Genomic DNA, 228,456 nt, shown 5'->3' with positions numbered 1-228,456 from the left:
TTTTCGCCAGAGCCCGGCGAGCATGCGGATGACATCCATATGGTTCATTGCACTTCCCGGCGCCGTTACTTCAGCCAGTGAATAAATCGACTCGACAGCAAAACGACTGACTTCACCGTTCGTTACTTCTCGATCAAAGCGCTGCATCCACAAGCTCGGCTTACTCGCTTCTTCTAATGCCAAACCTTCTACCGCGATCGTTTCAATGCCGAGTTTCTGAAGCGCCTTGTAGTAATGAAACTCGCTACGCAGGATATCTTGATCGACCAGACTTCCTTTGTTTCTGGCAAATTTTATAAACCAATGCTGCCTGACCTCTTCATCGCCCAATACCGCATCGGGGTACAAAAGGCCGGCCTTGTTTTCAGCCAACAATAGCTTCGGTGCCTCACCGCCTGCCCCTGTAGCACCACCAACTGCCGCGCCTTGCTCATAGGCGTATTCCAGAAAGCGACTGTCGCGGTGAACAACATCCTCACGCTTGAATCCGATGGGCTCACGCTCATCGACAGCCTCGGCCGACTCTTTTATGCGCATATTGCCAATGGGGGCTGGAGTGCTCTGGCCGAGCAGATACAGATCGGCACCGATATGCGCCGGTTTCTCCTGCCCCAGACGCGCAAGCAGAAATCTTTTGGCCGCTCCCGCGGGGGCAATGTCATAGACAAATGCGGGCGTACTGGAGCGTCGCCCTTCCCAATCCAATGGATACAACGCACTGACGGCATTGGAAAACGAAGAGCCTATGGCTTCAATATTTTCGACAAGGTATGGCGTCTCGTAGCCGAAACTGCAGCGACTTTCGAACCCCATTTCAGGATTGTCGAAACTTAGAATCATGGCGTCGTGCCATTTTCCAGCACTGAATATCTGTAATGTCAGGTTGTACATGTCTCAACACCTGCATCTAAATGCATTTAAACAGGGAATTCATTGCCCTCAGATGCAATATAGTGCATTTCTACGGATGATGGCGCGGTTCAATATGCAACAAAATGCAGATGATACTGAGTTTGAGATCATCTGAACGCAAAATAACGCAGGTCATCCTCCGACTTCATTCTGTAAGAACCCCTCGCTATACGAACGGCCCGCTAATAACAAAAGGCCCTCCACCCATGCCCTGCAGCGGCGAGATTGGCAGCAACAGTCGCAACCACGGGTTGATCGGGCAGTCGCAGATGAGTTTCTGATCACTACAAGCGGCCAGTGACAACACAACTTGTAGGAAAGGGCAGCAGGCCGGCAGGACGTAATGCGCAAATCTGCGTTGATCCGGCCTTTTCCGCCGATCAAAACGACGTAACCCGCAGCACCGGGCGATCCGGCTGACATCGGTGTCTGCAGGCTCCAACTTAGAGTTTGGCCTCCTTCCACGAGAGGCTGAACTCGATGCCCGTTCAATTTCACTTTCGACCGAAACACCTGACACTGGCCATTACTCTGGCGATGGGATGTGCTGATCTGTCCATGGCTCAGGACACACCGCCCGACACTCAAGGCATCTCTCCCGCCCCCTCTGAAACGTTCAAATCAGCGATCAACGCTTTCGCCAATCATCCGGACACCGTCCAACTGAAGGTCAGCAAAGCGTATCCGGCGCAGGAAGGTGTAGCGCTGGCGCTCGATGGCCGCAACGATCTTGTCACCGTGCAATCTCGCGGCAGTTTCGCCGGTCTGGTCGACGGTGGCGGGGGCGACAATCTGCTGCAACTCGACGCGAACAAGAAAGGCGTGCTGGGTGAAACCCGTAACTTCAGCGGGCTGGAGGTCAGGCGCGGGAGCTGGACCCGCAGCGGACCGGGTGATTTCAACATCGGCGTACTGGTCCATCCGAAGGCAATGCTGGTCAACGATGGGCAAATTCTGGGTACGGCAGTGACCGAGGGGATTCTGATCAACAAAGGAGCGATCAATGGCGGCGCCACTGTCGCGTCTGGCGGTGACCTGACCAACCAGGGCCTGATTGACGGCACGGTGGATGTTCATGAAAACGCCCATATAGCCGGGAATGGTGCGGTAAATCATTTGAATGTGTACGGACGCATGACCGTCGACGATGTCTACGGCGCACCCAAGGTTTCGGGAGATCTGCGCCTGGCCCATTCTGCCGTGCTGGCCTATGCCGTGGATGCCTCCGGCAACAGTCAGACGGTGGTCGTAAAAGGAACCGCTCATTTGGGTGACGCCACCCTGAAACTCGTCACCGCCGGCGACTATCTGCAAAGCAGTCAGCACACTGTTCTGCAAGCGGAAACGATTGAGGGACAGTTTGGCACCGTTGAAAACGATCTGGCCTACATGACCCCGACGCTGCACTACGAAGCACAACGAGTGGGCTTGCTCTATGCCCGTAACGATGTGCCGCTCGAAAAACTTGCGACCACGCAGAGTAGTCAGGCGCTCGCCCAGAGCATTGACGAGACACCCTCCCCATCTCAGCAACCTCAGCAACCTCAGCAACCTCAGCAACCTCAGCAACCTCAGCAACCTCAGCAACCTCAAGAGCCTGAGGCACTTCACCAGACAAGCAAAGCCATCAGCGCGGCCACACCTCAAAATACTGCCGTCACGGCCCTGCTCGGTGCCAGCAAGCCGACGGCCAGCCTGGCCCTCGAACAACTCGCCGCCGGCAGCAACGCCAACCTCGCCAAAGCCACACTGAGCAGCGTCAATCCGCTCAGCGCCAGCATGCTTTCGGCCATGCATCAACTCGACAGCGGCAATGGCGCGCAGAGTTCAGGGAATGCACCGCGCCGAGCGGCTGGTGGCGAAGGCAACGGGCGGGTCTGGCTGCAAGCACTGGGGCATGGCGGCCAGGTTGATCGTGACGCCGCCAGTGTTCTGAAGCATTCCACCCAAGGTCTGGTCATGGGGTCCGACTGGCGAATCGACGAGCAATGGCATGTCGGCCTGATGGGTGCAAAAGCGCAAACCCGCTTCGATGCCCAACAGTTCGACGGTGATCTCGACAGCTGGCACCTCGGCGCCTACGCGCTGCGTCAGGATGGCCCGTTCGCCTTGCGCTTGGGGGCCTCGTACGGCAGTCATGACGGCAGCGGCAAACGTCGCGTCGCCTTCAATGGTTTCAGCGATCGGCTCAAGAGCCGCTATGACGCCAGCACCCAGCACGCCTTTGCCGAAGTCGGCTACAACCTCGGTCGTGGCAACGTCAGCATCGAGCCGTTCGCCAGCGTCGGCTATCAACGCTATCAACGTGACGGCTACACCGAGAACGGTGGCGATGCGGCGCTCAAGGTTCAGGGTCAGACTCAGGCGAATCCGAGCAGCACCCTCGGCCTGCGCCTGGCGAACATCAGCCAGCTGTCCAACGGCATGCAACTGACGCCGCGTCTGAGCGCCAGCGTGAAACACACCTACGGCGATCTGGACAACGTAACGCGCCAGCAACTGGTCAAGGGTGGCAGAAGCTATGAAGTCACCGGCGCCGGGATGGATCGCAACAGCTTTACGCTGGACGCCGGTCTGGACCTGACGCTGTCCGATCGCAACACCTTGGGCATAGGCTTCAGCGGCGAGGCCGGCAACGACAGCCGCCGTTACGGCGTGACAGGCCAATGGCGAATGGCGTTCTGACACAACGCTACATTTAGGAGCTGCCGCAGGCTCGGGCCTGCGGCAGCTCCTACAGAGAACGGCATATTGCAGGCGAAAAAAAGGGGAGCACATGCCCCCCCGAGGTTTAAAGCGTTGGATCGCGGCGGTTATCTCAGCCTTCGATCTCGATCAGGATTTCGCCCGGGTTGACCCGGTCGCCCTTGGCCACATGAATGGCGGTGACCTTGCCGGCAATCGCTGCCTGGACTTCGGTTTCCATCTTCATCGCTTCGGTGATCAATACAGCCTGGCCAGCCTTGACGGTGTCGCCCTCCTTGACCAGCACATCGACGATGTTGCCTGGCATGGTGGTGCTGACATGGCCCGGTGCCGACGCCTGCTTGCGTTTGCTGCTGCCACCGCCGACGAATTCGTTGAGCGGTTCGAACACCACTTCTTCCGGCATGCCGTCGATGGACAGGTAGAAGTGACGCTTGCCTTCGGCCTTCACACCGACACCGGTGATGTCGACGCGGTAGGTTTCGCCGTGGACGTCGATGACGAACTCGGTCGGCACGCCTTCGCCGCCAGCCTTCGTCACACCGCCGGCCTCAGGGATCGGCAACAGCACTTCCGGAACCAGGGTGCCGGCGGCACGCTCTTCGAGGAACTTGCGCCCGATGTCCGGGAACATGGCGAAGGTCAGCACGTCTTCTTCGGACTTGGCCAGTGCGCCGATGTCGGCACGCAACTTGGTCATTTCCGGCTTGAGCAAATCGGCCGGACGCACGTCGATCACCTCTTCGCTGCCGATGGCCTGACGACGCAACTTCTCGTTGACCACGCCCGGCGCCTTGCCGTAACCACCTTGCAGGTACAGCTTCACTTCATTGGTGATGGTCTTGTAGCGCTCGCCAGCCAGCACGTTGAAGAACGCCTGAGTGCCGACGATCTGCGAAGTCGGAGTCACCAGCGGCGGGAAGCCAAGGTCTTCACGCACCCGCGGGATTTCCGCCAGCACTTCGGCCATGCGGTTCAATGCGCCCTGCTCTTTCAACTGGTTGGCGAGGTTGGAAATCATCCCGCCCGGCACCTGGTTGACTTGCACACGGGTGTCGACCGCAGTGAATTCGCTTTCGAACTGGTGGTACTTCTTGCGCACGGCGTAGAAGTACAGACCGATTTCCTGCAGCAGCTCCAGGTTCAGACCGGTGTCGTACTCGGTGCCTTTGAGCGCAGCAACCATCGACTCGGTGCCCGGATGACTGGTGCCCGAGGCGAAGCTGGAGATCGCGGTGTCGATGTGATCGGCGCCGTTTTCAATGGCTTTCAATTGGCACATCGCCGCCAGACCAGCCGTGTCATGCGAGTGGATGAACACTGGCAGCGATTGCTCGGCCTTCAAGGCACGGACCAGTTCACCGGTGGCGTACGGGGTCAGCAGACCGGCCATGTCCTTGATCGCCACCGAGTCGCAACCCATGGCTTCCATCTGCTTGGCCTGCGCCACGAACGCGTCGATGGTGTGCACCGGGCTGGTGGTGTAGGCGATGGTGCCCTGAGCGTGTTTGCCGGCAGCCTTCACCGCTTCGATCGCTACGCGCAGGTTACGCACATCGTTCATTGCGTCGAAGATGCGGAATACGTCGATGCCGTTGACCGCTGCCTTGGCAACGAAAGCTTTGACCACGTCGTCGCTGTAGTGGCGATAGCCGAGCAGGTTCTGCCCGCGCAGAAGCATTTGCAGGCGGGTGTTGGGCAGCGCGGCGCGCAGTTGGCGCAGACGCTCCCACGGGTCTTCTTTCAGAAAGCGAACGCAGGCGTCGAAGGTTGCACCGCCCCAGCATTCCAGCGACCAATAGCCGACTTTGTCGAGCTTGTCGCAGATCGGCAGCATGTCTTCGGTGCGCATACGGGTGGCGAGCAGCGATTGGTGAGCGTCGCGCAGGATGGTGTCGGTGACAAAGATCTTCTTGCTCATTCTTATATTCCTCACAGGCCTGCGTGGGCGGCGATGGCGGCGGCGATGGCCAGGGCCAGCTCTTCGGGTTTGCGCTTGATCGAGTAGTTGGTCAGTTCAGGGTGGCTTTCAACGAAGCTGGTATTGAACTGGCCGCTACGGAATTCCGGATTGCGCAGGATTTCCTGGTAGTACGCGGCGGTGGTCTTCACGCCTTGCAGGCGCATGTCGTCCAGCGCGCGCAGGCCACGGTCCATCGCCTCTTCCCAGGTCAGCGCCCAGACCACCAGTTTCAGGCACATCGAATCGTAGAACGGCGGAATGGTGTAACCGGTATAGATCGCCGTGTCGGTGCGTACGCCCGGGCCGCCGGGAGCGTAGTAACGGGTGATCTTGCCGAAGCTCGGCAGGAAGTTGTTTTTCGGGTCTTCTGCGTTGATACGGAACTGCAACGCAAAACCACGGTGCTGGATGTCTTCCTGTTTCACCGACAGCGGCAGGCCGGAGGCGATGCGGATCTGTTCGCGGACGATGTCGATCCCGGTGATTTCTTCGGTGATGGTGTGCTCCACCTGGACCCGGGTGTTCATCTCCATGAAGTACACCTCGCCCTCGGCGAGCAGAAACTCCACGGTGCCGGCGTTCTCGTAACCCACAGCCTTGGCCGCACGCACCGACAGGTCGCCGATGTAGGCGCGCTGTTCCGGGGTCAGTTGCGGGCTCGGGGCGATCTCGATCAGCTTCTGGTTGCGGCGCTGGATCGAGCAGTCGCGCTCGAACAAGTGCACGACGTTGCCGAAGCTGTCGCCGAGGATCTGCGCTTCGATGTGTTTAGGGTTGACGATGCATTTTTCCAGGAACACTTCCGCCGAACCGAAAGCCTTGGTCGCTTCGGAAATCACCCGAGGGAAATTCTGTTCGAGTTCTTCGCGGCTGTTGCAGCGACGGATGCCGCGCCCGCCACCACCAGAGGTAGCTTTAAGCATCACCGGATAACCGATGCGGTCACCTTCGGCCAAGGCTTCTTCGATACCGGAGACGTTGCCTTCGGTGCCTGGGGTGACGGGTACGCCGGCCTTGATCATGCTGCGCCGGGCTTCGGTCTTGTCGCCCATGCGGCGAATGACTTCCGCCGACGGGCCAATGAACTTGATTCCGCGTTCGGCGCAGATGTCTGCCAGCTCGGCATTTTCCGAGAGGAAGCCGTAACCGGGATGCAATGCATCGCAACCGGTTTCCACCGCCAGGTTCACCAGCTTGCGCGGGTTCAGATAACCGGCCAGAGGCTCGGCACCAATGCTGTGGGCTTCGTCCGCGCGCTTCACATGCAAGGCATGGCGGTCGGCGTCGGAAAAAATCGCAACCGAGCGAATGCCCATTTCGGCGCAGGCTCGCACGATTCGTACGGCAATCTCACCACGGTTGGCGATCAGGATCTTTGTTATCACTTGGAGGTTCCCTTGAGCCGGTGGCACCACGACCTGCTAAACCCAGGTCGACGCGTGACTAAATGTTTCAATTTAGTCGCAGCCCCACACTAGCGCTCGCAAGGGATTAACAAAAATGAATAAAAATTGGATCATGCATAAGCAAAGACTTATAGTTAAACCATCAGCCTGCCGTCAGAGCCTATAAGAAATGCGTAAGTCCTTGATGCGTATGACATTACGCCAATTGCAGATCTTCAACGAAGTGTGTGATTTACGTTCCTACAGCCGCGCCGCCGATGAAATGTCTCTGACACAACCGGCCGTCAGCCTACAGATTCGTCAGTTGGAAGAGCTGATCGGCCAGCCATTATTCGATTACGTCGGCAAAAAACTCTACATGACCGAGGCCGCCGAAGCCCTGCAACGTGCCAGCCGGGACATCTTCGGCCGCCTGGAAAACCTCGACATGCAGCTGTCGGACATGCAGGGCTCACTGCAGGGCCAGTTGAAGCTGGCGGTGGAATCCAGTGCCAAATACTTCGTGCCGCACCTGTTCGCCGCGTTCAAGCGCCAGCACCCGGAAGTGAACCTGCAGCTGACTGTGGTCAACCGCGGCCAGGTGATTCGCCGCCTCTCGGACAACCGCGATGATCTGGTGATCATGTCGATGGTGCCGCAGGACATGGGTCTGGAGTTTCTGCCGTTTCTGAACAACCCGATTGTCGCCGTGGCGCGCCCGGACCATCCGCTGGCGCACATGGGGCCGCTGCGTCTGCAGGATCTTGAGCCTTACACGCTGCTGATCCGCGAACCGGGCTCAGGTACGCGATTGGCCTGTGAAGAGTATTTCAAAGAGAAACGCGTGCACTTCACCCAGACTCAGGAAGTGGCCTCGGCCGAAGCTCAACGTGAATGCGTCGTGGCGGGTCTGGGCTTGGCGCTGTTGACGCGCCACGCCCTGAACCTGGAACTGGCGACCGGCGGCCTGGTGGAGCTGCCGGTCGAGGAGTTGCCGCTGTTTCGCAGCTGGTGTCTGGTGCAAGCCAAGGCCAAACGGCTGTCACCGGTAGCGCATGCCTTCCTGGCGTTTATCCGCAGCGAGCGGATGCAGATCAGCGCACTGGTTGAGCGCTTCGACGGGAAACTGCCGGTGCGGCCTGCCAGTAGTTGAGTTCGATGTCCTCGGGAAAATCGCTGATTTCGCTCTGAAGCTGACGGAGTTCGAAGCGATCTTCGATGGCGCGACGGAATTCCATGCGGCGCTGGTCTTCCTGCTGACGACGGGTTTTCGCAGCGCTGTTGCGTTCTTCGTAGGGCTGAGCCATTTCGAGTCTCCCAAGGCGAGTACGGGAGTTTCACGATAGGCGTGGGGGATGACGGTTTGGCTGCGCGGGGATGACAGTGCGATGAAAGTTGCGCAGGGTTGCGGTGTTTCTGAGGACGCCTTCGCGAGCAGGCTCGCTCCCACAGTGGATTTTCTGTGAACACAAATTTTGTGTCACACCGAGCTCAAATGTGGGAGCGAGCCTGCTCGCGATTAAGGTCGGAACGACCTTACGATGACTTCAGTCATCCAGCGCTTTCACGGCTTTGGGCGACAACCGCAAGCTACGCAAACTGCGTTTCACACTCTTGAGATGGTTAACCAGACTCGGCCCACGCGCCATCGCCACGCCCATCGCCAGCACGTCGATCACCACCAGATGCGCAATGCGCGAGGTCAGCGGTGTGTAGATCTCGGTGTCTTCGTGTACATCGATGGCCAGGTTGACCGTCGACAGCTCGGCCAACGGTGTCTGACTCGGGCACAAAGTGATCAGCGAGGCGCCGCTCTCGCGCACCAGGTTGGCAGTGATCAGCAGATCCTTGGAGCGCCCGGACTGGGAAATGCAGATGGCCACGTCGGTCGGCTTCAAGGTCACCGCCGACATCGCCTGCATGTGCGGGTCGGAATACGCCGCAGCGGTCAGCAACAGGCGGAAGAACTTGTGCTGCGCATCCGCCGCCACCGCGCCCGACGCACCAAAGCCGTAGAACTCGACGCGCTGCGCCTGGGACATCAGCGTCACGGCACGCTGCAATTCCACCGGATCGAGCTTCTCGCGAACCTCCATCAGCGTATGCAATGTGGTGTCGAAAATTTTCAGGCTGTAGTCGGCGACCGAGTCGTCTTCATGGATCGCGAACTGGCCGAAGCTGGCACCGGCGGCCAGGCTCTGCGCCAGTTTGAGCTTGAGATCCTGAAACCCGGAGCAGCCGATGGCCCGGCAGAAACGCACGATGGTCGGCTCGCTGATGCCGACGCTGTGGGCCAGGTCGGCCATGGAACTGTGCATCACCGCCGCAGGGTCAAGCAGCACGTGGTCGGCGACCTTGAGCTCCGACTTGCGTAACAGGTGACGTGACTGGGCAATGTGTTGCAGCAGATTCAAGGGGCTGGACTCTTCTTATGGGCAAGGATGTAGCACGCTTGTAGTTATACTACATGAATTGGCTTTTTGCCTGCTCAATGCGTAACTCCATGTCCCCATATCAGGCGCGATGGAGTGCATGTAGCCCTTAAAGCGGTTTTTCCTGTTCGCGCAACAGCCCGGCCAGACGGTCGGCCTCCACCGGACGACTGATCAGATAACCCTGCACTTCGTCGCAGCACTCGACGCGTAAAAAATCCAGCTGCTCTTGCCGCTCGACACCTTCGGCCACCACTTTCAACGACAGCCCGTGAGCCATGGCGATGATCGCTCGGGTGATCGCCGCATCCTCACTGCCCTGCCCCAGCCCGCGGATGAACGCCTGATCGATCTTCACGTAATCCACCGGAATCCGTTTGAGGTAACTGAGCGACGAATAGCCGGTGCCGAAATCGTCGATCGCCAGCTTCACCCCCAGATCGCGCAGTTGCTGGAAGGTCGCGATGATGTGTTCGACGCTGTCGAGCAACTGGCTTTCGGTGAGTTCCAGTTCGAGGTAGTGCGGCGCCAGCCCGGTTTCTTCCAGCACCTGGCGCACCAGGCTGACCAGTTTGCCCTGCCGCAGTTGATGCACCGACAGGTTCACCGATACCCGAATCGGCGCCAGCCCCTGGCGCTGCCATTCGCACGCCTGCCAGCAGGCCTGGCGCAGCACGAATTCGCCGATCGGGCCGATCAGTCCGGTTTCCTCGGCCAGACCGATGAAGTCCCCCGGCGGCACCCGACCCATGGTCGGATGATCCCAGCGCACCAGCGCTTCCGCCGCATTCAGGCGCCCGGTTTGCAGGCACAGCTTCGGCTGGTAGAACACCTTGAGCTGCTTGTCTTCGATGGCTTTGCGCAACTGGTTCTCCAGTTGCAGACGCTCAAGGGTGCTGGCCTGCAAGCTGTCGGTGTAGAACTGGAAATTGTTGCCGCCCAGGTGCTTGGCGTGTTGCATGGCCATGTTCGACTGACTGACCAGCGCGGAAATCTCTCGGGCGTTGTCCGGCAGCATGCTGATGCCCATCGAGGCACTGACCACCAGCTCATGCCCTTCGACCGTCAACGGCAGGCGCAGCTTGCTCGAGAGCCGCGTGGCGACCCGCGCCAGGCTCGACAGGTTGCCGTAGGCATCGAACAGCACGGCAAATTCATCACCGGACAGTCGGGCGATGGTGTCGGCCTCCGGCAAGGCGTTGACCAGGCGTCGAGCCATTTTCTGTAGCAGTTGATCCGCGACCTCGTGACCGAGGCTGTCGTTGAGCAGCTTGAAGCGATCGAGATTGATGTGCAGCAGCGCCAGACTGCGGCGCCCGCCCTGACGCACGCGCTGATGGGCTTCGTGCAGGCGCTCGCGGAACAGCGAACGATTGGCCAGCCCGGTCAGCTCATCGTAATGCGTCAGGAAGCGCATGCGCTCCTCGGATTCGCGTCGCGCGGAAAGATCGGCGAAGAAGCCGACGATATGGCTCACATTTCCCCGACTGTCGCGCACCGCGTTGAGTTGCAGCCACTGCGGATACAGCTCGCCGTTCTTGCGGGTTTCCACCAGTTCGCCCTGCCAGCTGCCGTGCTGCTCCAGCGCGTGGCGGATCGAAACGTAATGTCGCCGCGCATCACGACTGCACGGCAGCTCGACGACATTGCGCCCGAGCATGTCTTCGATGTCATAACCGGTGACCCGGCTGAACGCCTGATTGATCGCGATCAGCGCGTAGTTCGGGTCGAGAATGACGATGCCTTCGCTGGCCGCTTCGAACACCGTGGCCGCCAGTCGCTGCTGTTCTTCAAGGCTTTTGCTCGCGCTGATGTCGCGCCGGGTGCCGACCATGCGGATCACCCGGCCACTGTCACTGCGCTCCACAGCGCGGCCGCGGTCTTCGATCCATACCCAATGGCCGTCACCGTGCCGTACGCGGTATTCGATCTGATAGTCCTCGGAGCGCCCCTTCAGGTGCTCGATCAGCGCCTGCTTGAGTCCGGGCACATCCTCGGGGTGCAGGCGTGGCTTGAGGTCGCGCAGGATCGCCGTGACGTACTCCGGTGCGAGGCCGAACAGCTCCTGAATCTGCGTGTGATGGACTTCGTCGGTTTGCAGATTCCAGTCCCACAGCCCCAGTTCACTGGCCTTCAACGCCAGGGCCAGGCGGGCTTCGCTTTTGCTCAGCGCCTGGTTAGCCACGTCCAGTTGGCGGCTGCGCTGTGCCACCCGGTCTTCCAGCTCGACCTGCGCCTCACGCAGTTGGCCCTCGGCGCAGCGCCGCTGTTCGATTTCCTTGGCCAGTGCCTGATTGAGCTGCTCGCTGCGGTTCTGCGCTTGCTGCAGGTGTTCGATCAGGTGCTGGTTCTGAAAACGCCGCAGCAAGCCGCGGTCGATCAGCCGATTGACCTGCCATGCCACCACACTCAGCGAGCCGAGCAGAATCAGCCCGAGCCAGCCCCAGCCGCGTGCCTGTTCGTCGCCGCCCCAGAACAGGTAGCCGATCGCTGGCAGCAGGCACGGTAAGGTAAAGGACAGAAACGCCGGCAGGCTGACGGCATAAGCAACGCTGGCCGACAATGTCGCGGCGCCGATCAGGCCGAACACCCAGGCTTGCTGCATGAAGTTGTCGGCGGGCACCAGCGCGATGCCGGCGCCAGCCAGCGTCAGGCCGGTCATGGTCGAGCCTAACAGGAACATGCGGAACCAGATCGGCTGGGCCTGACGGTCCGGGATCGCCGAATCGAACGCGGCGACCTGAATCACCCGCAGCGCCACCAGCGACAACAACCAGACCAGCCAGATGCTGACCACGAAATAGCGCTGCGGGCTCCAGAGCAAAGCGGCGCAGACCAGACCATTGAGCAACATGAACATCGTCGGCAGCAGCGAGCCCTGATACAGCAGGCGCGTGCGTTCGACCGCCATTTCGACGGCGTAATGCTTGCGGATGACCCGGGGTTCCACAGAGGGGCCCGACAGGTCTGAGCTGAGGGTCTTGTGCAATGTTGTTGTTCTTATAAGAGTGAGCATTGGGCCCGAAACGTGGACGGAGCATACACAAGCAGACCCCGTTGCCAAACTGCTCCAGATCATAATTTGCCGGAAACTTTTCCCGTCCGATCACCGGCAAAACCCGCAAAGCGAGGCGGGCCGAAGCCTGTAGCCAGTGACCGACCGGTCGTCATCGACGGCGCTTTCATCGGCTAATGCAAAGCTCGGTTTGCCCGGGCCTGCGGCGCACCCTAGAATGCCCCGATGCGCGATGATCTCTCCCTTCTGCTGAACTCCCTCAACGATGCCCAACGCCAGGCCGTAGCAGCCCCCGTTGGCCGTCAGTTGGTCCTGGCCGGTGCCGGTTCCGGTAAAACCCGAGTGCTGGTGCACCGTATCGCCTGGTTGATCCAGGTGGAAAACGCCTCGCCCCACTCCATTCTGTCGGTGACCTTCACCAACAAGGCCGCTGCCGAGATGCGTCACCGCATCGAGCAGTTGCTGGGTATCAACCCGGCCGGCATGTGGGTCGGCACCTTCCACGGCCTGGCGCACCGCCTGTTGCGGGCGCACTGGCAAGAAGCAGGCTTGAGCCAGACTTTCCAGATTCTCGACAGCGACGACCAGCAACGCCTGGTCAAGCGGGTGATCCGCGAGCTGGGGCTGGACGAGCAACGCTGGCCGGCGCGTCAGGCCCAATGGTTCATCAACGGGCAGAAAGACGAAGGTCTGCGCCCACAGCACATTCAGGCCAGCGGCGACTTGTACCTGGCGACCATGCGCGGCATCTATGAAGCCTACGAGGCGGCCTGCCAGCGCGCCGGGGTCATCGATTTTTCCGAACTGCTGCTGCGCGCCCTCGACCTGTGGCGCGATCACCCGGGTCTGCTGGCGCACTATCAAAAGCGCTTCCGCCACATCCTCGTCGACGAGTTCCAGGACACCAACGCCGTGCAGTACGCCTGGTTGCGCCTGCTCGGCAAGGGCGGTGACAGCCTGATGGTGGTCGGCGACGACGATCAGTCGATCTACGGCTGGCGCGGGGCGAAAATCGAGAACATTCATCAGTACTCGTCCGACTTCCCGGATTCGGTGACCATCCGCCTGGAGCAGAACTACCGCTCCACCGCCGGCATCCTCAAAGCGGCCAACGCCTTGATCGCCAACAACACCGGACGCCTCGGCAAAGAGCTGTGGACCGACGGTGGCGATGGCGAAGCGATCAACCTGTATGCCGCGTTCAACGAACACGACGAAGCACGCTACGTTGTCGAAACCATCGAAAGCGCGCTGAAAACCGGCCTGGCTCGCAGCGATATCGCCATTCTCTACCGCTCCAACGCCCAATCGCGCGTTTTGGAAGAAGCCTTGCTGCGCGAGCGCATTCCGTACCGCATCTATGGCGGCCAGCGCTTCTTCGAGCGCGCGGAAATCAAGAACGCCATGGCCTACCTGCGTTTGCTGGAAGGTCGCGGCAACGATGCCGCGCTGGAGCGGGTCATCAACGTCCCGGCCCGTGGCATCGGTGAGAAAACCGTCGAGGCGATCCGCGACCATGCCCGTCACAGCGATGTGTCGATGTGGGAAGCGATGCGGCAACTGGTCGCCAATAAAGGCCTGACCGGTCGTGCTGCCGGCGCCTTGGGGGCGTTTATCGAGCTGATCGAAAACCTTGCCGCCAAGTGCATGGAGATGCCGTTGCATTTGATGACCCAGACCGTCATCGAGCAATCGGGGCTGATCGCCTATCACGAAGCGGAAAAAGGCGAGAAAGGCCAGGCCCGGGTGGAAAACCTTGAGGAACTGGTCAGCGCCGCGCGCAACTTCGAAAACACCGAAGAAGACGAAGAGCTGACGCCACTGGCGGCATTCCTCGGCCACGCGTCGCTGGAAGCCGGCGACACTCAGGCCGACGAGCATGAAGACAGCATTCAACTGATGACCCTGCACAGCGCCAAAGGCCTGGAATTCCCTTACGTGTTCCTGGTGGGCATGGAAGAAGGCCTGTTCCCGCACAAGATGAGCCTGGAAGAACCGGGACGCCTTGAAGAGGAACGCCGTCTGGCCTACGTCGGCATCACCCGCGCCATGCAGAATCTGGTGATGACCTATGCTGAAACCCGACGCCTGTACGGCAGCGAGACCTACAACAAGGTTTCGCGTTTCGTCCGCGAGGTGCCGAAGGGTCTGATCCAGGAAGTGCGTCTGTCGAACAGCGTCAGCCGACCGTTTGGCGGCAACCAGTCGATGAGCGGCAGCAACCTGTTCAGCGGCAGCGAGATTCCGGAAACCGGCTTCAGCCTGGGTCAGGCAGTACGCCATTCAATCTTCGGCGACGGCGTGATCCTCAACTTCGAAGGTTCCGGTGCGCAGGCACGGGTGCAGGTGAACTTCAGCGAAGGCAGCAAGTGGCTGATGCTGGGGTACGCCAAGCTGGAAGCGATCTGACGCCGGTTTCGCTTTTCTGTGGGAGCGAGCCTGCTCGCGAATGACATCACCGTGGTTGATCTGATAAACCGCAGTGTGGCTTTCGCGAGCAGGCTCGCTCCCACAGGGGTCGGCGTTGGATGATCTAACAAGGATATTTGCATGGGCTCAGGCTTCTTTTCTTCCTGGACATTCTGGGCCTTGCTCTCGGCGACGTTCGCCGCGCTGACGGCGATCTTTGCCAAGATCGGCATCGAAAACGTCAATTCCGACTTCGCCACTCTGCTGCGCACCATCGTGGTACTGGTCAGCCTGGCCTTGATTTTGTACGCGACGGGCCAATATCAGTCCTTGGGATCAATTTCCGCCAAGAGCTACCTGTTCCTGTTGTTGTCCGGCCTGGGTACCGGCGCGTCGTGGCTGTGCTATTTCCGCGCGCTGAAAGTCGGCCCGGCTTCGCTGGTCGCGCCAGTGGACAAGCTCAGCGTGGTGCTGGTGGCGGTGCTCGGCGTGATCCTGCTGGGCGAGAAGCTCGACCTGCGCCAATGGGGCGGCATCGGCCTGATCACGGCCGGTGTGGTGATGTTGGCGTTGCGTCGATAAGCAAGTTTCCCGCTGAACCTATCCCATTTTCCTACAGACAAAAGTACATGGCCTGATTGCTTCGACGGAGCTGAACGTAACCTGTCAGGCAAAAGCCCGAAACACTCTCTCGCTAGCCAGTAACACTTCAGCTGTGCAACATGGCGCGCGTGTCTCCACAAACGGGAATTCCCTTTATGAAACGTTTTCTTAGCATCGCCATGGCGTTGTGCATCGGCCTGACGATGAGCCTCGACGCCAACGCCAAGCGCTTTGGTGGTGGCAAAAGTGCCGGCGCTGCGCCGACGCACCAGACCAGCCAGATGGCTCCTTCTTCCCCAGGCATGGGCGGCGCAGCAGCGACCGCTGGTGCAGCCGGCGCTGCCGGTGCCGCGGCCAAGGCTGGCGGCGCTTCGAAATGGCTCGGCCCTCTGGCCGGTATCGCCGCCGGTGGCCTGCTCGCGTCCATGTTCATGGGCGGCGGCTTCCAGGGCATGCAGATCTTCGACATCCTGATCATGGCCGTGATCGCGTTCGTGATCTTCCGCTTCATCGCCGCTCGTCGACGCAAGCAGCAGGAGCACCTGGCACCGGCCGGCGCGCCGATGCAGCGTGAAGTATTCGAACAGAAGCCTGCTGCCATGGGTTCGATCTTCGGTGGTTCGGCTGCTCCGGCTGCCGCTCGTCCGGTGATCAACGCGCCAGCCTGGTTCAACGAACAGCGCTTCCTTGAAGCCGCGCGCAGCCACTTCCAGTCGCTGCAGCAGCACTGGGACGCCAACGAAATGGACAAGATCGCCGAGTTCGTGACCCCGCAGATGCTTGAGTTCCTCAAGCGTGAGCGTGCGGATCTGGGCGACGGCTTCCAGTCGACCTACATCGACAACCTGCAAGTGCAGCTGGACGGCGTGGATGATCGCGCCGACAAGACCATCGCCACCCTGACCTTCAGCGGCGTGTCGAAGACCTCGCGTTTCGACCAGGGCGAAGTGTTCAGCGAAAGCTGGAACATGGAACGTCCACAGGGCGAGAACCAGCCTTGGCTGGTGGCCGGTATCCGCCAGAACGGCTGATCCCCACCGCGTTACGCATGTGGTAATAAAAACCCCGGCTCAGGCCGGGGTTTTCTATTTCGCGGTTGCATCTATAGCGAGCTACTGTATAAACCGGCCCATATAAACCGCGCCATTCAAGCAAGAGGATCCCGGACGTGGAAGAAATCATCGAACAACTGCGCGAAGCCAACGAACCCGTACCGGTTCCCCTGGAGTTGCCCGACGAAGACCAATTGGTGGAAATCGAAGAAGAACTCTTCATCAACATCCCGTTCGTCTTCAAAGAGTTTCTGCTGACCGTCAGCGACGTGGTGTACGGCAGCCTCGAGCCGGTGACCGTCACCGACCCGCAATCACACACTTACCTGCCGGATGTCGCGGCCAACGCCTGGGATGCTGGCGTACCGCGCGACCTGATCCCGATCTGCCAGGACGGCGACAACTACTACTGCGTCGAAGAAGACGGCACCGTGGTGCTGTGGTCCGGCGAAGAAGAGCTGATCACCGAAGAGTCCTGGGAATCGGTGTGGCACTGGGCGCGGGACGTCTGGCTGGAAAGCTGATCCACCAGCCGCCCCGGGCGGTCAGTGCCCCGACGACTCCTTGTGATTGTCGAGGGTTTCCAGCAAAGCCACCTGCATCCGCGTGTGCACGCGGATGAACCAGCGCCAGAGCAGCGCCGCCACGGCGGCCGCCACCACGGCGACCAGCACCAGCAACTTGTTGGTCGGCAGGATACTGGCCGACAAGGCTGCCAACAGCAGGAAGATCACCAGCAGCGAGAGGATCGGGATCACTTCGGAGATCACCCGCCGCACTCGCTGCGTGTGCCGCCCGGCCATCTCCGGCTTCACGCCCATCTCCGCCAGCAGCATCGACAGCGCCTTGAGCTTGCGATACGCCGCAATCAGGAACGGCAGCGACAGCAACAGCGCCCCGCCCCAGATCAACGCCTTCTGCCAGCTCGGATCAGTGATCCAGTCCTGCATCCACACCGCCAGCCGTCCGGCAAAGAACGCGCCGCTGAAGAAGATCGCGATCACCAGCGCCAGATTGACCCCGACCTGCAACAGAATCCGCCGGATCATCGCCGCCAGCATCGCACCCTCGCCTTGCGGCTGAATGCTGCGCAGCCATTCGCCATACATGCCGAATACTCGGCCCAGACGCTTGGGTACCGCCGCTGAGAGTTTGATCGACAGCGGATCGGCCGCACGGATCAGATACGGCGTCAGCAGCGTGGTGATCACCGACACCGCCACCGCCACCGGATAAAGAAAGTTGCTGGTGACCTGCAGCGTCATCCCGAGCGCGGCGATGATGAAGGAAAATTCGCCAATCTGTGACAACCCCATCCCGACCCGCAGTGAGGTGCGTCCATTATTGCCGGCGATAAACGCCCCGAGGCCGCAGGACAACATCTTGCCGAGCACCACCGCCACGGTGATTACCGCGATCGGCCACGCGTATTGCAGCAGGATCATCGGATCGAGCATCAGGCCGATGGCGACGAAGAAGATTGCACTGAACAGGTCGCGAACCGGTTCGATCAGCCGTTCGATTTTCAGCAACTGCCGCGACTCGGCCATGATCGCGCCGATCAGGAAGGCGCCGAGCACCATGCTGTATTCGAGCTTGACCACCAGCAGGCAGAAGCCGAAACACAGGCCGAGCACGGTGATCAGCAGCATTTCGTTACTTTCGAATTTGGCGACATAAGCCAACAGACGCGGCACCAGCAGAATGCCGATCACCAGCGCGACGATCATGAACAACGACAGTTTGCCGACCGTGGAAAACACTTCGCCCGAACTGACCGTGCCGCTGACCGCGATGCTCGACAGCAAGGCGATGATGCCGATGCCGAGGATGTCCTCGACGATCAACACGCCGAAGATCAACTGGGCGAAGCGCTCGTTCTTCATCTTCAGGTCGTTGAGCGCCTTGACGATGATGGTGGTCGAGGAGATGGCGAGGATTGCGCCGAGGAACAGCGAATCCATGGTGTTCCAGTCGAACCAGCGGCCGATTTCATAGCCGATCCAGATCATCAGCACAATTTCGAGGAACGCCGCGATAAACGCCGTGGCCCCGACCTTGAACAACTTGCGCAGGCTGAACTCCAGCCCGAGGCAGAACATCAGGAAAATCACCCCCAGCTCGGCGAGGGTCTTGATAGTTTCTTCGTCGTGAATCAGACCGAATGGCGGGGTGTGCGGGCCGATGATGAAACCGGCAACGATGTAGCCGAGCACCACCGGCTGCTTGAAGCGGTGAAACAGCACGGTGACCACACCTGCGACCAACATGATCACTGCCAGGTCCTGAATAAAGCTGATGGCATGCATGGTGTGGGCTCCTTGTATGACATGACCCGCCGTCAGACTTCAGAAAGCTCTGAGCGAGTTGGGTAAAAATCCGCTTTTCGTGTAGGAATTGCCCTTGGGCAGGGCCTTTTGCAGGTTAACACCGCGACTTCCGGCTGGAAGGCGGTGCAATATAAGGAAACAGATCGGTCGCGGCGTGACGGCAGCCAGCCGTCTGGCGTCCCGATAACGGTGCTTTTGAAAAAGCCACCAGGCACCCGCAGAGGTGCGTCCAGCCATCCAGCCTTGATCCGTGAGAACGTTATGGAACCCGGAAACGCCCAACTGTCGATGACGGTATTGATGACCCCCGACATGGCCAACTTCTCTGGCAATGTCCACGGCGGTACCCTGCTCAAATACCTCGACGAAGTGGCCTACGCCTGCGCGAGCCGCTATGCCGGCCGCTACGTGGTGACGCTGTCGGTGGATCAGGTGATTTTCCGCGAGCCGATCCATGTCGGCGAACTGGTGACCTTCCTCGCGTCGGTCAACTACACCGGCAACACTTCGATGGAAGTCGGCATCAAAGTGGTGACCGAGAACATCCGCGAGCGCTCGGTGCGCCACACCAACAGCTGCTTCTTCACCATGGTTGCGGTGGATGACCAACGCAAACCGGCCGCCGTACCGCCGCTGCAACCGCAGAACAGTGAAGACAAGCGTCGTTATATGCAGGCGCAGCAGCGTCGGCAGATTCGTCAGGAGCTGGAGAAGCGTTATCAGGAGATCAAGGGCGACGCCTGAGCTCAAAAGCAAAAGATCGCAGCCTGCGGCAGCTCCTACAGAGGATTAACGTTTACCTTGTAGGAGCTGCCGCAGGCTGCGATCTTTTCGCTTTTAGCTGGTTACAGACTGATCGCCGTCGCCTCGAATTTCACCCGCGGATGCGCGATCCGGTCCTGCGCCCGCACCAGTTGCAGCTCATAACTGGCACACGCCTGGGTCTCCAGCAGCACTTCATGCACCGCCGCTGCGGTGAACTCGAACGCCGCCACCAGGCTGTCGCCCAGCAGCAACCGCGCGAGGAACAGCCCGGACGTCAGATCGCCCACGCCCACCGGCTGACGCGGAAACGCCAGCAGCGGACGACGCAAGTGCCAGCTTTCATCAGCGGTCACCAACAACATCTCGAAACCGTCCGCCGGCTTGCCCGGATAATCCAGATGCTTGACCAGCACCGCTTTCGGCCCGCGCGCCAGCAGCGCCCGAGCCATCGCCAGGCAATCGAACAACGACTGCGGCTTGCGCCCGGAGAAACTGTCCAGCTCCAGTTGGTTCGGACACATGATGTCCGCCACCGCCGCGGCTTCCTCCAACAAGAAATCGCTGACTTCGGCCGGGACACTACAGCCTTTTTCCGGGTGACCCATGACCGGGTCACACAGGTACAACGCCTTCGGATTGACCGATTTGATGCGCTCGACACCACTGAGAATCGCCCGGCCCTGCGCCGCGCTGCCCAGATAACCGGAGAGCACAGCATCGCAATTGCCAAGTTCGCCAATCGCGGCAATGCCGTCGACCAGTTCGGGGATCTGCTGCGGCGCCAGCACTTCACCGGCCCATTGGCCGTACTGGGTATGGTTGGAGAACTGCACCGTGTTGAGCGGCCAGACGTTCACCCCGACCCGCTGCATCGGAAAAACCGCAGCGCTGTTGCCGGCGTGGCCGAAGACCACATGGGACTGAATGGCGAGCAGATGAGGCGTACGTTTCATTCGGGTTATTCCGTAAAACGATTGAAATTCAAGCCGCGCAGTATGCGACGAAACACAGCCTGTACGACAGACCGGCGACGCAGTTAAGCTGGACCAATCTTTTGGAGTTTCCTGTTGATGCTGACCCTTGAAAACATCTTCGTGCTGATGCTGTTCGCCGCTGCCGGCGCATGGCTGTGGCACAACCACGGCTTGCGCGAGCGGGCGCTGGAGCGGGTCAAGCAGCATTGCATCAACGTGGGCGTTGAACTGCTGGACGGTAACGTCGCGTTGAAAAAAATCGGCTTGATCAAGGATGCCAGCGGTCGGCGGCGTCTGGCCCGGGTCTACAACTTCGAGTTCACCGTGACCGGCGAAACCCGGCACAACGGCATCATCACCCAGTTTGGTGCGCACAGCGCTCAGATTGAACTGGCGCCCTACCCGGCGCCGTTCGACGACACGCCACCGGTGGTTGAGGTCACTCGTCCACGGGCCGAAGTGATCGAGCTGAGCCAGTGGCGTCAGGAACACAATAAGTGGAAGCCGTAAGCTAATCCGCTTGAACTCGGCATTGCGTGAGGCCTGACTGCAAATCATCGACACTTTGCGCACCGGCAAAGATCAGCTCTATACGCGAATCCCGTCGCCACTCGCTGGGCTGCCAATCCAGTTCAGCGTTATCCACGGCATTGGCCGACACCCAGCCCTCGACGCTATGGATAACCAGTTTCGCCCGCCGCCAGTTCAGGCTCTGCAGCCATTGGCTCAGACGATGCGTATCGAACGTCTGCCCCGGGTGCCAACGCCAGCCGATGCTCCAGCCGCCCTCTTGTGCCTGACTCAGGCAGATCGGCGATGCCGGGTCGCTCCAGAGCGCCGGAATCGGTCCCGCCCCCTGCGGCACAACAAGGTTATCCACACCCGCCATTGCTTGCGCCGTCACACCCGGCAACTCGCGTAAAGACAGGTGCGCCTGCTGCGTCCAGATCAATTTGACCGCCGGCAAACGCTCGGCGATGGTCTGCCGCACAGCCTCATCCAGACCTTCTGCCTTGTTCAGCAACAGCAGACCGGCGCGGCCCAAAGCGTCCTGCTGAGCGGGCGGCAACGCTTTCCCGGCGGCCAGTGCCTGGGCATCCAGCACTGACACACACGGCTGCAGCGCCAGTACACCCAACCACGGCGACTCACCTAACTGATTGAGCAATTGCGCCGGATGGCCCAGCCCGGACGGCTCGATGAACAGCCGATCCGGTCTGGCCTTGCGCAGCAAACGGCCGAGGCCGATCTGAAACGGCGCGCCGTTGACGCAACACAAACAGCCCCCGGCAACTTCGCCCAGTGCGATACCATCGCCATCGCGGGTCAGCAGCGCCGCGTCGAGGCCGATCTGACCGAATTCGTTGATCAGCACCGCCCAGCGCTCGCCTTCCGGCCGTTGGGCCATGAGCTGGCGAATCAGACTGGTCTTGCCAGCGCCCAAAGGGCCGGCGATGACATGGGTAGGAATGTTCTGCAACATGACTGGGCGTTTTCTGAGGGGATTGGACATGCGTTGGATGGGATGGTCGTTGCTGTTGATGTTGCTGTCGAGCGAAGCCTTGGCTCAAGCCTGCGTTGTGCACAGTCAGGGCGAGCGACTCGACGTCAAGGTTTGCCAGCAAAACCGCAGCATTCCCGAGAAGCTGTTCAGCGACGGGTTCTGCCAACCGACCCTGGCCGGGCAGAAAGTCGAGGTGCAGTACGTCGCTCAATGCCCGAGCGGCGCGTTCGGCGTGTGCAGCAACGCGCAAGTCGCCAATATGCCCTATCGCCAGGATATCCACTATTACGGCGTGGCTTCAGACATGGCGTATTTGAAGCCGTATTGCGAAGGCCAGAGCCAGGGTAAATGGCTCAAGCCTTGAGCCATCAACCGAGCCAGTCGAGCGTCAGCAGCAGCCGTCGTTCACCCGCTGGCAGTTGCGGAGAACGATGGATCAGACCGAAGCCTTCGTTGCCGTGCCATTTCTCGCCTTTCAATAGCGCCACGTCGCCACTGTGCAGTTGCTGGATGTTCGCCATGTCGTTTGGCTCAGCGTTCGCCTGGCCCAATTGCTCGCGGTCCATCGCGCCCTCCTTGAGCCACTGACTGCCGATTCCGCCATACGTGGTGATCAGGCGCACCGGCACATGATCGACGTGGAAACGCGGACACATGGCCTTGTCCAGCACCCGCAGGCGCAAGCCGATACGCCGTGCACCCAGCAGGCAAGCGAAGGCACTGACTAGCCATCCCAGATCAGCGACAAAGCCTTCGTAGCCTTCCAGATCACGGAACCCGGCAGCCAGTCCACTGAGATCAGGCTCGCCGTCTTCGTCCGGCAATTCGAGGCAAAGCGACTGCGCCAGTGGCTCGTTGAGCGACAGCACCAACGCTGCGAAATCAGCGATGTGCAGCGGCAGTTGGCGCTGCCAGACCGCAAGATTGACGTCGTCTTCGAGGATTCGCGTCAGCGTTTTCGGCGTCGCCCCCTGATGCTGATGACGTACTCGATTCTGCTGCAGTTTGAGCGCAAGCATCAGGCGGCCTCTTCGTGCCAAGGGCCGAACGGATCCGGCAGCGTGCGCCAACCGTCTACACCAGCAGCCATTTCTTCGTCAGTCAGCAGGCAGGCATCGAGCTCCGACTTGAGCTGTACGAAATCGATGTTCTGACCAATGAACACCAGCTCCTGACGACAATCTCCGACACTCGGCGTCCAGTTTTCCATGATTGCTGCGGTACTGTCCTGATCCTGCGGCCATTGGTTTTTCGGCACGAAACGCCACCAGCGTCCAGCGAAACCGTGGCGCATCAGGCCGCCCGCCTGCGACCAGCTGCCCGCATCCGTGACCTTGCTGGCGAGCCAGAAAAAACCCTTGGAGCGCAGTAATTTACCGTTCGTCCATGGACGATCAATGAAGCTGTAAAAGCGCTGCGGATGGAACGGGCGGCGTGCGCGGTAAGCCGTGGAAGCAATGCCGTACTCGGTGGTTTCCGGTACATGCTCACCGCGCAATTCCTGCAGCCAGCCCGGCGCTTGGGCGGCTTTGTCAAAATCGAATCGGCGCGTGTTTAGGATCTTCTCCAGCGGCACCTCGCCCATCACCATCGGGATGATTTCCGCCTGGGAATTGAGGCGCTTGAGAATTGCCGTGAGTTCGTCGCGCGCCTGGCGGCTGATGAGGTCGATCTTGCTGATCAGCAGTACGTCGGCGAACTCGATTTGTTCGATCAACAGGTCGGTGATCGAACGTTCATCTTCGTCGCCCAAGGTCTCGCCGCGGGACGCGAGGCTCTCGGCAGCCTGATAGTCGAGGAGAAAGTTCACGCCGTCGACTACCGTCACCATGGTGTCGAGTCGAGCAACGTCGGCGAGGCTCTGACCCAGCTCATCGCGGAAGGTGAAGGTTTCGGCGACCGGCAGCGGCTCGGAAATACCCGTGGATTCGATGAGCAGATAATCGAAACGGCCTTCGCGAGCAAGTTTGCTGACCTCTTTCAGCAGGTCCTCGCGTAACGTACAGCAGATACAACCATTGCTCATCTCCACCAGTTTTTCTTCAGCACGGTTCAGGCTGACATCGCGCTGGACTTCGCTGCCATCAATGTTGATCTCGCTCATATCGTTAACGATGACTGCAACGCGCAAACCTTCTCGGTTACGTAGTACGTAATTCAAAACCGTACTTTTTCCAGCGCCGAGAAAGCCCGAAAGAACGGTCACGGGAAGCGGAGATGACATTGGATAATCCTCATCAGATGGTGGCCGATGGGCGTTTATGCCGGATTTGGCGTAACGCGCCGCGTTCTAGAGCTTCAAGACAGAGTGACGGCAGAAGCTGACGCTTTAAATCGGCGGACTCAGGCCCAATAAAATTGATGTTATAGTATAACAATATGAATTAGCCAGACCTGCTCTTGCCCAAACCGATAAAGAGCATGAAGCTGCATGCCATCTGCCCGTCGGGAACCGTGATGAAAAATGTCCTGAAATGCTCGCTAATGAGTCTGGCATTGCTGTCGGGTACCAACGTATGGGGACAAGCGTCGATGCTCGCCAAGTGCACACACAGCGCTAACCTGCTGGCATGTGTCGATGCGCAAGGCAACGCCTACAGCGTGAATACGGTGGGCAGCACGATTTACCTGCGCGGCTTTGAAAAGGACGGCAAACGCTACTGGGCGCAGACCAACAGTCGGTTCGGCCAACTGACGTTCTTCACTGGCATCGCCTCTGACGGCGAAGCCTGGGTCGGCTACACCCGTCGCGTCGGCTGGACGACGATCAATCGCTTCTCCAGCTCAGGCGGCAGCAGCGCGAAGTTCACCTGCAGCCGGATCACTGGCTGCTAAACCTGCACCTTTTGCTGCGCCTGCTGCCAGGCGATGTAGCTGTCGATTGGCGGGTTCTGCTGAAAATAGCGCTGCAATCCTTCAAACAACCCGTTAGCGATAGCCTGTTGATGTCGAGTTGTCACCAGGCGCTGGCTGTCACGCGCATTGGAAATAAAGCCGGTTTCTACCAGGATCGACGGCACATCCGGCGACTTCAGCACCGCAAATCCCGCCTGTTCCACGCGCTTTTGATGCAATGTGGTGATGCCTTGCAGACTGCCCAATATGCTGCTGCCGAGTTGCAGACTGGCGGCGATGGTGGCGTTCATCGACATGTCGAGGATCACGCCGGCGAGCATCGGATCCTTGTCCTTGAGATTAAGCAGACTGGTCGCGCCGAGCAGATCCGCGCCGTTCTCGCGCTGTGCCATGAAGCGTGCAGTCGCTGACGTCGCACCACCTTCTGACAGGCAATACACCGAAGCTCCCGACGCCGTCAGTCGCGGCGCTGCATCGGCGTGCACGGAGATAAACATGTCGGCCTTGTGCTGACGGGCAATGTCTACACGCTTGCGAAGGGGCACGAAAAAATCGTCATTGCGCACCAACTTCACGTCGAAGCCCTTCTCCTTTTTAAGACGTTTGGCGAGCAATTGTGCGATGGACAGCACCACGTCCTTTTCCCGCTCACCCTTGGCGCCGACGGCGCCAGGGTCTTTACCACCGTGTCCGGGATCAACCACGACAATGATGTCGCGTTTAAGGTGACGGTTATTCGTGGATGTTTCACGTGGAACCACTGCGGTGCTCAGGACTTTATCGGCGTTCACCAGATCGAGCACTAAACGGTGTCCTTGACCATCCTGCGGTGCCAAAACAAAGCTGTTCAATAGAACGGGAGTGTTCAGATCGAGAACGATCCGGGTATCGCCTTGACCAAAATGCCCGGCGCGGATCGAGCGAATGGCCGTATCTGCTAATGGCAATTGACTGAAATTGCCACTCAAACTCGCCCCGGACAGGTCAATGATCAAGCGCTCTGGCGCGCTCAACGTGAAGGTTTTGTAGCGCACCGGGCCGCTTAAATCGAAGACCAGTCGCAGCTTTTCACCCGAACGCCAGAGCCGCGCATTTCGCACTTGGGTTGCCGAGACACTGAAGGGCAGAGCCAAGGCTGCGCTGGCCAAAAACAAACTGAGCAAGTGGCGTCTGTGCATATGAAAACCCGTTCATGAAAAAAGCATCGTGATTTGAATTGTTATAATGTAACATCCAATTCAGTCAACACGATGGTTCCGAACATGAATTCGCTGACACTTCCGGATATCGCCACTCAAGCCTCTCGACAAGCATTACCGCTTGAGTGGGTGGGAATGCGCGGCATTGCCTTGCCGGTTTTATTGGATGGCCAGCGTCTGAGCGCTAAGGCAGATGCAGGCGTCAGTCTTGACGATGGTGAGGCGCGTGGCATTCACATGTCGCGTTTGTATCTGGCCTTGGCAAGGCTTGAACAGCAGAACCTTTCTCCACAGGTTTTGCATCAGGTGCTGGACGATTTTCTGGCGAGCCATGAGGGCTTATCCAGCAATGCTTACCTGAATATCCACAGCGAAGTGCTGCTGAAACGACCCGCGTTGGTCAGCCCACTGGCGGGGTGGAAAAGCTATCCAGTGAGCATTTCTGCCAGCCTCAAAAACAACGTGTTCCACGTGGAACTCAAGATTGATGTGCCCTACTCCTCGACCTGCCCGTGCTCAGCCGCATTAGCGAGGCAACTGATCCAGCAGCAGTTCATCGATGATTTTGCCAATAAGCCACTGCAGCACGCTGAAGTCCTGGCTTGGCTTGGTTCCAGCCACGGCATCGTTGCCACTCCGCACAGCCAACGCAGCAATGCGCAACTGCACATGCATCTGGACGAGTTTATTGATGAGCTGCCCCTCAGCGTGATCATCAGCGACGCTGAAGCAGCACTGGGCACCGCCGTGCAAACCGCCGTGAAACGCGCCGACGAACAAGCCTTTGCGTTGGCCAACGGGCAGAACCTGATGTTCTGCGAGGACGCCGCGCGACGACTCCATCTGGCCCTGCGTCGCTGCCCTGGTGTTAGCGGATTCCACCTGCGAGTGATCCACGCCGAAAGCCTGCACGCCCACGACGCCGTCGCCGAAAGCCGCTGGCATCGAGAACACGCATGATCCGCTGCCATTCCTTGAGCTGGGGCGCGCCAGGGCAACCGCTGACTTCACCACTGACGGTCACGCTGGAAAGTGGCAGTCTGAGCGCTATCGTCGGCGCCAACGGCTGCGGTAAAAGCAGCCTGCTGAAAGTCATCGCCGGGTTGCAGAAACCCTTGACCGGAAAAGTTGCGCTAGGCGTCCCACGCCAAGGAGGATTGTCATTCCTGCCGCAACAGCAACACCTCGATCGACAGTTTCCCATCAGCCTGGAAGAACTGGTGGCCGCCGGGTTCTGGGGCCGTCGATTGTCGACGCAATTGCGCGCGCAGCGCCTCACTCACGCACTCGACAACTGGCACTTGAGCGGACTCGAGAAGCGCCCACTGATGGCGCTTTCCGGTGGCGAACTGCAACGCGCATTGCTCGCCCGTTTAAGTCTGGTTGACGCGCCACTACTCCTTCTCGACGAACCCCACGCTGCGCTCGACGAACTGGGTCAGCAATTGCTTTGGCAACACATCCACGCCTGGCACGCCGAAGGTCGAACCTTGTTGGTGGTCTGCCACGACCTGGCCGCCGTCCGCCAACACATCCCGCAGACACTGCTGATCAAAAACCACGAATGCGTGTTTGGCGCCAGCGTCGAACTGATCCAGCAAACACCCGGCACGCAGGTGGCTTGATGCTCACCGTCGCCCACCTTTGGCAACCGTTCAGCGAATTCCTGTTCATGCGCCGAGCGCTGCTCGGCGGATTGGTCTTGGCCTGCAGCACAGCACCGCTCGGCGTTTTTCTGATCCTGCGGCGCATGAGCCTGATCGGCGACGCCGTCGCTCACGGCATTCTTCCCGGCGCCGCATTGGGCTTCTGGTTCGCCGGTCTGAGTCTGCCCGCGCTAACGTTCGGCGGTCTGGGTGCGGGCCTGAGCATGGCCGGGCTGGCTGCGTGGATTACCCGTCGCACCGGTTTGCGCGAAGATGCCAGCCTCGCCGCGATCTACCCGATCTCACTCGCCAGCGGCGTGCTGATTCTCGGCATCGCTGGCAAACGCCTCGACTTGCTGCACTTGCTGTTCGGCTCGGCGCTCGCCGTCGACGGCCCGACCCTCAACGGCATGTTATGGGTCTCGGCCCTCAGCCTGATCGCCATGGCCGTCATCTACAAACCGCTGCTGCTCGACACCCTCGATCCTCTATTCCTGCAAACCGTCAGCCGCCTCGGCCCTCTCGCACACGGCGTGTTCCTGACCCTGGTGGTGCTCAATCTGGTAATCGGTTTCCAGGCCATCGGCGCCTTGATGGTGGTCGGCCTGATGATGCTGCCCGCCGCCGCATCACGGTTCTGGAGTCGTCGCCTGCCGAGCCTGATTGCCATCTCGGCGCTTATCGGCTGCCTCTCGGTGTGGTGCGGATTGTTGATCTCGTTCTACTACTCGCTGCCCAGCGGTCCGGCGATCGTGCTGGTCGCGGGTATCGGTTATCTGCTGTCCGTGGTGCTTGGACCGGTGCACGGCTTGCTGCGCCGCCCGCCTTTGCTCACATCCCAATGAGGTGTTTCCCGATGCGCGTTCTACTCGTGTTGTTCAGCTTGCTGCTGTCGATGTCGTTATCGGCGGCGGAAAAATTGCCGGTGGTCACCAGCTTCAGCATCCTCGCCGACATGGTGCATCAGGTCGGCGGCGAGCATATCCAGATCACCAACATGGTCGGCCCGGACGCCGATGCGCATACCTATGAGCCAACACCGGACGACGCCAAAGCGCTGCTCAAAGCCAAGCTGATCATCAAGAACGGCCTCGGTTTCGAACCATGGCTCGATCGACTGGTGACCAGCACCGGCACCCAGGCCCCGCTCATCAGTGCCAGCCACGGTGTGATTCCGCGCTCGCTCGATGAAGACGGTGAAACCATTCCCGACCCACACGCCTGGCACAACCTGGCCAACACCGAGCTGTACATCGCCAACATCACCAAAGCGCTGATCGCCGCCGATCCGGCGAACAAGGCCGACTATCAACGTAACAGCCAGGCCTACCTGAAACAGATCTACGCCCTGCTCGCCGAAGCCAAGACCAAGCTCGGCTCGCTGCCACCGGGCAATCGCAAGATCGTCACCAGCCACGACGCCTTCGGTTATCTCGGGCAGGCCTACGGCATCGACTTCATGGCGCCGCAAGGTCTGTCTACCGAGCGTGAACCTTCGGCCGCCGAAGTCGCCGCACTGATCACGCAGATCCGTCAGGCCAAGGTCAAAGCGGTGTTCATGGAAAACATCAAGGACGCGCGCCTGCTCAAGCAGATCGCTGATGAAAGCGGCGCGCATATCGGCGGCACGTTGTACTCCGATGCCCTCGCCGCCAGTGGCCCGGCCAGCACCTTTACCGGACTGTTCGAATACAACCTCAATACCCTTTACGACGCGCTGAGCCAACCATGATCCGCAAAAACCCCTCAGGCGATTTGCCGCAAATTGCCGAGTCGGCCTACGTCGACAAAACCGCGATCATCTGCGGCAAGGTGGTCATTGGCGAGAACGTGTTCGTCGGCCCCTACGCGGTGATCCGCGCCGACGAAGTAGACGCTTCGGGCACGATGGAGCCGATCACCATCGGCGCCAATTCGAACATCCAGGACGGCGTGGTGATCCATTCGAAATCCGGTGCTGCCGTGACCATCGGCGAATTCACCTCGATCGCTCACCGCTCGATCGTGCATGGCCCGTGCGTGGTCGGCGACCGGGTGTTCATCGGATTCAACAGCGTGCTGTTCAATTGCGTGGTCGGTGACGGCTGTGTGGTGCGGCACAACTCGGTGGTCGATGGCCGCGATTTGCCGGACGCGTTCTACGTGCCCTCCACCACCCGCATCGGCCCCAACACCGACCTCTCGCAGTTCCCGCCGGTGAGTGTCAGCGCCTCGGAGTTTTCCGAAGACGTGGCGCGCACCAACGTCGATCTGGTGCGCGGTTACAAAGCCTTGCAGAACGAGTTCTGAGCCATGAGCAGCGTGCTGATTCGCAACGCCAGACTGGTCAATGAAGGACGCGAGTTCGACGGCGATCTGTTGGTCAGCCATGGTCGCATCGTCAAGATCGCAGGCCGCATCGACGGTGAAAATGCCCGTGTGGAGATCGACGCCAATGGCCAATGGCTGTTGCCGGGGATGATTGATGATCAGGTGCATTTTCGCGAACCGGGAGCGCCGGCCAAGGGCAGTATTCACTCCGAGTCGCGCGCAGCGGTGGCGGGTGGCATCACCAGTTTCATGGACATGCCCAACACCCAACCGGCCACCCTCAACCTCGAAGCGCTGGCGGATAAAAAACGCCGGGCGGCGATCAACTCCGTGGCCAACTATGGCTTCCACTTCGGTGTGAGTCAGGACAACCTCGACACCGTTGCCGCACTTAACCCTTGCGAAGTGGCCGGGGTCAAAGTGTTCATGGGCGCCTCCACTGGCAATATGCTGGTGGATGATCCTAAGACTCTCGAGCGTTTATTCGCCGAAGTGCCGACGATTCTGCTGGCGCATTGCGAACACACACCAAGCATCGAGGCCAATGCAGCACGTCTACGCGAACGCCTGCCGGCGAATATCCATGCGCTGATCCGCGATGCCGAAGCTTGCTACCGATCCTCTTCGCTGGCGGTGGAGCTGGCCAGACGTCACGGCACTCGCCTGCACGTTTTGCACCTGACTACCGCTCGCGAGCTGGAGCTGTTCGAAGACAAACCTCTCACTCAAAAGCACATCAGCGCTGAAGTCTGCCTGCACCACCTGCTGTTCGATGACCGCGACTATCCAGCACTCGGCAACCTGATCAAATGCAACCCGGCGATCAAGAACCAGGCCGACCGCGATGCCTTGCGCGCGGCGCTGCTGAGCAATCGGCTGGATGTGATCGGCAGCGATCATGCACCGCATACCTGGGCGGAAAAACAGCGTCCTTACGCCGAAGCACCGTCCGGTTTACCGCTGGTGCAACACGCCCTGCCGGCACTGCTGGAGCTGGTGGCCGATGGCGTGCTGCCGATCACCACGTTGGTGGCGAAGACCAGCCATCGGGTGGCGGATCTGTTTGCGATTCCGGATCGGGGTTATTTGCGTGAGGGGTATTGGGCGGATCTGGTGCTGGTTGAGCCTGCGGCCATGGAGGTGTCGCGGCAACCGATTCTGTCGCAGTGCGGGTGGACGCCTTTTGCCAACAGAACATTTCGCTATCGGGTGAATACCACGTTGGTGTCAGGGCAGATTGCATGGCGGGAGCAGCGCATCAACGAAAGCTGTCAGGGGCTGCCGCTGCGGTTTATGCGTTAAATGATCAGGTGTCTGACAGAACGTCTTCGCGAGCAGGCTCGCTCCCACCAGGAATCGCGCTGGCCCTGTGGGAGCGAGCTTGCTCGCGAAGCTTTTAAGCTCTTGGCTTCACAGTGCCGCAATCCTGACCCAACCACACCGCACGGGTTTCCAGACTGCCCTTCTGGTTGATTCCGATCGCATTGAACGTGCCGTTGGCCACGGTGGTGAACTCACGATCACTGAGGAACGTCGCGACACCCGTGCCTTGCGCTTTCGGGCAGCTGAAGCGGAATTTCCACTGGTTGCCGGTGCGCTCGGTGATCTGCTGTTGGCAGCCCGACTGCGGATCGGCCAGCGGAATATCGTTGGTCGCGACCTGCTGCGGCGTCAGGCAGGCACGAATGCCCTTGCCGCCGATGTTGATCCCGTTCTTCTCGAGCGCCGCCCGCTGTTGCGGGGTCATCTGGCCTTGCAACTGGCCGAGGATCGATTGCACATCCATAGGCTGGTCATCGACCTTGACGTTGCTCGAGGTCATTTCCCACAGTCCAGGCTGCAGCATTTGCGCCTGCGCAACCACCGGCATTGCCAAACCCAGGCCCAGCGCCAAACCCAGCAGACGAACGTTCATCGAAAAAACTCCTGATCAGTAGTGGCCGTTAGACGTCGGCCGATTGCTTCGGTTCATGCACCAATTAAATAGCGACATTCGCCTCGGAACATGGTCTGTTACGCATTGAGTCTTCAGGAGCAAGGCTGCCCCATGGATTATTTTGGACCGCACATTTTCGGCTATCTGATCGCCCTGATACATAGCCTCGGCTTGATCGCCGCGATCCACGCGGTGCTGACCGTTCGCACCGCCCAAGGCTCGATCGCCTGGGCATTGTCGCTGATTTTCATTCCCTACCTGACACTCATCCCTTATCTGGTCTTCGGCCGCAGCACCTTCGACGGCTATATCAAGGCACGGCGCCAAGCCAACGAACAGATGCGCCAGGCGATCTCCGAGTTGAACTGGCGTCCGTGGGTCGAAGAAGCCCTCACCGCCCGCGCCTCAAATGCCTATGCCTCGCTACGGGCCATGCCCAAACTGGGGCGGATGCCATGCCTGGCGAATAACGAAGTGCAACTGCTGGTGAATGGCCACGCGACCTTCGAGGCGATTTTCCAGGCCATCGATCAAGCGCGCGAAGCCGTACTGATCCAGTTTTTCATCATCCATGACGACCGCCTCGGGCAGCGCCTGCGCGATCTGTTGCTGAAGAAAGCTGCCGAAGGCGTGGCGATTCATCTGCTCTACGACCGCATCGGCAGCCACGCCCTGCCCCACAGTTATGTACAGGCGTTGCGCGATGGCGGTGTCGAGGTCAAAGCCTTCGCCACACGTAGCGGCTGGCTCAATCGCTTCCAGGTGAATTTCCGCAACCACCGCAAAATCGTCGTGGTCGATGGTGTGCTCGGCTTTGTTGGCGGGCACAACGTTGGCGATGAATACATGGGCGAGAAGCCGCCGTTGGCGCCATGGCGCGATACCCATGTGCAAGTGCGCGGGCCGGTGGTGGCCTGCATGCAGGAGTCATTTGCCGAGGATTGGTTCTGGGCCGCGCGCACATTGCCGCCGCTGATCCTGCCGGACGTTTACCCGGACGACGGCGTGCTCTGTCAGTTGCTGGCCAGCGGCCCGGCCGACGCCTACGAAACCTGTTCGCTGTTCTTCGTCGAAGCGATCCACGCCGCAACCGAGCGGGTGTGGATCACCAGCCCGTACTTCATTCCCGATGAAGCCGTGTTCGCCGCGTTGCGTCTGGCGGTGCTGCGCGGCGTCGACGTGCGCCTGCTGCTGCCATCGCGCCCCGATCACCGCATCGTCTACGCCGCGTCCAGCCTGTATGCATTCGAAGCGGTGCGCGCCGGCGTGCGGGTGTTCCGCTACGAACCGGGGTTCCTGCATCAGAAAGTGGTGTTGATCGACAGCGAAATCAGCGCCGTCGGCAGCGCCAATCTGGACAACCGTTCGTTCCGGCTGAATTTCGAAGTGATGCTACTGACCGTCGACAGCGAATTCGCCGCCCACGTGGAACGTATGCTCAACGATGATTTCGAGCAGGCTTATGAGGTTGCCAAAGAAGAAAGCCGGGAGATCCACCGCCTGCAACAGCTCGGCATGCGGATCGCCCGGCTTATTTCACCGATTCTCTAGAAGCCCATCACCCTCTCCAAGGGAGAGGGCAGGGTTCAGGCATCAAGGATTGTAGATGTCGTCACGGGTCCAGGGCAGTTCATGACTGCCGTCCGGATGAGCCTTCACTGCCAGAATCTGATGCAGATTGATCCAGCCCCGGGCAAACGCGTAGGCACACCCGGCCAAATACAGGCGCCAGATGCGCAGCGCCTGATCCGGCACCAGTTTCCCGGCGGCCTCGAGGTTATCCTCCAGCCGCTCGCTCCAGTGATCCAGCGTGCGCGCGTAATGCAGACGCAGGCTTTCGACATCGACGATCTCCAGCCCGGCTTCGCTGATCTCGGCCGAGATCATCGCCAGGTGTGGCAACTCGCCGTTGGGGAACACGTATTTCTCGATGAAGTCGCCTGCACCGCGCCCCACCGGGCGGCCGTCGGTGTGCTTGGCGGTGATGCCATGGTTCATCACCAGACCGCCCTCCTTCACCGCGCCAAACAGGACTTTGCAGTATTCAGCGAGGTTGGCGTGACCGACGTGTTCGAACATGCCGACGCTGACTACCTTGTCGAAACGCCCGTCCTGCGGCAGATCGCGGTAGTCGAGCAATTGCAGCTCAACCTGATCTTCCAGGCCCTCGGCCTTGACCCGCTCCCGGGCCAGTTCCAGCTGTTCCTTGCTCAAGGTGATGCCGAACACTTTGGCGCCGAATTCACGCGCGGCGTAACGCGCCAGACCACCCCAGCCGCAACCGACATCCAGCAGATAATCACCGGGCTGCAAACGCAGTTTGCGACACAGATGTCGGAACTTGGCCTGCTGTGCCTGTTCGAGGGTTTCACTGCCCGTTTCGAAATACGCGCAGGAATACGCCATGTCGCTGTCCAGCCACAACTGGTAGAACGCGTTGGACAGGTCATAGTGATAGGAAATGGCTTTGGCGTCGGTTTCCTTGTCGTGCACCGCACGCACTGGCTGCGCGCTTTCGTCTTCATCGAGCAAGGCGCTGCTCAATTCGTCGCAGACCCGGATGACCTCGCTGATCGAGCCCTCCAGTTCCAGCCTGCCTTCGACAAACGCCGCCCCCAGCGCGTCGAGACTCGGATGGGTGAACTGGGTGACCATCGTCGGGTCCTTGACCACAATGGTGACGCTGGGCGTCGGCCCCAGGTTGAACTCATGGCCGTCCCAGAGTCGCAAGCGAAGCGGAAGCTGCAGATTCTGTAAGGCCGGTGGAAGTTGCGCGAGCATGGAAAATCCCCCTTGTTTCAGACGTCAGATCTGAGGGTAGACCATCCTTGAAAAATAGCAGGCTATCGATTTAATTAGCCGAGACTATCGTTTCAGACGCTCCTACATGCCGTCATGCACCCACGACTGCTTTAGCCCAGGTAACGGCGTGAAGTGTGCGCCCTCTTCATAGATGACTGCCTATTCGGCGCACAGTTCGCTGAAACTCACTTCAGTGATCATCCTTGAGCTTGAGCAATGGCTCCTGAAACCGCAGCAGCCGTCCGGCATTGCCCAACACCAGCAACGTGCTGAGGTTGTGCAGCAGCGCAGCGATCATCGCCCCGGCCGCGCCGAGCCAGCCAAATGCAGCAAACACCACGATTGCCAGGGTCCAGCCCAGACCGATGATCACGTTAACCTGCAAGGCTCGTCGGCATTGGCGGCTGAGCCGTACACAGGTACCGAGGCGGCGCAGATCACTGCCGATCAAGACGATATCCGCCGAGGCCAGCGCGATGTCAGCGCCGCCCGCGCCCATTGCGACACCGACCACACCAGCCTTCAGCGCCAGCGAATCATTGATGCCGTCGCCCACCACCATCGGCCGAAATCCGTTGTCGATTTCCTTCAGTACGCGGTTGAGTTTGTCCTCGGGCAGCGCCTGCGCTTCCAGCTCTTGCAGGCCGACCTCGCGGGCCAGCGTCTGAGCAACACTTTGGCGGTCGCCGGTCAGCAGCAACTGGCGACCCAGACCGAGCTCGCGCAATTCGCTGAGGGCAAAGCGGGCTTCCGGTTTGACGCTGTCGGCCAGCAACAGCCAGGCGACAAATTCGCCGTTCAGTGCCAATCCGGCAATCGGCCCGTCGTGCTCGGGAACGGTGGTGGTGACGATACCCAGTTGCGCGAACAACTCGGGCCGGCCCAACGCCGCCTCGCCTTGGGCAGTCGTGGCGACTACACCGAGCCCCTGACGCTCATGAATATCAGTCAGCGGCAGGCTCTGTTCCTGACTGACCAGCCCAGCCAACGCGCGGCTGACCGGGTGGCTGCTGGCCGCCCCGAGGCTGGCGGCCAGTGCCATTACCGAGGCCTGATCCAGTCGTGGGCTGCTGATCGATTGCAAACGCAAGGTGCCGTAAGTCAGCGTGCCGGTTTTGTCGACCACCAGTGAAGTGAGATCTGCCAACTCCTCAAGGAACGCCGAACTGCGAATCAGAATGCCGTGGCGCGCCGCCACCGCCACGCCGGCAATCGCCGTGGCCGGTGCCGACAGCACCAAAGCGCAGGGACATGCGGCTACCAGCACCGCGAGCATCGCTTGCGCGTCATGGGTGACAAACCAGGTCACCGCCGCCAACAGCAACACCAGCACCATGTAGCTGCCGGCATAACGTTCAAGCAGACGGGTGATCGGCGGTTTCGAGCGTTCGGCGTTCTGCATCAGCGCGATGACTTTGCCCAGCGTCGATTGATCGCCGGTGCGGGTCACCTCAATGCGCAGCAAGCCATCTAGGTTGATCGCCCCGCCAAACACCGTCATGCCCACTGCCGTTTCCACTGGCACCGACTCGCCGGTAATCGACGCCGTGTCGAGACTGGCTTGGCCGAACAACACCCGACCATCCGCGGGCACACGATCCCCGGCGCGCACCTCGACCGTGTCACCGGGTTGGAGGGTGCCGTTGTCGACTTCAATGATCAAGCCGTCCGCTTGAATCTTGCGGGCGTGGCTGCGGGTCAATTGGCCGAGGGCGTGGATCGCTTCCTGCGAACCGATCACGCTGCGCTCTTCCAGCACGTGGCCGAAGATCATGATGATCGGCAGCAACGCGGCGGTCAGCAGATCGCCAGTCGCCCACGCACCGAGCATCGCCAAAGCAATCAGTTGATCGGTGATGCCGTGCAGGCTTGGATAGCGCAGGCTGTACCACGCCGAGCGCATCACCGGCACCGCCACCAATAAAGAAGCGAAACCCAGCAGCAACTGACTGACACCGGTTTGCTCCGGTAACAGCCAGCGCCAGAGCAGACCGAGGCCGAGCAAACCAAGGGCGAGCATCGCCAGGGTCAATTGCCGTGCGGCGCGGCGCTGTTCGGCCGAGGACAACAGGCTCGGTGCGGCAGTGGTCGCAGTCATTTGCTGGCTCCCTGAATGATCAGGCGGGAATCGTCTTTCGGATCGACCGTGGTCACGGAACCGGCCTGGCCGAGAATCTTCGGCACGCGTTCACGGTACAGCCGCAGGAGCATCTGCGGGTCGGTGCCCTGTTGTTGCGCCTTGGCCAGGCTCAGCACCGTGGCGGTGTCGGCAGCGGCTTTTGCCAACCGTTCGCCGGCCTGCGCGTGGGCCACTTGCAGGGTGCGGTCAGCTTGTTCGTTGGCGGTCTGGGTGAGTTTTTCTGCTTCGGTGCGTGCATTGGCAACGGCTTTGTCGGCTTGCTGGCTGGCGGTCAGAACCGCATTGAAAGCGCTGACCGCAGGGTCCGGCAGACTCGACTGCACGTCTACCCGCGCCACTTCAATGCCGATGCCCTGCCCGCTCGCCTTCAACTCAGCCAAGCGCTTGTTGATGCCTTGCGCCAGATCACCGCGCAGACGCTCACGTCTTTCGGCGGCCTGGTTATCAGCACCGATCAACTCCGGACGGGCGACGAGAATCGTGTCCAGATCCCGGGCAGCGGTCAAAGCCACAGCGCTGCGGGTGACCAGCCGATCCAGCGCTGGCAGCACATGATCACCCTGCAGGACGAAGTCGTAAGGGTCGGTCACTTTGTAAAACACCCGCACATCCAGTTGCACCACGCCGGCGTCCCCCGTCAGCAAGTAACCGGAACCGGCCAGTGCATCGCTCAGCGGTGTAGCGAAAGTCGCTACACGATCAGCCCTGATCGCTTCACTGCTGCGCAGCAGGTTTTCCACTCGACGCTCAATCACCCGATCCGCTGCCGGTAGTAAAACCACCTGCTCGAACGGCTGTGGCCAAGCCAGTAATAGCCCGGCATTCTGGATGCGTTCCAGTGCGCCAAAGTGCAGAACCACGGCGCGGTTTTGCGGATCGATCTGCCGCACATTGGAAAACGCCCACGCCAACGCGGCCAACACCGTGACCGCGTACAAGGCAAAAAACGCCAGGCGTCCGGCCTGAATCCACGGACTGCTCAGCGAATGTGTTCCACGTGGAACTTCATCACTCATGGCTGCGATCCGGATTTGTTTTCGACATTCGGCGGGCCGTCCACCAGCACGCGGAATGGCGCGGCATCGGTACGCAGGATCAACTTGGTGTCCGGCGTCACGACGGTGCTCAAGGTATCGAGCGAGCGCAGCAGGTTATACAGCTGCGGCGAACCGGCGTAGGCGCGACCATAAATCTGAGCAGCTTCGACCCGCGACTGTGCTTCGATTTCTGCCGCTTTCACCGTGGCATCGGCCTGGACAATTCGCGCATCGCGCTCGGCGGCAGAACGAATCTGCGCCGCTTCCCGCTTGCCGATGGCGGTGCGTTCGGTGGCAATTGTTTCACGCTCAGCGCGCATCCGATCGACTGTGGCGGTGAGCGTGACCGAAGGCAAGGTCAGGCGTTCGATGCCCACCTGCACCACGCGCACACCGTAAGTGGCCAGCAACTGCTGGTCGATCTGCTGACGCAGTTGCGCTTCGAAATCGGCAATACGCACTTTGCCGGCATCAGTATTCACCAGGTCCGCCAGGTCGAAACTGCTGGCGGTGGTTTCCAGCGCCGAGCCGACAAAGGTGCGAATCTGCCGCGCCGCTTCGTCCGGCTGGTTCTGCACCGCGCGCATGAAACGCTGCACGTTGTCCGGATCGCCCTGCACCTGCCACGCCACGTAGGCCTGAACGATGATGCGCAAACCGTCGCGAGTGCCGACATCCTGCAAACCGCTGGAGGTGGTGCGCAGGCGCAGATCCACCGGGATCGCCGCTTCGAACGGCGCCGGCCAGCGCCAGCTCAAACCGGGTTCAAGCAGCACCCGTGAAGGATTGCCGAAACGGGTGATGACCGTGGCTTCACCCGAGCGCACTTGCACCAGGCTCGCCGCCGCGATGGCAAACCCCACCAGCAACAGCGCCCAGCCCATCCGCCGCCAAGGGAACGGTCCCGCGTCTTCCGGCGCCCCGTGGTGATGGTGATGATGCCCATGATGATGGTGATGCCCAGCGTGGCCGTGATCGTGGCCGCTGTGATCATGGGAATCGTGAGTGTGCGACTGGCTCAAGGGGCAACTCCTGGTTGAGCGGTGGTGCGCGCGGGCGTCGGATCAGCCGGCAGCGTGAACGTACGCAGGTCGATGGTCGGCGCATTGCTGCTGCCGCCTAATCGGTGGTCGAGTACCAACAGTTTGGCTTTGCTCAGACCGTGGCTAAGTTGGCTGAGGTATTGCTCCAGCACGAATGCCTGACCAGCGCTGGCATAAGCTTTCTGTTCAGCGCTGAACTTAAGGTCTGCGGCCTGCGCCGTCGCATTGATTTCGCGAGCGCTGGCACTGGCCTGATCACGGGCAAGGCTGGCCTGCAACAACGCCTGGTTACTGGCTTCAGCTGCAGCGCCGCGCTCACGGGAGATCAACGCCTGCGCGCCGATCTGTGCCGCTTGCACACCGTGATAAGCGTTGGCGGCGCCGGCTGGCGGGTGAATCGCTTCGACCACGGTGGCGAGAATTTCCACGCCGCTGTTGAGCTTCTGCAGATCGCCTTGCACCGCGCGACCGATTTCTTCGCCCAGCCCTACCCGGTCAGCACCGAGCAGACCGTCGAGGGTACGCGAGGCAAAATCGTGCACCAGAATCCGGCTCGCGGTGCTGCGAATCAGCGTCGGCACATCGGCATTGTTGTAAGTCGCGGCCAAGGCATCCTGATCACGCAGACCAATGCGATAAACGAAGCGCACGTCCATGTTGACGATCTGGAAGCTCTGCTGAGTGCCACGACTGCTGGCGATCACCTGGGATTTGTCGTTGACGTGGCTGGCATCCCACAAGCGGTTGGCGGTCATCGGCGCCGGGCCTTCGGCAGGCTCGGCCTGGGTTGGCGCCGGAGCATCGCCGACGCTGGTTGCCAATTCGTGCACCACGCCGTTCTCGACGCTCAATACACGGCCCAGTGGCCACGGCAAACCGGCGTGCAAGCCAGGGCCAAAGACTTGTGCCGGTTTGCCGAAGCGCTCGTAGATACCGCGCCCTTGCAGCGGGATTTCGTGGATCCCAGTCAGCAGCCAACCGACGGCGGCGACCAGCGCCAGCACCGGCAGAAAAGCGCGGCGCATGTAGCTGAACGCCCAGATCTGACGCAAATCGATGCCGAAACGGTTGTGCAATTCGTGCTGCAAAGCGAGTAACGGCTGTGGTGGCCAACGCAGCATATCGGCAACAAAACTGCGCGCCAGCAGGGTCGGTTCCAGCTGCTCGCGTCGAGGACTGAATACCGACAGAACTGCGCGCAATAGCAACTCGATCGCGATCAATCCCGGCAAGATCCCGATCAATACCGCAAGGCGCACGGGCCACACCGAAGCCTCGCTGGCGAACAGCAGGCACAACGCCCCCAGTACCAGACTGATGATCGCCACCCGTGCAAGTTGCGCGAGGGACCCGGCTTCCGGCCATTGCGCCGGGTTTTCCTGAGCCAGTTGCCGCTCCAGCACCAGCAAGCCGAAACCCAACAGCAACATCAGCGCGGCGCCCACCGTGGCCGATAACCCGACTGCAGCGGCAGGCAACGTCAGATTCCACACCTGCCCGATGGCCAGCACAATCAGCACTGACCAGCCGCCCAGCCACAACGTGGCCGCGCCAATCTGACCGAGCAGGTGCAGACCGCGCTGACTCAATCGCTCCAGCACCCGTTCGTACCAGCCGTCAGGAGCGGTTTGCTCGACCTCGTTCAGCGGTTGCTGCGCCACGGGGTGCATGACCCGTGCGCGCCATTGCGTCATCCACCACGCCGACTGCAGTCCGGCGACCAGCACCAGCAACGCCGCGCCCAGATTCACCAGCAAGGCCGGCCAGATCGATTGCGCGGCAAACAGCTCGACAAATAACGCCAGCACCCACCCTGCCCCGGCCAATCCGCCGAGGCCGAAGGCCAGGCGGCGCAATCGTCGCCCCTGCGCAGCCGCTTGTTGAAAGCGCGGCAACCCGGTCACTTGCGTGCCATCGACATCCAGATCGACTTGCATATCACCCCAAAGCCATTGATTCACCGGTCCAATCGTTACGATATAACGAAAAGCGTGAAATATTCGTACACAAATTCGCTTATCTAAAGATGCGCAACCTGTCGCTTGCCTGAAGCCTTGACCGAAATGTCCGGAAACGCACATATTACGTTCGTAATTTTAATCGCCTACTACTTTTAGCGATCCGCATCCCCAACGAGGAGCAAGAGCATGAGTCACTACGACGTGGTCATTCTGGGCGGCGGCCCCGGTGGTTATAACGCGGCGATCCGCGCCGGCCAGTTGGGCCTGAAAGCCGCGTGTGTGGAAGGCCGCGCCACCCTCGGCGGCACGTGCCTGAACGTCGGTTGCATGCCGTCCAAGGCCTTGCTGCATGCTTCGGAGCTGTACGACGCGGCCATGGGTGCGGAGTTCGCCAACCTCGGCATCGAGGTCAAACCCACGCTCAACCTCGCGCAAATGATGAAACAGAAAGACGACAGCGTGAGCGGCCTGACCAAAGGCATCGAGTTTCTGTTTCGCAAGAACAAGGTCGACTGGATCAAAGGCTGGGGCCACATCGAGGGTCCGGGCAAAGTCACGGTGACCGACGATCAGGGCAACACGACCGAGCTGAGCGCCAAGGACATCATCATTGCCACCGGCTCCGAACCCACCCCCCTGCCCGGCGTCGAGATCGACAATCAGCGCATCCTCGACTCCACCGGCGCGCTGTCGCTGAGTGAAGTACCGAAGCATCTGGTGGTCATCGGTGCCGGGGTAATCGGCCTGGAGCTGGGCTCGGTCTGGCGGCGTCTCGGCGCCCAGGTGACCGTGGTCGAATACCTCGACCGCATCTGTCCGGGCGTCGATGCCGAGGCCGGCAAAACCCTGCAGCGTTCGCTGAGCAAGCAAGGCATCAGCTTCAAATTGAGCTCGAAAGTCACCAGCGCCACGACCTCGGCCAACGGTGTGCAGCTCAGCGTCGAACCTGCAGCGGGCGGCAGCGCCGAGTTACTGGAAGCCGACTACGTACTGGTCGCGATCGGCCGGCGCCCGTACACCAAAGGCCTGGGCCTGGAGAACGTCGGCCTGAGCACCGACAAGCGCGGCATGCTCGCCAATCGCCAGCACCGCACCGAAGCCAATGGCGTCTGGGTAATCGGCGACGTAACGTCCGGGCCGATGCTCGCGCACAAGGCTGAAGACGAAGCGATGGCCTGTGTGGAACAGATCGTCGGCAAGGCCGGCGAGGTCAATTACGACTTGATTCCCAACGTCATCTACACCCGGCCGGAACTGGCCAGCGTCGGCAAGACCGAAGAGCAACTGAAGGCCGAAGGACGTGCCTACAAAGTCGGCAAATTTCCGTTCACCGCCAACAGCCGGGCGAAGATCAACCATGAGACGGAAGGCTTTGCCAAAGTCCTCGCCGACGAACGCACGGACGAAATCCTCGGTGTGCACCTGGTCGGCCCGAGCGTCAGTGAAATGATCGGTGAATACTGCGTGGCCATGGAGTTCAGTGCGTCTGCCGAAGATATCGCGCTGACTTGCCATCCGCACCCGACCCGCTCCGAGGCGCTGCGTCAGGCGGCGATGAATGTCGAGGGGATGGCGACGCAGATGTAACCGTCGACCGCCAACCTCTTCGCGAGCAGGCTCGCTCCCACATTCGATCACATTCCAATGTGGGAGCGAGCCTGCTCGCGAAAGGAGCAACCCGCTCTACAGCGGAAGATGCCCCAACGGCAACGCCCCCGGCGTCTTCACCGTGTGAATTGCAAAGTTGCTGCGAATGTCACTCACCCCCGGCAGCTTCAGCAGGCAGCCGCTGAGAAAGCGGTCATACGCGCGCAGGTCCGGCACCACCACTTGCAACAGAAAGTCCGATTCCCCGGACACCAGAAACGCTGAAATCACCTCCGGCAGTGCCGTGACCGCCGCGTAAAAGGCTTCGGCCTGCTCATCGTTGTGGCGCTCGACCTTGACCCCGACAAACACCGTCAGCCCCAACCCCACCTCATCGCGATCGAGGTTGGCCTGATAGCCACGAATCACCCCCGCCTCCTCGAGCATCCGCACCCGACGCAGGCACGGTGACGCCGACAGGCCGATCTCATCCGCCAGTTCGACGTTGCTCAGCCGGCCGTTGCGCTGCAGCGCCGCGAGAATCTTGCGATCAAAAGCGTCGAGTTTCATGGTTGGCAGATCCTGCTGGTCAAAGGGTAAAAAGAAAGCAGGTTATGCCAATCCTGTGGCTTTTTGAAGCTGACTTCGCAAGCACCTGCCCCGCCCTTGCGCCATAAACTTTGCTCACCGAATCGACAACGAAAGGGCTGCGACATGACAAGTATCTGGCTGTTTTTTCTGGCATTGGCGGTGGTCTTCCTGTTGCCGGGGCCGGACATGATCCTGTTGCTGCAAACCGGTGCCCGCCAGGGTCGCGGTGCGGCGCTGGCAACCGCCGTTGGCTTGGCGATCGCCCGAGGCTGTCACGTGGCATTGGCGGCATTGGGTCTGGCGGCGCTGTTCAAGGCGGCGCCGTGGACGTTTGATCTGGTGCGCCTGGCCGGGGCGGCGTACCTGCTGTGGATCGGCATTCAATGCTTGCGCAGCAGCTTGCTGCCGAACCTGAATACGGCTGCCGTGACACATACCCAAGGACAATGGCGCGAGGCGATTCGCCGTGGCCTGCTGACCAATCTGCTCAACCCCAAGGCGTTGCTGTTCTGCTCGGTGCTGTTGCCGCAATTCATCGTCAATGACGGCGCAGCGGTACTGACCCAATTTGCCACCCTCGGCGTGTTGCTGGTGGGCGTCGGGCTGCTGTTCGACAGCGCCTATGCCCTGACCGGCGCGGCGCTGGGTCGTTGGCTGCAACACAGTCCAACCGCCCAACGCGTTCAGCAATGGCTGTTCGGCAGCCTGTTGATCGGCTTTGCCGTGCGCCTGACGTTTATCCAGCAGGCTTAGGGCTTGCGTGCCTTGCGCCGACGACTGAGCAACACCAAGGCGCCCGCACTGAACAGCACCAGGACACCGACCACCGGCCATTTATACGGGCGCAACGTATTGCGTACGGCATCGGTAACCTGGGTGACGTAACGCTTGTCGGCGTTTTCGAAATCCGGGTACGGGCACTGATTGCCGAAGTCCACCGCCCAAGGCACGTATGGGCCTTCGTTGACGTAGCGTCGATACAACGCGCTCTGTTCTTCAAGGCTGCTGTTGAAACCGGCGGCATTGCACAACACCGCAGCAAACGCCTGACTGGTGTGCGGCAAATGGTCGGCGGCCCGGCTGGCCAGCGCGGTGGCGACAAAACGGTAGTGATAACGCTCGTCCGGTTGCGCCTGGCTGGCCTTCTGGCGCTGGACTTCAGCCTCGGCCACCAGCGGCCCGACTTTCAGCTCGGTGTTTTCCAGACTGTAATTGCCGCCAAACGTGGCGTAATCCGGGGCCATCTCGTAACCGAGAATGTCCATGCCCCATTCACGTGCGGTCCACGCCGCGTTGTACAAGGCGCTGGCGCGTTTGGTCGGCCACCACGCAGCGTCGGCCTTCATTCGTTGTTCGCCGTAGAGCCGGGCCTTGTGCTGCAGGTCGGGATTGTCGAAATAGCCGACCGCTTCTTCGTAATGCCCTTCACGCAGCAAGCGCCGGCCCAGCAGATTGCGCAGGCTGGCGGCGACCGGCAGCGGCACATAGTTGTCGCGCTGCTGCTGGGTCAGCGCCGGCGGCGCCGGGACGTTGTCATCGACATAGCGCTTGAGCTCATCGACCGTCAGCACGCGCTCGGCCACCGTCGCCGCGTCGAACCAGTAGATGCTGTTGCTGCGATACAACTGCACGAACGCTTGCAGGTATTCGCCACGTTGCAGCGCGAGAATCGCGCTCTCGCCTTCGACCCGGCATTTCGGCTGGACGGTTTCGAAGTCCCAGTCCGGGGTGCGCCGGTAGCCCCAATCCTCGCTCTGCGGGAAAGCCTGCGCAGCTTTGGCATAGGCGGCAGCTGCGGCGTTTTTATCACCGTCACGCACCGCCAGTTTGGCTCGCAGCCACCACGCCAGTCCGCCGTCACCGGCATTCTCAAGGAAGGCTTTGGCGCTGGCGTAATCACCTTGTTGATAGTTCATGGCCGCCAGTCGATCGGCGTTTTCCAGGCTGCCACGGGTACTGTCCTGCAGCAGCTTGATCAGCTTCTTCTCGTTCGGCGGTTGTTCGTCGAACGACCAGCCCATCCGGCTGATCAACGAGGCGGTAACCAATTGCTGCACAGCCTTGCGCTCCAGCAACTTGGCCAGTTGCGGCTCGGGCAGTTCGGCCAGCTCATTCATCAGTTGTTTCAGCGAGGTATAACCCACGGCCGAGCCGTGCAGGTTCTGCGCTTCGTACAGTTCGATGGCGCCGTTCCAGTCACCGGCGTTGCGCAGCACTCGCGCCTCCTCACCGAGACTGGCGACACCGAGCTCCAGCGGATCGCTGAAGCCATCGATGCTCAATTGTCGGGCCTGACGGAAGGCTGCGCGTGCGTCCTCCAGCACTTCGATGACATCGCCCGCCTCGGCACTCATGGCAAACCAGGCGCGGCCCAGGGAATACGCCGCCCAAGTGCTGCGCAGCGGACGCTGATCGGTCGGCAGCGCCAGCACTTTGTTGAAGTATTCGATCGCCAGCGGATGATCGCCAGTGGCAAACGCCACCGCGCCGGCCACGTACAAGCGGATTTCCGCCGGCAGACTGGCGCCCTGCGCCTCGACCTGACGCGCATCGGTCAGGCCGCGCAGTTGCTTGACGAGTGCTTGTTGCTCGGCGCTCAGACCCACCTGTTCGGCTTTTTCGCGAAGCGCCGCAGGCTCGTTCTCGTCGCCGTACATGTCGTCGGGATTGTGCGTCGCGGCGGTAACGTTTTTCAGCCCGGCAATGGTTTTGCCGAGGCGGCTGATCTCGAAGTTGAAGTTGCCCTCCGGCAGCTCGGCCAGGCTTTGCCCACGATTGTCGAGCAGGCGCATCGGAAAGTCCGGGCCGCAGGCCAGCGCCGAACCCAGCGGCAGGCTGAGGCTCAGGCAGAGCAGATGGCGGGGCCAGTTACGGGTCAACATGCGAACCTCCTTGATCAATAAATGCACAGCGCGCCCAACCGATAGCGCGTTGTCCGCCCGCCGGCAGACGACCGTCGCGCAGGCGGGTGAAGGTAAGCAGATCCGCGCTTTGTTGCAACGCGTAACCGGCGAGCGCATCGGCGCCCTCGCAAGCGCTGGCCTTGACGGTGATGCGCGCGGGCCAGGCGCTGTCGAGGTTACCGACATTGCGCAGGGCGATGTCCTGCAGGCCATCGTGGTCGCTGAACGTCAGACCGAGCCGGCTGCTCAACGTATCGCCACGGGCTACAGCGCGCAGCGTGCTGAGGCTCCAGGCGCGGCGATCATTGGCCAGCGGCAGACGAAACCAGATCAACCCGGCCAGATGTTCCGGGCGATCCTCGCGCATGTCAGTGGCCAGTCGGCTCAATTGTTGCGGATCGGCGAGCAATTCGCGCCGCTGGCCGCCGCGCTCGAGTGGCACTTCACTTTCCACCACCGGAACGCCATCGGCATCCGGCAACAGCGCCACGCCGTAGGCCGGCAGCGCCAGATAAAACGGTTTGTCGCTCACCCGCCCCCAGGCCTTGGCCCAGCGCCGCGCCTGCTCGGGGTCGAACAGACCACGACGCGGATCGCTGACCGCGTGCACCTGCAGCACACTGCTGTCGACGCTGGCCAGCAGTGCCGGCAGTTGTGAACTGTCGAGCCACGCCGGCAACGCAGTGATGCTCAGCGGCAAGTTGGCCGGCAATGCGCCACGCAGACGCACGAGAAATTCGCTATACGCCGGCAGACGCGCATTACCGGCGTCGTGATCGATCTCGACCCCGCTCACCGTCAGGCCCTGCGCTTGCCAGTCAGCCAGCATCTGAAGGATCTGTGCGCTCACCTGTTGCTGATCGAGCGCCTTGAGCTGACCGTCGAGACGAACCACCGCAATCAGCGGTCGGCCATCGCGCTTGAGCAACGGCGCATCGATTTGCGCCCGATGCCAGCCGTCATTGGGGAATGCCTGCAAGGCCAGCACGCGCAGTGTCGAGAAACTCTCGCGGCTTTCGCGCAGGGCGGCGTCATGGGCCGGCGTCCATTGACGTTGCCAGATATAAAGTTGTTGATCGAGGGCGGGGGCCTCCTGCCGCTCGCAAGCCGCGAGCAGCAGCGTTGCCGCGATCAAAATCGAAAAGCCGAACCGCATGAAATGCTTATTCCCTGCCGATACAAAAATGCAGGGTACACAAATCCCTGGAGGAACGACTCAAGGCTTGCGGGCAATGATCACCTGACTCTTCGCCACGACCGCGTCCAGCGCCTGCTTGATCTGCGCACCACGGGGCGAATCGAGCACCGCTTGCCAGGTGTTGGCCCAATGCTCGAGCAACGGGTGATCCGGGTTGCTGAAATCGACCTTGGCTTCCCAGAACAACAGCATCCACATCGACCAGTAAAAACCGTACTGGCTGTGGCTGATGATCTCCAGCCCGGCGTCGCTGACCAGCGTCTTGAACTGATCTTCACTGATAATGCGAATGTGGTTGGGCTTCTGGAAATACTCCGGCGCCGCAATATCCTTCTGCAAATCTTCCGAGCTTGGGTGCGGCACGCTCAGCAGGTACAGCGCACCGGACTGGCCGACCCGCACCAGCTCGGCGAGAAACTGCGCCGGGTCGTCGACGTGCTCGATGACTTCGGTGGAGACCACACGGGTAGCGGTGCCGTCGGCGATCGGCAACGGATTGCAGTCGGTGACGTGGCACTCGACGCTGCGCGCCGGGGTATCGCTCAGGCGTTGGCGGGTGGCCTCGACCTTGGCGCCGTCGATGTCGGCGATGATGATCTTCGCCCCGCGCATGCCACAAAAATGCACGTTGCCGCCGTCACCACAGCCGACATCGAGCAAGGTGTCATCGGCGGTCACCGGGAAGCCCTTGAACAACTCGCCGGTCTCCTGGTTGAACCAGCCGCTGAGCTTGGCATCGTAGAGGCCGAGCATGTACGGATCGACCTTGTCCGCCACCGGGGCGACGGGTTGCGCGGGGGCCGGTGCAGGCGTCGCCGCCGTGAGTTTTTTCAATAGGCTCAGCATGAGGTGGCTCCGGGGGTTGAAACGGCAGTTCGGGACGTGTCGAGGCGCCGCACCAGGGCGGCACCGCGATTGCGCATCGGCATTTCGATGAAGCGGTAGTTCAGCTCGCTGAGCAGCACGATCAGGCCGAAGGCGATCAGCAAGGTGAGAATCGGGTGCCCGGCCGGACTCGGCAAACCGGCAGCCTGCAGCCGGAAAATCAGCTCCCGCACCAGCAGATAGGCCGGGATATGAATCAGGTAAATGCCGTAGGAACGACTGCCGATCCACGCCATCAGCCGCTGCAAATGGCCCGCCGGCAGCAGGTAATCGCGGTTGTAAGAAGCAATCCACACCAGCAGCGCACCGAGCACGGCAATCGAGCCGATGCGGTAAGGCGCGAAGGTGAAACGGTCGGTGGCCATGAAACTCATCAGCAGTGCCACGCCGATCAGCACTGATACCCCGGCCCACGGCCGCCGCAGAAACGACGGCTGCCAGCGCTGCCAGGAAGGTTGCGCGCTCCACAGCGCCAGCAGCACGCCGAGCGCCAGGGCATCAGTGCGCACCACCATCAGCAACGGCGTGCGCAGGGTGAACAGTTGCACCGCGACCAGCGCCAGCAAGGCCCAGACCAAATGCTTGCGGCACAGCACAATCAGCAGCGGGAACAGCAGGTAAAACTGCTCCTCCAGCGCCAGGCTCCAGTAGACAAAACTGCTGCCGTATTCGTAATGAAAAAAGCTGTCGGCAAATCGGAAATTGGCGTACTGCAACACCCCCGCCAGCGTCGCCTGTACGTTGGCGTGCAAGCTGCCAAAGGCCCCGGAGCGGTTGAGAAACACGCACGCCAGCAGGATCAGCGCCAGCCACACCCAGGCCGACGGCAACAGGCGAAACACCCGGCGCAGCCAGAAATTGCGCGTCTGCTGCCAGCACTCCTGACGCGTCGTGCAGCCTTGCAGCGCGGGGATCAGGCTGCGCGCGATGACGAAGCCGGAGATCGCAAAAAACAGATCAACGCCCCACCACGGTTGCGCCCAGGCGTGGATGTTTTCCAGCAGCGGCACGGTGTCGGTGAACAGGCTGCCCTGCAAGTGATGAAACAGCACGCCGAGCACGGCGATGGCGCGCAGCACCTCGATGTCCATGATCCGCCTGGCGCTCATGGCTGGCCCTCGGTGCAGGTTTCGCCAGCCAGCGGTTTGCGGGCAATGATCACCTGGCTCTTGGGCATGAAGCGGTCGAGCATCTGCTTGATCGCCAAACCGTCGGGCTGCGCCAGCAGGTCTTGCCAGGTCCGTGCCCAGCTTTCCATCAGCGGCGGATACGGCGCCTGAATCCGGTCGCGTACCGCGCCACCGAGGTCCCGGCCGGCAGCGCGTTCGCTGGCCCAGAAGAAGATCATGCCCATCACCCAGAAGAAGCCGCTGGCCTGCCGATGCTCGATCACCAGCCCGGCGTTCTCCACCAGTTCGGCAAAGCGCTGCTCGGTGAAAATCTGCACATGGTTGGGCGTCTGGTAATAACTGGCCGGGGCGATGCCTTGTTGCAGGTGCTCGCCCACCGGCGCCGGCACGCTCAGCAGATACTGCGCACCGGGGCGGCCCATGCGCACCAGTTCGGCCATGAACGGTTCCGGCTGATCGATATGCTCCAGCACTTCCATGCACACCACTTTGCTCGCGCAACCGGCGGCCAGCGGCAATGGCAGGCTGTTGCTGACCAGCCCCAGATTCGGTTTGGTGCTCTGCGCCTCGACCTGCCGGGCCAGATCGCGGACCTTGTCATGTTCGCTGTCGGTGAAGATTACCGAGGCGCCCTGCCGCACAGCGAACAGCGTCGCCACGCCCTCGCCGCAACCGACGTCGAGCAAGGTGTCGTCAGCCGTGATCGCGAAGCCCTTGAGCAACTCGCCGCTGCCCGGCAAAAACCAGCCGTCGAGAATCGCGTCATGCAACCCCACATCCCGTGGCGAGACCTGCGCGCTTGGCTCAGGTGCAGGTGCAGCAGGCGACGGAGCCGGGAGCAAGCGTGCGAGCAGACGCCGGATCATGCGCCCGAGGCTTCCACGGACAACGGCTTGAGGGCCTGCGCGCGCTGCGTAAAAAACCTCCGCAGGCGTTCTTCTGCACTCGCCTGACTGCAGAACTTCTGCAGGTTGTGAACGGCATGCCCGGACATTCGCGCATAGCGTTCAACGTCGTTTTTCGCCACCTCATAACTGTCGCGGTACGCAGCGCACAGCGAGTCCCAATCGGTCATGTAGCGCAAGGTACGGTAAGCCGCACGGGGGTCGTGGGGCCACGCCGTAAGCTCGTCGGTGGAATCAACGATGAACGCGTTGTCGCTGTCGACGTAATCGGCCATCGCCGTGTTCAGCGGCGCAATCGCCGGTTTGCCGCAGGACATGAACTCCATCAGCGGCAGGCACTGCCCTTCGCCATAGGAGCTGTTGACCACATAGCTGGTGGCCTGCACCAGCGCTTCGTAATCGGCGTCCGCCAGATAACCGTGGATCAGCACGATCCGGCACTGGCAGGACTGGTTCTTGTACAGGTGATGCAGCATGTCATTCAGGGCATTGGCGATGTCATGGTGCGTGAGCTTCAGCACCAGGGTGGCATCGGCGACGTCACGGAACGTGGTGCAGAAGGCACTGATCATGTCCTGCCAGTTCTTGCGCCCGTCGTACGGGTTGAACACCGAGGTGTAGACCACGCCGTCCAGTTGCAACTGGCAGTCCTGCGGTGGCCCGGCAAACGACATTGGCGTGCCTTCGCACAACCCCGGCGGACCGTACGCGCGCAGATCCACCGTGCGGCTGTCGAGCAACAGACCACGCAACTTCAACTGCACCGCTTCGACCACAGGCTGCTTGCGCAACTGCGCACCGCGTGCGGCAAAACGGTCCCAGACTGGCGCGGGTATCGCGCAGATCGGATAGTCCGCGCCCATCACGTCGCAGACTGCGTTCACCGTGAAACTCGAATGGGTAATCGCCATGCCGCAGGCGTTCAACACCACGCGCCAGTCGTGACGTGGCTCGCCGTGCCAGCTCTCGGTAGGGATAGTGCTGAATTCCCAGGCAAATACCGGGACGGTCGGGCAGGCGTAATGAATCGGCGTGCGATGCGGCGGCGAGAACGACAGGAACACGCACGCTTCGCCACGGCTCAGACAATCGAAGTACAGGCGATCAACCAGTTCGTCCGGGTTGCTCACTTCAATGACTTGCCCGAGGCGCTCCAGCACCGGGCGGAATTCCTTGAGCACGAAGTAATAGCTGTACTCGGGCCGGCCGAGGTTCTGCTGGATGTTGCTCTTGTTGGTTTCCGAATGAATGATGATCAGCATGATGCAGTCCCCGCCTCGGCGATCAACTGTGGGCCTGCACTCGGCGTCAGTTGAAAAAACTGCGCCAGACGCTGCTGCACCGGAGCAAAACTGCAGTACTCGCGCATGCGCTCATTCGCCGCCAGGGCCATGGCCTGATAAACCACCGGATCGTTTTTGGCCATGGCGTAACTGTTTTCGTAGGCGGTTTTCAACGAGCCCCAATCCGGACGATGGCGCAGTGTGCGGTAGAGGATCCGCACGTCATCCGGCCAGATCGTAGGCTCACGGCTGGACTTGACGATGAAGCCGACGCGCTCGTCGATGTAGTCGTGCATTGCCGTGTGATCCGGCGCGATCACCGGACGAGCGCAGGCCATGAATTCCATCAGCGGCAGGCACAACCCTTCGCAGCGGGACGCGTTGACGTAAAAACTGGCAGCACCGTACAGCCTGGCGAACTCTTCGTCCTCCAGATAGCCGTGCATCACCACCACCCGGCAGGCGAAGGGCGACAGCTGCGACAACAAGGTGATCAGGTGCACGTAGTAAGTCGCCAGATCGTTCTGCGTCATCTTCAACACCAGCGTGGCATCTTCGATATCGCGCATGGCCCAGCAGAACGCCGTGATCAGGTGATGCCAGTTCTTGCGTCCATCTTCAGGGTTGAACACGCTCACATAGACCACACCGCTGACCTCGGTCTGTACCGTGGCACTGGTGTCCGGCAGGCTGGCCTGCGGATGCTCGACCACCGGCGGTGTTTCGACGATGACGGCCGGCAGCAACGGCTCGGGGGCCGGGCTACGCAACCGGAAGAGCTGGCGGCGCAGGGCGAGCGGCAGCAAGTCGCGAACGGCTTCGCGATACCACAGCAACAGATTGTGTTTGAGCAAAAACAGCGGCCCGTGGTCCGTCGGGGTCGCGGCGGCGCGATAACTTTCGCGCAGGTAGTGTTTGGTGATGAACGCACGTCGGCGCAAGGTCAGTGGCGGTAATGGCGCAGCTTCGGGCGTAACCACCGCGTCGGGCTGCGGCTCCTGCACATCGACGGCGGGTGCGATCAGCCCATCGGCGGACAACCCGAGCGTGCGGCTATCGATAATGCAGCCCTTGATCTGCAACACCGTGCCTGGGTTGACCGGCGCAGCAGGGTACCGCTGGCGCACCCCGGCAAAGCCTTCCCACAGTGGTGTCGGCAATACCAGAACCGGGAAATCTTCGCCCATGGTCCGGCGAATGGCTTGTGCGGTGTGACTGGACAACGTGATCGCCCGACCATGGCTGGCCAGCAGCCGGCTCCAGTCGTGCCGCGTATCGTCATCGCGAGGGTCATCCGGGATCGAGTCGTACTCCCACGCGATCACGCAAACCACGGGGCATTGCAGGTCGGTCGGGGTTTTATGCGGCGGAGCGAACGAAAGGAAGAGACAATCCTGACCGGCCAGTTGCAACTGCCGATACAACGGGTCGACTTCAGCCGCCGACGACACCACGTGCACCTGTCCAAGGCTTTCCAGCACAGGACGGTAGGCCTTGAGCACGAAGTAATAGCTGTATTCCGGACGCCCCAGACTCTGGCTGATGGAGCGGTCATTGACGTCCGAGTAAAGAATGAAATTCATGGCATCCCACGGTGAAACCACCATCCCGGCAGTTTCACGCTATGACGGCCAAGCGCTGAATCGAGTCGGGATCACCGCTGCTCGTCCTTCGTCATGGAGCTCGTCTTCGTTCTTGTTTTAGTGGCTGGTTTCACCCTGTTGCGCAACATCCCCGGCGAATCCGGGGAGATGGCGACGAGGGCCATTCTAAACACATCCGTCGCGAATCCGGGAACCGCCCGACGAGAATAAATCCGGCTACGCTGACGAGAACTGACCGGTCACGGTTTGCGCTGTTGAAATTGCTGCGCATTTGGCACAGATTGGTAACAAACAACTACAACAACGACTTCGCCTGCCGTCATGTCGGTCTTTTCATCCGGCCTGACAGACTTCTCCTCAAAGCCTGTGGGAAAGTGGCGAAAGTTAAAGACCAAGGGGTCGCTGTTTGAAAAAGCGTCTGTTCATCACGGGCCTCAGTGGATTCGTGGGACAACATCTCCAGTCGTGTCTGGATCAGCCTGACTCGACATGGGAACTGCTGCCTGCCGCTGCACCCTACGATCTCACGGCACCTGCCAGCCTCGCCGAACTGTGGCCACAATTGCCCGACGCGGTGATTCATCTGGCCGGCCAGACCTTCGTTCCCGAAGCCTTTCGCGACCCGGCCCGCACGCTAGAAATCAATCTGCTCGGTACCCTCAATCTGTTACAGGCCCTCAAGGCCCGCGGCTTTCGCGGGACGTTCCTGTATGTCAGTTCCGGCGACGTCTATGGACAAGTCGACGAGAGCGCCCTGCCCATTACCGAACTGCAACCGCCCTGCCCGCGCAATCCGTACGCGGTGAGCAAACTGTCGGCAGAGTTTCTCAGCCTGCAGTGGGGCCTGAGCGAAGGCTGGCCGGTGCTGGTGGCGCGGCCGTTCAATCACATCGGCAGCGGGCAGAAAGACAACTTTGTCATCGCCAGTGCTGCACGCCAGATCAACCGCATCAAACAAGGCCTGCAAGCCGCGCAACTGGAGGTCGGCGACATCGACGTCACGCGCGATTTCCTCGATGTCGGCGATGTGATCGCGGCGTATTTCGCCTTGCTGGAAAAAGGCACGCCGGGGCAGGTCTACAACATCTGCTCGGGCCGCGAGCAAAGCATCCGCAGTTTGATCGAGCAAATGGCCGACCTTGCCGAGGTCGACCTGCAACTGGTCCAGGATCCGGCGCGCATGCGCCGCGCGGATCAGCGTCGCGTTTGCGGCAGTCATGCAAGGCTTGCCCAAGTCACGGGATGGGCGCCGAAAATTACAACACAACAATCTCTGCGGGCGATCCTGTCCGACTGGGAGCAGCGAGTACGACAAGAATGAAAAGTGCACTGATCACAGGGATCACCGGCCAGGACGGCGCTTATCTGGCCAGACTGCTGCTCGACAAGGGCTACAAGGTTCACGGTCTGGTCGCACGGCGCAGCAGCGATTCACGCTGGCGCCTGCGCGAGATGGGCGTCGAAGGCGACATCGTCTACCTTGACGGTGACATGGCCGATGCCTGCTCGGTGCAGCGCGCGGTGATCAAGTCGGCGCCGGACGAGGTCTACAACCTGGCCGCGCAAAGCTTTGTCGCCGCGTCCTGGAATCAACCGGTGACCACCGGCATCGTCGATGGCCTGGGCGTGACCCACCTGCTCGAGGCGATCCGCCAGTTCAGCCCGCACACCCGTTTCTATCAGGCCTCGACCAGCGAAATGTTCGGCCTGATCCAGGCTGAGCAACAGGACGAGAACACGCCGTTCTACCCGCGCAGCCCCTATGGTGTCGCCAAACTCTACGGCCACTGGATCACCGTCAACTACCGCGAAAGTTTCGACCTGCACGCCAGCAGCGGCATTCTGTTCAACCACGAATCGCCACTGCGCGGCATCGAATTCGTGACGCGCAAGGTCACCGACGCCGCTGCCCGCATCAAACAGGGCAAGCAGCAGGAACTGGCCCTGGGCAACATCGACGCCAAACGCGACTGGGGCTTTGCCGGTGACTACGTCGAAGCCATGTGGCTGATGCTGCAGCAGGACAAACCTGACGATTTCGTGGTCGCCACCGGCATCACCACCACCGTGCGCGAGATGTGCCGCATCGCTTTCGATCACGTCGGTTTGAACTACCGCGATTACGTGAAGATCGACCCGGCGTTCTTCCGCCCCGCCGAAGTCGAAGTGCTGCTCGGCAACCCGGCCAAGGCGCAGCGCGTGCTGGGCTGGAAACCGAAAACCGACCTCGACACCCTGATCCGCATGATGATGGATGCGGACATGAAACGCGTCGCCAAGGAGTAGGCCATGCTGATCCCCGTGATTCTGTCCGGCGGCGCCGGCACTCGTCTGTGGCCGGTGTCCCGCGAGGGCCATCCCAAGCCGTTCATGACCCTGCCCGACGGCCAGTCGCTGCTGGGCAAGACCTATCAGCGTGCCGCCGCATTGCTGGACGGCTGGGGCGACATCGTTACGGTGACCAACCGCGAATACTACTTCCAGAGCAAGGATCACTATTGCGCCGCCCATGTGTCGCGCCATCGCGGACACTTCCTGCTGGAGCCGACCGGGCGCAACACCGCCCCGGCGATTGCTGCGGCGGCCTTGTCACTGCAAGCGTTGCACGGTGACGACGCGATCATGGTGGTGATGCCAGCCGACCATCTGATCGTTAATCAGGAAGCGCTCAAGAGCGCCGTCGAACACGCGGTCAACCTGGCGAAGGACGGTTATCTGGTGACCTTCGGCGTGCTGCCGACCACCCCGGAAACCGGCTTCGGCTACATCGAAACCGGCGCGCCACTGGATGCCAAAGGCGCGGCAAAGGTGCAGCGTTTCGTGGAAAAGCCTGACCTGCAAACCGCCACGCATTACCTGGAAAGCGGCAACTTCCTGTGGAACTCGGGCATGTTCTGCTTCACCACCGCGACCCTGATCAACGAGCTGCAATTGCACGCACCGGAGTTGCTGGAGCAGACCCGCGCCTGCATGGAGGCCAGCGCCCCGGTGGAAACCGTCGGCTGTCTGCAACAGGAACTGTCAGCAGCGCTGTTCGCTGAAATCACTGACATCTCCATCGATTACGCGTTGATGGAACGCTCGGAAAAAGTCGTGGTGGTGCCCGCCGGTTTCGACTGGAGCGACATTGGTTCATGGGGCGCCGTGGCAGCACTGGTACCGGCCGATGCCGACAACAATCGCGCCAGCGGCGAAGCGGTGTTCATCGACAGTCACAACAACTTCGTGCAGAGCGAAGGCCGGCTGGTGGCTGCCGTGGGTGTGGATAACCTGATCATCGTCGACACCGCCGATGCCGTGCTGGTGGCCCACGCCGATCGCGCCCAGGATGTGCGGCGCGTCGCCAAGCAGCTCAAGGACAAGTCCCACGAAGCCTACCGCCTGCATCGCACGGTCAGCCGTCCGTGGGGCACCTATACCGTGCTCGAGGAAGGCCCGCGCTTCAAGATCAAGCGCATCGTGGTCAAGCCCGGCGGCAAGCTGTCGCTGCAGATGCACCATCACCGCAACGAACACTGGGTGGTGGTCGAGGGCATGGCCAAGGTCACCAACAACGGCAGCGGCACGCATCTGGTGGCCAAGAACGAATCGACGTTCATTGCCGCCGGGCACCGCCATCGCCTGGAAAACCCCGGCGTGATCGACCTGGTGATCATCGAGGTGCAAAGCGGCGAATACCTGGGTGAAGACGATATCGTGCGCTTCGAAGACCAATACGGCAGGACGGTTTGATGCTGCTTTCCCTGTATCGCTCGCTGCGCAGCTACCGCGGATTCATCCTCGGCAGCGTCAAGCGGGAGTTTCAGGCGCGTTATCGCAATTCGCTGTTCGGCGCGCTGTGGACCGTGCTCAACCCGTTGTCGATGATCGTCGTGTACACGGTGATCTTTTCCCAGATCATGCGCGCGCGCCTGCCGGGTGTGGATGACGGCCTGGCCTACAGCGTGTACCTGTGCGCCGGCCTGCTGACCTGGGGACTGTTCGCGGAAATCACCTCCCGCAGCCAGAGCATGTTTCTGGAAAACGCCAACCTGCTGAAGAAAATCAGCTTCCCGCGCATCTGCCTGCCGGTGATTGCGCTGCTCAACGCCGGGATCAACTTCGCGATCATTCTCGCGCTGTTCTTCGGTTTTCTGCTGATCAGCGGGCGCCTGCCCGGCATGGCCTTGCTGGCGCTGATTCCACTGTTGCTGGTGCAGGTGATCTTCGCCGCCGGGCTGGGGATGATCCTCGGCATCCTCAACGTATTCTTCCGCGATGTCGGACAGATGTTCGGCATCTGCCTGCAATTCTGGTTCTGGCTGACCCCCATCGTTTACCCACTGTCGATCCTGCCGCCGGGCATCCAGCACCTGATCAGCCTCAACCCGATGACGGCGTTGATGACCAGTTACCAGAACGTGTTCCTCTACAACCAGTGGCCAAACTGGTCATCGCTGCTGCCGTTGCTGATCCTCGGCCTGCTGTTCTGCGCCATGGCCCTGCGCCTGTTCCGGCAACGTGTCGGCGAAATGGTGGATGAACTCTGATGGGACATATACGCGTCAGCGGCCTGGGCAAGGCCTACAAGCAATACCCCAATCGCTGGAGCCGGTTGTTCGAGTGGCTGGTGCCGTTTTCCGGCACCCGGCACCACTTGCACTGGGTTCTGCAGGACATCGATTTCGAGATTCAGCCCGGCGAAGCGGTCGGCATTGTCGGGGTCAACGGCGCGGGCAAAAGTACGCTGCTGAAGATGATCACCGGCACCACGCAACCCAGCTGCGGGCAGATTCAACTGCAAGGTCGTGTGGCCGCGCTGCTGGAGCTGGGCATGGGATTCCACCCGGATTTCACCGGGCGTCAGAACGCGTTCATGGCCGGCCAGTTGCTGGGCATGCAGGTCGAAGAGATCGAAGCCTTGATGCCGCAGATCGAAAGCTTTGCCGAAATCGGCGAAGCCATCGATCACCCGGTGCGCACCTACTCCAGTGGCATGCAGATGCGCCTGGCCTTCAGCGTTGCCACCGCCAGGCGTCCGGACATCCTGATAGTCGATGAAGCGCTGTCGGTGGGCGACGCCTACTTCCAGCACAAAAGCTTCGAGCGCATCCGCAACTTCCGCAAGGCCGGTACCACGTTGCTGATCGTGTCCCACGACCGCTCGGCGATTCAGTCGATCTGCGACACCGCGATCCTGCTGGAGAACGGCCGCCTGGCCATGCGCGGCAAACCCGAAGAGGTCATGGACTACTACAACGCCATGCTTGCCCAGCGCGAAGGCCAGATCGTGCGCCAGGAAATGCTCGCCAACGGCCAGGTGCAGACCATTTCCGGGACCGGTGAAGCGGGGATTGTCAGCGTGCGCCTGCTCGACGCTCAAGGGCGCAGCCTGGAAGTGGCGGAAGTCGGCCAGCCAGTGGTGCTGGAAGTGCAGACCGAGGTGCGCGAGGACATCGAGCGTCTGGTGTTGGGCTTTCTGATCAAGGATCGCCTCGGCCAGGCGATCTACGGCATCAATACCCATCGTCAGGACCAGGCAATCAGCGACCTGAGCGCCGGTGAACAGGTGACGTTCCGCTTCGCCTTCGATATGCGCCTGGGCAAGGGCAGCTATTCGGTGGCGCTGAGCCTGTCGCGTCTGGACTCGCATCTGGATCGCAATTTCGAATGGCGCGATTACGGTCTGGTCTTCCACGTCATCAACAACCGCCAGGAAGACTTTGTCGGTTGCTCATGGCTGCAGGCCCGGACCGAGATCAGCCGCTCCAGCGAACACCCGACGCCGCAGCCAGACAGGGAGATCTCGCGATGACACGACTGTTGATGGAGTGCACCTACGTTTTCGAACACCCGTCCGCCAATTCGGGCATTCAACGCGTGGTGCGCAACGTCATTCAACAGTTGCCAGAAGCCAACGCCGAGCGCGAATGCATCCCGGTGGTGATGCTCGACGGTGCCCTGTATGAAGTGAAAAGCCTGGCGCCGATCAAAACCCCGAGAATCAATCTGACCAGCCTGCGGGTGAAGCTGGAACAGTGGGCCAACAGCTTCTGGTTGCGCCATCGCGCTCTGGAAAGACGCCGGCCTTTCAGCCAGTCGCATTTCGCCCGGCGAGTGTTGTATGTGTTCTGCCGGCTCACCGCGTTCGCCTGTTTCAGCCTGCCGATGCGCGTGCTCGGGCGCCTGCTCAAAGGCAAACCGATCCCCGAGCGTTGCGTGCCGCTGCAACATCGGGCCGGCGATCAACTGGTGTTGCTCGATTCCTCCTGGCACGCCAACTTTTTCCCCTTGGCCGAACAACTCAAACGCGATGGCGTGGGTATCGTTTCGGTGATTTACGACCTGATCCCGCTGACCCATCCGCAGTTTTGCGACGCGGGTCTGGTCAAGGTATTCAATGACTGGTTCAACTGGATTGCACGCACGGCCGATGGCTATGTCGCGATCTCGACCACCATTCGTGATCAGGTGCGCCAGGAGATGGTGCGCCGGATCGGCACGCAACAAGTGCAGCAGCGCTGGTTCGATTACTTCCACCTGGGTTCCGAACTGGACCTGACCGACGCCGCAGCGGAGGTCGATCGCAACCTGCTGAACCTGTTCAAGACCCCGGAGCCGGTGTTCCTGATGGTCAGCACCATTGAGCCGCGCAAGAACCACGCCTACCTGCTCGATGCGTTCGAACGTGCCTGGGCGGCTGGCTCCACGGCGCGGTTGTGCATCGCCGGGAAAATCGGCTGGAAGTGCGAGGCGCTGATCGAGCGGATCCGCCAGCATCCACAACTGAACCGTCGCCTGTTCATGTTCAACTCGCTCTCGGACAAAAGCCTTGAGCACGCCTACTCCCACGCCACCGCGCTGGTATTCCCGTCGCATGTTGAAGGGTTCGGCCTGCCTCTGGTGGAAGCCATGCAACGCGGGTTGCCGGCGATGGCCAGCGACATCCCGGTGTTCCGCGAAATCGGCGGCGATTACATGGCGTATTTCGATCTGCACAATCCGCAGAGTCTTACCGACCTGGTGCTCGGGATGGAGCGCTCGGGTGAGTTTCCGGCACCTCTGAGCCTCGACCAATGGCGTTGGCTGAGCTGGCGCGAAGCAAGCGCACAACTGGTGCAGCGTATCGAGCGCAACCTGAACCATCCACTGCCCGCATCCGAAGGCCAGCATGCGCATTGCTCTTAACGCGCGGATTCTTCAGGCGCCACGCACTGGCATCGGCCACTACGTCGCCGAACTGGTCCGCGCCTTGCGCGACACAACCGATGTCGAAGTGGCGTTGTTCCACGGCTGGGGCTGGAGCTCGGCCCTGCCGGAAGCGGCCATGCCCGGCTATTCGCGCCTGACGCCACTGCTGCGGCAGATCCCCGGAGCCTATCAGGCGCGGCGCTGGCTGGAGCAGAAACGTTTCGATCAGGGCCGCACGCAAGGCATCGACCTGTATCACGAGCCAAGCCTGTGGCCGCTGGCCTTCGATGGCCCGACCGTGATCACCCTGCACGACCTGACCCATCTGCACTTCCCTGAGACCCAGCCCCCCGCGCGCCTCAAGGAAATCGAACGAAGACTGACCGCTGGCGTGCAACAGGCGCAACGGATCATCACCGACTCGCAGGCAATTGCCGACGAGGCGCAGGCTTATTTTGGTCTGCCGGCCGAGCGTTTTGTGGTGGCGCCACTGGGTGTGGCCGAGCGCTTCCACCCACGGCAACCCGACGCCATCGAAGCGGTGCTCAAGGCGCATGCCGTTGCCCCGCGCGAGTATTTCCTGTGTGTCGGTACTCTGGAGCCGCGCAAGAATCTGAGCCTGGCATTGCGCGCCCATGCCCTGCTGCCGGAGGCCGTGCGCCAGCGTTTTCCCCTGCTGATCGTCGGCATGGCCGGTTGGCAGCAGACGCAGTTCAGCGATGAGCTGCGCCAGGCCCTCGCGTCGGGTCACGTATGCCTGCTCGGCTATCTGCCGGATGAACAGGTCGCACAACTGCTGGCCGGCGCCCGCGCGCTGGTGTTTCCGTCGCGGTATGAAGGATTCGGTTTGCCGGTACTTGAGGCCATGGCCAGCGGCACCCCGGTGATTCTCACCCGTTCTTCAGCCATGCCGGAAGTCGCCGGCGCGGCGGGCAACTACATTGAACCTGATGATGCACAGGGCTTGCGTGATGCGCTGATCCGCCTGATCGACGATCAAGTGCATTGGCAGGCCTGCCGAGAAGCCGGATTGCACCGGACGCGGCTATTTTCCTGGGAACGTTGCGCACAGGCCACCGCCGGTGCCTACCGCCAGGCCATGGGAGGCTGAATGCGAGTTCTTCATTTTTTCAAGACGTATCTGCCAGATTCGGTCGGCGGCATCGAACAAGTGATCTTCCAGCTCTGCGAAAGCGGCGCGCATCACGGCATCGACGGTCAGGTGCTGACCCTCAGCGCCGACCCGACCCCTCCCGTGATGCAACTCGGCTCACACGAAGTGCATCGCGCCAGACTCGACATCCAGTTCGCCTCCACCGGGTTTTCCTGGAGCGTGTTCAAACAGTTTCGCGAACTGGCGGCCGAAGCCGATGTGGTCAACTACCACTTCCCTTGGCCCTTCATGGACCTGGTGCACTTTGCCAGCGGCCTGAACAAACCGAGCGTGGTGACCTATCACTCGGACATCATTCGTCAGAAGCATCTGCTCAAACTCTACCGACCGCTGATGAACCGCTTCCTCGCCAGCGCCGACCGGATTGTTGCGGCCTCGCCGAACTACCTGCACACCAGCGACGTGTTGCAGCAGTTCCAGGACAAGACCCGGGTGATTCCGTACGGTCTGAACAAGGCCGGTTATCCACAGGCCGACAGCGACCGCCTGAATCGCTGGCGCCAGCAGCTTGGGGACAAGTTTTTCCTGTTCGTCGGGGTCATGCGTTATTACAAGGGTCTGCACATCCTGCTCGATGCCTTGAAGGACGTGGATTATCCAGTGGTGATCGTCGGTGCCGGGCCGCTGGAACTGGAACTGCATGCCCAGGCCGCCGCGCTGGGCCTGCGTAATATCCACTTCCTCGGGCGTCTGGGCGATGAAGACAAGGTCGCCCTGCTGCAACTGAGCTACGCCATCGTGTTCCCCTCGCATCTGCGCTCCGAAGCGTTTGGCATTTCGCTGCTCGAAGGCGCGATGTACGGCAAGCCGATGATCTCCAGCGAGATCGGCACCGGCACCAGCTACATCAATATCCACAACGAAACCGGGTTGGTGGTGCCACCGAGTCATCCACAGGCGTTTCGCGAGGCGATGCGTACCCTCTGGGAAAACCCCGAACGCGCGGCGGCCATGGGCATCAAGGCCGAGGCGCGTTACCGGCAGTTGTTCACCGCCGACGAGATGGGCCGCAAGTGGACCGCGTTGTATCAGGAGCTGCTGGAAGAGAAAGACCTGTCTTACGCCTGACCTCGACTGCCCCCCTGTGGGAGCGGGCCTGCTCGCGAAGGCGTCCTCTCAGTCACATCAACGGCGACTGGCAGATTGCTTTCGCGAGCAGGCTCGCTCCCACACGTTTTCGGGGGTGAAGGGAAGATCGGGTTACAGATCCAGCACCAGCAACTGCTCGCTCTGCGCTGGCACCGCGCAGCAAATCAGCACCTGCCCCGCTTCCGGCATGTCCGCCGGGGGCTGTGGATAATTCACCGCGCCACTGACCAGGCGCGTCTTGCAGGTGCCGCACGAACCTCCCCGGCAACTGAACTCGGGGCGCAAGCCACGGCTTTCTGCGAGCTCCAGCAGACTGCCGCCGTCCGGCTGCCAGCGCGCTTCCTTGGCAGAACGTTCGAACATCACCGGCACTGACGTGATCGCGGCCGGTGGCTGCTCGATGACCACCGCATCCGGGTCCGGCAGGCGCTTGAGCGTTGACGGGCCGAAGGTTTCGGCGTGAATCCGTGCGTCGCGAATGTCCAGCTCGCGCAGACCGTCGTAGACACCTTGGGTGAAAGCGCCGGGGCCACAGACAGCAAAATCGATCTGGTCGTAATCCTCGACCTCCAGCAGTTCGCGCAGCAGTGCCCCGTCGATACGCCCACGGCGGTCGAAATCCACGCCTTCATGCACATCGGCCTCCGGCTGGCTGAGCAGGCGAATCACCCGTACCGCATCGCCTGCATTTTCCAGCAAGCGATCAAGTTCCTGGCGAAACGGCTGATCGGCCAGGCTGCGCGAACTCTGCAGCAACCACGTCGGCCGAATCCGCCGAGTGCGCAGGCCTTGATACACCACCTCGCGCAGCATCGACAGCAACGGCGTAATGCCAACTCCCGCCGCCAGCAGCACCAGCGGCCGTTGTTCCAGCGGCGCCACCGTGAAGTGCCCCTGTGGCGCCCGTGCCTCAAGAACATCGCCGACCCGGATCTGCTGATGCAAATGTCCTGAAACCAGACCCTCGCGTTTTACACTGATGCGCAGAAAATCATCCGATGGCGCACTCGACAGGCTGTAGGTGCGGATATGCGTTTCCCCGTTCAGAGTGAAGCGCAGCGGCAGATGCTGGCCGGCCTGAAACACTGGCATCCCTGCGCCATCGTCCGGTTGCAGATAGATCGAGCGGATGTGCTGGCTCTCCCTTTCGATGCGGGTTACCCGCAGCGGCCGCCAGCGGTCACCGAGAGCCTTGGCCTGCAGACGTGCATCAGCCTGGGCCCAGGTGCCGGTCAACAGGCTGGTGGGCGACATGCCGTCGAAGCGCCAGCGCAGGGCCAGTGCCGCCGGACGCCGCACGAGTTTCTCGACCTCGAATGTCCACAGACGCTCGGCGCCCTGGAACGCTTCAATTTGCGGCCCTTCAAGGATGATCTCGGTCCGCCCGCTCAGTTGCAGCACATCGCCTGTGGAAAAGTCGATGAACAGCAGGCCGGCCTTGGGATTGAGCAGCAGATTGCCGAGCGTGTTGAAGTGCAGATTGCCGGCAAAATCCGGGATGGTCAGGCGATGACCTTCGACCCGGACAAATCCGGCCTGCCCGCCGCGATGGGAAACATCCACCGCACGTTGTCCGTCGGTATCGACGTAACTGGCGACGAAGAAGGTGTCGGCGCTTTCGATCATCGCCCGGGCCGCATCATCAAGACCGTCGCCGTGCTGCGCTGGCCGTGTCTGCGGATCGGTCAGCGGCACGCGCTGGAACTGGCGCAGTTGAATGTATTGCGGACAGTTGCCGAAAGCCTGATCCACGCTCACCTCAAAACCCTGCTCGGTGAGATTGGCGACATGACCGTTGAGGCGATTGCGGCGGCGAGTATGCAATTCAATGCCGAGCAACCCGATCGGTTCGCCATTGCGCAATTGCGCTGGATCATCAGCAGCGGGTTGGCTGGCGAAATGCAGATGCTCGGGATCAGGCGAATGGGCAAACCCTGGCGCGCCTTCGAGCACACTGGCCCAAGGACGCCCGTCGGTATCGACCGCGCCGTACAGCATGAACGGTAACTGCTCATAAAAGGCGCGGTGTTGATCCGGCATCCAGTCGCGAATCACTTTTCGGCCAAAGGCCTCCATGCGCTCGGCAACGCCGACATGGGCCTGCAGTTGTTGCTCGCCAGCGTGCCACGGTGAACGTTCCATCACGCCTCTCCCCGCGCCGCCGGCGCATTGTGGATAACTCGATCAGATCGGACTTGAACCTCAGGCAGTCTTTTGCAGACCGGCGACCGTGCGCGGCATGCCGACAAAACCGGGCAAGGCTTCGACACGCGCCAGCCAGGCACGCACGTTGGCGTAGTCGTCCAGCGCCACGTTGCCTTCCGGCGCATGGGCGATGTAACTGTAGGCGGACACGTCGGCGATGGTCGGCTCGCTGCCGGCCAGGTATGGGGTCTTGCCCAGTTCCACTTCCATCACTTTGAGCAGGTTGTGCGCACGGGTAATCGCTTCTTCAGCATTCAACTGTGCGCCAAACACCGTCACCAATCGGGCAGCAGCAGGTCCGAAAGCAATCGGCCCTGCTGCGGCCGACAACCAGCGCTGGACCCTTGCAGCGCCCAGCGGATCGGTCGGCAGCCAGCGACCATTGCCATACTTGAGCGCCAGGTACACCAGAATCGCGTTGGAGTCGGCCAGCACCACGCCGTCATCGTCAATCGCCGGCACTTGGCCGAAGCTGTTGATCGCCAGATACGGCGCCTGCTTGTGCTCACCCTTGGCCAGATCGACCAGGATCAGTTCGGTCGGCAGTTGCAGCAGTGACAGCATCAGCTCCACCCGATGGGCATGGCCGGAACGTGGGAAGTTGTAGAGTTTGATCGCTTGCATGGTCGACTCCGCTGGAGGTGGCGCCGTTCGGTATGGCAGCGCCGATGGAGGCCATCTTCCCCCCATCTTCAAAGCAACAGAATCACCAGCAATCGCAATCGATTATTTCACTGGATGAAATAACGCCGCGTTCTGCAGCGCCGGATGCTCTCGCAAGGCTTTCACCGCATGGTCGACAAAACTGCGCACCCGCGCCGGTGCCTTGCGTCCGCCCTGATACACCACATGAATCGGCAGCGGCGGCAGTTCGAAATCGGCGAGGACAATTTCCAGTTCACCGGAAGCCACTTTGCCGGCGACCTGATAGGACAACACCCGGGTCAGCCCCAACCCCAGACAGGCCGCAGTAATCGCCGCCTGGTTGGCGGTGACCACCAGCCTCGGTTCAGGCCGCACGCTGATCGCTTCTCCCTGATCCACAAACGGCCAGCTGCGCAACTGGCCGATGGCCGAGGTCGCCACTACCGGCGCGCCGGCCAGCGCCTGTGGATGCTCGGGGCGGCCGTACCGGGCCAGATAAGCCGGCGAACCACAGATCACCCGCCGCACTTCGCCGACCCGGATCGCATGCTGATTGCTGTCCGGCAGTTCACCGATGCGTACCGCGACATCGATGCCCTCCTCGACCATGCTCACCACCCGATCAACCAACAGCGCATTGATCGAAACGTCCGGGTATTGCGTCAGATAAGACGCCATCAGCGGTGTGACAAACAGCTCGCCGAACAATACCGGCGCAGTCACCGTCAATTGCCCACGGGGCTGGGCGTGACTGCCGGCCGCCGAATCCTCGGCTTCCTGCACTTCGGCGAGAATTCTCCGACAGTCTTCCAGATAACGCTGACCCGCTTCGCTCAGATGCACACTGCGCGTGGTACGGATCAGCAACTGCGTGCCAATACGCTGCTCCAGCGCTGCAACCGCGCGAGTGACACTGGCGGCGGACAAGCCAAGGCGTCGCGCCGCTGCCGAGAAGCCCTGCTCCTGAGCCACCGTGGCGAAGATCTGCATTTCCTGGAAGCGGTCCATGGATACCCTCGAGTCGGATACAAAAATCGCAGCCGAGGCTGCGATTTTTGCGGGTTGTGACGAAACAATAAAGATTGTCACAACGCCCCGCATAATTCGCGGCCTGTAGGGCAGTCCTAAGATATTGCTCTGATAATAAAGATTGTCACAAATCTTGGTTTCGCCAAAAAACGACATCCATTGCAAACAATAAAGCTTGTCACAAATGTCGAGCCGGTGCCGATTGCCAGCGCTGGATTTTTACCGATTATTTTTGGGTTAGCGTAGTGGCGGCAACTGCGTCAATTTCGGATCAGCAGCAAATCCTGCTCGGTAGAGGGCAAGCATTGCTTCGACCCGATCGAACATCAGAATTATCCTAGTTTTCGCACAATGAAAACGAAAGGTCCTTTTTTATCCGTTCATTCTCGACCAATAATGCAGAGCCGGCACATCGCGGGCCGGGTCCCAGCTCCATTCCATTTCCTTGACGCGCAGATCTAGCCAACTCAAACAAAGAGGGTGAATGTTATGGCTAGTCGGAATCGTGCCACCGTTGAGCGAATAATCCTACAAGCCCGGATATGGGGATGGAATATGTCATGGTCTTTCAGCATGGCCACGCCTACCGATACCAGGCCAATCGGTCATCATTATTCAGAACATGCTGCGATCAAGCTTTACGGCTCCGTCCGATACCCTGAAGCTTTCAAATACCCAACCCTAGAATGCTACCTACACGTTGATCCATTACTCCTAAGCGACAAGTTGGCTCCTCGCTGCATCGGCTCTATGCAGGCGACTGGCAAAAGGCTCATCGCATATGTCGCCATTAGCAATGACCGCTTCAACAGCTTGGTCATCGCAGCAAGTCGACTTGCTGCCCTAGAGATCAACGCGGAGCCGCTGAGATACCGCAAGGCCAAGGTGATGGGTATCCACCTGAGCACCGAGCTAGAGTCTGATTGGTAATGGTTCTTTTGATCATACGGACGCTAGTGTCCAGTGCTCGCTTACTAGCCCTCCCCAGTGCATCACCGGTCACCTCTTGCTTGGCACATACGGTTCGTCTTGCATCACAAGACCTTCGCCCGAGTCTCGGTTCCTGTAGAAGCAGCAGGCTCTCCTTAGTGGGCATTCTCTACACCTCGGCATCCTTGGCCGACATATAGCTGCCGCGAGATCAAGCATTGCCCAATTGATCTCTATCGGATTTTGCTTAGCCAAGACAAGATACGCAGTGGAGTGTAGAACTTTGTCATGACGGATATCAGCTTTGATAGGGGAAAGACCAAAGTACCTTCGGAGAAGTCGAGCCATACTGGCATCCAACAACGGCTCCCTCCGTCCATGAATAAACAACAAAACAGAATTCGCGACATATTGGCCAACAGCAGGAAGGGCCTCTAGCTGAGGCCGATTATCTGGCCATTGCCCCCCTCGTCCCACCACGTATTGAGCTAGCAACGTCATGGCTAAAGCTCTGCGGCGCCATAAACCTATAGGTTTCAATACCACTTCCAACTCAGATGGATCTGCTAAGGCCAAAGCCCACCAATCAGGGAAGCGAGTAAGAAAACTAGGGCAGAATGCCGCGACCGTTTCCGCGCGCGTTCGCTGCAGCAGAAGCTCTACAACTATCCGCACGTAGTTTGAAGCCTCACTCTGGCGCCATGGAAATTGTCTTTTCGAAATGGCATGCCAACCAAGCAATCGAAGACGAAATCTTGCTACGCGCCCTGTCGATAACCGCATGCACAAGCTAACCATGCATCCTCCAGAACATTCAAACCTCCTAAAAATCATAGCCGCTCAAGCACTACTAAAGCAGTCCTGGAACTTAATATGGGGCTGTGCGACAATTCATTGGCACACTAAGTGGCCGAAGGCCATCACTTGACTATGCTAAATGCGATGACAACCCCGAAAAAGCTACGATTTTGCGACGTGTTTGCCGGATGTGGAGGCCTCTCATTGGGCCTCCTTGAGGCTGGACACGAAGGTGTCTTTGCCATAGAGAAGAGCTCTCTAGCTTTTGAAACGCTTCGCTTCAACTTGATCGAAGGAACTAAGTACCAGTTCGCTTGGCCAAAATGGCTTCCAAAGCAGGCCATGACCTGCGAAGACTTACTTTCAGGCTTTTCTGAAAAAGTTGCGGCGCTCCGAGGCCAGATTGATCTCATCGTTGGTGGTCCTCCATGCCAAGGATTTTCAACGGCGGGAAAACGCGACCCCACTGACCCTCGCAACAAAATGACAGAGCAATACCTTGCTCTTGTTGGTTTATTGCAACCTCAATACTTAGTTATTGAGAACGTTGCTGGATTCAACATGCGCTTCGAGACCAAGGGAGGAGTTGCCGAAGATATTGCGAATGCCGGCAAGGCCTCATACGCGAAATACATTGCAGAGAAATTAGATGCTCTCGGATATGACGTCGACTCAGGACTCGTCAATTGCGCAGATTTTGGTGTCCCCCAAACCCGCCATCGCTACTTTATGCTCTGCGAGCGAAAAGGGAATTCTTCTCAACGATCTAACCTGCTGAAAATGGTACAGGAAAGCCGGCGCGATTTTCTAACCGCCAAAGAATTACCCATCACTCGCCATGTAACAACACGAGAAGCAATTTCTGACCTTGAAACACATGGGAAAATTCTTGTTTCCAATGAAGACTCTGGAATGTCGAGATTTCTTGAAGCAGAATATACCCCTCACCCAAATCCCAATGCGTTCCAAAAACTTATGAGGCTAAGCTGCGAGAATCGTGCACCGAATAGCCGAAGACTTGCGAGACACAAGGCCGAAACCAGAGAATATTTTAAGCATATTCAGGAAATCTGTCGCCCAGGGTATTGCTTATCACAGGAGGAGCGAGAACAAGTAGGAACTAAAAAGCACGCAACAACAGTTCTCGATCAAGGTAGACCAGCCCCAACAATTACGACCTTGCCTGATGATATCCTCCATTACAGTGAACCAAGAATTCTTACCGTACGTGAAAATGCTCGGCTTCAATCATTCCCAGATTGGTTCGAATTTCAGGGAAAGTATACGACCGGTGGAAAGCAAAGAAAGCAAGAATGCCCCCGCTACACTCAGGTTGGTAACGCCGTCCCACCATTAGTCGGCGAGGCTATTGGTCGGATGTTAGCCGTCCATAAGCTTTACTAAATCGCAGAGCTCCTTACCGGTACCATTTGAAAATACCGGCCTTCGGGTCGGTGTTACAAAAGCCCGCTACACAACACCACCCATATCCGCCCGGGAACTGCTCTGTCACCTAAAGAGCTCTTGCTGCACTGCCTGCACAGTATGCATATAGCCTAATCTAAGGGTATGATAGCCATGTGCTGCATACCCTATACAAGCGTCCGCCACACCCAGCAGCCTACATCACTAAACATCTCAAGGGAGCTCCCGATCTTGAGACAGTCTGCTTGTGACTGGCCGGCTGCCCGGACAGGCCAGCTGCTTCCGGACTTCGCAAAACTAACTCTGACAAGAAGCCAAAAGAGTGCTTTAACTATACCCAAACAGGGAGGCTGCTCGGACGTACCAGGCACAAACGACTAAATGCATCGCACCTGACTATACGGAGCTACCTTTCAACGGTTCGCTATCTTGCCGCATGAGTGAGAAATCATACGTATGAACGCTAGTGAGGACGGCCTTCTCGAACCCCAGACTGAGATACCCAGCCAATTTGGCCATGTACAGGAGCTGCCAGATTCCAAGAGCAAGCCACTCGACGATAGATTCAGCGAATGGAATCTTCGCTTGCTACATAGCTTCTTCTCCGAGGCATCCAAGGGTGAGGAGGTGTTCCTTAGGGTGGACAAGGAGTTTCTCGACCAAATTGGTCAAGATATCGGTGGTGACGCTGGATTTTTGGACGCAGTTCGTACTGGCCATATCTGGGCCAACCCAGGCGGTAGCCTCGCTCAACGCATACGTGATCTGGTTGAACAACGAAAAGGAGATGCTAATAACCGCAACTACATGGACCCTGGCGCTTTGGATCCTACCTACCTAGGCCTGCATGCCCCTGCATACCTTCCCTACCTTGCCGCTCTGATCAGGAACGATGCGGAGAACCCGAACTCGTATTATGGGGGGCTACAAGCAGATCTTAAACTGCACCATACTTTCGGCCCCAATGAAATGGATCGCGTTGAATCGGCTTGGGCCGATTTGCAGAAGTGGACGGAAAGAAATGCTGGGCGGTTCGGCTCCTTTAAACTGAGGAGATTGGGTGGCTATCACAGGATCGGCGTGCCAAGATCCCAAAGCATTTTAAAGCCCCAAGATATAGAAAACCTTGCACAAGCGTTTGTACAGGCACAAATTAGACCTGGCCAAGAATTGTCCAAAGCATCCTTATCGCGGATATTGGACGAGGCGCGTGCGACGAAACGGATTTTCACTGCCGGATTTCAAAAGGCACTCGATATTCCTGATTTCGAACAGCCTATCCTTGCTGCAATCAGCACTGCATATTCCGATTGGGATGGAACATTAACGGATAAAAATAGTAGTTCACATTATTCATCCACTGATTTAAAAGATTTAAAAGGAGTTGGCATTTCTTTAGTGGTGGTGCAGGATGCCCCCCTGGAGATTTCCCCTCGCTGGCGTCTGCCTGCTTTACAAGATACTGGTAAGTTTGTGCTGTCCCACAATGAATTTAAGTGGAAGGGATGCTTTTCCGGCACGGAAGGGACAAACTGCACGTCATCTGCCAAGCAAGATGCGGAGTTCTGGAGAATCGCTGAACAAGCATCTGAAAACGCCCTGCAGTTTAATGTCCAGTACCTTGGTATCGAAGAGTCAGAACCTACAACACTCCAACTTCTGTTAAGGCGACATCTGCTCTGGGTTCTGGTTCCGGCGTTTGATTCTGTGACTGGAAACTTAGAGTTGAGAGAGGGTGATCTTCCTGGGAGTGGACAGGCCTTTCTATTGGCCCCGCCCCACAGTTTTGCATCTCTCAAGAGCTACCTCGAACGTGTCAAACCTGATCACAAACTGATATCGGTGGCAGGAATTCCTGATAACTGGTTGTTTGTTAATTTAGTGGCGTGTGACAGTCTTACGCTTGAGCAACGTCTTCTCCCTGATGGGGAGGAATGTGCCCATCCAAAGCCTCGTAGTATCCGTTTTGTTGGTGGAAGGTCGATTCGACGCGGCTACAGTCGCATGTATCTGCCCTACGATCTACCCATGATTGAGTTAGACGCTCCTGAGGGCACGCGCATAACATGCTCTCAAGACATCATTATCCATGAGACGTTCTTACCCACTTATGCGAACACGGGCGAGCAAGCCCAATTGATACCGTTAAGACGATTCGAGATTAGGCTACCTAGTGCAAGAAGTGCATCGTATGTGCTCCACGCAACTACCAAAAATGGTACCCAACTCGGCCAGGCAAAGTTGAGAGTTGCCGGTCTGGGAGGAGACTTTGTTGATATAGGGCGTCCATTTAGTCTGGACAATCTTGGAATACCGATGACATCAGACGAAGGTTTGTCTGGTGTTTTCCTGCCAGTTATTGAGCAATCAGCCTTCAACGTCGTTGGTTTTGATTTAAAGCCCGTAGAACTTGGGGCCATCGTTAAACACGACGCTGTCATTATCGATGTTCGGAAAAAATTCCTCGACTCACTCGCCCAGTCAGGTAGTTTTGATTACGGCGTAGCAAGAAATCAATTACAACGACTTATCCGTACTTCTGATGCATTCGGTGATCCCGCATTAATCCTGCTGGACCTTTGTCGGCGCGGTCACCTCGAAATTTCCAGAACGCATAAGGGGCATATAGCTCGAATACATTCGGTTAAGCCCACTTTTTACTCGCTACCTTCCACATCTCACGGCCCTCAAATTTGGGGGGTTGCGGGAACCTTACGTATCTCTCATTGGGAGAATATCGCAAGAGCAGAAAAGGCGTGGTCTACGCACAGCTTGATCACCAATGCGGTTGAATTCGAGTCATGGCGATTGCTCATCATTAATGAATTTGAAGCTAAAAAAACATTAGATCAAATAGGTTTCCAGCTTACACAAACACCTTGCATTTCAATTGCGAATTGGGCTGGCAGTTTGAAGGCATTCACAAACGTAACGCTTCACAACACAATGGAGTCTATTGGAAGCGCTCGGGATAGCGCCATGCGATTCCACGCAGGCCAGGGGCGGTTTACAGCCAACCCCTGCGGCAATACAAGCGAGCTTTGGAAGGTGCAAGATCTTGACACAGGAATGGACAACCTGTACGTGCTCGCGGACCAAGGAAGGTACGCCTTCGTCAGCGACTCACGTTGGGGTGTTTGGCTGGCGCTTGACGCATTTGCAAAGTGGGTGAGCATTAGAACAGGCCTTGAGGACCTTCACCCAATACCTATCACGTATGAGCGAAATAATGGGACCGTTTGGCTCCCAGCCAGAATTGGCTTACCAAGTGTTCTTGAACGTGCCCTCGTTCTATGTGCTGGCTTTGCCCCAGAGGTTCTTACGCTTCAAAAACAAGAGACGAATGGCTCAGGTAATAGGATCTCACTTTCCTACACAGTAGATGGACCAACAGTCTTTTTCGCCAATCGGTTTTACAACGATATGGCAGAAGGCAAGTGGCTTGCATACCGACATGTCCCTGAGGTGGTTGCTAATCTTATTGCCACCAAACTTGGGGCGGTTCTAGATATTTTCTGATTCGCAGCACACTAATTGAAGCTATAAGGAAAAAGAATGAAAGACCCAGTTGGCGCTTTCGATACTTTCCAGAACGGAATCAAGCGATACATAACCTCAGCATTTCGAACGAACTCCCAAACCTTTGAGGAAGATCGAAAGGAATTACTGGACCTGCCTGGGGTTCTGTTTCAAACACCCTATGTTGAACCAATTCCTTCCTACAAGTCAGGTCGAAAACTTACAGAGTTGCTCGAAAGTGACCTCCCTAGCTTAAACGAGGTGGGACGCGATGCGTTCAAAGCGGTTGTCAGTGCTGGGCTATTCAGTGGTGGTCATCCACTCTACCTACATCAGCAAACGATGCTTAGGAAGTCACTGGAAGGCAAGCATTGCGTCGTCGTAACCGGCACAGGTTCAGGCAAGACGGAATCCTTCTTGCTTCCCGCCTTGGCCAATATCGTCCGGGAGGCTACAAGTCCATCCACTCAATGGCAACATCCTTCGAAGACTCCTAGTGAGTGGACCAAGGAAGAACTGCCGAAATGGAATGATACTCGAAAAGAGTTGCGTGGTGAGAAGCGTACGGCGGCAGTTCGGGCACTCGTTCTGTATCCCATGAATGCGCTCGTTGAAGATCAGGTTTCTCGCCTACGCCTCGCACTCGATACAGATGAAGTCCATGCAGCGCTTGACCAATATCTCGCGGGTAATCGAATCCGATTTGGCCGCTACAATGGTTCCACGCCAGTTTCCGGCCATCCTTTCAAGGCCGATGGGAAGCCACATACAGGCAAGCGCTCCGAGCTACGCGAGGATTTGAAGGCAGCAGTCACAGACTATGTCTCAATGTGCCAAAAAATTAAGCATTGCCGTGATGCGGTTGCTGAAGCTGAGGCAGCCAATATCTCGGAAGAGATTGACAAGGCCAGAAAACAACTATCTCAATCATTAGAGGAAGCCAGTTTCATCCGACGTATGTCACCAGACGCGGCGGAAATGTTTCATCGCTGGGAAATGCAGGCAATGCCGCCGGACATCCTCGTCACAAACATCAGCATGTTGTCCATCATGCTAATGCGGCACCCCGATCCCCACATACCCGGTGATCGTGCCGACTCCGACATGTTCGAGGAAACGCGAAAATGGCTTGAAAAAGATCGTCAGAACCACGTATTCCAACTCATCGTAGATGAACTCCACCTGCATCGTAGCTCGGCAGGTACGGAAGTCGCTTATCTAATACGTCTCCTTCTGAACAGACTCGGGCTTGACCCGACAAGCCCTCAGTTACGGATACTCGCATCTAGTGCGTCGCTTGATGGAAGTGATGATGCCACCTACGAATATCTTGGCGGCTTCTTTGGTTATACGAGTGAGGATGCGAAGGCTCGCTTCCATATCGAATCCGGAGAGCACCTCCATACACTGGAAGACGACATCCCCGAATTCAACAATGCCATAGTGGAAGCCTGCCTCAAGGCTGGGGGTACCAATATTCAAGAAGGCGACGACAATGAAACCCTAGAAGTGATTTCTGTCGTTGATCTCCTTGCCGTCGACGAAGTCACCAGCAACAAGTGCATTCTCGCTGGATTCGATACCAACGGGCAGATCCGAGCCAAGCCGATCAATATGCTTTCCGATTACTGGTTCGCTAGCCTTCCCGCTAACAAGCGCCCAATTGCCGCTAGGGGTTTGTTCCGTGCCATTGGTTCCAAGCACGCGAGGGACAAGAGGCTGTCCTTCCCGCGCCTTCGCTTCCATTGGATGGCCAAGAATGTCGAAGGTCTCTGGGCAACCATCGAGTTGCACGACGAAGACCATGATCGACGCAGCGGAATGCTCCTGCCTGACCGGAAGCTCTCCTTGGATGGGCGGCGCGTGCTTGAAGTTCTTTATTGCGAGTGTTGTGGCACGCAGCTTCTATGTGGGAACAGGATTCCGCTAAAGAATGGGCTGGGAATCGAAACACAATTCGAATTAACTTCCCTCGAAACCCAAATCAACGGACTTCCCGAGACTACAGTCGAGACACGCACAGACGCCCAGAGATATAAGGATGTCGGTGTCGTTTGGTTGCGTAACCTTGATTTCGACCCTACTACAATCCCGGACAATCTGAAATGGAAGCACGGTACGATTGAAACTGACTCAAAGGATGGTCGCCCAGGTAAGCCACGAGACAACAAACCCGCAAGTTGGATTACGGCGACCATCGATCCCATTACAGGTCTAGTCACTACTGGGACACAAAAAGGTGGTCAGCCCTGCTATCTCTTTCACGCAGAAATACCAGAGGCAAACCGCCATGAATACTCGGCGATGCCCCAGCGTTGTCCATCGTGTCACATTGACTATTCAGAACGTTATGGCCGTCGTACGCCGATCCGATCGTTTGTGACTGGCTTGGCGCGCATGTCACACTTGTTCTCCAAGCACCTGATGGGAGTCCTGCCTGAGGGAAAGAGCCGTAAGCTTGTGGCTTTCTCTGATAGCCGCGAGGCGGCAGCGAATCTTTCTGTTGGCGTGGAAGAAGAGCAGTGGATGCTGCTGCTACGCACTTTCATCAATCAAGAGCTGAAGAAACGATCTGATAGCGGCATAGATGTGTTGATGAAGGACGCTCTGCATGCAATTGAATCTGTAGAGGTAGAAAAAGTCCAAGGCATTCGTGAAAGGGTCAAGAATCTATTTGGTCAAACAGATGGATCGCTACAAAGATTCAATTTGTTCGTGCAAGCCGCAAGGGCGGTGGTCGAAGACAAGGAAGGCGCTACAGACGAGCAAGTAGACCAAGTAAAAAGAATACGCGCCCATAAGCATGGGTATGTGCGTGTCGATGACATCATTGCAAAGCCAGGCCCCGATAGACAGTTAAGCCCTCTTTGGCGAGATTTCATCGAGAAGGGAATTAACCCTGGCGGTGCATCCGTCGATAAACGAAAGGTTGGACACAAAGGGAAAGATTGGACGTCTATCTTCAAGACATCTGACGGAAACCTGGTCGCCAAATTAGAAGATGAGGCCAACCTGCATGATATTGAGTCAATTTCCGAGTCGCTGAGAAAGGTTTCGTGGCGAACTCTAGCCGGGCGCCTCTTGTATGACCTTGAGGCGCAAGGGATAGGTCACCTAGCTTTTCCGCCAGACAAGGCTCTTCAGTCGCCAATTGGCATGCCTTCAGAAGTCTTCCGCCTCGCATGCGATAGCATCCTCCGTATCCTCGCTGAGGAAAACCGGCTGGATCCCAATCCATGGAACAGGCCAACCGATGGCTGGAGACACGACCAGCCCACTGGCGCGGCAAACGAAGGAGCTGCGAAGAAGCGCGTCCATGGCTATCTGACGAAAGTGGCTGCGGCCCATAGAATTAACCGTGACGCACTGCATGACTCCATGGTTAATGCCTTCAAGTTGGTGGGGCATGTACAGGGGGACCTTTGGGGCGTGGTCCGGCTGGAAAAACTGTGGACCCGTGTTGTCGGTCCTGAAGACTATCCATGGGTATGCTCGAACTGCGGGCGGGTTCATTGGCATGCATCTGCGGGCGTGTGTTCACGCTGCCTAGGCAAGCTCGAGACACAGCCCAATGGGAAGGCCACGGCCAAGGAAATCGAAGACGAGCACTACTATGCCCACGAGGCGAATGATAAGTCGTCTGCATTTCGCATTCATGCTGAGGAGCTAACCGGCCAAACTCAAGACCAAGCCCAACGCCAAAGGCACTTTCGCGACATCTTTTTCGATGAAGAAACGATTGAAGATATCGGTACGCGCAATGTATTGAGGAATGTAGATTCCATCGATTTCCTGTCGGTCACGACAACGATGGAAGTTGGTGTGGACATCGGTTCGTTGCAGGCTGTGATGCAAGCGAACATGCCCCCGGAGCGCTTTAATTACCAGCAGCGTGTAGGGCGAGCTGGTCGTAAGGGACAGGCTTTTTCAGTGGCCTTCACCTTTTGTCGCGGACAAACTCATGACCGCATTCACTTCGAACACCCCAGCGAAATGACAGGGGGCGTGCCCCCGCAGCCACGACTTGCCATGGGCGACGATCAACGCATATTAGCCGAGCGCCTCATCGCCAAGGACATTTTGAGACAAGCTTTTCGTGCTGCAGGCATTTCATGGGTTGCAACTAGCCAAGATCCTGATACACACGGTGAGATGGGCACCCTTGCCAATGCCGAAGCAAATATTGCGTTGGTCAGGAATTGGATTGCTGTGAATGGAGAAGCCATCAAGAACGTGGCACGAACCATAACCTCAGGCTCTAATGTATCCACCGAGACCCTCATAGAGTATGTGTCACACCTGCCCGAAAAAATGAAGGATGCCGTTGAAGGAAATGAGTTCGTGGCATCCACACTGGCTCACCGCCTCGCTGAGGCGGGTATTTTGCCAATGTTTGGCATGCCAACGAGCGTCCGAGAGCTCTACTTCAAACTTCCCTCTGGAAAAGGTGACGCGGAGCGCGATGCAAAGTCTCTCGACAGGCCTGCAGACCAAGCCATCGCGGACTTCGCTCCAGGCTCGGAGCGCACATGGGACAAGCGACGGCTAACCCCACTGTACGTTACAGGACCACTGTTCAATGATCCTCGTGTTGGTCGCTGGAAAGCCTCAGGGGCCCCCATAGGAGCAGCGTATGTGCACGTACGCTGCGGAGCATGTAGGCAACTTCATGTAGAGCGCATTTCTATAACCGCCATGAGGACTCACGCAAGTGAATCAGGGTTGTGGAATCCAAGCTGGCTTCAGAACCCTCCTCTGAGCGTTATTTGCCCAAATTGTGGGGCACAAGACGCGAAGCCTTACATGGCCGTAGCTCCGCGTGCATTTGCAACTGACATGGATACTACTAAGCCAGCTCTTGGAGGCGGCGAGAATAGGGGGCGTTCGGGCTCAACAGACATCTCCAGCCCCCGACTCAGCGCTGAGGGTTTCAAACAAGTCTGCAATACACAGGTCAAGCTAGAGCGGCAAGCTCCCGTATTTCGTACCAATACCAACCGTAGTGAATACTTTGGCTTTAAAGAGGTTGGTAGTATTCAGGAAGGCGGGAGTAAATGGATTCATGCTGAGGGCGAATCCATCTGGCGATCAGAAGACGAAAACCCGGATTTTAAGGTTGCACTTACTTCACCCAAGACCACGGATATCCTTGCAATACGCATGCTCGATGGTAATGGCTTGAAATACTTCGAAAGCAAGGACGAGGCTAGCCTAACAAGACGCCGCGCCGCTTGGTATTCTGCCGCGACCATCTTGCAGCGTGCCATCGCTCTAGAATTAGATGTTGATTCGATGGATGTAGAGATCGCATCTGTCCACGCGCTCACAGACCTTGGCGGTGGGGAGATGTACCTTGCCGACGCCCATCCGAACGGTGCGGGAATCGTAGATTCGGCAATGTCTCAATGGGAATCCATCCTACGAGGGAGCTTGTTTGGGGAGGGTGACACCCCGCGAATGGGCAATATGATCCGTGAAGAGATTGATCTCTCAAAAACGAAAGGCAACGAGTGGCGCAGCCCGGACCTCCTACTCCGGGGTTTCCGTAACCGTCAAGTTCATGGTCTTCTTGATTGGGAGCTAGGCATCGACTTGTTGGCCTCCATGCTAGATGCTAACTACAAACCTGGGTTAGATACCGTGGCTGCCAACAAGGTCCTGCCCATTGGAGCAGAGGGCAAATGGGACGTTCGCGCAGCTAGGCTTGTCGATGCATGGACTAAGAATGGATTTCCTGCAGAATCTATCATCCACGATGGTAACGTTCATGGATGGGCAACTGATGGAGTTCTCAACGTAGTCGTCCATCCTCTGTGGGATGGCTATGCTAGCGAACGAAACGCGATTGGTGACGCACATCATCTCGCTGCCAAACAAGGCCTTGGCCGGATCCGGCGCATCGATTCCTTCAACTTGTCCCGTCGCATGATCTGGGTCCGCGCTAACCTACAAAACGACCAGATGTTTGTCGTCGAAGACGTTGATCCCAATTCCACGCCGGGAGCACTGAGCAAGACGCAACTAAGCTCGCAGTACAATGTAACTGCGAAGGCTCTTACCAGCCTTCCGGATGACACCACTTTTTCTTTTGCCGGCAGAAACTGGCGGAAAGTTGGCCCGCGCAAGATCAGCCAGCTCAGTGATGGCGAGGAATGGCTAGCAGTTACTCATGGGGGGGAACTCTTGCCTGTCACCGCGTACTTCAAACGGAGTATGGCTACCCCAAGGCTCCGCACCCGCGACGGTTTCATCCGGAGCGAAGAAGCCGAAAAATTTCGGTTTGTTGCGCTGCTTACCAATTCATAGGACGGAAACCGATGCCAAGGATCATTGGAAATCTTCCAGCAGACCGCTGGGAGAACGAAGTGCTAAAAGCACTCAAGAACCAGTTACCAGACAATTGGGTCGTCATGCCTAGTGTTAAATGGACGCTTGCGAAGAACGGCTACGTCCGTGATGGAGAAGCAGACTTCGTCGTTCTCGCACCAGACTCAGGTCTTGTTGTCCTTGAGGTGAAGGGTTCCAAGGAGTTCAAGGTGGACGAGGATGGGAAGTGGAAGCGAAAGCAAGACGATGAGACGTGGGTCTTGCTTAAGGAATCCCCACCCGAACAAGCCATGCGGAATATGCACGATCTGCTTGGTGTCCTGTTGGAAAGAAACAAATGGAAGGAGTTTCCGGGACGATTCTCCTACATCGTTGTGTATCCCCAAGGAGAGGCACGCAGCCTTCCGGCTATGTTCGATGAGTCCACCATCGGAACTCGCCGTCATATGAGCCAGCTAGTGTCCCGGCTTCGAAATTCACTGGAAAAGCGTGGAGGGACGGGACGTGCCGCGCAGTTCACTCCACAAGTCGTTGAGTCTGTGATCAATGACCTCAAGAACAGACAATTCCAGATCCAGAAAGTGGATACGGACGAGGACGTTGTCAGCGACATGGGGAAAATCGAGCAACTGACTCGACAGCAGTTCGCTAGCCTGAAAGGCTTATTCCAGCTTCCAAGCGTTGCAGTTATAGGCCCTGCGGGGTCAGGGAAAACTGTTCTGGCTATGTGGAGACTGCACGCTTTAGTCGAACAAGGTCTACGGTGTATATACGTTTGCTATAACCGCACGCTCGCCAACATCTTGCGTCTTCGCAATCCAGACCACACCGAGTTCATCTGGAACGTTGATAGGTTGTTCCTTGAACTTTGCCCGGATTCGCGCCACAGGTTTGGCCAAGACGATTTCCATCGGGAGGTTCTGCCGAGCCTGGTCATGGACAGATCGGATGAAGTAGTCAAATACGATGCCATCATCGTTGATGAAGGCCAAGACTTCTCGGAAGAACAGATCATCGCGCTACTCGAGCTCCTTTCTGACGAAGGAGGATGGGCATTCTTCGCCGACTGGAAACAGGATTTGTACAGTGCCGGAAAAGGTGTCCCGATCGGCGCAGAAGTGATTTTCCATCTCCACTACAATTGCCGGAATACGGTGAAGATCAACGACGCATCAAATCGCTACTTAAATACAAAAGTTGAATCAATGACCGGCATGCCGGTTGGTGTTTCGCCAATGGTCGAATCGACTAGCGATCAGGTGAAACGCGCTTGGGAGATTGCGAAACAATGGAGTGGAGAAGGCCCAGTGGCGATACTGAGTCCATTCAAGCTTGAAAATTCCGCTATGAAAGGCCAGAAGTCTGGGCACGGACTTAGTCTAAGTACATATATTGAAGATCTAGGAAAGAAGGATACAGTTTTCTTCTCTACTATCAAATCATTCAAGGGTATCGAGGCCACATCAGTCATTGTTGTTGACGTAGGCATCCCAGGTGAGCATATTGCGTTCACAGATGAAGACCTCTATGTCGCTTGTACACGCGCAACCACAAGGCTGGCCCTTCTTTCTTCGAAGAAAGAAGTAGTCAATTATTATAATAATTGACTGGCTGTTGGCGCTGATGTGATTTTGATCCCACCTGCTGATTTCGACTGACCTATATGCTTCCTCTGAAACTTCGCGCAAAGACAGAGTGTTACTGAGTATCCGGTTGGGTTAAAAAATTTCCGCAGTTTGGGTCAGAATCGCATCAGCGCCAATATGCCGATAGCCGAAAGTAAAGAAATGTTGTCCTTATGGTTATTTTTAGCACTTAAAGGAAACATTTCTTTTCCTTGCTGCATGCATTTTTGGACGCCCAGCCAGCAAGCCACAATTTGGACTTATGCAAGACGAGATGAGGACAGAAAATCGAATATCTGTGCGTCTTCTGTTGACGCTAACGCCGAATTGATCCATTGCCGACGCGATACGGCCCTCCTCCGACCGAAACAAATCCAGCACAGGCAATGGTTCGCGAGGAATCAGGCTGGATCAAAAACATCCTGGTAAAACCGGGTCAACTCGGCAGCGGCATCCACATGAGAGGGACTATTTCCAAGACAAAAATACGCTGCTGCAGTTAGAGCGCTTGGGTGAAATGCGCGACTTAAGAGAAAAATACGAACTCCTGGATAGTGTGGGGGCAGGAAAATTTAGATTTCTTCCTCCATTCAAACATCTTGATTGGCTAGAAATGCTAAAAAACTAATTTTATGCACAATTATGAGAAAATTCATAATTTGTCGCGCGACTGGTCTATTGCTCAAATACGGTACAAATGACTGGTCAGGTTGAATGCAAACGGAGGGAATACGTCTATGCAATTGCCCAGTTAGTCCGTGGTGAAAAGTGGAACCCTAGACGTGCCAGAGCGCACGGCCTGTGTCTTGGTTAAAAGAGTTTCATGGAGCTTCACGCCGCAACCGCAGCGGGCTGAAACCGTGACGCCGCCCCCGGAAACTCGAGTGCAAATTTTTCCATGAACCTAGCGCCAACCAGGCTACGCCAAACCTTACCCTCTGGAATGTATGCTGAGATAATTCGGCACTAATCAAACACTTGCTTTAGTGCACTAGCGTCACTAAGCACCACTCATACTATTAATGGACGATACTTAAAAGATGTCCTACATTCCCATCACATTCCACGATGAGCATTTTATCTCAGTACTGAATCGTTACGAACTTCTGACTGGCATGTTGCAACACGCAACTCAGGAGTATTGTCTGGCTCATAGTTACAGGATCAAGAGCCGCGATTCGGCCTTATTGAAGCAATGGCAAAAAGACCACCTAGCTGTAGATCATGATTTTTTATGGAGTCATACGTTCGAGCCAGCTACTCAACTTCTAGCAGGCAAAAGCTTTCTAAATATGCAGAATAAATACCGTGCATTGATGTGCAAATATTGCATACAAGATAATATTAATATTTCAGGGGTGGCCTATGCACATCGAACCCATAATTTTCCCGGAGTTACATACTGCCATCTGCATAACGTTAAGTTGGAATACACATGTAGCATGTGTGGAGTAGTACATTTTATGCATGAAACTTCAAAATACTATGCGTGCTTCTCCAAACCGTTGGAGCCGCTGAGGGATATTAGCGCTGCCAGCGTGACAGACATGAAGTATTCGAAGTTTATATGCGAAATGCTTTGCTCGCCAAAGCGAAACATCACTAGCAAAATAAGAGCTAAAGCTATATTAAACAAAATAATTGACCTCGGACTTAATCGAGGATTATCGAAAAACAGAAGAACTATAGAGCCTTACATATTTAAAAAACTAAACAATAGCGCGTTAGTGTTTCAAGCCCCCTATCAAAATTTTAGCGTCCATCGAATGAGCATACAAGACGGCGCCATTTTTCTATTTGCACTTTTTGAAAAATTTGATACGTATTACAAATATACCGAGAATTCCTGCAGCTTTGAATTAATTGACAATGATCTTGAATAAATCGGTGCGGCCTGATCCAGGAGTAACCGTTCCATAAAACATGAAAATTATCTAAACGAACAGGGTTTGGAAGCTTTCATATTTAGTCCTACTCAGATTATCTAAATGTCCCCGAAGCGATTGGATATAAGGCCGTAAATTTCTGAGTTCGATACTCGCTGAAGGCGGATCGCAGCTAAGCGCATCAGCTTGGAAAGAGATACCTTCCCGGTTTGTGGTAGGCTCAAAAGCACCTTGGCGATCTTTCGTAGCTGAAAATCGTGTTCGGTCTCAACTAGCTGTCTAGCAATTTCAGTCGCACGAGGTAATTTTCCAGGTAAGCGGAGAAAGTCGTAGTGGTGGGATACACAGCGGGCAAGCCCAGCGTAAGAAATTCTCACCGGCGGATCATTGAGTTGGAGCAGGTAATCGCGTGCCTTCGGCAGTTCCGCTACCAGTTCGGCATCTCTGGCCGCCCAATCCACATAAGGACGCCTGATAGAGGGCGCACGATGGATTCTGACGTAGTCGCTGAGCCAGTTCCGGTCATTTCGGTACAGCCACATGTACCCGGCTCGGTCGTGAACCCGGGTTGATTTGGAATAGGCTAGGAATCGATTTCGGTGAGCTTGCACCTCTAGAGCGGCAGGGGCGCTTAACTGCTGGTGGGGAACTGGCTCGGAATCAACGCAAATGGATGGGCCTGAAACTGCAAAGGAAATGCCTAGCTCAGCAAATCTCTCTGTGGTAAGTCCAAGTAGGTAGCAGAGAAAGTAAAAGCGAAATGGATGATAGGTCCCTCGCGGAGTGCGGAGCAGCCGGACCGCCCAATCACATTTCCCGGATCCATCTGCGTTCAGTAGCTGATACTCCTTTAATCGCGGGGCAGCCTCCATGGCTTCATTCAAATATTCAAGCAGCTGTGATAAACGCAAACGCTTGTGGTGAAGTATTCCCAATTCAGCCAGTCGATACCGAAGTATGCCGCTGGCGACAAGCTTAGACACTCGCTCTGGATTGCACAGTCCCCACGCTGTGAGCCGGGCTACGTCAGTTAAGGCAAGAATATCGTCCTGATTTTGAACTGCATCTTTCAAATCGTGATCTTCTAGACTATTGGGTAGATAAAAGTATCTCCAGTCATCACGTGGTTTGCTCACGACCTTCAGCACGGCCTTATGGTAAGGGCACACCAGCACACCAGCCGCTTGATGGATTCGATGCCAATACGCTTGACCTGTATGTCGACCGTCGCGCGCAACGCAGTGCTCGCAAAACCTCAATGACCCAAAGCGCTCAAAGCCCGAGGCAGTTATTCCAACTGACATTTTCAAGCCAACTCCAGTAGGACCAGACATGGCTTCAATCGCAGCGCCCATCTGACGGCTGCTGAGGAACGGCGCGAAAAGAGGTAACAAGGTATGTGCCTGGATCAGCTGATTCACTGACATCTGATTGGATAATCGCTGTGAGAGTGCATTGAGACAGCAAGGGAACGCCGAACCACATGTCCGGGAATATCGGCCAAACAACTCGTAACTTGTCTGACGATAGCTGGTATTGGCTGCAAGCCGATGGTACCTAGCAGCTAGACTGTGAATTGTTTCATCTGGGAAAGCTTGCGGAAAAAGCTCCATCGCTGTCTCCTGCTCAGGCTCATCAAACGCGGATCACCATGGCTTGTCGTCTATCCACCCCTCTGCTGAAAGAGCAGAATCCAAGTCGTCAGATTCTGCGATTCCTTTGGCAATATTCGAATTGACCGATTTGCTCACTGGGACCATCGGATTAGCGCTCAACTCACTGGCCTTCTCGTTCTTGCTCGGCGTGTTGGTACTCGAAATCAACGCTAAATCAGCCCGTCTAGCCCGTCGCATCAAGTCGAAATTCATCATCTGTGCGATCTGATCTTTCGCAGGCATCATATCTTCAAAATCAGCGATCTGAAGGGGGTCACCACTGCGCAGCGCCTCAATCGGCTTGTGCAGCAAGCGCATTTGCTCGTTGTAAACGCGCTGCAAAATTGCCTCCGTTACCTTCGGCAGCCCTTCATAGATCACATATCGCTGCGTCAGCGTCATCAGCTTTACCAAAAAGTCAGTGTTGCCCTGGGTCAGATCGTAAATCTTATCCTCCAACACCTTGGTTAGCGGTGTCGGAGATCCAGTCCAGTCATATGCCCATAGTCTCTGTACTAAATATCGCCAGTAATCATCGTCCGAGCTAAACCGATCGAACGACACCACCCCCATCCCCACGGCACGTCGTGCATTGCGCAATACACCTGAAAACAGCGGCACCATGGCATTTGTCCCCACATACACTAATGGGATACCTGCCTCGTTTGAGAGGGTGACGAAAAAATTGAGCAACGTATCCTTGCCATTGCCACCCCGCGCAGCATTGAGGTGCTGCAACTCATCAATGATCAACGCGCCTATGAAGTAGCTACGGCACAACTGCCCGATCCGCTGAAGGAGAATGCTTATGTTTAAGCGCGTGGTCATGAGCTTGCTGTGCTCATTCACCCCCAAAGCTTCGTCCAACGCGGAGAAAAATGCAGCGCAAAACCCACGAAGCGAACCGTCGTGTGGGCACTCGATCTTCAACCACACAACCTGGGTCTGAATGAACGGGCGGCCGGCATATTCAGAGTGCCTTATGGTCTGTGGATAAAGGCGGGCGATGGCGTTCAGGGCTGTAGTCTTACCCATGCCACTGAGACCTACGAGCGTCATAGTCGACGCCGACGACTTGAATCCGGAGTGCCTGAGATCTTCAGTTGAAGAAGCATGCAGCATTGCGACGGTATCTCGGTGGAAAGGATGACGGCCGGTGTATCCATGTCTCAGCAACTGACTGAAGATGTCCTCCAAATGTAGGTGGATTTCTAAGGGGATGACAGCATCAGTGAGCCGGTTCACACCATGAACTCTGAGCTTGGCGGGAAGGGCTAGCTCAGCCTTGGTTGGTAGAAGCGGTGAATGGAGAATCATCCGCGCAACATCGTCATCGCTAAGGATGGGCGGGAGGGCCTCGATGAGCGGATTGCCATCATAATGGGGCAAGCCCGTCGGCCTATAGATGGCCGGTAGATGTTTTATTTCACTCATAGCTGCTGCCTTTAGTTTCACCCGTGACCAGTTTCAGGAAGCTTCGACTTCTAGACGAGAGTTCTCCTTTTTCACGGATAACTGGTTCACGAGGTGATTCAAGGCTGGCTGCGGAGCCGGAATGTATTGCCTTCAGGCCTACACTGTCCCGGGCACGATCCACCGCAACCTCAGCTTGGCGATTCACACGCTTATCCGCTTTGAATTTCGCTTTGGATGGGGGCCTCCCAGCTTGCTCCTTCAGCTTGGTCGCATCGGCTAGAATTTCCTCTGCACGTTGCTTCAGATTCACCCGGTCTTGAGTTGCTTGGAACACCTCATCGGGTGACACCTGCTTCGTAATGGTCAGCACGTCTAGGATTTCCTCCAGACGGTAGCCGCTGAATTTTTGCGCCATGTGAGGGGCCAGTGTGAGCGGATGAAATTCGGCGCCCACCTTTACCCACGCACTGTCTATGCAGTTAGGGTCATACCAAACTCGGACATAGCGAGTGGAACCATTGTGTGAACGTTCTGCCCATTGCTCCCGCTGCAAAATTTCGCACGTAAAGAGCAGACCCTGGAAGTAAATCCCACCACGCTTAATGGGTGCTTCGCGAGACGGCAGCAAAGCAATTTTCAGTTCTTCAGCACCTTTCGTTCGTGCATTGATGGGGCCGTGCTCCATTGCCCAGCGCCAAATTTCAAGAGGTGTAGGACTCACCTCGCTTGCAATCATCTGCTCAGTCAAGAGATGCGGCAGGCGGAGGTTTCTGTTGTGGTTCAACACCGCGAGAATAACCATCTCGGTGAATTGGTCGATGTCCAAGATTGCGTCCAGCTCGTAATCGCGGTCACCTCGCTCCAAGCGCCTTGCATCGACTCCTCCGGGGCAAAATTTTAAATCTAGCCCCTCGTTAATCAGGCGGAATCGGCTCTCGACAATGGATTTCCAGTCGGGTCGAAATGGGGGAGCGATTTTAAGTATTGTTCCGAGAGTGTTGCTCATAGCTTCACCCGCCTCACTGAGCAGTTCAGCACGATCTGCCGACAGCTCAAAAGGTAAATGGTGGCATGGCCATTCATCCTCTGTAATTTCTACGTTATAACGCTTACAGAACTCCTGCTTAGGGGTGTACGCATTAAATAAAGCGTGTCGGGCGCCATTCCAACTCGGGCCCTCAAGGCCAACATGTATCCCTACAATCATGCGAGAGTAGTTATCGACAACCACATAAAGAACTGGCCGGCCAATCAACCAGTTACGGTTAAGCCGATGTACCAAATAAACATCAGCGATGGTTGAATCTATCTCAAATCGGTGACATGGACCGAAAACCCCATCGCTTGCCGATCCAGTTAAAGCTCGATAATCTTTGTTCCACCGAATTGATCCTCGACGACCTTTCAATACATACAACGCATCGAACAACTTTTTCCCATGATGTTTTAGTTGGGAGATCGTCGGATAAGTGCCACGGGCAATTTCTCCCCGCTCACCACCTGGGAGAGTTCTGGTGTAGAACTTATTTAGCATCCAGTCCCATGCATCCCGCACCTTACCGCACTTTCCGCTGGCAAATCGATCGTAGGCGATTCTAATTACTGCCAGCTCTTTTTCTCCAAGCGGTATCGCCCGGTCTTCGTGAACAACACCTAAATACTTAGGCGGACGGCCCAAATGCTTACCAGGCGCGATGTTCCGATTCTTAGCCTTCCCCCAGTTTGTAGAGTTACTCAAAAAGGCATTTTTTGTTTGCCCCATGCTCCAGTACCTGAATAAAAGGCGATAAATTTGCCTTCGATCAACGCCTACGGTCGACGCATGAGCATTGACCCTTGCACCAAAGCAGTCGCCTGCTAACAACTCGCCGACAGTACGGCCCTCAACAAGTTCTCTAACCAGGCTCCATCGCCTCTCCCGGTTTTCCAGCTCTTTTTCCGATAATTCATCATCGTCACGGACCAAAAAGTCCGGCGCCTGCTCTGGAGAAATCTTGAGCACTGCTGCTTCGAGTTCGATAAGGATTGGGTCAAGCTCCTCGACCCAAGGTTTCTTGGGAGAAAATGTATAATCAATAACAATAACTTTTCGATAAGCCGAGTCGAGTTCCAATAGCCGTACGGGGCAATCGAAAATAGCCGATTGTGCGGTGGGGGAAATAATACAGTTAGCAATAAGCCTACGCATGCTCTCGCCTCTCATCGCAAACACTAAGTATGGTGGACTCTGGGGTGAAAACTTTCAGAGGTCTCGTCAGATCGATTTCATGGTTCTCGAAATCCATTAGCAGACGCCTTTGCCAAAGCATATGAAAAAAAAGTGATTTAGTCGCTTTGTAATCCATAAACAATGACTTTGACAACTTAGTGATGAGTAGTCTGAGCGGAATTTCATCCGATCTTGATTCATCGATGTACTCCGCAACTTTCTGAAAATTTCTTTCACTAGCAATGGCCGCCGACACTAATGCATTGCTTCTAAGCTTGACCAAGTTTTGGATGTGCACAGGAGAAAGGCGCTCATATAGAACCAGCTTCCAATCGACCTCCCTACGGCTCCAGTACAACTTTTCGATCGCAAGCTTCTCAAGCAACCGGGCACGACTCTTGGGAGAGAGTTCGGCTATTTCAGATCGATACTTAACAGTTCTAGCAATAATTTTTTCGCCTCCATCCTCTCCGATCAAGGTAATCACAAAATCGGTCGTGAACACATGAGGAACATTGGTCCGTGGGTAGAGGACCGGCCGATACCCAAGGCTGCATGCAATGGAGTGGGTTTCCGCCTGTGGCAAAAGGGGATATTGCTCACGAATATCGATGACGGCGGGATCGTGCTCCAGAATCAAGTGGAAGTGAAATTCCGCCTTCGACAGGAGGTGGTGGGCTCGCTGAACCTTCACTCCAGGAACGATGTGGGATGAACCGAGCGATGCGATGGATCTGACCTTGATCCAAGGATGGTATTGCCCCATTACGCCCTGACCGACGCCGGACGCAATCCGCTTGTCGATCCAATCTTGGGTAATAGGTCGGGATGGGATACGACGGGCTGAAGCGATGGTTTGCGTGACCATTACTGCTGACCAAGGGTTGAGGGAACGCGTCGCCCAACAGACTTGGTGCGACGCGGTAAACATTTTACTCTCGAGGTCCCTAGTGACAAACCTATTTAGTCTGTGACAACGCTATTTATTTTGTGACAAACCTAATTGTTTAGAGACACGGGTCAATGTCAGCTGTGGATAACTTATTCCACCGTCACCGACTTCGCCAGGTTACGCGGCTGGTCGACGTCGGTGCCCTTGAGCACGGCGACGTAGTACGACAGCAACTGCAGCGGGACGGTGTAGAGGATCGGCGAGAGGATGTCGTGGATGTGCGGCATCTGCACCACGTGGGTGCCTTCGCCGTTGGTCATCCCGGCCTTCTCGTCAGCGAATACGATCAGTTCACCGCCACGGGCACGGACTTCCTGCAGGTTGGACTTGAGCTTCTCCAGCAGTTCGTTATTCGGCGCCACGGTGACCACCGGCATGTCGTTATCTACAAGCGCCAGCGGGCCGTGCTTCAGTTCCCCAGCCGGATAGGCTTCGGCGTGGATGTAGGAGATTTCCTTGAGTTTCAAGGCGCCCTCCATTGCGACCGGGAACTGCGCGCCACGGCCGAGGAACAGGGTGTGATTCTTCTCGGCGAACAGTTCGGCGATCTTTTCCACGGTGCTGTCCATCGCCAGTGCCTCACCCAGACGGGTCGGCAGGCGACGCAACTCTTCCACCAGCGTGGCTTCGACGCCTTTACCCAGCGTGCCGCGTACCTGACCCAGAGACAGGGTCAGCAGCAACAGGCCGACCAGTTGTGTGGTGAACGCCTTGGTCGAGGCTACGCCGATTTCGCGACCGGCCTGGGTCAGCAGCGTCAGGTCGGATTCACGCACCAGCGAGCTGATGCCGACGTTGCAGATCGCCAGGCTGGCGAGGAAGCCCAGCTCTTTGGCGTTGCGCAGCGCGGCCAGGGTGTCGGCAGTTTCGCCGGACTGCGAGATGGTCACGAACAGGGTATCCGGCTGCACCACCACTTTGCGGTAGCGGAATTCGCTGGCGACTTCGACCTGGCACGGGATACCGGCCAGTTCTTCGAGCCAGTAGCGCGCAACCATACCAGCGTGGTAACTGGTACCGCAGGCGACGATCTGCACGTTGCGCACTTTGGCGAACAGTTCGGCAGCCTGTGGACCGAAGGCCTGCACCAGCACCTGATTGTTGCTCAGGCGACCTTCGAGGGTACGCTGCACCACGACGGGCTGTTCGTGGATTTCCTTGAGCATGTAATGGCGGAATTCGCCCTTGTCGGCGGCTTCGGCACCATCGCTGTACTGCACGGTCTGGCGTTCGACAGCGTTGCCATTGACGTCCCAGATCTGCACGTTATCGCGGCGAATTTCGGCGATATCGCCCTCTTCCAGGTACATGAAGCGGTCAGTGACCTGGCGCAGGGCCAACTGGTCGGAGGCGAGGAAGTTCTCACCCAGGCCCAGACCAATCACCAACGGGCTGCCACTGCGCGCGGCCACCAGACGATCCGGCTGTTGTGCGTTGATCACGGCCAGACCGTAGGCGCCGTGCAGCTCTTTGACGGTAGCTTTCAGCGCAACGGTCAGGTCAGGCTGATCCTTCAGTTTGTGGCTCAGCAGGTGCGCGATGACTTCGGTATCGGTGTCCGAAGTGAACACGTAACCCTGCGCTTTCAGTTGCTCACGCAGGGCTTCGTGGTTCTCGATGATGCCGTTGTGCACCACGGCGATATCGCCGGAAAAATGCGGGTGCGCGTTACGCTCGCATGGTGCACCGTGGGTCGCCCAACGGGTGTGGGCGATACCGAGACGGCCAACCAGCGGCTGTGCGGCCAATGCTGCTTCCAGCTCGCTGACCTTGCCCGGACGGCGCATGCGCTCGAGCTTTTCGTCATTGGTGAAAACTGCCACACCGGCGCTGTCATAGCCGCGGTATTCAAGGCGCTTGAGGCCTTCAAGCAGGATGGCGGTGATATTACGTTCAGCAACTGCGCCGACAATTCCACACATGCTTATTTCTCCTGACTGACAGCCGCGCAAATCAATGTGATACCGCGGGCCTGAATCTGATCGCGGGCCTCTTGCGGCAAGCGATCATCGGTAATGAGGGTATGGACGCTGCTCCACGGCAGCTCCAGGTTGGGAATCTTGCGGCCGATCTTGTCGGCCTCGACCATCACGATCACTTCCCGCGCTACTTCCGCCATCACCCGGCTCAAACCGAGCAACTCGTTGAATGTGGTGGTACCGCGCACCAGATCGATGCCATCGGCGCCGATAAACAACTGGTCGAAGTCGTAAGAGCGTAGTACCTGCTCAGCCACCTGGCCCTGGAAGGACTCCGAATGCGGATCCCAGGTGCCGCCAGTCATCAGCAGCACCGGCTCGTGTTCGAGTTCGCTCAAGGCGTTGGCGACATGCAGGGAGTTGGTCATGACGACCAGACCCGGCTGCTGGCCCAGCTCGGGAATCATGGCGGCGGTGGTACTGCCGCTGTCGATGATGATGCGGGCGTGCTCGCGGATACGTTTGACGGCAGCGCGGGCAATCGCTTGTTTGTACTTCGAAACGCTTTGGCCGGGTTCCGCCACCAGCTCCTGCGGCATCGTGATCGCCCCGCCGTAACGGCGCAGCAACAGACCATGGCTTTCCAGCGCAGCCAGATCCTTGCGGATCGTAACTTCCGAGGTTTCGAAGCGCTTGGCCAGTTCATCCACACTGACTTCGCCCTGCTCGTTGAGCAAGGCGAGAATGTTGTGGCGGCGCTGGGGTGTATTACGTTTCGACATGGCGGCTTAAGTTTCGTTTCGAAAGATAACGTAAGCAATCAAAACCTATTGCCCTTCAATCGTCAAGCTCAGGCCATAAAAAAATCGCAACCCCCGGCACCCTCCTCTGTAGGAGCTGCCGAAGGCTGCGATCTTTTGATGTTAAAACCGCTGTGGAAAACTCAGCTCTTCTTGATCTTCTCCGGCCGCTTCCAGCCATCGATATTTTTCTGCCGCGCCCGACCCACGGCCAACTGCGCGTTATCCACATTCTGGGTAATGGTCGAGCCAGCCGCGGTGGTTGCCCCGGACGAGATATCCACAGGCGCGACCAGCGAGTTGTTGGAGCCGATGAATACATCTTCGCCCAACACGGTTTTCCATTTGTTGGCGCCATCGTAGTTACAGGTGATGGTGCCGGCGCCAATGTTGGTGCGTGCACCGATTTCCGCGTCGCCCAGGTAGGTCAGATGCCCGGCCTTGGCACCCTCGCCCATGCGCGCGTTTTTCAGTTCGACAAAGTTACCCACATGCGCGCGCGCTTCCAGAACCGTGCCCGGACGCAAACGGGCGAAAGGACCGGCATCGCTGCCTTCACCCAGCACCGCACCTTCGATGTGGCTGTTGGCCTTGATCACCACGCCTTTACGCAGGGTGCTGTCCTTGATCACGCAGTTCGGGCCGATCACCACGTCGTCCTCGATGACAACATTGCCTTCGAGAATCACGTTGACGTCGATCAGCACATCGCGACCGACGGTGACTTCGCCCCGCACATCGAAACGCGCCGGGTCACGCAGGGTCACACCTTGCGCCATCAGGCGGCGGCCGGCGCGCAGCTGGTAATGACGCTCCAGTTCCGACAGTTGCTTGCGATCGTTGGCGCCTTGCACTTCCATCGGGTCGTGCGGCTGCTCGGTGGCCACCACCAGACCATCGCTGACCGCCATTTCGATCACGTCGGTCAGGTAGTACTCGCCTTGCGCGTTGTTGTTTGACAGGCGGCTCATCCAGTCGGCCAAACGATTGGCCGGGACAGCGAGAATGCCGGTATTACCTTCGGTGATCGCGCGCTGGGCTTCGCTGGCATCTTTGTGTTCGACGATGGCAGCAACCTTGCCGTCAGCGCCGCGCACGATGCGGCCGTAACCGGTCGGGTCTTCCAGCTCAACGGTCAGCAGGCCCATCTGCCCCGGTACGACGTGCTTGAGCAGACGCTGCAGGGTTTCGACTTCGATCAAAGGCACGTCACCGTAAAGGATCAGTACGGTATCAGCAGTGATGAACGGGACCGCCTGAGCCGTGGCATGACCAGTGCCCAATTGTTTGTCCTGCAGGACGAAATTCAGATCGTCAGCCGCCAGACGCTCGCGAACCACGTCGGCACCGTGGCCGATCACCACATGAATGCGCTGTGGATCGAGCTGCCGTGCACTGTGGATAACATGCCCAAGCATGGAATTGCCGGCAACCGGGTGCAGCACTTTCGGCAACGCCGATCGCATACGGGTGCCTTGACCGGCCGCGAGAATAACGATTTCGAGAGACATGACTGGCTACCAATCCTGGGCGGTCAGCAACTGCGACCGGGTTGTAAAAATCGGAAAAGAAAAAAGGGTAGCCGAGGCTACCCTTTTTTATCAATCGCACAACAAGCGGCTGACGGATTAACCGCCAAACTTCTTGCGGATCTGCTGGACGGTGCGCAGCTGAGCTGCAGCCTCGGCCAGACGTGCGGACGCAGCTCCGTAATCGAAATCTGCGCTCTTCTCGTGCAGAGCAGCTTCGGCAGCCTTGAGGGCTGCTTGAGCCTGAGCTTCATCCAGGTCGGCGGCACGTTGCACGGTATCGGCAAGCACCTTGACCATGTTCGGCTGAACCTCGAGGAAACCACCGGAGATGTAGAACACCTCGGCTTCCCCGCCTTGCTTGATCAGGCGGATCGGACCTGGCTTCAGATTAGTGATCAGCGGCGCGTGACCCAGAGCGATACCAAGATCACCCAGTGCACCGTGCGCAATCACCATCTCGACCAGGCCGGAAAAGATTTCCCCTTCCGCGCTGACGATATCGCAATGGACTGTCATAGCCATCTGATTGCCTCAACCTAAATTAGCGCCCGTTGCCGGGCGCCGGGATTACAGTTTCTTGGCTTTCTCGATCGCTTCTTCGATGCCGCCAACCATGTAGAACGCTTGTTCTGGCAGGTGGTCGTAGTCACCGTTGAGGATGCCTTTGAAGCCAGCAATGGTGTCTTTCAGGGAAACGTATTTACCCGAAGCACCGGTGAAGACTTCAGCCACGAAGAACGGCTGCGACAAGAAGCGCTGGATCTTACGAGCACGGTTTACCAACTGCTTGTCGGCTTCCGACAGCTCGTCCATACCCAGGATCGCAATGATGTCCTTCAGCTCTTTGTAGCGCTGCAGCACGTACTGAACACCGCGAGCGGTTTCGTAGTGGTCGTTGCCGATCACGTTCGGATCCAGCTGACGCGAAGTCGAGTCCAGTGGGTCTACCGCTGGGTAGATACCCAGGGAAGCGATGTCACGGGACAGAACGACGGTGGCGTCCAAGTGGGCGAAGGTGGTCGCTGGCGACGGGTCGGTCAAGTCGTCCGCAGGTACGTATACCGCCTGGATCGAAGTAATCGAACCTTGCTTGGTCGAAGTGATGCGCTCTTGCAGCACGCCCATCTCTTCAGCCAGAGTCGGCTGGTAACCTACTGCCGAAGGCATACGGCCCAGCAGTGCGGATACTTCAGTACCGGCCAGGGTGTAACGATAGATGTTGTCGACGAACAGCAGAACGTCGTTACCTTCGTCACGGAACTTCTCGGCCATGGTCAGGCCGGTCAGTGCTACGCGCAGACGGTTTCCCGGCGGCTCGTTCATCTGACCGTAAACCAGGGCCACTTTGTCCAGAACGTTGGAGTCCTTCATCTCGTGGTAGAAGTCGTTACCCTCACGAGTACGCTCACCCACACCGGCGAACACGGAATAACCGCTGTGCTCGATGGCGATGTTACGGATCAGTTCCATCATGTTTACGGTTTTGCCTACACCGGCACCACCGAACAGACCGACTTTACCACCCTTGGCGAACGGGCAAACCAGGTCGATAACCTTGATGCCGGTTTCCAGCAGCTCGTTGCCGCCAGCTTGTTCAGCGAAGGAAGGAGCGGCGCGGTGAATACCCCAGCGCTCTTCTTCGCCGATCGGGCCTGCTTCGTCGATCGGGTTGCCCAGTACGTCCATGATCCGGCCCAGAGTCGCTTTACCGACCGGTACGGAGATGGCTGCGCCAGTGTTGTTGACGTCCAGACCGCGCTTCAAGCCTTCGGTCGAGCCCATCGCAATGGTACGTACCACGCCGTCGCCCAGCTGCTGCTGAACTTCCAGAGTGGTTTCGGCGCCTTGAACCTTCAAGGCGTCGTAGATGCTCGGTACGCTGTCGCGTGGGAATTCCACGTCGATAACGGCGCCGATGATTTGAACGATACGTCCGCTACTCATAGCTGGATCCTCTGAATATTTGAACCGTTAAACCGCGGCAGCGCCGCCGACGATTTCCGAGATCTCTTGGGTGATCGCAGCCTGACGCGCCTTGTTGTAGATCAGCTGCAAATCGCTGATCAAATCACCGGCGTTGTCGGTAGCGTTCTTCATCGCGATCATCCGCGCAGCTTGTTCGGCCGCGTTGTTCTCGACCACCGCCTGGTACACCTGCGACTCCACGTAGCGCACCATCAAGCCGTCTAGCAGCTCTTTGGCGTCTGGTTCGTAGAGGTAGTCCCAGTGGTGCTTGAGTTCTTGATCCGGGGTCGCCACCAGTGGAATCAACTGCTCCACGGTAGGCTGTTGCGTCATGGTGTTGATGAACTTGTTGGATACCACGGACAGGCGGTCAATACGGCCGTCCAGGTAGGCATCCAGCATCACCTTGACGCTGCCGATCAGATCATTGATCGACGGCTCTTCACCCAGGTGGCTGATAGCTGCAACGACGTTACCGCCGAAGTTGCGGAAAAAGGCCGCACCCTTGCTACCAACAACACACAGATCAATCTCGACGCCGTTTTCGCGGTTTACCGCCATGTCCTTGACCAGGGCCTTGAACAGGTTGGTGTTCAAGCCGCCGCACAGACCACGGTCACTGCTCACTACGACATAACCGACACGCTTTACTTCACGGTCGATCATGAACGGGTGGCGGTATTCCGGGTTGGCGTTGGCCAGATGCCCAATTACCTGGCGGATACGTTCCGCATAAGGACGGCTAGCAGCCATGCGCATTTGTGCCTTGCGCATTTTGCTGACCGCCACTTTTTCCATGGCGCTGGTAATTTTTTGCGTGCTTTTGATGCTCGCAATCTTACTGCGAATCTCTTTTGCGCCTGCCATGTAACACCTATCAGGTTAGCAAGCGGGAGCCTTGCGGCTCCCGCTGCGGCTTACCAGGTTTGGGTGGCCTTGAACTTCTCGATACCGGCTTTGAGGCCAGCGTCGATTTCGTCATTGAAGTCACCTTTAACGTTGATCTTGGCCATCAAATCGGCGTGATCGCGGTTGAAGAAAGCAATCAGCGCTTGTTCGAAGCTGCCGATCTTGGCGATTTCAATGTCAGTCAGGAACCCACGCTCAGCGGCATACAGCGACAGCGCCATGTCAGCGATCGACATCGGTGCGTATTGCTTCTGCTTCATCAGCTCGGTAACGCGCTGACCATGCTCAAGTTGCTTGCGGGTCGCTTCGTCCAGGTCAGAAGCGAACTGGGCGAATGCTGCCAGTTCACGGTACTGAGCCAGAGCGGTACGGATACCACCGGACAGCTTCTTGATGATCTTGGTCTGAGCGGCACCACCCACACGGGATACCGAAACACCGGCGTTCACTGCAGGGCGGATGCCCGAGTTGAACATGGCCGATTCCAGGAAGATCTGACCGTCGGTGATGGAAATCACGTTGGTCGGAACGAACGCGGAAACGTCGCCAGCCTGGGTTTCGATGATCGGCAGTGCGGTCAGGGAACCGGTTTTGCCGGTCACTGCGCCGTTGGTGAACTTCTCTACGTACTCTTCCGAAACGCGGGATGCGCGCTCCAGCAGACGGGAGTGGAGATAGAACACGTCGCCTGGGTAAGCTTCACGGCCTGGTGGACGGCGCAGCAGCAGGGAAATCTGGCGGTAAGCCACTGCTTGCTTGGACAGATCGTCATAAACGATCAGCGCGTCTTCACCGCGGTCGCGGAAGAATTCACCCATGGTGCAACCGGAGTACGGAGCCAGGAATTGCAGTGCTGCAGATTCCGAAGCGCTCGCTGCAACGATGATGGTGTTAGCCAGTGCACCGTTTTCTTCCAGCTTGCGAACCACGTTGGCGATGGTCGACTGCTTCTGACCGATTGCCACGTAGACGCAGAAAATGCCGCTGTCTTTCTGGTTGATGATCGCGTCGATCGCCAGAGCGGTTTTACCGATCTGACGGTCACCGATGATCAGCTCACGCTGGCCACGGCCGACAGGGATCATGGCATCGACAGCCTTGTAGCCAGTCTGTACAGGCTGGTCTACCGACTTACGCCAGATCACGCCCGGTGCAACTTTCTCGACCGCGTCGGTCTCGGTGTTGCCCAGTGGACCTTTGCCGTCAACAGGGTTACCCAGTGCGTCGACTACGCGACCCAGCAGTTCCTTACCTACCGGAACTTCGAGGATGCGGCCGGTGCACTTGGCGCTCATGCCTTCAGCCAGACTGGTGTATGCGCCAAGTACAACGGCACCTACGGAGTCTTGCTCCAGGTTGAGGGCCATACCGTAGACGCCGCCCGGAAACTCGATCATCTCGCCGTACATGACGTCGGCCAGACCGTGAATCCGCACGATACCGTCAGATACGCTGACGACAGTGCCTTCGTTACGGGCTTGGGAGGTCACATCGAGCTTTTCGATGCGGCCCTTGATAATTTCACTTATTTCGGAAGGATTGAGTTGCTGCATTGCTCTGCTGCCCCTTCAAACTCAAGATTTCAATGCTTCGGCAAGTTTCGCGATTTTGCCGCGAATCGAGCCATCGATAACCAGGTCGCCGGCGCGGATAACGACACCACCTATAAGGGCAGCATCCTCCGCAACTTGCAGGCGCACTTCCCGGTTGAGTCGTGCACTGAGAACCTTGGCGAGTTTGTCTTGCTGTTCTTGGTTCAATGCAAAAGCACTGGTCACTTCAACGTCTACCGATTTCTCTTGCTCGGCCTTGTACAGGTCGAAAAGAGCGGCGATCTCCGGCAGAAGCGGGAGACGGTCGTTTTCGGCAACGACATTGATGAAATTCTGTGCCTTGGCATCGAACTTGTCGCCGCACACGTCAATGAACGTGGCGGCCTTTTCTGCGCTCGTCAGTCGCGGGGCCTTGAGCACGCGCTGCATGGTGTCGTCTTGCGACACCGCTGCTGCCAGGCCGAGCATGGCTGACCAATTGGCCAGTTGCTGGTGGGCCTGAGCGTGCTCGAAGGCCGCCTTAGCGTAAGGTCGGGCCAACGTGGTCAGTTCTGCCATGATCGCCCTCGCTTAGATTTCAGCAGCCAGTTGGTTAACCAGCTCTGCGTGCGCGTTTTGATCGATTGTGGCACCCAGGATCTTCTCGGCGCCGCCGACAGCCAGCAAGCCCACTTGGGCGCGCAGCTTGTCTTTGACACTGTTCAGTTCCTGTTCGATCTCGGCTTGAGCCTGAACCTTCACACGGTCAGCGTCGATACGGGCTTTTTCAACAGCCTCTTCAACGATCTGGTTGCCGCGTTTCTTGGCTTGCTCGATGATTTCAGCTGCCTGAGCTTTCGCTTCGCGCAGTTGCTGACCCGCTTTCTCTTGGGCCAACTCCAGGTCGCGAGCTGCTCGGCTGGCAGCGTCCAGACCATCAGCGATCTTCTTTTGACGTTCGTGCAGTGCCGCAATGACCGGAGGCCATACGAACTTCATGCAGAACAGTACAAAAATCAGGAACGCAACGGACTGGCCAATCAGGGTCGCATTAATGTTCACGCCAACACCTCGCAGTTACGTTGTCCATCACATCAAATTACTCGGAAGAATCCGGGTAATTAGCCAGCGATCTGACCAACGAACGGGTTCGCAAAGGTGAAGAACAGAGCGATACCAACACCGATCATGGTTACGGCGTCGAGCAGACCGGCAACGATGAACATTTTAACTTGCAGCATTGGAACCATTTCTGGCTGACGCGCTGCGCCTTCCAGGAACTTGCCGCCCAGCAGGCCGAAACCAATTGCGGTACCCAGTGCGCCCAGGCCGATCAACAGTGCAACAGCGATAGCGGTTAGACCAACTACAGTTTCCATCTTTCCTCCCGACTTTTACGTCGTATGGTTTAGGTTTTTTAGATTAAAGCGGTAAAACAAATCGTTTCAGAGGCCCGGTTAGGAGCCCCTTCCCGTTTGACCGGGAAGGACATCAGACTAGTCGAGACTCGTCTTAATGGTTTTCTTCGTGCGCCATCGACAGGTAGACGATGGTCAGCATCATGAAGATGAACGCCTGCAGGGTGATGATCAGGATGTGGAACACAGCCCACGCCCACTGCAGAACAACGCCCAGGCCGCTCAGCCAGAGCAGGCCGCTGCCGAACATCACAGCGATCAGAATGAACACCAGCTCGCCGGCATACATGTTGCCGAACAGACGCAGAGCCAGAGAGATCGGCTTGGCGATCAGGGTCACGAATTCCAGCAGGAAGTTCACCGGGATCAGCAGGGCCTGAACGAAGATGTTCTTGCTGCCGAACGGGTGCAGGGTGAGTTCGCCGATGAAGCCGCCGATGCCCTTGACCTTGATGCTGTAGAAAATGATCAGCGCGAAAACCGAGAACGCCATGCCCAGGGTCGCGTTCGGGTCAGTGGTCGACACGGCGCGGAACGGGATGTGGTGGTCACCGGAGATCAGGATGGCCAGCTGAGGAATCCAGTCGACCGGTACCAGGTCGATGGCGTTCATCAGGAACACCCAGACGAAGATGGTCAGTGCCAGCGGTGCAATCACCGGGCTACGGCCATGGAAGCTGTCTTTCACGCTGCCATCGACGAATTCGACCAATACTTCAACGAAGTTCTGCAAAGCACCCGGCTGACCCGAAGTCGCTTTCTTTGCCGCCATGCGGAAAAGGAAAACGAAGATCAGACCCAGCGCGACCGACCAGCCGAGGGTATCGACGTGGAAAGCCCAGAAGCCCATTTCCTTGGCTTCTGCTGCGGTATGGGCAAAGCCCCAGCCGCCGTTGGGTAGCTGACCGAAGGTCAGGTTCTGCAAGTGGTGCTGGATATAGCCCGAAGCGGTTGTTTCTGCCATGGTTGCCTCAAACGCCCTAAGGTCTCGAAAGTCTTGTTCTCATCAGCAGGGGAGCGAACCAGCTGACCGACTGAGTCAGCACGAAAGCGCCGAATATTGCGATCGGCGCCAATGGCTTCACACCTGCAAACACCAGTGCAAACAGCACTGCCGTCAAAATCAGTTTGCCTGCCTCGCCGGCATAAAATGACCGGACGATGGACTGGGCTGCTCGGGCGCCGGAAAACCGAAATGCCTTGTGAGCGAAATAAACATTGGGCAGCAAGGCTATCAGGCCTCCGCAAAGACCCGAGTATCCGGCAACGACTCCGTGCCATTGCCAGAGCGCCAAAGCGGCAATGAGCAAAATGACAAATTGAGCCATCAACACCGGAAAAACCGCCAGGCGATGGAACGGCAGGCGGTTTGGCTTGCGGGTTTCCATCACGTTTGCTCTCCAATGGTCGGCTGCCGAAATTCAATAACTTGGCATAATTTGTGCCGACAAAATGCGCGCAGAGTATAGGGGCGGTTCTGCCCCTATTCAACTGTCAGGTAGTGATTTCCGACTGCGCGCTACATGAGGAAATGTTTCAGCGGATGTGTGCGAGCACACCTTGAAGCTCATCGAGGGAGTTGTAACCGATCACCAACTGCCCTTTTCCCTTCTTCCCGTGGCGGATCTGCACCGCAGAGCCTAGGCGCTCGGCCAGACGCTGTTCGAGCCGGGCGATATCCGGGTCGGGTTTGGCCGCTTCCACAGGCTCCGGTTTGCCACTCAACCACTGGCGAACCAGTGCCTCAGTTTGGCGCACAGTCAGGCCGCGTGCGACAACATGTCGCGCCCCTTCCACCTGCTGATTGTCCGGCAGACCGAGCAAAGCACGGGCATGACCCATTTCCAGGTCACCGTGGGACAGCATGGTCTTGATGACTTCCGGCAGTGCAATAAGTCGCAACAGGTTAGCCACAGTCACGCGGGACTTACCCACAGCCTCGGCCACCTGCTGTTGAGTGAGCTGGAATTCCTGCTGCAGACGCTGCAAGGCGACGGCTTCCTCGATCGGGTTCAGGTCTTCACGCTGGATGTTCTCGATAAGCGCAATGGCGATCGCGGTTTCATCCGGCACATCACGGACCATCGCCGGGATGGTTTCCTGGCCGGCCTGCTGGCTGGCGCGCCAGCGGCGTTCACCGGCGATGATTTCAAAACGGCCACCACCAATCGGGCGCACCACGATCGGCTGCATCACGCCTTGCGACTTGATTGACTGCGCCAGCTCTTCCAGTGCCTGCGGGTCCATGTCGCGGCGTGGCTGGTATTTGCCGCGCTGCAGCAGGTCCAGCGGCAAGTGTTGCAGTTCACGGGTATCGGCCTGCGCCGCCTGTTCTTCCAGCGCGCTGACGGTCGGACCACTCAGCAGTGCATCCAGTCCACGTCCGAGACCTCGTTTCTTGACGGCCATGGGGATTCCTTAAGTTGGCTGGGCAGCGGCGATGCGTGAATTTTTGCGCTGACGGCGAACCATTTCGCCCGCCAGAGCCAGATAGGCCAGCGCGCCGCGCGATTGCTTGTCGTAGGCCAGTGCCGGCATACCGTAGCTCGGCGCTTCGGCCAGACGGATGTTGCGCGGGATCACTGTGTCGTACAGCTGTTCGCCAAAGTGTTCCTTGAGCTGGGCCGAGACGTCGTTCATCAGACTCAGCCGCGGGTCGTACATGGTGCGCAGCAAACCTTCGACCTTGAGGTTGGGGTTCAGCAGTTCGGCGATGCGCTTGATGTTATCCACAAGGTCGCTCAAGCCTTCGAGCGCAAAGTATTCGCATTGCATGGGGATAATCACCCCATCGGCGGCAACCAAAGCGTTCAACGTGAGCATCGACAGCGACGGCGGGCAGTCGATCAAAATGTAATCGTAGTTTTCACGGATCGGCGCCAGCGCGCTGCGCAGACGGCTTTCCTTCATCTGCATTTCCAGCAGCACCACTTCGGCCGCCGTCAGATCCCGGTTGGCCGGCAGCAGTTGATAACCGCCATGTTCCGAGAAATGCATGGCCTGGGCCAGATCGCATTCGCCGATCAGCAGGTCGTAGACCGAGTTTTCCAGGCCATGTTTATCCACACCGCTACCCATGGTGGCGTTGCCCTGTGGATCGAGATCGATCAACAGCACCCGGCGCTTGGTCGCGACCAGGGATGCTGCGAGGTTGATACAGGTGGTGGTTTTGCCCACACCACCCTTCTGGTTCGCTATCGCGAATACCTTAGCCATTCTTGCTTGTGTTCCCAATCATGCCGTGCGGCGCAGTATCAGCAGATGGCGTTGGCCTTGGCAACCGGGGACGGCCAGGGCGTGTTCGCTATCGAGTTTGAAGTCTGCCGGCAATGCTACCAGCTCATCAGCCGGATGAACGCCCTTCATTGCCAGCCAGCGCGTGTCGGCATCGCCCAGATGGCGAGTCCAGTTGGTGAAGTTCTCCATACTGCTGAACGCCCGGGAGATGATCCCGTTAAATGGCTGGGCAGGCTGGAAAGCTTCGACACGACTGTGGATAACTTGCAGGTTATCCAGTTTGAGTTCGAGTTTGACCTGAGTCAGGAAGCGGGTTTTCTTGCCGTTGCTGTCCAGACAGGTCACTTGCGAGTCCGGATACAGGATCGCCAACGGGATCCCCGGCATGCCGCCGCCGCTGCCGACGTCGAGCCAGCGACCGTTTTCGATAAACGACATCACGCTCAGACTGTCGAGCAGATGCCGCGAGACCATCTCGTCCGGGTCGCGCACAGCAGTCAGGTTGTAGGCCTGGTTCCATTTGATCAACAGGGCCAGGTAACCCAGCAGCAGTTCGTGCTGAGCTGCACTGAGATTGACACCGAGCGCGCGGGCTCCTGTGGATAACTCTTCGGCGTGTTGCGAAGTGACCTTAGAACTCAAGCGCTTTGCTCCAACTGACGGCCCGCGCCGCGTTTTTTCAAATGAATCATCAACAGCGAAATCGCTGCCGGGGTCACGCCCGGAATCCGCGAAGCCTGGCCGAGCGTCTCCGGACGCGTGGCACCGAGCTTGCTCTGGATCTCCTTGGAGAGACCGGAAATGTTGGTGTAATCGATATCCACAGGCAGTTTCGTGTCTTCACTGGCGCGCAGACGGGCGATTTCGTCCTGTTGACGGTCGATGTAACCGGCGTATTTGGTCTTGATCTCAACCTGTTCGGCGACCTGTGGATCTTCGGCGCCCTGTCCGGTCACTTCGACCAGACCAGCGTAGTCGATTTCCGGACGGCTCAAGAGGTTGAGCAAGTTGTATTCGTGAGTCAGCGGTGTGCCGAATTTTTCCGCAATCGCATCGCCCTGCTGCGTACCCGGGCGAACCCAGGTGCTTTTCAGACGCTGCTCTTCCAGTTCGATGTTTTCGCGCTTCTTGCAGAACGCCGCCCAACGCGCGTCATCGACCAGACCCAGTTCGCGGCCTTTTTCGGTCAGACGCAGGTCGGCGTTGTCTTCACGCAGGATCAGGCGGTACTCGGCACGGGAAGTGAACATGCGGTACGGCTCTTGGGTACCGAGGGTGATCAGGTCGTCGACGAGTACGCCGATGTACGCCTCATCGCGACGCGGGCACCAGGCTTCTTTGCCCTTGGCGCGCAGCGCAGCGTTGGCCCCGGCAAGCAAACCTTGCGCACCGGCTTCTTCGTAACCGGTGGTGCCGTTGATTTGCCCGGCGAAGAACAGACCGCCGATGACTTTGGTTTCCAGGCTGTACTTCAGGTCGCGCGGATCGAAGTAGTCGTACTCGATCGCATAACCCGGACGCACGATGTGCGCGTTTTCCATGCCGCGAATCGATTGCACGATCTGCAATTGCACGTCGAACGGCAAGCTTGTGGATATCCCGTTCGGATACAGCTCATGAGTGGTCAGGCCTTCCGGCTCAATGAACACCTGATGGCTTTCCTTGTCGGCAAAGCGGTGAATCTTGTCTTCGATCGACGGGCAATAACGCGGGCCGATGCCCTCGATCTCGCCGGCAGCGGAATACATCGGCGAACGGTCGAGGTTCGCCGCAATGATTTCGTGGGTGCGGGCGTTGGTGTGAGTAATCCAGCAACTGACCTGGCGTGGATGCTGTTCCTTGTTGCCCATGAACGACATCACCGGGATCGGCGTATCGCCTGGTTGCTCGGCCATCACCGAGAAATCCACAGACTTGCCATCAATGCGCGGTGGCGTACCGGTTTTCAGGCGACCGACACGCAGCGGCAGTTCACGCAGACGATGTGCGAGGGCAATCGATGGCGGATCACCGGCACGACCGCCGGAGAAATTCTGCAAACCGATGTGGATAAGTCCACCGAGGAACGTTCCGGTGGTCAGCACTACGGAATCGGCGAAAAAGCGCAGACCCATTTGTGTGACCACACCACGAACCTGTTCCTGCTCGACGATCAAGTCGTCAGCAGCCTGTTGAAATATCCACAGGTTCGGCTGGTTTTCCAGGATTTCGCGGACAGCGGCCTTGTACAGAATCCGGTCCGCCTGGGCACGGGTTGCACGCACGGCCGGGCCTTTACGGCTGTTCAACACACGAAACTGGATACCGCCCAGGTCGGTAGCCACGGCCATCGCGCCGCCGAGGGCATCGATTTCCTTGACCAGATGGCTTTTGCCAATGCCACCGATGGCCGGGTTGCAGCTCATGGCACCGAGGGTTTCCACGTTATGCGTCAGCAACAGGGTTTTTGCCCCCATACGTGCTGAGGCCAGTGCTGCCTCGGTACCGGCATGACCGCCGCCGATGACGATCACTTCAAAACGGGAAGGGAAATCCACCACGCACCTCGTGCCTGCTTAAGTAGGTCAATCAGGAATAGTTTGAGATCAGGTTTCTGAACCTGGTCGACAAGTATAGGGACTTCGCCCTTCCTAAAGAACCCTTTGCACAAAATTTAACCAGCTGTGGAGAACTCGAGATCAAAAGAATAAAAAAAAGAGAAATTTATAAAACCTTTGTTTTTATGTTTATTCTTACTGACCATCCTTTCTGTGGATAGATCGCTACAGGCTATATATTTCAATATGTACAGCGTTTCAAAACCCTGTGACCAGGTGCCAATGAGGCCCTTGGATAACCGGTTTAAGCCTGTGGATGAATGAGGTGGTTATCCACAGAGGCAGTTATATCCAGTTTTGGCGCCCTGTTATCAACTGCCCTCAGTGGCAGTTATTCACAGGGCTTAATCCACAGAAATCCGCTGAGTGACTGCACGACGGCCGCGGGAAATCCGCTGAGGGAGAGGGAATCTGCCCGGCACTGGAGAAAGGAATTGGAAATGAGGGTGCAGACAGGCCGCGAATGGGCCTGTCTGCTTACAGCAGAGGGCTTATTTACCGATACAGAAGCTGGAAAAGATCCGGCCGAGCAGGTCATCGGAGCTGAATGCCCCGGTGATTTCGCCCAGTGAGTGCTGTGCCTGACGCAAATCTTCGGCCAGCAGTTCACCGGCACCTGCCAGCGTCAGCTGTGCACGACCATGTTCCAGCGCTGCACTGGCGTGGCGGAGGGCCTCCAGATGGCGGCGACGGGCACTGAAGCTGCTTTCCGAGGTTTGCTCATAGCCCATGCAGGCCTTGAGGTGGTCGCGCAGCAATTCCAGACCTTCGCCGGCGGATTTGGCGCTGAGGCTGATGGTCACGTGGCCATCGTCACTGACTTCCAGGGCAATCGTCTCACCCGTCAGGTCAGCCTTGTTGCGGATCAAGGTGACTTTGGCCGGATCTGGCCGGGTTTCGAGGAATTCCGGCCACAGGGCAAACGGATCAGCCGCTTCCGGCGCAGTGGCATCGACCACCAGCAACACCCGGTCGGCTTCAGTGATCGCCTTCAGCGCTCGTTCAACACCAATCTTTTCCACTTGATCATCGGTATCGCGCAGACCGGCGGTGTCCACCACGTGCAACGGCATGCCATCAATGTGGATATGTTCGCGCAGAATGTCTCGCGTGGTACCGGCGATCTCAGTCACGATCGCGGCTTCGCGGCCAGCCAGGGCATTCAACAGGCTGGACTTGCCGGCATTCGGACGACCGGCAATCACCACGGTCATACCGTCGCGCAACAAGGCACCCTGTCCGGCTTCTCGCAGCACAGTGGATAACTCTTCACGTACCTTGTCGAGCATGCTTAACACATGGCCATCGGCAAGAAAGTCGATTTCCTCTTCCGGAAAGTCGATGGCAGCTTCCACGTAGATGCGCAGGCCGATCAGTTGTTCAGTGAGGTTATGCACACGCTGGGAAAACGCTCCCTGCAGCGAGCGCAAGGCATTGCGTGCAGCCTGTGCAGAACTGGCTTCGATCAGATCGGCAATCGCCTCTGCCTGAGCCAGGTCGAGTTTGTCGTTGAGGAACGCGCGCTCGCTGAATTCACCGGGGCGGGCCAGACGGCAACCCAGTTCCAGGCAACGCTTGAGCAACATGTCCAGAACAATCGGGCCGCCGTGGCCCTGCAGTTCCAGCACGTCTTCGCCGGTGAACGAGTTCGGCCCCGGGAAATACAGGGCCAGTCCTTCGTCCAGCACTTGCTGATCATCACTGAAAAACGGACCGTAATGCGCGTAACGCGGTTTCAGTTCACGGCCGCTGATGGCTTTGGCTGCGACGCTGGCCAACGGCCCGGAAATACGGACGATGCCGACACCGCCGCGACCTTGAGCGGTGGCGACAGCGGCGATGGTTTCACGAGGTGCGCTCATAAACCGGAATCCAGACAAAAGTGGCAGATAGCAAAACGCCCCACTAGGGGGCGTTTTGAGTGGTGTTATCCACAGAGTAAGTTACGCCTCGGCTTTTTTCGTCGCCGCTTCGATCTTACGCGTGATGTACCACTGTTGGGCAATCGACAGGCAGTTGTTCACAACCCAGTACAGCACCAGACCAGCCGGGAACCACAGGAAGAAGAAGGTGAAGATGATTGGCATCATTTTCATGACCTTCGCCTGCATCGGATCCGGTGGAGTCGGGTTCAGACGCTGCTGAATGAACATGGTCGCGCCCATGATGATCGGCAGGATGAAGAACGGATCCTTGATCGACAGGTCAGTGATCCACAGCATGAATGGCGCCTGGCGCATTTCCACGCTTTCCAGCAGAACCCAGTACAGCGAAAGGAAAACCGGCATCTGCACGAGGATCGGCAAGCAGCCGCCCAGCGGATTGATCTTCTCTTTCTTGTACAGCTCCATCATGGCTTGCGACATTTTCTGCCGGTCATCGCCATGTTGCTCTTTCAATGCAGCCAGTTTCGGCGCAACGGCACGCATGCGCGCCATGGATTTGTAGCTGGCGGCCGACAATGGGAAGAAGATCCCTTTGATCAGCATGGTCAGGAAGATAATCGACCAGCCCCAGTTACCCACAATCGCGTGAATGTGTTGCAGCAGCCAGAAGATCGGTTGAGCGATGAACCACAGAATGCCGTAGTCGACCGTCAGTTCCAGACCTGGGGACAACTGTTTCAGCACGGCCTGGCTTTTCGGCCCGGCGTACAGAATGGCGCTGGTTTCAACTTTCGCACCCGGTGCAGCGGTCAGCGAAGGACCGGTGTAACCGATGATGTAGTTGCCTTTGCTGTCTTTACGCGTCTGAACGACGTTGTTTTCGCCTTTCGGCGCAACCCACGCAGTCACAAAGTAGTGCTGCAGCCAGGCTACCCAGCCACCGGTGACGGTTTCCTTCAGCTGACCTTTGTCCATGTCTTTCATGGACACTTTCTTGTACGGCTCGGAACTTGTCCACAGGGCAGCGCCCAGGTAAGTCGCGGTGCCGGTGGCAGTGGTCGACGAAGGGTCGGCACTGGCATCGCGCTTCAGCTGGGCGAACATCGAACCCGACCAAGGCTGAGCGCTCTGGTTATCCACAAGGTAGGTCACGGTCACGTCATACAGGCCGCGTTTCAGAGTGAAACGCTTGATGTAATTGACGCCGTCCTTGCTGAACTTCAGGTCGACGATCAGTTGGTCCTGACCGTCAGCCAGTTGATAACTTTTCTTCTCCGAAGCGTAAACCGGACGACCGGCCGGGCTTGCGTCCGGACCGTTGGTGCCGATCAGGCCGCTTTGTGCCAGATAAGTACGCTCGCCGCCGTTGTCGAACAGTTGAAACGGCACATCAGGACGGTCCTGACGACGTGGATACAGTGGCAAAGTCAGTTGAGCAACGTCACCGCCCTGTGGATCGATCGCCAGATCGAGCACGTCGGTTTTGACCTGGATCAGATCCTTGCTGGCAGCGACTGGCGTTTCCACAGGTGCGCTGGTATCGCTGGCGGCACGCGGAATATCGTCACTGGCGGAAGCGTTATTGCCAGGAACGGTGTCCGGCAAACCGGATGCAGTCGTACTGGAAGCAACATTCTGAGTCGGCAGGGCAGCCTGGCCATAATCCTGGTTCCATTTAAGAACCATGACGTAGGACACGATTGCCAGGGCGACGATCAGGATCGTGCGTTTGATATCCATGATTACTCGGCCATCGAAGAAGAACGGGAGGTAGGGATAGGTGGAACCGGGTCATAACCACCGGGATTCCACGGATGACAGCGACCTAAACGACGAAAGGTCAGCCAGCCACCGCGCAGAAGGCCATGATTTTCGATGGCTTCATACGCGTAGCAAGAACAACTGGGGTAGAAACGACAGTGATTGGCCATCAAAGGACTAATGGCGTAGCGATAAAACTGGATCGGAACGAGGGCCAGTTTACGCATCTGGACTGTCTACCCCTACAGTTTCGGTTTTGACTGCTGAAACTGGCTTGTTACGGGCCAGGCGCTTCCAGAGTTTGCCGAAATGCTGAATCAATTCGGGGTTTTCTACGTCGCCCAAACCTTTGCGCGCGACGATAACGATGTCCCAGCCGACCAGAGAATCCTGGTGCAGACGGAACGATTCGCGCATCAGACGTTTGAGGCGATTGCGCTCAACGGAGAGCTTTACGCTCTTTTTCCCGATAACCAGCCCGAGACGGGGGTGATCAAGATCGTTGTTGCGCGCAAGGAGCAGGAGATTTTTCCCCGGAACCTTGCCGGTAGGGGAGTCAAAGACTGCCTTGAAATGCCGGGGGGTAAGCAGACGCTTTTCCCGACTGAAGTCCTGACTCACCTCCAGTGCCGGATTATCAAACTGCCAGACGCGCACGACCTTTGGCGCGGCGACGCGACAGGACGGCACGACCGTTCTTGGTAGCCATGCGAGCACGGAAACCGTGGGTACGAGCGCGTTTGATAGTGCTTGGTTGGAAAGTACGTTTCATGTCGTGTTACCTGGTTCGTCCACAACGGGCCGGAATGGCCCCCGTTTTAAGAGACCGGGGATTCTAGAGAAAGCAAGCCTTCAGGTCAATTTCCAACCAGCGTTTCCTTATAAATAGATCTCTGGAGCTCAAGGAACCGAATTCCTGTTTGCCAGACATAAAAATAAAGAAGGGAATTATTTAAAGCTTTTCTGTAAAGCTTGTAAAAGCTAGGGCGGCTCTCTTCTGTGGATAACCATGCTCAGCCCTTATAAAGCGTGATGTACAGAGAATGACAACTACGGTGGAAAACCGTGTTCAGCCTGTGCTGCGCTGTCGGATAACCTGTGTGTGGAATGGCCTGTTATCCACAGGCTGGTTATCCACCGAGTTCCACCCCCAGTTGTCCAGTGCTCTCAGAGGCGGTTATCCACAGAGCTTATGCACACACCGTTGGTCGCCTTTTTACCGGTTAACACGTTGATTAATCATGTTCACCACACAACCTGCATGTGGATAACTGGACGGCTCGCCGCTACAATGGCCGCTTGTTTTTGCCTCACCGGCTTTCAACTTAGGGGATATCCGTGTCAGTGGAACTTTGGCAGCAGTGCGTGGAGCTTTTGCGCGAAGAGCTGCCTGCCCAACAATTCAACACCTGGATCCGTCCACTACAGGTCGAAGCCGAAGGCGACGAGTTGCGCGTCTACGCACCGAACCGTTTTGTGCTGGACTGGGTCAACGAAAAGTACCTCGGTCGCGTCCTTGAACTGCTGGATGAGCACGGCAATGGCATGGCGCCAGCGCTTTCCTTATTAATAGGCAGCAAACGCAGCTCTGCACCGCGTGCCGCGCCGAATGCGCCATTGGCCGCTGCGCAGGTATCCCAGGCTCAGGCCAATACCGCGCCGGCCAGTGCGCCAGCCCCGGCTCCAAGTGCAGCCCCGGCCAAGCGCTCGACGCAGAAAACCGAGGAAGTCAGTGAAGAGCCGTCCCGCGACAGCTTCGACCCGATGGCCGGTGCGGCCTCACAACAGGCCCCGGTTCGCGCCGAACAGCGCACGGTGCAGGTGGAAGGCGCGCTCAAGCACACCAGTTACCTGAACCGCACCTTCACCTTCGAGAATTTCGTCGAAGGCAAGTCCAACCAGCTCGCCCGCGCGGCGGCCTGGCAGGTGGCGGACAATCCCAAGCATGGTTACAACCCGCTGTTCCTTTATGGCGGCGTCGGCCTGGGTAAAACCCACTTGATGCACGCTGTGGGTAACCATCTATTAAAGAAGAACCCGAATGCCAAGGTCGTGTACCTGCATTCCGAGCGTTTCGTGGCCGACATGGTCAAGGCGCTGCAACTGAACGCGATCAACGAATTCAAGCGCTTCTACCGTTCGGTGGACGCTCTGCTGATTGACGATATTCAGTTCTTCGCCCGTAAAGAGCGTTCCCAGGAAGAGTTTTTCCACACCTTCAACGCCCTGCTTGAAGGTGGCCAGCAGGTCATTCTTACCAGCGACCGCTATCCGAAAGAAATCGAAGGCCTTGAAGAGCGCCTCAAGTCCCGCTTCGGCTGGGGTCTGACGGTTGCCGTCGAGCCGCCGGAGCTTGAAACCCGCGTGGCGATCTTGATGAAGAAGGCTGATCAGGCCAAAGTCGAGTTGCCTCACGACGCGGCGTTCTTCATTGCCCAGCGAATTCGTTCCAATGTCCGCGAGCTGGAAGGTGCGCTGAAACGCGTGATCGCCCACTCGCACTTCATGGGCCGCGACATCACCATCGAGTTGATTCGCGAATCCCTGAAGGACTTGTTGGCACTGCAGGACAAACTGGTCTCTGTGGATAACATTCAGCGCACCGTCGCCGAGTACTACAAGATCAAGATTTCCGACCTGCTGTCCAAGCGTCGTTCGCGCTCGGTGGCACGTCCGCGTCAGGTGGCCATGGCATTGTCCAAGGAGCTGACCAACCACAGCCTGCCGGAAATCGGCGATGTGTTTGGTGGTCGCGACCACACGACGGTGTTGCACGCCTGCCGCAAGATCAACGAACTTAAGGAATCCGACGCGGACATCCGCGAGGACTACAAGAACCTGCTGCGTACACTGACCACTTGATGAACACCAGCGCAGCTTATTAAGGCAAGGGACTAGACCATGCATTTCACCATTCAACGCGAAGCCCTGTTGAAACCCCTGCAACTGGTCGCAGGCGTCGTCGAGCGCCGACAGACCTTGCCGGTACTGTCCAACGTGCTGTTGGTCGTCGACGGCCAGCAGCTGTCGCTGACCGGTACCGACCTGGAAGTCGAGCTGGTGGGGCGCGTGCAACTCGAAGAACCGGCCGAAACCGGGTCCATCACCGTGCCTGCGCGCAAGCTGATGGACATCTGCAAGAGCCTGCCCAACGACGCACTGATCGACATCAAGGTCGATGAGCAAAAACTGGTCGTGAAGGCCGGTCGTAGCCGTTTCACCCTGTCGACCCTGCCGGCCAACGATTTCCCGACGGTTGAGGAAGGCCCGGGTTCGCTGACCTGCAGCCTGGAGCAAAGCAAACTGCGTCGTTTGATCGAACGCACCAGCTTCGCCATGGCCCAGCAGGACGTGCGCTACTACCTCAACGGCATGCTGCTGGAAGTCTCGGCTGGTGTGATCCGTGCCGTGGCCACCGACGGTCACCGTCTGGCGATGTGCTCGATGCAGGCCGATATCGGACAGCCGGATCGCCACCAAGTGATCGTGCCGCGCAAAGGCATTTTGGAACTGGCGCGTCTGCTTACCGAGCCGGATGGCAATGTCAGCATCGTTCTGGGTCAGCACCACATCCGCGCCACCACCGGCGAATTCACCTTCACTTCGAAGCTGGTCGACGGCAAGTTCCCGGATTACGAGCGCGTTCTGCCGAAGGGCGGCGACAAGCTGGTATTGGGCGATCGTCAAGCACTGCGTGAAGCCTTCAGCCGTACCGCAATTCTGTCCAACGAGAAATACCGTGGTATCCGTCTGCAACTGGCTAACGGTCAGTTGAAGATCCAGGCCAACAACCCGGAGCAGGAAGAAGCGGAAGAAGAAGTGGGCGTTGAATACAACGGCGGTTCGCTGGAAATCGGCTTCAACGTGAGCTACCTGCTCGACGTGCTGGGCGTGATGACCACCGAACAGGTTCGCCTGATCCTGTCCGACTCCAACAGCAGTGCGCTGGTGCAAGAGTCCGACAATGACGACTCGGCTTATGTTGTCATGCCGATGCGTCTGTAATCAGCTGATCCTGGATGTCGTTAAGTCGTGTTTCGGTCACCGCGGTGCGCAATCTGCACCCGGTGACCTTCTCCCCCTCCCCCCGCATCAACATTCTTTACGGCGCCAACGGCAGCGGCAAAACCAGTGTTCTGGAAGCCATTCATCTGCTGGGGCTTGCCCGTTCGTTTCGTAGCACGCGGCTGTTGCCGGTCATCCAGTACGAGCAACTCGCCTGCACGGTGTTCGGTCAGGTCGAATTGGCCGAGGGTGGCCACAGTGCGTTGGGCATATCTCGCGACCGTCAGGGCGAGTTTCAGATTCGCATCGACGGGCAGAACGCCCGCAGCGCTGCGCAATTGGCCGAGATCCTGCCACTGCAGTTGATCAACCCCGATAGCTTCCGCCTGCTCGAAGGCGCGCCGAAGATTCGCCGGCAGTTTCTGGATTGGGGCGTGTTCCATGTCGAGCCGCGTTTCATGGCGACCTGGCAGCGTTTGCAGAAGGCCTTGCGCCAGAGAAACTCCTGGCTGCGGCATGGTACACTTGACGCCGTTTCGCAAGCGGTTTGGGACAGGGAACTGTGCCAGGCCAGCGCTGAAATCGATGAATACCGCCGCGCTTACATCAAAGCCTTGAAACCAGTCTTTGAACAAACCTTGAGCGAACTGGTTGAGCTTGAAGGTTTGACGCTCAGCTATTACCGAGGCTGGGACAAGGACCGGGAATTGAGTGCCGTACTGGCTGGCTCCGTGCAACGGGACCAGCAAATGGGTCATACCCAGGCCGGACCGCAACGGGCTGATTTGCGTCTTAGATTGGGCGCACACAATGCCGCGGACATCTTGTCCCGGGGTCAGCAGAAGCTGGTGGTTTGTGCCTTGCGAATTGCCCAGGGGCATCTGGTGAGCCAGGCCCGACGCGGGCAGTGTATTTATCTGGTGGATGACTTGCCGTCCGAGCTGGACGAGAGCCACCGTCGCGCGCTGTGCCGCTTGCTGGAAGACTTACGCTGCCAGGTTTTCATCACCTGTGTAGATCACGAATTATTGAGGGAAGGCTGGCAGACGGAAACGCCAGTCGCTCTGTTCCACGTGGAACAGGGCCGTATCACCCAGACCCACGACCATCGGGAGTGAAGGCATTGAGCGAAGAAAATACGTACGACTCAACGAGCATTAAAGTGCTGAAAGGCCTGGATGCCGTACGCAAACGTCCCGGTATGTACATTGGTGACACTGACGATGGCAGCGGTCTGCACCACATGGTGTTCGAAGTGGTCGACAACTCGATCGACGAAGCCCTCGCCGGCCACTGCGACGACATCAGCATCATCATCCACCCGGATGAGTCCATCACCGTTAAAGACAACGGCCGTGGCATCCCGGTAGACGTGCACAAGGAGGAAGGCGTTTCCGCCGCCGAGGTCATCATGACCGTCCTGCATGCTGGCGGTAAGTTCGACGACAACTCCTACAAGGTCTCCGGCGGTCTGCACGGTGTAGGTGTGTCGGTTGTGAACGCACTGTCCGAAGAGCTGGTACTGACCGTACGCCGCAGCGGCAAGATCTGGGAACAGACCTACGTCCACGGCGTGCCTCAGGCACCGATGGCGATCGTTGGCGACAGCGAAACCACCGGGACCCAGATCCACTTCAAGGCTTCCAGCGAAACCTTCAAGAACATTCACTTCAGCTGGGACATCCTGGCCAAGCGCATTCGTGAACTGTCCTTCCTCAACTCCGGTGTCGGCATCGTCCTCAAGGATGAGCGCAGCGGCAAGGAAGAGCTGTTCAAGTACGAAGGCGGCCTGCGTGCGTTCGTTGAATACCTGAACACCAACAAGACTGCGGTCAACCAGGTGTTCCACTTCAACATCCAGCGTGAAGACGGCATCGGCGTGGAAATCGCCCTGCAGTGGAACGACAGCTTCAACGAGAATCTGTTGTGCTTCACCAACAACATTCCACAGCGCGATGGCGGTACTCACTTGGTGGGTTTCCGTTCCGCACTGACGCGTAACCTGAACAACTACATCGAGCAGGAAGGTCTGGCGAAGAAGCACAAAGTCGCCACCACCGGTGACGATGCCCGTGAAGGCCTGACCGCGATCATTTCGGTGAAAGTGCCGGATCCGAAATTCAGCTCGCAGACCAAAGACAAGCTGGTGTCTTCCGAAGTGAAGACTGCGGTCGAGCAGGAGATGGGCAAGTACTTCTCCGACTTCCTGCTGGAAAACCCGAACGAAGCCAAGCTGGTTGTCGGCAAGATGATCGACGCGGCGCGTGCCCGTGAAGCGGCGCGCAAGGCCCGTGAGATGACCCGCCGCAAAGGCGCGCTGGACATCGCCGGCCTGCCGGGCAAGCTCGCTGACTGCCAGGAAAAAGACCCGGCGCTGTCCGAACTGTACCTCGTGGAAGGTGACTCCGCGGGCGGCTCTGCCAAGCAGGGACGTAACCGCAAGACCCAGGCGATCCTGCCGCTGAAGGGCAAGATCCTCAACGTCGAGAAAGCACGCTTCGACAAGATGATCTCGTCCCAGGAAGTGGGCACCCTGATCACCGCACTGGGCTGCGGTATCGGTCGCGAAGAGTACAACATCGACAAGCTACGCTATCACAACATCATCATCATGACCGATGCTGACGTCGACGGTTCGCACATCCGTACCCTGCTGCTGACGTTCTTCTTCCGTCAGTTGCCGGAGCTGATCGAGCGCGGTTACATCTACATCGCCCAGCCGCCGCTGTACAAGGTCAAGAAAGGCAAGCAAGAGCAATACATCAAAGACGACGACGCCATGGAAGAGTACATGACGCAGTCGGCCCTGGAAGATGCGAGCCTGCACCTGAACGAAGAGGCCCCGGGCATTTCCGGTGAGGCGCTCGAGCGTCTGGTGAACGACTTCCGCATGGTGATGAAAACCCTCAAGCGTCTGTCGCGCCTGTACCCGCAGGAGCTGACCGAGCACTTCATCTACCTGCCGGCCGTGAGCCTGGAAATGCTCGGCGACCACGCCAAGATGCAAGACTGGCTGGCCCAGTACGAAGTGCGTCTGCGCACCGTCGAGAAGTCGGGCCTGGTCTACAAGGCCAGCCTGCGTGAAGACCGTGAACGTGGCGTGTGGCTGCCGGAGGTCGAGCTGATTTCCCACGGTCTGTCGAACTACGTCACCTTCAACCGCGACTTCTTCGGCAGCAACGACTACAAGACCGTCGTCACCCTCGGCGCTCAACTGAGCACACTGCTCGACGAAGGCGCGTACATCCAGCGCGGCGAGCGCAAGAAAGCGGTCACCGAGTTCAAGGAAGCCCTCGACTGGCTGATGGCCGAAAGCACCAAGCGCCACACCATCCAGCGCTACAAAGGTCTGGGCGAAATGAACCCGGATCAGCTGTGGGAAACCACCATGGACCCAAGCGTGCGCCGCATGCTGAAAGTCACCATCGAAGACGCCATTGGCGCAGACCAGATCTTCAACACCCTGATGGGTGATGCGGTCGAACCTCGCCGTGACTTCATCGAGAGCAATGCGTTGGCGGTATCCAACCTGGATTTCTGATCCCGGTCGGCGTCAAACAAAAAGGCCAACGCTCAAGCGTTGGCCTTTTTATTGGCCGATCAAAAGATCGTCCGAACGCGGTCCGATCTTTTGATTTTTACTCGGATGCAACCGCCACACTCTCCAACCGATACCCATACCCATAAATCGTCAGCAACTGCCAACCGCGATCCGCCGTCAGTCCCAGTTTGTTGCGCAGGCGATAGATGTGCGTATCCAGCGGCCGTGATGACGCGACTTCTTCATGCGGCCAGAAGCGTTCGTACAGATACTCCCGCGATAACGGCCGACCCAGGTTACTGAACAGGCACCGCGCCAGGCGGTATTCACGTTCGGTCATGACGACTGACTTTCCCTCGCGGGTGACACTCAGTTCGGCATCGTCGAATGTCAGGTCATTGAAGGTCAGGACTTCGCCAGCACTGCTGCGTGGCTGGCTGTGCCGGCGCAGGACGGCGGCGACTCGGGCTTTCAGCTCGTTGGGGCGGAAAGGCTTGCTGACGTAATCGTCGGCACCGGCGTTCAGCGCCTGGACGATATCGCTTTCGCCGTCGCGGCTGGTCAGCATGATCGCGGCGGGCGGCGACTCCATGTGTTCGCGGGTCCAGCGCAGCAGCGCCAGGCCAGTGATGTCGGGCAGTTGCCAGTCGAGGATCAGCAAGTCGAAGGTGTCCCGACGCAACTGGCGCAATAGGTCCTCACCCCGTTCGAAGCTGTGCAGCGACCAAGGCTGCTCTCCCACTGCAGCCATCTGCTGCAGGGTTTGCTCGACCCGACGCAGTTCGGCGGGTTCATCATCCAGTATCGCAACGCGCATATGCGTGGGTTCCTTGTTGCTTGGGCAGTGGCCGGCTACGTTAACGGCTCGGCCTGAGCAATAAAAGTAAGCCGTTCACCATGGGTCGACGTCCGCTATGATTCTTCGGATCTACATCCTCAGACCTGTGGCCCATGAAACCATTCACTGTCCCCTGCCCTGTTTGTCATGATTAGCCCGCGTCGGCGTGAAAGCCGCGAGCCGAGTCAGGTTCAGCGCCTGTTTCGGCGATTGGGGCGTGAGTGGTTGTGGATAAGTCTAGTGCTGTTGCCGCTGACTGCCCTGTTGTCGTATCGCGCGCAGATCAATCTGCACGATGCGTCACCGGTTTGGAGCGCGTTGCTTTCGGCGGGATGGCTGGCGGTTGTCCTCGGTTTGCTGCCGTGGCGTCCGCGCTGGGCGATCTGGGTAACGCTGGGCGGGGTGGCGGGTGTGCTGCTCACCAGCGCCGGACTGGCGGAAGTTCGACACTGGTGGTCACCGACGCCGGCAGCGCTTGGCATATTGTTCGGCTACCTGGTCTGGAACTGGCGGCGCCTGAGCGTGGTGCTGACGTACTTTGGCTGGGAGCTGGCACGGCTGGATCGCGAGCCGAAAGTATTCCCGGAACGGCGCCGCGCGCAATTCACCAGCGCTGACCAGCTGCAGGGCCAAATCATGGCGCTGGAGCAAGCCATGAGCCGCACGCGCGATACCCGGCGCTTCATTGCCGACGGTCTGGAATACCTGCCGGTGGCGACCCTGATCAGCGATCCCAAGGGGCAGATCCTGCTCGGCAATCGCAAGGCGCGGGTATTGTTTGATCACCCGCTGGTTGGCGACGACGTCCTCGAGCAACTGGCCCGCCTCGGTTATCCGGAGTTGTCCACAGAGCCACGCCCGGAATTGTCTACCTTGGCCCTGCTAGAGTTTCGCGATCACAAGGAACGCAGCTTGCGTCTGGAACGGGCGGCTTTGCTGCCGGTGGATGGCGATACGCCGATCGGCTGGCTACTGAGCCTCACCGACCTGAGTGCCGAACGCGCCGCCGAAGAACAGCGTGGGGTCTTGTTGCGGTTTCTTTCTCACGACCTGCGTGCCCCACATTCAGCGATTTTGGCCCTGCTCGATGTGCATCGCCATCAAGCCGGAGCGGACTCACCGCTGTTCGAACAGATCGAACGCCAGGTACGCCGCGCGCTGGAATTGACCGATGGTTTCGTGTTGCTGGCCCGTGCGGAATCTGAGGCTTACCAGTTTCAACCCAGTCTGTTCGCGATGCTGGTGCTGGACGTGCTGGATCAGGCGCTGCCCATTGCTCAGCAGAAAAGCATCAAACTGTTGCACGCGATGGATGAGCAATCCCAGGAACGCCTGATCAGCGCGGATCAAGGCCTGTTGACCCGGGCCTTGTTCAACCTGTTGGAAAACGCCATCAAGTACAGCCCGGCAGGCACCACGATTCAGTTGAGCGTCAGTTGCCAAGGTGAGTGGCTGTGCTGTGAATTGACTGATCAGGGCAAAGGCATTGCCGCCGAGGAACTGCCGGATCTGTTCACTCAATACCGACGATTTTCATCGGCGCAGGGAATTGATGGTATCGGTCTGGGGCTGTCGATGGTCAAGGCAGTGATCGATCATCATGGCGGTCGCATCGAGTGCCACAGCATCGTCGATCAAGGCACTACGTTCCGGCTGCAGCTACCGTTGATGGCCGAGTGAACAGGCACAAAAAACCGGCTATATCAGCCGGTTTCTTTACTTCCGAAAAAAACTTATGCACCTTTTACGGCGTTTTATGAGCTTGAGAAATATATAAGTAAATCAATAAGTTACTTTCAATATTCAGGCTTTTTCTACAAAACCGTACACAGGTTATCCACAAAACCTCAGACAGCCAGCTGATCATTCGCGGCAGGTGCCTGCGGCGCCGGTGGCAGCGAACCCATTTCGCGCTGAGTCTGTTCATTCCAGGCCTGTACCCGGTCGTTCAGATCGGCAATGGCGCGAGGTCCAGTGCCTTCGGCGTACATCGGCTGACCGATGACCACGGTGATCACACCCGGCTTCTTGCCCCAGCCGATTTTCGGCCAGAACTTGCCGGCATTGTGTGCAATCGGCAGGACCGGAAGCGCCGCATTCACCGCCAAGGCGCTGCCACTGCGCGAGAACTTGCCAATAGTGCCGTGGGGAACGCGGGTGCCTTCCGGAAAGATCAATACCCAGACGTTGTCCTTGAGCAGCTCATCGCCTTTGGCTGCGACTTGCTTGAGTGCGGCTTTCGGGTTGTCGCGGTCAATCGCGATCGGCCGCAGCATGGCCATGGCCCAGCCGAAGAACGGGACGTACAACAATTCGCGCTTGAGCACCTGGCTCAAGGGCGAGAAATAGGCGGAGAGAAAGAACGTCTCCCAGGTGCTCTGGTGGTTCGACTGAATCACACAGGGCCGGTCCGGCACGTTTTCCGCGCCTTTGATTTCGTAACGAATGCCGAGAAACACCTTGGTCAACCACAAGGCGCAACGGCACCAGTACACGTTGATAAAACGATAACGCGCCTTGAACGGCAGAAAGGGCGCGATAAAAAAGCTCAGGCTGCACCACAGCAAGGCAGTGGTGCCCAGCAGCAGGTAAAAGAGAAAAATTCTGATGGCCTGCAGTATCGACATGGCGACGTTTACCGTTACGGGCACTGCCCGACTGTTCAAGCGCACTCCCGATCAATCCCTGGTCAGGAACTTCAGAAGCACTCTAGTTGTGGATAAGTTCTGCGGCAATCGCCGCCAGATCGTCAAAAATCAGGGTGCCGACCGGAAGGGTCTTGCCCAGAGTTTTTTCGCCTTTCCCGGTCTTTACCAAAACGGGCTGTGAATCGACGGCTTTGGCGGCCTCCAGGTCACCAAGGCTGTCGCCGACGAACCAGACATTCGTCAGCGCCACGTTGTAATGCGCCGCGATGGTTTGCAACATCCCCGGTTTCGGCTTGCGGCAGTCGCAACCTTCGTCCGGCCCGTGCGGGCAATACACGATCAGCCCGACTTCACCGCCCTGCTCCGCCACCAGTGCGCGCAAGCGCGCGTGCATGGCGTCGAGGGTGGCGAGGTCGTAGTAGCCGCGAGCAATACCCGACTGGTTGGTGGCCACCGCCACCGTCCAGCCGGCCTTGCTCAACTGCGCAATCGCTGCGATCGAGCCGGGCAGCGGAATCCACTCTTCCACCGACTTGATGTAAGCATCGGAGTCGTAATTGATCACTCCGTCCCGATCGAGAATCAGCAGTTTCAACAGCAGTCCCTCAACCCAGCAGCGAAATGTCGGCAACCCCGAGGAACAGGCCACGCAGACGCGCGAGCAGCGCGTAGCGGTTGGCCCGGACCTTGGCGTCTTCGGCATTGACCATCACCGCGTCGAAGAACGCATCCACCGGCTCACGCAATGCCGCCAGACGCGCCAGCGATTCGTTGTACTGACGCGCTGCGGCCATTGGCTGCACCGCCTGATCCGCTTGCTGAATCGCCGAGTACAGCGAGAACTCGTTGGCGTTGTCGAAGTACTTGGCCTCGACCACGGTCGGCACCGAGCCTTCGACTTTGCTCAACAGGTTCGATACACGCTTGTTGACCGCCGCCAGCGCCGCCGCTTCCGGCAGTTTGCGGAAGGCCTGTACCGCTTGCACACGCTGGTCGAAGTCCAGCGCCGAACCCGGCTTCAGGGCACGGACCGACAGGTAGGTGGCGACATCCACGCCTTCGTCTTCATAACGCGCCCGCAGACGGTCGAAGATGAATTCCAGCACCGAATCGGCCAGACCGGCAGCCTTGACCTTGGCGCCGAACGCAGTCACGGCGAAGGCCACGGCGTCATTCAAGTCCAGATCCAGTTGTTTCTCGATCAGGATGCGCAGCACACCCAGCGCCGCACGGCGCAGGGCATACGGGTCTTTGCTGCCGGTTGGCAGCATGCCGATACCGAAGATACCGACCAGCGTGTCGAGTTTGTCGGCGATCGCGACAGCGGCACCGGTCAGGGTCGCCGGCAGTTCAGCACCGGCACCGCGTGGCATGTACTGCTCGTTCAGCGCCAGCGCGACATCTTCCGGCTCGCCGTCATTGAGCGCGTAGTAGTAACCGGCGACACCTTGCATCTCCGGGAACTCGCCGACCATTTCGGTGGCCAGGTCGCACTTCGACAGCAAGCCGGCGCGGGCCGCCCACGAAGCGTTTCCGCCGATGCGCGCGGCAATGTATGCCGCCAGTTTCGAAACGCGCTCGGCCTTGTCGTAGACGCTGCCGAGTTTTTCCTGGAACACCACGTTCTGCAGGCGCAGGTTGAAATCTTCGAGTTTCTGCTTCTTGTCTTGCTTGAAGAAGAACTCGGCGTCGGTCAGGCGTGGGCGAACCACTTTCTCGTTACCGGCGATGATCTGCTGCGGGTCTTTGGATTCGATGTTCGCCACGGTGATGAAACGCGGCAGCAACTTGCCCTCGGCATCCAGCAGGCAGAAGTACTTCTGGTTGTCCTGCATGGTGGTGATCAGCGCTTCCTGCGGCACGTCGAGGAAACGTTCCTCGAACGAGCACACCAGCGGCACCGGCCATTCAACCAGCGCGGTCACTTCGTCGAGCAGCGCCGGCGGCACGATTGCCGTGCCTTCCTGACGGGTCGCCAGCTCTTCGGTGCGCTTGCTGATGATCTCGCGACGCTCGTTGGCATCGGCCAGCACGTAGGCGGCACGCAGGTCGGCCAGGTAGCTCGACGGCGAACCGATGCGCACGCTTTCCGGGTGATGGAAACGGTGACCACGGGAGTCGCGGCCCGCTTTCTGAGCAAGGATGGTGCAGTCGATGACCTGGTCACCTAGCAGCATCACCAGCCACTGGGTCGGACGCACGAACTCTTCCTTGCGCGCACCCCAACGCATGCGTTTCGGGATCGGCAGGTCGTTCAGCGAATCTTCGACGATGGTCGGCAGCAGGCTTGCGGTCGGCTTGCCGGCGATGTTCTGGCTGTAACGCAGTTTCGGACCGCTCTGGTCGATTTCGCTCAGCTCGACGCCGCACTTCTTGGCGAAGCCCAGGGCTGCCTGAGTCGGGTTGCCTTCAGCGTCGAAAGCGGCCTGACGTGGCGGGCCGTCGAGGTTGATGCTGCGATCCGGCTGCTGGGTGGCCAGCGCCGTGATCAGCACGGCCAGACGACGCGGCGCGGCGTAGACGGTTTTGCTTTCGTAGCTCAGGCCGGCAGCTTGCAGGCCCTTGTCGATACCGGCGAGGAACGCTTCAGCCAGGGTGTTCAGGGCTTTTGGCGGCAGTTCTTCGGTGCCCAGTTCAACCAGAAAATCTTGAGCACTCATTGTGCAGCCTCCAGCTTGGCCAGTACTTCGTCACGCAGGTCCGGGGTCGCCATCGGGAAGCCCAGCTTGGCGCGCGCCAGCAGGTAGGCTTGCGCAACGGAACGCGCCAGGGTGCGAACTCGCAGAATATATTGCTGACGCGCGGTCACCGAGATCGCCCGGCGCGCATCCAGCAGGTTGAAGGTGTGCGAGGCCTTCAGGACCATTTCGTAGCTTGGCAACGGCAGCGGCTGGTCGAGTTCGATCAGGCGCTTGGCTTCGCTTTCATAGAAGTCGAACAGTTCGAACAGTTTGTCGACGTTGGCGTGTTCGAAGTTGTAGGTGGACTGCTCCACTTCGTTCTGGTGGAACACGTCGCCGTAGGTCACTTTGCCGAACGGACCGTCAGCCCAGACCAGGTCGTAGACCGAATCCACGCCTTGCAGGTACATGGCCAGACGCTCGAGACCGTAGGTGATTTCACCGGTGACCGGGTAGCACTCGATGCCGCCGGCCTGCTGGAAGTAAGTGAACTGGGTCACTTCCATGCCGTTGAGCCAGACTTCCCAGCCCAGACCCCAGGCGCCGAGGGTCGGCGATTCCCAGTTGTCTTCGACGAAGCGAATGTCGTGGACCAGCGGGTCCAGGCCGACATGCTTGAGCGAGCCCAGGTACAGTTCCTGGAAATTGTCCGGGTTCGGCTTCAGGACCACCTGGAACTGATAGTAGTGCTGCAGACGGTTCGGGTTTTCCCCGTAGCGGCCGTCAGTCGGACGGCGGCTTGGCTGCACGTAGGCGGCGTTCCAGGTTTCCGGGCCGATGGCGCGCAGGAAGGTCGCGGTGTGGAAAGTACCGGCGCCTACTTCCATATCGTAGGGCTGAAGTACCACACAACCTTGCTCGGCCCAGTATTGCTGGAGCGCGAGGATCAAGTCTTGGAAGGTACGCACGGCTGGCGTAGGCTGGCTCACGAAATTCACCTGTTTCTTGGGCTGCGATTTAAAGAGCGGGAGTATACCCGATTCAGTCGCACCTCCACCCCCTGGAGCCTTATGCCACGCTGCTTTTGGTGTACCGAAGATCCACTGTACATGGCTTATCACGATCAGGAGTGGGGCACGCCGCTACGCGATGCGCAGGGTTTGTTCGAGTTGCTTTTGCTCGAAGGGTTCCAGGCCGGGCTGTCGTGGATCACCGTGTTGCGCAAACGCGAGCGCTACCGCGAGGTGTTGTACGGCTTCGACGTGCAGCGTGTGGCGCAGATGAGCGACGCCGAAATCGCTGAATTTATGCTTGATCCGGGGATCATCCGCAACCGCCTCAAACTCAATGCCGCCCGGCGCAATGCCCAGGCCTGGCTGGCGCTGGAAGACCCGGTGGCGTTTCTCTGGTCGTTTGTCGGCGACCGCCCGATCATCAATCATTTCAAGGATCGCAGCGAAGTCCCGGCGATCACGCCCGAAGCGCTGGCCATGAGCAAGGCCCTGAAAAAGGCCGGTTTCACCTTCGTCGGCCCAACCATTTGCTACGCACTGATGCAGGCTTCGGGCATGGTCATGGATCACACTCAGGACTGTGACCGCTACGCGCAGCTGGTCAACGGCGGTTAGAATGGCCGCCTCGCGCACAGCACAAAATCAGGAGTGACCTGTGGAAAAGTTTAAAGGCGCCTTGCTGGTAGGCGCTCTGCGGCTGTTTGCCCTGCTGCCATGGCGGGCCGTGCAGGCCGTGGGTTCGGCGATCGGCTGGATCATGTGGAAAACCCCCAACCGTTCCCGCGACGTGGTGCGGATCAACCTTTCCAAATGTTTTCCACAGATGGACCCGGCCGAACGTGAGCGTCTGGTCGGCCAGAGCCTGAAAGACATCGGCAAATCCCTGACCGAAAGCGCCTGCGCCTGGATCTGGCCGGCCCAGCGTTCGATCGATCTGGTGCGCGAAGTCGAAGGCCTCGACATCCTCAAGGAGGCGCTGGCCTCGGGCAAAGGTGTGGTCGGCATCACCAGCCACCTGGGCAACTGGGAAGTGCTCAACCACTTCTATTGCAGCCAGTGCAAACCGATCATTTTCTACCGCCCGCCAAAGCTCAAGGCGGTGGATGAATTGCTGCGCAAGCAACGCGTGCAACTGGGCAACAAAGTCGCTGCTTCCACCAAGGAAGGCATCCTCAGCGTGATCAAGGAAGTGCGCAAAGGTGGTGCAGTGGGCATTCCGGCTGACCCGGAACCGGCCGAATCCGCCGGGATTTTCGTGCCGTTCTTCGCCACCCAGGCACTGACCAGCAAATTCGTGCCGAACATGCTCGCCGGCGGCAAAGCGGTCGGCGTGTTCCTGCATGCCCTGCGCTTGCCGGACGGTTCCGGCTACAAAGTGATCCTCGAGGCGGCGCCCGAAGCCATGTACAGCACCGATACCGAGGAGTCCTGTGCGGCCATGAGCAAAGTGGTCGAGCGCTACGTCGCGGCGTATCCGAGCCAGTACATGTGGAGCATGAAGCGCTTCAAGAAACGTCCGCCGGGCGAAGCGCGCTGGTACTGAGCAAGTTGGCACACTCTGTGGATAACCTGCAGGAGCTGCCGCAGGCTGCGATCCTTTGATCCAGATTCTGCGGCTTATCCACAGCCTCGTTCATACAAGGGCGCATAAAGATGTCCGAACAACGCAAATCCTTCCGCATCAAGATCACCCACGACAGCTTCGGTGAGTGCCTGGGGCAGACGCGCAATCTGTCGGCTACCGGCGTGTATGTCCAGCACCCAGGCCTGGCTTCGTTGCCCAAAGGTGCGGTGGTCTATGGTCAGGTGCAGGGTTTACCCACAGGCGCGCCACGGGTGCGAATGGAGGTGGTGACGGTGGATGCCGAGGGCATTGGCCTGCGTTATCTCTAGCTTATTGCGCCTGGCGGTCGAGCTTCTTCAGAAACACGGTCATTTCCTTCTCCGCCTGCTTGTCGCCATGGGCGCGGGCGGCTTCCAGACCTTGCTCCCACGCCTGCCGCGCGGCGGCGTGCTCGCCCAGTGCAAGCTGGGCCTTGCCCAATAGCTTCCACGCCGCCGAGTACTTCGGATCGAAGCCGACGCAGCGCTGAAAATGTTCGGCAGCCTTGGCGTTCTCCCCCAGATCCAGATAACCCTTGCCCAGGCCGAAGCGCAGCAATGAGTTATCCACACCCTTGGCGAGCATTTTTTCCAGGGATTCGAGCATGGGTGGGTTCCTTTCGTGCGGGGCAGGTATTGATGGGGTTTAGTGAGACCGCCTTCGCGAGCAGGGGAAACGCATTCCAAATGTGGGAGCGAGCCTGCTCGCGAAGGGGCCAGTGCCGTCAGCGCAAAACTCAGAAGAAGCTCAGACCCACATGAAACAGCTTCTCCACATCGCGGATATGCTTTTTATCCACAAGGAACAGAATCACATGGTCACCCGTTTCGATCACCGTATCGTCGTGGGCGATGATCACTTCTTCGTTGCGGATGATCGCCCCGATCGTGCTGCCCGGCGGCAGGCCGATTTTCTCGATCGGCCGGCCGATGACCTTGCTCGACTTCGCATCGCCGTGGGCAATCGCCTCAATGGCTTCCGCCGCACCCCGACGCAGTGAATGCACACTGACGATATCGCCACGCCGTACGTGAGCGAGCAAGGTGCCGATGGTCGCCAGTTGCGGGCTGATAGCGATGTCGATGTCGCCCCCCTGGATCAGGTCGACGTACGCCGGGTTGTTGATGATCGTCATCACCTTCTTCGCCCCCAGCCGTTTGGCCAGCAGCGACGACATGATGTTGGCTTCGTCATCGTTGGTCAGCGCGAGGAAGATGTCGGCGTCGGCAATGTTCTCTTCCAGCAGCAGATCACGGTCCGACGCGCTGCCCTGCAACACCACGGTGCTGTCGAGGGTGTCGGAGAGATAGCGGCAGCGTGCCGGGTTCATCTCGATGATCTTTACTTGATAGCGGCTTTCGATGGCCTCGGCCAGACGCTCGCCGATCTGCCCGCCACCGGCAATCACGATGCGCTTGTAGGTTTCGTCGAGACGGCGCATTTCGCTCATCACTGCGCGAATGTTCTCACGGGCGGCGATGAAGAAAACTTCGTCATCGGCCTCGATCACCGTATCGCCCTGCGGTAGGATCGGCCGGTCACGGCGGAAAATCGCCGCGACCCGCGTCTCCACATTCGGCATGTGCTCGCGCAACTGGCGCAGTTGCTGGCCCACCAAGGGGCCGCCGTAATAGGCACGCACCGCCACCAGTTGCGCCTGGCCTTCGGCGAAGTCGATCACTTGCAGCGCGCCCGGATGCTGGATCAGACGCTTGATGTAGTTGGTCACCACCTGCTCGGGGCTGATCAGCACGTCGACCGGAATCGCTTCATTCTGGAACAGCTGTTCTTCGCGATTGAGGTAGGACGCTTCGCGCACCCGGGCGATTTTGGTCGGGGTGTGGAACAGCGTGTGCGCGACTTGGCAGGCGACCATGTTGGTCTCGTCACTGTTGGTCACCGCCACCAGCATGTCGGCATCGTCGGCGCCGGCCTGACGCAGCACCGACGGCAGCGAACCGCGGCCCTGAATGGTGCGGATGTCGAGACGGTCGCCGAGGTCGCGCAGGCGTTCGCCGTCGGTATCGACCACGGTGATGTCGTTGGCTTCGCTCGCCAGGTGTTCGGCCAGCGAACCGCCGACCTGCCCCGCACCGAGGATGATGATTTTCATCCAGTCACTCCGTTGAATCCGTTTAGCCGCGCGCGGCAGCGATCTTGATCAGCTTGGCGTAGTAGAACCCGTCATGCCCGCCCTGCTGGGCCAGCAGTTGGCGACCGTGGGGCTGTTTGATCCCGGCGGTGGTCGCCAGATCCAGTTCGCGGGCACCCGGCGTGCGCTCGAGAAACGCGGCGATGACTTCGGTGTTCTCGGTCGGCAAGGTCGAGCACGTGGCGTAGAGCAGGATGCCGCCGACTTCGAGGGTTTTCCACAGGGCGTCGAGCAGTTCGCCTTGCAGTTGCGCGAGGGCGGCGATGTCGTCGGCCTGACGAGTCAGCTTGATGTCCGGGTGGCGGCGGATCACGCCGGTGGCCGAGCATGGCGCGTCGAGCAGGATGCGCTGGAACGGCTTGCCGTCCCACCATGCTGCGGTATCGCGGCCGTCGGCAGCGATCAGTTCGGCGCTCAGGCCCAGCCGCTCAAGGTTCTCCTTTACGCGCACCAGACGCTTGGCTTCCAGATCCACGGCCACCACGCCGGCCAGCGCCGGTTCGGCTTCGAGGATGTGGCAGGTCTTGCCACCGGGGGCGCAGCAGGCGTCGAGCACCCGTTGGCCCGGGGCCAGATCGAGCAGATCGGCGGCCAGTTGCGCGGCTTCGTCCTGCACGCTGATCCAGCCTTCGGCAAAACCCGGCAGGCTGCGCACGTCGGTGGCGGCTTCGAGCACGATGCCGTCACGGCTGTAAACACACGGCGTGGCAGCGATGCCAGCGTCGCTGAGCATGCCGAGGTAGGCGTCGCGGCCGTGATGTCGGCGGTTGACCCGGAGGATCATCGGCGGATGCGCGTTGTTCGCCGCGCAGATCGCTTCCCATTGTTCCGGCCAGAAGGCTTTCAGGGATTTTTGCAGCCAGCGCGGGTGGGCGGTGCGCACCACCGGGTCGCGCTCAAGTTCCGCGAAAATCGTCTCGCTTTCGCGCTGGGCGTTGCGCAGCACGGCGTTGAGCAACCCCTTGGCCCACGGCTTTTTCAGCTTGTCCGCGCAACCGACGGTTTCGCCGATGGCCGCGTGGGGTGGCACGCGGGTGTAGAGCAGTTGATAGAGACCGACCAGCAGCAACGCCTCGACATCGGCGTCGGCAGCCTTGAACGGCTTCTGCAAAAGTTTTTCCGCCAGCGCCGACAGCCGTGGCTGCCAGCGCGCAGTACCGAACGCCAGATCCTGGGTGAAACCGCGATCACGGTCTTCGACCTTGTCCAGTTGCGTCGGCAGGGAGCTGTTCAGCGACGCCTTGCCGCTGAGCACGGCGGCGAGTGCCTTGGCGGCGGCCAGACGCGGGTTCATTGCGCGGCCACCATGGCGCCGAGCACGGTGCCGACGGCGAATTTCTCGCGACGGCTGTTGAACAGGTCGCTGAAGTTCAGCGCCTTGCCGCCCGGCAGTTGCAGGCGGGTCAGGCACAGCGCCTGCACACCGCAGGCGACGATCAGACCGTCCTTGCTGGCGCTGAGGATTTCACCCGGTGCGCCTTTGCCGTCAGCCAGCGTTGCGGCCAGCACTTTCAGCGCTTCACCATTGAGGGTGCTGTGGGTGATCGGCCATGGGTTGAAAGCGCGGACCAGACGCTCCAGTTCGACCGCCGGACGGCTCCAGTCGAGGCGCGCTTCGTCTTTGTTCAGTTTGTGGGCATAGGTGGCGAGCTCGTCGTTCTGCACTTCGCCTTCGAGGGTTCCGGCGGCCAGACCGGCAATTGCCTGGACCACGGCGGGCGGACCCATTTCAGCGAGGCGGTCGTGCAGCGTGCCGCCGGTGTCGTTGGCGCTGATCGGGGTCACGACCTTGAGCAGCATCGGTCCGGTGTCGAGGCCCGCTTCCATGCGCATCACGGTCACGCCGCTTTCGGCATCACCGTGTTCCACGGCGCGCTGGATCGGCGCCGCACCGCGCCAGCGTGGCAGCAGCGAAGCGTGGCTGTTGATGCAGCCAAGGCGCGGAATATCCAGCACCGCTTGCGGCAGGATCAGGCCGTAGGCGACCACCACCATCAAGTCCGGCTTCAGTGCGGCGAGTTCAGCCTGAGCCTCAGCGTTGCGCAGGGTCGGCGGCTGCAACACCTGGATATTATTTTCCTGCGCCAACTGCTTAACCGGGCTCGGCATCAGTTTTTGTCCACGACCGGCCGGACGATCCGGTTGGGTGTAGACCGCAACGATCTCGTAAGGGCTGTTCAGCAGGGCCTTGAGATGTTCGGCGGCGAATTCCGGGGTGCCGGCAAAAACGATGCGCAGTGGCTCAGTCATGAAAGGAGTCTCATAAAAAGAAAAAGGCTTGCCGCAGCAAGCCTTTGAAGAGGGGCATCAAGCGTTCTGGCGGTGCAGCTTTTCCAGTTTCTTCTTGATCCGGTCGCGTTTGAGCGTGGACAGGTAATCGACGAACAACTTGCCATTGAGGTGGTCGCACTCGTGCTGGATGCACACCGCGAGCAGGCCTTCGGCGATCAGTTCGTAAGGCTGGCCATCGCGGTCCAGTGCCTTGATTTTGACCTTCTGCGGGCGGTCGACGTTTTCGTAGAAGCCCGGCACCGACAGGCAGCCTTCCTGGTATTGATCCATCTCGTCGGTCAGCGATTCGAACTCGGGGTTGATGAACACCCGGGGTTCGGTGCGGTCTTCGGAAAGGTCCATCACGACGATACGTTTGTGCACGTTGACCTGGGTCGCGGCGAGGCCGATGCCCGGCGCTTCATACATTGTTTCAAACATGTCATCGACCAACTGACGCACTTCGTCGTCCACTACAGCCACAGGCTTGGCGATAGTACGCAGACGCGGGTCCGGGAATTCGAGGATGTTTAAAATGGCCATAGGCTGATTGCTGCACGTATTGAGTAAAGTCGGGTCGATGGCCTGGCAGGTCCGAAGATGCAGGCTACCGTTGTGAAGCGTAGCTAATGCAATTTGCAGTAGCGAGCCACGGGGGCTCTGACGGTTCACGCGAACGCACATGATAAAGGGATTCGCTGCATGAGGAAAACACTACTCGCCCTGCTGCTTCTGGCTTCGGCCGCGGCTGCGCAAGGGCAAGTGCAACTCAGGGATGGTTTTCCACAGCAATACACGGTGGTTTCGGGAGACACCCTCTGGGACATTTCCGGCAAATACCTGCGCGAGCCCTGGCAATGGCCACAGCTGTGGCGGGCCAATCCGCAAATTGAAAACCCCAACCTGATCTACCCCGGCGACACGCTGACGCTCAGTTACGTCAACGGCCAGCCGCAACTGACCCTCAAGCGCGGCGAGTCACGGGGCACCATCAAGCTGTCGCCACGCATCCGCACCAGCCCGGTGGCCGAGGCGATTCCGAGCATTCCGCTGAAATCGATCAACAGCTTTCTGCTGAGCAACCGCATCGTCGACAAGGTCGAGGACTTCGACAAGGCGCCGTACATCGTCGCCGGCGATGCCGAGCGCGTGTTGAGCGGCACCGGTGACCGAATCTTCGCCCGCGGGCATTTCGACCCGAATCAGCCGGTGTACGGCATCTTCCGCCAGGGCAAGGTCTATACCGACCCGCAGACCAAGGAGTTCCTGGGGATCAACGCCGACGATATCGGTGGCGGTGAAATCGTCGCTACCGAAGGCGACGTCGCCACCCTCGCCCTGCAACGCACCACTCAGGAAGTGCGTCTGGGCGACCGCCTGTTCAGCGGCGAAGAGCGCTCGGTCAATTCGACCTTCATGCCCAGCGCCCCGAGCACCAACATCAACGGCCTGATCATCGACGTGCCGCGCGGCGTCACGCAGATCGGCGTGATGGACGTGGTCACCCTGAACAAAGGCAAGCGCGACGGCCTCGCCGAAGGCAATGTGCTGGTGGTGATGAAAACCGGGGAAACCGTGCGTGACCGGATCACCGGCCAGCCGCTGAAAATTCCTGACGAACGGGCCGGTCTGCTGATGGTGTTCCGCACCTACGACAAGCTCAGTTACGGCCTCGTACTCAACGCATCACGCTCGTTGGCGGTGCTCGACAAGGTGCGAAATCCTTAGCAGGCTTAACAAGTTACCAACAGAGTTATCCACAGCTTGTTCCGAATGGTTCGGGACTTATAACAGTCAAGGATGATCCATGATGCTGTCTGCCAGTACCTCCATTTCCCCCGCGGAGCTGGAAGCGCGTTTGCGCCTGCACCGCTTGCCGGAAATCGGCCCGAAACGTTTTGCCAAGCTGCTTGAAGCCTTCGGCTCGGCGTCAAAAGCCATCAGTGCGCCAGGCAGTGCCTGGCGTGCGCTGGGTTTGCCGGCGGCGTGCAGTGACGCTCGGCGCAGTTGCGAAGTGCGCGATGGCGCCAGCCATGCATTGCGCTGGCTAGAGCAGCCGCAGCAGCATGTGCTGATGTGGGATCAAGCGGATTATCCGGCGCTGCTGGCGCAGATTCCCGACCCGCCACCGCTGTTGTTTGTGGCCGGCAATCCGCTGATGCTGGAAAAACCGCAACTGGCGATGGTTGGCAGTCGCCGTGCTTCACGTCCGGGCATGGACACCGCCGCAGCGTTTTCCCGTAGCCTGGCCGGGGCCGGTTTTGTCATCACCAGTGGTTTGGCGCTGGGTATCGATGCGGCGGCCCATCAAGCGGCGCTGGACGTCGGCGGACAAACCGTCGGCGTGCTTGGCACGGGACTGGAAAAATTTTATCCACAGCGCAATCGACGCCTTGCCGATGCAATGATCGCCTCCGGCAGCGCGGTGCTTTCAGAGTTTCCCCTGGACGCCGGCCCGACGGCGAGCAATTTTCCCCGACGCAACCGGATCATCAGCGGTCTGTCCCTGGGCGTGCTGGTGGTCGAGGCCAGTGTCGCCAGCGGTTCGCTGATCACCGCGCGACTGGCGGCGGAACAGGGCCGCGAGGTCTATGCGATTCCTGGCTCGATTCACCACCCCGGCGCGCGTGGCTGTCACCAGTTGATCCGCGACGGTGCGGTGCTGGTGGAAACCATCGAACACATCCTCGAAGCCCTGCGCGGCTGGCAGCAGCTGCCGTTATCCACAGAGATGCCGGAGGCCGGACACCCGTTGCTTGCCTTGCTGCATGCAGCGCCGCACACCAGTGAGGCTTTGGCCGACAGCTGTGGCTGGGCGTTGCCCAAAGTGCTGGCGGCGCTGACCGAACTGGAAATGGACGGCCGTGCGGTGTGTGAAAACGGTCGCTGGCTGGCCAGGACACGCTAGGTTTTACAGGGAAGATCGGTAAACTGCGCAAAACCTGTTTGCGGAGAGTTTTTTCATGGTCAACAGTTGGCGTGTGCAACAAGCCGCACGAGAGATTCGCGCCGGGGCGGTGATTGCCTATCCAACCGAAGCCGTCTGGGGGCTGGGTTGCGACCCGTGGAATGAAGAGGCGGTGGATCGACTGCTGGCGATCAAGAACCGTTCGGTGGACAAGGGCCTGATCCTGGTCGCCGACAATATCCGTCAGTTCGACTTCCTGTTCGAAGATTTCCCGCAAGAATGGATCGACCGCATGGCCAGCACCTGGCCGGGGCCGAACACCTGGCTGGTGCCGCATCAGAACCTGTTGCCGGAATGGGTGACGGGCGTGCACGACACCGTGGCTTTGCGGGTCAGCGATCATCCGCAGGTGCGGGATCTGTGCTCGATGGTCGGGCCGTTGATCTCGACTTCGGCCAACCCGCAGGGGCGGCCGGCGGCGCGCACGCGGTTGCGCGTCGAGCAGTATTTCCGTGGGCAGATCGATCTGATCCTCGGCGGCCAACTGGGTGGGCGCAAGAACCCCAGCGTGATCCGCGATCTGGCAACCGGCAAGGTCATTCGTCCCGACTGATCCTGAGTCGAAAACCTTTACCGTGAGTCTTCCTCGCCTGAATGGCGAGGAAGACTACGCGTGCCTGCGATTTATCCTGCAATGACGCTGTTTTCCATGTCGGAAAAGTCGCCAAGTGTCCGTATTCATTGATATTTCCCACTTGATTATCAGACTTTCTGGCGTGGCGGAATTGCCAAAAGCAACCATCCTTTCCCTGCACTTGAAACACTTCGATAAGTTAAGGTCTGCGGAGAAAGAATGGACACTACGAATTTGCAACTCACGGATTACCTGCGGGCGCTTCAGGTGACGTTGAAGAGTCACCATGACGGGTGTCGCATCGTGATGCTTGAGGCGGGGGCGGATACTCAGGAGTTCGACCGGTTTGTCGATCGACAATTTCGGCTTCGGCTGCAGCATTACATGCTGACTTCACGGGCGCGGATGCTCGAAACCAGACTGGCGATAAAGTCGCGCAGTACTCACTTTCTGCTGTATCGCCACGATCAACTGCTGGCGGTATTGAGGGCGACTCCGGCACCGTTCGAATGGGTATCGCTGGCGCAGCAACACGTTTCTCCCACGGCGGCGCTGTCGCGCCATGTCGAATTCAGCCGCTTGATCTCCTACACACCCAATCAGCTACCGATCGCGGTCAATGGTCTGTTGGCAGCCGCTACCGAATGGGCCATCAAACGCGGCTATAAGGGCGTGACCGCGTTGTGCAGATCGCAACAGCTGCGCTTTTACCAGCGTTTCGGGCTGATGCCGATCGCCTCCAACGCACTGCACATCGAACAGCGCGCACGCGGCGATTACTGGGTGGTGTCAGCCGAATGGCGGCAAATCCTCGCGGCGGTTCAACCGCCGGATCACGCGACGGTTGGCCATTTGGTGCAGAAACCGTTGGAGTGTCATCTGCCGAGGTGTTGAACGCGTTCGAACGGTGTTGCCAGCCAGGGCGTTACAACCCTGACTGGCAAGCCACCGAAGGTGGATCAGGGCAGCAGGATGGTCGAGCCGGTGGTGCGTCGCGCCGACAGTTCGGTCTGCGCCTTCGCCGCATCAGCCAGTGAATAGCGCTGGCTGATGTCGACCTTGAGCTTGCCGCTGATGATCATCTCGAACAGCTCGTCGGCCATGCGCTGCAGGTTCTCGGCGTTGTTGGCGTAGGTCGCCAGGGTTGGCCGGGTCACGTACAACGAACCCTTTGCCGCGAGAATCCCCAGATTGACCCCGTCCACTGCACCGGAGGCGTTGCCGAAACTCACCACCAGTCCGCGCGGCGAGACGCTGTCGAGCGATGTCAGCCAGGTGTCCTTGCCGACGCCGTCGTACACCACCGGGACTTTCTGGCCATCGGTCAGCTCCAGCACCCGCTCTGCCACGTTTTCGTGGCTGTAATCGATGGTCGCCCAGGCGCCGTTGGCCTTGGCCAGTTCGGCTTTTTCCTTCGAGCTGACCGTACCGATCAGTTTCACGCCCAGCGCCTTGGCCCATTGGCAGGCCAGCGAACCGACACCCCCGGCAGCAGCGTGGAACAGAATGGTTTCGCCGCCCTTGAGTTCATAGGTCTGGCGCAGCAGATACTGTACGGTGAGGCCCTTGAGCATGACCCCGGCAGCGGTCTCGAAGCTGATCTCGTCCGGCAGCTTCACCAGATTGGCTTCGGGCAGGGTGTGCAACTCGCTGTAGGCACCCAACGGGCCGCTGCCGTAGGCGACGCGGTCGCCGACCTTGAACCGGGTGACGTCGCTGCCCACCGCATCGACGATACCGGCACCTTCCGCGCCCAGGCCGGACGGCAAGGCTGGCGGGGCATACAGACCGCTGCGGTAATAGGTGTCGATGAAGTTCAGGCCGATCGCCTTGTTGGCCACCCGCACCTGATTCGGGCCGGGCGCGGCGGGCTGGTAGTCAACATACTCGAGCACTTCGGGACCGCCATGGGCACGGAACTGGATACGCTTTGCCATCTGCCTGCTCTCCTTGGGTCGTTTGTAAGCCCCCTATCCAACTCCCCTGCTTGATCTTCGTCAACTGCGGCACGCTTGCCTGCGGTGTTATGCTACGCGCCCATTTGCGCCGCCCCCTGCCTGCGGGGCGTGCGCGTAGTTATGCCCGATTCAAGGTGAAGCCATGACGACCCGCACCGACGCCGTAAAGGCCTATCTGCTCGACCTGCAAGACCGCATCTGCGCCGCGCTGGAAACCGAGGACGGCGGCACGCGCTTCGTCGAAGACGCCTGGACCCGGCCTGCCGGTGGTGGCGGTCGTACCCGCGTGATCGAGAACGGTGCGGTGATCGAAAAGGGTGGCGTCAACTTTTCCCACGTGTTCGGCAGCGGTCTGCCGCCGTCGGCCAGCGCCCATCGTCCGGAACTGGCCGGTCGCGGTTTCGAAGCCCTCGGCGTATCGCTGGTGATCCACCCGCACAATCCACATGTGCCAACATCCCACGCTAACGTGCGCTTTTTCATCGCCGAGAAGGAAGGTGAAGAACCCGTCTGGTGGTTCGGCGGCGGCTTCGACCTGACCCCGTATTACGGCAACGAAGAAGACTGCATCCACTGGCACCGCGTCGCCGAGCAAGCCTGCGCGCCGTTCGGGGCGGACGTCTATCCGCGTTACAAGGCGTGGTGCGACACCTACTTCCACATCAAGCATCGCCACGAACCGCGGGGCATCGGCGGCCTGTTTTTCGATGACCTGAACGAGTGGGACTTCGACACCAGTTTCGCCTTCATGCGCGCCATCGGTGACGCCTACATCGACGCTTACCTGCCAATCGTGCAGCGCCGCAAGCACGAGGCGTTCAGCGCCAAACAGCGTGAATTCCAGGAATTCCGCCGTGGCCGTTACGTCGAGTTCAACCTGGTTTACGACCGTGGCACGCTGTTCGGCCTGCAATCGGGCGGGCGTACCGAGTCGATTCTCATGTCGCTGCCGCCGCAAGTGCGCTGGGCCTATGACTTCAAGGCCGAGCCCGGTAGCGAGGAAGCGCGCCTGACCGACTACTTCCTGCAAGACCGCGACTGGCTGGCCCAGGCCTGAGGACTGTTGATGGATCGTTACGTCGTTTTCGGTAACCCGATCGGCCACAGCAAGTCGCCGATGATTCACAAACTGTTCGCCGAACAGACCGGGCAGCGCCTGGACTACAACACCCTGCTGGCGCCGCTGGACGGCTTCAGTGCCTGCGCCACGGCGTTCTTCCAGGAAGGTCGTGGCGCCAACGTCACCGTGCCGTTCAAGGAAGAGGCCTATCGTCTGGCGAACAGCCTGACCGCCCGTGCACAACGCGCTGGTGCGGTGAACACCTTGAGCAAACTGGCCGACGGTTCGCTGCTGGGCGACAACACCGACGGCGCCGGCCTGGTCCGTGACCTGACGGTGAATGCCGGGTTCAGCCTGACCGGCAAGCGCATTCTGCTGCTCGGCGCTGGCGGCGCGGTGCGTGGCGCGCTGGAGCCGTTGCTGGCGGAAAAACCGGCGTCGGTGATCATCGCCAATCGTACGGTGGACAAAGCCGAGCTGCTGGCGGAGTTGTTCTGTGATCTGGGGCCGGTGTCGGCCAGTGGTTTCGACTGGTTGCAGGAGCCGGTGGACGTGATCATCAACGCCACCTCCGCCAGCCTCACCGGCGACGTGCCACCGATTGCAGCAAGCTTGATCGAGCCGGGCCAGACCCTGTGCTACGACATGATGTACGGCAAGGAACCGACCGCGTTCTGCCGTTGGGCCAGCGAGCATGGCGCGGCGGTGTCGATGGATGGTCTGGGGATGCTGGCTGAACAGGCTGCCGAGGCGTTTTTCCTGTGGCGCGGAGTGCGTCCGGATACGGCGCCGGTATTGGCCGAGCTGCGTCGTCAGTTGGCGCAATAACAGAGCCTTTGTGGCGAGGGAGCCTGCTCCCGCTCGGGTGCGAAGCGCCCTCCATCGGGTTTGGGCAGCTGCGCAGCCAGCGGGAGCAAGCTCCCTCGCCACAGAGGTCTGGTATGGCCGACAGGTCAGTCCTCAAACCGGATCGGGCATTTCTCCGGCCCTTCCAGCTTGCGCAACTCCTCCACCACCTGCGGCCGCGCCCGGCGCAGGGTCAGACTGCGATCCTGACGCAGCAGGCGCCGCGCCTCCTGATGCAGCATCTCCACCCCCGAATAATCGATGAAGTTGATCTGCTGCGCTTCGATCACCACCCGCGCGCCATGCAGCCGTTGCAGGCGCACTTGCAGGTAATGGCTGGCGCCAAAGAAGATCGAGCCGCCGACCCGCAGCACGTCCTCCTCGCCCTCGCGCCAATGCTGCACCCGCGGTTGCGAAGTGCGTTTGAGGTAGAAGAACAGCGACGCCAGCACCCCGGCGTAGATTGCCGTCTGCAATTCCAGCAGCAGCGTGGCAAGGCAGGTCAGCGCCATGACCACGAACTCGGCGCGGCTGACGCGCAGCAATGAGCGGATCCCGCGATGATCCACCAAACCCCAGGCAATCAGCAGAATGCTCCCGGCCATGGCCGGGATGGGGATGTGCGAAATCAGCCCGGCGCCGAAAATCGCGAACAGCGCGACCCAGATTGCCGAAAACACCCCGGCCAGCGGCGAGCAGGCACCCGCTTCGTAACTCAGGCCCGAGCGGGTGAACGAGCCGGCTGACAGCGATCCGGAAAAGAAAGACCCGACAATGTTCGATAAACCCTGCGCGCGGACTTCCTGATTGGCATCGAGCAACTGCTGCGAACGCGCGGCAATCGAACGGGCAATCGACAGGCTGGTGACCAGCCCGAGCATGCCCACCGCCACGGCGCTCGGCAGCAAGCGCAGGATCAGATCCAGATCCAGTGGCAAGCCACTGAACGGCGGCAAGCGCCCGACAAAGGCGCTGACCCGATGTACATGGCCGAACATTGATGGCCACAGCCACACCAGCAGGCTGGCCAACACCAACGTAATCAACAATGTCGGCCAGCGCGGCAGCAGTTGTTTCAGCACCACGCCAACCACCACGGTGGCCAGGCCGAGCAGCAAAGAGGGTTTATCCACAGCTCTGAGGTGGTTCAGCAAATCCATCAGACTGGCCAGCGCCGTGGCTTTGGCCGGCAGGTCCAGCCCCAGCAGATTGGGTAACTGGCCGATGGCAATCACGACTGCCGCGCCGAGGGTGAAACCGAGCACCACTGAATGCGAGACAAAATTCACCAAAGCGCCGAAGCGCAGCAACCCCAGCAGCCACTGAAAAATTCCCGCAAGGAAGGTCAGCAACAGGATCAGCGTGATGTAGTCCTGCGACGCGGGCACGGCCAAGGGACTGACGCTGGCATACAGCACAATCGAGATCGCTGCGGTTGGGCCGCAAATCAGATGCCACGACGAACCCCACAGACAGGCGATCAGCACCGGGATGATCGCGGCGTAGAGGCCGTATTCCGGGGGCAGGCCGGCGATCAGCGCGTAGGCGATTGACTGCGGTAGCGCGAGAATGGCACCGCTGAGGCCAACGACCAGATCCCGGCCGACACTGGCGCGGGTTTGCCGCGGCAGCCAGGTCAGGAAGGGGAAGAGTGAGTGGCGACTGGGCAGGGCCATGGGGCCTCGTGGTGTGTGGGTTTCAGGTAAAGCCTAACAGGACAGTACGGTCATTGTGGTGAGGGGATTTATCCCCGATGGGCTGCGAAGCAGTCCTGAATCCACTAGTCGCGGTAGATCTGACATACCGTGAATTCAGATTAAAGGGCCGCTTTGCGGCCCATCGGGGATAAATCCCCTCACTACAAGAAGCGGGTTGGACTGGATCAGAGTTTGGCCTTCACCGCTGGCAAAGCATCCTTGCCATCCACGGTCTTCACCCCCTCCAGCCACTTGTCCAGCACCGCCGGATTGGCCTTGATCCATGCCTTTACCGCTTCGGTATTGCTGACTTTCTTGTTCACCACCTCGGCCATGATGCTGTTCTCCATGTCCTGGGTGAACGACAGGTTGGTCAGCAACTTGCCCACGTTCGGGCAAGCCTCGGCGTAGCTCTTGCGCGTCAGGGTGTAGACGCTGCCGGTGTCGCCGAAATACTTCTCGCCGCCTTTGAGGTAATGCATCTTCAACTGCACGTTCATCGGGTGCGGGGTCCAGCCGAGGAAGGTGACGAATTTCTGCTTTTTCACTGCCCGCGATACTTCAGCGAGCATCGCCTGCTCGCTGGACTCGATCAGCTTCCACTGGCCGAGGTCGAAGTCGTTCTTCTTGATGATTTCCTGCAGCGAAATGTTCGCGGGTGCACCGGAGCCGATGCCGTAGATTTTCTTCTCGAATTTGTCGGCGTGTTTGTTCAGGTCGGCAAAGTTATGCACACCGGCGTCCCACACATAATCCGGGACAGCCAGGGTGAATTCGGTGCCGTCGAGGTTCTTCGCCAGTTGCGTGACGTCGCCGGTGGCGACGAACTTGTCGTAGAAGCCCTGCTGCGCCGGCATCCAGTTGCCGAGAAAGACATCCACCTGGCCGTCCTTCAGACCGCCGAAGGTGATCGGCACTGCGAGGGTGTCGACCTTGGCCTTGTAGCCCATGCCGTCCAGCAGAAACCCGGTGATGGCGTTGGTCGCGGCGATGTCACTCCAACCCGGGTCGGCCATTTTCACCGTTTCGCAGCTTTGCTCGGCAAATGCCGAGGCGCTGCCCAGAGCCAGCAGGCCTATCGTCAGTGCTGTGGATAACTTGCGCATGGACTTCCCCTTACATTATTGGTTTTGGCAGGGTTGTGGATAACGGGCCTTGCGTTCCAGATCGTCGAGGTCGATGTGGTTACGCATGTACTGCTGACTGGCATCCACCAGCGGCTGGTGATCCCAGCTCTTCAGCTTGCCGATGGTCAGGGCATCGGCGACAAAACGACGGCGGCGCTGGCTGGCGAGGACCTCGCGGTGGATGGCCGGCATGTCCCACTTGGCCCGCGCTTCGGCGAGAAAATCGGCGAACAGTTGGCGATGTTGTGGCGACTGGCTGAGTTCTTCGAGTTCACGCGGATCGTTGTGTACATCAAAGAGTAGGCACGGGTCGCTTTCGCTGTAGATAAATTTGTAGGCGCCGCGGCGGATCATCATCAGCGGGCTGACCGTGCCTTCGGCCATGTATTCGCCGAACACTTCGTCATGCCCGCCCTGCCCTTGCAGATGCGGCACCAAGGAGCGGCCGTCCAGCGGCAGATTCGGTTCCAGGCTGCCGCCGGCCAGTTCGACGAAGGTCGGCAACAGGTCGGCGGTGGAGACGGCAGAGCTGACACGGCCCGATTTGAACTGGCCGGGTGCACTTATCAACAGGGGCACGCGAGCGGCCATATCGAACCAGTGCATTTTGTACCAGAGGCCCTTCTCTCCCAGCATGTCGCCATGGTCGCCGGAGAAGACGATGACGGTGTCTTCCATCAGTCCACAATCTTCGAGGGTTTGCAGGAGTTTGCCGACGTTGGCATCGATATAGCTGCAAGCACCGAAGTATGCGTGTCGCGCGTCGCGGATTTTATCCACAGGCAGTGGCTTGTCCCACAGGTCGTAGACCTTGAGCAGGCGTTGCGAGTGTGGATCAAGGGAATGTTGATCAGGCGTCGTTGGAAGCGGGATATCCGCATCGTCGTACATATCCCAGAACGCCTTGGGAATGGTGTACGGGTCGTGTGGGTGCGTCATCGACACGGTCAGGCAGAACGGTTGGTCGCCGTCCTCGCGAATGTGGTCGAACAGGTATTGCTGGGCCTTGAACACCACCTCTTCGTCGAAGTCGAGCTGATTGGTGCGCACGCACGGCCCGGCCTGCAACACCGACGACATGTTGTGATACCAGCTCGGGCGCACGTCCGGTTCGTCCCAGTTCACCGCCCAGCCGTAGTCGGCCGGGTAGATGTCGCTGGTCAGACGCTCTTCGTAGCCGTGCAATTGGTCCGGGCCGCAGAAATGCATCTTGCCTGACAGCGCGGTGCGGTAGCCGAGGCGGCGCAGGTAGTGGGCGTAAGTCGGAATGTCGGCGGGGAAATCGGCGGCGTTATCGTAGGCGCCGATCTTGCTCGGCAGTTGGCCACTGACCAGGGTGAAACGCGACGGCGCGCACAGCGGGCTGTTGCAGTAAGCGGCATCGAACACCACGCCCTGAGTGGCGAGGCGCGAAAGATTCGGCAGTTTGATCGGCGACGGGCCGTAGATCGGCAACATTGGCGCGGCCATTTGATCGGCCATGATGAAAAGAATGTTCTTGCGCTTCATGTGATCGCGGCATTCCATAGTGAATAGTTATGCGACATTGCTGCGATCGAGCATGGAGTCCATGCTCTGTCGGGTAAAGCCCGCCCCGGACAATGACTAGGATAAGCACAGCTTATGTATGAAGCCCTCGGCAATCTGTCTCTCGACCTGTTGCGCGCTTTCGAAGCGGCGGCCCGTCATCGCAGTTTTACTGCGGCGGCGGTTGAGCTGGGCACCACGCAGCCAGCGATCAGCCAGCAGATCAAGCGCCTGGAAGAACAGCTGGGAGCACGACTGTTTGACCGGATCTATCGTGGCATCGAACTGACCGAGGGCGGCGCGATTCTGTTCGAGCAGGTTCAGCTCGGTTTGCAGAATATCGACGCAGGATTGAGTGCGATCAGCACGCAGCAACAACACGAGGTATTGCAAGTCGCCACCGATTTCGCTTTCGCCGCCTACTGGCTGATGCCGCGCCTGCACCGCTTCCACGAAGCCAACCCGAACGTCGATGTCAGCCTGGTCACCAGCGAGCGCAACCACAACATGCTGCGCACCGACATCGACGTGGCGGTGCTGTTTGGTGACGGCCGATTCAAACAGGGCGAAAGCCATTGGCTGTTCAGCGAAGAAGTGTTCCCGGTGTGCAGCCCGCAACTGCTCAAGGAACGCGCCCTGCCCTTGCCTGCCCAGACGTTGCTGGAGTTCCCGCTGCTGCATCTGCGCGGGGAAAACAGCAGCAACTGGTTTGACTGGAGCGGGCTGTTTCGCGAACTCGGCATCAGTACCCCGCCGGCACCGGGGCAATTGCGCTTCGACAACTACACGCTGTTGATTCAAGCGGCGATTGGCGGCCAAGGCGTGGCCATCGGCTGGCGCCACCTTGTGGATAACTTGCTGACCCAGGGCTTGCTGTGTCGGCCGATCGCCGAGACCACGTTGTCGCGCCTGGGTTATTACGTGGTGCTGCCGCAGCGCAAACGCCGGGGCGCGTTGATTCAGCAATTTGTCGACTGGTTGATGGCCGAACAGGCCAGTAGCGCCGAATCCCTTGCCGGGGTGGCATTGCCATCGATTGCGGTTTGAACATCAAAAGCAACTCCCTGTAGGAGCTGCCGCAGGCTGCGATCTTTTACGTACCCGACGTCGCCACAAAATTCACATGCTGCCCCACATGCAGGTTCAGCCGCAGCTCATCGGCAATCCCCACCGCGACCCGGTTCAGCCGTTCCAGCGGCTCCGCCAGCCCCGGCTCGAGATTGCCGCCGACCTGACTGAAATGCTCGATGGTCAGCCCCGCCACGCCGTGAGGCGCGTTCACCAGCGTCCACTGCAACGGACTGCTTTGCAGGGCCTCGCGGATTTCTTCGGCAGCGTGGCGTTGCAGGCCGTCGTCCAGATCCGGTTCGTCGAGCACGGCAAAATTCCCCACCAGAAACAGCCGTGAAACATTGGCTGCTTGCAGGCCGTCGACCAACGCATCGACTGCCAGCACTTGTTCCACCGGTCCAAGCACCACGGACCTTTCCACATGGTCGCTGTTGAACGGCAAGCCCGGTGCATCAAGCAGACAGATCACTGCCGAGCTGCCCGCTACGCTTTGCTTGACCCGCTCGGCATCGAACAAATCGCCGCTTTTGGTGCGCAGCCCGGGACGTGGCGCGAGTACGTTCAAATCGTCGAGAATCGTGATGACTTCGTGCTGGCGTCGCAGCAACTCAGCCATCAACGCACCGCCCAGGCTGGCCATGGCACCATAGAGCACCACTTTCACCGTCGGGGTTTCGGCATTTTTCATGGCTGATCCTTTTTATAATCCCTTGTATGGCGTGTGACATATGGGCACCGCCCAGGGTTCGAACCGATTTCCGAGGGTTTCAGATGCCAGCGATCAAGGGCTACCACGCCCACGTCTATTTCGATGCCGATACCATCGATCAGGCACGCGCGTTGTGTGAGCAAGCCGCGCAGTTGTTTCCATTGAAGATGGGCCGCGTCCATGAACGCCCGGTCGGCCCGCACCCTGACTGGAGCTGCCAGCTGGCCTTCGGTCCGCAGATGATCGGCGAGGTATTGCCGTGGCTGGCGCTCAATCGCAAGGGCCTGGTGGTGTTCCTTCACCCCGACACCGGTGACGATTTGCTCGATCACACCGAGCACGCAATCTGGATGGGCGCGATGCGACCGCTTGACCTGTCTGTTTTCCGGTCAACGAAAGGTAGCTGAAAGGTTGCCCGATTAGGATCGCCGCCACTACCGGCAACAGACCGGTTGGCCGATGCGTGTGATCGCTCGCACGCAAGGCCCAATTAACAACAACAATGGTGATTCTGATGTCCTCTGTAGCCCGCCTTCTCGCTGAAACTCCGCCCGTACGTCCCGTGCTTCCCGTTCTGCGCTGATCCCCTGCGATCCGCTCACTCAATTAGCCGCGCTACGCCTGGAGTAATCCCATGCTGACTTTCCTTGGCTTCGCCATGGTCATCACGTTCATGTTCCTGATCATGACCAAGCGCCTGTCTGCGCTGATCGCCCTGATCATCATTCCGATCCTGTTCGCCCTGTTCGGTGGTTTCGCGCCGAAGATCGGCCCGATGATGCTCGAAGGCATTACCAAGCTTGCGCCGACCGGCGTGATGCTGATGTTCGCCATTCTGTACTTCGCCCTGATGATCGACTCCGGCCTGTTCGACCCGGCCGTGCGCAAGATCCTCAAACTGGTCAAGGGCGACCCGTTGAAAGTTTCGGTCGGTACCGCCGTGCTGGCGCTCGTCGTCTCCCTCGATGGTGACGGCGCGACCACTTACATGATCTGCGTGGCCGCCATGCTGCCGCTGTACAGCCGCATCGGCATGAGCCCGCGGATCATGGCCGGTCTGATCATCCTTGCCGGTGGCGTGATGAACATGACCCCGTGGGGTGGCCCGACCGCTCGCGCCGCCAGTGCGCTGCACGTCGACCCGTCGGACATCTTCGTGCCGATGATCCCGGCGATGGCTGCCGGTGTGGTGGCGATCCTGATCATTGCCTACTTCTACGGCAAACGTGAGCGTGCGCGTCTGGGCGAGCTGCACCTGATCGGCGACGAGATCGATCACAGCGAAATCAGCGTGTCGCAGTTCCCCGATGCCCGTCGTCCGAAGCTGATCTGGTTCAACGGCCTGCTGACCCTGGCGCTGATGTGCACCCTGATCGCCGGCCTGTTGCCGCTGCCGGTGCTGTTCATGGTGGCGTTCAGCATCGCGATGATCGTCAACTACCCGTGCCTGCAAATGCAGAAGGACCGCGTGGCGGCCCACGCCGGCAGCGTGCTGTCGGTGGTCAGTCTGATTTTCGCTGCGGGCATCTTCACCGGTATCCTGTCCGGAACCGGCATGGTCGACGCCATGTCGAAAAGTCTGTTGGCGGTGATCCCGGACTTCCTCGGGCCCTATCTCGCGGTAATCACGGCGCTGGTGAGCATGCCGTTCACCTTCTTCATGTCGAACGACGCGTTCTACTACGGTGTGTTGCCAGTGCTCTCCGAAGCGGCCAGCCATTACGGCATCACCGCGGTGGAAATGGCCCGTGCCTCGATCGTCGGTCAGCCCGTCCACTTGCTCAGCCCGCTGGTGCCGTCGACGTACCTGCTGGTGGCGCTGGCCGGTATCGAGTTCGGTGACCACCAGCGTTTCACTCTGAAGTGGGCAGTGCTGGTCTGCCTGTGCATACTAGTGGCCGCCTTGCTGCTGGGGACTTTCCCGCTGTTCAGCACGTTGTAACGGCATTCACTCACCATGACGCCAGCTGCTTGCTGGCGTCATGGTTTAACACTCGCTCAAAGGAATACACATGGATTGGCTGACCAACCCCGAAATCTGGGTTGCCTTCTTTACCCTGACCGCCCTGGAAATCGTTCTGGGCATCGATAACATCATCATGATTTCGATCCTGGTCAGCCGCATGCCCAAGCACATGCAGCAGCGCACGCGGATCTTCGGCCTGGGTCTGGCGATGATCACGCGGATCCTGTTGCTGCTGTCGATCACCTGGGTCATGCGCCTCACCGCCGACCTGTTCGTGGTGTTCGGCCAGGGCATTTCCGGGCGCGACCTGATCCTGTTCTTCGGTGGCCTGTTCCTGCTGTGGAAGAGCTCGCAGGAGATGTACCACGCGCTCGAAGGCGAAGACGAAAGCGGCGACGAGCCTTCGGGCAAGGGCGGCAATTTCCTCTACACCATCATCCAGATCGCGATCATCGACATCGTGTTCTCGCTGGATTCGGTGATCACCGCCGTCGGCATGGTCTCCCATGTACCGGTGATGGTCGCGGCAATCGTCGTCGCCGTGCTGGTGATGATGGCGGCCTCGGGCAAGATCAGCGAATTTATCGACAAGCACCCGTCGCTGAAGATGCTGGCGCTGTCGTTCCTGCTGGTGGTCGGTACCGTGCTGATCGCCGAGTCGTTCGACGTACACGTGCCGAAAGGCTACGTCTACTTCGCCATGGCGTTCTCGCTGGCGGTGGAAGCGATCAACATCAAGATGCGCACCGCGATCGCCAGGAAGAAAAAACAGCAGGACCCGGTGAAGCTGCGCAAGGATATTCCGGGGCAATAACCCGGTAGTCCTGAATCACGCAACACCCCTGTGGGAGCGAGCCTGCTCGCGAAGACGGAGTGTCAGTCGACAACAATGTTGGCTGATCCACCGCTTTCGCGAGCAGGCTCGCTCCCACAGTTGTTTAGGGGTACTGAAGAATCTGGGGCAGCCGTAATACCAGTAGGACTGCGGTGATTTCAGATGAGGTGGATGAACCTGTTTTCATGACACATTTGTTTCAATCCGCACTTTAGCTGTGCAATGCTGGCGCCCAGTCCGTTAGCCAACTACAGCTTAAGTATCAAAACGTAGAAACCGCGCGGTACCGTCAACTTGCCCCTTTGGGGCGCTGCTACTACAGGGGGTCTGCATGCTCACCCTGCTCAATTTGCTGTCTGCCGTGGCCCTGCTGATCTGGGGTACGCACATCGTCCGAACCGGCATCCTGCGGGTCTACGGTACCAATCTGCGCCATGTGATCGGCCAGAACATGTCCAAACGCTGGCTCGCGTTCGTCGCCGGCATCGTCGTGACCGCGATGGTGCAGAGCAGCAACGCCACGGCCATGCTCGTCACTTCCTTCGTCGGTCAGGGACTGATGGCGCTGACCCCGGCGCTGGCGACCATGCTCGGGGCCGACGTCGGTACCGCGCTGATGGCGCGGGTGCTGACCTTTGACCTGTCGTGGCTGTCGCCGCTGCTGATTTTCCTCGGGGTGATTTTCTTTCTGTCGCGCAAACAGACGCGCCTCGGGCAGATGGGCCGGGTCAGCATCGGTCTGGGGCTGATCATTCTCGCCCTGCAACTGATCGTTGAAGCCGCCGCACCGATTACCCACGCCCAAGGCGTGAAGGTGATTTTTGCTTCGCTGACCGGCGACATTCTGCTCGACGCCCTGGTTGGCGCGTTGTTCGCGATGATTTCCTACTCCAGCCTCGCTGCCGTGCTGCTGACCGCCACACTGGCCGGCGCCAGCGTGATCAGCCTGCCGGTGGCGATCGGCCTGGTGATCGGCGCCAACATCGGCAGCGGCGTGCTGGCGTTCATGAGTACCAGCATGCAGAACGCCGCCGGGCGGCAAGTGGCGCTGGGCAGCCTGTTGTACAAACTGATCGGGCTGTTGCTGATCATTCCGGTGCTTGATCCGCTGGTGCACTGGATGGACGGGCTCGACTTCAGCCCGCAGGAAATGGTCATCGGGTTCCACCTGCTCTATAACACCGCGCGCTGCCTGATCCTGCTGCCCAGCGTCGCCCCGATGGCGCGGCTGTGCGCCTGGTTGCTGCCGGAGCGCCCGGAAGTCAACGGCACCGCCAAGCCGCGTCACCTTGATTTGACGGCACTGTCGACACCGAGCCTGGCGCTGGCCAACGCGGCCCGCGAGACCCTGCGTATGGGCGATCTGATCGACAACATGCTCGACGCGATGCTCGATGTGTTGCGTGGCAAGCAGACCGCCGTAACCCAGGAGATGCGTCGTCTGACCGATGACGTCGAAGCGCTGTACAGCGCGATCAAGCTGTACCTGGCGCAAATGCCCCGCGAAGATCTCGGCGAGCAGGACAGTCGGCGCTGGGCGGAGACCATCGAACTGGCGATCAACCTGAAACTGGCCAGCGACCTGATCGAACGCATGCTGCGCAAAGTGCAGCAGCAGAAGACTTCCCAGCGTCGGTCGTTTTCCGAAGAAGGCCTGGAGGATTTGGCCGGGTTGCATCAGCAATTGATCGCCAACCTGCGCCTGGGCCTGTCGGTGTTCCTCAGCGGCGACAAGGAAAGTGCCCGTCAGCTGTTGCGCGAGAAACGTCGCTTTCGCGCACAGGAACGGCGTCTGGCCCATGCCCATGTCAGCCGTTTGCAACGTAAGATCGTGCAGAGTCTGGAAACCAGTTCGCTGCACCTGGAGCTGATTGCCGATATGAAGCGCTTGAATTCGCTGTTTTGCAGCAGTGCTTACGTGGTGCTGGAAACGGCAGATACCGGAGCGCTGGAAGCGGATGATATTGCCGACATTACGCATTCGCCTTGAACGTCTGGGGCTGGGGTCAGTCAGTAACATTGATTCAGCCTCAAGACCTTCGCGAGCAAGCTCGCTCCCACATTTGAAATGCATTCCCCTGTGGGAGCGAGCTTGCTCGCGAATGCCGGCCTGAATAGCGACACGGATCTCCAAATCAGCCGTACGGAAGCCTGTTATGCGTTGCCTGTTGTTCGCCTGTCTGTTGCTCGGTTCCCTGCCCGCTTTTGCCGTTGATCGCTTTCAGGTCGAAGGCTATGCGCTGCCCAACGGATTGCAGCTGTTGCTCAAACCCGGCACTGAACGCGGGCATGTGGCGATTCGTCTGGTGGTCGGCGTCGGCCTCGACGATTTCGATTGCGATGAAAAAGAGCTGCCGCACCTGCTCGAGCACTTGTTGTTCAGCGGTGTCGATGCCACTGGCGAAGGTGGCCTTGAGGAACGCATGCAGGCGTTGGGCGGCGAGTGGAACGCGTTCACCAGCAACGCCGACACCACGTTCGTCATCGAAGCCCCGGCGAAGAATCAGCGCAAAGTGCTCGACTTGCTGCTCGGTCTGCTGACCCAGACCCGCATTGACGACAATGCGATCAACGCCGCCAAGCGCGTAGTCGAGCGCGAGGACGGCGGCCATTACACGCGTCTGCAACGTTTTCTCGACCGCCAGGACCTGGGCCACACCGCCAGCAATCAGCTGGCGGTGGAGCTGGGCCTGAAATGCCCGCAACGCGCCGAGGTCGGGCACCTGACCCAGCAGCAACTGGAGAAGGTGCGCAAGACCTGGTACGCGCCGAACAATATGACGCTGATCGTCGTCGGTGAACTCGACAAACTGCTGCCGGCCTATCTGGAACGCACTTGGGGCGCGCTCGAAGCGGTGGATCCGGCCGAGCACCGTGAGTTGCCGGACATCCGCACCAGCGCCGCCCATGAACGCACCCTTACCCGCGGCTTCATCGGCGACAGCGCCAAATTGCACTGGCTGGTGCCGGAGCCGATGCTTGACGATCAGTACGACGAGACCTTCGACATCCTCAAGGACTACCTCGACTGGGCACTGTACCGGCAGATTCGCCTGAACCATGGCTTGTCCTACGGGCCGTGGGCCGAGCGTGAAGTGTTCGGCGGGGTCGGTTTCATGAGCCTCAATGCCGATGTTGATCGCGATGATCTTGTCGAGGCCAAACAAGTGCTGGAAGACCTCAAGGCCGACCTGCTGAAAAACGGCCTCGACCCCGACACCTTCGCCCGGATCAAACAGGCCGCCATCGCCCATCAGGCCTGGGCGGTACAGGGCAACAGCGCGATGGCGGACTACTACTGGAGCGCGCTGGGCGACTACGAGGACGGGCACTTTGCCAACCCCGCCCGCGAGCTGCAAGGCGTGACCCTGGAAACGGCGAACAAGGCCATGCGCGAGTTGCTGTTGCAGCCGGGGTATCTGCGGATCGAAAAGCCGTTGCTCAGTGATGATGAAGTTTTGTGGCTGATTGCCGGTGGTCTCGGGGTTCTGCTGTTGATCCTGATCGGCTGGCGCCTGCATCACCGTCGAAAACCCGCCGAACACTGACCCTGTGGGAGCGAGCCTGCTCGCGAAGGCGTCGTGTCAGTTGATGCAATGTTGTATGACCCACCGCATTCGCGAGCAGGCTCGCTCCCACAGGGGGGCTGCGTGATTTTACTGACCGGGAGCCTCGCCACCTCGCCCGGCGGACGGTACTCTGTCGAGGTTTTTCCCTATCCAGTCGTGAACCGCCACCATGCAGAAAATCCCCCTCCTGATCCAGCGCATCCTCGAATTGATGAAGCGCTATCCCGGGGTCATTGCGCTCGGTGGTTTCATCTCCGGGGTCGGCAGTTTCATTCTGGTCGATCGCCAGCAGGGCCTGGCGAGCTGGATCACCATCATCATGCTGCTCAGCTGGATCTGGCTGATGCTGGAAAACACCCTGACCGGGCTGTTCACGCGCATCTTCAAGCGGGAAATCCCCCAGCCGCTGCTGCGCTATGCAACGCAGATGATCCACCAGGAAAGTCTGTTTTTCGTCCTGCCGTTCTTCTTCATCACGACTACGTGGAACAGCGGCCAACTGATCTTCACCGGCCTGCTATGCATCGCCGCGCTGATCTCGATTGTCGATCCGCTCTACTACAAATGGCTGGCGCCACGGCGCTGGGCGTTTCTCGCGTTGCACACCCTGACCCTGTTCGCCGCCCTGCTCACTGCGCTGCCGGTGATCATGCACCTGACCACCGCACAGAGTTTCAAATGGGCATTGGGTACGGCGGTGGTGCTGTCGTTCCCGAGTCTGGCGTCGATCTTCCCGATCCGTACCGTGCGCAATGCGTTGGCCATTCTGTGCATCACCGTCGGCATCGGCGCGGTCGGCTGGACCCTGCGCTCGTGGGTGCCACCGGCGACGCTGTGGATGACCGACGTGGCGATCAGTACGCAGTTGCAGGACCGCACGCCTGGCGCCAGCCTCGACGAGGTCAGCGCCGAGCAGATCCGCAACGGCGGTCTCTACGCCTACACCGCAATCAACGCGCCGCGCGGGCTGGATGAACGCATCTACCATGTGTGGCAGTTCGACGGCAAAGAGGTCGATCGCATCGCCCTCGACATCCACGGCGGGCGCAAGGAAGGCTACCGGGCCTGGACGCACAAGCAGAACTTTCCCGGTAACCCGGCGGGCAAGTGGCAGGTGCGGGTGCTGACTGAAGACGGTCAGGTGATCGGCGTGCTGCGTTTCAAAGTGACAGACAGCACAGCGATCAAAGAAAAGTAATCCGGTTCGTGCTATTACGTTAGTTCGCTTAATAGCCGAACAAGCACGGAGCTTATGATCAGCAGCTCAATGAGCGGTAATGCCCAACTGGACACGTCAATCAGCCCTGCCCGCCTGCGGGTTTCCGGGGACTGGACGCTTGCCCATTACGCCGACCTCAAGCACCTGACCGAACAACTGACCGGCCAGTACGACGCCAACACCGTGGTCGACCTCAACAGCCTCGGTGCCCTCGACACTGCGGGCGCTTCGTTGCTGGTGGAGCTGCTCGGTTCCGAGCGTCTGGGCCGCTCCGCCGAACATCCTGACTGCACGATTTCCCAGGCTGACCGCGCGCTGCTGCAAACGGTGTATCGCTCGCTGACCGACTTCTGTGTGCCGATCAAGGAGCCGGAAGTCAGCGTCAGCGTGCAATTGCTGACCCGCATCGGGCGCGCGGTGGAAACGGTCTGGCAGGACACCTTGCAAGTACTGGGTTTCATTGGCCTGATCCTCGAAACCATCGCCCGCAGCCTGTTTCGTCCCAAGCGCTGGCGCATCACCCCCGTCGTCGCCCACATCGAACAGACCGGCCTCGACGCCGCGCCGATTGTGGCGCTGCTGACCTTTCTGGTGGGCGCGGTGGTGGCGTTTCTCGGTGCCACGGTGCTGGCCAGTTTCGGTGCGACGATCTTTACCGTGGACTTGGTGGGCTTCTCCTTCCTGCGTGAGTTCGGTGTGCTGCTCACGGCAATCCTGATGGCCGGACGCACCGCCAGCGCGTTTACCGCGCAGATCGGTTCGATGAAGGCTAACGAAGAGATCGACGCAATCCGCACCCTCGGCCTCGATCCGATGGAGCTGCTGGTAGTGCCGCGGGTATTGGCGATGCTGGTGGCGCTGCCGATGCTGACGTTTCTGGCGATGCTCTGCGGGATCATTGGTGGTGGCGTGGTGTGCGCGGTGTCGCTGGGGATTTCGCCGGCGATGTTCCTCTCGCTGTTGCAAAGCGACATCGGCATTCAGCACTTTCTGGTTGGCCTGGTGAAAGCTCCGGTGTTTGCCTTCCTGATTGCGACCATTGGTTGCCTGGAAGGCTTCAAGGTCAGTGGCAGCGCCGAATCGGTCGGCGCGCACACCACATCCGCCGTGGTGCAGTCGATTTTCGTGGTGATCGTGCTCGACGCGGTGGCTGCGCTGTTCTTCATGGAGATGGGCTGGTGAGTCGTCTACCCCTTGCGCCCTCGGAGGCGGTGATCGAAGTCCGTGGCCTGTGCAATCGCTTTGGCAGCCAGAGCGTGCACGAGAATCTCGATCTGGATTTGTACAAAGGTGAAATCCTCGCCGTGGTCGGCGGCTCCGGCAGCGGTAAATCGGTGCTGTTGCGCAGCATTGTCGGCCTGCGCCGGCCCAGCGAAGGCAACGTAAAGGTGTTCGGGCAGAACCTGCCGAGCCTGTCCGAGCATGAGCGCTCACTGGTCGAGCGGCGTTTCGGCGTGCTGTTCCAGAAAGGCGCGTTGTTTTCCTCGCTGACGGTGACCGAGAACGTCGCCCTGCCGCTGATCGAACACGCCGGTCTGAGCCGCAACGACGCCGAGCATCTGGCGGCGGTGAAGCTGGCGCTGGCCGGGCTGCCGCTGTCGGCGGCGGACAAATACCCGGCGTCGCTGTCCGGCGGGATGATCAAGCGCGCCGCGCTGGCCCGGGCGCTGGCGCTGGACCCGGACATCCTGTTTCTCGACGAACCCACCGCCGGCCTCGATCCGATTGGCGCGGCGCAGTTCGATCAACTGATCCTGACCCTGCGCGATGCGCTGGGCCTGAGCGTGTTTCTGGTGACCCACGACCTCGACACGCTCTACACCATCACCGACCGTGTGGCGGTGCTGGCGCAGAAGAAGGTACTGGTCGCCGGCCCGATCGACGTGGTCTCGGAAACCGATGACGCGTGGATTCACGAATACTTCCACGGCCCGCGTGGCCGCTCGGCGCTGGACGCCGCCAAATTGCTCAACGAGGTCTGACATGGAAACCCGAGCCCATCATGTGTTGATCGGCCTGTTCGCCGTAATTGTCGTTGCGGGCGCCCTGCTCTTCGGTCTGTGGCTGGCCAAGTCCAGCGTCGACAGCGAGTTCAAGGATTATGAAATCGTCTTCAATGAGGCGGTCAGCGGTCTGTCCAAGGGCAGCCCTGTGCAGTACAGCGGGATCAAGGTCGGTGACGTGGTCAGCCTGCGCCTCGACCCGAAAGACCCGCGCCGGGTGCTGGCGCGGATTCGTCTGGGCGGTGACACCCCGGTCAAGGAAGACACCCAGGCCAAACTGGCGCTGGCCGGGATCACCGGCACTTCGATCATCCAGCTCAGCGGCGGCACCCCGGAGAGTCCGAAACTGCGCGGACACGACGGCGAATTGCCGACCATCGTCGCGTCGCCTTCGCCCATTTCCCGGCTGCTTAACGACAGCAACGACCTGATGACCGGCGTCACCGCCCTGTTGAACAATGCCAACCAGATGTTTTCCCCGGAGAACGTCGAGCGCGTCAGCAACACCCTGGCGCATCTGGAACAGACCACCGGTTCGATCAACGATCAGCGCGGCGACTTGCGTCAGGCCATGCAGCAACTGGCGAGCGTCGGCAAACAAGCCGGCAGCATGCTCGAGCAAACCTCGGCGCTGATGCGCAACGCCAACGGCCTGCTCAACGATCAGGGCAAGCAGGCGCTGGGCAGTGCCGAGCAGGCGATGAAGTCGCTGGAGCAAAGCAGCGCCACCATCAATGGCCTGCTGAGCAAGAACCAGAACTCGCTCGACAACGGTATGCAGGGCCTCAATGGCCTGGCGCCGGCGATCCGCGAACTGCGCGAAACCCTGACCTCGCTGCGCGGCATTTCCCAACGCCTTGAGGCCAACCCCAGCGGCTACCTGCTGGGCAGTGACAAGAACAAGGAATTCACCCCATGAAGCTGACTCACTTCGCCTTCCTCGCCAGTTTCACCCTGCTCTCGGCGTGCTCGATCCTGCCCAAGGCCGAACCTTCGGATGTCTATCGCCTGCCCGCCGCGCAAGCGCCCGCCTCGGCCAGTTCGGCGGCGACCCAACACTGGTCGCTGCGCCTGAACAAATTGCAGGCCAGCGAAGCGCTGAACCGGCCGAACATCGCGGTGATTCCACAGGGTGACGTGATCAGCAGCTACAAGGCCTCGCGCTGGAGCGATCCGGCGCCGGTGCTGGTGCGAAATCGGCTGCTCGATGGCTTTGCCCGCGATGGTCGGGTGACGCTACTCAGTACCGATGACAGCAACTTTGCCGCGGATCTGGAACTGGGCGGCAGTTTGCAGGCGTTTCAGACCGAGTATCAGGGCAATCAGGCCAGCGTCGTGGTGCGCGTCGATGCGTTGCTGGTGCGCGGCTATGACCAGAAGATTCTCGCCAGTCGGCGCTTTGAAGAGCGCCAACCGCTGAGCGATGTGCAGGTGCCGGCGGTCGTTGCCGGGTTTGGACAGGCCAGTGATCGGCTGACGGCCAAGGTGGTTGCGTGGGCTGTTCAGCAAGGCCAGCAATTGGCTCCAGTTAAACCCTGAAGTCGCCAGGATCGCAGCCTTCGGCAGCTCCTACAGGGTTATGCGTGCCTTTGTAGGAGCTGCCGAAGGCTGCGATCTTTTGCTTCAACCAAAGAACCAGTAGCACACGCCGATGGCGCCGAGTACGCCGGCCAATTCAGCCAGCAGCGCGCATCCAACGGCGTGCCTTGCGCGCTGAATCCCCACCGCACCGAAATACACTGCCAGCACATAGAACGTGGTCTCGGTACTGCCCTGAATCGTCGCCGCCACCAGTGACGGGAAGCTGTCGACGCCGGAGGTCTTCATGGTCTCGATCAGCATCGCCCGGGCGGCGCTGCCGGAGAACGGTTTGACCATCGCCGTCGGCAGCGCGTCGACAAAGCGCGTGTCCCAACCGGCCCACTGCACCAGATGGCGGATGCCGTCCAGGCCAAAGTCCAACGCTCCGGATGCGCGCAGTACGCCAATCGCACAGAGCATCGCCACCAGATACGGCAGCAGGTTCCTGGCGACGTCGAAGCCCTCCTTCGCGCCCTCGACAAATGCCTCGTAGACCTTGACCTTGCGTAATGCGCCGATCACCAGAAACAGCATGATCAGGCCGAACAGCGTCAGGTTGCCAAGGATCGACGACAGCCCGGCCAGCGCCGTGGCCGACATCGTCGCCAGCAGCGCCATGAAGCCGCCGAGGATCAGTGCGCCGGGAATCAGATAGGCCAGCACCACCGGGTCCCAGATGCGCAGGCGTTGCATGAACGCCACCGAAAGGAAGCCGACAATAGTCGAGCAACTGGTCGCCAGCAGAATCGGCAGGAATACCAGGGTCGGATCCGGTGCGCCTTGCTGGGCGCGGTACATGAAGATGGTCACCGGCAACAGGGTCAGGGACGAGGCGTTGAGTACCAGGAACAGGATCTGCGCGTTGCTGGCGATGGTCGCGCTGGGGTTGAGCTCCTGCAGCGCCTTCATGGCCTTGAGGCCGATTGGGGTGGCGGCGTTGTCCAGGCCCAGGCCATTGGCGGCGAAGTTCAGGGTAATCAGACCGAGCGCCGGGTGTCCGGCCGGGACTTCCGGCATCAGCCGCAGGAACAGCGGGCCCAGCACTTTCGCCAGCCACTCGACGATCCCGGCTTTTTCGGCGATGCGCAGAAAGCCCAGCCACAGGGTCAGCGTGCCGAACAGCAGGACCATGACCTCGACCGAGAGTTTGGCCATGGCGAAAATGCTTTCCACCATCGCCGCGAATATCCCGGCGTTGCCGCCGACCAGCCACTGCACCAGCGCAGATATTGCTGCCACGACGAAGAAGCCAAGCCACAGGCCATTAAGCATCAGTCAAATCCCCCGGAAGATGCGGCGAATGATAGCGGGGTCGCCAGAAACGACAAACCCCGGATTGCGCCGGGGTTTGTGTGTGCCTCATTTGTGGCTTGGCTCACATCCCCTGTGGGAGCGAGCCTGCTCGCGAAAGCGTCTTGCCAGTCACCTCATTGCTTAATGACACTCCACCTTCGCGAGCAGGCTCGCTCCCACAGAAAAGCCAATCTCCACAGGTTTCAGAAATCAGTTCTTGGAGATTTCACCAGCCGGCAGTTTTTCCTTGCTGCGCCAGTGCGGCAGGGAGTTCCAGTAGCGCTGGCCCTTGGCGTCGTCGTACATGCCTTCCCAGCGTGCGATAACCAGTACCGCCAGGGCGTTGCCGATCACGTTCAGTGCGGTACGGGCCATGTCCATGATGCGGTCGACACCGGCGATGAACGCCAGGCCTTCCAGCGGGATACCGACACTGCCCAGCGTCGCCAGCAGCACCACAAAGGACACCCCCGGTACGCCGGCGATGCCTTTGGAGGTGACCATCAACGTCAGGACCAGCAGCAGTTGCTGGCTGATCGACAGGTCGATGCCGTACAGCTGGGCAATGAAGATCGCTGCGATCGACTGGTACAGGGTCGAACCGTCGAGGTTGAACGAGTAACCGGTCGGCACCACGAAGGAGCAGATGGCTTTCGGTGCGCCATAGGCTTCCATCTTCTCGATGACGCGTGGCAGCACGGTTTCCGAGGAGGCGGTGGAGTAAGCCAGGACCAGCTCATCCTTGAAGATGCGCATCAGCTTGATCACCGAGAAGCCGAACAGCTTGGCGATCAGGCCCAGCACCACGAAAGCGAAGAAAGCGATGGCGACGTAAACCAGGATCACCAGCTTGGCCAGCGGCAGCAGCGAGGCGAAACCGAAGTTGGCCACAGTCACCGCGATCAGGGCGAACACGCCGATCGGGGCGTAGTTCATGATCATGTGGGTGACTTTGAACATGCTTTCCGAGACGCCCTGGAACATCTTCACCAGCGGCTCGCGCAGGTCCGACTGCAGGCTCGACAGACCGAGACCGAACAGTACGGAGAAGAAAATGATCGGCAGCATTTCGCCGCGGGCCATGGCCGCGAAGATGTTCGACGGGATCAGGTTGAGGATGGTCTCGATGAACGCGTGTTCATGTTGTACTTCGGCGGCGGTCGCCTGGTACTTGGAGATATCCACGGTGCCCAGGGTGCTCATGTCGATGCCGGCACCCGGGTGGAACAGGTTGGCCAGCAGCAGGCCGACGATGATCGCGATGGTGGTGACGACTTCGAAGTAGATGATGGTCTTCAGGCCGATACGCCCGAGTTTCTTGGCGTCGCCCACGCCGGCGATGCCGACGATCAGGGAGGAGATGACGATCGGAATCACGATCATCTTGATCAGACGGATAAAGATATCGCCTGCCGGTTGCAGGACGTTGCTGATCCACCAGGCTTTTTCGGCACTGAAGTGGTTGAGCAACGCACCAATTGCAATCCCTAAAACCAGACCGATGAGGATCTGCCAGGCGAGGCTGAGTTTTGCCTTCTTCATTATCTTTACCCTTACTTGCGTTTGACTCAGGCACATGCAGCAACTGGAACGCTCTTTAGCGGAAAAGTCTGTGCATCTGCCTCCGTATAAGGTGCCCCGAAGCGCGTATTTACGGCTCTTCGGCAGGCGAAAAAAGGCGCAACTATTCCGATGCAAGGTTGCGCCGTCTAATGCCGTAAACGCCTACCCTATGCCGAATCGGCATGAGATTTTTTAAATGAAACTGGCGTCCCAAGCGGTTCGATTACGACATTTCAGCCGGCATAAGTGCCGTGAACCGGCCATTTCAGCTTAGGTTGGTTGTTTTTTGAACGAGTGAATTCATCGAAAAATTCAGGAAAAAGCCTACATTTGCAGACTAGAAGTCCCACAGTTTAAAGGGGCTCTTTCTCGATATACGGTCGCCAGGAAACACGGCGAAATGTTTTCGCGCGCAGTCTGAACCATAAAAAGGCGAGCAGAACGCTCTGGATCAATGTTTTGTATCGCGCAAAGCTCAGCGCAAGTCCGTCGAGCCGCTGAGGGTCGGCGAACCTGCGTCGCAGCTTTTACCCTGACCCGGCCCTCGCGCAGGCACTCCCTGTACCCGTAGGTCACTCCGACCCTGTAACAGTCAGAACGTCCCGGCCCCCTGGTCATGCGCCGGCCTTCCTCGGGCAGGCGCAATAAAGGGCAGCGGGGCGCTGCCCTCATGTTCGAATCAGTACCAGTTCGGATCGTTCTTCAGCGTTTCCATCAGCAGGTTCTGCATGCCCTGATCCGGTTTGCCGAGGAAGCGGTAAGTGGCATGTCGCGTTGGCGACTTGTCGGCCGGCAGTCCTTCGGGCACATCGACGAGCATGGCGTAGGCATCTTTCTTGTCGAAGCTGAACGCTACGATCAAGCGGTGGTTGAGGCACTTGTCTGCGGATTCGCAGAGCGGGCCGACCAGATACTTGTCGCCATCTTCGGTCACGGCATTCATCTGCTGCTCTGGCGTACCGGACAGGTTCATCACCCACTCCGGGAGGCGCTCTTCATGCTTCACGACGCCTTGCCAGGTTTCCCGGTATTGCGGGTCGGAGCTGAGCAGCTCGTTGACCCGCGCCTGGCCATCATTGGCCGCGATCGCCATGGCACTACCGCCCAGAAGCAGGGCGGCTGCCAGTGTCTTTAACGCAATCATCGTTAACCTCGGCCGCGACGGCCAAAGAAGAAGGAAGCGATGAACATCACCAGGAACACGACAAAGAGAATCTTGGCGATACCCGTGGCGGTGCCCGCGATACCACCGAAGCCCAAGACGGCGGCGATGATGGCAATGATCAAGAATGTAATTGCCCAACTCAACATGGTGATTCTCCTTACTTCTCTATTTAGGGATATTGCGTGTCCTGGCGCCAGGCGCCCGAATTCGTTGGTTCGTCAGAAAACCCAGCGCTCTTCACGTGGAAGTTGATCCAGCGGCTGCGGCTGATCGACATCCATCATGCGCATCGAAGCACTTTCGGCCTGACTGCTGCTGACGGCGCTGAAGTGCGTCTGCGTGCTGTGTTGAATCGAGATCAGTGGCTCAGGCTTCTGGCTGTTTTCCCAGCTCAGGTATTGCTGGCAGGCGATCAGGGTGATCAACAGTGCAAGTACGCCAAACAGGCCTTGCTGGATATGCAGTGGCGAGATACGCACTTGGGCGGCACGTTGGCGAGTCATCCTGGGTTCCTCACTCTTGTTCGGTTGGGGCAGTGGAATCTGCCCGGGCTGAATGAGTTATTGCAGGCTGCATGCCAGTTTTTTCATTGAAAAATATTCAATAAAATCAATAGTTTACAATTGGTTAAAATTCAGCGATGGACGCATCCTGCACGATGAGTCGTCTGCGGTCGTGCGGAATGCACGATTATTTCGTAGGAGATTTCATTCTTATGGAATTGAGAGCACGTCCTGGATGTCAGAAATGGACGCAGGGTTGCCGCTGCGAATCGGTGATTGTTTAAAAACTCAACAAAATCAATGGATTGGCCGTTAAGGCAGGAGAGAGCTACCCTCCTATGGCTCGCATCGTTCAGAATCAACCATGCAACTTGCCCGATTTTTCCGGGACTAACCCAAGATCAATCACTATGGAGCGTAGGAAAAATGGAATCCGCCACTGAGCATCAAGGCCGCATTCTGCTGGTGGACGATGAGTCCGCCATCCTGCGAACCTTTCGTTACTGCCTTGAAGACGAAGGTTACACAGTGGCCACCGCCAACAGCGCGGCTCAGGCCGAGGCATTGTTGCAACGTCAGGTGTTTGACCTGTGCTTCCTTGATTTGCGTCTGGGTGAGGACAACGGTCTCGACGTACTGGCGCAGATGCGCATTCAGGCGCCATGGATGCGCGTGGTCATTGTCACCGCCCACTCGGCGGTTGATACCGCGGTGGACGCGATCCAGGCGGGCGCCGCCGATTATCTGGTCAAACCGTGCAGCCCCGACCAGTTGCGCCTCGCCACCGCCAAGCAACTGGAAGTACGCCAGCTCTCGGCGCGTCTGGAAGCCCTCGAAGGCGAGATCCGCAAACCCAAGGACGGCCTCGACTCCCACAGCCCGGCGATGAAAGTCGTGCTGGAAACTGCGCGGCAGGTCGCCGGTACCGACGCCAACATCCTTATTCTCGGCGAATCCGGCACAGGTAAAGGCGAGCTGGCCCGGGCCATTCACGGCTGGAGCAAGCGCGAGAAGAAATCCTGCGTGACCATCAACTGCCCGTCGTTGACTGCGGAACTGATGGAGAGCGAGCTGTTCGGCCACAGTCGCGGTGCGTTCACCGGGGCCAGCGAAAGCACCTTGGGTCGGGTCAATCAAGCAGACGGCGGCACACTGTTTCTCGACGAGATCGGCGACTTTCCTTTGACGTTGCAACCAAAATTGCTGCGTTTCATTCAAGACAAGGAATATGAGCGGGTAGGGGATCCGGTGACCCGCCGCGCCGATGTGCGGATTCTTGCCGCGACCAACCTCAATCTTGAGGACATGGTGCGCGACGGGCGCTTCCGTGAAGACCTGTTGTATCGCCTCAATGTGATCACCCTGCATCTGCCGCCATTGCGCGAACGTGCCGAGGACATCCTGACCCTGGCCGACCGCTTTCTCGCGCGTTTCGTCAAAGAGTACGCGCGCCCGGCACGGGGCTTTAGTGACGAGGCGCGCGAGGCGCTGCTGGGTTATCGCTGGCCGGGCAACATCCGGGAGCTGCGTAACGTGGTGGAGCGGGCGAGCATCATCTGCCCGCAGGAGCGCGTGGAAATCAGCCACCTCGGCATGGCCGAGCAACCGGCGAACAACGCACCGCGAGTCGGTGCCGCGCTGAGCCTCGATGAACTGGAAAAAGCCCACATTGGCGCGGTGCTGGCAACGGCAGGCACCCTTGATCAGGCGGCGAAAACCTTGGGCATCGACGCGTCGACCCTGTATCGCAAGCGCAAGCAGTACAACCTGTGAGCGCCCGACGATGAAACTGGCGATGAAGTTGCGCACTCGCTTGTTTCTGAGCATCTCTGCGCTGATCACGGTCGCCTTGCTCGGGCTGTTGCTCGGGCTGGTCAGCGTGATGCAGATGGCCGGTAGTCAGGAAGCAACGATCCGCAGCAACTTCGTGACCCTCGACCTGGGGCTCAAATTGCGCCAGACCCTCGGCGACCAGTTGGTGCTGATGCTGGCCGAAAAGCCCGACCCAGTCGCGTTCGAAGCGTCAAAGCAGCATTACCTGCAATTGCTGGATGAAGGCATTTCCCAAGAGGCAGAGGGCGATGGCCGACAGTACGGGTTTACCCAGGCCAAGGCTGACTACCTGAGTTTTCTCCAGGCGTTCGAGATGTCGCGTGATCCGGGCAATGTGCTCAGTGGCAACAGCGACCTCAGGGAACGCTTCAACACCTTGCGCAACGGTTTGATTACCGAGCACAAGCACGCACTGGACAACATCAACGCCGTGCAGCATGACGCCCGGGAAAGGGCACTGCTGGTCTCCGGTCTGCTCGGGCTGGTGGGATTGGCGGTGCTGATTATCGGCTTCGTCACCGCGCACGCCATTGCCCGGCGTTTTGGCGCGCCCATCGAGGCGCTGGCCAAAGCGGCGGACAACATCGGCCAAGGCAATTTCGAAGTGACGCTGCCGATTTCCTCGGCGATGGAAATGAACCAGCTGACCAAGCGCTTCGGGCTGATGGCCGAGGCGCTGCGCGAGCATCAGGCGACCAACGTCGACGAATTGCTGGCCGGTCAGCAACGCCTGCAGGCGGTGCTCGACAGCATCGACGACGGCTTGTTGATGATCGACCGTGAAGGGCATCTGGAACACCTCAATCCAGTGGCTCAGCGTCAGTTGGGTTGGGACAGTGACCGTCTCGGCCAAGGCCTGGGCACCGCGCTCGAGCGCCCGGAGCTCGACGCGCAACTGCAACTGGTGCTGCGCGGCGGCACCCTTGAGCGCGCCCCGGAAGATTTGAGCATCGAGGTTGATGGCGAATCGCGCTTGCTGACCTACAGTTTGACCCCGGTCAGTCACATCCAGGGGCATATTCTGGGGGCGGTGATGGTGCTGCACGACGTCACCGAGCAACGCGCCTTCGAGCGCGTGCGCAGCGAGTTCGTGCTGCGCGCCTCCCACGAGCTGCGTACGCCGGTCACCGGCATGCACATGGCGTTCGGCCTGTTTCGCGAACGTGCGAAGTTCCCCCCGGAGTCACGCGAGGCGGACCTGCTCGACACGGTCAACGAAGAGATGCAGCGCTTGATGCAGTTGATCAACGATTTGCTCAACTTCTCGCGCTATCAGAACGGGTTGCAGAAACTCACTCTGGCGCCGTGCTCCATCGAAGATTTGCTGGAGCAGGCGCAGTCGCGCTTCGCCGATTGCGCTGCGGGCAAAGGCATTGCCCTGAGCGTCGAAGTGCAAGGGCCGTTGCCGCGTCTGCAGGCCGATCAGGCACAGCTTGAGCGGGTACTCGACAACCTGATCGACAACGCTCTGCGCCATACCGCCCGCGACGGCCAGATTCGCCTGCAGGCGCGGCGGCATGGCGAACGGGTGATCATCAGCGTCGAAGACAACGGCGAAGGCATTGCCTACGGTCAGCAGGGGCGGATTTTCGAGCCGTTTGTGCAGGTCGGGCGCAAGAAGGGTGGCGCCGGGCTGGGTCTGGCGCTGTGCAAGGAAATCGTCCAGTTGCATGGCGGGCGGATGGGCGTCTATTCGCGGCCGGGGCAGGGCACGCAGTTCTACATGGCGCTGGCGGTCTAGGCTTCGTCGTCCAGCCGGCGCCCGGTGAGGCGCCGTCCACGGGTGATCAGTTCGATGAACTGCACCGCACTCAGGGCCTGGGCGAACAGCCAGCCCTGACCGAACTTGACCCCCTCACTGCTGAGAAACACGGCTTGCGCTTCGTGCTCGATGCCTTCGGCAATCACCTTCAACTCCAGAGCCTGCGCCATGTGAATGATGTGCGGCGCAACGCCGCTGCTGGCCGCATCATGGCCGAGCGCGTCGATGAAGGCCTTGTCGATCTTCAGGCAATCCACTGGCAGCGTCTGCAGGTAGGCGAGGCTGCAATAACCGGTACCGAAGTCATCGATCAGCACTTGATGGCCGACATCGCGCAAGGCTTGCAGGTTCTCCCGCGCCACCACCACGTCGATCAGTCCGCGCTCGGTGACTTCAAAGGCTATCTGTCGCGCGGCGACCCGGTGCAGCGTCAGCAGCCTGGCCATGACCTGGCCGATGCGCGGCACCATCACGTCGCAGGCGGCGAGGTTGACCGAAATGTACAGCTGCGGATTGGCGCGCAGCACCGGTCCCAGTTGTTCCAGCAGCCGTTGCAGGACAAAGTCCGTCATCTGCCGGATCTGCCCGGTGTTTTCCGCCAATGGAATGAACAGATCGGGACTGGTCAGCGTGCCGTCCGGGCGACGCCAGCGCAGCAGGGCTTCGGCGCCTACGCAATTGCGGCTATCAAGATCGAAGATCGGCTGATACAACACTTGCAGCTCGCCACGTCGAATGGCGCCCTGGAGTTCGGCGTCCAGTGACTGGCGCTGGCGCACCAGCAAAAACACAAAGAATCCGACAAATGCCCCCAGCAGCAGGCAGATCGGCACCATCCACCACCAGACGCTGGGAATATGCATGCCGCTGCGCGGGGTGATCAGCACCAACTGGTATTCCGGATTGTTGGTTGGCATGCGGTAGATCAGCCGTGACTGGGTGACTTGCAGGGGCGCGCGGCTTTTGGGTGGCCACGCTTCGGTTGGTGGCCACGTCTGCGCGGTGCCCAGCACCGGAATCGCCCGTTTGCCGTGGTCCAGCACCACCAGCAGGCTGCTGTCCGGCGGCAGGTCGACCATGTCGGTCAAATGCCCGCGAGATGTCGCCACGCGAAAATTGCCGCGCCCGAGCATCAGCGCAGCACGGTTTTCATCCGGTTCGGTGGTGGTGTTGAGCCAGTAGCTGTAGGTCGGTCCTTTGATATCCGGTGCGCGAACCACCGACAGTCCTTCCTGACGGGGCCGATTGGAGCATATCCGCGCACCATCCATGTAGGCCGCTTCATAGACGAAGCGATAGTTGAAGGTGACTTGTTGCAGGGTTGCGATCATTTCCTCGTCGCAACTGCGCAGCGGCTGCGCTTCGAGGTCATCGAGACTTTCGCGCAGTTGTCCGAACAACTGTTCGAGCCGGGCCAGAAAGCGCTCGCCCTGGGTGTTCATTTCCTGGCTTTCGTTCTGTTCGATCTGGCGCATGGCGACGAACATTCCGCCGGCTATCAGCAATGCAGCACTGAAGACAGCCGCGATCATCGCCAAAAACCACGGGCGATAAAACCAGCTACGCAGCGTCGCTCGGGTAGCAACCATCATGGAATATCCGAAGAATTACCAATGAGTTATAGCTGCTGATTACGCTTTCGCCCTGACCGTCGGGCGGGCGTCATTATTTTGTCTGATTGAGGACCTGCAACAACGCTGCCGTTTGTGCGTCCGGTGTACCGTCGAAGCGTGAAGGGCGAAAGTGCATCTGGAACGCTGCCAGGACATGGCGAGTCGCGACGTCCAGCTCGCCGGTCTGCGGGGTGTCGTAACCGACGCGCGCCAGTTGTTCCTGGAACCAGCTGATGCTTGGCAGTTCGGCGTTGAACTGCACTTGCTGCCGGGCCACCGCTTGTTCATTGGGCCATACGCCCAGGCCTTCGGCGGCCAGGCGTTTCCATGGGAACAAGGGACCCGGGTCGAGTTTGCGCAGGGGCGCGATGTCGCTGTGGCCAATGATATGGCGCGGGCTGATGCCCTGGCGCTTGCTGATGTCCTTGAGCAGAACGATCAGCGATTGAATCTGCGCTTCACTGTAAGGGAACCACAGGCGCCCTGTCGGCGTGTCCTTGAAGCCCGGATTGACGATTTCGATGCCGATCGAGCTGGAGTTTAGCCAGGTACGGCCCTGCCACTGGCTCTCGCCGGCGTGCCAGGCGCGCTGGTTTTCATCCATCAGTTTGTAGATAGTGCCGCCCTTGTCGTCGCCGATCAGATAGTGGCTGCTGACTTCGCCGTGGGTCAGCAGTTGCAGCGAACGGGCGAGGGAAGCGGAGGTGTAGTGCACGATCACGAACTGAACGCGGCTGTCGTGATTGGCCGAAGGATGGCTGGTGTCATAACGCGGGCCGCTGGCACAACCGGCCAGAACGAGCAGCGACGCGAGGAGGGCGAAAAATTTCATGGCAGAAGGCAGTACACGCAAGACAATAATGCAACAGTGTAACGTACTGCCTTGCGTATCGACGCCTGACGGGCCGATTTAAACAAAATGGAACAACTTGCTCAGCCCAGTTCGACTCGGTTCCGTCCGCCGTTTTTAGCACGGTACAGCGCCTGATCGGCTCTTTTAAGCACCAGATCGCTGTGTTCTCCCGGCTTGAACGACGCCAGTCCCATGGAAATCGTGATCGTCACTCGCTCACCTTTGAAGTGAAACGGGCACGCTTCGATGGCCGCTCGCAGGGTTTCCAGCAATTTGGCGCCGACGGCCGGCGTGGTGGCTGGCAGCAGCAGAACGAATTCCTCTCCACCGAAACGAGCAATGAAATCCGCCCCACGCAGACGTTTGCGCAGTACCGTGGCGATGATTTTCAATACCTTGTCGCCCGCCAGATGGCCGTAGTTGTCGTTGATGCGCTTGAAATGATCGAGGTCGAGCATCGCCAGGCTCAAGGTGTTGCCGTGTTGTTGCCATTGCCTGATCTCGTGTTCCAGCCGTTCGCTCCAGGCAGCGCGGTTGGGCAGGCCGGTCAACGGGTCGATCAGGGCTTTCTGTCGCTGTTCTTCCAGATGTTCGCGAAAGCCCAGGGCTTCCTGCTCCATGTGCGCCACACGTTCGGCCAGGCCTTTGAGACGTGCCGCCACTTCCTGCTCGCGGGCATCGCGTTGTTGCTGATGCTGATCCATGGTACCGAGCAGTCCTTCGAGATGGTTCTCCAGCACTCGCTTGAGATCATCCAGATCGGCCGCTTCCTGCACGCTGGTCTGCAAGCCGTCGACTTGCTCGCGAATCTGCGTGTCCATCGCCCGGGCTGCCGAGCTGTTGTCGGCATGGCCCTCGCTCGCGGCCTGCAAATTGCTCTGGAATGCTTCGAGGCGTTCGTTGAGCCGCTGCAGATAGGCTTCGAATTCGTGTTGGCCGCTGTCGGTGATTGCCAGCATCAAGGTGGCAAGGTCGTCCAGAATTGGCAGGAGTTCGTACCAATTCAGGCCATTTTTCAAGCGATCACGCATGGCCTCGGCTTGCGGGCGATGGCGCTCTGGCAAGGTTAGATCGTCGAGCAGCCCGATCAGCGTGTCTTCGATGTGTTTGGCCACCGAGCTGTAGGACGGCTCCGGCGAATCGGGCAGGGCGTAAAGAATGTCTTGCTCGGGCTGCTCCGGATCGATGGCAGCCAAGGCTTGGGCAATCGGGGCGGGCAGGGGCAGGCTGTCGAGGAGCAAGGGGGCCGGGGCGTCCCCCGGGTGGATCAACTCGTCAGGGTTGATCGCCGCAGTGAGTGATGGTGGCGCAAGCGGCAGGGCCAGAGGTTCGAGGGGCGGTTTGAGTTCAGGCAGTGGTTCGGGCGCCGTCTCGATGGCAATGACCGGCGGCACAAACGAAACCACAGGCGATTCGGCCTGCGGTTGCGCTGCAGGTGCCTGTTGAGGGCTTCCCTCTGCCGGTTGCAACAGAGGCGCGGCGCTGACCGGTGCCGGAGTCGGTTCGCCTGTTGGCGTCTGTGCGGGCTCGACTTCAGGTTCAGTGTTGGCTGATGGCGGCGCTGGTATTGGCGCAGGCGCTTGAGCTTGCTCCGGGCCCTGCGTCCCTGGCGTTTCTTCGGTTTCGCGATTGCCAAACAGGCGTTGCAGAAGGCCCGGGCGTTCTGGCGCGGGTGGGGTTTCCAGCTGGCTCAACGCTTTGCCCTGCAAACCGCTGAGTTCACTCAGCAGCAGCGGCATTTCCCGCGCCTGGCCGACCCGACTGTCCAGTTGCTTGGCGAATTTCTTCAGCGGCTGGGCGACTTCCCGCGGCAGCGGCAACGCTTGCAGTTGGGTAACCAGCGCGGTCAACGCGGTGCTGACCTGATCAATGCGGGTCTCGCGGCGCTGCTCGGAGTCGAGTACGGCTTTCTCCAGGCGCGGCAGCAGGGCGGCGAGACCGGCATCCATGTCGTCGGTGCGCACCACGTCGCGCATCTCTTTCATGCACTGATCAACGACCTTGTCGGTGCCTTCAGCAGCCAGCGTGCTGCGTACCAGACCGCGGCGCAGCAAGTCGAGCCGGGCGGCCCAGCGTCGTTCGAGCTTGTCCTGCTGTTCGATACTTTTGAGGTACTTCTCTTTCCAGCGCTGGGCGTCGTCGCTCATTCAGGGGTTCCGCGAGGGGCAGGACTCAACGCGGGCAATGCATCGGCCGTGAGCGAACCCGGCAGACGAATCTCTACCGCGACCGGCAGGTGATCGGAAATGGGTTGGGCCAGCACTTCGACCTTTTCCAGGGTCAGGGTCGGGCTGAGCAAAATATGATCCAGGCATCGCTGCGGCCGCCAGCTGGGAAACGTGGCTTGCATCTGCGGGGCCAGCAGGCCGAGATCGCGTAACGGTGACTGTTGTAGCAGATCGCTGGCGTGGGTGTTCATGTCGCCCATCAATACCTGGTGCTTGTAGCCACCGATCAGGTCCCGAATGTAGGCCAGTTGCAGGCTGCGCACCCGGGCGCCGAGGGCCAGGTGCATCATCACCACCACCAGCGCTTCCGGGCCTTCGCCAAAGCGCAGCAGGATTGCGCCGCGACCTTTCGGGCCCGGCAGCGGATGGTCTTCGATCGCCCACGGTTTCAGTCGACTGAGCACGCCATTGCTGTGCTGGGCCAGCCGGCCGAGGTTGCGATTGAGTTGTTGATACCAGTAAGGGAAGGCGCCGAGGTGGGCCAGGTGTTCGACCTGATTGACGTAGCCTGAGCGCAGGCTGCCGCCATCGGCTTCCTGCAGGGCGACCAGGTCGAAGTCGCCAAGCAGGTCGCCGATCTTCTGCAGATTGCCTGAGCGCCCGGTGTGCGGCAGCAGGTGCTGCCAGCTGCGGGTCAGGTAATGCCGATAGCGTTCGGTGCTGATGCCGACCTGGATGTTGAAGCTGAGCAAGCGCAGACGATGGTCTGCGGGCAGGCCCGTGGACTCCAGGTGATGCTCGTTGACCTGCGGATCATGCAGGCCAACGATGCGTTCGGTGCCCCAGCGGCGCATGGCAATGACCGCGCTTAGTTGGCAGCTGCCTTGTTGGCTGCTCGCTCTTTGGCGACCAGTTGATCAGCCAGCTTCAAGGCCTCTTCGGCGCCACCGGCAGAGCCGATGTCGAAGCGGTATTTGCCGTTGACGATCATGGTTGGAACGCCAGTGATTTCATATTTCTTGGCCAGCTCACGCGCCTTGACGATCTGCCCCTTGATCGCGAACGAGTCAAAGGTGGCGAGGAACTTGTCCTTGTCCACGCCTTGTGTGGCGAGGAAGTCAGCCATGTCGTTCTTGTCGGTCAGTTTCTTGTGTTCTTTCTGGATCGCATTGAATACCGCAGCGTGAACCTTGTGCTCGACGCCCATTGCTTCCAGGGTCAGGAACATTTGACCGTGAGCATCCCACGGGCCGCCGAACATGGCAGGAATGCGTACGAAGTTGACGTCGGACGGCAGTTTTTCAACCCAGGGATTGATCACCGGCTCGAACGCGTAGCAATGCGGGCAGCCGTACCAGAACAGCTCCACGACTTCGATCTTGCCAGGCTCTGCCACTGGCACCGGGTTGGCCAGTTCGACATAAGGGGCAGCGGGTGCTTCGGCGGCCTGGGCGGTCACGCCGAACAGGCTGGCAGCGACGAGAGCGGCGCTGATGATCAGATTACGCATGCTTTACTCCTGGACAATTTTGGTCACCTCGCGCGACCTGTTTTCAGACAGATCCTGGCGGGCATGAGTTCTGTAGTGTAACGGCAGCGGCCACAAAAAAGGGCGGCCAAAGCCACCCTTTTTATACTTGCTGCGACGGATTAATCGAGCGTTAACGTTGCAGGAGATGTCCATCACCGGTAACGCTCGATGCAGGGCGGTTAGTGCAGGCCCTGAATGTAGCTGGCGACCGCAGCAATGTCTTCGTCGCTGAGTTTGCGTGCGATGGTGCGCATCGGCATGGAATCGCCGTCGTTGGCGCGACCGCCTTCTTCCTTGCGGAAGTCGGTCAGCTGTTTGGCGATGTATTGAGCGTGTTGGCCTCCCAGGTGCGGGAAGCCGGCGGCGGCATTGCCGGCACCGTTCGGCGAGTGGCAGCCGGTGCAGGCTGGCAGGCCTTTGTCCAGGTTGCCGCCACGGAACAAGGCTTCACCACGGGCGACGATTTTTGGATCGGCGGCGCCGACGCTGCCCTTCTGACTGGCAAAGTAAGCGGCAATATCGGCCAGGTCCTGATCGCTCAGGTTGGTCAGCAGGCCGGTCATTTCCAGAACCTGGCGTTTGCCCGACTTGATGTCGTGCAACTGCTTGTCGAGGTAGCGTTCACCCTGACCGGCCAGTTTCGGGAAGTTGGGTGCCATGCTGTTCCCGTCCGGGCCATGGCAGGCTCCGCACACGGCAGCTTTTGCCTGGCCGGCTGCTGCATCACCTGCAGCATGGGCGATGCCGGAGATTCCCACGGTCAACAGCAGACTCACGATCAATTTGTTCATCAGCTAATCCAACTACGGCTAAGGGTTAAGAGTTATGGACCGGGTTTACTCTCGCTCATCCAAAGGATGATGGCCTGGTAATCCTCGGCACTGCAGTCCATGCACAAACCACGCGGCGGCATCGCCTTGAAACCCTGGGTCACGTGTTGCACCAGCGTCTCCATACCTTTCGCCAACCTCGGCGTCCAAGCTGCCTGATCGCCTCTTTCGGGCGCCATGGGTAGTTGGCCGGAATGACAGGCACCACAAACACGGTTGTACACGGCTTCCGGTTCCTGTGTAGCCTGTGCGCCGTAAAGCGGTATCAGGACTCCGGCAGCCAGCAGCCATTTCGTCATAAAACGACCTTTTCAGGGTTGAGAGCGTTCTGCGTTCTGATGCGCAATCAAGGTCTTTGGCTCTCGTGAACTTCATCCTTCGCTGGGACAAAGCACACACAAAATCTGCGGCATTATATACTGGCGTCACTGAAACGGAAGCGACACCGCGTTCCGCGCCCAATCCCGGCGCCGCCCACATCGGAAATCCCATGCAACTCAAGAATCCCATCCTCGGCCTGTGCCAACAGTCCACGTTCATGCTCAGTGCCGCCAAAGTCGATCAATGCCCTGACGACGAAGGTTTCGAAGTGGCGTTCGCCGGTCGTTCCAACGCCGGTAAATCCAGCGCACTGAACACCCTGACTCACGCCAGCCTGGCGCGCACCTCGAAAACTCCGGGTCGCACACAGCTGTTGAACTTCTTCAAGCTAGACGATGAACGGCGTCTGGTCGACCTGCCGGGCTACGGTTATGCAAAAGTACCGATCCCGCTCAAGCAACACTGGCAGCGTCACCTCGAGGCATACCTCGGTGGCCGCGAGAGTTTGAAGGGTTTGATTCTGATGATGGACATCCGTCATCCAATGACCGACTTCGACCTGTTGATGCTCGACTGGGCCGTCGCCGCCGGCATGCCGATGCACATTCTGCTGACCAAGGCCGACAAACTGACCTACGGCGCCGCCAAGAACACGCTGCTCAAGGTGCAGTCGGAAATCCGCAAGGGCTGGGGGGATCGGGTGACGATCCAGCTGTTTTCCGCGCCAAAACGCATGGGCCTGGAAGAGGCCTACACTGTGTTGGCAGGCTGGATGGAACTGGCGGACAAAGGTGCGGAAGCCGCGGCTGAATAATCAGGATATGGAAAATTGGTTGTAGTGCGGTGAGGCAAGGCAAAAGCTTTACTAAAAAACGGAGTTTAGGGAACCTAAATGAGCATTTTTAGTAACGCTTTTAACGCAGCATGACCGCGCTACAGCCGATTTTTGGGTAAAAAAAGCCCCGGACTTCATATGGGGAGGGAGAAGTTCCGGGGTTTAAGTTCCGAACCGCTAGGGCGGGGTTCAGATATCTGCCAACACTTAACACAACATAGGAGCATCGAAGGGCTTCACCAGCCATTCAGTATCTCTGAGTAGTGAGTTGTCAGATTAGTTCAGATTTTTTTCAAAAAGCTTTGGAATAACCCCAAGCGCGATTCGATATAAGCCCTATACAGCCGTTTGCCGCGACAGTGTGTCGCGGCAAACGCCCGGTCCAGACGCCTTAGTGCGCCTCATCCCAGTTGTTGCCGACGCCGACTTCCACCAGCAACGGTACGTCCAGTTTCGCCGCTTCGCTCATATGCAGGCGGATTTCCTGACTCACCTGCTCAACCAGGTCCTCGCGAACCTCCAGCACCAGTTCGTCGTGTACCTGCAGGATGACCTTGGCGTCCAGCCCGGACGCTGTCAGCCAGTTATCCACCGCCACCATGGCTTTCTTGATGATGTCGGCGGCAGTGCCCTGCATCGGCGCGTTGATCGCCGTGCGCTCGGCGGCGGCACGTTCCTGCGGTTTGTTCGAGTTGATTTCCGGCAGGTACAGGCGACGACCGAAGAAGGTCTCTACATAGCCTTGATCGGCGGCCTGCTTGCGGGTGCGCTCCATGTATTCGCGCACACCCGGGTAGCGGGCGAAGTAGGTGTCGATGTAGGCCTTGGCGGTCTTGGTGTCGACGCCGATGTCCTTGCCGAGCTTCTGCGCGCCCATGCCGTAGATCAGGCCGAAGTTGATCGCCTTGGCGCCACGGCGCTGGTCGGAGGTCACTTCGTTGAGCTCGACCTTGAACACTTCGGCAGCGGTGGCGGTGTGCACGTCCAGATTGTTGCGGAAGGCGTTCATCAAGCCTTCGTCCTTGGACAAGTGGGCCATGATCCGCAGTTCGATTTGCGAATAGTCCGCCGCCAGCAACTTGTAGCCTTTCGGCGCGACGAACGCCTGACGAATGCGGCGGCCTTCAGCGGTGCGCACCGGAATGTTCTGCAGGTTCGGATCGCTGGAAGACAAACGTCCGGTGGACGCCACAGCCTGATGGTACGACGTGTGGATACGTCCGGTGCGCGGGTTGATCTGCTCCGGCAGGCGATCGGTGTAAGTGCTTTTCAGCTTGCTCATGGAGCGGTGTTCCATCAGCACCTTCGGCAAGCGGTGATCATCCTCGGCCAGTTTCGCCAGCACTTCCTCGGCGGTCGATGGTTGGCCCTTGGCGGTTTTCTTCAGAACCGGCAGGCCGAGTTTTTCGTAGAGGATCACGCCCAGCTGCTTCGGCGAGCCGAGGTTGAACTCTTCCCCGGCGATTTCGAACGCTTCGCGCTCCAGTGCGACCATCTTGTTGCCCAGCTCGATGCTCTGGATGCCGAGCAGTTCGGCGTCGACGAACGCGCCCTGACGCTCGATGCGCGCCAGCACCGGTACCAGCGGGATTTCGATGTCGGTCAGCACGCTGGCCAGGCTCGGGATCGCGCTGAGTTTTTCAAACAGGGTCTGGTGCAGACGCAGGGTGATGTCGGCGTCTTCGGCAGCGTAAGGGCCGGCCTGCTCCAGAGCGATCTGGTCAAAAGTCAACTGCTTGGCGCCTTTGCCGGCGATGTCCTGAAAACTCACAGTGGTGTGATCCAGGTACTTCTGCGCAAGGCTGTCCATGTCGTGGCGGGTGGCGGTGGAGTTGAGTACGTAGGACTCAAGCATGGTGTCGAAGGCAATCCCGCGCACATTGATGCCTTGGCTCTGATCGCCGCCAATGGCGCAGTTGGCCAGAATGTTCATGTCGAACTTGGCGTGCTGGCCGACCTTGAGTTTGTTCGGGTCTTCCAGGATCGGCTTCAGCGCGCGCAGCACAGTGTCGCGATCCAGTTGCTCGGGCACGCCGATGTAGGAATGGGTCAGCGGGATATAGGCCGCTTCGTTGGCCTGCACCGCGAACGACAGACCGACCAATTGCGCCTGTTGCGCGTCGATGCCTGTGGTTTCGGTGTCGAAGGCGAACAGCTTGGCGTTGTTCAGTTTCTCCAGCCAGACATCGAAACGCGCCTGATCGAGGATGGTTTCGTAAGCGGCTTCAGCAGGGGCGGCGGGCACTTCGGCTGGCGGCGCGCTAAACAGATCGCCAGCCGGCGCAGGCTCGGCGGCCGCGCTCAGCTCCTGGCGCTTGGCGTCGCGATCGAGGTCATTCAGCCAGCTCTTGAATTCCAGCAGGGTGTACAACTCGTAGAGCTTGGCCGGGTCTTCCGGGCCCATTTGCAGGTCATCGAGGCCAATGTCCAGCGGCACGTCGACCTTGATGGTCGCCAGTTGATAGGAGAGGAAGGCCATCTCCTTGTGCTCTTCAAGCTTGGCCGGCAGAGTCTTGGCCCCGCGAATCGGCAGGGTCGGGACGATGTCGAGGTTTGCATAAAGCTCGGTGAGGCCGCCGTTAACGCCGACCAGCAGGCCGGACGCGGTCTTCGGGCCGATGCCGGGAACGCCTGGGATGTTGTCGGACGAATCGCCCATCAGTGCCAGATAATCGATGATCTGCTCCGGAGCGACGCCGAATTTCTCCTTTACGCCCTCAACGTCCATCGAGCTACCGGACATGGTGTTGACCAAGGTAATGTGGCCGTCGACCAATTGCGCCATGTCCTTGTCGCCGGTAGAGATGATCACCGGGCGAGCGGCTGCCGCGCTGCTGCGGGCGAGGGTGCCGATCACGTCGTCTGCCTCGACGCCCTCCACGCACAACAGCGGGAAGCCAAGAGCAATCACGCTCTGGTGCAGCGGCTCGATCTGCACGCGCATGTCGTCGGGCATGCTGGGGCGATTGGCCTTGTATTCGGCGTACATCTCATCGCGAAACGTCCCGCCCTTGGCATCGAAAACCACGGCGAACGGGCTGTCCGGATACTGCTTGCGCAGACTCTTGAGCATGTTCAGCACACCTTTGACCGCACCGGTCGGCAGGCCTTTGGAGGTGGTCAGCGGTGGCAGTGCATGGAAAGCGCGGTACAGGTAAGACGAACCGTCCACCAGGACGAGGGGGGCTTGGCTCATGAGCAGAATCAACCTTTTCGGCGGGCCCGGCGCTAGAATAGCGGGACCGTTGACGACAAAGGGACAAGGTTATCATGCGTACGTTAAATCGCTTGCTGCTGGTCGGTTTGATTGCTGTCTCACCATTGGCCGCGATGGCGGCGGATGATGCGCCGTCGAAGGAGCCGGAAGTTACCATTAACACGCACACCGAGGGCGACAAGGTCATTCAGGAATACAGCCGCAGTGGCTTCGTTTATGCGATCAAGGTCACGCCGAAGGGCGGCAAACCGTATTTCCTGGTGCGCGCCGATGGTTCGGACGTGAACTACATCCGTTCCGACCAGCCGGATATGCTGATTCCGTCGTGGGAAATCTTTACCTGGAAGTAAGATTCCTGACTTTTTAATCGGCGCCGCTTGATCGCGGCGCCCGAACTGAGCAGTTTTTAACCATGTCTGTGTTCACCCCCCTGGCTCGGCCAGAGCTGGAAACCTTTCTTGCCCCTTACGGGCTTGGCCGTCTGCTTGATTTCCAGGGGATCGCCGCCGGCAGCGAAAACACCAACTTCTTTATCAGCCTGGAGCAGGGCGAATTCGTCCTGACCCTGGTCGAACGCGGCCCGGTGCAGGAAATGCCGTTCTTCATCGACCTGCTCGACGTGTTGCACGAGGCTGATCTGCCGGTGCCTTACGCGCTGCGCACCACTGACGGCGTGGCGTTGCGTGAGCTCAAGAGCAAGCCGGCGCTGCTGCAACCACGGCTGTCCGGCAAGCACATCAAGGTCGCCAACGCCCAGCATTGCGCGCAGGTCGGTGAGTTGCAGGCGCATCTGCACCTGGCGACCCAGGGCGAGCGCATGATCAAGCGCAAGACCGATCGTGGCCTGGACTGGATGCTGGACGAGGGCAACGAGTTTCTCTCGCACTTGAGCGACGAGCCGCGTGCGTTGCTGCACAAGGCGCTGGATGAAATCACCCTGCAGAAAGACAAAATTCTTGCGCTGCCACGGGCGAACATTCATGCCGATCTGTTCCGCGACAATGCGATGTTCGAAGGCACGCACCTGACCGGGTTGATCGACTTTTACAACGCCTGCTCGGGGCCGATGCTCTACGACGTGGCGATCGCCTTGAATGACTGGTGTTCGGACGAGGATGGCCTGATTGACGGGCCGCGTGCCCGCGCATTCCTTGGCGCCTATGCGGCGCTGCGTCCGTTCACTGCTGCTGAAGCTGAACTCTGGCCGACCATGCTGCGCGTGGCCTGTGTGCGGTTCTGGCTGTCGCGGTTGATCGCCGCCGAGCAGTTTGCCGGGCAGGACGTGCTGATTCACGATCCGCGGGAGTTCGAGCAGCGTTTGGCGCAGCGGCAGCAGGTCAGCACCCCTCTACCGTTCGCGCTTTAAATTGTGGCGAGCGAGCTTGCTCGCGCTGGGTTGCGAAGCAGCCCCAAAATTCTGGCAATCAGCCTGATTTTTGTGAGTGCTGCGCACTCAAGCGGGAGCAAGCTCCCTCGCCACAAGTTTTGCGTTGCTACAACGATTCCAGGCAGCCGGCCAAATCGTTGCCCAACTTCTCCAGCACCTGCTCATACCCCTGAGCGGTCGCCGGCGTATAGCCGCCCAGCGCATCCAGCTCCGCCAGCTTCACCGGCAGGCCCGCCACCAGGGTTTCCGCCAGGCGTGGACGCAGTGGCGGTTCGCTGAACACACAGGTCTTGCCCACTTCCTGCAGACGCTTGCGCATCGCGGCGACATGTTGCGCGCCCGGTTGCACTTCGGCGGCCACGCTGAACACGCCAGTGTGTTTCAGGCCGTAAGCATCTTCGAAATAGTCGAAGGCTTCGTGGAATACGAAATACGGCTTGCCTTCAACGCTGGCCAGACGCTGCTTCAGCCGCGCGTCCAACGCATCGAGACGCTCATCGAAGGCCTTGGCGTTGCGCTGATAGCGTTCGGCGTTGGCCGGATCGGCAGCACTGAGGTCGGCAGCCATTTTCCCGGCAATGACTCGGGCGTTGACCGGCGATAGCCACAAATGCGCGTCCAGCGTACCCGGACGATGATCGTGATCATGCTCGTCGGCGTCTTCGGCGTGGGAATGGCTGTCTTCGGCAAAGCGGCGCAATTTCATGCCCGGCAGATCCTGCACGGCGACGCTCGGCAGTGTTCGACCGTTCAGCACACGCGGCAGGAAACCTTCCATGTCCGGGCCGATCCAGTACAGCAGGTCCACCGATTGCACCTTGCGCACGTCGGACGGGCGTAGTGCGTAGTTATGCGGCGAAGCACCCGGCGGCAGCAGCACTTCCGGGATGGCCACACCGTCCTGGACCGCTGCAGCGATCAACTGCAACGGTTTGATGCTGGTGAGAACCTTGACCTCGGCCTGAGCCGAACCGATCAGCAGAAAACTGGCGACAAAAGCCACAAAAACAGAAAAAAGTCGGGACACGATGACCACTCAAGGAGGCGAGAACGGGTAACATAATAACGTCTCTATCAAAACTCGTCGCCGCCCATGCCTATTACACCGATTGCCAGCCGTCCCCACGACCACTCTCATTGCGTGCACAGCGCACTGACCGAGGCCGATACCTTGTGCGCCCAGAAAGGCCTGCGCCTGACTGCGCTGCGCCGGCGGGTGCTGGAACTGGTGTGGCAGAGTCATAAGCCGCTGGGCGCCTACGACATTCTCGCGGTACTGAGCGAGCAGGACGGCCGCCGCGCCGCGCCGCCAACCGTTTACCGCGCGCTGGATTTCCTGCTGGAAAACGGCTTGGTGCACCGCATCTCTTCACTCAACGCCTTCGTTGGCTGTGTGCATCCGGAGCATGCGCATCAGGGCCAGTTCCTGATCTGCCGCGAGTGCCACGCCGCAATCGAGCTGGAACAGCAAGCCATCAGCGACGCGATTATCCACAGCGCCAAAGACGTCGGGTTCATTGTCGAAGCGCAGACCGTCGAAGTGGTCGGCCTGTGCGCCGGTTGCCAGGGGGCTTGATGAGCAACCCGTTGATCCGTCTTCAGCACGTTGCTGTCACGTTTGCCGGGCAGACCGTGCTCGACAACATCGAGCTGAGCGTCGAGCCGGGGCAGATCGTCACCCTGATCGGCCCCAACGGCGCCGGCAAGACCACCCTCGTGCGCGCCGTACTCGGGCTGCTGAAGCCTGACAGCGGCAGCGTCTGGCGCAAGCCGAAACTGCGCGTTGGCTACATGCCGCAAAAGCTGCACGTCGACCCGACTTTGCCGCTGTCGGTGCTGCGCTTCCTGCGCCTGGTGCCCGGTGTAGACCGCCCGCGTGCGTTGGCGGCCTTGAAGGAAGTCGGCGCCGAACACGTCATCGACAGCCCGGTGCAAAGCGTTTCCGGCGGTGAGATGCAGCGTGTGTTGCTGGCCCGGGCGCTGTTGCGCGAGCCGGAACTGCTGGTGCTGGACGAGCCGGTGCAAGGCGTCGATGTCGCCGGGCAAGCCGAGCTGTACAGCCTGATCACTCGCCTGCGTGACCGTCACGGCTGCGGCGTGCTGATGGTGTCCCACGATTTGCACCTTGTCATGAGCACCACCGATCAGGTGGTGTGCCTGAATCGTCACGTCTGCTGCTCCGGGCACCCCGAGCAGGTCAGCGGTGATCCGGCGTTCGTCGAGCTGTTCGGCAAGAATGCGCCGAGCCTGGCGATCTATCACCACCATCACGACCACGCCCATGACCTGCACGGTTCGGTGGTCAAGGCGCCCGGTGCGGGCCACACCCACGTTCACGGAGACCACTGCAAGCATGGCTGATTTTCTGTTGTATGCCCTGCTTGCAGGTCTGGCACTGGCGGTGGTCGCCGGGCCGCTTGGTTCGTTTGTGGTCTGGCGGCGCATGGCCTACTTCGGCGACACCCTGTCCCACGCCGCGTTGCTGGGCGTGGCGCTGGGCTTTCTGCTGGATGTCAGCCCGACGGTCGCGGTGACCGTCGGCTGCCTGCTGCTGGCAGTGTTGCTGGTGACCTTGCAGCAGCGTCAACCGCTGGCCTCCGACACGCTGTTGGGGATTCTTGCACCGAGCACGCTCTCTCTTGGCCTGGTGGTACTAAGCTTCATGCATGAAGTGCGGATCGACCTGATGGCCTATCTGTTCGGCGACCTGCTGGCGATCAGTCCGACCGACCTGGCGTGGATCCTCGGCGGCAGCGCGGCAGTGCTGGTGTTGTTGGTGACGCTGTGGCGACCGCTGCTGGCGATTACCGTGCATGAGGAGTTGGCCAAGGTCGAAGGTCTGCCGGTGGCGGGCCTGCGCATGGCGCTGATGCTGTTGATTGCGGTGGTGATCGCGGTGGCGATGAAAATCGTCGGTGTGTTGCTGATCACTTCGCTGCTGATCATCCCGGCGGCTGCGGCACAACGTCACGCCCGCTCGCCGGAGCAGATGGCGCTGGGCGCGAGCCTGCTGGGCATGCTCGCGGTGTGTGGCGGGCTGGCGCTGTCATGGTTCAAGGACACCCCGGCGGGGCCGTCCATCGTTGTGACGGCGGCCGCACTGTTTCTGCTGAGTTTTGTTCTGCCCCGTCGAGGGGTGTAGACTTGCTCGCTTTTTGCGCAATTAGAGAGTCGCAGGAATGAAGCCGTTCGCCTCCCGTTATCTGCTCCTTGTCGCATTTTCCGTGCTGCTGGGCGCCTGCCAAAGCACGCCGCCGGTGGCCGAAGCCCCCGACGCGCGGGCCACGGCCATCGCACAGCTGGAGCAAAGCCTGGCCAGCAGCGAACTGGCCACCGCCGAAGACCAATTGGCCGCCTTGCAGGCACAGACCCCCAACGATCAGTCCCTTGAGCAATACCAGCGCCAGTTGGCCGAAGCCTACCTGCGCCGTAGCCAGATCGTATTGCAGAAAGGTGATGTGAATGCGGCAGCCACCGCGCTGAGCCGCGCCCGTGCCCTGATGCCCAAAGCCCCGGCACTGACCGGTGGCGTCAATGGCGCTATCACCGAAGCCCGCAAAGCCGAGCTGGAAAAAGCCGAAGCGGCGCTGCTGGCGGCCGAGGCCAAACCGAAAGCCAAGGTCATTGATCCGACTGCCGAAAGCACCACGGTGGCGTTGAACATCAACGATAGCCGCAAACTTCGCCGGCAACTGGATGCGATCGCCGCCGATGTGGTGAATTACGAGTGTGCTGTGAGCATTCAGGCGCCGCGGACTCAAGATTACCCTTGGCTGGCGACGTTGCTGAAAAAACGTGTGAAGAAATTGAATCCGGATTTCGAGCTGAAGATTGAGAAACAGATTCTGCGCACCGTGCCGGCGCAGATGGTCTTGATTCCAGCCAAACCCTAAAAGATCGCAGCCTTCGGCAGCTCCTACAGGTGCAAGTAAACCCTGTAGGAGCTGCCGAAGGCTGCGATCTTTTGCTTTAGGCTGGAATGGCCTTGGCCTTAGGCTCCCGCGCCCAAACCCGGTGCTGCCCGATCGCCGCAAAGAACGGCTTGGTCAATCCCGGCACATCCTTGCCCTGCAGCAACCCTGCATCCGCCTCCAGCTTCAGCAGATCCTGCAACTGCTTGGCATCGCCGTGCAGCGCAATCGCCTTCAGGTGCTTGTACGCCTCCAGCAGGTAGTGCAGCGCCACGCCATCAGCGCTCAACGCCTTGATCGACGCCGCGCCACCGGGCACGAACACCGCATCGAAGATCACTGAAGGCATGCCTTCCATTGATGCGTCCACTGCCAGGGCTTTGCCGTCGGCAGTCTTCACCGGTGCCGACGTCGGGCCGAGCAGCTTGGCGTGCGCACCTTGTGCAGCCAAGGCCTTCTTCATCGCATCGATCGCCGCACCATCGACGCCGTTAGCGGCAAGAATCGCCACTTTCCGAGTTTTGATGTCCTCTGGCAGCAGATTCGCCTGGCTCAGCGCCGGCGAATGATCGAACGAAGTCTTGCGCACCTCGACCGTGCCTTTGCTCGGCGCCGGCAACCCGAGGTTGGCTGCCACGCGCTTGGCCAATTCCAGGTCAATGTTGGCGAGAATCTCGTTCACCTGCCGTGCACGGATGAACTCACGTTCGACCTTGCCCAGCTCGAAGCTGTAGGCGGCGATGATGTGTTCCTTCTCGTGCTCGCTCATGCTGTTGAAGAACAGCCGCGCTTGCGAGAAGTGATCGCTGAACGACTCGCTGCGCTGGCGGATCTTGTTCGCATCGATGCGTTCCGGATAACTCTCGAAGCCGCCGTCTTTAGCCGCCGGTGGGGTTTCCTTCGGCCAGCCGCCATCAATCGAGTTCGGCTCGTAGGAAGCGCGACCCTTGTCGATCACCGTGCGGTGCTGCGCGTCGCGCTGGCCGTTGTGGAATGGTGCTACTGGGCGGTTGATCGGCAGCTCATGAAAGTTCGGCCCACCGAGTCGGCTTATTTGCGTGTCGGTGTAGGAAAACAGCCGACCTTGCAGCAATGGATCGTTGGAGAAGTCGATTCCCGGCACGATGTGGCCGGGGCAAAACGCGACCTGCTCGGTCTCGGCGAAGAAGTTGTCCGGGTTGCGGTTCAGGGTCATCTTGCCCAGCGGGGTGATCGGCACGATTTCTTCGGGGATCAGCTTGGTCGGGTCGAGGATGTCGAAATCGAAGTCGTGTTCGTTTTCCTCCTCGATGATCTGCACGCCCAGCTCCCACTCCGGATAGTCGCCCATCTCGATGGCTTCCCACAGATCGCGACGGTGATAGTCGGTGTCTTTACCGGCGAGCTTCTGCGCCTCGTCCCACACCAGCGAGCAGGTGCCGGCGGTCGGGCGCCAGTGGAATTTGACGAAGCGCGATTTGCCCTCGGCATTGATCAGGCGGAAGGTGTGCACGCCAAAGCCCTGCATGCTGCGCAGGCTTTTCGGAATCGCCCGGTCGGACATGGCCCAGATCACCATGTGCGCCGATTCCGGCACCAGCGAGACAAAGTCCCAGAAGGTGTCGTGGGCCGAGCCGCCGGTGGGGATTTCATTGTGCGGCTCGGGCTTCACCGCGTGGACGAAGTCGGGGAACTTGATCGCGTCCTGAATGAAGAACACCGGCATGTTGTTGCCGACCAGATCGAAGTTGCCTTCGTCGGTGAAGAACTTCACCGCGAAACCGCGCACGTCACGCACGGTGTCACCGGAACCGCGCGGCCCCTGCACCGTGGAAAAACGCACGAACACCGGGGTCTTTTTTCCCGGATCCTGCAGGAAGCCGGCCTTGGTCAGTGTCGAATGGTTCTCGTAGGCCTGAAAGAAACCATGCGCGCCAGTGCCGCGCGCGTGAACAATGCGCTCCGGAATGCGTTCGTGGTCAAAGTGCGTGATTTTCTCACGCATGATGAAGTCTTCCAGCAACGACGGCCCGAGCGGGCCGGCCTTGAGCGTGTTCTGGTTATCGGCGACCTTCACCCCCTGATTGGTGCGCAGGGCCTGGCCGGTAGCGTCGGAGCGAAACTTCTCCAGGCTGTCGAGTTTGGCGTTGGTGTTGGCGCGATCCTTGGTATCGGTTCCGGCCAGCTGGCTTTTGTCGGTGGTAGGTTTCTTGCTGCTCATCAGACGTAAACTCCTCGGTTGACCCCGTTTCCACGGGGACTCTTGAGCGTTTCCGGGCACGGTTACCCAGGGTTTCAAGTCGCTGAACTAGTGACCAATGAGCAGGAACGAGCGTTCCTTTTTTATGACCTTTGATCTTGTTATTGCCAAATCGAAGGTTAATTGCGAAATAAATGCTAAGAACCTCTATACGGACAGGCTAAAATGCGCGCCCGGCTAACCGCTGATCCTTTTCTAACGCGCCCCACAAGGTTCGCTACGTGATCGAGTTTCAAAACGTCCACAAAACTTACCGCGTCGCCGGTAAGGACATCCCCGCCCTGCACCCGACCAGTCTTTCGATTGAAAACGGTCAGGTCTTCGGCCTGATTGGCCATTCCGGTGCGGGAAAAAGTACCCTGCTGCGCCTGATCAATCGCCTGGAAGACTCCAGCGGCGGCAAGATCATCGTCGACGGCGAAGAAGTCACCGCGCTGGACGCCAACGGCCTGCGCCGTTTCCGCCAGCAGGTCGGGATGATCTTCCAACACTTCAACCTGCTCGCTTCCAAGACCGTGGCCGACAACGTCGCGCTGCCGCTGACTCTGGCGGGCGAACTGTCGAGCAGCGAGATCAATCAGCGCGTCGCCGAATTGCTGGCGCGGGTCGGTCTGTCTGATCACGCCAAAAAATATCCGGCGCAGTTGTCCGGCGGCCAGAAGCAGCGCGTCGGCATCGCCCGCGCCCTGGCGACCAAGCCGAAGATTCTGCTGTGCGACGAGGCCACCAGCGCCCTCGACCCGCAGACCACCGCCTCGGTCCTGCAACTGCTGGCCGAGATCAACCGTGAGCTGAAACTGACCATCGTCCTGATCACCCACGAGATGGACGTGATCCGTCGCGTCTGCGATCAGGTCGCGGTGATGGACGCCGGGGTGATCGTCGAGCAAGGTTCGGTGGCCGATGTGTTCCTGCATCCGCAGCACCCGACCACCAAGCGTTTCGTCCAGGAAAGCGAGCAGATCGACGAAAGCGAACAGCGCGATGACTTCGCTCACGTGCCCGGCCGCATCGTGCGTCTGACCTTCCAGGGCGAAGCGACCTACGCGCCGTTGCTCGGTACCGTTGCCCGGGAAACCGGGGTCGACTACAGCATCCTGGCCGGTCGCATCGACCGCATCAAAGACATTCCTTACGGGCAATTGACCCTCGCCGTCACCGGTGGCGACATGGAAGCGGCGTTCGCCCGCTTCACCGCCGCTGACGTTCACATGGAGGTGCTGCGTTAATGGAAATGCTCAAGGCTTTCTTCGAAAACATCGATTGGCTGGAAATCTGGCTGGCGACGGGCGACACCTTGCTGATGCTCGGTGGTTCGCTGCTGTTCACCGTATTGCTCGGCCTGCCGCTGGGCGTGCTGCTGTTTCTCTGCAGCCCGCGGCAGTTGCTGGAAAACCGTGGCCTCTACGCCTTCATGTCGTTGGCGGTGAACATCCTGCGTTCGTTGCCGTTCATCATTCTGTTGATCGTGATGATCCCGTTCACCGTGCTGATCACCGGTACCTCGCTGGGCGTGGCCGGTGCGATTCCGCCGCTGGTGGTGGGTGCGACGCCGTTCTTCGCGCGTCTGGTGGAAACCGCCTTGCGTGAAGTCGATCGCGGCATTATCGAAGCCACCCAGTCGATGGGTGCGACCACCCGACAGATCATCATGAACGCCTTGCTGCCTGAGGCCCGTCCAGGCATCTTCGCCGCGATTACGGTGACTGCGATTACTCTGGTGTCCTACACGGCGATGGCCGGTGTGGTCGGCGCCGGTGGTCTGGGTGACCTGGCGATCCGTTTCGGCTACCAGCGTTTCCAGACTGACGTGATGATCGTCACCGTGGTGTTGCTGCTGATTCTGGTACAAGTGCTGCAAATGGTCGGCGACCGTCTGGTCGTGCATTTCTCGCGCAAATAACCGGTTTTTGTAATCAAGAGATGAGCCGGCCATTCGCTGGCAGGCGCCACACGGGCGCTTTGAAAAGGAGTTAGCTGAATGAAAAAACTGATCGCTGCTTTCGCTGCCGTAGCCGCTTTTTCGGCCCACGCTGAAACCCTGACCGTTGCCGCCACCCCGGTGCCGCACGCGGAAATCCTCGAATTCGTGAAGCCGGCCCTGGCCAAGGAAGGCGTGGATCTGAAGGTCAAGGTCTTCACCGACTACATTCAGCCGAACGTACAGGTGGCCGAGAAGCGCCTGGACGCCAACTTCTTCCAGCACCAGCCGTACCTCGATGAGTTCAACAAGGCCAAGGGCACCAGCCTGGTGGCGGTGATCGGCGTGCATCTGGAGCCGCTGGGCGCCTACTCGAACAAGATCAAGGATCTGAAGGACCTGCCAAGCGGCGCCAACGTGGTGATTCCGAACGACGCCACCAACGGCGGCCGCGCGCTGTTGCTGCTGGCCAAGGCCGGCCTGATCACCCTGAAGGATCCGACCAACATCCTGTCGACCCTGAAAGACATCGCGCAGAACCCGAAAGACCTGAAAATCCGTGAACTGGAAGCCGCGACCATCCCGCGCGTGCTGACCCAGGTCGATCTGGCGCTGATCAACACCAACTACGCGCTGGAAGCCAAGCTCGATCCGTCCAAGGATGCGCTGGTGATCGAAGGCAACGACTCGCCGTACGTGAACATCCTGGTGTCCCGTGCGGACAACAAGGACAGCGACGCGATGCAGAAACTGGCGGCTGCGCTGCACAGCCCGGAAGTGAAGAAATTCATCACCGAGAAGTACAAAGGCGCGGTATTGCCGGCGTTCTGATACAGGACCGGACAGGCGCAATAAAAAGGCGATCCCTCGGGATCGCCTTTTTTATGGGGCAAATTCCCCTGTAGGAGCTGTCGAGTGGAACGAGGCTGCGATCTTTTGATCTTGCTGTTGAAGATCAGAGCAAAAGATCGCAGCCTTCGGCAGCTCCTACAGAGAAATGTTTACCCCTGCAGGCACTGCATTATTTGCGGTTGAGCATTACTGGCAGCTGCGCCACCAGTTTGGCGTTGTTCAGCGGCGCCCGGATGAACCCGCGTTGCGTGCCGTCCGGGCCGATCACCGCGAGGTTGCCGCTGTGATCCACCGTGTAATTCGGTTTGCTGGTGTCGGCCGGAATGAACGGAATACTCACCGCATTCGCGACTTTCTGCAGCTCTTCGATCGACTTCGGCGTCAGCCCCACGAACTGCGGATCGAAGTAGCCCAGGTACTGCTTCAACTGCTGCGGGTTGTCGCGGTTCGGATCGACGCTGACCAGCACGATCTGCAACTTATCCACAGCATCCTTGGGCAACTCGCTCTTGATCTGGCGCAGTTGGGCGAGGGTGGTCGGGCAGATGTCCGGGCAGAAGGTGTAGCCGAAGAACAGCAGGCTCCATTTGCCTTTCAACTCGTCGATAGCGACCGGTTGGCCATCCTGATTGGTCATGGTCACGCCCGGCAACGTGCGGCTCTGCGGCAGCAGGATGATGCCGGCGTCGATCAGTGCGGTGGGGTCGCCCTGGCCCTTGCCGCTCAGTACTTTGTTGACGGTCAGTCCCAGGATCAGCGCGATCACGGCGACGAGGATGAAGACGGTTTTCTGGGTTCGAGTCATAGGTTCAACAGTAAGTAGTGGTCTACGAGCAGGGCGATGAACAACAAGAACAAGTAATAAATAGAGTACTTGAAGGTGTTGATCGCCGCGTGCGGCCGAGTGCCACGGTACAGCACCACGGCCCATTGCAGAAACCTTGCGCCGAGGGCGAGGGCGCAGATCAGGTAGAGCACGCCGCTCATGTGGATCACGTATGGCAGCAGACTCACCGCGAGCAGGGCGAAGGTGTACAGCAGAATATGCACCTTGGTGTAGTGCTCGCCGTGGGTCACCGGCAGCATCGGGATGTCGGCCTTGGCGTATTCCTCCTTGCGATGGATCGCCAGCGCCCAGAAGTGCGGCGGGGTCCAGGCGAAGATGATCAGCACCAGCAGCAACGGTTCGGCGCTGACATGGCCGGTGGCGGCAGTCCAGCCGAGTAGCGGTGGGGCTGCGCCGGCGAGGCCGCCGATGACGATGTTCTGTGGCGTCGCGCGTTTGAGGAAGCCGGTGTAGATCACCGCGTAGCCGAGTAACGAAGCGAGGGTCAGCCACGCGGTCAGTGCATTGGTGAACGTCAGCAGCATCGCCTGCCCGAGCAGCGCCAGCACCAGCGCAAAGGTCAGCGCCGCTGCCGGCGAAACCCGGCCCTCGGCCAATGGCCGTTTGTGCGTGCGCGCCATCACCGCGTCGATACGCCGATCCACCACATGATTGACCGCCGCCGCGCCGCCGGCACACAACGCAATCCCCAGATTGCCGAACACCAGCACCGTCCACGGCACCCCGGCGCGGGTCGCGAGGAACATGCCGACCAGCGAGGTGATCAGCATCAGCACCACCACTTTCGGCTTGGTCAGCTCCAGATAGTCACGCCACAGCGCTTGCGCGGGACGTTCGCCGATCAGAAGCGCCATGGCGTTTCTCCTTTTATCGTGATGGGCGCAGCCGAATGTTTACGTGGGCTCAAACGCCAGCGCGCCAACATCGGCTGTTTGACCCGAACCAGACTGGTGCGCGCGTGGTAATTGACCAGCACCATGGTCAGCAGCAGCGCGGCGCCACCGGCGTTGTGGGCCACGGCCACCGGCAGTGGCAGATGGAACAGCACGTTGCTGATGCCAAGGGTGATCTGTGCGCCGAGGGCGATCAGCACCAGCCCGGCGAGCCGGGTCATGCCGACGGCCCTGAGTTGCCAGGCCAGACAGAGCAGCACCAAGGTCACCAGCAGTGCACCGATACGGTGAGTCAAGTGAATCGCCGTGCGCGCATCGCTGTCGAGTTGCCCGCCGAGATAATTGGGGCCGATGTGCTGGGTCAGGTGAAAGCCGTTGGCAAAGTCCGCCGGCGGCAGCCATTGGCCGTGGCAGGTCGGGAAGTCGATGCAGGCCACTGCCGCGTAGTTGGAGCTGACCCAGCCGCCGAGGGCAATCTGGCCGATCACCAGCAACAGCCCCGCCGTCGCCCAATACTGTAAGCGCTTGGGCACGGTCAGCGCCGGCAGCACCCCGGACAATCGCAACGTCAGCAAAAACAACAGACTCAAGGTCGCAAAACCGCCGAGCAAATGCCCGGTGACCACTTGCGGCCAGAGCTTGAGCGTCACCGTCCACATGCCGAACGCCGCTTGGGCGAACACCACCGCCAGCAGAAACAGCGGCAGTTTCAGCGGCAGGCCCGGATGACCACGATTGACCCAGGCGCGCCCGGCCAATACCGAAATCAGCAGGCCGAGGGTGCCGGCGAAGTAACGGTGGATCATTTCGTTCCAGCCCTTGTGCGCCACCACCGGCGAGTCGGGGTAATGCAGTTCGGCATGGGCCAGTTGGGCTTCGCTTTTCGGCACGCTGATAAAACCGTAACAGCCCGGCCAGTCCGGACAGCCCAGGCCTGCGTGGGTCAGGCGCGTGTAGGCGCCGAGCAGCACGACGATCAGTGCCAGCAGGGTGGCAAACAACGCGAGGCGAAATCCAGGTTTGGCCATGACGATGCCCTTATCCGATGTTCGACAGTTTCAGCAGGTGGCGCAGGTCGTTGAGCAGATCCTTGCCCTTCACGCTCGGGTCGTAGCGCAGCACCAGGTTGCCGTGCGGGTCGATGATCCACAGTTGCGGCGTGGCCTTGTCGCCGGTGGCCTTGCTCAACGCTGCGCTGTCCAGCGGGTAGCGTTGCAGCTGCGGGTATTCGCGGGTCAGCTTGGCTTCGTAGTCGGCGCTCAGCGGCTGTGCAGCGGCGAGGGCGTGGCTGGCGCGACCGGCGTCGCGACCGAGGCCGATCTGGATCTGCCGGGCGAGGTACACCAGTTGCTGGCAGTCCACTGCGCAATCTTTCGGCGCGGTCACCAGCATCTGCCAGCGTTGCTCATCGGCCTGCACGCCGAGGTCGGCGCGGGTCTGGCCGTTGCCGATCAGTTCGCCGTGATAGCTGCGACCTTCCGGCACCCAGAACTGCAATTTGTACATGCCGGTGGCGAGAATCATCGGGCCGACTACGCCGAGCACAATCAGCAACAGCTGGATCCGCCCACGGCGGCGGGTGGCCGGGGTTTTCGCCTCAGACATGCTGGGTGGATTCATGGCCGTTCCCATGGTGGTTCTCCTTTGCGTTGTGCAAGCCCAAATAGACATAGAGACCGAGCAGGGCGGTGGCCATGGCGAACCACTGCACGGCGTATCCAAGGTGTTTTTCCGGACCCATGGCCACCACCGGCCAGTCGGCCTCGTAACTGGCAGGACCGGGTTCGGCGCGAAGTTCGTAGGCGAAGCCGTCGCGTTCGAGGGTTTTCCACAGCTTGGCCGGCTCGACGGCGGTGACGGTTTGCGGCCAGGTCCTGCTGGCGGGGTCGGCGTGCAACTGGAAGGTCGCGCCGGGGGCGACGTACACCCAGGCATCGATATTCACGGCATCGGCCGGGGTTTTGAATTGCGGGGTAACGCGGCGGTCCGGCCAAGCCAGCCAGCCGCGATTGACCAGCAGCCACTGGCCGCTGGCCCGATCCTGAAACGGTTGCAGCAACTCGATGCCAACCTTGCCGTTACGCTGACGGTTGTCCAGCAGCAGGCTGTGAGCGCTATCGAACTGACCATATAGATGAACGCGGCGAAAGGCCGGGTCGGCGCTGTGCAGCAATTCGCTGCTGGCCATCGGCTCGGCGGCGCGGCGCTCGGCGTAACTGGCGAGAAGGGCGGTTTTCTCCGCGCCCCGACCGAGCTGCCAGAAACCCAGCGACACCAGCAGCGGCAGCAACAGCGCCACCACCACGGTCGGTATCACGCCCGGGCGAAAGCGCTTCATGGCCGCGCCACAAAGTCAGTCGTCGCGATCGCTATACTCAACTGCATCGCCTGTCCCCCGGAGTTCTTCCCATGCTCAAAGCAGCCATTGTCGTGCTGCTGATTGCCACGGTGATCAGCCTGTTCAGCGGCCTGTTTTTCCTGGTCAAGGACGACAGCAGCTCCAATCGTCTGGTAATCGCCTTGAGTGTTCGGGTGGCCCTGGCCGCTGCCACCGTCGGCTTGATTACCTGGGGCTTCTACAGCGGCCAATTGGTGTCGCACGCGCCTTGGTGATCAGTGCTCAAAGCACATAAACGAAGATGAACAAGCCGATCCACACCACATCGACGAAGTGCCAGTACCAGCTCGCCGCCTCGAAGCCGAACTGATGCTCGGCATCGAAATGGCCCTTCATGATGCGCATCAGCATCACGAACAGAATGATCGTGCCGATGGTCACATGGGCACCGTGGAAACCGGTGAGCATGAAGAACGTCGCGCCGTAGATGCCCGAACCCAGGGTCAGGCCCAGTTCGTGGTAGGCGTGCATGTATTCCTCGGCCTGCAAGGCAAGGAAGCCGCAGCCCAGCAGCACAGTGATCGCCAGCCAGATTTTCAGCGCGCCGCGATGGCCCTTCTTCAAGGCATGGTGGGCGATGGTGATGGTCACACTGGAGCTGACCAGCAGAATCGTGTTGATCAGCGGCAGGCCCCACGGGCTGATGACTTCTTTGGGCGGCGGGAACAGTTTCGGATCCGGCGTGTGCAGTAGCGGCCAGGTGAACTGGAAGTTCGGCCAGAGCATGTGGGCGATGCCTTTCGGCCCTTCGCCCCCCAGCGCCGGGCCGGAAATGTGCCGCACGTAGAACAGCGCACCGAAGAAGGCGATGAAGAACATCACCTCGGAAAAGATGAACCAACTCATGCCCCAGCGGAACGAGCGATCGAGCTGCGGGCTGTACAGCCCGGCGCGACTTTCCTTGATCACCGCCCCGAACCAGCCGAACAGCATGTACGCCAGCAACAGTCCGCCGACGAAAAAGATCAGTGGCCCGTGGGATTCAGGGCGCGCGGCCTTCAGATCGTTGAACCAGGTCGCCAGGCCGTACACGGTGACGAACATCCCCACCGTGGCGACGATCGGCCATTTGCTCTGGGCCGGGACGTAATAGTGCTCATGAGTTGCCATTTATTGTTCTCCTTATCGGGCACGCTTAACCGCCAGTGTTTGCAGCCACCGGAGGATGTCGGGCGGTGATATCGAACAGCGTGTAGGACAGCGTCAGGTGCTTCACGTCCTTGGGCATGTCGCGGTCAACGATGAAACGCACCGGCATCTCGATCTGCTGACCGGGCTGCAGCACCTGCTGGGTAAAGCAAAAGCATTCGGTCTTGTGGAAATACGCCGCCGCATTGCTCGGCGCGATGCTCGGCACGGCTTGCGCACTCATCGGTTTGTCGGTGGGATTGCGCGCGACGAAAATCATCTCGTTGACCGCGCCGGGGTTGGCGGTCAACTCATCGTGTTTGGGGTAGAACTCCCACGGCATGTCGATGTTGTTGGTCGACAGAAACTGCACGCGAACTTGCCGCGAACTGTCCACCACCTGCTCACCCTCGTACTGCCCTCCAGTCTTGCCATTGATGCCGAAGGCCTTGCACATCACGTCGTAGATCGGCACCAGGGCAAAGCCGAAGACAAACATCGCCACCACCACGCCGAGCAGGCGGGTGACCAGTTTCTTCATCGAGATCGAGTCAGCCATGGTGTTCAATCTCAAAATGGGTCCATGTGGGAGCGAGCTTGCTCGCGAAGCAGGCACTGCGGTTCTTCAGTAACACCGCGTTATCGTTCTTCGCGAGCAAGCTCGCTCCCACAGTCATTTCACTTCCGGCGGCGTGGTAAAGGTGTGATACGGCGCCGGTGACGGCACGCTCCACTCCAGGCCTTCGGCGCCGTCCCACGGTTTGGCCGGGGCTGGCGCGCCGCCACGAATGGTCTTGATCACGATGAACAGGAAGAAGATCTGCGTGGCACCGAACATGAACGCGCCGATCGACGAGACCATGTTGAAGTCGGCGAACTGCAGGTTGTAGTCCGGAATCCGTCGCGGCATTCCCGCCAGTCCCACGAAGTGCATCGGAAAGAAGGTCAGGTTCATGCCGACGAATGACAGCCAGAAGTGCAGCTTGCCGAGGGTTTCGTCGTACATGTGCCCGGTCCACTTCGGCAGCCAGTAATAGGCCGAGGCGAAGATGCCGAAGATCGCCCCCGGCACCAGCACGTAGTGGAAGTGCGCGACCACGAAGTAGGTGTCCTGGTACTGGAAGTCCGCCGGGGCGATAGCGAGCATCAGCCCGGAGAAACCGCCGATCGAGAACAGGATCACGAACGCCACGGCGAACAGCATCGGCGTCTCGAAGGTCAGCGAGCCTTGCCACATGGTGCTGGCCCAATTGAACACCTTCACACCTGTCGGGACGGCGATGAGCATGGTCGCGTACATGAAGAACAACTCGCCCACCAGCGGGATGCCGACCACGAACATGTGGTGCGCCCAGACGATGAATGACAGGAACGCGATGCTCGCCGTGGCGTAGACCATCGAGGTGTAGCCAAACAGCGGCTTGCGCGAGAAGGTCGGGATGATCTGGCTGACGGCACCGAAGGCCGGCAGGATCATGATGTACACCTCGGGATGCCCGAAGAACCAGAACACGTGCTGGAACAGCACCGGGTCACCGCCACCGGCGGCACTGAAGAAACTGGTGCCGAAGTGGATGTCCATCAGCATCATCGTCACGCACCCGGCCAGCACCGGCATCACTGCGATCAGCAGGAACGCGGTGATCAGCCAGGTCCAGACGAACAGCGGCATTTTCATCAGGGTCATGCCGGGGGCGCGCAGGTTGAGGATGGTGGCGACCACGTTGATCGCGCCCATGATCGAACTGATCCCCATCAAGTGGATGGCGAAGATGAAGTAGGTGACGCTTTCCGGCGCGTAGGTGGTGGACAGCGGCGCATAGAACGTCCAGCCGAAGTTCGGCCCGCCACCGGCGGTAAACAGGGTCGAGACCAGCAGCAGGAACGCCGCCGGCAGCAGCCAGAAGCTGAAGTTGTTCATCCGTGGCAGCGCCATGTCCGGCGCGCCGATCATCAGCGGGATCATCCAGTTGGCGAGGCCGACGAACGCTGGCATCACCGCGCCGAAGACCATCACCAGACCGTGCATGGTGGTCATCTGGTTGAAGAACGCCGGTTCGACGATCTGCAGCCCGGGCTGGAACAGCTCGGCGCGGATCACCATGGCGAACGTGCCGCCGAGCAGAAACATGCAGAAGGCAAACCACAGATACAGCGTGCCGATGTCCTTGTGGTTGGTGGTCAGCACCCAGCGCATCAGGCCTTTGGCGGGGCCGTGGGCGTGGTCGGCGTGACCGTGGTCATCAATGACAGCGCTCATGGCCGGTCTCCTTTACGTGAGTGGACTGGGCGGGCCGGGGCGCGCTGCCCCGACCGATTGACGAAGTACGCAATGGACCGGCTCATTTGCTTTCCGCCTGTTTGAGCTCAAGCACTTCTTTTGGTGTGACCATGTCGCCTTTGTTGTTGCCCCAGGCGTTACGTTCGTAGGTCACGACCGCTGCGATATCGACTTCCGACAACTGCTTGCCGAATGCGGCCATGGCGGTGCCCGGCTTGCCGAAGTACACGCGGTGCAGGTGGTCGGCTTTGGGCCCGGTGGCAATCGGCGAGCCCTTGAGCGCCGGGAACATCGGCGGCAGGCCCTGGCCTTCGGCCTGGTGACAGGCGACGCAGGTGGTGTGATAGATCTTGTCGCCACGTTCCTTGAGTTCGTCCAGCGTCCATTCCTTGCTGGTCAGCTCCTTGAGCTGCGCGGCTTCGGCTTTGCGCTCGGCGAGCCACTTGTCGTAGTCGGCCTTCTCCTTGACGTCGACCACGATCGGCATGAAGCCGTGGTCCTTGCCGCACAACTCGGCGCACTGGCCACGGTAGAGGCCGGGTTTGTCGATGCGCGTCCAGGCCTCGTTGACGAACCCCGGAATCGCATCGCGCTTGACCGCGAACGCCGGCACCCACCACGAGTGGATGACGTCGGCGGAAGTCACGAGGAAGCGCACCTTGGCGCCGACCGGCAGCACCAGCGGCTTGTCGACTTCGAGCAGGTAGTGCTCGCCCTTGGCTTCCTTGTTGTGAATCTGTTCGGCGGGGGTGGCCAGGTTGCTGAAGAATTCGACGTCCTGGCCCAGGTATTTGTAGTGCCACTTCCATTGATAACCGGTGATCTGGATATCGATATCCGGCTCACTGGTGTCGTACATGCGGATCAGGGTGGCGGTCGCCGGAACCGCCATCGCCACCAGGATCAGCAGCGGCACGACCGTCCAGAGAATCTCGACGGTGGTACTTTCGTGGAATTTTGCGGCGACCTGCCCGGTCGAACGGCGATGCACGATCATCGACCAGAACATGGCGCCGAAGACGATGATCCCGATCACCACACAGATCCAGAAAATGGTCATGTGCAGGTCGAATACTGCGTGACTGATTTCAGTCGCTCCAGGCGCCATATTCACAGTCCAGGCCGCCTGGGCCGGGCTGAAAATCGACCACAACAGGAGGCCCATCCAGACGTGTGGATGTCGCATCATTGCGGGTTCCCCTTATCGTTCTTGTTATCCCGTAGGCGCAACGCCTTCGGCAAGGGAGCGGCTGCATCAGACTACGAACTTGAATCGCCGGGCCTTGCTGCGTGGGCAGTCGGGCGTCATCAGCTAACTCCATTCAATGGCGAGTATAGACAGCCGCCGGAAATTGCAATGTCGTGGCGTTAATGTTCTGAAACAGCCGGGACTTGCGCTAAAGGGCACGAATGGAGAAGGATGCAGACGAGTGGTGGCGAACCGATATAACGCTGCTGCATCAAGGATGAAATAATTATGACAAATGCGTCTTAGCATTTTTCGTAAGCCAGCTAAGTTATGTCTTCCCTATTTCATTGCCTTGTTCCCTGGAGTTTTCATGAACACCGCCGCATTGCGCGAGCAGATCCAAAAAGCCCGACAGACCGAAAACGAAACCGGACGGCTCAAGCGTCAGCTGGAAGCCAAGTTGCCTCATCTGCATTCGGCCATTCAGTTGCCGGACGCTAACCGCGAAGACGCGTTGACGAGTTTTGTCACCGCCTATATCGATGAAGTACCAGACATGCTGGACGCAGCCAATGAAGTTGCCAGGGAAGCGGGAATCGAGTCGCAGATCAAACCAGTGCTGAAAATCGCCGAGCAGTACTTCCTCCAGCCGCCGGTCGGTCTGGACAGCCTGCTGGACGAAGCCTATCTGGCGCACCGCTTTGTCGAAGAGGTCAACGACCTGTACATCAAACACCTCGGCCAGCCACTGATCCCCTTGGACATGACGGTCGCCAACCTGATTGCTCACCAGCTGCTCGGTGAGGAATTTGCCAATCAACTGGATGAAGTCGTGCATCACACCATCGACGAGATGCTCGACGACGAGAGTTTTGCGCTGGAATCGGTAGAAGCCTACCGCGACAAACTGAGCAGCCCGGACACCGGTGCCGCATGGAAGCGCTGGCCATGCATGGGCCGCCGCCTGGGCGTTGGCCTGGAGCTCGACCAGCCCGCTGCCTGAGTTACACACAATCCCATGTAGGAGCTGCCGCAGGCTGCGATCTTTTGATGTTGTTTTTAACAATCAAGAGCAAAAGATCGCAGCCTGCGGCAGCTCCTACAGGGGTTGAGTTCACCCCGGAGATTTAACCGGCCGCACCGATCCCGGTATTGGTCCGAACCCGCCCCTCCAATCGTCGCTTCAACCCACGCGACTCGATCAACAGCTTCGACCCCTTTGCCGCATTCGCCCGGCCCCACTCCTCCAGCAATTCCAGACACGAATGGTCGATGTAGCTCAGGTGATTGAGCGGCACATGCACCGCTGTGCCCGCTGGAATGCTGCCCAGCACCTGAGTCAGTGCCGGTACCTTGAGAAAGGTCGCCGCGCCTACCAGACGCAATTCCATCTCACCGTCCTGCGGCAGGTCGATCAGGCTGATCTTCAGGCGCGACGCCTTGAACGCCAGTTTCAACATCGTCAGACCGAAACCGATCAACACACCGGTCAGCAGGTCGGTGAAGATGATCGCCAGCGCCGTGGCGGCGTAGGTGAACATCGGCATCCGCCCGTAACGGCCCAGCCCGCGAAAGGCCTTGAGATCCACCAGTTTGAAACCGGTGTACACCAGCACGCCTGCCAGACTCGCCACCGGAATGCTTTGCAGCACGCTCGACAACAACAGCACGAACGCCAGCAGCCACAAACCATGGAAGATCGTCGAATAGCGGGTGGTTGCGCCAGCCTGGACGTTGGCCGAACTGCGCACGATCACCCCGGTCATCGGCAGCGCACCGACCAGTCCGCAAAGCATGTTGCCGACGCCTTGCGCTGAGAGTTCACGGTCGAAGTCCGAGCGCACACCGCTGTGCATGCGGTCTACTGCTGCTGCAGACAGCAAAGTTTCGGCGCTGGCGATGAACGCCACGGCAAAAGCCGCAATCAGCAGGGTTGGGTCAGCAAGGCTGAGCAAATCCGCCGGTTTCAGCCAGTCGATGGCTTCGGCCAGATTGGCCGGCACCTCGACCCGTTTCACCTGCAATGCCAGCAGAAGGCTGGCGCCCGTGGCCAGGCCAACGCCGAGCAGCGCACCGGGAATGAAGCGCAGCGAATGCGGACGGAATTTCTCCCACAGCCACATCACCGCAATGGTCGCCAGCCCGAGCAGTCCGGCCTGCCAGCCGAACGACGGCAAGGCTTGCGCCACCGCGCCGGGGAAGGCCGTGAGGTTATCCAGCCCCGAGGGCTGCGGCTTGGCATCCAGCATCACATGCACCTGCGACAGAACGATCAGCACACCGATCCCTGCAAGCATGCCGTACACCACCGCGGGCGCCGTCACCCGAAACCAGCACCCAAGCTTCAAACGTCCGGCCACCAGTTGCAGGAAACCGGCGAGCAGCAGAATCGGCCCGAGCATCTCGATCCCGTGCTGGCGCACCAGCTCGAACACCAACACCGCCAGTCCCGCCGCCGGCCCGCTGACTTGCAACGGCGAACCCGCCAGCCAACCGACCACCAGACCACCAATAATCCCGGTGATCAGGCCTTTGGCCGGTGGCAACCCGGAAGCAATCGCAATACCCATGCACAGCGGCAGGGCGACCAGAAACACAACCACCGAAGCCAGCAACTCCCGTGGCAGAACCGCTTTCAATTGAGCAGCACGCATGGTGACTCTCCCGAAGTTTTCTTCAGGCGTGGCTTCGCCGCACCGCTGAAACAGCGGCCGGCGTCAAACCACACAGATTTTTAGGAAGATTTAGAAGCGCGCTTTGGGCGTCGCCACCGGAATCGGATGGCTGCCGTCGAGCGGCAGGAAGCGTCCCTGATCCGCGTCGTAAGCTTTGATTTCACTGGTTTCGATGTTGTAGACCCAGCCATGGATGAACAGATGACCGTTCGCCATGCGTGAGGCTACCGAAGGATGGGTACGCAAGTGCTGCAGTTGGGCGATGACGTTCTCCTCGGTGAGGATCGGCATGCTTTCTTTTTCGTCGGTGCAGTTGCAGTTGTCATGCACCATGGTCTTCGCCACTTCCGCATGACGCAGCCAGGCTTTGACTGTCGGCATTTTTTCCAGGCTGTCCGGATTGAGCACTGCCCGCATGGCGCCGCAATCGGAGTGGCCGCAAATGATGATGTGTTGCACGCCCAGCGCCAGTACCGCGTATTCGATGGCGGTGGAAACGCCGCCGTTCATCTGGCCATAAGGCGGTACGACGTTGCCGACGTTACGGGTCACGAACAGATCGCCCGGCGAGCTCTGGGTGATCAGCTCGGGCACGATGCGCGAGTCGGCACAGGTGATGAACATCGCCCGTGGCGATTGCGCCGTGGCGAGTTTCTTGAAGAGTTCTTCCTGTTGCGGGAAGACCTCATGATGAAAATGCAAAAAGCCGTCAACGATCGTTCGCAGCGCTGCATCGGCGGATTGCGCCCCAGGGACGGCTTGCGCCGACGCAGCCAACGGCTGTTTATCCTTGTCACTCATGATTCATCCTCTTTGGCGGATTCGGGGAGTCATTCCCGTGTATTCCGGTATGAAGCCAGTGGCTGTTTAAAACATCCGGGCCATCCCGACCCGTCAGTCACTCGATGAACAAGGTAGCCGCCGAAACTTAACTCAAACTGAATCGAGCGCTCTAGAACGTGTGTTCCAGGTCACAAAAAACGTGACTGAGGGTTACGACGGAAGGATTCCAGCCCCTCAACCATAGGGTCAATTGTCGCTAAATCAACGACATCTGGCGACCCGGTGGACAGAAGGCGCTGCAGTCGAGGTCATAGCCCTCGCGATGATTGAGGTCGAGACGCTTGATCGTTTTGGCAAAGCGTTGCGCGAGCAAGTCGGCGAACGGCCCTTCGCCGCGCATGCGTGCACCGAAACGGCTGTCGTAGAGCTCGCCGCCACGGCTCTGGCGGATCAGGCTCAGGACATGGGCCGCGCGCTGCGGATAGTGCGCGTGCAGCCACTCTTCGAACAGCGGCGCCACCTCCAGCGGCAGGCGCAGCATCATGTAGGCGGCACTTTGCGCACCCGCCGCATGCGCCTCGGTCAGCAGGCTTTCGATTTCGCTGTCATTGATCATCGGAATCATCGGCGAACACAACACTCCCACCGGAATGCCCGCTTCGCGCATCACCCGGATCGCCCGCAACCGGGCCTTGGGTGCCGCGGCACGGGGTTCGAGGATGCGTTTGAGTTCATCGTCCAGCGTCGTCAGGCTGATCATCACCGCCACCAGCCGTTGTTGCGCCAGCTCGGTGAGCAGATCGAGGTCACGCAAGATCAGCGAGCCCTTGGTGACGATGGTCACAGGGTGACGGTAGCGCAGCAGCACCTCGAGGGTCTGGCGGGTGATCCGGTGTTCACGTTCGATGGGTTGGTACGGGTCGGTATTGGAGCCGAGGTTGATCGGCGCGCACTGATAACCTTTTTTCCCAAGCTGTTCTTCCAGCACCTGGGCGGCGTTGGTCTTGGCGATCAGTCGGGTTTCGAAATCCAGCCCCGGCGACATGTCCCAATAGGCATGGCTCGGTCGCGCATAGCAATAGATGCAACCGTGCTCGCAGCCGCGATAGGGATTGATCGAGCGATCAAAGGGCAGGTCCGGCGAGGTGTTGCGAGTGATGATGGTTTTCGCGGTCTCGATCATCACCTCGGTGTTCTGTGTTTCGGGCACTTCCTGATACCAGCCGTCGTCCTCGGCCACCGAACGGTTCGGCGCGAAGCGGTTGTGCGGATTGGTCGCAGTGCCGCGACCACGAGGAGGCAAGGGCGTGTGCATCGCAAGTGTCCTGATTGCTGTATGTGCATACAGTATCGCTGGCGCGGGGAAACAGCCAGTGCCGTTCGGCGATACGGCGCAAGAACACAGGTCCTGTGGTTCATGGATTGATATATATATATATTTATCGCAAACCGAAGACACATCTTTCAACTGGCAGTACAACTTGCAATGTCGTTAGTATCCGCCTTCTTGTCATTCTGTTATTCAATATTTAAAAGGAATTAAACGTGTCTTACTTTAACCATCGCGGCATCTTTTTGCAGAAGCTTGGTCCGACTCCAGTTGATCCGGATGAAGTCCTGGTGTCCATGCAGTTTGCGCTGAAGCAATCCGGCTGGGACGCAGAAAACTCCGTGCCGACCGACTCTCTGCTGGATTCGCGGATCATCATTGCGTCGTCCTATGACGGTGGCGAAACTTTCGATGTAAGCAATGAAAAAGATGTCGATGGGGATGGTGATATTGATGCAGATGATAAAGCCAAGTTGCTGGCACTGGCCAAGGCTTATGTAAGTATCATGAATCCATAATCTGGTCAGACGTCAGCTTAGTTGTGAGCTGAACAAAAAGCCCTGCCCGTATTAAATACGGGCAGGGCTTTTTTTAGTTGCTGCGGGTTACCTGACCAAGATCATCAGCCGAGGTGGTGGTCATGTCGCTGGTGCGTAGATGACTGACCTCGTCCGCGCTCACCGGTGCGCCTTTGTTGCCCCAGCTGCCACGGATAAAACTCACCACGTCCGCCACTTCCTGATCCGACAAGCGCCAGGCGAAGCCCGGCATGGTGAAGGTCGATGGCGCGGTGTGGGTGGCCGGCAGGGTGCCGCCCTTGAGCACAATATGGATCAGCGAGGTCGGGTCTTCCGATTGCAGCACCGGATTGCCCGCCAGCGCCGGGAACACCCGGGTGTAGCCGTGGCCGTCGGTACGGTGGCAGGCCGCGCAGTTGTCGATGTACACCGCTGCGCCGCGTTGACTGTCGTCGCCGTTCCACAGGGCTTTGGCGGCTTTCTCGTCGTACTGGTGCGGCTGATCGTTCGGATCAACTGCTGGCAGTGACTTGAGGTAGCGGGCAATCGCAGTGAGGTCGGCGTCGGTCATGTATTGCATGCTGTGAGTCACCACATCGCTCATGCCGCCGAACACTGCGCTGCGGTCGCTGCGTCCGGTCTTGAGGAACTGCACCAGTTGCGCTTCGCTCCAGCTGCCCAGGCCATCCTTGTGATCACCGCGCAGACTTTTGGCGATCCAGCCTTCCAGCGGTGCGCTGCCGGCGAGGAAGCTCTTGCCATCTGCCGCGCTCAGGGATTTCTCCTGCATGGTCAGGGCCCGTGGCGTATGGCAGGCGCCGCAATGGCCGAGGCCTTCGACCAGATAGGCGCCGCGGTCGATCACCGGGTCGTCCGAAGTGGCCTTGTAGTCTTCGACTTTCGGCGCAAACAGCCAGCGCCAGCCCATCAGCGGCCAGCGCATGCTCAGCGGCCATGGGATGTCGCTGGCCTTGTTCTCCTGCGCCACCGGTTCAACGCCGTGCATGAAGTAGGCGTACAGCGCCTGCATGTCGGTTTCGCTGACCCGGGCGTAGGACGGATACGGCATCGCCGGGTACAACGTACTACCGTTTTTGGCGACGCCGTGGCGCACCGCTTGGTCGAAGTCCTCGAAGCTGTAATCACCGACGCCGGTTTTGTCCGGGGTGATGTTGGTCGAGTAGATCGTGCCGATCGGCGTTTCCATCGGCAGGCCGCCGGCGAACGGTTTGCCGCCCTTGGCGGTGTGGCAGGCCACGCAGTCACCGGCGCGGGCGAGGTATTCGCCTTGTTTGATCAACGCCTGATCGACGTCGGCGGCGTGCACGGCAGCACTGCCGAGCAGGGCCAGGGTGGCGATAACGAGATTGTTCATGGTCATCGCTCCTTAAGCCTGAACCAGCGGGCCGGGGTTTTTCAGGTACTGCTCGCGAATCGCCTTGGCCGACCAGTAGGTCAACGCCGCCACCAATCCGGTCGGGTTGTAACCCAGCCCTTGCGGGAACGCCGACGCACCCGGCACGAACACGTTGTGCACGTCCCAGCTCTGCAGGTAACGGTTCAGGGCACTCTTTTTCGGATCGGTGCCCATGATCGCGCCACCGTTGAGGTGGGTGGTCTGGTAGGCCGCGGTGTTGAAGTGATCACCGACCTGCTTGCCGATCACCGCAATGGCTTTCGGGCCCATGGCTTGGGCAACCTTGCCCATTTTCTCGACCATGAAGCGGTTCATCTTGATGTCGTTTTCCTGCCAGTCGAAGGTCATGCGCAGCAGCGGTAAACCGTAGGCATCGCGGTACACCGGATCCAGATCGAGGTAGTTGCCACGGTAGGACTGATGCGCGCCGTGGGCGTCCATCGACACCTGGTGGGTGTAGTAATCGGCGGTCGCGCGTTTCCACTGGCTGCCCCAGGCCGGCGTGCCGGGCGGGTTCGAGGTGCCGGCAATCGGTCGACTGCCGGCCTGGTTGACCCACATTGGCGAGCCGCCGACGAAGCCGTGCGGGCCGTGATCGAAGTTGTCGGCGTTGAAATCGTCCAGCGCCACGCCGTTGCCGCCGGCACCGATGAAGTTGTTGGTGTGGGTGTCCTTGTCGAAGAACGCCTTGATGGTCGCCATGTTCTGGTAGGCGAAGTTACGCCCGACCACGCCTTCGCCGCTGATCGGGTCGTACGGTTTGCCGATGCCCGAGAGCAGCATCAGGCGCACGTTGTGCAGCTGGAAGGCGCCGAGGATCACCAGATCCGCCGGCTGCTCGATCTCGCGGCCCTGGCCGTCGATGTAAGTCACGCCGGTGGCCTTGGACTTGGTGCTGTCGAGGTTGACCCGCAGCACATGCGAGTTGGGCCGCAGTTCGAAATTCGGCAGCGGCTTGAGCGCCGGCAGAATGTTCACGTTCGGCGACGCTTTGGAATACATGTAGCACACGTAACCGCTGCAGAATCCGCAGAAATTGCACGGGCCCATCTGTGCGCCGTAGGGATTGGTGTACGGGCCTGAAGTATTTGCCGACGGCAGGTTGTAGGGTTTGTAACCGACCTCTGTCGCCGCTTTGCCGAACAGTTGTGCGGAAACGGTGTTTTTCTGCGCTTCCAGCGGGAACGGATTGGAGCGATCCGGTGCGTAAGGGTTGCCGCCCTTGCCCTGACCGACCAGTTGACCTTTCACGGTCCAGGCCTGGCCCGAGGTGCCGAAGACTTTCTCGGCGAAATCGAAAAACGGTTCCAGCTCTTCATAGCTGACGCCGAAGTCCTGGATGGTCATGTCCTTGGGGATGAAGCGTTTGCCGTAGCGTTCTTCGTAATGGCTGCGCATACGCAGTTCGATCGGATCGACGCGAAAATGCACGCCCGACCAGTGCAGACCGGCGCCGCCGACGCCATTACCCGGCAGGAACGCGCCCAACTGGCGGTTCGGCAGGGCAATGTCGTTGACGCTGTGGCGGATGGTGACGGTTTCCTTCGAGATGTCCTGAAAGAGTTTTTTGCGCACGCTGTAGGTGAGTTCGTCGATGACCTGCGGATAGTTGCCGTCAGGGTAGGTGTCCTGCATCGGACCGCGCTCCAGCGCCAGCACGTTGAGCCCGGCTTCGGTCAGCTCCTTGGCCATGATCGCGCCAGTCCAGCCAAAACCGACGATCACCGCGTCGACCTTCTTCATTACGGTTGCCATGCTCAAGCCCTCTCGCCGCGAATCGAAACTGCCGGGAAGGGGTACTGCTCGTTGCGTTCCACCCAATCCATGAAATCGGCGCGGGCGCCGGGGAAGCCGATCATGGTCCAGCCGACCATGCCTTTATTGCCGCCGTGGATCGGGTCGCAAAAGAACCCTTCCTTGGTGTTTTGCAGCAACAGGCTGAAGAAAATCTTCGCCGGAACCGCATCGAACTGCGGTTTGCCCGCTTCGAGTTGCTTGAGCAAATCCTTTCGGGTAGCGCTGTCTTGCTCGGCAAATGTTTTACCGTTGAGGGATTTTGCCCACTGATCCGTGGCAGCGATGCCCAGGCGATAGATCTCTTTGGGCACCAGTTTGCTCTGCCAGCCCATCTCCGGCGCAGCGTCGGCGTTGAACGGGCCTTGCATGTACCACAGGGCACCCGCGGCGTACGGGGTGTTCATCTGGCGGTCGATGTATTCCGGCACGCCGGCTTCCAGAGCCCCCGGGCCTTGCTCGTCATTGGGGATGAGGTGCGCCACGGCGGCGTTGATGAAGGCCCATTCCTCGGCGGTGAAATAGCTCGGCTGATAAGCGCTGGCATCAGCTTTGGCCGGTGTTGCTGCGGGCGTCGACGGGGCCGCTTCAGGCGCAGCTTGCAATACGCTGCTGCCCAAGCCGGTACCGGCGAGGGTGACCACGGGAATCAGGGTCAGGGATTTGCGCAAGAACTCACGCCGCGGGTTGTCTCGATCTGCATCAGACATGGGGGTGCACCTCATCAGGCATTGATGGTTGTCCGTTTCTGCGAACGGCTTGAGCATTTTTTCGTCGCGGCGCGCGGCCCGTTTGACCGGGAAAAAGGGGACGCCTGCAACATCGTGTGACAAATGGTAGCAGGCTAATCTTCTGGATGAACCGATTCAGTAGGAAAAAGCCTCGGTTTTTTTACCCGGCGCTTAATGAAATCGCCCGGATTCACAATTCTTTGACAAGAGCCTCACAGGGCTTTGACCGTCAGATGTGGAAGCTGCGAGGCCTTTCATTGATGAATTCCGATTACGGTCAGCCCAGCATGTCTCGAGTGCGTCTTTTTCCTGTTTTGTGTTTGTCGCTTGTCGCTCTGCTGCACTTGATGCCGGCCCAGGCTGACGCCGCTGTCACATCGCGCCCGCCGGAGTGGGCGCAACCGGTGGAAGTGCAGTACAACCTGTTCCAGATGTCGCCAACGCTGTACCGCAGTGCCTTGCCGGATGGCGGCGCGGTGCCGTTGCTGAAAAATCTCAAAGTGGCGACGGTGATCAACTTCCTGCCGGAAGCCGACAGCAGCTGGCTGTCCGAGCCGGGCATCAATCAAGTGCAACTGCCTTATCGCACCAACCACGTCGATGACGCTGATGTGCTCAAGACGCTGCGCGCGATTCAGGCTGCCGAAGCCAACGGCCCGGTGCTGATGCACTGCAAACACGGTTCAGACCGCACCGGCCTGATGGCGGCGATGTACCGAATCGTGGTGCAGGGCTGGAGCAAGGAAGACGCGCTGAATGAAATGACGCAGGGCGGTTTTGGTGAAAGCGGCCATTTCAAGGATGGCGTGCGCTACGTGATGCAGGCCGATGTCGACAAACTGCGCACCGCGCTGGCCAACGGCGACTGCAGCACCAGTGCCTTTGCCACTTGCTCGATGAAGAGCTGGTTCCAGTCAGTCAACCTCAAGTAAGCCGCACCCTCCACGGCATTGCACCGTGGAGGGTTATTTGCCGGCTCAGTCTTCGGACTTTTTCTTCAGCTTCGGATTCGGAAAGAACTGCACGGCCTGGACCGTCTTGTCCGGCGCCGGCTTGAGCGCGCTGGTATTGACCCGCGTGCCCAGTTCCTTGGGAACCGACAGCCCTTGCTCGTTCAGCGTATCCGAGTAACCGCAGGCCACGCACTCGCGGTGCGGCACGCTGTCCTCGTTCCACATCATCAGTTTGTCCGGCTCGCTGCACGCCGGGCAGACAGCCCCGGCGATAAAGCGCTTCTTGGTAATCACAGGTGCCTCACTCATGCTGCTGCGTCCTCACTCAGGCCGCTATGGCGCAAGAGTGCGTCAATCGATGGCTCACGGCCACGGAAGTCGACGAACAGCACCATCGGGGCCTGCGAACCGCCACGCGCCAGAATCGCTTCGCGGAAGGCGCGACCGGTTTCGGCGTTGAGCACGCCATCCTCTTCAAATTTGGAGAAGGCATCCGCCGACAGCACTTCCGCCCACTTGTAGCTGTAATAGCCGGCCGCGTAACCGCCGGCGAAGATGTGCGCGAAGCTGTTGGGGAAGCGGTTGTACGCCGGTGGACGCATCACCGACACTTCGTCGCGCACGCCTTCCAGCACTTGCGCCACGCTGCGGCCGTCACCGTGAGTGGCGTGCAGTTCGAAGTCGAACAGCGAGAATTCCAGCTGCCGCACCATCATCAGCCCGGACTGGAAGTTCTTCGCCGCGAGCATTTTTTCCAGCAGATCCTGTGGCAGCGGCTCGCCGGTTTCGTAGTGACCGGAAATCAGCGCCAGGCCTTCCGGCTCCCAGCACCAGTTTTCCATGAACTGGCTTGGCAGCTCGACCGCATCCCACGCCACGCCGTTGATCCCGGAAACACCGGCGTGATCAACGCGGGTCAGCAGGTGATGCAGGCCGTGACCGAATTCGTGGAACAGGGTGGTCACTTCATCATGGGTCAGCAGCGCAGGCTTGCCGCTGTCGGCCGGGGTGAAGTTGCACACCAGGTTGGCCACCGGGCTTTGCAGCACGCCGTCGACGGTGCGGCGACGGTCGCGGGCGCCGTCCATCCACGCGCCGCCCCGCTTGTTGGCGCGGGCGTAGAGGTCGAAGAAGAAGCGCCCGACGTGCTGGCCGTTTTCCTTGATTTCGAACAGGCGAACATCCGGGTGCCAGGTGTCGAAGCCTTTCAGCTCGGCGATCTCGATGCCGTACAGACGCTGAACGATGGCGAACAGGCCGCCGAGGACTTTATCGATCGGGAAGTAGGCGCGCAGGGTTTCCTGGGCGACGCTGTAGCGCTGCTCGCGGAGTTTTTCCCCGTAGAAACCGCTGTCCCAGCTCTGCAGATCGGCGCAGCCCTGTTCGGCGGCGAAGGCGCGCAGCTGCTGCAGATCCTGCGCGGCAAACGGTTTGCTGCGCTTGGCCAGGTCGCGCAGGAAGCTCAGCACCTGATCGCTGGACTCGGCCATTTTCGTAGCCAGGCTCAGCTCGGAGAAGCTGGCGAAGCCCAGGAGTTTTGCCAGTTCCTGACGCAGGTCGAGGATCTCTTCCATCACCGGGCCGTTGTCGTTCTGCCCGGCGTTCGGGCCTTGATCCGACGCACGGGTGCAGTAGGCGGCGTAGACTTCCTCGCGCAGGGCACGATCCTGGGCGTAGGTCATCACCGCGTAGTAGCTCGGGAATTCCAGGGTGATCAGCCAGCCATCAAGGCCTTTGGCCTGGGCGGCAGCGGCCATTTGCGCCTTGGCCGAGTCGGTCAGGCCGGCGAGGGCAGCTTCGTCGGTGATGTGCTTGGTCCAGGCTTGCGTGGCGTCGAGCAATTGGTTGGAGAAGCGACTGCCCAGCTCGGACAGTTTGCTCTGCACTTCCGCGTAACGCTTCTGTTCGGCTTCCGGCAGGTCGATACCCGACAAACGGAAATCGCGCAGGGCGTGTTCCAGAATGGTTTTTTGCGCCACGTCGAAATTGGCGGCTTCCGGGCTGTTGGCCAGCGCTTCATAAGCCTGGAACAGCTCGCGGTTCTGCCCCATCTCGGTGGAGTAGGCGCTCAGGGCCGGCAGGCACGACTCGTAGGCTTCGCGCAGTTCAGCGCTGTTGCACACGGCGTTGAGGTGGCTGACCGGGCTCCAGGCAGCGCCGAGGCGATCGTTGAGTTCGTCCATTGCCAATACCAGGCCGGCCCAGGTCGGGTTCTCGACTTGAGTCTTGAGGATTTCGGCGATGGCGGCGCGGTTGTCGGCCAGGATGGTTTCAATGGCTGGCAGCACGTGTTCGGCACGGATCGTGGAGAACGGCGGCAGGTCGTAGGACTGCAGAAGAGGGTTGTTCACGCTCACGGTTGGCACCTTGGCTGGGAGAAACATGCGCCCATCTTAATTACAATCGGCACTCACCGCAGCTATCGGCGACAGAGAGAGAAATTATCGTGTCCGTTCGCAAGTACCAGAATCACACCCCGCAGCTCGGTAAAGGCGCGTTTATCGACGCCTCCGCGGTGGTGATCGGCGACGTCGAAATCGGCGAAGACAGCTCCGTGTGGCCGCTGACCGTGATCCGTGGCGACATGCACCGCATCCGCATCGGTGCGCGCACCAGCGTGCAGGACGGTTGCGTGTTGCACATTACCCACGCCGGTCCATTCAACCCGGACGGTTTTCCGTTGCTGATCGGCGATGACGTGACCATCGCTCACAAGGTCATGCTGCATGGCTGCAGCGTTGGCAGCCGCGTATTGATCGGCATGGGCAGCATTGTCATGGATGGCGCGCAGGTCGAGGATGACGTGATCATCGGCGCCGGCAGCCTGGTACCACCGGGCAAGCGCCTGGAAAGTGGTTTCCTGTACGTGGGCAGCCCGGTGAAACAGGTCCGTCCGCTGACCGACAAGGAACGCGCCTTCTTCACCTACAGCGCGGCGAACTACGTGAAGCTCAAGGACCTGCATCTGGCCGAAGGCTACGACCAGCTCTGAATCGACCTACACCTGCTCAGGATTTCTCATGCATTACCAGACCGTACTGTTCGACCTCGATGGCACCCTGACTGACCCGCGTGAAGGCATCACCCGTTCCATCCAGTTCGCTTTGAGCAAGCTCGGCATCGACGAGCCGGACCTGAGCAAACTCGAACACTTCATCGGCCCGCCGTTGTTGCAGGCGTTCATGCAGTTCTATGGCTTCGACGAGGCCAAGGCCTGGGAGGCGGTGAATTTCTATCGCGAGCGCTTCAAGGTCACCGGCCTGTACGAAAACCGTGTGTTCGAGGGCGTCACGCCGCTGCTGGAAACCCTGAGCGGCCAGGGACGACAGCTGTATATCGCCACCTCCAAGCCTTGGGAGTTCGCCCGGGAAATTGCCCGGCACTTCGACTTCGCCAAACACTTCAAGGTGATCTACGGCAGTGAGCTGGATGGCACGCGGACCAACAAGGTCGAGCTGATTGCGCATCTGATCGCTAAAGAAGGGCTGGATCCGCGCAACACGCTGATGATCGGCGATCGCAAGCACGACCTGATCGGCGCGCACAGCAACGGCGTGGACGCGGCGGCGGTGGGGTATGGGTTTGGCAGTTTTGCAGAGTTGAGCGCTGAGGCGCCGGCTTATCACTTTGAAACGCTGGCCGAATTGCATCAGGCGTTTTTGCGGCGTTGATGAAATTGCTTTCGCGAGCAGGCTCGCTCCCACTGGGGATTTTTGTTGCACCCCGCTTCAATGTGGGAGCGAGCCTGCTCGCGAAGAGGCCAGTTCAGCCAATGCGAAATCAGGATTCTGCCAGCGCTCTTAGTGCCGCCTTGCGCTCAGCCACCGGCAGTTCACCCAACTTCTCGACCTCAACATAAAACCGCCCCCAATCCCCGCCAACCTGCCTGAACAACGCCGCAAACGCCGGCACCCACTGGTCATACAGCCCAAACGGCAACAACCGCGCATTGTTCAGCGGCAGATTCACCCACGCGTCATAACGCTTGTCCCCAGCCCACTGGCTGTCGCGCATGACCCGGTAATCGCGCCGAAACTGCTCGAACGTCGCCGCTTTGCGTTCGCGCATCTGCTCGGCCGGTAGCGGCTGGGCGTAGAGCTTTTCCAGGCGTGAGCGTGTTTCCAGCACCAGCTCAATGAACTGATCACGCTGCTTTAGCCGCGAGTCGGTATCCGCAGGCAGGCCACGAAACGCCCGCCACTGGCGGGTGCCCTCCTGCTCGACAAACGTGGCGAAGGACTCGTTGAACTCGGTGTCGTCCTTCACATAGAAGCGCTGATGCGCCAGTTCGTGAAAGATCAGCGTGGCCAGGCGCTCATCGCCCCAGCCCATCATCGAATTGAGGATCGGGTCATTGAACCAGCCGAGGGTCGAATAGGCCTCGACGCCGCCAATCGACACATCCATGCCTTGCAGACGCTGGATCGCCGCTTCGCCGCGCGCGGCGCTCTGGCTGTAGTAGCCGCGATAGGCCACGCAACCGGCGATCGGGAAGCAATGGTTCTGCGGCTTCAGGGAAAACTCCGGGGTGGCGAACACGTTCCACACCACATAGGGCCGGCCGATGTCGGCGTACAGCCGATAGCTCTGGTTGTCCGGCAGGTGCAGGTGTTCGCTGGCAAAGTTCCGGGCCTTCTGTGACTGGCTCAGGTGCGTGCGCAGCTTGGCGTCGCGGCTCGGGTCGGCGATCACCTTGGCCACTGGCTCGCGCGCGCGCAGCAACTGCAATTGGCCGCTCGCCAACTGGCTGTAATAGCTGACGCTGGAACAACCGTTGAGCAACAAAAACATCACCCCCGGAAACAAAATCCGAAAAACGCGATCAAGTAACCCATGGCTTGGAAGCGGCCTGCTCAAAATAAAAATCCTTTGGAAAGTCTGCCCGCAAGACTATCCCGCCATTTGGAGCTTCGCTATGCGCATGTTGTTGCTGACAGGAGGCCTGCTGACGCTGGCCGGATGTGCCGGATTCGGAATGCCCGACCCTGACCCCTCGCAAGCCTGGATCGATCTCGATGCCCGGCAACAGGACACGGCGCTGCAAGCGCTGAAGGTCGATGACAAGGCGACCGTCGACAAACGTTATTTTGAGGTCGAGCCCGGCAGCCACCAATTACAGGTGCGCTACCAATTCCCGGTCGAAGCCACCAACATCGGCCCCGATGCCGAACCGCTATGGCGCGACTGCCAGTTGAATTTGAAATTCAAGGACTTCAACGCCGGTCAGCGCTATCAGCTGCAAGCTGGCAGCATCGGTTTCCGGCCATGGGCGAAGCTCTATGACGAGCAGCACAATGTGGTCGGCCAAGGTACGCCGGCAGGCTGTCAGCGCACGTGATCAGCGCTATGCTGGAAGTCTGAATCCTTGGACATCCATCATGCGCAAGTTGATGTTGTTGCTCGCAGTCGGCGCTATCGCCGGCTGCCAGACGCCACTGCCACCGGTCGATCCGCAAATGGCCTGGGTCGACTTCTCAACCCCGACCCCCGGCGGAAAACTGCTCATGGCCGAGCGCCTGGACAATCAACGGCTGACCGATGGGCGTTTCTTTCAGGTCACGCCTGGTAGCCACGAGCTGCGGGTGCGGTTTGACTTCGAGGTGTTTGGTGGCGGCGGTGCGCTGATGACCGGCCCGATCGAGCGGCTGTGCTACCTGTACATCCGCTACGACCATTTCGAAGCCGGCCAGCGTTATTTGCTGGAAGGTCGCTCGCTAGGGTTCACCCCGAGTGCCCGCCTGTACAACGCCAAGCATGAGATCGTAGCCGAGGATCACGACATGGACTGCCTCAGCTGAGACGGATCAGTTGTCGTTCTTCTGGTAAATGATTGCCTTGCTGCCGTTTTCACAGGTGCCCACGACCATGGCCACGTCGTGCTTGTCGGCCTCTTCCTTGCTGACGATTTCCAGCGTGTAGGACGGCACGGCGTTCGCCTGGATCTTTACTTCGATTTCTTTTCTGAGTTCTTCGCAGTCTTTCGGTGTCGCAAAAACCGAAGTGGCCAGTGCACTGCAGAGGATCGCCAAGCCAATACGTTTCATATCCTGAAGCTCCATGGGGCAGCGCGCACGGGCGTGCGCTGAAGCTGCTGTCACTTATTCGACCATATTCTTGCAGCGCAGGTTCTGATGTCGCTCACATCTTCAGCAATTGCGGTGCTATCCAGTCCACCTTCGCGAGCAGGCTCGCTCCCACATTTGAAATGCATTCCAAAGTGGGAGCGAGCCTGCTCGCGAATGGGTCAGTCAGCGCCGACTTAGCTGACCAGCGAAGCCTCAAGGGTAATCTTCGCATTCAATACCTTGGACACCGGGCACCCTTCCTTCGCCTTGGTGCTCAGTTCTTCAAACTGCGCCTGAGTCGCCCCCGGGATTTTCGCCTTGAGAATCAGTTTGACTGCAGTGATAGCAAAGCCGCCATCCACTTGGTCCAGTGTGACCTCTGCCTGAGTATCGATGCTCTCGGCCTTCAGACCCGCATCACCGAGAATCATCGAAAACGCCATGGAAAAACAGCCGGCATGCGCGGCGCCGATCAGTTCTTCCGGGTTGGTGCCCTTACCGCCCTCGAAGCGGGCCTTGAAGCCGTAAGGCGCTTCTCTGAGGACGCCGGTCTCGGTAGAGATCGAGCCGATGCCGGTTTTCAGATCGCCTGCCCAATGTGCGGATGCTTTCTTCACGATAGCCATGTCTGCCTCCTCAAGATCTGGCGCGAAACGCCGCGCCGTCGTGGATTTTGCTTGCAAGGCTTCTGAGGATAGACGCCGGGACAAAGTTCAGCTCAGGTGAATCGTTGACTTTTTTAGTAGGATTTTTCCCTCAGCTATTGAAACTCGGGTATATGCCCTCATTGCACAGAACACGCTTATGAATTCGGCAGGTTTTCGTTCGCAAGAAAAAACCTGCACCCCACTCGGAGACGCAGGTTTATGAAGCAACTGTCCGACGTAAAGTTTTCCACCCTCGATCTGGTGCCGGTGCGCGAGAACGGTAGCCCGGCGCAATCGCTGCGCAACTCGCTGGACCTGGCGCAGCACGTCGAGAAATTCGGCTACACCCGCTTCTGGGTGGCCGAGCACCACAACATGGACGGCATCGCCAGCTCCGCCACCTCGGTGCTGTTGGGATATCTGGCCGGGGGGACTTCGACGATTCGCGTCGGTTCTGGCGGAGTAATGCTGCCCAATCACGCACCGCTGGTGATCGCCGAGCAGTTCGGCACTCTTGAAAGCCTGTACCCGGGACGCATCGATCTGGGGCTGGGCCGCGCGCCCGGCTCCGATCAGATGACGGCCCGCGCTCTGCGCCGCGAGCGCTCCGGCAGTGCCGACGATTTCCCGGAAGACGTCGCCGAGCTGGCCCGCTTCCTCGGCCCGCGCACTCCGGATCAACGGGTGATCGCCATGCCCGGCACCGGCACCCATGTGCCGATCTGGCTGCTCGGCTCCAGCCTGTTCAGTGCGCAACTGGCCGGTGAGCGCGGCTTGCCGTACGCCTTCGCCTCGCACTTCGCTCCACGTTTCATGCATGAGGCGATTCGCGTCTATCGCAACCACTTCAAGCCCTCGGCGGTGCTCGATAAACCGTACGTGATGCTCGGGGTGCCGCTGGTGGCGGCGGATACCGATGAGCAGGCCGATTATCTGGCGACGTCGGTGTATCAGCGAATTCTGGCGTTGATGCGTGGGCAGAGTCTGGTGCAGCGTCCGCCGGTGAAAACCATGGACGGCCTGTGGCTGCCCCATGAGCGCGAGGCGGTGGGGGATTTCCTCGGCCTGGCGATGGTCGGCAGTCCGCAGAAGATTCGCGCGAAACTGGAAGTGCTGGTCGAGCAGACTCAGGCCGACGAGCTGATTTTCACCTGTGATCTGTATGAACACGCCGATCGCGTGCATTCCTACGAACTGCTGGCGCAGGTCATGAAGGGATAAACGCCGCCCCCTGTAGGAGCTGTCGAGTGAAACGAGGCTGCGATCTTTTGATCTGCTTTTTTAAAGCCAGGATCAACAGATCGCAGCGTGCCGCAGCTCCTGCATGTAAATCATCGCCCACAAAAAAGCCGACGCCTTCGCGTCGGCTTTTGCATTTCAGGCGCGATCAACCGCGTTTGTAGACGATTTCCTTGGCGCCGCCTTCACAGGTGCCGACGACTTTGCCGTCAGCGGCCGCACCCTTGTCGACGACTTCCAGCGAATACCCGGAAACGTGCTTGGCATCCAGCTTCGCCGCGATCTCGCTTTTCAACTCTTCACAAGGCTTGCCAGCAGCAAACGCGCCACCCGCAAGGCTCAACAAACCTACTGCCAATATGAACTTCTTCATCGGTCGCACTCCCTGGTCGGATTAAAAGAGGCGGGCACCGGCTATGCCGATGCGCTCACCTTGTAGCGCTTTGCCATTCCTATGGCACTCGGCCAGCGCGCAAGTTCAGAAGCGTAGCCCAAACTCAGCTGCTGGCAATGCGGAAGCCGACTTTGAGGGTTACCTGGAAATGCGCAGCCTTGCCGTCCTTGATGTGGCCACGCGTCTCGACCACTTCAAACCACTCCAGATGCTTGATGCTCTTGTTGGCTTCGGCCAGCGCGTTGTTGATGGCGTCTTCGATGCTGCTGGTGGACGAGCCGACCAGCTCGACTTTCTTGTAGGTGTGATGGTCACTCATGGCGATCTCCTTGACGTGTGGATTTGAGACTAGCAGTGAATCTGCACTGTTGATTTCGGCGGCTCGATGCACGTGAAGTTCAGATTTTCTGCACTTTCTCAAACCGTTGAAGTCCCAACCAACACACGCCACTCATCACCAATGCAGGAGAGCCACCATGGCCAACACCTCTTTACGTAAAGCCTCGTTGCAAAGCATGGAAGCCGAGATCGAGAGTCTGCTCAAATCGTTGGAAAGCCTCAAAGACGATGCTTCGGACGAGTCGCGCAAGACGCTCAAGGCACTCAAGAGCAACGCTGAAAGCGCGCTGAAACATTCGCGCAGCCTGCTCAGCGACGCCTATGAAGAAGTCAAAGTGAAAACCCGTGAGACCGGCATCGCCACCCGCGATTACGCTCAGGAACATCCTTGGACTACCGCCGGTGTGGCGGTCGGTGCAATCGGTCTGCTGGCCGCTTACCTGCTGTTCAAGCGCGGCGAGTGATCTGTCTGGCGCAGCTCGTTCTTGAGCCACTGCGCCAGTTGCCGGGCGCGCCCGTCTGCGGCGCGCTTGGGTAGCCACAACGCCAGTTGCGCCGGGGTTTCGCAGAAGCCCCACGGTGCAACCAGGCGACCGGCCTTCAAGTCTTCGGCCACCAGCGGCTCGGGCGCGATTGCCACGCCGAGTCCGGCCACTGCGGCTTCCAGCAGATAATACAAATGCTCAAAACCTTGCCCCAACTTCAACGCTTTGGCGTCGAGGTGATTTTGCTGTGCCCAGCTCGGCCAGGCTTGCGGGCGCGACGTGGTGTGCAACAGCGGCTCGCTGAGCAAGGCTGACGCCGGCGCTGCCTGCAGGCGTTGATAACCGCTGAACAGCGGGCTCAGCACAGGGCCGATGCGTTCTGCGGCCAGTTCGTAGACCTGCATGTCTGCCGGCCATGGCGGCTCGGCGAACAATAGCAAAGCGTCGAGTCCGGGGCGCCGTGGATCGAGGTCACCTTCACCCGCTGACAGGTGCAGACGCAAGTCCGGCAGATCGGCGTTGAGCCGCCCCAGGCGTGGGATGAACCAGCGTGCCAGCAGACTTCCCGAACAGCCAAGCACGAACGGCGCGTCAGCGGTGCTCTGCGTCAGCTCGGCACACACACTGCGCAATCGATCAAAGGCCTCGCCGCTGGCGTCTCGTAGTCGAACACCGGCATCTGTGAGTTTCAAGCCGCGACCGTCCTTGACGAACAGGCTTACGCCGAGATGCTCCTCCAGCACTTTCAACTGACGGCTGACCGCCCCGTGGGTGACGTGCAGCTGTTCGGCCGCCTGACTGACGCTGTTCAGCCGGGCGGTGGCTTCGAACGCGCGCAAGGCGTTCAGCGGGGGAAGGTCGTGGCTCATGGTATCTGTGAGTTTTCCTGACAGGTTATGGCGATCTTATCGGTTTTCAGCCTGGAAGGTCAGGGGTAGAGTGGGCGCCATTGTCTTCTCACCCGAATTCACCTGGAGCACATCATGACCCAGACTTCGAACACCTCCAACCTGCGCAGCGGCCCTGACGATAACGGCCTGTTCGGTGCGTTCGGCGGCCGCTACGTGGCGGAAACCCTGATGCCGTTGATCCTCGATCTGGCCCGCGAATACGAGGCGGCCAAGGAAGATCCGGCGTTCAAGGAAGAGCTGGCCTACTTCCAGCGTGACTATGTCGGTCGTCCGAGCCCGCTGTATTTCGCCGAGCGTCTGACCGAGTTCTGCGGTGGCGCGAAGATCTACCTAAAGCGCGAAGAGCTGAACCACACCGGCGCGCACAAGATCAACAACTGCATCGGCCAGATTCTGCTGGCGCGGCGCATGGGCAAGAAACGCATCATCGCCGAGACCGGCGCCGGCATGCACGGCGTGGCGACTGCCACCGTGGCCGCACGTTTCGGTCTGGATTGCGTGATCTACATGGGCACCACGGACATCGAGCGGCAGCAGGCCAACGTGTTCCGCATGAAGCTGCTGGGCGCCGAAGTTATTCCGGTGGTGGCCGGCACCGGGACGCTGAAAGACGCGATGAACGAAGCGCTGCGTGATTGGGTGACCAACGTTGACAGCACCTTCTACCTGATCGGCACCGTGGCCGGCCCGCACCCGTACCCAGCCATGGTGCGCGACTTCCAGGCCGTGATCGGCAAGGAAACCCGCGAGCAGCTGCAAGCCCAGGAAGGTCGTCTGCCGGACAGCCTGGTGGCGTGCATTGGCGGCGGTTCCAACGCCATGGGCCTGTTCCACCCGTTCCTCGACGATCAGAGCGTCGAGATCATCGGCGTCGAAGCCGCCGGTTACGGCATCGAAACCGGCAAGCACGCGGCCAGTCTGAACGGCGGCGTGCCGGGCGTGCTGCACGGTAACCGTACCTTCCTGCTGCAGGACGACGACGGCCAGATCATCGACGCCCACTCGATTTCCGCCGGTCTCGATTATCCGGGCATTGGCCCTGAGCACGCCTGGTTGCATGACATCGGCCGCGTTCAGTACACCTCGGTCACCGACGACGAAGCCCTCGCTGCGTTCCACCAGTGCTGCCGCCTCGAAGGCATCATCCCGGCGCTGGAAAGCGCTCATGCGTTGGCTGAAGTGTTCAAACGCGCGCCGAAACTGCCGAAGGATCACCTGATGGTGGTCAACCTGTCCGGCCGTGGCGACAAAGACATGCAGACCGTCATGCATCACATGGAACAGTCCAAGCAGGAGAAACACTGATGAGCCGCCTGCAAACCCGTTTTGCCGACCTCAAGCAACAGAATCGCGCCGCGCTGGTGACCTTCGTCACCGCCGGTGATCCGGACTACGACACCTCGCTGGCGATTCTCAAAGGCCTGCCGGGCGCTGGCGCCGACGTGATCGAGCTGGGCATGCCGTTCACTGACCCGATGGCCGACGGCCCGGCGATTCAACTGGCGAACATCCGTGCCTTGGGCGCCAGGCAGAATCTGGCGAAAACCCTGCAGATGGTGCGTGAGTTCCGCGAAGGCAACAACGATACGCCGCTGGTGCTGATGGGCTACTTCAACCCGATCCACATGTATGGCGTTGAGCGTTTTATCGCTGATGCCAAAGACGCTGGTGTCGATGGTCTGATCGTGGTCGACATGCCGCCGGAGCACAACGCCGAGCTGTGCGATCCGGCGCAGGTTGCCGGTCTGGACTTCATCCGCCTGACCACCCCGACCACTGACGATGCGCGTCTGCCGAAAGTGCTCAATGGCAGCTCGGGCTTCGTTTACTACGTGTCGGTGGCCGGTGTGACCGGTGCCGGTGCCGCGACTCTGGAGCATGTCGAAGAAGCGGTGGCTCGCCTGCGTCGACACACTGATCTGCCGATCAGCATCGGCTTCGGTATCCGTACTCCGGAGCAGGCGGCGTCCATCGCCCGCCTGGCGGACGGTGTGGTGGTGGGCTCGGCACTGATCGATCACATCGCCAATGCGACCACGCCGGCGCAGGCGGTCGATGGCGTGCTGGGTCTGTGCAAGGCGCTGTCCGAAGGCGTGCGTCAGGCCCGCGTCAGCTGAAGGTAAAGTTCCTGATACAGAGGAATTAGCCCCTCGCAACACAGCCTAATTGAGCAAGACCGAGGGATTCAGAACCACGTTCTGAATCCCTTTTTTGCTGTTGGTGCCGTGAGGAAAGACCCGATGAAAATGCCGAAACGTCTGATTGCCGGACTGGGCGTGCTGATGCTCAGCGCGACGCCGCTGCTGGCCAGCGCCGATCCACGCGATGATCATGACCACGGCGGCCCGCAACCGGGCCACTACGATAACCGTGGTGACGATCACCGTGGCCCGCAGAACGATCACCGTGGTGGCCCGCCACACGATTTCGGCCCGGTGCGGCAGACCATTCGCGACAACCACGGCTACTTCGTACGTGGCGCACCGCCACCACCGGGCATCCATCTGGAACGCGGCCGGCCGTTGCCGCACGGGTATTACGGCGAGCGGCTGGACGGGCGGGCGCTGAGCCGTCTGCCGGTGTATCCGGGTTATGAGTGGCGCCGGGCCGGTGGGGACATTGTGCTGATCGCGGTGGGTACCGGGATCGTTTACGAAATTCTGGACGGTGTTTTGTACTGATTTACAGGCAGTAAAAAGATCGCAGCCTGCGGCAGCTCCTACATTTATCTCTGTAGGAGCTGCCGCAGGCTGCGATCTTTTGCTTTTAAGGCAACTCCAGCCCGCCGGAGGCCTTGTGCAGTTTGCGCAGGTGCTCGCCGATCTGCTTCACGTTGGCTTCGCTGGCGGCAATCTCGGCCGCTCGCTTGGGCTCCAGCAACTTGCGCACTTCCTTGTCCAGATCGCCACTCAGCGCCAGCAGTTGTTTCTGGCGTTGGCTGCTTTCGTCTTGCAGGCGCTTGAACTCGCTCGGTTGCGGCAAACCGTAACCGCGGCTGTCGAGCAGTTCCGCCGGACGACTGAGGAAGCCGCTGTTGGCGAGAATTTCCTGCAGGGTCGCGTTGGCCTTGTCCATGCCACCGTTCTCCAGCTCCCGGGCACCGAGGTAGCGTTGCTTGACCTCATCCTGGGCCAGCAGCAACTGGCGGCGATAACTCGCCTGTTCCAGCAGCAACAACGCCGCACTGGTGCGCAGGTCGGCGCGTTCGAACCACTGCCGGCGTTCTTCGGCAGACAGCGATAGCCAGTCCTCGACGGTGGTCTGTTTGATCGGCAACTGCTTCTTCAACACATCGAACATCGCCTGATAGCGATCGCGGAACGAGTCGAAGCGATAGCCCAGGCGCAAGGCTTCCTTGGGGTCGTCCAGCACGCTGGTGTCGGCCAGGCCACGACCTTTCAATACTTCCAGCAAGCCATTGGGCATGATGCTGTCCAGACCGACCAATTGCTTGTTGTTGCTGCCGCTGCGCAACAACTTGAGACTTTCCACGGCGCAGTTGTTGGACAGGAAGAAGTAGTTGCCGTCGTAACTCCAGTGCATCTCGGCGGCGTGTTCGACCACCTCTTCAATTTCCTTGCGCGACAGGTTCAGCGGTACCGAAGCGAGGCTGCGCAGTTCGGTCTTGGTGTATTCGTCGATGACCTGTGCGAGTGGCAGCACGAACAGCCGTGACGGGTACTTGCCGACCAGTCCGTCCCAGCTCGACAGCTGCACGTCACCGACAAAGGCGCGGTATGACAGCACCAGGTGCTGGTCGAGGTCGAGCCGGCAATCCGGGCCCCGTGGTCGTCCCGGTGCACAGATCACCAGGCGCAGCATGCTGTGGCCCCAGCGGCTGACCCAGTTCTGGTTGGCTTCGGCCAGCAAGTAGTCGACGGCATACACCCGCTCCGGATCGACTTGCCCCAGCGGCTGTTTGGCGAAGTCGTTGCCGGCATTGAGGAAGGCGAAGGTGTTGCTGCAGGTGTCCTTGGCCGGTGGTGCCCAGCCGAAGCGCTCCTTGTAGTAGCGATAGAGCGCAGGACGTCGGCAGGCGTAGCTCGGGTCGAGGAGGAAATACTCCATGTTGACCGCGACAAACTCTTTCGGACTGGAAATCTCGTACAGATCCGGGCTGCGGGCCACCTGGCGGTTGTGCTGTTCACGCTCGCCGCGCCGCCCGACGTACTGTTGCCAGCCGGCGAGGTCGAGCAGGCGCGGGTCATCGCTGAGGGTGAAGCGGCGTTCGGTCTGGCCGCGACACTCGTCGGGAATGCCGATCAGGCCGGCGCTGTTGCTGCGGCGAGTGCAGCGCTGGATCAGCGTACGCTCGGCGGTGGGCCACAGGCGCGCGCGGTCATAAATGTGGGTGAGCTCGTGCAACACGGTTGCCAGCAGTTCCTGGCGCACGGTGCCGTGAGGGCGATTGGTTTTTTCTTTGGCCGCGCTGCCGTCGGTGAGGCTGGCGAGCAGTTTGCGGTTCAGGTCGAGTTCGGCAACCAGGGTCGCCTGGCCGTAGGCGTTGCCGGGCATGTCGTCGGACCAGCCGACGTCGATGCGCCGGTCCAGCTGTTCGACGAAGCTGGGCGGCAGCTTCTGCATCGCTTCATCGAGCAGCGCCTGACTGGCCTGTTGCTGGGCGGGGCTCAGACCGTCGGTCTTGAGCCGCAATTGCAGGCTGGCGTGGGCGCTGTTGCCAAGCAGCAACAACGCCCCGGCCAGTAGCCAGGCGCCGAGTGACTTCACAGGGCAAGAATGGCTTCGGCGAGCACCTGATCGCTGGCGTCGCGGGCTTCCGGCACGCGGGTGCGCAAGGTGTTGAGGGCGGCTTCCAGGTGCGCACCACGGATATCGCCGTTGGTGGCAACAAAACTGGCGGCATCGTCATGGGCTTCGCGGATGATTTTCGAATCGCGAATCGACGTGGTGGTATCGGAGGTGAAATCGATGGTGCGCTGGGAGGCACGAACGATGATGTTACTGGTGGCTACCAGGGTGTGCGCCTGGGCCACGTCGGCCAATACAAACAGGCCAAGGGCGGCAGCAATCAGCGGGCTACGCATGGAACGACTCCGGAAGGGCAATGATAACGAAGGACTGAGATAACTATTGGACGAGAATTGCCTGTGCCAGTTCAAGGTCGCTGACATGAAGTTTTGGTCGGGATTTGCGCAGGTAATGCAGGGCGGATTCGAGCTGCGCGCCGCGCAATTCGCCGTCACTGGCAACAAACGCCGCCGCGTCATCATGAGCGGCGATGATCAGTTTACGGTCGAATGGCGCGGAAGACACCATTCCGGTGGCCCAGACCGTCACCACCGTATTTTGCGTGGAGACATCAAAGGCATCGACCGACGTCGCCCAGCAGGCGCTGAACAAGGCACAAGGGATAAGCAGGTTGGTCAGAAAACGCATGGGACTCGATAACGGTTAGCGAGTCTCAAGGCTAGCGTAATGCCCGGGCCAGAGCCAGTGGCGAAACATCGGGACACGACTGGCGTGCCCCGTCTGGCAACGTCCGATCAGATCGCCAGAATGGCTTGCGCCAGTTGGAAGTCGGTCGCGTTGAGTTGTGGTGCCTGGTGGCGGATCAGGTCCAGGGCGCTTTCCAGTTTGACGCCGCGGATCTGGCCTTCGCTGGCGACGAAGCTGGCTGCGTCGTCACGGGCAGCGATCACGACTTTGTTGTCACGCAGCGAAGAGCTGACGTCGGACGTGGCGTCCGAGGAGGACTTCAGCGCGCCAACCACGGCGTCGGTGGTGACGATGAAGCTGGAGGCACTGGCGTTGGCAGCCACGGCCAGCAAGGCGGCAGCGCTGAGCAGGCGAAGACGGGACATGGTGTATCTCCTGATAGTAAACCGTATTGAGAGGTGGCTTGTGTCTGAGACTCAGACGCGGGTTACAGAAGATTCGCCACGTTCTGGCATGGATATTAGGCCTGCGCGCAAGGTTCGGACAGTGGGCAGAATGCTAGCGCCAGAAGGGTTTCTCCAGTTCGTTGAGCCGATCGGCGTGGCTCAGACCCAGATCCGCGAGGTCGCGTTGCCCCAGCTGGGCCAACAAACGCCGCGTCCTGGCGCGCTCCAATCCCTGCCACAGGCTACGAACCAGACGCCGCAGCAGGTGCGAGTGAACGAGGGGTTGAATCGACGATGTCGAAACATCTTGTAAGTCTTTCATGGCATTTTCCTTAAGCCGAGGAGGGTTAAGGACAGTTTGCGCCCGATGCAGCTTTACCGGCACATACAACGATGAAGAATTGTACTGGTGCAGATTTGGATTATTGAGAACTGTACCTGTTGTTTGAATAATCTGCTGTACGGGCCTTTCGAACCCTGAAACGACAAGACCCGTCGCGGTTTCCCGCGACGGGTCTTGTGTGTTCAATTCGGGTTGCTGGCGGTGGGTCTAGCGACCAGAGCCAGCGACGCTACTTAGCGCCAGAACGGCTTGCTCAGCTCTTCGTAGCGTTGTGCTTCGCTGATACCGGCGTCAGCCAGCAGACGCGAATCCAGACGAGCCAGTTGGTGGCGGCTGGAGATGCGGCGCTGCCACAACATCAGGTTGGCGATAACGCGCAGAGGCAGGGAAGCCTGGGTTTTTGCAGCTTTGTCTTCGAAGAACAGTTCGGAACTGAGTGTACGTTCCATGGTTGACATCCTTCCGCTTGTGGCGGGATCAGGTAGTGGTTTAACTGGTGCCCATGATCCTCTCGTTTGCCTAGTCTCTCTAGATACAGTTCAACTGTATTGTGAGTGACCAGTTAACTGTTTATAGGTGGTGTATGGGTCAAAATTGAGCAAACTGTACCTGTCCGCACTTTTGTGGTGCGTTTTTGCTCAAATTGAGGGAGAGAGTAGGCGAAAGCCGTAGGAAACAACCAGTACAGCAGTACAGTTTTTGCCGAATGAGAAGGATGGAAAAACCGCTGACACAAACTGTGTTTGCATCAGCGGTTTGACTGTACGAATTACACCGCAAGCATGCGACCGGTTTCTTCCAGGTTCATGTGCCAGCTCAGGGCTTCGCGCAGGATGTGCGGGGTATGACCGCCGATGGCGCAGGCGGCGGTGAAGTAGTCATTCAGCGCCTTGCGGTAATCGGGGTGCACGCAGTTATCGATAATCACCCGGGCACGTTCGCGCGGGGCCAGGCCGCGCAGGTCGGCCAGACCGATTTCGGTCACCAGGATGTCGACGTCATGCTCGGTGTGGTCGACGTGGCTGACCATCGGCACCACGCTGGAAATGGCGCCTCCCTTGGCGATCGACTTGGTCACGAACACCGCGAGGTGCGCGTTGCGCGCGAAGTCGCCCGAGCCACCAATGCCGTTCATCATCCGCGTGCCGCAGACATGGGTGGAGTTGACGTTGCCATAGATGTCGAACTCCAGCGCAGTGTTGATGCCGATGATACCCAGGCGGCGCACCACTTCCGGGTGGTTGGAAATCTCCTGCGGACGCAGCACCAGTTTGTCCTTGTACTTCTCCAGATTGCCGAACACGTCGCTGTTGCGCCGCTCCGACAACGTGATCGAGCTGCCCGAAGCGAAACTCAGCTTGCCGGCGTCGATCAGGTCGAAGGTCGAGTCCTGCAGTACTTCGGAATACATGGTCAGGTCTTCGAACGGCGAGTCGATCAGGCCGCACATTACCGCGTTGGCAATGTTGCCGATCCCGGCCTGCAACGGGCCAAGCTTGTTGGTCATGCGCCCGGCATCGACTTCCTGTTTGAAGAAAGTGATCAGGTGTTCGGCAATGGCGTTGGTGTCGGCATCCGGGGTCGACACCGTGGACGGCGAATCCGCTTGCTGGGTGATGACGATGGCGACGATTTTTTCCGGTGGAATCGGGATCGCGGTGCTGCCGATACGGTCGTCGACTTTTACCAACGGGATCGGCGTGCGCGTCGGGCGGTAGGTCGGGATATAGATGTCATGCAGGCCTTCGAGGTTGGCGTTGTGCGCCAAGTTGATCTCGACGATTACCTGTTTGGCAAAAATCGCGAAGCTGGCCGAGTTGCCCACCGAGGTAGTCGGCACGATGTGGCCCTGCTCGGTGATGGCCACGGCTTCGATCACTGCGATGTCCGGCAGCTTCAGTTGCTGATTGCGCAGTTGCTCGACGGTTTCCGACAGGTGCTGGTCGATGAACATCACTTCGCCGGCGTTGATTGCCTTGCGCAAGGTGCTGTCGACCTGAAATGGCATGCGTCGCGACAGCACGCCGGCCTCGGTCAGCTGTTTGTCGAGGTCGTTGCCCAGGCTGGCGCCGGTCATCAGGCTGATCTTCAGCGGCGTGACCTTGGCTCGCTCGGCCAATGCGTGAGGGACGGCTTTGGCTTCGCCGGCGCGGGTGAAGCCGCTCATGCCGACGGTCATACCGTCTTCAATCAGCGCGGCGGCGTCGGCGGCGCTCATCACTTTATCCAACAACGAAGGCAGGCGAATACGGTCACGGTACATGGATTATTTTCTCGGGAAGCGAGTATCAGGATGCGCAGTCTAGTGAATTTCGCGGGCGCCTGTCCCGCTACCAAGGTCGCAAACGAGGCGTCTATTTAGCGGGTTTGAAGTAAAACACCGTTACCGGATCTGCAACAACGTGGCAAATTGTCCGACGTTTTGCGCAAACGAAAACGCCCCGACAAGTCGGGGCGTCCGGTGCAACGGTGGAGGATTACTCCACCGCTTTGACCATGTCCTCGATGACCTTCTTCGCGTCGCCGAACACCATCATGGTTTTGTCCAGGTAGAACAGTTCGTTGTCCAGACCGGCATAGCCGCTGGCCATCGAGCGCTTGTTGACGATGATGGTCTTGGCCTTGAACGCTTCGAGAATCGGCATGCCGGCAATCGGCGATTTCGGATCGTTCTTGGCGGCCGGGTTGACCACGTCGTTGGCGCCGAGCACCAGCACCACATCGGCCTGGCCGAACTCGGAGTTGATGTCTTCCATCTCGAACACTTGGTCGTAAGGCACTTCGGCCTCCGCGAGCAGGACGTTCATGTGCCCGGGCATGCGACCGGCCACCGGGTGGATCGCGTACTTCACGGTCACGCCACGGTGGGTCAGCTTCTCGGTCAGCTCTTTCAACGCATGCTGCGCGCGGGCCACCGCCAGGCCGTAGCCCGGGACGATGATCACGGTGTCGGCGTTGGTCAGCAGGAAGGTCGCGTCATCCGCCGAACCGGATTTCACCGGACGGGCTTCTTTCGCACCGGCGGGTCCTGCGTCGGCCGTATTGCCGAAACCACCGAGCAGTACATTAAAGAAGGAACGGTTCATCGCCTTGCACATGATGTACGAGAGGATTGCGCCGCTCGAACCCACCAGCGAGCCGGCAATGATCAGCATCGAGTTGTTCAGCGAGAAGCCGATACCCGCTGCCGCCCAGCCCGAATAGCTGTTGAGCATCGACACCACCACCGGCATGTCGGCACCACCGATCGGGATGATGATCAGCACACCCATCACGAACGCCAGCGCCAGCATCAGCGCGAACGCGGCGAGGTTGCCGGTGAGCATGAAGGTCACGCCGAGCACCAGCGTCGCCAGGCCCAGAACTGCGTTCAGCTTGTGCTGACCGCTGAACTGTACCGGTGCACCCTGAAACAGGCGGAACTTGTACTTACCCGACAGCTTGCCGAAGGCGATCACCGAACCGGAGAAGGTGATTGCACCGATCGCCGCACCGAGGAACAGTTCCAGACGATTACCCGCCGGGATCGAATCGCCCAGTTGCTTGACGATGCCAAGCGATTGCGGCTCAACCACCGCAGCAATCGCGATGAACACCGCCGCCAGACCGATCATGCTGTGCATGAAGGCGACCAGCTCCGGCATCTTGGTCATTTCAACGCGCTTGGCCATGATCGAACCGGCAGTGCCGCCGATCAGCAGGCCGACGATCACATAGCCGATACCGGCAGTCGCCAGCTCGGCACCCAGCTTATAGATGAGGCCGATGGTGGTGAGAATGGCCAGCGCCATGCCGAGCATGCCGAACAGATTGCCGCGCCGCGAGGTGGTCGGGTGCGACAGGCCTTTGAGGGCCTGGATGAAGCAGATCGACGCGATCAGGTAGAGCGTCGTGACGAGATTCATGCTCATTACTTCGGCGCCTCTTCTTTTGCTTTCGGGGCTTTCTTCTTGAACATCTCAAGCATGCGGCGGGTGACCAGAAAGCCACCGAACACATTGACCGCCGCCAGTGCCACGGCGAGGGTGCCCATGGTCTTGCCCAGCGGCGTGACGGTCAGCGCAGCAGCGAGCATGGCGCCGACGATCACAATCGCCGAAACGGCGTTGGTCACCGCCATCAACGGCGTGTGCAGCGCAGGTGTAACGTTCCAGACCACGTGGTAACCGACATAAATCGCCAGCACGAAGATGATCAGGTTGTAGATACCGGGGGAGATAAGCTCTTCCATCGTCTGAATCCCTGCTTAGGCGTTTTTGCGGATGACTTGGCCGTCGCGGCACATCAGGCACGCGGCGACGATGTCGTCTTCGAGGTTGATGTCGAACTGGCCTTCTTTGGTGAACACCAGCTTGAGGAAGTCCAGCAGGTTGCGGGCGTACAGCGCCGAAGCATCTGCGGCGACTTCACCGGCGAGGTTGGTCGGGCCGACGATGGTCACGCCGTTCTCGACCACCACTTGATCGGCGACGGTCAGCGGGCAGTTGCCGCCCTGGGCTGCCGCGAGGTCGATGACCACCGAGCCCGGCTTCATCTGCGCCACGGTGTCTGCGCTCAACAGTGTCGGCGCCTTGCGGCCCGGGATCAGTGCGGTGGTGATGACGATGTCGGCCTGCTTGGCGCGCTCGTGCACAGCCTGGGCCTGACGCTGCATCCAGCTTGCCGGCATTGGCCGCGCGTAACCGCCGACACCGACCGCGCATTCGCGCTCTTCGTCAGTTTCGTAAGGGACGTCAACGAACTTGGCGCCGAGGGATTCGATCTGTTCCTTCACCGCCGGACGAACATCAGACGCTTCAATCACCGCGCCCAGACGTTTCGCCGTGGCAATCGCCTGCAACCCGGCCACGCCTGCGCCGAGAATCAGCACGCGCGCCGCTTTCACGGTGCCCGCCGCAGTCATCAGCATTGGCATGAAGCGCGGATAGTAGTGCGCGGCCAGCAACACAGCCTTGTAGCCGGCAATGTTCGCCTGCGACGACAACACATCGAGACTCTGCGCCCGAGAGGTGCGCGGCGCCGCTTCCAGGGCGAACGCGGTAATCCCGCACTCGGCCATTTTGGCGATGGTTTCGTTATTGAAGGGGTTGAGCATGCCAACCAGCACCGCGCCGCGCTTGATCAGCGCCAGTTCGGCGTCGCTGGGGGCGACTACTTTGAGAATCAGCTCGGCACCGAACGCATCGCTGGCACTGCCAATGGTTGCGCCCGCCGCTTCATAGGCACTGTCGACAACGCTGGCTTTGACGCCGGCGCCGGTTTGCACAGTGACCTTATGACCTTGGCTGATCAGCTTTTTAATGGTTTCCGGGGTTGCAGCAACCCGTGTTTCACCGGTCTGGGTTTCGAGAGGAACACCAATGTGCACGTCAAATCTCCTGCGTGATCTTATTGAGTAAACCCAGGCACTGCGGATGGTGCGACTGGGGCGGCCGATCAGCACGATCCCGCCAAATCAGGGCGGGGCGCGGCATTTTGCAGGCGAACTTTATGCCCTTCAAGGGATTATGACGGGTGACGGAAAATTAACTACAAGTCATCCCGTGACCGAATGTCGCAGATGGCCAGTTGAATCCCTTACAGACCGTGCCTTACAAGGATTCTGGCTGAATCTGAAAAAAATTCTCATCGGCGGCGTGAATAGGACGTAATGAGTCGCCGATAGAGGCTCAAAGCCACGTCCGCAGGAGCTTGTGGGACGTCTGTACGACTTTCGGATACAGTCTGCGATTTTGCGACAAATACTTATATCTGTAGGGCTTTGAATTTCCTGACTACCGGGTTAGTAATTGTTGTAAGCCTTCATCCTTCTAGGCTGTAGCTGTTTGCCTGATTGACCAGCCAATCGCGAAATGCCTTGAGTGACGCCGATTCGACCTTGCGCTCCGGAATCATCAGGTAATACGCCTTGATGCTGGAGAGTGCATCCGGGTTGGCGATCACCAAGCGTTTCTCGGCCAGTTCGCGTTGAATCAGGAACGGTGGAATCAGCGCGATCCCCATGTCGTGCATGGCCGCCTGGGCCAGCATGGAGAATAGTTCGTAGCGTGGGCCTGTCATGTCGCGGGGGATGTTCAGGTGCTGTGAGTTAAACCATTGGCGCCAGGCGTAAGGGCGAGTGGTTTGTTGCAGCAACGGCAGTTCGGCGATCTCGTCAGCCGTCAGATGCGTTCTATTGCCGAGTAGGGCAGGGCTGCACACCGGCATCGGATTTTCGCCCATCAGTCTGTGGGATTCGGTACCCGACCAATCGGCGTCACCGAAGTAGATCGCTGCGTCGAAATCAGTATCGGCAAACAGGAACGGGCGGGTGCGGTTGGTCAGGTTAACTGTCACTTCCGGGTGCTTGAGCTGGAAATCCTTGAGCCGTGGCAGCAGCCATTGCGTGCCGAAAGTGGGCACCACCGCCAGTTCGATCACGTTGGTGCCCTGTTGGCCCATGACCGAGAGCGTGTCGCGCTCTACGGCATCGAGTTGCGTGGCCACCCGACGGCTGTAGGAAAGCCCCGCTTCCGTCAGCTTCACACCGCGTCGCGAGCGTCGGAACAGTTCCACACTGAGGAACTCCTCAAGGCTGGCAATCTGTCGGCAAATGGCGCCTTGGGTGAGGGAAAGTTCTTCGGCAGCCTTGGTAAAGCTTTCGTGGCGAGCGGCGGCTTCGAAGCTGATCAGGGCGGTGGTGCTGGGGATCTTCCTGCGCATGTACGTCAACCTCACTAATGCGCCGCTTAAAAGGCATTCAGCGACGTTTCGGAGTGAGAAATTAGCACAACAGGATGCGAAATCCTCGTTTGCCGCGCTGGCGAACCGGGCCTAGGATCAATGCCACGTCAATTCACCGATTTACGAGGACACACTCATGGGCGGTAAAGCTAGCTTCAACTGGATCGATCCCCTGCTGCTGGATCAACAGCTCACCGAAGAGGAGCGCATGATCCGTGACACCGCCGCCCAGTTCGCTCAGCAGAGCCTGGCGCCACGCGTGCTTGAAGCTTTCCGCCATGAGAAAACCGATCCGGCGATCTTTCGCGAAATGGGCGAAGTCGGTCTGCTCGGCGCGACCATCCCTGAGCAATACGGTGGCAGCGGTTTGAACTACGTCAGCTACGGTCTGATTGCCCGTGAAGTGGAGCGCGTCGACTCCGGCTACCGTTCCATGATGAGCGTACAGTCCTCGCTGGTGATGGTGCCAATCAACGAATTCGGCACCGAAGCGCAGAAACAGAAATACCTGCCGAAATTGGCGTCCGGCGAATGGATCGGCTGCTTCGGTCTGACCGAACCCAACCACGGTTCCGATCCGGGCGCGATGATCACCCGTGCGCGCAAAGTCGACGGCGGCTACAGCCTGACCGGCGCCAAGATGTGGATCACCAACAGCCCGATCGCCGACGTATTCGTGGTCTGGGCCAAGGACGATGCCGGCGACATTCGTGGCTTTGTCCTGGAGAAAGGCTGGAAGGGCCTGAGCGCACCGGCGATTCACGGCAAGGTTGGCCTGCGCGCATCGATCACCGGCGAAATTGTCATGGATAACGTGTTTGTTCCGGAGGAGAACATCTTCCCCGACGTGCGTGGTCTGAAAGGTCCGTTCACTTGCCTCAACTCGGCGCGCTACGGCATCTCCTGGGGCGCGTTGGGCGCTGCCGAATTCTGCTGGCACACCGCTCGCCAGTACACCCTTGATCGTCAGCAGTTCGGTCGCCCATTGGCCGCGACTCAGCTGATCCAGAAGAAGCTGGCCGACATGCAGACCGAGATCACTCTGGCGCTGCAAGGTTGCCTGCGTCTGGGGCGCATGAAGGATGAAGGTACTGCGGCGGTCGAAATCACCTCGATCATGAAGCGCAACTCCTGCGGCAAGTCGCTGGATATTGCCCGGATGGCCCGTGACATGTTGGGGGGCAACGGTATTTCCGACGAGTTCGGTGTGGCCCGTCACCTGGTCAACCTGGAAGTGGTGAATACCTATGAAGGTACTCACGACGTTCACGCGCTGATCCTGGGTCGCGCGCAAACCGGTCTGCAGGCGTTCTATTAACAGGAGAGCGACCATGGGCGCGCTGTCGCATCTGCGGGTACTGGATTTATCGCGCGTGCTGGCCGGGCCGTGGGCCGGGCAGATACTTGCCGACCTTGGCGCCGAGGTGATCAAGGTCGAGCGTCCGGGCAATGGCGATGACACGCGCGCCTGGGGGCCGCCCTTCCTCAAGGACGCATACGGGGAAAACACCAGCGAGGCGGCTTACTACTTGTCGGCCAACCGCAACAAGCAATCGGTGACGATCGACTTCACTCGGCCTGAAGGTCAGAGTCTCGTGCGGGAGCTGGCGGCGAAGTCGGACATTCTCATCGAGAACTTCAAGGTCGGGGGGCTGGCCGCCTATGGGCTGGACTACGAATCGCTGAAGGCGATCAATCCGGACCTGATCTATTGCTCGATCACCGGCTTCGGTCAAACCGGGCCGTATGCCAAGCGCGCCGGTTATGACTTCATGATCCAGGGGCTGGGCGGGCTGATGAGCCTGACCGGTCGCCCTGAAGGTGATGAAGGCGCCGGGCCGGTGAAGGTGGGTGTGGCGCTGACGGACATCCTTACTGGTTTGTATTCGACCGTGGCGATTCTGGCAGCGCTGGCTCATCGTGATCACGACGGCGGCGGGCAACACATCGATATGGCGTTGCTGGATGTGCAGGTCGCCTGCCTGGCCAATCAGGCGATGAATTACCTGACTACGGGCAATGCCCCCAAGCGTCTGGGCAATGCGCATCCGAACATCGTGCCTTATCAGGACTTCCCGACGGCTGATGGTGATTTCATTCTTACCGTTGGCAATGACGGCCAGTTCCGCAAGTTTGCCGAGGTGGCTGGACAGCCGCAGTGGGCGGACGATCCGCGTTTCGCGACTAACAAGCTGCGGGTGGCTAACCGCGCGGTGTTGATTCCGCTGATTCGTCAGGCAACGGTATTCAAGACCACCGCCGAATGGGTGGCGCAGTTGGAGCAGGCGGGCGTGCCGTGTGGGCCGATCAATGATCTGTCCCAGGTGTTTGACGATCCGCAGGTGAAAGCACGTGGGTTGGCGATAGAGCTGCCGCATGCACTGGCAGGAATGGTCCCGCAGGTAGCGAGTCCGATCCGGCTGTCGCAAACGCCTGTCGAATACCGTCGCGCGCCTCCTTTATTGGGCGAGCATACGCTGGAGGTTCTGCAGCGGGTGTTGGGTATGGGCGCTGGCGCCGTGGAGGCACTCAAGGCTGATAGGGTGCTTTGAAATACTCTCTATATAGAAGGAGTGGTTTTCCAGCTTATATATAGAAGCAGCTGTGTGTTTTTTAACCGGTCTGTAAGTTGTTGAAAGAAAACTGAAATTAAT

The 228,456-nt window shown here is 59.5% G+C and carries 204 protein-coding genes (1 of these 204 only partly in view); 85 read left to right on the top strand and 119 right to left on the bottom strand.

Annotation, left to right across the window (positions count from 1 at the left end; all coding sequences use genetic code 11):
* Positions 1-891 carry the 5' portion of a HipA domain-containing protein gene (locus ACM6HV_RS07905; RefSeq protein ID WP_414903914.1) on the bottom strand. 462 nt of this gene lie to the left of the window's left edge, so only the first 891 of its 1,353 coding nucleotides appear in the window; its start codon is at positions 889-891; its stop codon lies beyond the left edge, outside the window.
* Positions 892-1,392: 501 nt separating this feature from the next.
* Between ACM6HV_RS07905 and ACM6HV_RS07900 the strand changes: the two genes are divergently transcribed.
* The gene (locus ACM6HV_RS07900) at positions 1,393-3,597 is read left to right on the top strand and encodes an autotransporter outer membrane beta-barrel domain-containing protein (protein WP_414903913.1); all 2,205 of its coding nucleotides are present in this window, start codon (positions 1,393-1,395) and stop codon (positions 3,595-3,597) included.
* A 133-nt stretch (positions 3,598-3,730) separates the two neighbouring features.
* Here ACM6HV_RS07900 and oadA read toward each other — a convergent pair whose 3' ends face one another.
* Positions 3,731-5,539: a sodium-extruding oxaloacetate decarboxylase subunit alpha gene (oadA, locus tag ACM6HV_RS07895; RefSeq protein WP_041073869.1), complete on the bottom strand. Its 1,809-nt coding sequence runs from the start codon at positions 5,537-5,539 to the stop codon at positions 3,731-3,733.
* A gap of 11 nt (positions 5,540-5,550) precedes the next feature.
* Positions 5,551-6,966 carry an acetyl-CoA carboxylase biotin carboxylase subunit gene (locus ACM6HV_RS07890; RefSeq protein WP_041073867.1) on the bottom strand — a complete coding sequence of 472 codons (1,416 nt, stop codon included), beginning with the start codon at positions 6,964-6,966 and terminating at the stop codon, positions 5,551-5,553.
* 190 nt (positions 6,967-7,156) lie between these two features.
* On the opposite strand from ACM6HV_RS07890, the gene ACM6HV_RS07885 reads away from it, so the two are divergent.
* Positions 7,157-8,119 (top strand): LysR family transcriptional regulator, encoded by a 963-nt coding sequence (locus tag ACM6HV_RS07885; protein ID WP_145593756.1) that lies wholly within the window; start codon positions 7,157-7,159, stop codon positions 8,117-8,119.
* On the opposite strand, the gene ACM6HV_RS07880 is transcribed toward ACM6HV_RS07885, so the two are convergent.
* The 3 genes from ACM6HV_RS07880 to ACM6HV_RS07870 all read right to left on the bottom strand — a co-directional run bounded on the left by ACM6HV_RS07880 (position 8,061) and on the right by ACM6HV_RS07870 (position 12,414).
* Positions 8,061-8,273: a PA3496 family putative envelope integrity protein gene (locus ACM6HV_RS07880; RefSeq protein ID WP_145593757.1), complete on the bottom strand. Its 213-nt coding sequence runs from the start codon at positions 8,271-8,273 to the stop codon at positions 8,061-8,063. The two genes, ACM6HV_RS07885 and ACM6HV_RS07880, sit on opposite strands and share 59 nt — an antisense overlap.
* A 240-nt stretch (positions 8,274-8,513) precedes the next feature.
* Positions 8,514-9,380: a transcriptional regulator HexR gene (gene hexR / locus ACM6HV_RS07875; RefSeq protein WP_007962240.1), complete on the bottom strand. Its 867-nt coding sequence runs from the start codon at positions 9,378-9,380 to the stop codon at positions 8,514-8,516.
* 127 nt (positions 9,381-9,507) lie between these two features.
* Positions 9,508-12,414, bottom strand: a complete 2,907-nt coding sequence (locus ACM6HV_RS07870) for an EAL domain-containing protein (protein WP_414903911.1) — start codon at positions 12,412-12,414, stop codon at positions 9,508-9,510.
* A 225-nt stretch (positions 12,415-12,639) separates the two neighbouring features.
* On the opposite strand from ACM6HV_RS07870, the gene uvrD reads away from it, so the two are divergent.
* From uvrD to ACM6HV_RS07850, 4 genes are all read left to right on the top strand, one after another.
* A complete protein-coding gene (uvrD, locus tag ACM6HV_RS07865; protein WP_041073860.1) occupies positions 12,640-14,823 on the top strand; it encodes a DNA helicase II in 2,184 nt (727 codons plus the stop codon).
* A 141-nt stretch (positions 14,824-14,964) separates the two neighbouring features.
* Positions 14,965-15,405, top strand: a complete 441-nt coding sequence (locus ACM6HV_RS07860) for an EamA family transporter (RefSeq protein ID WP_027610340.1) — start codon at positions 14,965-14,967, stop codon at positions 15,403-15,405.
* Positions 15,406-15,581: 176 nt separating this feature from the next.
* The gene (locus tag ACM6HV_RS07855; protein WP_041073858.1) at positions 15,582-16,457 is read left to right on the top strand and encodes a Tim44 domain-containing protein; all 876 of its coding nucleotides are present in this window, start codon (positions 15,582-15,584) and stop codon (positions 16,455-16,457) included.
* Between the two features lie 137 nt (positions 16,458-16,594).
* Positions 16,595-17,002 carry an SMI1/KNR4 family protein gene (locus ACM6HV_RS07850; RefSeq protein WP_024164487.1) on the top strand — a complete coding sequence of 136 codons (408 nt, stop codon included), beginning with the start codon at positions 16,595-16,597 and terminating at the stop codon, positions 17,000-17,002.
* 21 nt (positions 17,003-17,023) lie between these two features.
* On the opposite strand, the gene ACM6HV_RS07845 is transcribed toward ACM6HV_RS07850, so the two are convergent.
* Positions 17,024-18,787: a cation:proton antiporter gene (locus tag ACM6HV_RS07845; protein WP_414903910.1), complete on the bottom strand. Its 1,764-nt coding sequence runs from the start codon at positions 18,785-18,787 to the stop codon at positions 17,024-17,026.
* Between the two features lie 282 nt (positions 18,788-19,069).
* On the opposite strand from ACM6HV_RS07845, the gene ACM6HV_RS07840 reads away from it, so the two are divergent.
* The gene (locus ACM6HV_RS07840) at positions 19,070-19,552 is read left to right on the top strand and encodes an acyl-CoA thioesterase (RefSeq protein ID WP_003229693.1); all 483 of its coding nucleotides are present in this window, start codon (positions 19,070-19,072) and stop codon (positions 19,550-19,552) included.
* Between the two features lie 101 nt (positions 19,553-19,653).
* On the opposite strand, the gene pdxY is transcribed toward ACM6HV_RS07840, so the two are convergent.
* A complete protein-coding gene (pdxY, locus tag ACM6HV_RS07835) occupies positions 19,654-20,526 on the bottom strand; it encodes a pyridoxal kinase PdxY (RefSeq protein WP_414903909.1) in 873 nt (290 codons plus the stop codon).
* Between the two features lie 117 nt (positions 20,527-20,643).
* Here pdxY and ACM6HV_RS07830 point away from each other — a divergent pair, with 117 nt between their 5' ends.
* Positions 20,644-21,057, top strand: a complete 414-nt coding sequence (locus tag ACM6HV_RS07830; protein WP_086792506.1) for a DUF3301 domain-containing protein — start codon at positions 20,644-20,646, stop codon at positions 21,055-21,057.
* 1 nt (position 21,058) lies between these two features.
* Here ACM6HV_RS07830 and ACM6HV_RS07825 read toward each other — a convergent pair whose 3' ends face one another.
* A complete protein-coding gene (locus ACM6HV_RS07825; RefSeq protein WP_414903908.1) occupies positions 21,059-22,030 on the bottom strand; it encodes a CobW family GTP-binding protein in 972 nt (323 codons plus the stop codon).
* A 28-nt stretch (positions 22,031-22,058) separates the two neighbouring features.
* Here ACM6HV_RS07825 and ACM6HV_RS07820 point away from each other — a divergent pair, with 28 nt between their 5' ends.
* Positions 22,059-22,415: an NADH:ubiquinone oxidoreductase gene (locus ACM6HV_RS07820; protein WP_414903907.1), complete on the top strand. Its 357-nt coding sequence runs from the start codon at positions 22,059-22,061 to the stop codon at positions 22,413-22,415.
* A 4-nt stretch (positions 22,416-22,419) separates the two neighbouring features.
* Here the strand turns inward: ACM6HV_RS07820 and ACM6HV_RS07815 are convergent, their stop codons facing one another.
* Positions 22,420-23,070 carry a DUF1826 domain-containing protein gene (locus ACM6HV_RS07815; RefSeq protein ID WP_414903906.1) on the bottom strand — a complete coding sequence of 217 codons (651 nt, stop codon included), beginning with the start codon at positions 23,068-23,070 and terminating at the stop codon, positions 22,420-22,422.
* Positions 23,070-24,275: a zinc metallochaperone GTPase ZigA gene (zigA, locus tag ACM6HV_RS07810; RefSeq protein WP_414903905.1), complete on the bottom strand. Its 1,206-nt coding sequence runs from the start codon at positions 24,273-24,275 to the stop codon at positions 23,070-23,072. The genes ACM6HV_RS07815 and zigA overlap by 1 nt, the downstream gene beginning before the upstream one ends.
* Positions 24,276-24,508: 233 nt before the next feature.
* Between zigA and ACM6HV_RS07805 the strand changes: the two genes are divergently transcribed.
* Positions 24,509-24,886, top strand: coding sequence for a glutamine synthetase (locus tag ACM6HV_RS07805; RefSeq protein WP_414904151.1), 378 nt, complete (start codon positions 24,509-24,511; stop codon positions 24,884-24,886).
* On the opposite strand, the gene ACM6HV_RS07800 is transcribed toward ACM6HV_RS07805, so the two are convergent.
* Complete coding sequence (locus tag ACM6HV_RS07800) at positions 24,883-26,085, bottom strand: N-acetylmuramoyl-L-alanine amidase (RefSeq protein ID WP_414903904.1); 1,203 nt, start codon at positions 26,083-26,085, stop codon at positions 24,883-24,885. The genes ACM6HV_RS07805 and ACM6HV_RS07800 overlap by 4 nt on opposite strands.
* 84 nt (positions 26,086-26,169) lie before the next feature.
* Here ACM6HV_RS07800 and folE2 point away from each other — a divergent pair, with 84 nt between their 5' ends.
* The 6 genes from folE2 to ACM6HV_RS07770 are packed head-to-tail and all read left to right on the top strand — an operon-like array spanning position 26,170 to position 31,364.
* Positions 26,170-27,066 (top strand): GTP cyclohydrolase FolE2, encoded by an 897-nt coding sequence (folE2, locus tag ACM6HV_RS07795; protein ID WP_414903903.1) that lies wholly within the window; start codon positions 26,170-26,172, stop codon positions 27,064-27,066.
* Positions 27,063-27,731, top strand: a complete 669-nt coding sequence (locus ACM6HV_RS07790) for a metal ABC transporter ATP-binding protein (RefSeq protein ID WP_414903902.1) — start codon at positions 27,063-27,065, stop codon at positions 27,729-27,731. Before folE2 ends, ACM6HV_RS07790 begins: the two co-directional genes overlap by 4 nt.
* Complete coding sequence (locus ACM6HV_RS07785) at positions 27,731-28,597, top strand: metal ABC transporter permease (protein WP_414903901.1); 867 nt, start codon at positions 27,731-27,733, stop codon at positions 28,595-28,597. Before ACM6HV_RS07790 ends, ACM6HV_RS07785 begins: the two co-directional genes overlap by 1 nt.
* An 11-nt stretch (positions 28,598-28,608) precedes the next feature.
* Positions 28,609-29,484 carry a metal ABC transporter substrate-binding protein gene (locus tag ACM6HV_RS07780; RefSeq protein ID WP_414903900.1) on the top strand — a complete coding sequence of 292 codons (876 nt, stop codon included), beginning with the start codon at positions 28,609-28,611 and terminating at the stop codon, positions 29,482-29,484.
* Positions 29,481-30,041: a DapH/DapD/GlmU-related protein gene (locus tag ACM6HV_RS07775; RefSeq protein WP_041073832.1), complete on the top strand. Its 561-nt coding sequence runs from the start codon at positions 29,481-29,483 to the stop codon at positions 30,039-30,041. The genes ACM6HV_RS07780 and ACM6HV_RS07775 overlap by 4 nt, the downstream gene beginning before the upstream one ends.
* 3 nt (positions 30,042-30,044) lie before the next feature.
* Entirely contained in the window at positions 30,045-31,364 is a 1,320-nt protein-coding gene (locus ACM6HV_RS07770) for a dihydroorotase (RefSeq protein ID WP_414903899.1), read from the top strand.
* A 94-nt stretch (positions 31,365-31,458) separates the two neighbouring features.
* On the opposite strand, the gene ACM6HV_RS07765 is transcribed toward ACM6HV_RS07770, so the two are convergent.
* Positions 31,459-31,977, bottom strand: a complete 519-nt coding sequence (locus tag ACM6HV_RS07765) for a DUF3617 domain-containing protein (protein WP_414903898.1) — start codon at positions 31,975-31,977, stop codon at positions 31,459-31,461.
* A gap of 132 nt (positions 31,978-32,109) precedes the next feature.
* On the opposite strand from ACM6HV_RS07765, the gene cls reads away from it, so the two are divergent.
* A complete protein-coding gene (gene cls / locus ACM6HV_RS07760) occupies positions 32,110-33,549 on the top strand; it encodes a cardiolipin synthase (protein ID WP_414903897.1) in 1,440 nt (479 codons plus the stop codon).
* A gap of 42 nt (positions 33,550-33,591) precedes the next feature.
* On the opposite strand, the gene cfaB is transcribed toward cls, so the two are convergent.
* From cfaB to hflK (ACM6HV_RS07735), 5 genes are all read right to left on the bottom strand, one after another.
* Entirely contained in the window at positions 33,592-34,779 is a 1,188-nt protein-coding gene (gene cfaB / locus ACM6HV_RS07755) for a C17 cyclopropane fatty acid synthase CfaB (protein WP_414903896.1), read from the bottom strand.
* Between the two features lie 211 nt (positions 34,780-34,990).
* Complete coding sequence (locus tag ACM6HV_RS07750) at positions 34,991-36,898, bottom strand: heavy metal translocating P-type ATPase (protein ID WP_414903895.1); 1,908 nt, start codon at positions 36,896-36,898, stop codon at positions 34,991-34,993.
* The gene (gene hflK, locus ACM6HV_RS07745; RefSeq protein WP_414903894.1) at positions 36,895-37,956 is read right to left on the bottom strand and encodes a protease modulator HflK; all 1,062 of its coding nucleotides are present in this window, start codon (positions 37,954-37,956) and stop codon (positions 36,895-36,897) included. The genes ACM6HV_RS07750 and hflK (ACM6HV_RS07745) overlap by 4 nt, the downstream gene beginning before the upstream one ends.
* Positions 37,953-38,999 carry a protease modulator HflC gene (gene hflC, locus ACM6HV_RS07740; protein ID WP_414903893.1) on the bottom strand — a complete coding sequence of 349 codons (1,047 nt, stop codon included), beginning with the start codon at positions 38,997-38,999 and terminating at the stop codon, positions 37,953-37,955. The genes hflK (ACM6HV_RS07745) and hflC overlap by 4 nt, the downstream gene beginning before the upstream one ends.
* Positions 38,996-40,957, bottom strand: coding sequence for a protease modulator HflK (gene hflK, locus ACM6HV_RS07735; RefSeq protein ID WP_414904150.1), 1,962 nt, complete (start codon positions 40,955-40,957; stop codon positions 38,996-38,998). The genes hflC and hflK (ACM6HV_RS07735) overlap by 4 nt, the downstream gene beginning before the upstream one ends.
* Positions 40,958-41,167: 210 nt before the next feature.
* On the opposite strand from hflK (ACM6HV_RS07735), the gene lpdA reads away from it, so the two are divergent.
* Entirely contained in the window at positions 41,168-42,568 is a 1,401-nt protein-coding gene (lpdA, locus tag ACM6HV_RS07730; protein WP_041073819.1) for a dihydrolipoyl dehydrogenase, read from the top strand.
* A gap of 96 nt (positions 42,569-42,664) precedes the next feature.
* Here lpdA and ACM6HV_RS07725 read toward each other — a convergent pair whose 3' ends face one another.
* Positions 42,665-43,138 (bottom strand): Lrp/AsnC family transcriptional regulator, encoded by a 474-nt coding sequence (locus ACM6HV_RS07725; protein ID WP_007960832.1) that lies wholly within the window; start codon positions 43,136-43,138, stop codon positions 42,665-42,667.
* A gap of 144 nt (positions 43,139-43,282) precedes the next feature.
* Here ACM6HV_RS07725 and ACM6HV_RS07720 point away from each other — a divergent pair, with 144 nt between their 5' ends.
* Positions 43,283-43,912, top strand: coding sequence for a LysE family translocator (locus ACM6HV_RS07720; protein ID WP_145593811.1), 630 nt, complete (start codon positions 43,283-43,285; stop codon positions 43,910-43,912).
* Here ACM6HV_RS07720 and ACM6HV_RS07715 read toward each other — a convergent pair.
* The 7 genes from ACM6HV_RS07715 to ACM6HV_RS07685 are packed head-to-tail and all read right to left on the bottom strand — an operon-like array spanning position 43,909 to position 53,046.
* Positions 43,909-46,041 (bottom strand): hypothetical protein, encoded by a 2,133-nt coding sequence (locus ACM6HV_RS07715; protein ID WP_414903892.1) that lies wholly within the window; start codon positions 46,039-46,041, stop codon positions 43,909-43,911. The two genes, ACM6HV_RS07720 and ACM6HV_RS07715, sit on opposite strands and share 4 nt — an antisense overlap.
* Entirely contained in the window at positions 46,028-47,218 is a 1,191-nt protein-coding gene (locus ACM6HV_RS07710; protein ID WP_414903891.1) for a DUF3142 domain-containing protein, read from the bottom strand. The genes ACM6HV_RS07715 and ACM6HV_RS07710 overlap by 14 nt, the downstream gene beginning before the upstream one ends.
* Positions 47,219-47,278: 60 nt before the next feature.
* Positions 47,279-48,106 (bottom strand): class I SAM-dependent methyltransferase, encoded by an 828-nt coding sequence (locus ACM6HV_RS07705; RefSeq protein ID WP_047297362.1) that lies wholly within the window; start codon positions 48,104-48,106, stop codon positions 47,279-47,281.
* Positions 48,100-49,254, bottom strand: a complete 1,155-nt coding sequence (locus ACM6HV_RS07700; RefSeq protein WP_414903890.1) for an acyltransferase family protein — start codon at positions 49,252-49,254, stop codon at positions 48,100-48,102. The genes ACM6HV_RS07705 and ACM6HV_RS07700 overlap by 7 nt, the downstream gene beginning before the upstream one ends.
* Positions 49,251-50,141, bottom strand: a complete 891-nt coding sequence (locus ACM6HV_RS07695; protein ID WP_414903889.1) for a class I SAM-dependent methyltransferase — start codon at positions 50,139-50,141, stop codon at positions 49,251-49,253. Before ACM6HV_RS07695 ends, ACM6HV_RS07700 begins: the two co-directional genes overlap by 4 nt.
* A complete protein-coding gene (locus tag ACM6HV_RS07690; protein WP_414903888.1) occupies positions 50,138-51,442 on the bottom strand; it encodes a glycosyltransferase in 1,305 nt (434 codons plus the stop codon). The genes ACM6HV_RS07695 and ACM6HV_RS07690 overlap by 4 nt, the downstream gene beginning before the upstream one ends.
* On the bottom strand, positions 51,436-53,046 hold the full coding sequence (locus ACM6HV_RS07685; protein ID WP_414903887.1) for a glycosyltransferase: 1,611 nt from the start codon (positions 53,044-53,046) through the stop codon (positions 51,436-51,438). The genes ACM6HV_RS07690 and ACM6HV_RS07685 overlap by 7 nt, the downstream gene beginning before the upstream one ends.
* A 427-nt stretch (positions 53,047-53,473) precedes the next feature.
* Between ACM6HV_RS07685 and ACM6HV_RS07680 the strand changes: the two genes are divergently transcribed.
* Genes ACM6HV_RS07680 through ACM6HV_RS07645 form a run of 8 tightly spaced genes read left to right on the top strand, consistent with a single transcriptional unit; the run spans position 53,474 to position 62,479 of the window.
* A complete protein-coding gene (locus tag ACM6HV_RS07680; protein ID WP_414903886.1) occupies positions 53,474-54,388 on the top strand; it encodes a GDP-mannose 4,6-dehydratase in 915 nt (304 codons plus the stop codon).
* A complete protein-coding gene (gene gmd, locus ACM6HV_RS07675; protein WP_047297367.1) occupies positions 54,385-55,353 on the top strand; it encodes a GDP-mannose 4,6-dehydratase in 969 nt (322 codons plus the stop codon). Before ACM6HV_RS07680 ends, gmd begins: the two co-directional genes overlap by 4 nt.
* 3 nt (positions 55,354-55,356) lie before the next feature.
* Positions 55,357-56,799 (top strand): mannose-1-phosphate guanylyltransferase/mannose-6-phosphate isomerase, encoded by a 1,443-nt coding sequence (locus tag ACM6HV_RS07670; protein ID WP_414903885.1) that lies wholly within the window; start codon positions 55,357-55,359, stop codon positions 56,797-56,799.
* The gene (locus ACM6HV_RS07665; protein ID WP_041073796.1) at positions 56,799-57,596 is read left to right on the top strand and encodes an ABC transporter permease; all 798 of its coding nucleotides are present in this window, start codon (positions 56,799-56,801) and stop codon (positions 57,594-57,596) included. Before ACM6HV_RS07670 ends, ACM6HV_RS07665 begins: the two co-directional genes overlap by 1 nt.
* Positions 57,596-58,861 carry an ABC transporter ATP-binding protein gene (locus ACM6HV_RS07660; protein WP_145593830.1) on the top strand — a complete coding sequence of 422 codons (1,266 nt, stop codon included), beginning with the start codon at positions 57,596-57,598 and terminating at the stop codon, positions 58,859-58,861. Before ACM6HV_RS07665 ends, ACM6HV_RS07660 begins: the two co-directional genes overlap by 1 nt.
* Positions 58,858-60,234, top strand: coding sequence for a glycosyltransferase family 4 protein (locus tag ACM6HV_RS07655; protein ID WP_414903884.1), 1,377 nt, complete (start codon positions 58,858-58,860; stop codon positions 60,232-60,234). Before ACM6HV_RS07660 ends, ACM6HV_RS07655 begins: the two co-directional genes overlap by 4 nt.
* Entirely contained in the window at positions 60,218-61,348 is a 1,131-nt protein-coding gene (locus ACM6HV_RS07650) for a glycosyltransferase family 4 protein (protein WP_414903883.1), read from the top strand. Before ACM6HV_RS07655 ends, ACM6HV_RS07650 begins: the two co-directional genes overlap by 17 nt.
* Positions 61,349-62,479 (top strand): glycosyltransferase family 4 protein, encoded by a 1,131-nt coding sequence (locus ACM6HV_RS07645; protein ID WP_414903882.1) that lies wholly within the window; start codon positions 61,349-61,351, stop codon positions 62,477-62,479. It abuts the gene before it with no gap.
* A gap of 132 nt (positions 62,480-62,611) precedes the next feature.
* Here ACM6HV_RS07645 and ACM6HV_RS07640 read toward each other — a convergent pair whose 3' ends face one another.
* The 3 genes from ACM6HV_RS07640 to ACM6HV_RS07630 all read right to left on the bottom strand — a co-directional run bounded on the left by ACM6HV_RS07640 (position 62,612) and on the right by ACM6HV_RS07630 (position 66,358).
* A complete protein-coding gene (locus ACM6HV_RS07640) occupies positions 62,612-64,642 on the bottom strand; it encodes a pyridoxamine 5'-phosphate oxidase family protein (RefSeq protein WP_414903881.1) in 2,031 nt (676 codons plus the stop codon).
* A 60-nt stretch (positions 64,643-64,702) separates the two neighbouring features.
* A complete protein-coding gene (locus ACM6HV_RS07635; protein ID WP_095667941.1) occupies positions 64,703-65,329 on the bottom strand; it encodes a glutathione S-transferase family protein in 627 nt (208 codons plus the stop codon).
* 102 nt (positions 65,330-65,431) lie between these two features.
* On the bottom strand, positions 65,432-66,358 hold the full coding sequence (locus ACM6HV_RS07630; protein WP_414903880.1) for a LysR family transcriptional regulator: 927 nt from the start codon (positions 66,356-66,358) through the stop codon (positions 65,432-65,434).
* A 594-nt stretch (positions 66,359-66,952) separates the two neighbouring features.
* On the opposite strand from ACM6HV_RS07630, the gene ACM6HV_RS07625 reads away from it, so the two are divergent.
* On the top strand, positions 66,953-67,309 hold the full coding sequence (locus tag ACM6HV_RS07625) for a hypothetical protein (RefSeq protein WP_414903879.1): 357 nt from the start codon (positions 66,953-66,955) through the stop codon (positions 67,307-67,309).
* A 69-nt stretch (positions 67,310-67,378) separates the two neighbouring features.
* On the opposite strand, the gene ACM6HV_RS07620 is transcribed toward ACM6HV_RS07625, so the two are convergent.
* Positions 67,379-68,092 (bottom strand): hypothetical protein, encoded by a 714-nt coding sequence (locus tag ACM6HV_RS07620; protein WP_414904148.1) that lies wholly within the window; start codon positions 68,090-68,092, stop codon positions 67,379-67,381.
* A 147-nt stretch (positions 68,093-68,239) separates the two neighbouring features.
* Here ACM6HV_RS07620 and ACM6HV_RS07615 point away from each other — a divergent pair, with 147 nt between their 5' ends.
* The 5 genes from ACM6HV_RS07615 (at position 68,240) to ACM6HV_RS07595 (ending at position 82,886) form a co-directional block, all read left to right on the top strand.
* The gene (locus ACM6HV_RS07615) at positions 68,240-69,511 is read left to right on the top strand and encodes a DNA cytosine methyltransferase (protein ID WP_414904146.1); all 1,272 of its coding nucleotides are present in this window, start codon (positions 68,240-68,242) and stop codon (positions 69,509-69,511) included.
* Between the two features lie 477 nt (positions 69,512-69,988).
* Positions 69,989-73,051: a hypothetical protein gene (locus ACM6HV_RS07610; protein ID WP_414903878.1), complete on the top strand. Its 3,063-nt coding sequence runs from the start codon at positions 69,989-69,991 to the stop codon at positions 73,049-73,051.
* A gap of 36 nt (positions 73,052-73,087) precedes the next feature.
* The gene (locus ACM6HV_RS07605; protein ID WP_414903877.1) at positions 73,088-79,357 is read left to right on the top strand and encodes a DEAD/DEAH box helicase; all 6,270 of its coding nucleotides are present in this window, start codon (positions 73,088-73,090) and stop codon (positions 79,355-79,357) included.
* A gap of 11 nt (positions 79,358-79,368) precedes the next feature.
* Entirely contained in the window at positions 79,369-80,985 is a 1,617-nt protein-coding gene (locus ACM6HV_RS07600) for an NERD domain-containing protein (protein ID WP_414903876.1), read from the top strand.
* Between the two features lie 1,058 nt (positions 80,986-82,043).
* Positions 82,044-82,886 carry a hypothetical protein gene (locus ACM6HV_RS07595; RefSeq protein WP_414903875.1) on the top strand — a complete coding sequence of 281 codons (843 nt, stop codon included), beginning with the start codon at positions 82,044-82,046 and terminating at the stop codon, positions 82,884-82,886.
* A 101-nt stretch (positions 82,887-82,987) separates the two neighbouring features.
* On the opposite strand, the gene ACM6HV_RS07590 is transcribed toward ACM6HV_RS07595, so the two are convergent.
* From ACM6HV_RS07590 to rpmH, 25 genes are all read right to left on the bottom strand, one after another.
* The gene (locus tag ACM6HV_RS07590) at positions 82,988-84,502 is read right to left on the bottom strand and encodes a TnsD family Tn7-like transposition protein (RefSeq protein WP_414903874.1); all 1,515 of its coding nucleotides are present in this window, start codon (positions 84,500-84,502) and stop codon (positions 82,988-82,990) included.
* Positions 84,503-84,535: 33 nt separating this feature from the next.
* Complete coding sequence (locus ACM6HV_RS07585) at positions 84,536-85,978, bottom strand: ATP-binding protein (RefSeq protein ID WP_414903873.1); 1,443 nt, start codon at positions 85,976-85,978, stop codon at positions 84,536-84,538.
* Complete coding sequence (locus tag ACM6HV_RS07580; RefSeq protein WP_414903872.1) at positions 85,971-88,148, bottom strand: Mu transposase C-terminal domain-containing protein; 2,178 nt, start codon at positions 88,146-88,148, stop codon at positions 85,971-85,973. The genes ACM6HV_RS07585 and ACM6HV_RS07580 overlap by 8 nt, the downstream gene beginning before the upstream one ends.
* Positions 88,141-89,037 carry a TnsA endonuclease N-terminal domain-containing protein gene (locus tag ACM6HV_RS07575; protein WP_414903871.1) on the bottom strand — a complete coding sequence of 299 codons (897 nt, stop codon included), beginning with the start codon at positions 89,035-89,037 and terminating at the stop codon, positions 88,141-88,143. The genes ACM6HV_RS07580 and ACM6HV_RS07575 overlap by 8 nt, the downstream gene beginning before the upstream one ends.
* Before the next feature lie 173 nt (positions 89,038-89,210).
* Positions 89,211-91,043: a glutamine--fructose-6-phosphate transaminase (isomerizing) gene (gene glmS / locus ACM6HV_RS07570; protein WP_414903870.1), complete on the bottom strand. Its 1,833-nt coding sequence runs from the start codon at positions 91,041-91,043 to the stop codon at positions 89,211-89,213.
* 2 nt (positions 91,044-91,045) lie between these two features.
* Entirely contained in the window at positions 91,046-91,822 is a 777-nt protein-coding gene (locus ACM6HV_RS07565; RefSeq protein WP_041073573.1) for a DeoR/GlpR family DNA-binding transcription regulator, read from the bottom strand.
* Between the two features lie 161 nt (positions 91,823-91,983).
* Positions 91,984-93,351, bottom strand: coding sequence for a bifunctional UDP-N-acetylglucosamine diphosphorylase/glucosamine-1-phosphate N-acetyltransferase GlmU (gene glmU, locus ACM6HV_RS07560; RefSeq protein ID WP_414903869.1), 1,368 nt, complete (start codon positions 93,349-93,351; stop codon positions 91,984-91,986).
* A gap of 117 nt (positions 93,352-93,468) precedes the next feature.
* The gene (locus ACM6HV_RS07555) at positions 93,469-93,894 is read right to left on the bottom strand and encodes a F0F1 ATP synthase subunit epsilon (protein WP_007954164.1); all 426 of its coding nucleotides are present in this window, start codon (positions 93,892-93,894) and stop codon (positions 93,469-93,471) included.
* 45 nt (positions 93,895-93,939) lie between these two features.
* Entirely contained in the window at positions 93,940-95,316 is a 1,377-nt protein-coding gene (gene atpD / locus ACM6HV_RS07550; RefSeq protein ID WP_007954162.1) for a F0F1 ATP synthase subunit beta, read from the bottom strand.
* Between the two features lie 27 nt (positions 95,317-95,343).
* The gene (atpG, locus tag ACM6HV_RS07545) at positions 95,344-96,204 is read right to left on the bottom strand and encodes a F0F1 ATP synthase subunit gamma (protein ID WP_007954161.1); all 861 of its coding nucleotides are present in this window, start codon (positions 96,202-96,204) and stop codon (positions 95,344-95,346) included.
* Between the two features lie 50 nt (positions 96,205-96,254).
* Positions 96,255-97,799 (bottom strand): F0F1 ATP synthase subunit alpha, encoded by a 1,545-nt coding sequence (atpA, locus tag ACM6HV_RS07540; protein WP_041073579.1) that lies wholly within the window; start codon positions 97,797-97,799, stop codon positions 96,255-96,257.
* 21 nt (positions 97,800-97,820) lie between these two features.
* The gene (locus ACM6HV_RS07535) at positions 97,821-98,357 is read right to left on the bottom strand and encodes a F0F1 ATP synthase subunit delta (RefSeq protein ID WP_007911956.1); all 537 of its coding nucleotides are present in this window, start codon (positions 98,355-98,357) and stop codon (positions 97,821-97,823) included.
* Between the two features lie 12 nt (positions 98,358-98,369).
* Positions 98,370-98,840 (bottom strand): F0F1 ATP synthase subunit B, encoded by a 471-nt coding sequence (locus tag ACM6HV_RS07530; protein WP_011336718.1) that lies wholly within the window; start codon positions 98,838-98,840, stop codon positions 98,370-98,372.
* Positions 98,841-98,899: 59 nt separating this feature from the next.
* Positions 98,900-99,157: a F0F1 ATP synthase subunit C gene (gene atpE, locus ACM6HV_RS07525; protein ID WP_003097235.1), complete on the bottom strand. Its 258-nt coding sequence runs from the start codon at positions 99,155-99,157 to the stop codon at positions 98,900-98,902.
* A 133-nt stretch (positions 99,158-99,290) separates the two neighbouring features.
* Positions 99,291-100,160, bottom strand: coding sequence for a F0F1 ATP synthase subunit A (atpB, locus tag ACM6HV_RS07520; protein ID WP_145593848.1), 870 nt, complete (start codon positions 100,158-100,160; stop codon positions 99,291-99,293).
* A gap of 16 nt (positions 100,161-100,176) precedes the next feature.
* On the bottom strand, positions 100,177-100,584 hold the full coding sequence (locus tag ACM6HV_RS07515) for a F0F1 ATP synthase subunit I (protein WP_414903868.1): 408 nt from the start codon (positions 100,582-100,584) through the stop codon (positions 100,177-100,179).
* A 148-nt stretch (positions 100,585-100,732) separates the two neighbouring features.
* A complete protein-coding gene (locus ACM6HV_RS07510) occupies positions 100,733-101,605 on the bottom strand; it encodes a ParB/RepB/Spo0J family partition protein (RefSeq protein WP_003229785.1) in 873 nt (290 codons plus the stop codon).
* A gap of 9 nt (positions 101,606-101,614) precedes the next feature.
* Positions 101,615-102,412 (bottom strand): ParA family protein, encoded by a 798-nt coding sequence (locus ACM6HV_RS07505; protein ID WP_041073588.1) that lies wholly within the window; start codon positions 102,410-102,412, stop codon positions 101,615-101,617.
* A gap of 18 nt (positions 102,413-102,430) precedes the next feature.
* Positions 102,431-103,075, bottom strand: coding sequence for a 16S rRNA (guanine(527)-N(7))-methyltransferase RsmG (rsmG, locus tag ACM6HV_RS07500; RefSeq protein ID WP_041073590.1), 645 nt, complete (start codon positions 103,073-103,075; stop codon positions 102,431-102,433).
* On the bottom strand, positions 103,072-104,970 hold the full coding sequence (gene mnmG / locus ACM6HV_RS07495) for a tRNA uridine-5-carboxymethylaminomethyl(34) synthesis enzyme MnmG (protein ID WP_414903867.1): 1,899 nt from the start codon (positions 104,968-104,970) through the stop codon (positions 103,072-103,074). Before mnmG ends, rsmG begins: the two co-directional genes overlap by 4 nt.
* A 551-nt stretch (positions 104,971-105,521) precedes the next feature.
* Positions 105,522-106,892, bottom strand: a complete 1,371-nt coding sequence (mnmE, locus tag ACM6HV_RS07490) for a tRNA uridine-5-carboxymethylaminomethyl(34) synthesis GTPase MnmE (protein WP_108184348.1) — start codon at positions 106,890-106,892, stop codon at positions 105,522-105,524.
* Between the two features lie 81 nt (positions 106,893-106,973).
* Positions 106,974-108,656 carry a membrane protein insertase YidC gene (yidC, locus tag ACM6HV_RS07485; RefSeq protein ID WP_414903866.1) on the bottom strand — a complete coding sequence of 561 codons (1,683 nt, stop codon included), beginning with the start codon at positions 108,654-108,656 and terminating at the stop codon, positions 106,974-106,976.
* A 2-nt stretch (positions 108,657-108,658) separates the two neighbouring features.
* Positions 108,659-108,904, bottom strand: a complete 246-nt coding sequence (yidD, locus tag ACM6HV_RS07480) for a membrane protein insertion efficiency factor YidD (protein WP_080921994.1) — start codon at positions 108,902-108,904, stop codon at positions 108,659-108,661.
* On the bottom strand, positions 108,897-109,298 hold the full coding sequence (gene rnpA, locus ACM6HV_RS07475; protein WP_218191430.1) for a ribonuclease P protein component: 402 nt from the start codon (positions 109,296-109,298) through the stop codon (positions 108,897-108,899). Before rnpA ends, yidD begins: the two co-directional genes overlap by 8 nt.
* Positions 109,299-109,314: 16 nt before the next feature.
* Positions 109,315-109,449 carry a 50S ribosomal protein L34 gene (gene rpmH, locus ACM6HV_RS07470; protein WP_003213577.1) on the bottom strand — a complete coding sequence of 45 codons (135 nt, stop codon included), beginning with the start codon at positions 109,447-109,449 and terminating at the stop codon, positions 109,315-109,317.
* 566 nt (positions 109,450-110,015) lie between these two features.
* On the opposite strand from rpmH, the gene dnaA reads away from it, so the two are divergent.
* From dnaA to gyrB, 4 genes are read left to right on the top strand one after another with little or no spacing between them, the layout of a single operon-like run.
* Positions 110,016-111,539, top strand: coding sequence for a chromosomal replication initiator protein DnaA (dnaA, locus tag ACM6HV_RS07465; protein ID WP_041073598.1), 1,524 nt, complete (start codon positions 110,016-110,018; stop codon positions 111,537-111,539).
* 39 nt (positions 111,540-111,578) lie between these two features.
* Positions 111,579-112,682 carry a DNA polymerase III subunit beta gene (dnaN, locus tag ACM6HV_RS07460; RefSeq protein WP_003220202.1) on the top strand — a complete coding sequence of 368 codons (1,104 nt, stop codon included), beginning with the start codon at positions 111,579-111,581 and terminating at the stop codon, positions 112,680-112,682.
* A gap of 14 nt (positions 112,683-112,696) precedes the next feature.
* Entirely contained in the window at positions 112,697-113,800 is a 1,104-nt protein-coding gene (gene recF, locus ACM6HV_RS07455) for a DNA replication/repair protein RecF (protein ID WP_003220208.1), read from the top strand.
* A gap of 5 nt (positions 113,801-113,805) precedes the next feature.
* A complete protein-coding gene (gyrB, locus tag ACM6HV_RS07450; protein ID WP_007960764.1) occupies positions 113,806-116,223 on the top strand; it encodes a DNA topoisomerase (ATP-hydrolyzing) subunit B in 2,418 nt (805 codons plus the stop codon).
* A gap of 97 nt (positions 116,224-116,320) precedes the next feature.
* On the opposite strand, the gene ACM6HV_RS07445 is transcribed toward gyrB, so the two are convergent.
* Complete coding sequence (locus ACM6HV_RS07445; protein WP_414903865.1) at positions 116,321-117,040, bottom strand: response regulator transcription factor; 720 nt, start codon at positions 117,038-117,040, stop codon at positions 116,321-116,323.
* Between the two features lie 168 nt (positions 117,041-117,208).
* Here ACM6HV_RS07445 and ACM6HV_RS07440 point away from each other — a divergent pair, with 168 nt between their 5' ends.
* Entirely contained in the window at positions 117,209-118,741 is a 1,533-nt protein-coding gene (locus tag ACM6HV_RS07440; protein ID WP_414903864.1) for an ATP-binding protein, read from the top strand.
* Between the two features lie 167 nt (positions 118,742-118,908).
* Here the strand turns inward: ACM6HV_RS07440 and ACM6HV_RS07435 are convergent, their stop codons facing one another.
* From ACM6HV_RS07435 to glyQ, 4 genes are all read right to left on the bottom strand, one after another.
* Positions 118,909-119,688: a lysophospholipid acyltransferase family protein gene (locus ACM6HV_RS07435; protein WP_414903863.1), complete on the bottom strand. Its 780-nt coding sequence runs from the start codon at positions 119,686-119,688 to the stop codon at positions 118,909-118,911.
* A gap of 82 nt (positions 119,689-119,770) precedes the next feature.
* Complete coding sequence (gmhB, locus tag ACM6HV_RS07430) at positions 119,771-120,310, bottom strand: D-glycero-beta-D-manno-heptose 1,7-bisphosphate 7-phosphatase (RefSeq protein ID WP_174377011.1); 540 nt, start codon at positions 120,308-120,310, stop codon at positions 119,771-119,773.
* Positions 120,311-120,314: 4 nt separating this feature from the next.
* Positions 120,315-122,369, bottom strand: a complete 2,055-nt coding sequence (glyS, locus tag ACM6HV_RS07425) for a glycine--tRNA ligase subunit beta (protein WP_041073609.1) — start codon at positions 122,367-122,369, stop codon at positions 120,315-120,317.
* Complete coding sequence (glyQ, locus tag ACM6HV_RS07420; RefSeq protein WP_003187265.1) at positions 122,366-123,319, bottom strand: glycine--tRNA ligase subunit alpha; 954 nt, start codon at positions 123,317-123,319, stop codon at positions 122,366-122,368. The genes glyS and glyQ overlap by 4 nt, the downstream gene beginning before the upstream one ends.
* Before the next feature lie 81 nt (positions 123,320-123,400).
* On the opposite strand from glyQ, the gene tag reads away from it, so the two are divergent.
* The 3 genes from tag to ACM6HV_RS07405 all read left to right on the top strand — a co-directional run bounded on the left by tag (position 123,401) and on the right by ACM6HV_RS07405 (position 125,236).
* Positions 123,401-123,958 carry a DNA-3-methyladenine glycosylase I gene (gene tag / locus ACM6HV_RS07415; RefSeq protein ID WP_414903862.1) on the top strand — a complete coding sequence of 186 codons (558 nt, stop codon included), beginning with the start codon at positions 123,401-123,403 and terminating at the stop codon, positions 123,956-123,958.
* A 40-nt stretch (positions 123,959-123,998) separates the two neighbouring features.
* Positions 123,999-124,886 (top strand): lysophospholipid acyltransferase, encoded by an 888-nt coding sequence (locus tag ACM6HV_RS07410; protein WP_041073613.1) that lies wholly within the window; start codon positions 123,999-124,001, stop codon positions 124,884-124,886.
* Between the two features lie 110 nt (positions 124,887-124,996).
* Positions 124,997-125,236, top strand: coding sequence for a PilZ domain-containing protein (locus tag ACM6HV_RS07405; protein WP_041073615.1), 240 nt, complete (start codon positions 124,997-124,999; stop codon positions 125,234-125,236).
* A 1-nt stretch (position 125,237) separates the two neighbouring features.
* On the opposite strand, the gene ACM6HV_RS07400 is transcribed toward ACM6HV_RS07405, so the two are convergent.
* From ACM6HV_RS07400 to def, 5 genes are all read right to left on the bottom strand, one after another.
* A complete protein-coding gene (locus ACM6HV_RS07400) occupies positions 125,238-125,552 on the bottom strand; it encodes a tetratricopeptide repeat protein (protein WP_007960748.1) in 315 nt (104 codons plus the stop codon).
* A gap of 130 nt (positions 125,553-125,682) precedes the next feature.
* A complete protein-coding gene (trkA, locus tag ACM6HV_RS07395; RefSeq protein ID WP_003220233.1) occupies positions 125,683-127,059 on the bottom strand; it encodes a Trk system potassium transporter TrkA in 1,377 nt (458 codons plus the stop codon).
* Positions 127,060-127,081: 22 nt separating this feature from the next.
* On the bottom strand, positions 127,082-128,392 hold the full coding sequence (gene rsmB, locus ACM6HV_RS07390) for a 16S rRNA (cytosine(967)-C(5))-methyltransferase RsmB (protein WP_414903861.1): 1,311 nt from the start codon (positions 128,390-128,392) through the stop codon (positions 127,082-127,084).
* Positions 128,389-129,348, bottom strand: a complete 960-nt coding sequence (fmt, locus tag ACM6HV_RS07385; RefSeq protein WP_414903860.1) for a methionyl-tRNA formyltransferase — start codon at positions 129,346-129,348, stop codon at positions 128,389-128,391. Before fmt ends, rsmB begins: the two co-directional genes overlap by 4 nt.
* Before the next feature lie 57 nt (positions 129,349-129,405).
* Positions 129,406-129,912, bottom strand: a complete 507-nt coding sequence (gene def, locus ACM6HV_RS07380; RefSeq protein ID WP_027610272.1) for a peptide deformylase — start codon at positions 129,910-129,912, stop codon at positions 129,406-129,408.
* 159 nt (positions 129,913-130,071) lie between these two features.
* On the opposite strand from def, the gene ACM6HV_RS07375 reads away from it, so the two are divergent.
* The 4 genes from ACM6HV_RS07375 to ACM6HV_RS07360 all read left to right on the top strand — a co-directional run bounded on the left by ACM6HV_RS07375 (position 130,072) and on the right by ACM6HV_RS07360 (position 133,805).
* Positions 130,072-131,097 (top strand): LysM peptidoglycan-binding domain-containing protein, encoded by a 1,026-nt coding sequence (locus ACM6HV_RS07375; protein ID WP_414903859.1) that lies wholly within the window; start codon positions 130,072-130,074, stop codon positions 131,095-131,097.
* Between the two features lie 79 nt (positions 131,098-131,176).
* Positions 131,177-132,277 carry a DNA-processing protein DprA gene (gene dprA / locus ACM6HV_RS07370; RefSeq protein WP_414903858.1) on the top strand — a complete coding sequence of 367 codons (1,101 nt, stop codon included), beginning with the start codon at positions 131,177-131,179 and terminating at the stop codon, positions 132,275-132,277.
* 55 nt (positions 132,278-132,332) lie between these two features.
* Entirely contained in the window at positions 132,333-132,890 is a 558-nt protein-coding gene (locus ACM6HV_RS07365; RefSeq protein WP_007962683.1) for an L-threonylcarbamoyladenylate synthase, read from the top strand.
* 240 nt (positions 132,891-133,130) lie between these two features.
* Positions 133,131-133,805, top strand: a complete 675-nt coding sequence (locus ACM6HV_RS07360) for a hypothetical protein (RefSeq protein ID WP_414903857.1) — start codon at positions 133,131-133,133, stop codon at positions 133,803-133,805.
* Positions 133,806-133,870: 65 nt separating this feature from the next.
* Here the strand turns inward: ACM6HV_RS07360 and ACM6HV_RS07355 are convergent, their stop codons facing one another.
* Positions 133,871-134,848 carry an NADPH:quinone reductase gene (locus ACM6HV_RS07355; RefSeq protein ID WP_145593870.1) on the bottom strand — a complete coding sequence of 326 codons (978 nt, stop codon included), beginning with the start codon at positions 134,846-134,848 and terminating at the stop codon, positions 133,871-133,873.
* Positions 134,849-135,011: 163 nt separating this feature from the next.
* On the opposite strand from ACM6HV_RS07355, the gene hemF reads away from it, so the two are divergent.
* Both hemF and aroE read left to right on the top strand, forming a co-directional pair.
* Positions 135,012-135,926 (top strand): oxygen-dependent coproporphyrinogen oxidase, encoded by a 915-nt coding sequence (gene hemF / locus ACM6HV_RS07350; protein ID WP_108181241.1) that lies wholly within the window; start codon positions 135,012-135,014, stop codon positions 135,924-135,926.
* Positions 135,927-135,935: 9 nt separating this feature from the next.
* A complete protein-coding gene (gene aroE / locus ACM6HV_RS07345) occupies positions 135,936-136,757 on the top strand; it encodes a shikimate dehydrogenase (protein WP_414903856.1) in 822 nt (273 codons plus the stop codon).
* Between the two features lie 125 nt (positions 136,758-136,882).
* On the opposite strand, the gene ACM6HV_RS07340 is transcribed toward aroE, so the two are convergent.
* The 3 genes from ACM6HV_RS07340 to betC form a co-directional block, all read right to left on the bottom strand.
* On the bottom strand, positions 136,883-138,451 hold the full coding sequence (locus ACM6HV_RS07340; protein ID WP_145593874.1) for a SulP family inorganic anion transporter: 1,569 nt from the start codon (positions 138,449-138,451) through the stop codon (positions 136,883-136,885).
* Positions 138,452-138,657: 206 nt separating this feature from the next.
* Positions 138,658-139,578 (bottom strand): choline ABC transporter substrate-binding protein, encoded by a 921-nt coding sequence (gene choX / locus ACM6HV_RS07335; RefSeq protein ID WP_414903855.1) that lies wholly within the window; start codon positions 139,576-139,578, stop codon positions 138,658-138,660.
* Between the two features lie 15 nt (positions 139,579-139,593).
* Complete coding sequence (gene betC, locus ACM6HV_RS07330) at positions 139,594-141,108, bottom strand: choline-sulfatase (RefSeq protein WP_414903854.1); 1,515 nt, start codon at positions 141,106-141,108, stop codon at positions 139,594-139,596.
* 114 nt (positions 141,109-141,222) lie between these two features.
* On the opposite strand from betC, the gene ACM6HV_RS07325 reads away from it, so the two are divergent.
* The gene (locus ACM6HV_RS07325; protein WP_414903853.1) at positions 141,223-142,173 is read left to right on the top strand and encodes a choline sulfate utilization transcriptional regulator; all 951 of its coding nucleotides are present in this window, start codon (positions 141,223-141,225) and stop codon (positions 142,171-142,173) included.
* Between the two features lie 46 nt (positions 142,174-142,219).
* On the opposite strand, the gene ACM6HV_RS07320 is transcribed toward ACM6HV_RS07325, so the two are convergent.
* A complete protein-coding gene (locus ACM6HV_RS07320) occupies positions 142,220-142,885 on the bottom strand; it encodes an NAD(P)-dependent oxidoreductase (protein ID WP_414903852.1) in 666 nt (221 codons plus the stop codon).
* A gap of 83 nt (positions 142,886-142,968) precedes the next feature.
* Here ACM6HV_RS07320 and ACM6HV_RS07315 point away from each other — a divergent pair, with 83 nt between their 5' ends.
* The 10 genes from ACM6HV_RS07315 (at position 142,969) to ACM6HV_RS07270 (ending at position 154,037) form a co-directional block, all read left to right on the top strand.
* Complete coding sequence (locus ACM6HV_RS07315) at positions 142,969-143,313, top strand: DOPA 4,5-dioxygenase family protein (protein ID WP_041073644.1); 345 nt, start codon at positions 142,969-142,971, stop codon at positions 143,311-143,313.
* A 227-nt stretch (positions 143,314-143,540) separates the two neighbouring features.
* The gene (locus ACM6HV_RS07310) at positions 143,541-144,848 is read left to right on the top strand and encodes a CitMHS family transporter (RefSeq protein WP_007954069.1); all 1,308 of its coding nucleotides are present in this window, start codon (positions 143,541-143,543) and stop codon (positions 144,846-144,848) included.
* 70 nt (positions 144,849-144,918) lie between these two features.
* A complete protein-coding gene (locus tag ACM6HV_RS07305) occupies positions 144,919-145,686 on the top strand; it encodes a TerC family protein (protein ID WP_108181251.1) in 768 nt (255 codons plus the stop codon).
* 352 nt (positions 145,687-146,038) lie between these two features.
* Positions 146,039-147,697, top strand: a complete 1,659-nt coding sequence (locus tag ACM6HV_RS07300; protein ID WP_108181252.1) for a Na/Pi cotransporter family protein — start codon at positions 146,039-146,041, stop codon at positions 147,695-147,697.
* 166 nt (positions 147,698-147,863) lie between these two features.
* Positions 147,864-149,255: an insulinase family protein gene (locus tag ACM6HV_RS07295; RefSeq protein ID WP_145593886.1), complete on the top strand. Its 1,392-nt coding sequence runs from the start codon at positions 147,864-147,866 to the stop codon at positions 149,253-149,255.
* Positions 149,256-149,445: 190 nt separating this feature from the next.
* Complete coding sequence (locus tag ACM6HV_RS07290) at positions 149,446-150,474, top strand: DUF5924 family protein (protein ID WP_414903850.1); 1,029 nt, start codon at positions 149,446-149,448, stop codon at positions 150,472-150,474.
* Between the two features lie 54 nt (positions 150,475-150,528).
* Positions 150,529-151,677: an MlaE family ABC transporter permease gene (locus ACM6HV_RS07285; RefSeq protein WP_145593890.1), complete on the top strand. Its 1,149-nt coding sequence runs from the start codon at positions 150,529-150,531 to the stop codon at positions 151,675-151,677.
* Positions 151,674-152,477 carry an ABC transporter ATP-binding protein gene (locus tag ACM6HV_RS07280; RefSeq protein WP_414903849.1) on the top strand — a complete coding sequence of 268 codons (804 nt, stop codon included), beginning with the start codon at positions 151,674-151,676 and terminating at the stop codon, positions 152,475-152,477. Before ACM6HV_RS07285 ends, ACM6HV_RS07280 begins: the two co-directional genes overlap by 4 nt.
* Before the next feature lies 1 nt (position 152,478).
* Positions 152,479-153,417 (top strand): MlaD family protein, encoded by a 939-nt coding sequence (locus ACM6HV_RS07275; RefSeq protein ID WP_095667914.1) that lies wholly within the window; start codon positions 152,479-152,481, stop codon positions 153,415-153,417.
* Positions 153,414-154,037 carry an ABC-type transport auxiliary lipoprotein family protein gene (locus ACM6HV_RS07270; RefSeq protein ID WP_222017474.1) on the top strand — a complete coding sequence of 208 codons (624 nt, stop codon included), beginning with the start codon at positions 153,414-153,416 and terminating at the stop codon, positions 154,035-154,037. Before ACM6HV_RS07275 ends, ACM6HV_RS07270 begins: the two co-directional genes overlap by 4 nt.
* Before the next feature lie 84 nt (positions 154,038-154,121).
* Here ACM6HV_RS07270 and ACM6HV_RS07265 read toward each other — a convergent pair whose 3' ends face one another.
* From ACM6HV_RS07265 to ACM6HV_RS07245, 5 genes are all read right to left on the bottom strand, one after another.
* Complete coding sequence (locus ACM6HV_RS07265; RefSeq protein ID WP_145593897.1) at positions 154,122-155,351, bottom strand: spore maturation protein; 1,230 nt, start codon at positions 155,349-155,351, stop codon at positions 154,122-154,124.
* 231 nt (positions 155,352-155,582) lie between these two features.
* On the bottom strand, positions 155,583-156,914 hold the full coding sequence (gltP, locus tag ACM6HV_RS07260) for a glutamate/aspartate:proton symporter GltP (RefSeq protein ID WP_047297447.1): 1,332 nt from the start codon (positions 156,912-156,914) through the stop codon (positions 155,583-155,585).
* 700 nt (positions 156,915-157,614) lie between these two features.
* A complete protein-coding gene (locus tag ACM6HV_RS07255; protein ID WP_414903848.1) occupies positions 157,615-158,079 on the bottom strand; it encodes an inhibitor of vertebrate lysozyme family protein in 465 nt (154 codons plus the stop codon).
* Between the two features lie 2 nt (positions 158,080-158,081).
* Complete coding sequence (locus ACM6HV_RS07250) at positions 158,082-158,246, bottom strand: DUF1328 domain-containing protein (protein ID WP_003177151.1); 165 nt, start codon at positions 158,244-158,246, stop codon at positions 158,082-158,084.
* A 72-nt stretch (positions 158,247-158,318) separates the two neighbouring features.
* Positions 158,319-158,603 carry a hypothetical protein gene (locus ACM6HV_RS07245; RefSeq protein WP_047297449.1) on the bottom strand — a complete coding sequence of 95 codons (285 nt, stop codon included), beginning with the start codon at positions 158,601-158,603 and terminating at the stop codon, positions 158,319-158,321.
* Between the two features lie 426 nt (positions 158,604-159,029).
* Here ACM6HV_RS07245 and algB point away from each other — a divergent pair, with 426 nt between their 5' ends.
* The gene (algB, locus tag ACM6HV_RS07240; RefSeq protein WP_047297450.1) at positions 159,030-160,376 is read left to right on the top strand and encodes a sigma-54-dependent response regulator transcription factor AlgB; all 1,347 of its coding nucleotides are present in this window, start codon (positions 159,030-159,032) and stop codon (positions 160,374-160,376) included.
* 10 nt (positions 160,377-160,386) lie between these two features.
* A complete protein-coding gene (locus ACM6HV_RS07235) occupies positions 160,387-162,177 on the top strand; it encodes a KinB sensor domain-containing domain (RefSeq protein ID WP_414903847.1) in 1,791 nt (596 codons plus the stop codon).
* Here ACM6HV_RS07235 and ACM6HV_RS07230 read toward each other — a convergent pair.
* The 7 genes from ACM6HV_RS07230 to ACM6HV_RS07200 form a co-directional block, all read right to left on the bottom strand.
* On the bottom strand, positions 162,174-163,787 hold the full coding sequence (locus tag ACM6HV_RS07230) for an EAL domain-containing protein (protein ID WP_174377010.1): 1,614 nt from the start codon (positions 163,785-163,787) through the stop codon (positions 162,174-162,176). The genes ACM6HV_RS07235 and ACM6HV_RS07230 overlap by 4 nt on opposite strands.
* 76 nt (positions 163,788-163,863) lie before the next feature.
* Positions 163,864-164,643, bottom strand: a complete 780-nt coding sequence (locus ACM6HV_RS07225) for an N-acetylmuramoyl-L-alanine amidase (protein ID WP_108181260.1) — start codon at positions 164,641-164,643, stop codon at positions 163,864-163,866.
* A gap of 101 nt (positions 164,644-164,744) precedes the next feature.
* Positions 164,745-166,811 carry a GGDEF domain-containing protein gene (locus tag ACM6HV_RS07220; protein WP_414903846.1) on the bottom strand — a complete coding sequence of 689 codons (2,067 nt, stop codon included), beginning with the start codon at positions 166,809-166,811 and terminating at the stop codon, positions 164,745-164,747.
* The gene (locus tag ACM6HV_RS07215; RefSeq protein WP_047297455.1) at positions 166,808-167,686 is read right to left on the bottom strand and encodes an endonuclease/exonuclease/phosphatase family protein; all 879 of its coding nucleotides are present in this window, start codon (positions 167,684-167,686) and stop codon (positions 166,808-166,810) included. Before ACM6HV_RS07215 ends, ACM6HV_RS07220 begins: the two co-directional genes overlap by 4 nt.
* Before the next feature lie 14 nt (positions 167,687-167,700).
* Positions 167,701-168,342, bottom strand: coding sequence for a thiol:disulfide interchange protein DsbA/DsbL (locus tag ACM6HV_RS07210; RefSeq protein ID WP_007962741.1), 642 nt, complete (start codon positions 168,340-168,342; stop codon positions 167,701-167,703).
* 200 nt (positions 168,343-168,542) lie between these two features.
* A complete protein-coding gene (locus ACM6HV_RS07205; protein ID WP_041073681.1) occupies positions 168,543-169,154 on the bottom strand; it encodes a c-type cytochrome in 612 nt (203 codons plus the stop codon).
* 32 nt (positions 169,155-169,186) lie between these two features.
* Positions 169,187-169,492 (bottom strand): c-type cytochrome, encoded by a 306-nt coding sequence (locus ACM6HV_RS07200; RefSeq protein WP_047297457.1) that lies wholly within the window; start codon positions 169,490-169,492, stop codon positions 169,187-169,189.
* Positions 169,493-169,683: 191 nt separating this feature from the next.
* Between ACM6HV_RS07200 and yihA the strand changes: the two genes are divergently transcribed.
* On the top strand, positions 169,684-170,328 hold the full coding sequence (gene yihA, locus ACM6HV_RS07195; protein WP_108181262.1) for a ribosome biogenesis GTP-binding protein YihA/YsxC: 645 nt from the start codon (positions 169,684-169,686) through the stop codon (positions 170,326-170,328).
* A 412-nt stretch (positions 170,329-170,740) separates the two neighbouring features.
* Here yihA and polA read toward each other — a convergent pair whose 3' ends face one another.
* On the bottom strand, positions 170,741-173,545 hold the full coding sequence (gene polA / locus ACM6HV_RS07190) for a DNA polymerase I (RefSeq protein WP_108181263.1): 2,805 nt from the start codon (positions 173,543-173,545) through the stop codon (positions 170,741-170,743).
* 74 nt (positions 173,546-173,619) lie between these two features.
* Here polA and ACM6HV_RS07185 point away from each other — a divergent pair, with 74 nt between their 5' ends.
* Both ACM6HV_RS07185 and ACM6HV_RS07180 read left to right on the top strand, forming a co-directional pair.
* Positions 173,620-173,916, top strand: coding sequence for a DUF2782 domain-containing protein (locus tag ACM6HV_RS07185; RefSeq protein WP_041073689.1), 297 nt, complete (start codon positions 173,620-173,622; stop codon positions 173,914-173,916).
* A gap of 62 nt (positions 173,917-173,978) precedes the next feature.
* A complete protein-coding gene (locus ACM6HV_RS07180; RefSeq protein ID WP_414903845.1) occupies positions 173,979-174,932 on the top strand; it encodes a homoserine kinase in 954 nt (317 codons plus the stop codon).
* A 127-nt stretch (positions 174,933-175,059) separates the two neighbouring features.
* Here ACM6HV_RS07180 and ACM6HV_RS07175 read toward each other — a convergent pair whose 3' ends face one another.
* Positions 175,060-175,980, bottom strand: coding sequence for a zinc ABC transporter substrate-binding protein ZnuA (locus ACM6HV_RS07175; RefSeq protein WP_080963336.1), 921 nt, complete (start codon positions 175,978-175,980; stop codon positions 175,060-175,062).
* A gap of 66 nt (positions 175,981-176,046) precedes the next feature.
* Between ACM6HV_RS07175 and ACM6HV_RS07170 the strand changes: the two genes are divergently transcribed.
* From ACM6HV_RS07170 to ACM6HV_RS07155, 4 genes are read left to right on the top strand one after another with little or no spacing between them, the layout of a single operon-like run.
* Positions 176,047-176,529 (top strand): Fur family transcriptional regulator, encoded by a 483-nt coding sequence (locus ACM6HV_RS07170; protein ID WP_145593907.1) that lies wholly within the window; start codon positions 176,047-176,049, stop codon positions 176,527-176,529.
* Entirely contained in the window at positions 176,529-177,314 is a 786-nt protein-coding gene (znuC, locus tag ACM6HV_RS07165) for a zinc ABC transporter ATP-binding protein ZnuC (protein ID WP_041073697.1), read from the top strand. Before ACM6HV_RS07170 ends, znuC begins: the two co-directional genes overlap by 1 nt.
* Complete coding sequence (znuB, locus tag ACM6HV_RS07160; protein ID WP_041073699.1) at positions 177,307-178,095, top strand: zinc ABC transporter permease subunit ZnuB; 789 nt, start codon at positions 177,307-177,309, stop codon at positions 178,093-178,095. The genes znuC and znuB overlap by 8 nt, the downstream gene beginning before the upstream one ends.
* A 37-nt stretch (positions 178,096-178,132) precedes the next feature.
* Positions 178,133-178,846 carry a PA5502 family lipoprotein gene (locus tag ACM6HV_RS07155; protein WP_414903844.1) on the top strand — a complete coding sequence of 238 codons (714 nt, stop codon included), beginning with the start codon at positions 178,133-178,135 and terminating at the stop codon, positions 178,844-178,846.
* A gap of 76 nt (positions 178,847-178,922) precedes the next feature.
* On the opposite strand, the gene katE is transcribed toward ACM6HV_RS07155, so the two are convergent.
* Complete coding sequence (gene katE, locus ACM6HV_RS07150) at positions 178,923-181,064, bottom strand: catalase HPII (RefSeq protein ID WP_414903843.1); 2,142 nt, start codon at positions 181,062-181,064, stop codon at positions 178,923-178,925.
* A 260-nt stretch (positions 181,065-181,324) separates the two neighbouring features.
* On the opposite strand from katE, the gene ACM6HV_RS07145 reads away from it, so the two are divergent.
* From ACM6HV_RS07145 to ACM6HV_RS07135, 3 genes are all read left to right on the top strand, one after another.
* Positions 181,325-182,332: a methionine ABC transporter ATP-binding protein gene (locus ACM6HV_RS07145; protein WP_027610230.1), complete on the top strand. Its 1,008-nt coding sequence runs from the start codon at positions 181,325-181,327 to the stop codon at positions 182,330-182,332.
* The gene (locus tag ACM6HV_RS07140; RefSeq protein ID WP_096797317.1) at positions 182,332-183,006 is read left to right on the top strand and encodes a methionine ABC transporter permease; all 675 of its coding nucleotides are present in this window, start codon (positions 182,332-182,334) and stop codon (positions 183,004-183,006) included. The genes ACM6HV_RS07145 and ACM6HV_RS07140 overlap by 1 nt, the downstream gene beginning before the upstream one ends.
* Positions 183,007-183,084: 78 nt before the next feature.
* Positions 183,085-183,855, top strand: coding sequence for a MetQ/NlpA family ABC transporter substrate-binding protein (locus ACM6HV_RS07135; protein ID WP_414903842.1), 771 nt, complete (start codon positions 183,085-183,087; stop codon positions 183,853-183,855).
* A gap of 190 nt (positions 183,856-184,045) precedes the next feature.
* On the opposite strand, the gene ACM6HV_RS07130 is transcribed toward ACM6HV_RS07135, so the two are convergent.
* Genes ACM6HV_RS07130 through ACM6HV_RS07110 form a run of 5 tightly spaced genes read right to left on the bottom strand, consistent with a single transcriptional unit; the run spans position 184,046 to position 187,954 of the window.
* Positions 184,046-184,681: an SCO family protein gene (locus ACM6HV_RS07130; RefSeq protein WP_007962772.1), complete on the bottom strand. Its 636-nt coding sequence runs from the start codon at positions 184,679-184,681 to the stop codon at positions 184,046-184,048.
* Complete coding sequence (gene cyoE, locus ACM6HV_RS07125) at positions 184,678-185,577, bottom strand: heme o synthase (RefSeq protein WP_003220336.1); 900 nt, start codon at positions 185,575-185,577, stop codon at positions 184,678-184,680. Before cyoE ends, ACM6HV_RS07130 begins: the two co-directional genes overlap by 4 nt.
* Positions 185,565-186,644: a COX15/CtaA family protein gene (locus tag ACM6HV_RS07120; RefSeq protein ID WP_414903841.1), complete on the bottom strand. Its 1,080-nt coding sequence runs from the start codon at positions 186,642-186,644 to the stop codon at positions 185,565-185,567. Before ACM6HV_RS07120 ends, cyoE begins: the two co-directional genes overlap by 13 nt.
* 10 nt (positions 186,645-186,654) lie before the next feature.
* Positions 186,655-187,248, bottom strand: a complete 594-nt coding sequence (locus ACM6HV_RS07115) for a hypothetical protein (RefSeq protein ID WP_134785094.1) — start codon at positions 187,246-187,248, stop codon at positions 186,655-186,657.
* Positions 187,214-187,954: an SURF1 family protein gene (locus tag ACM6HV_RS07110; RefSeq protein ID WP_414903840.1), complete on the bottom strand. Its 741-nt coding sequence runs from the start codon at positions 187,952-187,954 to the stop codon at positions 187,214-187,216. The genes ACM6HV_RS07115 and ACM6HV_RS07110 overlap by 35 nt, the downstream gene beginning before the upstream one ends.
* A 71-nt stretch (positions 187,955-188,025) precedes the next feature.
* On the opposite strand from ACM6HV_RS07110, the gene ACM6HV_RS07105 reads away from it, so the two are divergent.
* Positions 188,026-188,229, top strand: a complete 204-nt coding sequence (locus tag ACM6HV_RS07105) for a twin transmembrane helix small protein (protein WP_123586028.1) — start codon at positions 188,026-188,028, stop codon at positions 188,227-188,229.
* A 7-nt stretch (positions 188,230-188,236) separates the two neighbouring features.
* Here ACM6HV_RS07105 and ACM6HV_RS07100 read toward each other — a convergent pair whose 3' ends face one another.
* The 4 genes from ACM6HV_RS07100 to coxB form a co-directional block, all read right to left on the bottom strand.
* On the bottom strand, positions 188,237-189,124 hold the full coding sequence (locus tag ACM6HV_RS07100) for a cytochrome c oxidase subunit 3 (RefSeq protein WP_121182933.1): 888 nt from the start codon (positions 189,122-189,124) through the stop codon (positions 188,237-188,239).
* Positions 189,125-189,149: 25 nt separating this feature from the next.
* Positions 189,150-189,701 (bottom strand): cytochrome c oxidase assembly protein, encoded by a 552-nt coding sequence (locus tag ACM6HV_RS07095; RefSeq protein ID WP_414903839.1) that lies wholly within the window; start codon positions 189,699-189,701, stop codon positions 189,150-189,152.
* Between the two features lie 114 nt (positions 189,702-189,815).
* Positions 189,816-191,402, bottom strand: a complete 1,587-nt coding sequence (gene ctaD, locus ACM6HV_RS07090) for a cytochrome c oxidase subunit I (protein WP_027610221.1) — start codon at positions 191,400-191,402, stop codon at positions 189,816-189,818.
* Positions 191,403-191,484: 82 nt separating this feature from the next.
* A complete protein-coding gene (coxB, locus tag ACM6HV_RS07085) occupies positions 191,485-192,612 on the bottom strand; it encodes a cytochrome c oxidase subunit II (protein ID WP_041074770.1) in 1,128 nt (375 codons plus the stop codon).
* A 370-nt stretch (positions 192,613-192,982) separates the two neighbouring features.
* Between coxB and ACM6HV_RS07080 the strand changes: the two genes are divergently transcribed.
* Positions 192,983-193,615, top strand: a complete 633-nt coding sequence (locus ACM6HV_RS07080) for a hypothetical protein (RefSeq protein ID WP_027610219.1) — start codon at positions 192,983-192,985, stop codon at positions 193,613-193,615.
* 124 nt (positions 193,616-193,739) lie between these two features.
* On the opposite strand, the gene ACM6HV_RS07075 is transcribed toward ACM6HV_RS07080, so the two are convergent.
* The 3 genes from ACM6HV_RS07075 to ACM6HV_RS07065 all read right to left on the bottom strand — a co-directional run bounded on the left by ACM6HV_RS07075 (position 193,740) and on the right by ACM6HV_RS07065 (position 197,385).
* Positions 193,740-195,266, bottom strand: a complete 1,527-nt coding sequence (locus ACM6HV_RS07075; RefSeq protein ID WP_414903838.1) for a SulP family inorganic anion transporter — start codon at positions 195,264-195,266, stop codon at positions 193,740-193,742.
* Positions 195,267-195,356: 90 nt separating this feature from the next.
* Entirely contained in the window at positions 195,357-196,088 is a 732-nt protein-coding gene (locus tag ACM6HV_RS07070; RefSeq protein ID WP_047297474.1) for a carbonic anhydrase, read from the bottom strand.
* A gap of 238 nt (positions 196,089-196,326) precedes the next feature.
* Positions 196,327-197,385, bottom strand: coding sequence for a PA0069 family radical SAM protein (locus ACM6HV_RS07065; RefSeq protein ID WP_047297475.1), 1,059 nt, complete (start codon positions 197,383-197,385; stop codon positions 196,327-196,329).
* A 230-nt stretch (positions 197,386-197,615) separates the two neighbouring features.
* Between ACM6HV_RS07065 and ACM6HV_RS07060 the strand changes: the two genes are divergently transcribed.
* A complete protein-coding gene (locus tag ACM6HV_RS07060) occupies positions 197,616-197,918 on the top strand; it encodes a hypothetical protein (RefSeq protein WP_145593929.1) in 303 nt (100 codons plus the stop codon).
* Between the two features lie 73 nt (positions 197,919-197,991).
* On the opposite strand, the gene ACM6HV_RS07055 is transcribed toward ACM6HV_RS07060, so the two are convergent.
* The 3 genes from ACM6HV_RS07055 to ACM6HV_RS07045 are packed head-to-tail and all read right to left on the bottom strand — an operon-like array spanning position 197,992 to position 201,839.
* Entirely contained in the window at positions 197,992-199,293 is a 1,302-nt protein-coding gene (locus tag ACM6HV_RS07055; RefSeq protein WP_414903837.1) for a c-type cytochrome, read from the bottom strand.
* A 12-nt stretch (positions 199,294-199,305) separates the two neighbouring features.
* Positions 199,306-201,090 carry a GMC family oxidoreductase gene (locus tag ACM6HV_RS07050; RefSeq protein WP_041074761.1) on the bottom strand — a complete coding sequence of 595 codons (1,785 nt, stop codon included), beginning with the start codon at positions 201,088-201,090 and terminating at the stop codon, positions 199,306-199,308.
* Positions 201,091-201,092: 2 nt separating this feature from the next.
* Positions 201,093-201,839 (bottom strand): gluconate 2-dehydrogenase subunit 3 family protein, encoded by a 747-nt coding sequence (locus tag ACM6HV_RS07045; RefSeq protein ID WP_414903836.1) that lies wholly within the window; start codon positions 201,837-201,839, stop codon positions 201,093-201,095.
* Between the two features lie 308 nt (positions 201,840-202,147).
* On the opposite strand from ACM6HV_RS07045, the gene ACM6HV_RS07040 reads away from it, so the two are divergent.
* Positions 202,148-202,792 (top strand): dual specificity protein phosphatase family protein, encoded by a 645-nt coding sequence (locus tag ACM6HV_RS07040; RefSeq protein ID WP_041074778.1) that lies wholly within the window; start codon positions 202,148-202,150, stop codon positions 202,790-202,792.
* Positions 202,793-202,837: 45 nt separating this feature from the next.
* Here ACM6HV_RS07040 and ACM6HV_RS07035 read toward each other — a convergent pair whose 3' ends face one another.
* On the bottom strand, positions 202,838-203,122 hold the full coding sequence (locus ACM6HV_RS07035; protein WP_007962808.1) for a YheV family putative zinc ribbon protein: 285 nt from the start codon (positions 203,120-203,122) through the stop codon (positions 202,838-202,840).
* Positions 203,119-205,197 (bottom strand): oligopeptidase A, encoded by a 2,079-nt coding sequence (gene prlC / locus ACM6HV_RS07030; RefSeq protein ID WP_174377004.1) that lies wholly within the window; start codon positions 205,195-205,197, stop codon positions 203,119-203,121. The genes ACM6HV_RS07035 and prlC overlap by 4 nt, the downstream gene beginning before the upstream one ends.
* Positions 205,198-205,259: 62 nt before the next feature.
* On the opposite strand from prlC, the gene ACM6HV_RS07025 reads away from it, so the two are divergent.
* Positions 205,260-205,805 (top strand): gamma carbonic anhydrase family protein, encoded by a 546-nt coding sequence (locus ACM6HV_RS07025; protein WP_414903835.1) that lies wholly within the window; start codon positions 205,260-205,262, stop codon positions 205,803-205,805.
* Between the two features lie 28 nt (positions 205,806-205,833).
* The gene (locus ACM6HV_RS07020; protein WP_414903834.1) at positions 205,834-206,484 is read left to right on the top strand and encodes an HAD family hydrolase; all 651 of its coding nucleotides are present in this window, start codon (positions 205,834-205,836) and stop codon (positions 206,482-206,484) included.
* 109 nt (positions 206,485-206,593) lie between these two features.
* Here ACM6HV_RS07020 and ACM6HV_RS07015 read toward each other — a convergent pair whose 3' ends face one another.
* The gene (locus ACM6HV_RS07015; RefSeq protein WP_145593939.1) at positions 206,594-207,670 is read right to left on the bottom strand and encodes an aminopeptidase; all 1,077 of its coding nucleotides are present in this window, start codon (positions 207,668-207,670) and stop codon (positions 206,594-206,596) included.
* Positions 207,671-207,728: 58 nt separating this feature from the next.
* Between ACM6HV_RS07015 and ACM6HV_RS07010 the strand changes: the two genes are divergently transcribed.
* Both ACM6HV_RS07010 and ACM6HV_RS07005 read left to right on the top strand, forming a co-directional pair.
* Positions 207,729-208,151 (top strand): hypothetical protein, encoded by a 423-nt coding sequence (locus ACM6HV_RS07010; protein ID WP_108181281.1) that lies wholly within the window; start codon positions 207,729-207,731, stop codon positions 208,149-208,151.
* Positions 208,152-208,191: 40 nt separating this feature from the next.
* Positions 208,192-208,611 carry a lipoprotein gene (locus ACM6HV_RS07005; RefSeq protein WP_041074745.1) on the top strand — a complete coding sequence of 140 codons (420 nt, stop codon included), beginning with the start codon at positions 208,192-208,194 and terminating at the stop codon, positions 208,609-208,611.
* Positions 208,612-208,617: 6 nt separating this feature from the next.
* On the opposite strand, the gene ACM6HV_RS07000 is transcribed toward ACM6HV_RS07005, so the two are convergent.
* Both ACM6HV_RS07000 and ACM6HV_RS06995 read right to left on the bottom strand, forming a co-directional pair.
* On the bottom strand, positions 208,618-208,857 hold the full coding sequence (locus tag ACM6HV_RS07000) for a DUF1161 domain-containing protein (RefSeq protein ID WP_414903833.1): 240 nt from the start codon (positions 208,855-208,857) through the stop codon (positions 208,618-208,620).
* Positions 208,858-209,072: 215 nt separating this feature from the next.
* Positions 209,073-209,504, bottom strand: coding sequence for an OsmC family protein (locus tag ACM6HV_RS06995; protein WP_041074742.1), 432 nt, complete (start codon positions 209,502-209,504; stop codon positions 209,073-209,075).
* 240 nt (positions 209,505-209,744) lie between these two features.
* Here ACM6HV_RS06995 and ACM6HV_RS06990 point away from each other — a divergent pair, with 240 nt between their 5' ends.
* Positions 209,745-210,746, top strand: coding sequence for an LLM class flavin-dependent oxidoreductase (locus ACM6HV_RS06990; RefSeq protein WP_095667890.1), 1,002 nt, complete (start codon positions 209,745-209,747; stop codon positions 210,744-210,746).
* Between the two features lie 166 nt (positions 210,747-210,912).
* Here ACM6HV_RS06990 and ACM6HV_RS06985 read toward each other — a convergent pair whose 3' ends face one another.
* Complete coding sequence (locus ACM6HV_RS06985) at positions 210,913-211,137, bottom strand: DUF1161 domain-containing protein (RefSeq protein WP_041074738.1); 225 nt, start codon at positions 211,135-211,137, stop codon at positions 210,913-210,915.
* A gap of 124 nt (positions 211,138-211,261) precedes the next feature.
* Complete coding sequence (locus ACM6HV_RS06980; protein ID WP_027610201.1) at positions 211,262-211,477, bottom strand: dodecin; 216 nt, start codon at positions 211,475-211,477, stop codon at positions 211,262-211,264.
* 157 nt (positions 211,478-211,634) lie between these two features.
* Between ACM6HV_RS06980 and ACM6HV_RS06975 the strand changes: the two genes are divergently transcribed.
* Positions 211,635-211,961: a DUF883 family protein gene (locus ACM6HV_RS06975; protein WP_003220391.1), complete on the top strand. Its 327-nt coding sequence runs from the start codon at positions 211,635-211,637 to the stop codon at positions 211,959-211,961.
* Here the strand turns inward: ACM6HV_RS06975 and ACM6HV_RS06970 are convergent.
* Positions 211,934-212,851, bottom strand: coding sequence for a LysR family transcriptional regulator (locus ACM6HV_RS06970; RefSeq protein WP_145593943.1), 918 nt, complete (start codon positions 212,849-212,851; stop codon positions 211,934-211,936). The two genes, ACM6HV_RS06975 and ACM6HV_RS06970, sit on opposite strands and share 28 nt — an antisense overlap.
* A 114-nt stretch (positions 212,852-212,965) precedes the next feature.
* Between ACM6HV_RS06970 and trpB the strand changes: the two genes are divergently transcribed.
* The 3 genes from trpB to ACM6HV_RS06955 all read left to right on the top strand — a co-directional run bounded on the left by trpB (position 212,966) and on the right by ACM6HV_RS06955 (position 215,574).
* A complete protein-coding gene (gene trpB / locus ACM6HV_RS06965) occupies positions 212,966-214,198 on the top strand; it encodes a tryptophan synthase subunit beta (protein ID WP_041074734.1) in 1,233 nt (410 codons plus the stop codon).
* Entirely contained in the window at positions 214,198-215,010 is an 813-nt protein-coding gene (gene trpA, locus ACM6HV_RS06960; RefSeq protein WP_145593945.1) for a tryptophan synthase subunit alpha, read from the top strand. The genes trpB and trpA overlap by 1 nt, the downstream gene beginning before the upstream one ends.
* 123 nt (positions 215,011-215,133) lie before the next feature.
* Positions 215,134-215,574: an anti-virulence regulator CigR family protein gene (locus ACM6HV_RS06955; RefSeq protein ID WP_047297491.1), complete on the top strand. Its 441-nt coding sequence runs from the start codon at positions 215,134-215,136 to the stop codon at positions 215,572-215,574.
* Positions 215,575-215,659: 85 nt separating this feature from the next.
* Here the strand turns inward: ACM6HV_RS06955 and ACM6HV_RS06950 are convergent, their stop codons facing one another.
* The 11 genes from ACM6HV_RS06950 to ACM6HV_RS06900 all read right to left on the bottom strand — a co-directional run bounded on the left by ACM6HV_RS06950 (position 215,660) and on the right by ACM6HV_RS06900 (position 225,781).
* Positions 215,660-217,621: a DUF4105 domain-containing protein gene (locus ACM6HV_RS06950; protein WP_414903832.1), complete on the bottom strand. Its 1,962-nt coding sequence runs from the start codon at positions 217,619-217,621 to the stop codon at positions 215,660-215,662.
* On the bottom strand, positions 217,618-217,938 hold the full coding sequence (locus ACM6HV_RS06945; protein WP_041074727.1) for a DUF2388 domain-containing protein: 321 nt from the start codon (positions 217,936-217,938) through the stop codon (positions 217,618-217,620). Before ACM6HV_RS06945 ends, ACM6HV_RS06950 begins: the two co-directional genes overlap by 4 nt.
* Positions 217,939-217,981: 43 nt before the next feature.
* Positions 217,982-218,290: a DUF2388 domain-containing protein gene (locus ACM6HV_RS06940; RefSeq protein WP_041074725.1), complete on the bottom strand. Its 309-nt coding sequence runs from the start codon at positions 218,288-218,290 to the stop codon at positions 217,982-217,984.
* A gap of 107 nt (positions 218,291-218,397) precedes the next feature.
* A complete protein-coding gene (locus ACM6HV_RS06935; protein ID WP_007962831.1) occupies positions 218,398-218,715 on the bottom strand; it encodes a DUF2388 domain-containing protein in 318 nt (105 codons plus the stop codon).
* Between the two features lie 133 nt (positions 218,716-218,848).
* Complete coding sequence (locus ACM6HV_RS06930) at positions 218,849-219,058, bottom strand: DUF1127 domain-containing protein (protein ID WP_145593949.1); 210 nt, start codon at positions 219,056-219,058, stop codon at positions 218,849-218,851.
* 254 nt (positions 219,059-219,312) lie between these two features.
* Entirely contained in the window at positions 219,313-219,528 is a 216-nt protein-coding gene (locus tag ACM6HV_RS06925; RefSeq protein WP_003220409.1) for a DUF1127 domain-containing protein, read from the bottom strand.
* Positions 219,529-219,848: 320 nt separating this feature from the next.
* Positions 219,849-221,342, bottom strand: a complete 1,494-nt coding sequence (locus tag ACM6HV_RS06920; RefSeq protein WP_414903831.1) for an acetyl-CoA hydrolase/transferase family protein — start codon at positions 221,340-221,342, stop codon at positions 219,849-219,851.
* 214 nt (positions 221,343-221,556) lie between these two features.
* Positions 221,557-222,990, bottom strand: a complete 1,434-nt coding sequence (locus tag ACM6HV_RS06915) for an NAD(P)(+) transhydrogenase (Re/Si-specific) subunit beta (RefSeq protein ID WP_086794131.1) — start codon at positions 222,988-222,990, stop codon at positions 221,557-221,559.
* Entirely contained in the window at positions 222,990-223,310 is a 321-nt protein-coding gene (locus ACM6HV_RS06910; RefSeq protein ID WP_414903830.1) for an NAD(P) transhydrogenase subunit alpha, read from the bottom strand. The genes ACM6HV_RS06915 and ACM6HV_RS06910 overlap by 1 nt, the downstream gene beginning before the upstream one ends.
* A 15-nt stretch (positions 223,311-223,325) precedes the next feature.
* The gene (locus ACM6HV_RS06905; RefSeq protein ID WP_414903829.1) at positions 223,326-224,447 is read right to left on the bottom strand and encodes a Re/Si-specific NAD(P)(+) transhydrogenase subunit alpha; all 1,122 of its coding nucleotides are present in this window, start codon (positions 224,445-224,447) and stop codon (positions 223,326-223,328) included.
* A gap of 434 nt (positions 224,448-224,881) precedes the next feature.
* The gene (locus ACM6HV_RS06900) at positions 224,882-225,781 is read right to left on the bottom strand and encodes a LysR family transcriptional regulator (protein WP_121182972.1); all 900 of its coding nucleotides are present in this window, start codon (positions 225,779-225,781) and stop codon (positions 224,882-224,884) included.
* A 157-nt stretch (positions 225,782-225,938) separates the two neighbouring features.
* Between ACM6HV_RS06900 and ACM6HV_RS06895 the strand changes: the two genes are divergently transcribed.
* Positions 225,939-227,120: an acyl-CoA dehydrogenase gene (locus tag ACM6HV_RS06895; RefSeq protein WP_003220420.1), complete on the top strand. Its 1,182-nt coding sequence runs from the start codon at positions 225,939-225,941 to the stop codon at positions 227,118-227,120.
* Positions 227,121-227,133: 13 nt separating this feature from the next.
* Entirely contained in the window at positions 227,134-228,354 is a 1,221-nt protein-coding gene (locus tag ACM6HV_RS06890; RefSeq protein ID WP_414903828.1) for a CaiB/BaiF CoA transferase family protein, read from the top strand.
* Positions 228,355-228,456: the final 102 nt, after the last annotated feature.

The sequence above is a fragment of the Pseudomonas sp. IT-P260 genome, from assembly GCF_949768395.1.
Classification (GTDB): domain Bacteria; phylum Pseudomonadota; class Gammaproteobacteria; order Pseudomonadales; family Pseudomonadaceae; genus Aquipseudomonas; species Aquipseudomonas parakoreensis.
The sequence above is the reverse complement of the archived record's forward strand: the minus strand, read 5'-3'. Positions and strand labels throughout refer to the sequence as shown.

Excerpts from the sequence above, each read along its gene's own strand:
- ACM6HV_RS06970 (WP_145593943.1), bottom strand. The coding sequence starts at position 212,851 with ATGAGCCACGACCTTCCCCCGCTGAACGCCTTGCGCGCGTTCGAAGCC.
- ACM6HV_RS06910 (WP_414903830.1), bottom strand. The coding sequence starts at position 223,310 with ATGGAAGAGCTTATCTCCCCCGGTATCTACAACCTGATCATCTTCGTG.
- glmU (WP_414903869.1), bottom strand. The coding sequence starts at position 93,351 with ATGTCTCTCGAAATCGTTATTCTCGCGGCCGGTCAAGGCACCCGTATG.
- ACM6HV_RS07620 (WP_414904148.1), bottom strand. The coding sequence starts at position 68,092 with ATGCGGTTATCGACAGGGCGCGTAGCAAGATTTCGTCTTCGATTGCTT.
- ACM6HV_RS07320 (WP_414903852.1), bottom strand. The coding sequence starts at position 142,885 with ATGAAAAATGCCGAAACCCCGACGGTGAAAGTGGTGCTCTATGGTGCC.
- polA (WP_108181263.1), bottom strand. The coding sequence starts at position 173,545 with ATGAGCCAAGCCCCCCTCGTCCTGGTGGACGGTTCGTCTTACCTGTAC.
- ACM6HV_RS07170 (WP_145593907.1), top strand. The coding sequence starts at position 176,047 with ATGCCTATTACACCGATTGCCAGCCGTCCCCACGACCACTCTCATTGC.
- ACM6HV_RS07220 (WP_414903846.1), bottom strand. The coding sequence starts at position 166,811 with ATGAGCGACGACGCCCAGCGCTGGAAAGAGAAGTACCTCAAAAGTATC.
- ACM6HV_RS07640 (WP_414903881.1), bottom strand. The coding sequence starts at position 64,642 with ATGGAACGTTCACCGTGGCACGCTGGCGAGCAACAACTGCAGGCCCAT.
- ACM6HV_RS07840 (WP_003229693.1), top strand. The coding sequence starts at position 19,070 with ATGGAACCCGGAAACGCCCAACTGTCGATGACGGTATTGATGACCCCC.
- ACM6HV_RS06940 (WP_041074725.1), bottom strand. The coding sequence starts at position 218,290 with ATGCGTTTTCTGACCAACCTGCTTATCCCTTGTGCCTTGTTCAGCGCC.
- ACM6HV_RS07595 (WP_414903875.1), top strand. The coding sequence starts at position 82,044 with ATGTCCTACATTCCCATCACATTCCACGATGAGCATTTTATCTCAGTA.
- ACM6HV_RS06920 (WP_414903831.1), bottom strand. The coding sequence starts at position 221,342 with ATGTACCGTGACCGTATTCGCCTGCCTTCGTTGTTGGATAAAGTGATG.
- ACM6HV_RS06925 (WP_003220409.1), bottom strand. The coding sequence starts at position 219,528 with ATGGAACGTACACTCAGTTCCGAACTGTTCTTCGAAGACAAAGCTGCA.
- ACM6HV_RS07805 (WP_414904151.1), top strand. The coding sequence starts at position 24,509 with ATGAAAAATGTCCTGAAATGCTCGCTAATGAGTCTGGCATTGCTGTCG.
- ACM6HV_RS07715 (WP_414903892.1), bottom strand. The coding sequence starts at position 46,041 with ATGTTGACCCGTAACTGGCCCCGCCATCTGCTCTGCCTGAGCCTCAGC.
- ACM6HV_RS07075 (WP_414903838.1), bottom strand. The coding sequence starts at position 195,266 with ATGCGTGCTGCTCAATTGAAAGCGGTTCTGCCACGGGAGTTGCTGGCT.
- ACM6HV_RS07375 (WP_414903859.1), top strand. The coding sequence starts at position 130,072 with ATGAGGAAAACACTACTCGCCCTGCTGCTTCTGGCTTCGGCCGCGGCT.
- ctaD (WP_027610221.1), bottom strand. The coding sequence starts at position 191,402 with ATGAGCGCTGTCATTGATGACCACGGTCACGCCGACCACGCCCACGGC.
- ACM6HV_RS07095 (WP_414903839.1), bottom strand. The coding sequence starts at position 189,701 with ATGGCTGACTCGATCTCGATGAAGAAACTGGTCACCCGCCTGCTCGGC.
- ACM6HV_RS07440 (WP_414903864.1), top strand. The coding sequence starts at position 117,209 with ATGATTAGCCCGCGTCGGCGTGAAAGCCGCGAGCCGAGTCAGGTTCAG.
- ACM6HV_RS07700 (WP_414903890.1), bottom strand. The coding sequence starts at position 49,254 with ATGAGCGCCAGGCGGATCATGGACATCGAGGTGCTGCGCGCCATCGCC.
- algB (WP_047297450.1), top strand. The coding sequence starts at position 159,030 with ATGGAATCCGCCACTGAGCATCAAGGCCGCATTCTGCTGGTGGACGAT.
- ACM6HV_RS07655 (WP_414903884.1), top strand. The coding sequence starts at position 58,858 with ATGACACGACTGTTGATGGAGTGCACCTACGTTTTCGAACACCCGTCC.
- ACM6HV_RS07140 (WP_096797317.1), top strand. The coding sequence starts at position 182,332 with ATGGAAATGCTCAAGGCTTTCTTCGAAAACATCGATTGGCTGGAAATC.
- prlC (WP_174377004.1), bottom strand. The coding sequence starts at position 205,197 with ATGTTTCTCCCAGCCAAGGTGCCAACCGTGAGCGTGAACAACCCTCTT.
- ACM6HV_RS07185 (WP_041073689.1), top strand. The coding sequence starts at position 173,620 with ATGCGTACGTTAAATCGCTTGCTGCTGGTCGGTTTGATTGCTGTCTCA.
- znuC (WP_041073697.1), top strand. The coding sequence starts at position 176,529 with ATGAGCAACCCGTTGATCCGTCTTCAGCACGTTGCTGTCACGTTTGCC.
- ACM6HV_RS07295 (WP_145593886.1), top strand. The coding sequence starts at position 147,864 with ATGCGTTGCCTGTTGTTCGCCTGTCTGTTGCTCGGTTCCCTGCCCGCT.
- aroE (WP_414903856.1), top strand. The coding sequence starts at position 135,936 with ATGGATCGTTACGTCGTTTTCGGTAACCCGATCGGCCACAGCAAGTCG.
- ACM6HV_RS07635 (WP_095667941.1), bottom strand. The coding sequence starts at position 65,329 with ATGCAAGCGATCAAACTCTACAACTTCCCACGTTCCGGCCATGCCCAT.
- trpB (WP_041074734.1), top strand. The coding sequence starts at position 212,966 with ATGACCCAGACTTCGAACACCTCCAACCTGCGCAGCGGCCCTGACGAT.
- ACM6HV_RS07785 (WP_414903901.1), top strand. The coding sequence starts at position 27,731 with ATGCTCACCGTCGCCCACCTTTGGCAACCGTTCAGCGAATTCCTGTTC.
- ACM6HV_RS06985 (WP_041074738.1), bottom strand. The coding sequence starts at position 211,137 with ATGAAGAAGTTCATATTGGCAGTAGGTTTGTTGAGCCTTGCGGGTGGC.
- ACM6HV_RS07650 (WP_414903883.1), top strand. The coding sequence starts at position 60,218 with ATGCGCATTGCTCTTAACGCGCGGATTCTTCAGGCGCCACGCACTGGC.
- ACM6HV_RS07830 (WP_086792506.1), top strand. The coding sequence starts at position 20,644 with ATGCTGACCCTTGAAAACATCTTCGTGCTGATGCTGTTCGCCGCTGCC.
- ACM6HV_RS07265 (WP_145593897.1), bottom strand. The coding sequence starts at position 155,351 with ATGCTTAATGGCCTGTGGCTTGGCTTCTTCGTCGTGGCAGCAATATCT.
- cyoE (WP_003220336.1), bottom strand. The coding sequence starts at position 185,577 with ATGGCGCTTCTGATCGGCGAACGTCCCGCGCAAGCGCTGTGGCGTGAC.
- ACM6HV_RS07720 (WP_145593811.1), top strand. The coding sequence starts at position 43,283 with ATGACAAGTATCTGGCTGTTTTTTCTGGCATTGGCGGTGGTCTTCCTG.
- ACM6HV_RS07780 (WP_414903900.1), top strand. The coding sequence starts at position 28,609 with ATGCGCGTTCTACTCGTGTTGTTCAGCTTGCTGCTGTCGATGTCGTTA.
- ACM6HV_RS07630 (WP_414903880.1), bottom strand. The coding sequence starts at position 66,358 with ATGGACCGCTTCCAGGAAATGCAGATCTTCGCCACGGTGGCTCAGGAG.
- ACM6HV_RS07625 (WP_414903879.1), top strand. The coding sequence starts at position 66,953 with ATGGCCACGCCTACCGATACCAGGCCAATCGGTCATCATTATTCAGAA.
- hflK (WP_414903894.1), bottom strand. The coding sequence starts at position 37,956 with ATGAGTGATGAAGTTCCACGTGGAACACATTCGCTGAGCAGTCCGTGG.
- dnaN (WP_003220202.1), top strand. The coding sequence starts at position 111,579 with ATGCATTTCACCATTCAACGCGAAGCCCTGTTGAAACCCCTGCAACTG.
- ACM6HV_RS06900 (WP_121182972.1), bottom strand. The coding sequence starts at position 225,781 with ATGCGCAGGAAGATCCCCAGCACCACCGCCCTGATCAGCTTCGAAGCC.
- ACM6HV_RS07750 (WP_414903895.1), bottom strand. The coding sequence starts at position 36,898 with ATGACTGCGACCACTGCCGCACCGAGCCTGTTGTCCTCGGCCGAACAG.
- ACM6HV_RS07575 (WP_414903871.1), bottom strand. The coding sequence starts at position 89,037 with ATGGTCACGCAAACCATCGCTTCAGCCCGTCGTATCCCATCCCGACCT.
- ACM6HV_RS07400 (WP_007960748.1), bottom strand. The coding sequence starts at position 125,552 with ATGCTCGAATCCCTGGAAAAAATGCTCGCCAAGGGTGTGGATAACTCA.
- ACM6HV_RS07845 (WP_414903910.1), bottom strand. The coding sequence starts at position 18,787 with ATGCATGCCATCAGCTTTATTCAGGACCTGGCAGTGATCATGTTGGTC.
- uvrD (WP_041073860.1), top strand. The coding sequence starts at position 12,640 with ATGCGCGATGATCTCTCCCTTCTGCTGAACTCCCTCAACGATGCCCAA.
- yihA (WP_108181262.1), top strand. The coding sequence starts at position 169,684 with ATGCAACTCAAGAATCCCATCCTCGGCCTGTGCCAACAGTCCACGTTC.
- ACM6HV_RS07235 (WP_414903847.1), top strand. The coding sequence starts at position 160,387 with ATGAAACTGGCGATGAAGTTGCGCACTCGCTTGTTTCTGAGCATCTCT.
- ACM6HV_RS07855 (WP_041073858.1), top strand. The coding sequence starts at position 15,582 with ATGAAACGTTTTCTTAGCATCGCCATGGCGTTGTGCATCGGCCTGACG.
- ACM6HV_RS07250 (WP_003177151.1), bottom strand. The coding sequence starts at position 158,246 with ATGTTGAGTTGGGCAATTACATTCTTGATCATTGCCATCATCGCCGCC.
- ACM6HV_RS06915 (WP_086794131.1), bottom strand. The coding sequence starts at position 222,990 with ATGAGCATGAATCTCGTCACGACGCTCTACCTGATCGCGTCGATCTGC.
- ACM6HV_RS07820 (WP_414903907.1), top strand. The coding sequence starts at position 22,059 with ATGCGTTGGATGGGATGGTCGTTGCTGTTGATGTTGCTGTCGAGCGAA.
- ACM6HV_RS07210 (WP_007962741.1), bottom strand. The coding sequence starts at position 168,342 with ATGCGTAATCTGATCATCAGCGCCGCTCTCGTCGCTGCCAGCCTGTTC.
- ACM6HV_RS07800 (WP_414903904.1), bottom strand. The coding sequence starts at position 26,085 with ATGCACAGACGCCACTTGCTCAGTTTGTTTTTGGCCAGCGCAGCCTTG.
- ACM6HV_RS06930 (WP_145593949.1), bottom strand. The coding sequence starts at position 219,058 with ATGAAAGACTTACAAGATGTTTCGACATCGTCGATTCAACCCCTCGTT.
- ACM6HV_RS07180 (WP_414903845.1), top strand. The coding sequence starts at position 173,979 with ATGTCTGTGTTCACCCCCCTGGCTCGGCCAGAGCTGGAAACCTTTCTT.
- ACM6HV_RS07535 (WP_007911956.1), bottom strand. The coding sequence starts at position 98,357 with ATGGCAGAACTGACCACGTTGGCCCGACCTTACGCTAAGGCGGCCTTC.
- ACM6HV_RS06980 (WP_027610201.1), bottom strand. The coding sequence starts at position 211,477 with ATGAGTGACCATCACACCTACAAGAAAGTCGAGCTGGTCGGCTCGTCC.
- ACM6HV_RS07645 (WP_414903882.1), top strand. The coding sequence starts at position 61,349 with ATGCGAGTTCTTCATTTTTTCAAGACGTATCTGCCAGATTCGGTCGGC.
- pdxY (WP_414903909.1), bottom strand. The coding sequence starts at position 20,526 with ATGAAACGTACGCCTCATCTGCTCGCCATTCAGTCCCATGTGGTCTTC.
- fmt (WP_414903860.1), bottom strand. The coding sequence starts at position 129,348 with ATGACTGAGCCACTGCGCATCGTTTTTGCCGGCACCCCGGAATTCGCC.
- ACM6HV_RS06955 (WP_047297491.1), top strand. The coding sequence starts at position 215,134 with ATGAAAATGCCGAAACGTCTGATTGCCGGACTGGGCGTGCTGATGCTC.
- ACM6HV_RS07020 (WP_414903834.1), top strand. The coding sequence starts at position 205,834 with ATGCATTACCAGACCGTACTGTTCGACCTCGATGGCACCCTGACTGAC.
- ACM6HV_RS07510 (WP_003229785.1), bottom strand. The coding sequence starts at position 101,605 with ATGGCCGTCAAGAAACGAGGTCTCGGACGTGGACTGGATGCACTGCTG.
- znuB (WP_041073699.1), top strand. The coding sequence starts at position 177,307 with ATGGCTGATTTTCTGTTGTATGCCCTGCTTGCAGGTCTGGCACTGGCG.
- tag (WP_414903862.1), top strand. The coding sequence starts at position 123,401 with ATGCCACGCTGCTTTTGGTGTACCGAAGATCCACTGTACATGGCTTAT.
- cls (WP_414903897.1), top strand. The coding sequence starts at position 32,110 with ATGGATTATTTTGGACCGCACATTTTCGGCTATCTGATCGCCCTGATA.
- ACM6HV_RS07005 (WP_041074745.1), top strand. The coding sequence starts at position 208,192 with ATGCGCAAGTTGATGTTGTTGCTCGCAGTCGGCGCTATCGCCGGCTGC.
- ACM6HV_RS07710 (WP_414903891.1), bottom strand. The coding sequence starts at position 47,218 with ATGCGGTTCGGCTTTTCGATTTTGATCGCGGCAACGCTGCTGCTCGCG.
- trpA (WP_145593945.1), top strand. The coding sequence starts at position 214,198 with ATGAGCCGCCTGCAAACCCGTTTTGCCGACCTCAAGCAACAGAATCGC.
- betC (WP_414903854.1), bottom strand. The coding sequence starts at position 141,108 with ATGAAGCGCAAGAACATTCTTTTCATCATGGCCGATCAAATGGCCGCG.
- ACM6HV_RS07305 (WP_108181251.1), top strand. The coding sequence starts at position 144,919 with ATGGATTGGCTGACCAACCCCGAAATCTGGGTTGCCTTCTTTACCCTG.
- ACM6HV_RS07230 (WP_174377010.1), bottom strand. The coding sequence starts at position 163,787 with ATGGTTGCTACCCGAGCGACGCTGCGTAGCTGGTTTTATCGCCCGTGG.
- ACM6HV_RS06890 (WP_414903828.1), top strand. The coding sequence starts at position 227,134 with ATGGGCGCGCTGTCGCATCTGCGGGTACTGGATTTATCGCGCGTGCTG.
- ACM6HV_RS07110 (WP_414903840.1), bottom strand. The coding sequence starts at position 187,954 with ATGAAGCGCTTTCGCCCGGGCGTGATACCGACCGTGGTGGTGGCGCTG.
- ACM6HV_RS07310 (WP_007954069.1), top strand. The coding sequence starts at position 143,541 with ATGCTGACTTTCCTTGGCTTCGCCATGGTCATCACGTTCATGTTCCTG.
- ACM6HV_RS07315 (WP_041073644.1), top strand. The coding sequence starts at position 142,969 with ATGCCAGCGATCAAGGGCTACCACGCCCACGTCTATTTCGATGCCGAT.
- ACM6HV_RS07270 (WP_222017474.1), top strand. The coding sequence starts at position 153,414 with ATGAAGCTGACTCACTTCGCCTTCCTCGCCAGTTTCACCCTGCTCTCG.
- ACM6HV_RS07505 (WP_041073588.1), bottom strand. The coding sequence starts at position 102,412 with ATGGCTAAGGTATTCGCGATAGCGAACCAGAAGGGTGGTGTGGGCAAA.
- ACM6HV_RS07115 (WP_134785094.1), bottom strand. The coding sequence starts at position 187,248 with ATGGGAACGGCCATGAATCCACCCAGCATGTCTGAGGCGAAAACCCCG.
- ACM6HV_RS07275 (WP_095667914.1), top strand. The coding sequence starts at position 152,479 with ATGGAAACCCGAGCCCATCATGTGTTGATCGGCCTGTTCGCCGTAATT.
- ACM6HV_RS07600 (WP_414903876.1), top strand. The coding sequence starts at position 79,369 with ATGCCAAGGATCATTGGAAATCTTCCAGCAGACCGCTGGGAGAACGAA.
- ACM6HV_RS07435 (WP_414903863.1), bottom strand. The coding sequence starts at position 119,688 with ATGTCGATACTGCAGGCCATCAGAATTTTTCTCTTTTACCTGCTGCTG.
- ACM6HV_RS07205 (WP_041073681.1), bottom strand. The coding sequence starts at position 169,154 with ATGAACAAATTGATCGTGAGTCTGCTGTTGACCGTGGGAATCTCCGGC.
- ACM6HV_RS07040 (WP_041074778.1), top strand. The coding sequence starts at position 202,148 with ATGTCTCGAGTGCGTCTTTTTCCTGTTTTGTGTTTGTCGCTTGTCGCT.
- ACM6HV_RS07010 (WP_108181281.1), top strand. The coding sequence starts at position 207,729 with ATGCGCATGTTGTTGCTGACAGGAGGCCTGCTGACGCTGGCCGGATGT.
- lpdA (WP_041073819.1), top strand. The coding sequence starts at position 41,168 with ATGAGTCACTACGACGTGGTCATTCTGGGCGGCGGCCCCGGTGGTTAT.
- hflK (WP_414904150.1), bottom strand. The coding sequence starts at position 40,957 with ATGCAAGTCGATCTGGATGTCGATGGCACGCAAGTGACCGGGTTGCCG.
- ACM6HV_RS07880 (WP_145593757.1), bottom strand. The coding sequence starts at position 8,273 with ATGGCTCAGCCCTACGAAGAACGCAACAGCGCTGCGAAAACCCGTCGT.
- ACM6HV_RS07155 (WP_414903844.1), top strand. The coding sequence starts at position 178,133 with ATGAAGCCGTTCGCCTCCCGTTATCTGCTCCTTGTCGCATTTTCCGTG.
- ACM6HV_RS07080 (WP_027610219.1), top strand. The coding sequence starts at position 192,983 with ATGAACACCGCCGCATTGCGCGAGCAGATCCAAAAAGCCCGACAGACC.
- glmS (WP_414903870.1), bottom strand. The coding sequence starts at position 91,043 with ATGTGTGGAATTGTCGGCGCAGTTGCTGAACGTAATATCACCGCCATC.
- ACM6HV_RS07665 (WP_041073796.1), top strand. The coding sequence starts at position 56,799 with ATGCTGCTTTCCCTGTATCGCTCGCTGCGCAGCTACCGCGGATTCATC.
- choX (WP_414903855.1), bottom strand. The coding sequence starts at position 139,578 with ATGCGCAAGTTATCCACAGCACTGACGATAGGCCTGCTGGCTCTGGGC.
- ACM6HV_RS07050 (WP_041074761.1), bottom strand. The coding sequence starts at position 201,090 with ATGGCAACCGTAATGAAGAAGGTCGACGCGGTGATCGTCGGTTTTGGC.
- hemF (WP_108181241.1), top strand. The coding sequence starts at position 135,012 with ATGACGACCCGCACCGACGCCGTAAAGGCCTATCTGCTCGACCTGCAA.
- ACM6HV_RS07000 (WP_414903833.1), bottom strand. The coding sequence starts at position 208,857 with ATGAAACGTATTGGCTTGGCGATCCTCTGCAGTGCACTGGCCACTTCG.
- ACM6HV_RS07135 (WP_414903842.1), top strand. The coding sequence starts at position 183,085 with ATGAAAAAACTGATCGCTGCTTTCGCTGCCGTAGCCGCTTTTTCGGCC.
- ACM6HV_RS07565 (WP_041073573.1), bottom strand. The coding sequence starts at position 91,822 with ATGTCGAAACGTAATACACCCCAGCGCCGCCACAACATTCTCGCCTTG.
- ACM6HV_RS07065 (WP_047297475.1), bottom strand. The coding sequence starts at position 197,385 with ATGCACACGCCCTTGCCTCCTCGTGGTCGCGGCACTGCGACCAATCCG.
- ACM6HV_RS07765 (WP_414903898.1), bottom strand. The coding sequence starts at position 31,977 with ATGAACGTTCGTCTGCTGGGTTTGGCGCTGGGCCTGGGTTTGGCAATG.
- oadA (WP_041073869.1), bottom strand. The coding sequence starts at position 5,539 with ATGAGCAAGAAGATCTTTGTCACCGACACCATCCTGCGCGACGCTCAC.
- zigA (WP_414903905.1), bottom strand. The coding sequence starts at position 24,275 with ATGTCATCTCCGCTTCCCGTGACCGTTCTTTCGGGCTTTCTCGGCGCT.
- ACM6HV_RS07815 (WP_414903906.1), bottom strand. The coding sequence starts at position 23,070 with ATGCTTGCGCTCAAACTGCAGCAGAATCGAGTACGTCATCAGCATCAG.
- ACM6HV_RS06975 (WP_003220391.1), top strand. The coding sequence starts at position 211,635 with ATGGCCAACACCTCTTTACGTAAAGCCTCGTTGCAAAGCATGGAAGCC.
- ACM6HV_RS07695 (WP_414903889.1), bottom strand. The coding sequence starts at position 50,141 with ATGATCCGGCGTCTGCTCGCACGCTTGCTCCCGGCTCCGTCGCCTGCT.
- ACM6HV_RS07340 (WP_145593874.1), bottom strand. The coding sequence starts at position 138,451 with ATGGCCCTGCCCAGTCGCCACTCACTCTTCCCCTTCCTGACCTGGCTG.
- yidC (WP_414903866.1), bottom strand. The coding sequence starts at position 108,656 with ATGGATATCAAACGCACGATCCTGATCGTCGCCCTGGCAATCGTGTCC.
- recF (WP_003220208.1), top strand. The coding sequence starts at position 112,697 with ATGTCGTTAAGTCGTGTTTCGGTCACCGCGGTGCGCAATCTGCACCCG.
- ACM6HV_RS07605 (WP_414903877.1), top strand. The coding sequence starts at position 73,088 with ATGAAAGACCCAGTTGGCGCTTTCGATACTTTCCAGAACGGAATCAAG.
- folE2 (WP_414903903.1), top strand. The coding sequence starts at position 26,170 with ATGAATTCGCTGACACTTCCGGATATCGCCACTCAAGCCTCTCGACAA.
- ACM6HV_RS07355 (WP_145593870.1), bottom strand. The coding sequence starts at position 134,848 with ATGGCAAAGCGTATCCAGTTCCGTGCCCATGGCGGTCCCGAAGTGCTC.
- ACM6HV_RS07870 (WP_414903911.1), bottom strand. The coding sequence starts at position 12,414 with ATGCTCACTCTTATAAGAACAACAACATTGCACAAGACCCTCAGCTCA.
- rsmB (WP_414903861.1), bottom strand. The coding sequence starts at position 128,392 with ATGAACCCGCGTCTGGCCGCCGCCAAGGCACTCGCCGCCGTGCTCAGC.
- atpB (WP_145593848.1), bottom strand. The coding sequence starts at position 100,160 with ATGGCAGAAACAACCGCTTCGGGCTATATCCAGCACCACTTGCAGAAC.
- ACM6HV_RS07900 (WP_414903913.1), top strand. The coding sequence starts at position 1,393 with ATGCCCGTTCAATTTCACTTTCGACCGAAACACCTGACACTGGCCATT.
- ACM6HV_RS07325 (WP_414903853.1), top strand. The coding sequence starts at position 141,223 with ATGTATGAAGCCCTCGGCAATCTGTCTCTCGACCTGTTGCGCGCTTTC.
- ACM6HV_RS07120 (WP_414903841.1), bottom strand. The coding sequence starts at position 186,644 with ATGGCCAAACCTGGATTTCGCCTCGCGTTGTTTGCCACCCTGCTGGCA.
- coxB (WP_041074770.1), bottom strand. The coding sequence starts at position 192,612 with ATGATGCGACATCCACACGTCTGGATGGGCCTCCTGTTGTGGTCGATT.
- ACM6HV_RS07045 (WP_414903836.1), bottom strand. The coding sequence starts at position 201,839 with ATGTCTGATGCAGATCGAGACAACCCGCGGCGTGAGTTCTTGCGCAAA.
- ACM6HV_RS06945 (WP_041074727.1), bottom strand. The coding sequence starts at position 217,938 with ATGCGTAGCCCGCTGATTGCTGCCGCCCTTGGCCTGTTTGTATTGGCC.
- ACM6HV_RS07705 (WP_047297362.1), bottom strand. The coding sequence starts at position 48,106 with ATGCTGAGCCTATTGAAAAAACTCACGGCGGCGACGCCTGCACCGGCC.
- ACM6HV_RS07585 (WP_414903873.1), bottom strand. The coding sequence starts at position 85,978 with ATGAGTGAAATAAAACATCTACCGGCCATCTATAGGCCGACGGGCTTG.
- ACM6HV_RS07105 (WP_123586028.1), top strand. The coding sequence starts at position 188,026 with ATGCTCAAAGCAGCCATTGTCGTGCTGCTGATTGCCACGGTGATCAGC.
- ACM6HV_RS07285 (WP_145593890.1), top strand. The coding sequence starts at position 150,529 with ATGATCAGCAGCTCAATGAGCGGTAATGCCCAACTGGACACGTCAATC.
- yidD (WP_080921994.1), bottom strand. The coding sequence starts at position 108,904 with ATGCGTAAACTGGCCCTCGTTCCGATCCAGTTTTATCGCTACGCCATT.
- ACM6HV_RS07725 (WP_007960832.1), bottom strand. The coding sequence starts at position 43,138 with ATGAAACTCGACGCTTTTGATCGCAAGATTCTCGCGGCGCTGCAGCGC.
- ACM6HV_RS06895 (WP_003220420.1), top strand. The coding sequence starts at position 225,939 with ATGGGCGGTAAAGCTAGCTTCAACTGGATCGATCCCCTGCTGCTGGAT.
- rpmH (WP_003213577.1), bottom strand. The coding sequence starts at position 109,449 with ATGAAACGTACTTTCCAACCAAGCACTATCAAACGCGCTCGTACCCAC.
- cfaB (WP_414903896.1), bottom strand. The coding sequence starts at position 34,779 with ATGCTCGCGCAACTTCCACCGGCCTTACAGAATCTGCAGCTTCCGCTT.
- atpD (WP_007954162.1), bottom strand. The coding sequence starts at position 95,316 with ATGAGTAGCGGACGTATCGTTCAAATCATCGGCGCCGTTATCGACGTG.
- ACM6HV_RS06990 (WP_095667890.1), top strand. The coding sequence starts at position 209,745 with ATGAAGCAACTGTCCGACGTAAAGTTTTCCACCCTCGATCTGGTGCCG.
- ACM6HV_RS07555 (WP_007954164.1), bottom strand. The coding sequence starts at position 93,894 with ATGGCTATGACAGTCCATTGCGATATCGTCAGCGCGGAAGGGGAAATC.
- katE (WP_414903843.1), bottom strand. The coding sequence starts at position 181,064 with ATGAGCAGCAAGAAACCTACCACCGACAAAAGCCAGCTGGCCGGAACC.
- ACM6HV_RS07615 (WP_414904146.1), top strand. The coding sequence starts at position 68,240 with ATGCTAAATGCGATGACAACCCCGAAAAAGCTACGATTTTGCGACGTG.
- ACM6HV_RS07885 (WP_145593756.1), top strand. The coding sequence starts at position 7,157 with ATGCGTAAGTCCTTGATGCGTATGACATTACGCCAATTGCAGATCTTC.
- def (WP_027610272.1), bottom strand. The coding sequence starts at position 129,912 with ATGGCCATTTTAAACATCCTCGAATTCCCGGACCCGCGTCTGCGTACT.
- ACM6HV_RS07690 (WP_414903888.1), bottom strand. The coding sequence starts at position 51,442 with ATGCTGATCATCATTCATTCGGAAACCAACAAGAGCAACATCCAGCAG.
- ACM6HV_RS07255 (WP_414903848.1), bottom strand. The coding sequence starts at position 158,079 with ATGATTGCGTTAAAGACACTGGCAGCCGCCCTGCTTCTGGGCGGTAGT.
- dprA (WP_414903858.1), top strand. The coding sequence starts at position 131,177 with ATGATGCTGTCTGCCAGTACCTCCATTTCCCCCGCGGAGCTGGAAGCG.
- ACM6HV_RS07300 (WP_108181252.1), top strand. The coding sequence starts at position 146,039 with ATGCTCACCCTGCTCAATTTGCTGTCTGCCGTGGCCCTGCTGATCTGG.
- ACM6HV_RS06995 (WP_041074742.1), bottom strand. The coding sequence starts at position 209,504 with ATGGCTATCGTGAAGAAAGCATCCGCACATTGGGCAGGCGATCTGAAA.
- ACM6HV_RS07245 (WP_047297449.1), bottom strand. The coding sequence starts at position 158,603 with ATGACTCGCCAACGTGCCGCCCAAGTGCGTATCTCGCCACTGCATATC.
- ACM6HV_RS07035 (WP_007962808.1), bottom strand. The coding sequence starts at position 203,122 with ATGAGTGAGGCACCTGTGATTACCAAGAAGCGCTTTATCGCCGGGGCT.
- ACM6HV_RS07445 (WP_414903865.1), bottom strand. The coding sequence starts at position 117,040 with ATGCGCGTTGCGATACTGGATGATGAACCCGCCGAACTGCGTCGGGTC.
- ACM6HV_RS07685 (WP_414903887.1), bottom strand. The coding sequence starts at position 53,046 with ATGAATTTCATTCTTTACTCGGACGTCAATGACCGCTCCATCAGCCAG.
- ACM6HV_RS06935 (WP_007962831.1), bottom strand. The coding sequence starts at position 218,715 with ATGTCCCGTCTTCGCCTGCTCAGCGCTGCCGCCTTGCTGGCCGTGGCT.
- ACM6HV_RS07590 (WP_414903874.1), bottom strand. The coding sequence starts at position 84,502 with ATGGAGCTTTTTCCGCAAGCTTTCCCAGATGAAACAATTCACAGTCTA.
- ACM6HV_RS07670 (WP_414903885.1), top strand. The coding sequence starts at position 55,357 with ATGCTGATCCCCGTGATTCTGTCCGGCGGCGCCGGCACTCGTCTGTGG.
- trkA (WP_003220233.1), bottom strand. The coding sequence starts at position 127,059 with ATGAAAATCATCATCCTCGGTGCGGGGCAGGTCGGCGGTTCGCTGGCC.
- ACM6HV_RS07290 (WP_414903850.1), top strand. The coding sequence starts at position 149,446 with ATGCAGAAAATCCCCCTCCTGATCCAGCGCATCCTCGAATTGATGAAG.
- ACM6HV_RS07825 (WP_414903908.1), bottom strand. The coding sequence starts at position 22,030 with ATGTTGCAGAACATTCCTACCCATGTCATCGCCGGCCCTTTGGGCGCT.
- ACM6HV_RS07200 (WP_047297457.1), bottom strand. The coding sequence starts at position 169,492 with ATGACGAAATGGCTGCTGGCTGCCGGAGTCCTGATACCGCTTTACGGC.
- ACM6HV_RS07790 (WP_414903902.1), top strand. The coding sequence starts at position 27,063 with ATGATCCGCTGCCATTCCTTGAGCTGGGGCGCGCCAGGGCAACCGCTG.
- ACM6HV_RS07360 (WP_414903857.1), top strand. The coding sequence starts at position 133,131 with ATGGACACTACGAATTTGCAACTCACGGATTACCTGCGGGCGCTTCAG.
- ACM6HV_RS07515 (WP_414903868.1), bottom strand. The coding sequence starts at position 100,584 with ATGGAAACCCGCAAGCCAAACCGCCTGCCGTTCCATCGCCTGGCGGTT.
- glyS (WP_041073609.1), bottom strand. The coding sequence starts at position 122,369 with ATGAGTGCTCAAGATTTTCTGGTTGAACTGGGCACCGAAGAACTGCCG.
- ACM6HV_RS07580 (WP_414903872.1), bottom strand. The coding sequence starts at position 88,148 with ATGCGTAGGCTTATTGCTAACTGTATTATTTCCCCCACCGCACAATCG.
- ACM6HV_RS07225 (WP_108181260.1), bottom strand. The coding sequence starts at position 164,643 with ATGAAATTTTTCGCCCTCCTCGCGTCGCTGCTCGTTCTGGCCGGTTGT.
- gltP (WP_047297447.1), bottom strand. The coding sequence starts at position 156,914 with ATGAAGAAGGCAAAACTCAGCCTCGCCTGGCAGATCCTCATCGGTCTG.
- ACM6HV_RS07100 (WP_121182933.1), bottom strand. The coding sequence starts at position 189,124 with ATGGCAACTCATGAGCACTATTACGTCCCGGCCCAGAGCAAATGGCCG.
- ACM6HV_RS07660 (WP_145593830.1), top strand. The coding sequence starts at position 57,596 with ATGGGACATATACGCGTCAGCGGCCTGGGCAAGGCCTACAAGCAATAC.
- ACM6HV_RS07860 (WP_027610340.1), top strand. The coding sequence starts at position 14,965 with ATGGGCTCAGGCTTCTTTTCTTCCTGGACATTCTGGGCCTTGCTCTCG.
- ACM6HV_RS07775 (WP_041073832.1), top strand. The coding sequence starts at position 29,481 with ATGATCCGCAAAAACCCCTCAGGCGATTTGCCGCAAATTGCCGAGTCG.
- ACM6HV_RS07215 (WP_047297455.1), bottom strand. The coding sequence starts at position 167,686 with ATGCGCCGCTGGGGCACCGAACGCATCGTTGGCCTGCATGATCCGCAG.
- mnmE (WP_108184348.1), bottom strand. The coding sequence starts at position 106,892 with ATGAGCGCACCTCGTGAAACCATCGCCGCTGTCGCCACCGCTCAAGGT.
- atpE (WP_003097235.1), bottom strand. The coding sequence starts at position 99,157 with ATGGAAACTGTAGTTGGTCTAACCGCTATCGCTGTTGCACTGTTGATC.
- atpG (WP_007954161.1), bottom strand. The coding sequence starts at position 96,204 with ATGGCAGGCGCAAAAGAGATTCGCAGTAAGATTGCGAGCATCAAAAGC.
- ACM6HV_RS07610 (WP_414903878.1), top strand. The coding sequence starts at position 69,989 with ATGAACGCTAGTGAGGACGGCCTTCTCGAACCCCAGACTGAGATACCC.
- ACM6HV_RS07070 (WP_047297474.1), bottom strand. The coding sequence starts at position 196,088 with ATGAGTGACAAGGATAAACAGCCGTTGGCTGCGTCGGCGCAAGCCGTC.
- ACM6HV_RS07405 (WP_041073615.1), top strand. The coding sequence starts at position 124,997 with ATGTCCGAACAACGCAAATCCTTCCGCATCAAGATCACCCACGACAGC.
- atpA (WP_041073579.1), bottom strand. The coding sequence starts at position 97,799 with ATGCAGCAACTCAATCCTTCCGAAATAAGTGAAATTATCAAGGGCCGC.
- gmd (WP_047297367.1), top strand. The coding sequence starts at position 54,385 with ATGAAAAGTGCACTGATCACAGGGATCACCGGCCAGGACGGCGCTTAT.
- ACM6HV_RS07365 (WP_007962683.1), top strand. The coding sequence starts at position 132,333 with ATGGTCAACAGTTGGCGTGTGCAACAAGCCGCACGAGAGATTCGCGCC.
- ACM6HV_RS07130 (WP_007962772.1), bottom strand. The coding sequence starts at position 184,681 with ATGACTCGAACCCAGAAAACCGTCTTCATCCTCGTCGCCGTGATCGCG.
- ACM6HV_RS07055 (WP_414903837.1), bottom strand. The coding sequence starts at position 199,293 with ATGAACAATCTCGTTATCGCCACCCTGGCCCTGCTCGGCAGTGCTGCC.
- ACM6HV_RS07770 (WP_414903899.1), top strand. The coding sequence starts at position 30,045 with ATGAGCAGCGTGCTGATTCGCAACGCCAGACTGGTCAATGAAGGACGC.